The sequence below is a fragment of the Tenacibaculum discolor genome, from assembly GCF_003664185.1.
Classification (GTDB): Bacteria; Bacteroidota; Bacteroidia; order Flavobacteriales; family Flavobacteriaceae; genus Polaribacter; species Polaribacter discolor.
The window spans coordinates 288358-519043 of sequence record NZ_RCCS01000005.1 but is presented as its reverse complement, the minus strand read 5'-3'; the positions used below and the strand labels follow the sequence as shown (position 1 = coordinate 519043).

At 31.8% G+C, this 230686-nt stretch carries 220 protein-coding genes and 6 tRNA genes (2 of these 226 running past the window's edge); 103 read left to right on the top strand and 123 right to left on the bottom strand.

Features of this window, described 5'->3' with window-relative positions:
• From C8N27_RS05900 to C8N27_RS05865, 8 genes are all read left to right on the top strand, one after another.
• Positions 1 to 219, top strand: the 3' portion of a protein-coding gene (locus C8N27_RS05900) for a VWA domain-containing protein (protein WP_176550561.1). It extends 819 nt beyond the left edge of the window; 219 of the gene's 1038 nt are visible here — the last part of the coding sequence; the start codon falls outside the window, past its left edge; the stop codon is at positions 217 to 219.
• An 8-nt stretch (positions 220 to 227) separates the two neighbouring features.
• Complete coding sequence (locus C8N27_RS05895; protein WP_099215159.1) at positions 228 to 1052, top strand: tetratricopeptide repeat protein; 825 nt, start codon at positions 228 to 230, stop codon at positions 1050 to 1052.
• Between the two features lie 51 nt (positions 1053 to 1103).
• Positions 1104 to 2867: a BatD family protein gene (locus tag C8N27_RS05890; RefSeq protein WP_121146628.1), complete on the top strand. Its 1764-nt coding sequence runs from the start codon at positions 1104 to 1106 to the stop codon at positions 2865 to 2867.
• Entirely contained in the window at positions 2867 to 3619 is a 753-nt protein-coding gene (locus C8N27_RS05885) for an SH3 domain-containing protein (RefSeq protein ID WP_099215157.1), read from the top strand. Before C8N27_RS05890 ends, C8N27_RS05885 begins: the two co-directional genes overlap by 1 nt.
• A 53-nt stretch (positions 3620 to 3672) precedes the next feature.
• Positions 3673 to 3972 (top strand): hypothetical protein, encoded by a 300-nt coding sequence (locus C8N27_RS05880; protein WP_237270792.1) that lies wholly within the window; start codon positions 3673 to 3675, stop codon positions 3970 to 3972.
• Positions 3973 to 4153: 181 nt separating this feature from the next.
• Positions 4154 to 5734: a SulP family inorganic anion transporter gene (locus C8N27_RS05875; RefSeq protein WP_099215156.1), complete on the top strand. Its 1581-nt coding sequence runs from the start codon at positions 4154 to 4156 to the stop codon at positions 5732 to 5734.
• Positions 5735 to 5824: 90 nt separating this feature from the next.
• Positions 5825 to 6454 (top strand): carbonic anhydrase family protein, encoded by a 630-nt coding sequence (locus C8N27_RS05870; RefSeq protein ID WP_121146627.1) that lies wholly within the window; start codon positions 5825 to 5827, stop codon positions 6452 to 6454.
• A 138-nt stretch (positions 6455 to 6592) separates the two neighbouring features.
• Positions 6593 to 7219, top strand: coding sequence for a carbonic anhydrase (locus C8N27_RS05865; RefSeq protein WP_099215154.1), 627 nt, complete (start codon positions 6593 to 6595; stop codon positions 7217 to 7219).
• Positions 7220 to 7249: 30 nt separating this feature from the next.
• Here the strand turns inward: C8N27_RS05865 and C8N27_RS05860 are convergent, their stop codons facing one another.
• Entirely contained in the window at positions 7250 to 7780 is a 531-nt protein-coding gene (locus C8N27_RS05860) for a CvpA family protein (RefSeq protein ID WP_121146626.1), read from the bottom strand.
• An 81-nt stretch (positions 7781 to 7861) separates the two neighbouring features.
• On the opposite strand from C8N27_RS05860, the gene C8N27_RS05855 reads away from it, so the two are divergent.
• Positions 7862 to 8218, top strand: a complete 357-nt coding sequence (locus C8N27_RS05855) for a hypothetical protein (RefSeq protein ID WP_121146625.1) — start codon at positions 7862 to 7864, stop codon at positions 8216 to 8218.
• Here C8N27_RS05855 and C8N27_RS16170 read toward each other — a convergent pair.
• Together C8N27_RS16170 and C8N27_RS05850 are read right to left on the bottom strand one after the other, a co-directional pair.
• Complete coding sequence (locus C8N27_RS16170; protein ID WP_317125073.1) at positions 8215 to 8346, bottom strand: hypothetical protein; 132 nt, start codon at positions 8344 to 8346, stop codon at positions 8215 to 8217. The genes C8N27_RS05855 and C8N27_RS16170 overlap by 4 nt on opposite strands.
• Positions 8340 to 9008, bottom strand: coding sequence for an SDR family oxidoreductase (locus tag C8N27_RS05850; RefSeq protein ID WP_317125072.1), 669 nt, complete (start codon positions 9006 to 9008; stop codon positions 8340 to 8342). Before C8N27_RS05850 ends, C8N27_RS16170 begins: the two co-directional genes overlap by 7 nt.
• A 123-nt stretch (positions 9009 to 9131) precedes the next feature.
• Between C8N27_RS05850 and C8N27_RS05845 the strand changes: the two genes are divergently transcribed.
• Positions 9132 to 10514 (top strand): TlpA family protein disulfide reductase, encoded by a 1383-nt coding sequence (locus tag C8N27_RS05845; protein WP_099215150.1) that lies wholly within the window; start codon positions 9132 to 9134, stop codon positions 10512 to 10514.
• Between the two features lie 56 nt (positions 10515 to 10570).
• On the opposite strand, the gene C8N27_RS05840 is transcribed toward C8N27_RS05845, so the two are convergent.
• Entirely contained in the window at positions 10571 to 10930 is a 360-nt protein-coding gene (locus tag C8N27_RS05840; protein ID WP_121146624.1) for a YraN family protein, read from the bottom strand.
• Between the two features lie 39 nt (positions 10931 to 10969).
• Here C8N27_RS05840 and C8N27_RS05835 point away from each other — a divergent pair, with 39 nt between their 5' ends.
• A complete protein-coding gene (locus C8N27_RS05835) occupies positions 10970 to 11179 on the top strand; it encodes a YgaP family membrane protein (protein WP_099215148.1) in 210 nt (69 codons plus the stop codon).
• On the opposite strand, the gene C8N27_RS05830 is transcribed toward C8N27_RS05835, so the two are convergent.
• Positions 11176 to 12162, bottom strand: coding sequence for a S66 peptidase family protein (locus tag C8N27_RS05830; protein WP_208639304.1), 987 nt, complete (start codon positions 12160 to 12162; stop codon positions 11176 to 11178). The two genes, C8N27_RS05835 and C8N27_RS05830, sit on opposite strands and share 4 nt — an antisense overlap.
• A gap of 116 nt (positions 12163 to 12278) precedes the next feature.
• Here C8N27_RS05830 and metG point away from each other — a divergent pair, with 116 nt between their 5' ends.
• Complete coding sequence (gene metG / locus C8N27_RS05825; RefSeq protein WP_121146623.1) at positions 12279 to 14333, top strand: methionine--tRNA ligase; 2055 nt, start codon at positions 12279 to 12281, stop codon at positions 14331 to 14333.
• A 50-nt stretch (positions 14334 to 14383) separates the two neighbouring features.
• On the opposite strand, the gene C8N27_RS05820 is transcribed toward metG, so the two are convergent.
• The gene (locus C8N27_RS05820) at positions 14384 to 17044 is read right to left on the bottom strand and encodes an SIR2 family protein (RefSeq protein WP_121146622.1); all 2661 of its coding nucleotides are present in this window, start codon (positions 17042 to 17044) and stop codon (positions 14384 to 14386) included.
• A 138-nt stretch (positions 17045 to 17182) separates the two neighbouring features.
• Between C8N27_RS05820 and C8N27_RS05815 the strand changes: the two genes are divergently transcribed.
• Positions 17183 to 19306, top strand: a complete 2124-nt coding sequence (locus C8N27_RS05815; protein WP_121146621.1) for a Tex family protein — start codon at positions 17183 to 17185, stop codon at positions 19304 to 19306.
• Positions 19307 to 19376: 70 nt separating this feature from the next.
• Here the strand turns inward: C8N27_RS05815 and C8N27_RS05810 are convergent, their stop codons facing one another.
• Positions 19377 to 20771: a hypothetical protein gene (locus tag C8N27_RS05810; protein ID WP_121146620.1), complete on the bottom strand. Its 1395-nt coding sequence runs from the start codon at positions 20769 to 20771 to the stop codon at positions 19377 to 19379.
• 131 nt (positions 20772 to 20902) lie between these two features.
• On the opposite strand from C8N27_RS05810, the gene C8N27_RS05805 reads away from it, so the two are divergent.
• Genes C8N27_RS05805 through C8N27_RS05795 form a run of 3 tightly spaced genes read left to right on the top strand, consistent with a single transcriptional unit; the run spans position 20903 to position 24874 of the window.
• Entirely contained in the window at positions 20903 to 21421 is a 519-nt protein-coding gene (locus tag C8N27_RS05805) for an RNA polymerase sigma factor (RefSeq protein ID WP_121146619.1), read from the top strand.
• Positions 21422 to 21474: 53 nt separating this feature from the next.
• Positions 21475 to 22380, top strand: coding sequence for a FecR family protein (locus tag C8N27_RS05800; RefSeq protein ID WP_099215142.1), 906 nt, complete (start codon positions 21475 to 21477; stop codon positions 22378 to 22380).
• Positions 22373 to 24874 carry a TonB-dependent receptor gene (locus C8N27_RS05795; protein WP_121146618.1) on the top strand — a complete coding sequence of 834 codons (2502 nt, stop codon included), beginning with the start codon at positions 22373 to 22375 and terminating at the stop codon, positions 24872 to 24874. The genes C8N27_RS05800 and C8N27_RS05795 overlap by 8 nt, the downstream gene beginning before the upstream one ends.
• 87 nt (positions 24875 to 24961) lie before the next feature.
• Here the strand turns inward: C8N27_RS05795 and C8N27_RS05790 are convergent, their stop codons facing one another.
• The 3 genes from C8N27_RS05790 to C8N27_RS05780 form a co-directional block, all read right to left on the bottom strand.
• Positions 24962 to 27820, bottom strand: a complete 2859-nt coding sequence (locus C8N27_RS05790) for a TonB-dependent receptor (RefSeq protein ID WP_121146617.1) — start codon at positions 27818 to 27820, stop codon at positions 24962 to 24964.
• Between the two features lie 18 nt (positions 27821 to 27838).
• Positions 27839 to 28582: an energy transducer TonB gene (locus C8N27_RS05785; RefSeq protein ID WP_121146616.1), complete on the bottom strand. Its 744-nt coding sequence runs from the start codon at positions 28580 to 28582 to the stop codon at positions 27839 to 27841.
• Between the two features lie 158 nt (positions 28583 to 28740).
• Positions 28741 to 29076 (bottom strand): single-stranded DNA-binding protein, encoded by a 336-nt coding sequence (locus tag C8N27_RS05780; RefSeq protein WP_121146615.1) that lies wholly within the window; start codon positions 29074 to 29076, stop codon positions 28741 to 28743.
• Positions 29077 to 29925: 849 nt separating this feature from the next.
• On the opposite strand from C8N27_RS05780, the gene C8N27_RS05775 reads away from it, so the two are divergent.
• From C8N27_RS05775 to C8N27_RS05765, 3 genes are read left to right on the top strand one after another with little or no spacing between them, the layout of a single operon-like run.
• A complete protein-coding gene (locus C8N27_RS05775) occupies positions 29926 to 31293 on the top strand; it encodes an LTA synthase family protein (protein WP_317125071.1) in 1368 nt (455 codons plus the stop codon).
• Between the two features lie 13 nt (positions 31294 to 31306).
• Complete coding sequence (locus C8N27_RS05770; RefSeq protein WP_121146613.1) at positions 31307 to 31849, top strand: GNAT family N-acetyltransferase; 543 nt, start codon at positions 31307 to 31309, stop codon at positions 31847 to 31849.
• Positions 31839 to 32189 (top strand): hypothetical protein, encoded by a 351-nt coding sequence (locus C8N27_RS05765; RefSeq protein ID WP_099215135.1) that lies wholly within the window; start codon positions 31839 to 31841, stop codon positions 32187 to 32189. Before C8N27_RS05770 ends, C8N27_RS05765 begins: the two co-directional genes overlap by 11 nt.
• On the opposite strand, the gene C8N27_RS05760 is transcribed toward C8N27_RS05765, so the two are convergent.
• Positions 32190 to 32657, bottom strand: a complete 468-nt coding sequence (locus tag C8N27_RS05760; protein WP_099215134.1) for a CBS domain-containing protein — start codon at positions 32655 to 32657, stop codon at positions 32190 to 32192.
• 101 nt (positions 32658 to 32758) lie between these two features.
• Here C8N27_RS05760 and C8N27_RS05755 point away from each other — a divergent pair, with 101 nt between their 5' ends.
• Complete coding sequence (locus C8N27_RS05755) at positions 32759 to 35059, top strand: M20/M25/M40 family metallo-hydrolase (RefSeq protein ID WP_121146612.1); 2301 nt, start codon at positions 32759 to 32761, stop codon at positions 35057 to 35059.
• A 52-nt stretch (positions 35060 to 35111) separates the two neighbouring features.
• Here C8N27_RS05755 and pyk read toward each other — a convergent pair whose 3' ends face one another.
• The 5 genes from pyk to C8N27_RS05730 form a co-directional block, all read right to left on the bottom strand.
• Positions 35112 to 36539 (bottom strand): pyruvate kinase, encoded by a 1428-nt coding sequence (gene pyk, locus C8N27_RS05750; protein WP_121146611.1) that lies wholly within the window; start codon positions 36537 to 36539, stop codon positions 35112 to 35114.
• A 4-nt stretch (positions 36540 to 36543) separates the two neighbouring features.
• Positions 36544 to 37014 (bottom strand): IPExxxVDY family protein, encoded by a 471-nt coding sequence (locus C8N27_RS05745; protein WP_099215131.1) that lies wholly within the window; start codon positions 37012 to 37014, stop codon positions 36544 to 36546.
• 83 nt (positions 37015 to 37097) lie between these two features.
• Complete coding sequence (gene rnc, locus C8N27_RS05740) at positions 37098 to 37835, bottom strand: ribonuclease III (RefSeq protein ID WP_099215130.1); 738 nt, start codon at positions 37833 to 37835, stop codon at positions 37098 to 37100.
• A 6-nt stretch (positions 37836 to 37841) separates the two neighbouring features.
• Positions 37842 to 39092 (bottom strand): beta-ketoacyl-ACP synthase II, encoded by a 1251-nt coding sequence (fabF, locus tag C8N27_RS05735; RefSeq protein ID WP_121146610.1) that lies wholly within the window; start codon positions 39090 to 39092, stop codon positions 37842 to 37844.
• A 6-nt stretch (positions 39093 to 39098) separates the two neighbouring features.
• Positions 39099 to 39335: an acyl carrier protein gene (locus C8N27_RS05730; RefSeq protein WP_028891431.1), complete on the bottom strand. Its 237-nt coding sequence runs from the start codon at positions 39333 to 39335 to the stop codon at positions 39099 to 39101.
• A 180-nt stretch (positions 39336 to 39515) separates the two neighbouring features.
• Here C8N27_RS05730 and purN point away from each other — a divergent pair, with 180 nt between their 5' ends.
• Positions 39516 to 40085: a phosphoribosylglycinamide formyltransferase gene (purN, locus tag C8N27_RS05725; RefSeq protein ID WP_121146609.1), complete on the top strand. Its 570-nt coding sequence runs from the start codon at positions 39516 to 39518 to the stop codon at positions 40083 to 40085.
• Positions 40078 to 40716 carry a ribonuclease H1 domain-containing protein gene (locus C8N27_RS05720; protein ID WP_121146608.1) on the top strand — a complete coding sequence of 213 codons (639 nt, stop codon included), beginning with the start codon at positions 40078 to 40080 and terminating at the stop codon, positions 40714 to 40716. Before purN ends, C8N27_RS05720 begins: the two co-directional genes overlap by 8 nt.
• 55 nt (positions 40717 to 40771) lie before the next feature.
• Here the strand turns inward: C8N27_RS05720 and C8N27_RS05715 are convergent, their stop codons facing one another.
• The gene (locus C8N27_RS05715) at positions 40772 to 41119 is read right to left on the bottom strand and encodes a toxin-antitoxin system YwqK family antitoxin (RefSeq protein WP_121146607.1); all 348 of its coding nucleotides are present in this window, start codon (positions 41117 to 41119) and stop codon (positions 40772 to 40774) included.
• Positions 41120 to 41293: 174 nt separating this feature from the next.
• Here C8N27_RS05715 and C8N27_RS05710 point away from each other — a divergent pair, with 174 nt between their 5' ends.
• The 3 genes from C8N27_RS05710 (at position 41294) to C8N27_RS05700 (ending at position 42787) form a co-directional block, all read left to right on the top strand.
• Positions 41294 to 41494: a dodecin family protein gene (locus C8N27_RS05710; RefSeq protein ID WP_047788376.1), complete on the top strand. Its 201-nt coding sequence runs from the start codon at positions 41294 to 41296 to the stop codon at positions 41492 to 41494.
• A 76-nt stretch (positions 41495 to 41570) separates the two neighbouring features.
• The gene (locus tag C8N27_RS05705; protein WP_121146606.1) at positions 41571 to 41924 is read left to right on the top strand and encodes a DUF1304 domain-containing protein; all 354 of its coding nucleotides are present in this window, start codon (positions 41571 to 41573) and stop codon (positions 41922 to 41924) included.
• 56 nt (positions 41925 to 41980) lie between these two features.
• A complete protein-coding gene (locus C8N27_RS05700; protein WP_099215124.1) occupies positions 41981 to 42787 on the top strand; it encodes a mechanosensitive ion channel family protein in 807 nt (268 codons plus the stop codon).
• On the opposite strand, the gene tsaB is transcribed toward C8N27_RS05700, so the two are convergent.
• From tsaB to cyoE, 10 genes are all read right to left on the bottom strand, one after another.
• Positions 42784 to 43458 carry a tRNA (adenosine(37)-N6)-threonylcarbamoyltransferase complex dimerization subunit type 1 TsaB gene (gene tsaB / locus C8N27_RS05695; RefSeq protein ID WP_121146605.1) on the bottom strand — a complete coding sequence of 225 codons (675 nt, stop codon included), beginning with the start codon at positions 43456 to 43458 and terminating at the stop codon, positions 42784 to 42786. The two genes, C8N27_RS05700 and tsaB, sit on opposite strands and share 4 nt — an antisense overlap.
• Before the next feature lie 98 nt (positions 43459 to 43556).
• Positions 43557 to 44888, bottom strand: coding sequence for a TolC family protein (locus C8N27_RS05690; RefSeq protein WP_121146604.1), 1332 nt, complete (start codon positions 44886 to 44888; stop codon positions 43557 to 43559).
• A gap of 196 nt (positions 44889 to 45084) precedes the next feature.
• Positions 45085 to 45273: a CAMCR motif-containing small membrane protein gene (locus C8N27_RS05685; protein ID WP_237270789.1), complete on the bottom strand. Its 189-nt coding sequence runs from the start codon at positions 45271 to 45273 to the stop codon at positions 45085 to 45087.
• Positions 45274 to 45289: 16 nt separating this feature from the next.
• On the bottom strand, positions 45290 to 45814 hold the full coding sequence (locus tag C8N27_RS05680; protein WP_121146603.1) for a DUF420 domain-containing protein: 525 nt from the start codon (positions 45812 to 45814) through the stop codon (positions 45290 to 45292).
• A gap of 1 nt (position 45815) precedes the next feature.
• Complete coding sequence (locus C8N27_RS05675; RefSeq protein WP_121146602.1) at positions 45816 to 46463, bottom strand: SCO family protein; 648 nt, start codon at positions 46461 to 46463, stop codon at positions 45816 to 45818.
• Between the two features lie 11 nt (positions 46464 to 46474).
• The gene (locus C8N27_RS05670; RefSeq protein ID WP_121146601.1) at positions 46475 to 47122 is read right to left on the bottom strand and encodes a hypothetical protein; all 648 of its coding nucleotides are present in this window, start codon (positions 47120 to 47122) and stop codon (positions 46475 to 46477) included.
• A gap of 66 nt (positions 47123 to 47188) precedes the next feature.
• Complete coding sequence (locus C8N27_RS05665; RefSeq protein WP_099215117.1) at positions 47189 to 47527, bottom strand: cytochrome C oxidase subunit IV family protein; 339 nt, start codon at positions 47525 to 47527, stop codon at positions 47189 to 47191.
• 19 nt (positions 47528 to 47546) lie between these two features.
• On the bottom strand, positions 47547 to 48530 hold the full coding sequence (locus C8N27_RS05660) for a cytochrome c oxidase subunit 3 (protein WP_099215116.1): 984 nt from the start codon (positions 48528 to 48530) through the stop codon (positions 47547 to 47549).
• Between the two features lie 56 nt (positions 48531 to 48586).
• Positions 48587 to 49171 carry a cytochrome c oxidase subunit 3 gene (locus C8N27_RS05655; protein WP_099215115.1) on the bottom strand — a complete coding sequence of 195 codons (585 nt, stop codon included), beginning with the start codon at positions 49169 to 49171 and terminating at the stop codon, positions 48587 to 48589.
• Positions 49171 to 50109 (bottom strand): heme o synthase, encoded by a 939-nt coding sequence (gene cyoE / locus C8N27_RS05650; RefSeq protein ID WP_121146600.1) that lies wholly within the window; start codon positions 50107 to 50109, stop codon positions 49171 to 49173. Before cyoE ends, C8N27_RS05655 begins: the two co-directional genes overlap by 1 nt.
• Positions 50110 to 50246: 137 nt before the next feature.
• On the opposite strand from cyoE, the gene C8N27_RS05645 reads away from it, so the two are divergent.
• From C8N27_RS05645 to C8N27_RS05590, 12 genes are all read left to right on the top strand, one after another.
• Positions 50247 to 50318, top strand: a tRNA-Gly gene (locus C8N27_RS05645).
• A gap of 23 nt (positions 50319 to 50341) precedes the next feature.
• Positions 50342 to 50430, top strand: a tRNA-Leu gene (locus C8N27_RS05640).
• 63 nt (positions 50431 to 50493) lie between these two features.
• Positions 50494 to 50579: transfer RNA gene (locus C8N27_RS05635), tRNA-Leu, on the top strand.
• 108 nt (positions 50580 to 50687) lie between these two features.
• Positions 50688 to 51395, top strand: a complete 708-nt coding sequence (locus tag C8N27_RS05630) for a DUF547 domain-containing protein (RefSeq protein WP_121146599.1) — start codon at positions 50688 to 50690, stop codon at positions 51393 to 51395.
• A 141-nt stretch (positions 51396 to 51536) separates the two neighbouring features.
• A complete protein-coding gene (locus tag C8N27_RS05625; RefSeq protein WP_099215110.1) occupies positions 51537 to 51872 on the top strand; it encodes an arsenosugar biosynthesis-associated peroxidase-like protein in 336 nt (111 codons plus the stop codon).
• A 119-nt stretch (positions 51873 to 51991) separates the two neighbouring features.
• A complete protein-coding gene (arsS, locus tag C8N27_RS05620; protein ID WP_099215109.1) occupies positions 51992 to 53047 on the top strand; it encodes an arsenosugar biosynthesis radical SAM (seleno)protein ArsS in 1056 nt (351 codons plus the stop codon).
• A gap of 145 nt (positions 53048 to 53192) precedes the next feature.
• Positions 53193 to 53684, top strand: coding sequence for a rhodanese-like domain-containing protein (locus tag C8N27_RS05615; RefSeq protein ID WP_121146598.1), 492 nt, complete (start codon positions 53193 to 53195; stop codon positions 53682 to 53684).
• A complete protein-coding gene (locus tag C8N27_RS05610; protein WP_099215107.1) occupies positions 53677 to 54279 on the top strand; it encodes a TIGR04282 family arsenosugar biosynthesis glycosyltransferase in 603 nt (200 codons plus the stop codon). The genes C8N27_RS05615 and C8N27_RS05610 overlap by 8 nt, the downstream gene beginning before the upstream one ends.
• A 128-nt stretch (positions 54280 to 54407) precedes the next feature.
• Entirely contained in the window at positions 54408 to 55226 is an 819-nt protein-coding gene (locus C8N27_RS05605) for a purine-nucleoside phosphorylase (protein WP_121146597.1), read from the top strand.
• 79 nt (positions 55227 to 55305) lie between these two features.
• Entirely contained in the window at positions 55306 to 56274 is a 969-nt protein-coding gene (gene arsM / locus C8N27_RS05600; RefSeq protein WP_121146596.1) for an arsenosugar biosynthesis arsenite methyltransferase ArsM, read from the top strand.
• Positions 56275 to 56541: 267 nt separating this feature from the next.
• Positions 56542 to 56850 (top strand): hypothetical protein, encoded by a 309-nt coding sequence (locus C8N27_RS05595; RefSeq protein WP_121146595.1) that lies wholly within the window; start codon positions 56542 to 56544, stop codon positions 56848 to 56850.
• Positions 56851 to 57090: 240 nt separating this feature from the next.
• Complete coding sequence (locus tag C8N27_RS05590; RefSeq protein WP_121146594.1) at positions 57091 to 59274, top strand: transglycosylase domain-containing protein; 2184 nt, start codon at positions 57091 to 57093, stop codon at positions 59272 to 59274.
• A 26-nt stretch (positions 59275 to 59300) separates the two neighbouring features.
• Here C8N27_RS05590 and C8N27_RS05585 read toward each other — a convergent pair whose 3' ends face one another.
• The 5 genes from C8N27_RS05585 to panC form a co-directional block, all read right to left on the bottom strand.
• Positions 59301 to 60653 carry a TlpA family protein disulfide reductase gene (locus C8N27_RS05585; protein WP_121146593.1) on the bottom strand — a complete coding sequence of 451 codons (1353 nt, stop codon included), beginning with the start codon at positions 60651 to 60653 and terminating at the stop codon, positions 59301 to 59303.
• Between the two features lie 105 nt (positions 60654 to 60758).
• Positions 60759 to 62120, bottom strand: a complete 1362-nt coding sequence (gene radA / locus C8N27_RS05580; RefSeq protein ID WP_028891456.1) for a DNA repair protein RadA — start codon at positions 62118 to 62120, stop codon at positions 60759 to 60761.
• A gap of 35 nt (positions 62121 to 62155) precedes the next feature.
• Positions 62156 to 63106, bottom strand: coding sequence for a lysylphosphatidylglycerol synthase transmembrane domain-containing protein (locus C8N27_RS05575; protein WP_121146592.1), 951 nt, complete (start codon positions 63104 to 63106; stop codon positions 62156 to 62158).
• A gap of 1 nt (position 63107) precedes the next feature.
• Positions 63108 to 63458, bottom strand: a complete 351-nt coding sequence (panD, locus tag C8N27_RS05570; RefSeq protein WP_028891458.1) for an aspartate 1-decarboxylase — start codon at positions 63456 to 63458, stop codon at positions 63108 to 63110.
• A gap of 96 nt (positions 63459 to 63554) precedes the next feature.
• Positions 63555 to 64406: a pantoate--beta-alanine ligase gene (gene panC / locus C8N27_RS05565; RefSeq protein WP_121146591.1), complete on the bottom strand. Its 852-nt coding sequence runs from the start codon at positions 64404 to 64406 to the stop codon at positions 63555 to 63557.
• 96 nt (positions 64407 to 64502) lie between these two features.
• Here panC and C8N27_RS05560 point away from each other — a divergent pair, with 96 nt between their 5' ends.
• The 3 genes from C8N27_RS05560 to glmS are packed head-to-tail and all read left to right on the top strand — an operon-like array spanning position 64503 to position 68731.
• The gene (locus C8N27_RS05560) at positions 64503 to 65318 is read left to right on the top strand and encodes a glycogen/starch synthase (protein WP_121146590.1); all 816 of its coding nucleotides are present in this window, start codon (positions 64503 to 64505) and stop codon (positions 65316 to 65318) included.
• Positions 65318 to 66865, top strand: a complete 1548-nt coding sequence (locus C8N27_RS05555) for a DUF4270 family protein (protein WP_121146589.1) — start codon at positions 65318 to 65320, stop codon at positions 66863 to 66865. Before C8N27_RS05560 ends, C8N27_RS05555 begins: the two co-directional genes overlap by 1 nt.
• 9 nt (positions 66866 to 66874) lie before the next feature.
• On the top strand, positions 66875 to 68731 hold the full coding sequence (gene glmS, locus C8N27_RS05550; RefSeq protein ID WP_121146588.1) for a glutamine--fructose-6-phosphate transaminase (isomerizing): 1857 nt from the start codon (positions 66875 to 66877) through the stop codon (positions 68729 to 68731).
• A 50-nt stretch (positions 68732 to 68781) separates the two neighbouring features.
• Here the strand turns inward: glmS and C8N27_RS05545 are convergent, their stop codons facing one another.
• A complete protein-coding gene (locus C8N27_RS05545) occupies positions 68782 to 69741 on the bottom strand; it encodes an endonuclease/exonuclease/phosphatase family protein (RefSeq protein ID WP_121146587.1) in 960 nt (319 codons plus the stop codon).
• A gap of 336 nt (positions 69742 to 70077) precedes the next feature.
• Here C8N27_RS05545 and C8N27_RS05540 point away from each other — a divergent pair, with 336 nt between their 5' ends.
• A complete protein-coding gene (locus C8N27_RS05540) occupies positions 70078 to 70410 on the top strand; it encodes a hypothetical protein (RefSeq protein WP_147431703.1) in 333 nt (110 codons plus the stop codon).
• A gap of 77 nt (positions 70411 to 70487) precedes the next feature.
• Here C8N27_RS05540 and gdhA read toward each other — a convergent pair whose 3' ends face one another.
• Complete coding sequence (gdhA, locus tag C8N27_RS05535) at positions 70488 to 71831, bottom strand: NADP-specific glutamate dehydrogenase (protein WP_099215094.1); 1344 nt, start codon at positions 71829 to 71831, stop codon at positions 70488 to 70490.
• Between the two features lie 191 nt (positions 71832 to 72022).
• Between gdhA and pheS the strand changes: the two genes are divergently transcribed.
• From pheS to C8N27_RS05520, 3 genes are all read left to right on the top strand, one after another.
• Positions 72023 to 73042, top strand: coding sequence for a phenylalanine--tRNA ligase subunit alpha (pheS, locus tag C8N27_RS05530; protein ID WP_121146585.1), 1020 nt, complete (start codon positions 72023 to 72025; stop codon positions 73040 to 73042).
• A 73-nt stretch (positions 73043 to 73115) separates the two neighbouring features.
• Positions 73116 to 73511 carry a hypothetical protein gene (locus C8N27_RS05525; protein ID WP_121146584.1) on the top strand — a complete coding sequence of 132 codons (396 nt, stop codon included), beginning with the start codon at positions 73116 to 73118 and terminating at the stop codon, positions 73509 to 73511.
• Between the two features lie 104 nt (positions 73512 to 73615).
• Complete coding sequence (locus C8N27_RS05520) at positions 73616 to 74980, top strand: alanine/glycine:cation symporter family protein (protein WP_121146583.1); 1365 nt, start codon at positions 73616 to 73618, stop codon at positions 74978 to 74980.
• Here the strand turns inward: C8N27_RS05520 and C8N27_RS05515 are convergent.
• From C8N27_RS05515 to C8N27_RS05505, 3 genes are all read right to left on the bottom strand, one after another.
• Complete coding sequence (locus C8N27_RS05515; RefSeq protein WP_121146582.1) at positions 74967 to 76700, bottom strand: M28 family peptidase; 1734 nt, start codon at positions 76698 to 76700, stop codon at positions 74967 to 74969. The genes C8N27_RS05520 and C8N27_RS05515 overlap by 14 nt on opposite strands.
• Before the next feature lie 44 nt (positions 76701 to 76744).
• Complete coding sequence (locus C8N27_RS05510; protein ID WP_121146581.1) at positions 76745 to 76966, bottom strand: hypothetical protein; 222 nt, start codon at positions 76964 to 76966, stop codon at positions 76745 to 76747.
• A gap of 139 nt (positions 76967 to 77105) precedes the next feature.
• Complete coding sequence (locus C8N27_RS05505; protein WP_121146580.1) at positions 77106 to 77450, bottom strand: HopJ type III effector protein; 345 nt, start codon at positions 77448 to 77450, stop codon at positions 77106 to 77108.
• 115 nt (positions 77451 to 77565) lie between these two features.
• Here C8N27_RS05505 and aspS point away from each other — a divergent pair, with 115 nt between their 5' ends.
• The 3 genes from aspS to C8N27_RS05490 all read left to right on the top strand — a co-directional run bounded on the left by aspS (position 77566) and on the right by C8N27_RS05490 (position 83052).
• Positions 77566 to 79320, top strand: a complete 1755-nt coding sequence (gene aspS / locus C8N27_RS05500; protein ID WP_099215087.1) for an aspartate--tRNA ligase — start codon at positions 77566 to 77568, stop codon at positions 79318 to 79320.
• A 97-nt stretch (positions 79321 to 79417) separates the two neighbouring features.
• Positions 79418 to 81181 carry an APC family permease gene (locus C8N27_RS05495; RefSeq protein WP_121146579.1) on the top strand — a complete coding sequence of 588 codons (1764 nt, stop codon included), beginning with the start codon at positions 79418 to 79420 and terminating at the stop codon, positions 81179 to 81181.
• A gap of 98 nt (positions 81182 to 81279) precedes the next feature.
• On the top strand, positions 81280 to 83052 hold the full coding sequence (locus tag C8N27_RS05490) for a chloride channel protein (protein WP_121146578.1): 1773 nt from the start codon (positions 81280 to 81282) through the stop codon (positions 83050 to 83052).
• Here the strand turns inward: C8N27_RS05490 and glpQ are convergent.
• From glpQ to C8N27_RS05470, 4 genes are all read right to left on the bottom strand, one after another.
• Positions 83042 to 84019, bottom strand: coding sequence for a glycerophosphodiester phosphodiesterase (gene glpQ, locus C8N27_RS05485; protein WP_121146577.1), 978 nt, complete (start codon positions 84017 to 84019; stop codon positions 83042 to 83044). The genes C8N27_RS05490 and glpQ overlap by 11 nt on opposite strands.
• 3 nt (positions 84020 to 84022) lie before the next feature.
• Positions 84023 to 85516 (bottom strand): YfcC family protein, encoded by a 1494-nt coding sequence (locus C8N27_RS05480; protein ID WP_121146576.1) that lies wholly within the window; start codon positions 85514 to 85516, stop codon positions 84023 to 84025.
• A gap of 115 nt (positions 85517 to 85631) precedes the next feature.
• Positions 85632 to 86690 carry a zinc metalloprotease gene (locus C8N27_RS05475; protein ID WP_121146575.1) on the bottom strand — a complete coding sequence of 353 codons (1059 nt, stop codon included), beginning with the start codon at positions 86688 to 86690 and terminating at the stop codon, positions 85632 to 85634.
• Between the two features lie 231 nt (positions 86691 to 86921).
• On the bottom strand, positions 86922 to 87953 hold the full coding sequence (locus tag C8N27_RS05470) for a zinc metalloprotease (RefSeq protein WP_099215077.1): 1032 nt from the start codon (positions 87951 to 87953) through the stop codon (positions 86922 to 86924).
• 408 nt (positions 87954 to 88361) lie between these two features.
• On the opposite strand from C8N27_RS05470, the gene C8N27_RS05465 reads away from it, so the two are divergent.
• Positions 88362 to 89063, top strand: a complete 702-nt coding sequence (locus C8N27_RS05465; RefSeq protein WP_099215076.1) for a Bax inhibitor-1/YccA family protein — start codon at positions 88362 to 88364, stop codon at positions 89061 to 89063.
• Between the two features lie 68 nt (positions 89064 to 89131).
• Here C8N27_RS05465 and C8N27_RS05460 read toward each other — a convergent pair whose 3' ends face one another.
• Positions 89132 to 90343, bottom strand: a complete 1212-nt coding sequence (locus C8N27_RS05460; RefSeq protein ID WP_121146574.1) for an aminotransferase class V-fold PLP-dependent enzyme — start codon at positions 90341 to 90343, stop codon at positions 89132 to 89134.
• Between the two features lie 92 nt (positions 90344 to 90435).
• Here C8N27_RS05460 and C8N27_RS05455 point away from each other — a divergent pair, with 92 nt between their 5' ends.
• Positions 90436 to 91761, top strand: coding sequence for a serine hydrolase domain-containing protein (locus C8N27_RS05455; protein ID WP_121146573.1), 1326 nt, complete (start codon positions 90436 to 90438; stop codon positions 91759 to 91761).
• 3 nt (positions 91762 to 91764) lie between these two features.
• The gene (locus tag C8N27_RS05450; protein ID WP_121146572.1) at positions 91765 to 92106 is read left to right on the top strand and encodes an SdpI family protein; all 342 of its coding nucleotides are present in this window, start codon (positions 91765 to 91767) and stop codon (positions 92104 to 92106) included.
• A 106-nt stretch (positions 92107 to 92212) separates the two neighbouring features.
• Here C8N27_RS05450 and C8N27_RS05445 read toward each other — a convergent pair whose 3' ends face one another.
• On the bottom strand, positions 92213 to 92890 hold the full coding sequence (locus C8N27_RS05445; RefSeq protein WP_121146571.1) for an SCO family protein: 678 nt from the start codon (positions 92888 to 92890) through the stop codon (positions 92213 to 92215).
• Between the two features lie 159 nt (positions 92891 to 93049).
• On the opposite strand from C8N27_RS05445, the gene rseP reads away from it, so the two are divergent.
• Positions 93050 to 94396 carry an RIP metalloprotease RseP gene (gene rseP, locus C8N27_RS05440; protein WP_121146570.1) on the top strand — a complete coding sequence of 449 codons (1347 nt, stop codon included), beginning with the start codon at positions 93050 to 93052 and terminating at the stop codon, positions 94394 to 94396.
• Positions 94397 to 94472: 76 nt separating this feature from the next.
• Here the strand turns inward: rseP and C8N27_RS05435 are convergent, their stop codons facing one another.
• The 3 genes from C8N27_RS05435 to C8N27_RS05425 are packed head-to-tail and all read right to left on the bottom strand — an operon-like array spanning position 94473 to position 98055.
• Complete coding sequence (locus tag C8N27_RS05435) at positions 94473 to 96281, bottom strand: GNAT family N-acyltransferase (protein WP_099215069.1); 1809 nt, start codon at positions 96279 to 96281, stop codon at positions 94473 to 94475.
• Positions 96282 to 96332: 51 nt separating this feature from the next.
• The gene (locus C8N27_RS05430) at positions 96333 to 97586 is read right to left on the bottom strand and encodes an aspartate kinase (RefSeq protein WP_121146569.1); all 1254 of its coding nucleotides are present in this window, start codon (positions 97584 to 97586) and stop codon (positions 96333 to 96335) included.
• Complete coding sequence (locus tag C8N27_RS05425) at positions 97573 to 98055, bottom strand: GNAT family N-acetyltransferase (protein ID WP_121146568.1); 483 nt, start codon at positions 98053 to 98055, stop codon at positions 97573 to 97575. The genes C8N27_RS05430 and C8N27_RS05425 overlap by 14 nt, the downstream gene beginning before the upstream one ends.
• A gap of 146 nt (positions 98056 to 98201) precedes the next feature.
• Here C8N27_RS05425 and fbp point away from each other — a divergent pair, with 146 nt between their 5' ends.
• Positions 98202 to 99236 carry a class 1 fructose-bisphosphatase gene (gene fbp / locus C8N27_RS05420; protein ID WP_121146567.1) on the top strand — a complete coding sequence of 345 codons (1035 nt, stop codon included), beginning with the start codon at positions 98202 to 98204 and terminating at the stop codon, positions 99234 to 99236.
• A gap of 311 nt (positions 99237 to 99547) precedes the next feature.
• Positions 99548 to 100156: a superoxide dismutase gene (locus tag C8N27_RS05410; RefSeq protein ID WP_121146566.1), complete on the top strand. Its 609-nt coding sequence runs from the start codon at positions 99548 to 99550 to the stop codon at positions 100154 to 100156.
• 52 nt (positions 100157 to 100208) lie between these two features.
• Here the strand turns inward: C8N27_RS05410 and C8N27_RS05405 are convergent, their stop codons facing one another.
• From C8N27_RS05405 to C8N27_RS05390, 4 genes are all read right to left on the bottom strand, one after another.
• Positions 100209 to 100694 (bottom strand): acyl-CoA thioesterase, encoded by a 486-nt coding sequence (locus C8N27_RS05405; RefSeq protein ID WP_121146565.1) that lies wholly within the window; start codon positions 100692 to 100694, stop codon positions 100209 to 100211.
• 51 nt (positions 100695 to 100745) lie between these two features.
• A complete protein-coding gene (locus C8N27_RS05400; protein WP_121146564.1) occupies positions 100746 to 101339 on the bottom strand; it encodes a TetR/AcrR family transcriptional regulator in 594 nt (197 codons plus the stop codon).
• A 125-nt stretch (positions 101340 to 101464) separates the two neighbouring features.
• A complete protein-coding gene (locus tag C8N27_RS05395; protein ID WP_121146563.1) occupies positions 101465 to 102613 on the bottom strand; it encodes a cystathionine gamma-synthase in 1149 nt (382 codons plus the stop codon).
• 53 nt (positions 102614 to 102666) lie between these two features.
• Positions 102667 to 103122 carry a DinB family protein gene (locus tag C8N27_RS05390; RefSeq protein ID WP_099215062.1) on the bottom strand — a complete coding sequence of 152 codons (456 nt, stop codon included), beginning with the start codon at positions 103120 to 103122 and terminating at the stop codon, positions 102667 to 102669.
• A gap of 117 nt (positions 103123 to 103239) precedes the next feature.
• Here C8N27_RS05390 and C8N27_RS05385 point away from each other — a divergent pair, with 117 nt between their 5' ends.
• Positions 103240 to 103587 (top strand): arsenate reductase family protein, encoded by a 348-nt coding sequence (locus C8N27_RS05385; RefSeq protein WP_099215061.1) that lies wholly within the window; start codon positions 103240 to 103242, stop codon positions 103585 to 103587.
• A 219-nt stretch (positions 103588 to 103806) separates the two neighbouring features.
• On the opposite strand, the gene C8N27_RS15875 is transcribed toward C8N27_RS05385, so the two are convergent.
• From C8N27_RS15875 to C8N27_RS05370, 4 genes are all read right to left on the bottom strand, one after another.
• Complete coding sequence (locus C8N27_RS15875; protein ID WP_167444725.1) at positions 103807 to 103971, bottom strand: hypothetical protein; 165 nt, start codon at positions 103969 to 103971, stop codon at positions 103807 to 103809.
• A 99-nt stretch (positions 103972 to 104070) separates the two neighbouring features.
• A complete protein-coding gene (locus C8N27_RS05380) occupies positions 104071 to 104553 on the bottom strand; it encodes a DUF4252 domain-containing protein (RefSeq protein WP_121146562.1) in 483 nt (160 codons plus the stop codon).
• Positions 104554 to 104639: 86 nt separating this feature from the next.
• Positions 104640 to 104710, bottom strand: a tRNA-Gln gene (locus C8N27_RS05375).
• 96 nt (positions 104711 to 104806) lie between these two features.
• Positions 104807 to 104877 (bottom strand) — tRNA-Gln (locus tag C8N27_RS05370).
• Between the two features lie 216 nt (positions 104878 to 105093).
• Between C8N27_RS05370 and C8N27_RS05365 the strand changes: the two genes are divergently transcribed.
• Both C8N27_RS05365 and C8N27_RS05360 read left to right on the top strand, forming a co-directional pair.
• Positions 105094 to 108207: a DUF2723 domain-containing protein gene (locus tag C8N27_RS05365; protein WP_121146561.1), complete on the top strand. Its 3114-nt coding sequence runs from the start codon at positions 105094 to 105096 to the stop codon at positions 108205 to 108207.
• Positions 108208 to 108210: 3 nt separating this feature from the next.
• The gene (locus C8N27_RS05360) at positions 108211 to 108840 is read left to right on the top strand and encodes a polysaccharide deacetylase family protein (RefSeq protein WP_121146560.1); all 630 of its coding nucleotides are present in this window, start codon (positions 108211 to 108213) and stop codon (positions 108838 to 108840) included.
• Here the strand turns inward: C8N27_RS05360 and C8N27_RS05355 are convergent.
• Both C8N27_RS05355 and C8N27_RS05350 read right to left on the bottom strand, forming a co-directional pair.
• Positions 108837 to 109130 carry a thioredoxin family protein gene (locus tag C8N27_RS05355; RefSeq protein ID WP_099215056.1) on the bottom strand — a complete coding sequence of 98 codons (294 nt, stop codon included), beginning with the start codon at positions 109128 to 109130 and terminating at the stop codon, positions 108837 to 108839. The two genes, C8N27_RS05360 and C8N27_RS05355, sit on opposite strands and share 4 nt — an antisense overlap.
• Before the next feature lie 87 nt (positions 109131 to 109217).
• Positions 109218 to 110444, bottom strand: coding sequence for a metallophosphoesterase (locus C8N27_RS05350; RefSeq protein WP_121146559.1), 1227 nt, complete (start codon positions 110442 to 110444; stop codon positions 109218 to 109220).
• A gap of 172 nt (positions 110445 to 110616) precedes the next feature.
• On the opposite strand from C8N27_RS05350, the gene polA reads away from it, so the two are divergent.
• Entirely contained in the window at positions 110617 to 113439 is a 2823-nt protein-coding gene (gene polA / locus C8N27_RS05345; protein ID WP_121146558.1) for a DNA polymerase I, read from the top strand.
• On the opposite strand, the gene C8N27_RS05340 is transcribed toward polA, so the two are convergent.
• Both C8N27_RS05340 and C8N27_RS05335 read right to left on the bottom strand, forming a co-directional pair.
• Positions 113436 to 114878 carry a KAP family P-loop NTPase fold protein gene (locus C8N27_RS05340; RefSeq protein WP_121146557.1) on the bottom strand — a complete coding sequence of 481 codons (1443 nt, stop codon included), beginning with the start codon at positions 114876 to 114878 and terminating at the stop codon, positions 113436 to 113438. The genes polA and C8N27_RS05340 overlap by 4 nt on opposite strands.
• A gap of 146 nt (positions 114879 to 115024) precedes the next feature.
• Entirely contained in the window at positions 115025 to 115981 is a 957-nt protein-coding gene (locus C8N27_RS05335; protein ID WP_121146556.1) for a helix-turn-helix transcriptional regulator, read from the bottom strand.
• 219 nt (positions 115982 to 116200) lie between these two features.
• Between C8N27_RS05335 and C8N27_RS05330 the strand changes: the two genes are divergently transcribed.
• Positions 116201 to 116692: a DinB family protein gene (locus tag C8N27_RS05330; protein ID WP_121146555.1), complete on the top strand. Its 492-nt coding sequence runs from the start codon at positions 116201 to 116203 to the stop codon at positions 116690 to 116692.
• 15 nt (positions 116693 to 116707) lie between these two features.
• Positions 116708 to 116926 carry a hypothetical protein gene (locus tag C8N27_RS05325; protein ID WP_099215051.1) on the top strand — a complete coding sequence of 73 codons (219 nt, stop codon included), beginning with the start codon at positions 116708 to 116710 and terminating at the stop codon, positions 116924 to 116926.
• 88 nt (positions 116927 to 117014) lie between these two features.
• Here the strand turns inward: C8N27_RS05325 and C8N27_RS05320 are convergent, their stop codons facing one another.
• Together C8N27_RS05320 and C8N27_RS05315 are read right to left on the bottom strand one after the other, a co-directional pair.
• Complete coding sequence (locus tag C8N27_RS05320; RefSeq protein WP_121146554.1) at positions 117015 to 118610, bottom strand: Ig-like domain-containing domain; 1596 nt, start codon at positions 118608 to 118610, stop codon at positions 117015 to 117017.
• A gap of 54 nt (positions 118611 to 118664) precedes the next feature.
• On the bottom strand, positions 118665 to 119357 hold the full coding sequence (locus C8N27_RS05315; protein WP_121146553.1) for a ComF family protein: 693 nt from the start codon (positions 119355 to 119357) through the stop codon (positions 118665 to 118667).
• Positions 119358 to 119409: 52 nt separating this feature from the next.
• Between C8N27_RS05315 and C8N27_RS05310 the strand changes: the two genes are divergently transcribed.
• The 5 genes from C8N27_RS05310 to C8N27_RS05290 all read left to right on the top strand — a co-directional run bounded on the left by C8N27_RS05310 (position 119410) and on the right by C8N27_RS05290 (position 123863).
• Positions 119410 to 119970 carry a class I SAM-dependent methyltransferase gene (locus C8N27_RS05310; protein WP_099215048.1) on the top strand — a complete coding sequence of 187 codons (561 nt, stop codon included), beginning with the start codon at positions 119410 to 119412 and terminating at the stop codon, positions 119968 to 119970.
• A gap of 44 nt (positions 119971 to 120014) precedes the next feature.
• Positions 120015 to 120917, top strand: coding sequence for a DUF8428 domain-containing protein (locus C8N27_RS05305; protein WP_124588056.1), 903 nt, complete (start codon positions 120015 to 120017; stop codon positions 120915 to 120917).
• Positions 120918 to 120963: 46 nt separating this feature from the next.
• Entirely contained in the window at positions 120964 to 121842 is an 879-nt protein-coding gene (locus C8N27_RS05300; RefSeq protein WP_099215046.1) for a DUF8428 domain-containing protein, read from the top strand.
• 109 nt (positions 121843 to 121951) lie between these two features.
• Complete coding sequence (locus tag C8N27_RS05295) at positions 121952 to 123499, top strand: glycine--tRNA ligase (protein ID WP_121146551.1); 1548 nt, start codon at positions 121952 to 121954, stop codon at positions 123497 to 123499.
• Positions 123500 to 123635: 136 nt separating this feature from the next.
• Positions 123636 to 123863 carry a hypothetical protein gene (locus C8N27_RS05290; RefSeq protein WP_099215044.1) on the top strand — a complete coding sequence of 76 codons (228 nt, stop codon included), beginning with the start codon at positions 123636 to 123638 and terminating at the stop codon, positions 123861 to 123863.
• A 32-nt stretch (positions 123864 to 123895) separates the two neighbouring features.
• Here C8N27_RS05290 and C8N27_RS05285 read toward each other — a convergent pair whose 3' ends face one another.
• Both C8N27_RS05285 and C8N27_RS05280 read right to left on the bottom strand, forming a co-directional pair.
• Positions 123896 to 125545 (bottom strand): SGNH/GDSL hydrolase family protein, encoded by a 1650-nt coding sequence (locus C8N27_RS05285; protein WP_121146679.1) that lies wholly within the window; start codon positions 125543 to 125545, stop codon positions 123896 to 123898.
• Positions 125546 to 125556: 11 nt separating this feature from the next.
• Positions 125557 to 128265: a TonB-dependent receptor gene (locus tag C8N27_RS05280; protein WP_121146550.1), complete on the bottom strand. Its 2709-nt coding sequence runs from the start codon at positions 128263 to 128265 to the stop codon at positions 125557 to 125559.
• Positions 128266 to 128458: 193 nt separating this feature from the next.
• Between C8N27_RS05280 and C8N27_RS05275 the strand changes: the two genes are divergently transcribed.
• The 3 genes from C8N27_RS05275 (at position 128459) to serS (ending at position 131121) form a co-directional block, all read left to right on the top strand.
• A complete protein-coding gene (locus tag C8N27_RS05275) occupies positions 128459 to 129397 on the top strand; it encodes a bifunctional riboflavin kinase/FAD synthetase (protein ID WP_099215042.1) in 939 nt (312 codons plus the stop codon).
• Between the two features lie 98 nt (positions 129398 to 129495).
• A complete protein-coding gene (locus tag C8N27_RS05270) occupies positions 129496 to 129780 on the top strand; it encodes a helix-turn-helix domain-containing protein (RefSeq protein WP_099215041.1) in 285 nt (94 codons plus the stop codon).
• Positions 129781 to 129846: 66 nt separating this feature from the next.
• A complete protein-coding gene (gene serS, locus C8N27_RS05265; RefSeq protein WP_121146549.1) occupies positions 129847 to 131121 on the top strand; it encodes a serine--tRNA ligase in 1275 nt (424 codons plus the stop codon).
• Between the two features lie 91 nt (positions 131122 to 131212).
• Here serS and C8N27_RS15870 read toward each other — a convergent pair whose 3' ends face one another.
• Positions 131213 to 131356, bottom strand: coding sequence for a hypothetical protein (locus C8N27_RS15870; protein ID WP_164723407.1), 144 nt, complete (start codon positions 131354 to 131356; stop codon positions 131213 to 131215).
• A gap of 176 nt (positions 131357 to 131532) precedes the next feature.
• Here C8N27_RS15870 and C8N27_RS05260 point away from each other — a divergent pair, with 176 nt between their 5' ends.
• The 4 genes from C8N27_RS05260 to mgtE all read left to right on the top strand — a co-directional run bounded on the left by C8N27_RS05260 (position 131533) and on the right by mgtE (position 135987).
• Positions 131533 to 133308, top strand: coding sequence for a tetratricopeptide repeat protein (locus tag C8N27_RS05260; protein WP_121146548.1), 1776 nt, complete (start codon positions 131533 to 131535; stop codon positions 133306 to 133308).
• Between the two features lie 45 nt (positions 133309 to 133353).
• Positions 133354 to 133683: a DUF4286 family protein gene (locus C8N27_RS05255; RefSeq protein ID WP_099215038.1), complete on the top strand. Its 330-nt coding sequence runs from the start codon at positions 133354 to 133356 to the stop codon at positions 133681 to 133683.
• A gap of 62 nt (positions 133684 to 133745) precedes the next feature.
• Positions 133746 to 134549 (top strand): 16S rRNA (adenine(1518)-N(6)/adenine(1519)-N(6))-dimethyltransferase RsmA, encoded by an 804-nt coding sequence (rsmA, locus tag C8N27_RS05250; RefSeq protein ID WP_099215037.1) that lies wholly within the window; start codon positions 133746 to 133748, stop codon positions 134547 to 134549.
• A gap of 88 nt (positions 134550 to 134637) precedes the next feature.
• Positions 134638 to 135987 (top strand): magnesium transporter, encoded by a 1350-nt coding sequence (mgtE, locus tag C8N27_RS05245; protein ID WP_099215036.1) that lies wholly within the window; start codon positions 134638 to 134640, stop codon positions 135985 to 135987.
• Here mgtE and C8N27_RS05240 read toward each other — a convergent pair.
• The 3 genes from C8N27_RS05240 to rsmI form a co-directional block, all read right to left on the bottom strand.
• Positions 135984 to 136661, bottom strand: a complete 678-nt coding sequence (locus C8N27_RS05240) for a LysE family translocator (RefSeq protein WP_121146547.1) — start codon at positions 136659 to 136661, stop codon at positions 135984 to 135986. The two genes, mgtE and C8N27_RS05240, sit on opposite strands and share 4 nt — an antisense overlap.
• Positions 136662 to 136682: 21 nt before the next feature.
• Positions 136683 to 137732, bottom strand: coding sequence for a ferredoxin--NADP reductase (locus C8N27_RS05235; protein ID WP_121146546.1), 1050 nt, complete (start codon positions 137730 to 137732; stop codon positions 136683 to 136685).
• Positions 137733 to 137810: 78 nt separating this feature from the next.
• Positions 137811 to 138482, bottom strand: a complete 672-nt coding sequence (gene rsmI, locus C8N27_RS05230; RefSeq protein ID WP_121146545.1) for a 16S rRNA (cytidine(1402)-2'-O)-methyltransferase — start codon at positions 138480 to 138482, stop codon at positions 137811 to 137813.
• Positions 138483 to 138548: 66 nt separating this feature from the next.
• Here rsmI and dxs point away from each other — a divergent pair, with 66 nt between their 5' ends.
• Positions 138549 to 140318: a 1-deoxy-D-xylulose-5-phosphate synthase gene (gene dxs / locus C8N27_RS05225; protein WP_121146544.1), complete on the top strand. Its 1770-nt coding sequence runs from the start codon at positions 138549 to 138551 to the stop codon at positions 140316 to 140318.
• Between the two features lie 49 nt (positions 140319 to 140367).
• Here the strand turns inward: dxs and C8N27_RS05220 are convergent, their stop codons facing one another.
• Complete coding sequence (locus C8N27_RS05220) at positions 140368 to 143067, bottom strand: Ig-like domain-containing protein (RefSeq protein WP_121146543.1); 2700 nt, start codon at positions 143065 to 143067, stop codon at positions 140368 to 140370.
• Between the two features lie 194 nt (positions 143068 to 143261).
• Here C8N27_RS05220 and C8N27_RS05215 point away from each other — a divergent pair, with 194 nt between their 5' ends.
• A complete protein-coding gene (locus tag C8N27_RS05215) occupies positions 143262 to 144140 on the top strand; it encodes a hypothetical protein (protein WP_121146542.1) in 879 nt (292 codons plus the stop codon).
• 124 nt (positions 144141 to 144264) lie between these two features.
• On the top strand, positions 144265 to 145326 hold the full coding sequence (locus tag C8N27_RS05210; RefSeq protein WP_121146541.1) for a zinc metalloprotease: 1062 nt from the start codon (positions 144265 to 144267) through the stop codon (positions 145324 to 145326).
• A gap of 88 nt (positions 145327 to 145414) precedes the next feature.
• Here the strand turns inward: C8N27_RS05210 and atpG are convergent, their stop codons facing one another.
• The 32 genes from atpG to C8N27_RS05050 form a co-directional block, all read right to left on the bottom strand.
• Positions 145415 to 146275: an ATP synthase F1 subunit gamma gene (atpG, locus tag C8N27_RS05205; protein ID WP_121146540.1), complete on the bottom strand. Its 861-nt coding sequence runs from the start codon at positions 146273 to 146275 to the stop codon at positions 145415 to 145417.
• A 65-nt stretch (positions 146276 to 146340) separates the two neighbouring features.
• Complete coding sequence (gene atpA, locus C8N27_RS05200) at positions 146341 to 147921, bottom strand: F0F1 ATP synthase subunit alpha (RefSeq protein WP_099215027.1); 1581 nt, start codon at positions 147919 to 147921, stop codon at positions 146341 to 146343.
• A gap of 21 nt (positions 147922 to 147942) precedes the next feature.
• Positions 147943 to 148500, bottom strand: a complete 558-nt coding sequence (gene atpH, locus C8N27_RS05195; protein ID WP_121146539.1) for an ATP synthase F1 subunit delta — start codon at positions 148498 to 148500, stop codon at positions 147943 to 147945.
• 7 nt (positions 148501 to 148507) lie between these two features.
• Positions 148508 to 149008 carry a F0F1 ATP synthase subunit B gene (locus tag C8N27_RS05190; protein ID WP_099215025.1) on the bottom strand — a complete coding sequence of 167 codons (501 nt, stop codon included), beginning with the start codon at positions 149006 to 149008 and terminating at the stop codon, positions 148508 to 148510.
• 107 nt (positions 149009 to 149115) lie between these two features.
• A complete protein-coding gene (locus C8N27_RS05185; RefSeq protein WP_099215024.1) occupies positions 149116 to 149304 on the bottom strand; it encodes an ATP synthase subunit C-like protein in 189 nt (62 codons plus the stop codon).
• Positions 149305 to 149346: 42 nt separating this feature from the next.
• Positions 149347 to 150465 (bottom strand): F0F1 ATP synthase subunit A, encoded by a 1119-nt coding sequence (gene atpB / locus C8N27_RS05180; RefSeq protein WP_121146538.1) that lies wholly within the window; start codon positions 150463 to 150465, stop codon positions 149347 to 149349.
• A gap of 124 nt (positions 150466 to 150589) precedes the next feature.
• Positions 150590 to 150970: a DUF6168 family protein gene (locus C8N27_RS05175; protein ID WP_099215022.1), complete on the bottom strand. Its 381-nt coding sequence runs from the start codon at positions 150968 to 150970 to the stop codon at positions 150590 to 150592.
• Complete coding sequence (locus tag C8N27_RS05170) at positions 150963 to 151193, bottom strand: AtpZ/AtpI family protein (RefSeq protein WP_099215021.1); 231 nt, start codon at positions 151191 to 151193, stop codon at positions 150963 to 150965. The genes C8N27_RS05175 and C8N27_RS05170 overlap by 8 nt, the downstream gene beginning before the upstream one ends.
• Entirely contained in the window at positions 151162 to 151569 is a 408-nt protein-coding gene (locus C8N27_RS05165; protein ID WP_099215020.1) for a bactofilin family protein, read from the bottom strand. Before C8N27_RS05165 ends, C8N27_RS05170 begins: the two co-directional genes overlap by 32 nt.
• Positions 151570 to 151590: 21 nt before the next feature.
• Positions 151591 to 153822, bottom strand: a complete 2232-nt coding sequence (porW, locus tag C8N27_RS05160; protein WP_121146537.1) for a type IX secretion system periplasmic lipoprotein PorW/SprE — start codon at positions 153820 to 153822, stop codon at positions 151591 to 151593.
• A gap of 94 nt (positions 153823 to 153916) precedes the next feature.
• The gene (locus C8N27_RS05155; RefSeq protein WP_121146536.1) at positions 153917 to 154612 is read right to left on the bottom strand and encodes an ABC transporter ATP-binding protein; all 696 of its coding nucleotides are present in this window, start codon (positions 154610 to 154612) and stop codon (positions 153917 to 153919) included.
• Between the two features lie 21 nt (positions 154613 to 154633).
• A complete protein-coding gene (locus tag C8N27_RS05150) occupies positions 154634 to 156106 on the bottom strand; it encodes a DUF5687 family protein (protein ID WP_121146535.1) in 1473 nt (490 codons plus the stop codon).
• 117 nt (positions 156107 to 156223) lie between these two features.
• Positions 156224 to 156724: a DUF1761 domain-containing protein gene (locus C8N27_RS05145; protein ID WP_121146534.1), complete on the bottom strand. Its 501-nt coding sequence runs from the start codon at positions 156722 to 156724 to the stop codon at positions 156224 to 156226.
• 97 nt (positions 156725 to 156821) lie between these two features.
• On the bottom strand, positions 156822 to 157814 hold the full coding sequence (locus tag C8N27_RS05140) for a DUF4837 family protein (protein WP_121146533.1): 993 nt from the start codon (positions 157812 to 157814) through the stop codon (positions 156822 to 156824).
• Between the two features lie 26 nt (positions 157815 to 157840).
• The gene (locus C8N27_RS05135; protein WP_121146532.1) at positions 157841 to 159349 is read right to left on the bottom strand and encodes a lytic transglycosylase domain-containing protein; all 1509 of its coding nucleotides are present in this window, start codon (positions 159347 to 159349) and stop codon (positions 157841 to 157843) included.
• A gap of 7 nt (positions 159350 to 159356) precedes the next feature.
• Positions 159357 to 160118, bottom strand: coding sequence for an exodeoxyribonuclease III (locus C8N27_RS05130; protein ID WP_099215014.1), 762 nt, complete (start codon positions 160116 to 160118; stop codon positions 159357 to 159359).
• 66 nt (positions 160119 to 160184) lie between these two features.
• Complete coding sequence (locus tag C8N27_RS05125) at positions 160185 to 160838, bottom strand: 3-oxoacid CoA-transferase subunit B (RefSeq protein WP_121146531.1); 654 nt, start codon at positions 160836 to 160838, stop codon at positions 160185 to 160187.
• A 2-nt stretch (positions 160839 to 160840) separates the two neighbouring features.
• Positions 160841 to 161542, bottom strand: coding sequence for a CoA transferase subunit A (locus C8N27_RS05120; protein ID WP_099215012.1), 702 nt, complete (start codon positions 161540 to 161542; stop codon positions 160841 to 160843).
• A 55-nt stretch (positions 161543 to 161597) separates the two neighbouring features.
• The gene (locus C8N27_RS05115; RefSeq protein WP_121146530.1) at positions 161598 to 163877 is read right to left on the bottom strand and encodes a penicillin-binding protein 1A; all 2280 of its coding nucleotides are present in this window, start codon (positions 163875 to 163877) and stop codon (positions 161598 to 161600) included.
• The gene (locus C8N27_RS05110; RefSeq protein ID WP_121146529.1) at positions 163877 to 164362 is read right to left on the bottom strand and encodes a gliding motility lipoprotein GldH; all 486 of its coding nucleotides are present in this window, start codon (positions 164360 to 164362) and stop codon (positions 163877 to 163879) included. Before C8N27_RS05110 ends, C8N27_RS05115 begins: the two co-directional genes overlap by 1 nt.
• Positions 164352 to 165788, bottom strand: a complete 1437-nt coding sequence (locus tag C8N27_RS05105; protein ID WP_121146528.1) for a PSP1 domain-containing protein — start codon at positions 165786 to 165788, stop codon at positions 164352 to 164354. Before C8N27_RS05105 ends, C8N27_RS05110 begins: the two co-directional genes overlap by 11 nt.
• Before the next feature lie 229 nt (positions 165789 to 166017).
• Positions 166018 to 167709, bottom strand: a complete 1692-nt coding sequence (locus C8N27_RS05100; protein WP_121146527.1) for a glutamine--tRNA ligase/YqeY domain fusion protein — start codon at positions 167707 to 167709, stop codon at positions 166018 to 166020.
• Positions 167710 to 167767: 58 nt separating this feature from the next.
• Positions 167768 to 168307: a PepSY-associated TM helix domain-containing protein gene (locus C8N27_RS05095; RefSeq protein ID WP_121146526.1), complete on the bottom strand. Its 540-nt coding sequence runs from the start codon at positions 168305 to 168307 to the stop codon at positions 167768 to 167770.
• A gap of 64 nt (positions 168308 to 168371) precedes the next feature.
• The gene (locus tag C8N27_RS05090) at positions 168372 to 170225 is read right to left on the bottom strand and encodes a M1 family metallopeptidase (RefSeq protein ID WP_121146525.1); all 1854 of its coding nucleotides are present in this window, start codon (positions 170223 to 170225) and stop codon (positions 168372 to 168374) included.
• Position 170226: 1 nt separating this feature from the next.
• Positions 170227 to 170631 (bottom strand): hypothetical protein, encoded by a 405-nt coding sequence (locus C8N27_RS05085; protein ID WP_121146524.1) that lies wholly within the window; start codon positions 170629 to 170631, stop codon positions 170227 to 170229.
• Between the two features lie 69 nt (positions 170632 to 170700).
• Positions 170701 to 172320 carry a S8 family serine peptidase gene (locus tag C8N27_RS05080; RefSeq protein WP_121146523.1) on the bottom strand — a complete coding sequence of 540 codons (1620 nt, stop codon included), beginning with the start codon at positions 172318 to 172320 and terminating at the stop codon, positions 170701 to 170703.
• A 10-nt stretch (positions 172321 to 172330) separates the two neighbouring features.
• A complete protein-coding gene (locus C8N27_RS05075; RefSeq protein ID WP_099215003.1) occupies positions 172331 to 173176 on the bottom strand; it encodes an MBL fold metallo-hydrolase in 846 nt (281 codons plus the stop codon).
• A 131-nt stretch (positions 173177 to 173307) separates the two neighbouring features.
• Positions 173308 to 174990, bottom strand: a complete 1683-nt coding sequence (locus C8N27_RS05070) for a helix-turn-helix domain-containing protein (protein WP_121146522.1) — start codon at positions 174988 to 174990, stop codon at positions 173308 to 173310.
• Positions 174991 to 175234: 244 nt separating this feature from the next.
• Positions 175235 to 175305: transfer RNA gene (locus C8N27_RS05065), tRNA-Cys, on the bottom strand.
• A 55-nt stretch (positions 175306 to 175360) separates the two neighbouring features.
• Complete coding sequence (gene folB / locus C8N27_RS05060) at positions 175361 to 175723, bottom strand: dihydroneopterin aldolase (protein WP_121146521.1); 363 nt, start codon at positions 175721 to 175723, stop codon at positions 175361 to 175363.
• A gap of 134 nt (positions 175724 to 175857) precedes the next feature.
• Positions 175858 to 176070 carry a zinc ribbon domain-containing protein gene (locus tag C8N27_RS05055; RefSeq protein WP_121146520.1) on the bottom strand — a complete coding sequence of 71 codons (213 nt, stop codon included), beginning with the start codon at positions 176068 to 176070 and terminating at the stop codon, positions 175858 to 175860.
• 53 nt (positions 176071 to 176123) lie between these two features.
• On the bottom strand, positions 176124 to 178949 hold the full coding sequence (locus tag C8N27_RS05050) for a VPS10 domain-containing protein (RefSeq protein ID WP_121146519.1): 2826 nt from the start codon (positions 178947 to 178949) through the stop codon (positions 176124 to 176126).
• 142 nt (positions 178950 to 179091) lie between these two features.
• On the opposite strand from C8N27_RS05050, the gene C8N27_RS05045 reads away from it, so the two are divergent.
• The 9 genes from C8N27_RS05045 to C8N27_RS05005 all read left to right on the top strand — a co-directional run bounded on the left by C8N27_RS05045 (position 179092) and on the right by C8N27_RS05005 (position 186399).
• Complete coding sequence (locus C8N27_RS05045) at positions 179092 to 179994, top strand: ATP-grasp domain-containing protein (protein ID WP_121146518.1); 903 nt, start codon at positions 179092 to 179094, stop codon at positions 179992 to 179994.
• On the top strand, positions 179961 to 180926 hold the full coding sequence (locus C8N27_RS05040) for a succinylglutamate desuccinylase/aspartoacylase family protein (RefSeq protein ID WP_121146517.1): 966 nt from the start codon (positions 179961 to 179963) through the stop codon (positions 180924 to 180926). Before C8N27_RS05045 ends, C8N27_RS05040 begins: the two co-directional genes overlap by 34 nt.
• A 76-nt stretch (positions 180927 to 181002) precedes the next feature.
• The gene (locus C8N27_RS05035) at positions 181003 to 181257 is read left to right on the top strand and encodes a hypothetical protein (RefSeq protein WP_099214995.1); all 255 of its coding nucleotides are present in this window, start codon (positions 181003 to 181005) and stop codon (positions 181255 to 181257) included.
• 132 nt (positions 181258 to 181389) lie between these two features.
• Positions 181390 to 182712, top strand: coding sequence for a DEAD/DEAH box helicase (locus C8N27_RS05030; protein WP_121146678.1), 1323 nt, complete (start codon positions 181390 to 181392; stop codon positions 182710 to 182712).
• A 110-nt stretch (positions 182713 to 182822) separates the two neighbouring features.
• On the top strand, positions 182823 to 183605 hold the full coding sequence (locus tag C8N27_RS05025; protein WP_121146516.1) for a DUF4382 domain-containing protein: 783 nt from the start codon (positions 182823 to 182825) through the stop codon (positions 183603 to 183605).
• A gap of 82 nt (positions 183606 to 183687) precedes the next feature.
• Entirely contained in the window at positions 183688 to 184272 is a 585-nt protein-coding gene (locus C8N27_RS05020; RefSeq protein ID WP_121146515.1) for a Crp/Fnr family transcriptional regulator, read from the top strand.
• Positions 184273 to 184345: 73 nt separating this feature from the next.
• Positions 184346 to 185638 carry an aminopeptidase P family protein gene (locus C8N27_RS05015; RefSeq protein WP_121146514.1) on the top strand — a complete coding sequence of 431 codons (1293 nt, stop codon included), beginning with the start codon at positions 184346 to 184348 and terminating at the stop codon, positions 185636 to 185638.
• A 111-nt stretch (positions 185639 to 185749) separates the two neighbouring features.
• Complete coding sequence (locus C8N27_RS05010; RefSeq protein WP_244174714.1) at positions 185750 to 185980, top strand: PLD nuclease N-terminal domain-containing protein; 231 nt, start codon at positions 185750 to 185752, stop codon at positions 185978 to 185980.
• On the top strand, positions 185977 to 186399 hold the full coding sequence (locus C8N27_RS05005; protein ID WP_121146512.1) for a hypothetical protein: 423 nt from the start codon (positions 185977 to 185979) through the stop codon (positions 186397 to 186399). The genes C8N27_RS05010 and C8N27_RS05005 overlap by 4 nt, the downstream gene beginning before the upstream one ends.
• A gap of 77 nt (positions 186400 to 186476) precedes the next feature.
• On the opposite strand, the gene C8N27_RS05000 is transcribed toward C8N27_RS05005, so the two are convergent.
• The 3 genes from C8N27_RS05000 to C8N27_RS04990 form a co-directional block, all read right to left on the bottom strand.
• Positions 186477 to 186839: a cupredoxin domain-containing protein gene (locus C8N27_RS05000; protein ID WP_121146511.1), complete on the bottom strand. Its 363-nt coding sequence runs from the start codon at positions 186837 to 186839 to the stop codon at positions 186477 to 186479.
• Positions 186840 to 186942: 103 nt separating this feature from the next.
• A complete protein-coding gene (locus C8N27_RS04995; RefSeq protein WP_099214988.1) occupies positions 186943 to 187500 on the bottom strand; it encodes a carboxymuconolactone decarboxylase family protein in 558 nt (185 codons plus the stop codon).
• 388 nt (positions 187501 to 187888) lie between these two features.
• Positions 187889 to 188734 carry a helix-turn-helix domain-containing protein gene (locus C8N27_RS04990; protein ID WP_121146510.1) on the bottom strand — a complete coding sequence of 282 codons (846 nt, stop codon included), beginning with the start codon at positions 188732 to 188734 and terminating at the stop codon, positions 187889 to 187891.
• Positions 188735 to 188816: 82 nt separating this feature from the next.
• Here C8N27_RS04990 and C8N27_RS04985 point away from each other — a divergent pair, with 82 nt between their 5' ends.
• The 6 genes from C8N27_RS04985 (at position 188817) to C8N27_RS04960 (ending at position 194363) form a co-directional block, all read left to right on the top strand.
• Positions 188817 to 189437, top strand: coding sequence for a DUF6973 domain-containing protein (locus C8N27_RS04985; protein ID WP_121146509.1), 621 nt, complete (start codon positions 188817 to 188819; stop codon positions 189435 to 189437).
• On the top strand, positions 189438 to 190124 hold the full coding sequence (locus C8N27_RS04980; protein ID WP_121146508.1) for an alpha/beta fold hydrolase: 687 nt from the start codon (positions 189438 to 189440) through the stop codon (positions 190122 to 190124).
• A 9-nt stretch (positions 190125 to 190133) separates the two neighbouring features.
• Positions 190134 to 190718 (top strand): alpha-ketoglutarate-dependent dioxygenase AlkB, encoded by a 585-nt coding sequence (locus C8N27_RS04975; RefSeq protein WP_121146507.1) that lies wholly within the window; start codon positions 190134 to 190136, stop codon positions 190716 to 190718.
• A 183-nt stretch (positions 190719 to 190901) separates the two neighbouring features.
• Complete coding sequence (locus C8N27_RS04970) at positions 190902 to 191579, top strand: succinate dehydrogenase cytochrome b subunit (RefSeq protein WP_121146506.1); 678 nt, start codon at positions 190902 to 190904, stop codon at positions 191577 to 191579.
• Between the two features lie 12 nt (positions 191580 to 191591).
• On the top strand, positions 191592 to 193607 hold the full coding sequence (locus tag C8N27_RS04965) for a fumarate reductase/succinate dehydrogenase flavoprotein subunit (protein WP_121146505.1): 2016 nt from the start codon (positions 191592 to 191594) through the stop codon (positions 193605 to 193607).
• A gap of 9 nt (positions 193608 to 193616) precedes the next feature.
• Complete coding sequence (locus C8N27_RS04960) at positions 193617 to 194363, top strand: succinate dehydrogenase/fumarate reductase iron-sulfur subunit (protein ID WP_099214981.1); 747 nt, start codon at positions 193617 to 193619, stop codon at positions 194361 to 194363.
• Positions 194364 to 194584: 221 nt separating this feature from the next.
• Here the strand turns inward: C8N27_RS04960 and C8N27_RS04955 are convergent, their stop codons facing one another.
• From C8N27_RS04955 to C8N27_RS04945, 3 genes are read right to left on the bottom strand one after another with little or no spacing between them, the layout of a single operon-like run.
• Positions 194585 to 195994: an endonuclease gene (locus C8N27_RS04955; RefSeq protein ID WP_167444724.1), complete on the bottom strand. Its 1410-nt coding sequence runs from the start codon at positions 195992 to 195994 to the stop codon at positions 194585 to 194587.
• Between the two features lie 16 nt (positions 195995 to 196010).
• Complete coding sequence (locus C8N27_RS04950) at positions 196011 to 196625, bottom strand: FAD-dependent oxidoreductase (protein WP_121146504.1); 615 nt, start codon at positions 196623 to 196625, stop codon at positions 196011 to 196013.
• Position 196626: 1 nt separating this feature from the next.
• Positions 196627 to 197208 carry a MarC family protein gene (locus tag C8N27_RS04945; RefSeq protein WP_099214979.1) on the bottom strand — a complete coding sequence of 194 codons (582 nt, stop codon included), beginning with the start codon at positions 197206 to 197208 and terminating at the stop codon, positions 196627 to 196629.
• 109 nt (positions 197209 to 197317) lie between these two features.
• Between C8N27_RS04945 and C8N27_RS04940 the strand changes: the two genes are divergently transcribed.
• Positions 197318 to 197890, top strand: a complete 573-nt coding sequence (locus C8N27_RS04940) for a DUF3109 family protein (protein ID WP_099214978.1) — start codon at positions 197318 to 197320, stop codon at positions 197888 to 197890.
• 61 nt (positions 197891 to 197951) lie between these two features.
• Here C8N27_RS04940 and C8N27_RS04935 read toward each other — a convergent pair whose 3' ends face one another.
• From C8N27_RS04935 to trxA, 4 genes are all read right to left on the bottom strand, one after another.
• Positions 197952 to 199289, bottom strand: coding sequence for a deoxyguanosinetriphosphate triphosphohydrolase (locus C8N27_RS04935; RefSeq protein WP_121146503.1), 1338 nt, complete (start codon positions 199287 to 199289; stop codon positions 197952 to 197954).
• Positions 199290 to 199372: 83 nt separating this feature from the next.
• Positions 199373 to 201757, bottom strand: coding sequence for a ribonucleoside-diphosphate reductase subunit alpha (locus C8N27_RS04930; protein ID WP_121146502.1), 2385 nt, complete (start codon positions 201755 to 201757; stop codon positions 199373 to 199375).
• A gap of 172 nt (positions 201758 to 201929) precedes the next feature.
• On the bottom strand, positions 201930 to 202901 hold the full coding sequence (locus C8N27_RS04925) for a ribonucleotide-diphosphate reductase subunit beta (RefSeq protein WP_099214974.1): 972 nt from the start codon (positions 202899 to 202901) through the stop codon (positions 201930 to 201932).
• 305 nt (positions 202902 to 203206) lie between these two features.
• Entirely contained in the window at positions 203207 to 203566 is a 360-nt protein-coding gene (gene trxA, locus C8N27_RS04920) for a thioredoxin (RefSeq protein ID WP_099214973.1), read from the bottom strand.
• 141 nt (positions 203567 to 203707) lie between these two features.
• On the opposite strand from trxA, the gene C8N27_RS04915 reads away from it, so the two are divergent.
• The 4 genes from C8N27_RS04915 to rimK all read left to right on the top strand — a co-directional run bounded on the left by C8N27_RS04915 (position 203708) and on the right by rimK (position 209500).
• A complete protein-coding gene (locus C8N27_RS04915; RefSeq protein WP_121146501.1) occupies positions 203708 to 205867 on the top strand; it encodes a prolyl oligopeptidase family serine peptidase in 2160 nt (719 codons plus the stop codon).
• 111 nt (positions 205868 to 205978) lie between these two features.
• Entirely contained in the window at positions 205979 to 208081 is a 2103-nt protein-coding gene (locus tag C8N27_RS04910) for a M13 family metallopeptidase (protein ID WP_121146500.1), read from the top strand.
• A gap of 129 nt (positions 208082 to 208210) precedes the next feature.
• Complete coding sequence (locus C8N27_RS04905; protein ID WP_099214970.1) at positions 208211 to 208624, top strand: ATP-dependent zinc protease family protein; 414 nt, start codon at positions 208211 to 208213, stop codon at positions 208622 to 208624.
• A gap of 3 nt (positions 208625 to 208627) precedes the next feature.
• Positions 208628 to 209500 (top strand): 30S ribosomal protein S6--L-glutamate ligase, encoded by an 873-nt coding sequence (gene rimK, locus C8N27_RS04900; RefSeq protein WP_099214969.1) that lies wholly within the window; start codon positions 208628 to 208630, stop codon positions 209498 to 209500.
• A gap of 36 nt (positions 209501 to 209536) precedes the next feature.
• Here rimK and C8N27_RS04895 read toward each other — a convergent pair whose 3' ends face one another.
• Genes C8N27_RS04895 through C8N27_RS04885 form a run of 3 tightly spaced genes read right to left on the bottom strand, consistent with a single transcriptional unit; the run spans position 209537 to position 210728 of the window.
• On the bottom strand, positions 209537 to 209755 hold the full coding sequence (locus C8N27_RS04895; RefSeq protein ID WP_099214968.1) for a methyltransferase type 11: 219 nt from the start codon (positions 209753 to 209755) through the stop codon (positions 209537 to 209539).
• A gap of 13 nt (positions 209756 to 209768) precedes the next feature.
• Complete coding sequence (locus C8N27_RS04890; RefSeq protein ID WP_099214967.1) at positions 209769 to 210188, bottom strand: hypothetical protein; 420 nt, start codon at positions 210186 to 210188, stop codon at positions 209769 to 209771.
• Positions 210189 to 210197: 9 nt separating this feature from the next.
• A complete protein-coding gene (locus tag C8N27_RS04885) occupies positions 210198 to 210728 on the bottom strand; it encodes an RNA polymerase sigma factor (RefSeq protein WP_121146499.1) in 531 nt (176 codons plus the stop codon).
• Positions 210729 to 210925: 197 nt separating this feature from the next.
• Here C8N27_RS04885 and C8N27_RS04880 point away from each other — a divergent pair, with 197 nt between their 5' ends.
• Positions 210926 to 211861, top strand: coding sequence for an ABC transporter ATP-binding protein (locus C8N27_RS04880; RefSeq protein ID WP_121146498.1), 936 nt, complete (start codon positions 210926 to 210928; stop codon positions 211859 to 211861).
• A gap of 188 nt (positions 211862 to 212049) precedes the next feature.
• Here C8N27_RS04880 and C8N27_RS04875 read toward each other — a convergent pair whose 3' ends face one another.
• Positions 212050 to 212508 (bottom strand): GreA/GreB family elongation factor, encoded by a 459-nt coding sequence (locus C8N27_RS04875; protein WP_121146497.1) that lies wholly within the window; start codon positions 212506 to 212508, stop codon positions 212050 to 212052.
• Between the two features lie 16 nt (positions 212509 to 212524).
• Positions 212525 to 213634 carry an NAD(P)/FAD-dependent oxidoreductase gene (locus tag C8N27_RS04870; RefSeq protein WP_121146496.1) on the bottom strand — a complete coding sequence of 370 codons (1110 nt, stop codon included), beginning with the start codon at positions 213632 to 213634 and terminating at the stop codon, positions 212525 to 212527.
• Between the two features lie 77 nt (positions 213635 to 213711).
• On the opposite strand from C8N27_RS04870, the gene C8N27_RS04865 reads away from it, so the two are divergent.
• From C8N27_RS04865 to dcm, 5 genes are all read left to right on the top strand, one after another.
• Positions 213712 to 214182, top strand: a complete 471-nt coding sequence (locus C8N27_RS04865) for a hypothetical protein (protein WP_099214964.1) — start codon at positions 213712 to 213714, stop codon at positions 214180 to 214182.
• A gap of 103 nt (positions 214183 to 214285) precedes the next feature.
• Complete coding sequence (locus C8N27_RS04860) at positions 214286 to 215203, top strand: hypothetical protein (RefSeq protein WP_121146495.1); 918 nt, start codon at positions 214286 to 214288, stop codon at positions 215201 to 215203.
• A 134-nt stretch (positions 215204 to 215337) separates the two neighbouring features.
• A complete protein-coding gene (locus C8N27_RS04855; RefSeq protein WP_121146494.1) occupies positions 215338 to 216093 on the top strand; it encodes an SDR family NAD(P)-dependent oxidoreductase in 756 nt (251 codons plus the stop codon).
• A gap of 3 nt (positions 216094 to 216096) precedes the next feature.
• The gene (locus tag C8N27_RS04850) at positions 216097 to 217236 is read left to right on the top strand and encodes an ATP-binding protein (RefSeq protein WP_121146493.1); all 1140 of its coding nucleotides are present in this window, start codon (positions 216097 to 216099) and stop codon (positions 217234 to 217236) included.
• An 82-nt stretch (positions 217237 to 217318) separates the two neighbouring features.
• Positions 217319 to 218590 (top strand): DNA (cytosine-5-)-methyltransferase, encoded by a 1272-nt coding sequence (gene dcm, locus C8N27_RS04845; RefSeq protein WP_121146492.1) that lies wholly within the window; start codon positions 217319 to 217321, stop codon positions 218588 to 218590.
• On the opposite strand, the gene C8N27_RS04840 is transcribed toward dcm, so the two are convergent.
• From C8N27_RS04840 to C8N27_RS04820, 5 genes are all read right to left on the bottom strand, one after another.
• Entirely contained in the window at positions 218536 to 219246 is a 711-nt protein-coding gene (locus C8N27_RS04840; RefSeq protein ID WP_121146491.1) for a PmeII family type II restriction endonuclease, read from the bottom strand. The two genes, dcm and C8N27_RS04840, sit on opposite strands and share 55 nt — an antisense overlap.
• A 44-nt stretch (positions 219247 to 219290) precedes the next feature.
• Positions 219291 to 220022 carry a sulfite exporter TauE/SafE family protein gene (locus C8N27_RS04835; RefSeq protein WP_121146490.1) on the bottom strand — a complete coding sequence of 244 codons (732 nt, stop codon included), beginning with the start codon at positions 220020 to 220022 and terminating at the stop codon, positions 219291 to 219293.
• Positions 220023 to 220028: 6 nt separating this feature from the next.
• Positions 220029 to 220790 carry a cyclase family protein gene (locus C8N27_RS04830; protein WP_099214958.1) on the bottom strand — a complete coding sequence of 254 codons (762 nt, stop codon included), beginning with the start codon at positions 220788 to 220790 and terminating at the stop codon, positions 220029 to 220031.
• Between the two features lie 69 nt (positions 220791 to 220859).
• Entirely contained in the window at positions 220860 to 223181 is a 2322-nt protein-coding gene (locus C8N27_RS04825; RefSeq protein WP_121146489.1) for a GH92 family glycosyl hydrolase, read from the bottom strand.
• Between the two features lie 185 nt (positions 223182 to 223366).
• Positions 223367 to 223900 (bottom strand): hypothetical protein, encoded by a 534-nt coding sequence (locus tag C8N27_RS04820; RefSeq protein WP_121146488.1) that lies wholly within the window; start codon positions 223898 to 223900, stop codon positions 223367 to 223369.
• A 345-nt stretch (positions 223901 to 224245) separates the two neighbouring features.
• On the opposite strand from C8N27_RS04820, the gene C8N27_RS04815 reads away from it, so the two are divergent.
• Positions 224246 to 224629 (top strand): ankyrin repeat domain-containing protein, encoded by a 384-nt coding sequence (locus tag C8N27_RS04815; RefSeq protein WP_121146487.1) that lies wholly within the window; start codon positions 224246 to 224248, stop codon positions 224627 to 224629.
• Between the two features lie 79 nt (positions 224630 to 224708).
• Here the strand turns inward: C8N27_RS04815 and amaB are convergent, their stop codons facing one another.
• Positions 224709 to 226250 (bottom strand): L-piperidine-6-carboxylate dehydrogenase, encoded by a 1542-nt coding sequence (gene amaB, locus C8N27_RS04810; protein WP_028891598.1) that lies wholly within the window; start codon positions 226248 to 226250, stop codon positions 224709 to 224711.
• A 113-nt stretch (positions 226251 to 226363) separates the two neighbouring features.
• Between amaB and C8N27_RS04805 the strand changes: the two genes are divergently transcribed.
• Positions 226364 to 227416, top strand: coding sequence for an isoaspartyl peptidase/L-asparaginase family protein (locus C8N27_RS04805; RefSeq protein ID WP_121146486.1), 1053 nt, complete (start codon positions 226364 to 226366; stop codon positions 227414 to 227416).
• Here C8N27_RS04805 and C8N27_RS04800 read toward each other — a convergent pair.
• The 3 genes from C8N27_RS04800 to C8N27_RS04790 are packed head-to-tail and all read right to left on the bottom strand — an operon-like array spanning position 227413 to position 229747.
• The gene (locus C8N27_RS04800; RefSeq protein WP_121146485.1) at positions 227413 to 228795 is read right to left on the bottom strand and encodes a porin family protein; all 1383 of its coding nucleotides are present in this window, start codon (positions 228793 to 228795) and stop codon (positions 227413 to 227415) included. The two genes, C8N27_RS04805 and C8N27_RS04800, sit on opposite strands and share 4 nt — an antisense overlap.
• A gap of 3 nt (positions 228796 to 228798) precedes the next feature.
• Positions 228799 to 229341, bottom strand: coding sequence for an RNA polymerase sigma factor (locus tag C8N27_RS04795; protein ID WP_121146484.1), 543 nt, complete (start codon positions 229339 to 229341; stop codon positions 228799 to 228801).
• A 1-nt stretch (position 229342) separates the two neighbouring features.
• Entirely contained in the window at positions 229343 to 229747 is a 405-nt protein-coding gene (locus C8N27_RS04790) for a hypothetical protein (RefSeq protein WP_099214952.1), read from the bottom strand.
• A gap of 110 nt (positions 229748 to 229857) precedes the next feature.
• Here C8N27_RS04790 and C8N27_RS04785 point away from each other — a divergent pair, with 110 nt between their 5' ends.
• Positions 229858 to 230686: the 5' portion of a LuxE/PaaK family acyltransferase gene (locus tag C8N27_RS04785; RefSeq protein WP_121146483.1), read on the top strand. It continues 146 nt past the right edge of the window; only the first 829 of its 975 coding nucleotides appear in the window; it begins with the start codon at positions 229858 to 229860; its stop codon lies beyond the right edge, outside the window.

Here is a 230686-nt window from a genome sequence, read left to right as displayed (position 1 = left end):
TTTGATGGTAATAAAACTGAAAATCCAGTAGAAGCCATTGAGAAGATTATTGGAAATGCACAAAAAAATGAATTTGAGACAAAACAATTTTCTGATTATAAAGACCAATTTCAATGGTTTGTAGGAATTGGACTGTTGTTTTTAATTTTAGATATGTTTTTGTTCGATAAGAAAACCAAATGGTTGAAGAAAGTAGATTTGTTTAACGAAGAATCTTAAAGTGTAGTATGAAAAGTTTACAAAATTTAATATTCATTCTAGTTTTTGCAGTTTCTGCAATGGCAAATGCGCAACAAGACACACTTAAACTACAGCGTGAAGCACGTGCTTTGTTACGAGAAGGAAACAAACTATACAATAAACAAAAGTTTAGTGATGCTGCTATTGCCTACCGAAAAGCTTTAGGTAAGAACAGCAAGTATGAAAAAGCAAGTTATAATTTTGGTAATACTTTATACCAAGAAAAGAAATACAAAGAAGCTGTAGAACAGTTTAAAGTAACTACTGAGACTTCAAAAGACAAAATGGCTCAGGCTGAAGCTTATCACAACATAGGTAATGCTATGATGGAACAAAAGCAATATGAACAAGCTGTTGAAGCCTTTAAAAATTCCTTACGTAGAAATCCGAATGACGATGAAACACGTTATAATTTAGCTGTTGCTCAAAAAGAAGTTAAAAAGCAACAACAAAACCAGAAGGACAACAAGGATAAAAACAAAGACAAAAAGAACGACAAAAATAAAGATCAACAAAAACAAAACGACAAAGACAAAAAGAACGACAAAAATAAAGATCAGAAAGGCGACGATAAGGATAAAAAAGATGATAAACAAGATCAGAAAAATGACGATCAAAAAAATCAACAAAAACCTAATCAAGACCAAAAAGACAAACAAAATCAAAAGCCTAAACCTCAACAAGGTAAAATGACTCCTGAACAAATGAAACAACTTTTAGAGAGTTTAAATAATGAGGAAAACAAGACGCAGAAAAAAATGAATGCGAAAAAATCAAAAGGAAGAAAAGTAAAACAAGAAAAAGACTGGTAATTTTACAGTTTTTAAAATCTTATTTATTTTTAGACATTTTTGAAAAATAACATGAAGTTGAAAATATACATATCGTTATTAGTTAGTTTTATAACATTAACCATTAATGCGCAAGACGCTGCATTAACGGCTACCGTTAGTAAAAACAAATTGGGTGTAAACCAACGGTTACGTGTTGAGTTTTCAATCAACAAACAAGGAGCAGATAATTTTGAAGCTCCTAACTTCACAAATTTTAAAATAGTTGGTGGTCCTAGTCAATCAGTAAGTCAATCCTGGATTAACGGTAAAGTCTCTTTTAATCAATCATATACTTTCATACTGCAACCTAAAAGAAAAGGAGAATTTAACATCCCTTCAGCCAGTATTGAAATTGATGGAAAAACAATAAAATCAAATCCCGTAAAAATTATTGTTTTAGATGCTGTTGACATTCCCAAAAACCCAAATGATCCTAGTTATATTGCTGAGCAAAATATTCATTTAGTTGCTGAAATTTCTAAATCTAAACCTTATGTTGGTGAGGGAATTTATGTAGAATATCGATTATATTTTAGCGATAATGTTGGTATTTACGACAATGCAATAACCGAAGCCCCACAGTATAACGGTTTCTGGAATCAAGAAATTAAACGTAACGGAATACCAGTTAAAACAGGCACCTATAATGGGGAAAATTATCGTTACGCTGTTTTACACAAAGCCTTGTTAATCCCAACAACCTCTGGTAAACTGACAATAGATCCTATGAAAATGGATATAATTGTGGCAGTTCCTACCGGAAGAGCTGACTTTTTCGGAAATGTAATTACACGTCAAGTTCGTAAAGAGTTTTCTTCTGCTAAGAAGATTGTTAACGCTCAGGCTTTACCTCTCAAGAACAAACCAGAAGACTTCACAGGAGCTGTTGGTGAATTTTCTTTTGATGTTTCTTTAAGTAAAAATACCTTAAAAGCAAATGAATCGTCACAAATTAAAGTTTCGGTTAATGGTAAAGGAAATTTAAAACTTTTTGAACTTCCAAAAATTGAAACTCCTAAAGAACTAGAAGTTTATCAACCAGAAAGAAAAGAAAACGTTCGTATTACTGGAACTGGATTATCTGGTTCCGTTACTGATAACTATACTGTTGTTCCTGAATTTAAAGGAAAATATAGAATTCCAAAAATTAGCTTTTCTTACTTTAACCCTAAAGAAAAAGTATACCAAACCATCACTACAGATGATTTATACGTTGATGTTTTAGAAGGAAAAGAAGTTCCAACAAACTCTGATGCTAATACAGTAGTCAAGCAAGATATAAAAGTTACAGGTAGTGACTTTAGATATATTCAAACAAATACTAATTTACAACCTGTAAAAACAGATGATTTCTTTAAATCGACCCTATTTTATATTCTTTTGCTACTTCCTATTTTAGCAATTCCCGTTGGAATCGTTATTCAGAAGAAGAAAGAAGAACGTGATAGCGATGTGCTAGGAAACAAACTACGAAAAGCAGACAAGCTTGCTAAGAAATACTTATCAGAAGCACAAAAGCAATTAGGTAATAAAGAAGCTTTTTATGAAGCTTTAGAAAGAGCCTTACATAATTACTTAAAAGCAAAACTAGGTGTGGAAACATCTGACATAAGTCGTGAAAAAATTACTGATTTATTAGCTAACAAAAACGTTAATAAAGAAACCATTAATAATTTTATTGAAGTATTTAACGATTGTGATTTTGCTAGATATACTCCAATTACTAATGTGCAAATGAAAGAGGAATATGAAAAAGCAAAACAAGTAATAACGCAATTAGATAGACAGTTATAATGAGAAAGCTAATTATACATTTATTCTTATTTGTGTCAACAATTACGTTAGCACAAAATGCCAACGATTTATTTTCAAACGCTAATTCTTTATACAAAGAAGGTAATTATGAAGAAGCTATTAAACTATACGAGCAAATAGAAGATGAAAATCTAGCATCCTCCGAAGTATATTACAACTTGGGTAATTGTTACTACAAGCTTAATAAAATAGCTCCTGCAATTTATAATTATGAGAAAGCATTACAGTTAAACCCTTTAAATGAAGATGCAAAAAACAACTTAATTATAGCAAGACGCTTAACTCTTGATAGAATTGAGGCATTACCAAAATCAGTTTTTCAAAAATTCAACAAAAACTACTTACAAAAGTTTACCTATAACACTTGGGCTGTAATTACCATTGTACTTTCTTTTATTGCCTCTATTTTATTTTTACTCTTTTACTTTGCCTATACACCAAGTAAAAAAAGAACTTACTTTACAACTAGTATTTTATCATTTTTACTTTTAAGTATCTCTTTAGTTATTACATATACACAATACAATCAAGCTAAAAACACTACTGAAGCTATTATTTACATTGAAGAAGTTTCTGTTAATAATGAACCTACAGATAGCTCAAATGAGATTTTCACATTACACGAAGGAACCAAAGTTAATGTGCTAGATTCGGTAGATAATTGGAAAAAAATAAAACTTGCTGATGGTAAAGTCGGATGGGTTAAATCCAAAATTTTAAAAGAACTATAACATTTTAGCGTTAAAAAATTAACTACTTTTGCCTCTAAATAAATAAAAAAATATTGAAATCTAAAATTGCCATCTTTTTTTTCGTACTGTTTGCGGGCATTATTGTTACGCCTTCGATAATTACGTTGGTTGATAAAGATCAAGATATTACTATTTTCTTAAACCTTAGTGAAGAAGAAGAAAACACTAAACATGTTAAGGTAGCTGAACTAAAAGCTCACCCTAATGAAGATTATACTTCTTTTTTATATAAGAAAATCCAAAAAAAGAAAAACGTTAGTTTTCTATCTAAAAACTACGTTTCACAATACCCAAAAATTCTTACCCCACCTCCTGAGTTTTTTACTGCTTAATAATATTTAAGTAAGTACCTCCTATAAGAGGTCTCAAATAGAAAACCTGGAAAAATATTTCAATACGCAGCAATAACACTATTGCTTCATTGAGACATTTTGAGTTTCTCTTATTAAAATCAATCATTTAAATTAAATACGCTCTAAATTTTTATTTGGAGTCTAAACAAACGCATATATTATGTTTAAAACTATTAAAAGCGACTTACCCGCAAGTATTGTTGTATTCTTTGTTGCCTTACCTTTATGTTTAGGTATTGCTTTAGCTAGTGGAGCTCCTCTTTTTTCAGGTGTAATTGCTGGAATTATAGGGGGTACTGTTGTCGGAGCCTTAAGTGGTTCTAAAATTGGAGTTAGTGGCCCTGCAGCTGGTTTAGCTGCCATTGTATTAACTGCTATTGGTGCCTTAGGTGGTTATGAAAACTTCTTAGTAGCTGTTGTATTAGGAGGTATTATTCAAATACTTTTTGGTGTTCTTAAAGCTGGAGTTATTGGTTACTACTTTCCTTCATCAGTAATTAAAGGAATGCTTACCGGTATTGGTATTATTATAATTTTAAAGCAAATTCCTCATTTCTTCGGATATGATGCTGAACCAGAAGGAGCAGATAGCTTTATAGAACCTTCAGGTGAAAACACTTTTTCAGCTATTTTAAGTATAACTGATAATATTACCATAGGATCAATGGTTATTGGTTTTATTGGGTTAGCTATTTTAATTCTTTGGGATAAAGTTTTAAGTAAAAAAGGAAAAATATTCCAATTAATTCAAGGACCTTTAGTAGCTGTAGTAACAGGAATTATATTTTTTACAGTAACACAAGGAAATGAAACATTAGCAATACAAGCTTCTCATTTGGTAAGTGTACCAATTCCTGAAAGTTTCGATTCTTTCTTAACACAATTTACATTCCCTGACTTTAGCGCTATTACAAACTATGAAGTTTGGGTAACTGCGTTTACAATTGCATTAGTAGCTAGTTTAGAAACTTTACTTTGTGTTGAAGCTACAGATAAATTAGATCCAGATAAAAATGTAACTCCAACAAATAGAGAATTATTAGCACAAGGAACAGGAAATATCTTATCTGGTTTAATCGGAGGTTTACCTATTACTCAAGTAATTGTTAGAAGTTCTGCCAATATTCAATCAGGAGGTAAATCTAAAATGTCAGCAATTATTCACGGGGTATTATTACTACTATCAGTTATTTTAATTCCTACCTTATTAAATAAAATACCTTTATCTGTTTTAGCAGCAATACTATTAGTTGTTGGCTACAAGTTAGCAAAACCTAGCTTATTTAAACAAATGTTTTCTTTAGGATGGAAACAATTTGTTCCTTTTATTGTAACTGTTTTAGGTATTGTTTTCACCGATTTACTTACAGGAATTTCTTTAGGATTAGCAGTAGGAGTTTTTGTTATCTTAATAAAAAGCTACCAAAACTCTCACTTCTTACATATTGAAGATAAAAGTAATGGTGTACATAAAATAAAAATGACACTTGCTGAAGAAGTAACTTTCTTTAATAAAGGGGCTATTTTAAAAGAGTTAGATAGTTTACCTGAAGACACTCATTTAGAATTAGATGTAAGAAAAACTAGATACTTAGATAATGATATTATTGAAATTTTAGAGGATTTTGCATTCAAAGCAAAAGAAAAAAACATCAATATTAAACTTATTTCAGAACGCGGTGTTGTAGAAAACCCTGAAAGCTTTATTAAATTCTTTAAACTTAGACCTAAAGCAGCGTAAAACCTTAAAATACTTTACAAACAATATTCTTAAACTTGTATTGTTTGTAATAATAAAAACGATATAACATAACTTATAAAAATATATACAATGAAAGCGCACACTAAAGAAACTCAAGCTACAATGACTCCTGAAAAGTCATTACAATACTTAAAAGAAGGAAACCAAAGATTTCAAAACAACTTAAAAGCTAATCGTAATTTATTAGAACAAGTTAACGATACGAGAGAAGGACAATTCCCTTTTGCTACAATTTTAAGCTGTATCGATTCAAGAGTTTCTGCTGAATTAGTTTTCGACCAAGGTTTAGGGGATATTTTTAGTGCAAGAATTGCTGGTAACTTTGTAAACGAAGACATTTTAGGTAGCATGGAGTTTGCTTGTAAATTAGCTGGCACCAAATTAATTGTTGTCTTAGGACACACTAGTTGTGGAGCAGTTAAAGGAGCTTGTGATAATGCTCAATTAGGTAACTTAACTAAAATGTTAGGTAAAATTAAACCAGCTGTAGAAGCTGTAACAGAACCTAAAGATGAAAGCTTGAGAAACTCTTCTAATTTAGAATTTGTAAATAATGTTGCCGAAAAAAACGTACAATTAACTATTGATAGAATCTTAAATGAAAGCGACGTATTAGCAGAAATGCATAAAAACGGTGAAATTATGATTGTTGGAGCTATGTATGATATCAAAGACGGTTCTGTTACTTTTTATGAATAAAGAATATAACCTATAATTATTATAAAGAGAATCTAAATTTAGTTTTAGGTTCTCTTTTTTTATTAACTTCGGAAGTTGTCTTGCTTAAACAAAAAAAGCAAGAGTAAAAGATTCTTCTAACAAACAATTTTAATACTAATGAATCTATCTAAAATTTTTGAAAACAATAAAGAGTGGGTAAAAAACAAACTCTCTACCAATAAAGATTACTTTAAAAAATTAAATGAAGGACAAAGTCCTGACTTGTTATATATAGGTTGTTCTGATAGTAGAGTTTCCGCAGAAGATTTGATGGGTTCAAGTCCTGGTGAAGTTTTTGTACATAGAAACATTGCTAATATGGTACCTGCAATTGATTTAAATTCCGCTTCAGTAATTGAATATGCTGTTGAACATTTAAAAGTAAACCATATTGTTGTTTGTGGTCACTATTCTTGTGGTGGAGTTAAAGCCGCAATGCAATCTGCTGATTTAGGCCTATTAAACCCATGGTTACGTTACATTAGAGATGTATATCGCTTACACAAAGATGAATTAAATAAGATAAAAGACGAAAATGCCCGCTACGATCGTTTGGTAGATTTAAACGTGCAAGAGCAATGTGTTAACCTCATTAAAACTGCCGCTGTACAAAAAGCTTACAGAGATAGAGGTTTAAAAGTACATGGTTGGGTTTTTGATATTAAAACAGGTAACCTCATCGATTTAAATATCGATTTTGAGCATATTTTAGAAGATATTATGGAAATTTATCATTTAGACTAAAAAAAGCGGATAAAAAATTATCCGCTTTTTTTATATTGTTAGATTTACCTCTTCACTATTATTATCCTCTTGCTCATCCTCGTCTTTTATAATTGAAGGAAAAATTGTTGGAGCAATCTTTTTTACCGGTTTAAATAAAATAGACTCTTCTAGGCTTTCCTCCTTTACAAATGGAATAGTATCATTCATTTTTCCGAAGAAAATAAAAATTACACTTAAAATTAATCCGATTTTTAAAGCTCCGAAAACACCACCTAAAATTTTGTTCAAAATTCCTAAAGCAGCAAAATCAGCTATTTTGGTTAAAATTTTTCCTAATAGTGCTATCGCTACAATTATTACCACAAAAGTTCCTGCAAAAGCCGCTAAAGAAATATACTTTTCATCCCAAGTAACACTGTCTTTTAACCAATCTCCAATAAAGTATGAAAAATGGATAGCTCCATAAACTCCTGCAACCAAAGCAACTAAAGAAGCAACCTCTACAAACAACCCTTTCATTAAACCTCTTACAAAGCCAAAAAGTAGTAATGCAGCAATAATAATATCAAAAGTATTCATAAATATAAAAGCGTTCTACTATAAAATCTATGCTCAAATATACATAACTCATTTGTATCTTTGCTTTTTCAAAAAACACAAATGACAAAAGAAACCAATTTAAAAGAAAAATGGGATTTTGTAATAACTCAGTTATCACAACAATTTGCAGATGGAGATGAACTGAATATTGACGGAATCATCTACTTAATTGGTGTTCAAGAATTAGGGCAAGGACATCGTAAGTTTAAAAAGGATGAAAAAGTCAACCTTATGCATATTGCTATTTGTAAATTATTAGAACCATACGGATACTATGAATTCGATTTTTTTGATAATGATGGATGGCCCCATTATAAAACTCTAACTGAATTACCTAACTTAAGACCTGGTGAACAATCGGTTTTAATAAAAGAAGCTATCATTAATTATTTTGAAGTAATTAACTTTTTTGATTAGGTAACACTTAACTTCCTAATCATTTTTGATAACAACTTAGGAAAAAAGCGCTTGGTATATACACCTAGTTTTTCCTTTGCTCCTGCAATATAAACTTCTTCTTTTCTATTTTTTATAGCTTTTAACATCGTTTCGGCAAACCATCTGGATGTATTCCATTTGCTGTGGCTGTATCCATAGTATTTTGTGGAGTACCATTTCCTGTTAGTGCATTTTTTGACACATTCGTAGTTACAAACCCTGGGCAAACTAACGTAACAGCAATATTATCTTCGTAATGCTCTGCTCTCAAACTATCAAAAAAACCATGCAAAGCATGTTTGGTAGCAGCATAAGTAGAACGTAATGGTGTTCCTATTTTTCCAACAATACTTGTAGTTACAACAAAGTGCCCTGATTTCTTTTCAATAAAATGAGGTAGTAAAGCTTTTGTTAATGACACTGTTCCTAAATAATTAATATCCATTAAACGTTTATCTACTCTTATTGAAGTCTCTTTTACTAACGATCGTTGACTTATCCCTCCGTTATTTACTAAAACATCAACTCTCCCAAAAAATGAAATAGCTTCGGCTACCTTATTTGTAAGGTTTTCATAATCTTCTAAATCTAGAGGCAGAATCATAACTTTTTCAGGAACTTTACAAAGTTTTTTCACTTCTCTTAAAAAGCTTTCATTTCTTGAAGATATAATTAACTTTGCTCCATAATTAGATAACGCAACAGCTAGAGATTTACCAATTCCTGAAGAAGCGCCAGTTACCCAAAATATTTGTTCTTTAAAGTTCATGTTTTCAAATAATTAAAAAATCGTTTGTAAAATACGTAAGAAAAAATAAAAGTGGTACACTTCTTGGATAGAAGTTCGTAAATGACTAGTTTTAAAACCTTATTAATAACCCTTTAAAATATTATGATGAAAAAATTACTGGCTCTATTAATATTCACCACATCACTTGTAAATGCTCAGTACACTGTTAAAGGTACTATGACCCCTCCAGATAAAGGAGACTGGGTTATTTTATATAAAATTGAAGGTGCAAAGCAAAAGTTCCTTGCGAATACTACAATTAAGTTTGACACCGTTGCAATAAGTGGTGAAAAACAAGTTTTAGGAAAGTTTAGTTTTGAACTACCTAACACAGCAACTTCTGGAGCCTACAGAGCTACTTATAGAAATACTGGTGCTGGCTTTGTTGATTTTTTCTTCAATAAAGAAAATGTTGAATTCGTTTTCAACCCAAGATACCCTGATCAATCAGTTCTTTTTACCAGCTCTAGAGAAAACAAACTATATAGTGAATACTTACAAGCATATAACGCTGTACAAAAAAAGATAGATTCTTTACAAGCTTCTTATATAGAAACAGAATCAAGAGATGCGAAAAAAGCTTATAAAAAAGAGCTTAAAGAACTTGAAGACGTGCAAGAGACTTATGAAAATAAATCTCAAGGAATGTTAGTAAATAGTTTTATAAAAGCTTCACGCCGATATAATTCATACAATCCTCACAATAATTTACAAGATTATTTATCTGCTACTAGCGAAAACTTTTTTGAGTACATTGACTTTAAGAGCGATGATTTATACAACTCTTCTTTTTTAATTGATAGAATTAACGATTATGTTTTCTATTTAAACTATTCTGAAGATAAAAAAGTTCAACAAAAGCTTATTAAGGAATCTATTACTAACGTTATGAAGAAAATTTCTTCTGACAAATTAGAAAAAGCAGTAATTGATTATTTAATTAGTGCACTTACTGATAAGCGTAACGGACCTGCTGTAGATTGGATGTTTGCTGAATATTATGACAAACTTCCTGCAAAAGATCAAGACGCCGATTTTAAGAAGGAAAAACTGGATATATTACTTGCAACTGTAGGTAGAGTAGCTCCTGATTTTTCTTGGGAAGAAGATGGTCAAGAATATAAATTATCAACATTAAACGATGGTAATAAGTATTTACTAGTATTCTGGAGTACTGGTTGTCCACACTGTGTAAAAGAAATTCCTGAACTTTATAAGTTTATGCAGACTCATAAAGAAGTATCTGTAGTTTCTTTTGGTATTGAAAATGAAGAAAACGAATGGGATGAGTTTGTTAAAAACTTACCTGGATGGCATAATGCTATTGGAACGCATCCTGAATATAAATTCGATAACGAAACAGTTAAAAAGTATAACTTACTTGGTACACCTTCTTATTTTATATTAGATAAAGATAAGAACATTATTGCAATGCCTGATCATGAAGAAGATGTAGAAAAGTATTTTAATGGTGACAACAAATAATTTACTTTTAACAACAATATAAAGAAAAGCCCAACAAATTTGTTGGGTTTTTCTTTTTAAAAGTACAAAAATGCATCTTCAATATGTTTTATTACAAACTCGCTTCGTTGTTTAACAACAGCAATAATATCAAACCGAATCTCTACATCTAAATCATTTTTTGTAACATAATCATCAATAGCAGTTACTAATAGTTTTATTTTCTTCGAATTTACAAAATCTTGTGGGTTTCCAAAGTAAGCTGTTGATCTTGTTTTAACTTCTACAACAGCTAAAGTTTCTTCCTTTTGAGCAATAATATCAACCTCAGCTTTTTGAAATCGGTAGTTTTTTTCAACAATGGTATATCCGTTATTAACAAGATAATCCATTGCTAATTGCTCTCCTTTCTTACCAAGTTCATTGTGTTGTGCCATTTAAAAACTTATATTTGAGTAACCTTAAATCTTTTTATCATGAAAAAAAACATGGGAAACACCGATAAAGCTATTAGAACTTTAATCGCTCTAATTATAGCTGCGCTGTCTTACTTTGAATTTATTACAGGAATTTTTGGTAATATCTTACTTGTACTAGCAATTATACTTTTAGTTACTAGTTTGGTAAACTTTTGTCCTTTATATAAGTTATTAGGAATAAACACATGTAAAACAAAAAACAACTAATTAAACTCTAACAAACACTGCTTATCCTTACTTATCGATAATTTAACTTCTCTACCCATTATCAATGCTCTATTATCTGGTTCGTGACCTGCAGGAAAATTAAATAGCACAGGAATATCTTTAGGAACAACCTCTAAAATTAACTGTTCTATCGAGCTTCCCCATGGTGTTGTATTTCTCTTTATTTTAGTCATATCACCAACAACAATCGCTTTAACTTTTGTGAAATATCCAGCGCGTTTTAAGCTTTGCAACATTCTATCGATTGAATATTTATATTCACCTATTTCTTCTATAAACAAAATTTCTCCATCTGTGGAAAGTTGACTGTCTGAGCCTAACATAGAAGCCAAAATAGCTATGTTACCTCCAACTAACTCTCCTGAAACCTCTCCTATCCTATTCTTTTTTGAAGCAGGAATCTCATAACGTAATTTTTCTCCAAATAATGCTTTTTTAAAAGTTGCAATGGTTTCTACTATATCTTCAGAACTCTCTTCCATACTTGTAGCCATCATAGCATGTAAGGTTTCCACTCCTAAATTATGAATATGATTATGAAACGCTGTAATATCAGAATAACCAATAACCCATTTAGGATGCTTTTTAAACTCAGTAAAATCTAACTTATCCAAAATTCTCACAGAACCATATCCTCCACGTGCACTCCAAATCGCCTTAATACTAGGATTATCCAATGCATCTTGAAAATCTTGACATCGCTCTTCATCAGTACCAGCAAAATGATCATTCTGATTAAACATATTTTTACCATATACTACTCTCAACCCCCAACTTTCTACTAATTTTTTAGCTTTATCAATAGTGGGTTTACGGTTTTTTAAAATTCCAGCAGGAGCAAGAATTGCAATAGTATCTCCTTTTTGCAAGTATGGTGGTGTGGTTAACTTCATAATTTCATTTTCCGCATAGACTGATGTAATTATCAGTAAAAAAAATAAGATGAAAATTCTTTTTTCCATAAACAAGTCTCTTTTCTTGATCTTAAAGGTTTAAAATCCATCAAATGTACCTAATTTATAACAGTATAAAAAATTGCTTTTTCGTACTTTTGCGCTTTAATTTTAGTAGAAAAAACATGAGTACACCAAAAAGATATACAATTACAGCAGCATTACCTTATACAAATGGACCAATCCATATTGGACATTTAGCAGGTGTATATGTTCCTGGAGATATTTATGCGCGTTATCTGCGTCAAAAAGGAAAAGACGTAGCATATATTTGTGGTTCTGATGAACACGGAGTTGCGATACCTATGCGTGCTAAAAAAGAAGGTGTTTCTCCACAAGATATTATTGATAAGTATAATGGAATTATCAAAAAATCATTTGAAGATTTCGGTATTTCTTTCGATAACTATTCTCGTACCTCGGCTGAAATTCATCATAAAACAGCTTCTGATTTCTTCACGAAGTTATACAACGATGGTGAGTTTACTGAAGAAGTTACCCAACAACTATATGACGAAGAAGCAAATCAGTTTTTAGCAGATCGTTTTGTGATTGGTACATGCCCTAAATGTGGAAACGAAGAAAGTTATGGAGACCAATGTGAAAAATGTGGTACAAGTCATAATGCTACTGATTTAATTAATCCTAAATCAGCTATTACTGGAAATGTTCCTACCTTAAAAGAAACTAAACACTGGTTTTTACCATTAGATAAACATGAAGCTTTTTTACGTGAATGGATTTTAGAAAGCCATAAAAATGACTGGAAACCAAATGTATTAGGACAATGTAAATCTTGGATTGATGACGGTTTACGTCCGCGTGCGGTAACCCGTGATTTAGATTGGGGTATTCCTGTACCTGTGGAAGGTGCTTATGGAAAAGTATTATATGTATGGTTCGACGCTCCTATTGGTTACATCTCTTCTACTAAAGAATGGGCAGAACGAGAAGGTAAAAACTGGGAAGATTATTGGAAAAAAGACGACACTAAATTAGTCCACTTTATTGGTAAAGATAATATTGTTTTTCACTGTATCATTTTCCCTGCAATGCTAAAGGCACATGGCGACTTTATTCTACCAGATAATGTACCTGCAAATGAGTTCTTAAATTTAGAAGGAAATAAGCTATCGACTTCTAAAAACTGGGCGGTTTGGTTACATGAATATTTAGAAGAGTTTCCTAATCAGCAAGATGTATTGCGTTATACCTTAACAGCCAATGCTCCTGAAAATAAAGACAACGATTTTACTTGGAAAGATTTTCAAGCAAAAAACAATAACGAGTTAGTTGCTATTTTTGGAAATTTCATCAATCGTGTGGTAGTATTAACAAACAAATACTACAACGGAGTAATTCCTGAAGCTGGTGATTTATCAGAAGTTGATAAAGATACCTTAGAACAATTAAAACAGTTCCCTGATATAATTGCTAAATCTATAGAACGTTATCGTTTTAGAGAGGCTTCTCAAGAAATGATGAATTTAGCTCGCTTAGGTAACAAATATTTAGCTGATGAGGAACCATGGAAGGTAATTAAGGTTGATGAAGAGCGAACCAAAACCATTATGAATATTGCCTTGCAAATCGCAGCAGGTTTAGCAGTAGTATCAGAACCGTTTTTACCGTTTACCTCAGGTAAATTAAAGTCAATTTTAAATATTGACGACAATCTTTCTTGGAATGATATTGCTGAAAAAGATATTTTATTACCTGCTGATCATCAAATTAATAAAGCTGAATTATTGTTTTCTAAAATTGAAGACACTGCAATTCAAGTACAGTTAGATAAATTAGAAGCTACAAAAAAAGCAAACGAAGCGGCTAACAAAGTAGTAGAGCCTCAAAAGGATACTATTGAATTTGATGATTTTACTAAAATGGATATTCGAATAGGGACTATTGTTGCAGCTGAAAAAGTAGCTAAAACAAAAAAACTACTAAAACTTACCGTAGATGTAGGCATTGACACACGTACTATTGTTTCTGGAATTGCTGAAAGCTTTAAACCGGAAGATATCGTGGGGCAGCAAGTATCTGTACTATGTAATTTAGCTCCAAGAAAATTACGTGGCGTAGAAAGCCAAGGAATGATTTTAATGACAGATACTCCTGATGGTAAATTAGCCTTTGTGCAACCTTCTGAAAAGGTGAATAACGGAGAGTTTATTGCTTAAAATATATTTATAAACTAAAAAACCTCGCAATTTGCGAGGTTTTTTTATTCTTATATAATTTGATTATATTTTTTTAACAACTCTTTAAACCTTTTTTCTTCTATGTATTTAGCTTTTACATCTTCAAGAAGCCATTCTGCTTTAGCTTTATTTTTAAATGATTCTTCTAAAAATTCATAGAACATTTCTTCATCTCCTAAATCTAAATAAAGAACAGCTTTTGTTCCATAAGTTCTACCTAAGTGCTCTACATTACTGGTTAGAAAAACTTTCAATTTTGATAATATTTCTTCTATGATTCTCAGCCCTTCTTTAAAAAGTTTTTTTTCTCTTAACAAAATAGTTTTCATATGTAGAGTTCTAAATTCATTTTCTTTATCATTGCATCTTTTTAAAGCTAATTCACAATCTTCTAAGGCACCTTCCAAATCTTTTAAATTATTTTTAGAAAAAGCTCTTTGAATATATGCTCTACATTTTGAATCATCTAACTCTATTGACTTATCAAAATCTTTAATTGCTTCTTCATAATCTTTTAACTCTACTTTAATATTACCTCTTAAATAATAAGACACATATTTGTTTGAATTAATTTTTATTAACTTATCAATATATGTTAAAGCCTCTTCGTTTCTATTTTTAGAATGTAAAATTGCAGATATTAAATATAAATTCTCCTCTTCTTTTGGGTTTATTTCTTCTATCTTAAATCTAGTATTCAACTCTTCATCTTTATTCTTTACATAACTATAACATGAAGCTAAATTTACTAATGCTTCTTCGTCCGTATCCTTAAGGTTTATTAAACTCTTAAAATGAGTAATAGCTTTCCCATAATTTTTATCTAAAACAAAAGACCTACCTATAGCTCTATGGTATTCAACTTGACTTAACAAATAATTCTTCAATTTATTAAAAATTACTATGTCCGTTTTATCCTTTACACCTTTTATAGTAGAAGGGAAATATTTATAAAAACTAAAAAAATCATTTACATAATTCAAATAGGGATTGAAAGCCAAATGAATATTGAATAGCTCGCTTAATTCCTTTTTTCTTTTTTCATCAAATTCATTACCAGAGTTACTAATACTTTTTGAATTTCTTTTAGTATTACATATTAAATACTTGAACGAGTCTGGAAAAGGGTTTTCATATAAAAAATCTACGTACTCTTCTACCTCTTCTATTAAATCATCTTCATAAACTTTTTCTACACTAGGATTATTCTCATAAAAAGGTAAAAAGTAATTAAATGGTGAGTCCTTAAAATATTCATTATCAAAAATCTTATCCGCAAAAACAAATGTATTATGAAAATTCATCTGTAACAAAGTTATTATTTGATTCAGAGCTTCTTGAATTCTGTCTTGAGATTTTAAACTTTCTAATTTAGGTTTTAAGTTCGAAAAGCGAATCCATTTATTACCTAAATGATTCAACACTATAAACAGATACGTTATAGCTTTTTGCCATACTTTATCTTCTGTATCTCCTGTGAAATCAATAAGTAAATCTATTTTTTTAGAATCAACTTTTCTGTGATTTACAAGGCTACAAGCTAAAGCACTAACGAGCACACTTCTATGATACCATTTATATTTCTCAGAGTGTAAATCTCTAATTTCATATATATTCCTTAAAATACTTTTAGATAGTTTTTCCTCCTTGAAAATCTCTTCAAAAACAAATTCAACTTCAGCCTCTTTATGTTGAATAATATCACTTTTAAAATCTACTCTTTTAAAAACCAACTCTTGTACTCTATTTGAAATACGATGTATTTCTTTTGATATATTTCTTTTTTCTAAATCGTCAGCTTTTTCTAGTTCTTGTTTTTTCTCTTCTAAAAGTTTTAAAAGATAGTCTATATCATTAACTGATAAAATGTCTATTTCTACATCTTCATTACTCTCTATATCTTTTTTTTGTTTTAGTTCTAATAACTTATCTAAAAAACTATTATAACCATCCTCCCAATTATCAATTTTAATAGTTTCTAAGTTAAATTCACTTAAATTTTTATCTTTTGTTAAAACAATAAAATGCTCTTTATTATACCCTTTATATAATTCATTGATATAACTAAATTGCTTTTGTATAAACTTATCATCAAAACTAAAACCAATAAAGAGTATGGTTTTAGTACTTACAAAAGTCTTTAATGTATTTAAATCTGAAGATGTGTTTTTATATAAACTCTCATAATCTGAATTAAACAACACACAACCATCAGGATTTATAATATCTCCATGAATTTTATATAAGAAAGGATTTCCATTTAAGCTTTTTGCTTGTTGAAACTCATTAAAATTAGGAAAGGCATCAATATTATTTGGTTTTTTCTTTTCTAAAACACCATCATAATTTGTGGTTATTATTTTATCAGATATACGCCAGAGTTTTTCTATTTTAGTGAAGTCTTTTCCTTCTATTTCTACCTCTTTTATTTTATTATAAAGAAGTTTTTTAACTTTAGACTTAAACTTTTTCCGTTCAAGATCATCTAAAACTTCAAAGACATCTAAATCTTTTCCCTTTCTAATGTGATAATCTAAATCTAAGCCTTTGGTGTCTTCCTCATTTAATTCTTTTAGGATATCAATTACTAAATTTGTCCAGTTAGGGAAACCAAAAGGTATAGAAACACCTGCACCTACAAAAATTATTAATTCATTTTTTAATATTGCTTCTTCTAGTTTACTCTCCATAGATTCTTATTAACTTTCTAACTTCCTAAAGTACTTATAATCGTCTAAAGAAAAAAATTATAATGATAAACTATAGTACTTTACTATATTTGAAACCTCGCTATTCACGCGAGTTTTTTTTATTTAAAATAATTTTCAATGCAACTTATCTCCTATATAACCTCTCGTACTCAAATTTCACAAAAATCAATTCAAAACACGATTGAATTATTAAACGAGGATTGTACAGTTCCTTTTATAGCCCGTTACCGAAAAGAAAAAACAGGTAATTTAGATGAAGTTGAAATTGGACAAATAGTTCAACTTAAAGAGCAATTTGAAGCCTTAGAAAAACGAAAGGCAGCCATTTTAAAAGCTATTGAAGAACAAGATGCTTTAACAGACGAGTTGAAAGCTAAAATTGAAAAAACTGAAGATTTAACCACTTTAGAAGACATTTACCTTCCCTATAAAAAGAAACGTAAAACTAAAGCAGAAACCGCTCGTAAAAATGGCTTAGAACCTTTGGCTAAAATGATTATGAGTCAACGTGTAAACGATTTAGACTACACGGCTTCAAAATATATAAATAACGAAGTTGAATCTGAAGAAAAAGCTTTAGAAGGCGCTCGTCATATTATTGCGGAATGGATTAATGAACGAACTGACATCCGTAATAACATTCGTTACCAATTAGAGCGTTTTGCTACCATTGCAACCAAGGTTATCAAAACTAAAAAAGACGAGGAAGCAGCTCAAAAATTTAAAGATTATTTTGATTGGGAAGAAAACCTAAGTCGTATTCCTTCTCACCGATTATTAGCTATTTTACGTGCCGAAAAAGAAGGTTTTATTCGTGTTAAGATTAGTATTGATGATGAACGAACGCTTCAAAAAATAGAAGACAGAATTATTCGCTCACACAACGAATGTGCTGAACAAATTGAAATAGCAATTGCTGACGCTTATAAACGTTTACTTTTTCCTGCTTTATCTAATGAAGCTTTGTCTATTGCCAAGGAAAAAGCAAATGAAAGCGCTATTAAAGTGTTTGCAAAAAACCTACAACAATTACTATTAGGGTCACCTTTGGGTGAAAAACGAATTTTAGCCATTGACCCTGGATTTAGAACAGGTTGTAAAGTAGTGTGTTTAAATGAACAAGGCGATTTATTACATAACGAAACTATTTTTCCACATGCGCCACAGCATCAGTCTAAAGAGGCAATGAACAAACTTAGCTCATTGGCTGATGCATATAAAATTGAAGCTATTGCGATTGGTAACGGAACTGCTTCCAGAGAAACAGAGCAATTAGTGAAACGTGTGTATTTTAAAAATCCTGTAGAAGTATTTGTAGTAAGTGAAGCAGGAGCTTCTATTTATTCTGCTTCAAAAATTGCACGAGATGAATTCCCTAATTATGATGTAACAGTTCGTGGTGCAGTTTCAATTGGACGTCGATTGGCTGATCCTTTAGCTGAGTTAGTGAAAATTGAAGCAAAATCGATAGGCGTAGGACAATACCAACACGATGTAGATCAAACACAACTAAAAAAATCGTTAGATACTGTAGTTGAACACTGTGTAAACAAAGTTGGTGTAAATGTCAATACAGCTAGTGCTTCTTTATTGAGTTATGTTTCAGGTATTGGTGCTAAGCTAGCAGAAAACATCGTGAATTACCGAAATGAACATGGTGCTTTTACTAACAGAACCGCTATTAAAAAAGTGCCTCGCTTGGGAGGAAAAGCTTTTGAACAATCAGCTGGGTTTCTTAGGGTAAAAAATAGTGACAATTCTTTAGATGATTCAGCAGTACACCCTGAACGCTATGCATTAGTAAAACAAATAGCAAAAGATGCTGGTAAAAAAGTAGATGATTTAATTGGAAACTCTTCTGCATTAAAACAAATTAAATTACAACAATATGTAACTGATTCTTACGGACTACCTACACTACAGGATATTGTAAAAGAATTGGAAAAACCAGGGTTAGATCCTCGTGAAAAAGCCAAAGCTTTTAGTTTTAACGAACATATTAAAACGATTGATGATGTAAAAGAAGGTATGATACTTCCAGGCATTGTAAACAACATTACCAATTTTGGTTGTTTTGTTGATATTGGAATTAAAGAAAGTGGTTTAGTGCATGTTTCTAATCTATCTGATACTTTTGTTAAAGATGTAAATGAGCATGTAAGCTTGCATCAACACGTTCAAGTTAAAGTATTAGAAGTTGATGCTACAAGAAAACGTATTCAATTAAGTATGAATTATTAAATAAAAAAACGAGCTAATTAATTAGCTCGTTTTTTCCCAATCAAAATCAACAAAAGGAATATGGCTTCCTTTAATTGACACGTTTTATAACCAATCTTCTATCATTTGCTTCTAAAACCACCTCTGTTTCAGAAGTTGCAGCAACTGCCCATTCTTTATTAAATTCATTTACAGGAGCATCAGAAAAATTTAAAGCTAATAGGCTAGCATCATTCGATACTTCCCAGGTACCTTCAATAATAACTCCATCTTTTTTTGCCTTAACAATATTATCTGAATAAAAATAAAGTTGATAATTTGCATAATTTTCTGTTTCGTCTACTCCATTATTTTTATAGTTTTCAACTGCCCATACACTACCATCGGCCATTAAAACATCACTTAATTCATCTTTTACAATAGAGCATTGACTTTTAAAACGAAGATGGTTTCCTTCAAGTAATAAACGTATACTTACTTCCCCTGAATCTTCTTTGACTTCATGTAAGTACCACATTGCATTGAAATCTGGATAATTAGGGATATTTATTGTAAATTTTATATCGTTTTCACTACCTGATGCTTCCCAGGTTCCTTCTGAAATATTTCCGTTATTATTTACTTTAATTACACCATTTTCTGTGAAAGAAAAAACAAACATTTTAAACTCCTCTGTAAGATATTGCTCGTTGATGTATAATTTCTCTACTATCCATTCATTACAATTTGCAAATATTTCTTTTACTGCTTCTATAGAACAATCATCACAATCATCATCATTATAATCATTGTCATCATCTTCGTCACAACTGTTTTTTGCTGCTTCAATAGCTTCTTCTAATTCTTGCATATTGTTTATATACACATAAGTATCACCATTTAAAATCACTTTAAAAGGGAAATTAATGGTTACAGCAGTGTAGTCTTCTAAATCTTCAATTAACTCATGCATCTCTTCATCATTATTAACTTTGATTGTAAGTACTAGTTCGTAATTAGAATCGAATACAGATGCTGTAAGTGGGTAGTGAAAATCTAGACATTCAATATCATCATCTTCTTCATTATCTCCTTTACAGTTTTGTGCTAAAGCTTCTAATTCTTCGTCAGAATTAACCGTTTTTACAGTATAATCACTTAGTATTACTTCAATAGGATAAGAAATAACGATAGAATCATCATCATCATCAAAAAGATCAAAAAGATCTTCAATTTCTTCATAACCATCTTCATCATTTACCGTTATTTCTTTTGAATTTACGGTAACTGTTACTGGTAATTTTACGCTTAAACAACTAGCACCATCTATAATATTATCGTCAGAACCATCTTTTGTAACGGTACTTTTCATTAAGTTAGCTACTTTAGAGTTTGCTGCAAGGGCATTTTGTATTGGTGGATCTATAATTTGAATCTCTTCTGTTCTACATGAAGATAGAAATAGTATAATACTTAATACTAATAGGGTGGATTTTAAAAGTTTCATAATTTCAGGGTAATTTATTTGTTTTAGTTTAACTTATTATTGCAATTGCCTTTATTATAAAACAACTAACTTCTTTAATATCCCGAAAAAAAAATTTTTATACCTTTCTAACCTAAAAACCTTATTTTAATTTGTCTAAGCCTCTACATAATAACATTTGTGATAAAAAAAGGTTTTCATTACTTTATGAAAAGTATGCCCAAGAATTAAGTAATTTCCTTTACTATAAATATGGAAATACTTTAAACCCTAGCGACAAAACTCAGGATGCTTTTATAAAGTTATGGGAAAACTGTGCAAAAGTACTTCCTGAAAAAGCCAAATCTTTTCTTTATACTGTAGCTAATAACTTAATGTTAAATGCGGTAAAACATCAGAAGGTGGTTTTTAAACATCAAGAAATAAAACCAAAGGATTACACCAACGAGTCACCTGAGTTTGTACTTCGTAAAAAAGAGTTTTTACAGCGTTATGAAAAAGCACTATCAAATTTAAAGGAAGAAGAACGTGCAGCTTTTATGTTGAGTAAAACAGAAGGTAAGACTCATAAAGAAATAGGAGAAATTTTGGGGGTTACCAAAAAGGTTGCCGAACATAGGATTTATTCGGCATTTAAAAAATTAAAAGATCAATTAGACGATTTTAAATAAAAGTTTTGGGATTTTCTCAAAGTAAAGTGTTTTATTAATACAGGCAATCACTCATGGAGAAGGATTATTTAATACAAAAATGGTTACGTAACGAGTTAACTAAAGAAGAACAAGCAGCCTTTAACGCACTAAAGGAAGCTAAGCTCTATGAAGAAATTATTGAAGAAAGTCAGCGCTTTAAAGCTGATAAACATATTTCCATCCCAGCTTTTGAAGTTTTAGAAAATCGTTTATCTGATAAAAAAACTATAACCTCAGCAAGCTGGTTGACACTAATTTATAAAATTGCAGCAATCGTTATTATTAGCTTAGGTGTTTTCTACTTTTTTAATAATAAAAAGTCTGAGTATTTTCAAACTAAATATAGTGAAAACAAAACCGTTGTGCTACCTGATAATTCTATTGTAGAATTAAATGAGCTTTCTAGTCTTAAATACAATGCTAGTACATGGAAAAAGCAAAGGAGCTTACTATTAAATGGTGAAGCATACTTTGATGTAGAAAAAGGGATGCGTTTCGATGTTAAAACTTCTAATGGAATTGTTAGTGTTTTAGGAACTGAATTTAATGTACTTGATAGAGATAGCATTTTTAAAGTTTCTTGTTACGAAGGACTAGTAAAGGTTAATTATAAAAATAAAATTACAAAACTACCAGCTGGAAAAGAACTTATTATAGTTAGAGGAACTGAACAGCATACTCAAACTGTTTTAGCTCAACCAAAATGGCTAAAAAACATGAGTACTTTTGAAGATGTATTGTTTACTGATGTCGTTTTTGAACTCGAACAGCAATATAACGTCAAAGTACATATTAACCTTACAGGTGATGATCAAATGAAGTTTACAGGCGCATTTACAAACAACAACCTAGACAGCGCACTAAAATCTATTACTCACCCTTTTAATTTATCTTACGAAATTAAAAATAAGAAACAGATCATTATTTGGAATGAATAACAATAATTTTTTCTTTTTTTTAATATTCTTCTGGTCTTTTTCTTTTGGCTTTCAAGCACAAATAGTTACAGAGAAAATACCTCTTAAAAAAGTATTAAAACAAATTACCAATACACACAATATTCAATTCAATTATAATAGTAATTCAATCAATAATATATTGGTGTCTTCTATTCCTAAAAAATTGAGTCTAAAAGAAAAACTTAAAGAATTAGAAGATCAAACAGATCTTATTTTTACACGTTTAAACACTCAAATAATTGCAGTTTCATCTTCAGTAAAAATTTGTGGTTATTTAAAGGATGCCACTACAAATACTGCTTTAATTGGAGCTACTATTAAAGCTGAAACTAACTATACAACAACTGATAATAATGGTTTTTTTGAGCTTAAAGTAAGGAGAACTTCAGAACCAGTAAGCATTCGGTTTATTGGATATCACACAATTGAAAAATTATCAAGTGACTTGTTTTCTAAAAACTGTAACGTATTGTATTTGAGAGAACATCAAGAACTAATTCCTGATGTTACCATTAACGGATATTTAGTAAAAGGGATTGATAAAACCATTAATGGTAATACCGTTATTGATTTTTCTAAATTCACACTACTTCCAGGATTGATAGAAACTGATGTACTACAAACTGTTCAAGCTTTACCGGGCATTCAAAGTGTTGATGAAACAGTTTCAAACATAACTATAAGAGGTGGTTCTCATGATCAAAACCTTATTTTATGGGATGATATAAAAATGTATCAAACAGGACATTTTTTTGGGTTAATTTCTAGTTTTAATCCAAAGATCACACAAAATGTTCAAGTGATTACTAATGGTACTATTGCTTCTTATTCTAATGGTGTTTCAGGCACCATACACATGAAAACTGAAGATATATTACAAACAGCTTTTACAGGAAGTTTTAGTATTAATTTTATAAATGCTAATATTTTTACCGATATTCCACTAGGTAAAAAGTCTTCACTTCAACTTGCAGCTAGAAGATCCATTGACGACTGGATAAAAACCCCAACATATCACAATTACTTTAAACGTGTTACACAAAGTACCGAAATAGAAAACAACGAGAAAAATGTTACCAACTCAAACCAAGAGTTTAATTTTTACGACACTTCTTTACGATGGTTATATACTCCCAGCGATAAAGACTTTATTCGGGGAAATTTTATTTTAATTGATAACAGCCTAACTTTTGATGAAACAGCTGTTGTAAGCAACTCAATAGAAACCAAACAAAGTAGTTTATCACAAAAAAGTATTGCTGGTGGTATTAATTATCGCCGAAAGTGGAACTCCAAATTCAGCACAACCTTGAATATTTATGAGACTGATTATACACTGCAAGCTATTAATGCAAATATTTTAGATAGTCAACGTTTTTTACAAGAGAATATTGTTTCTGAAACAGGCATAAAACTAGAAGGCAACTATACCAATAATAGCTGGAAATACAATAGTGGTTATAGTTTTACTGAAACACAAATCACCAACCTTAATGATGTTGATAACCCCAGGTTTGTAAGACTATACTCCAACGTTATTAGAGAACATGCTGTGTTTGGACAAACACAATATCAAAACTCAAATGCCAATATTATAATAAAACCAGGAGTACGTGTTAATTATATTGAGAAGTTTAAAGAAACTTTCATAGAACCCCGGTTAAGTATTCATAAGAAAATAAATGATACTTTTTCTGTAGAAGTTTTAGGAGAATTTAAACATCAAAATGTTTCTCAAATAATAAATTTTCAAAATGATTTCTTAGGAATTGAAAAACGTAGATGGCAGCTATCTGACAATGATAGTATTCCTATAATAAGAAGTAAACAAGCCTCTGTAGGTTTTACTTATAAAAAGAAACAATGGCTTCTCGACGCTACTGGTTATTACAAGGCTATTGACGGCATTACTACTCAAAGTCAAAGCTTCACTACTAAATATGAATTTAGTAAGAATAAAGGGAGTTATAACGCTCTAGGGATTGATTTTTTATTGAGAAAAAACTTTAAAAATCTGAACACTTGGTTAAGTTATTCTTTTATTAAAAACACGTATTCTTTTGATAATTTAGTAGAGAAAAAATTTCCTAGTAATTTTGATATTACTCACTCTGTTACATTAGGAAGTACTTATTCTAACGAGTATTTCAATATTTCTTTGGGGTTAAATTATACTTCTGGAAAACCTACAACTCAGCCTATTTTTGGAAGTGAAATTACGAATGATAAGATTAATTTTGATACAGCTAATAGCAGTAAAATTGATAATTACTTAAGAGCTGATGCTTCTGCTATGTACAAAAAGCAAATAACCGATAAGATAAATGTAGATATTGGAGTTTCAGTATGGAACTTATTTAATACCCAAAATACTCTTAATAATTATTATAGGGTAGAAAATAATAATGCTAATAAATATGCACGTTATTCATTAGGTACAACTCCCAATTTCTTACTAAAATTAAACTTTTAACATTTGTCTCTTAATTCAAAAAGCAGTATAAAGTTTAAACTTTATACTGCTTTTATCTTTATAATTTATTAAAAATAATAAAATATCTTAGTTATTGATAATCCAAGATATATAGTATAATTGACCTATTTTTCCTGACCCTGGAGCTACGTAATATTCTTTTCCAAATAAGTTTGTTCCTCCAACTTTAATTCTAGATTTAATTGATGGAATTCTATAATTTAATTGAGCATCTATTACTGTTCTTTCAGCAACATCTCCTTTTACAAAGGTAGAAACCCATCTGTATTTATCTTGCCATCTTGCACTTACTCCAAAACCAAAATTATTAAAAAGGTTTTCGTTACCAAACTGTGCCTTTACTGTATGTTTTGGTGTGTTAAAGTTAGGTTCAAATAAACCATAATCTTTATCCTCATATTTAAAGTCAATAAAGTTGTAGTTAAGACCAAAATCAAAATTGCTAAATAATTTTGTATGCATTCCAAAACCAAAACCATATGATTCTACCTGTGACTTAGCATTCGTCATAATGTTAAACTCTCTCCCTAGAGCTCCATATTCTGAAAAGATCGTTTGAACTGCTTCATCATCAAGAACAACAACACCATCTACGATATATCCATACTTATTTTGTGGTTCTTCTAATTCCGCTTCCGTTGCTTTTCTTTTTCCATAAGGATACACTTTTCCTCCATTTGGAACAAATATATCTTGTGTAAACACAAAATTGTCATGTTTACTGTAAAAAGCATTAATATCTACATCTACATTTGTTTCATTATTTAAACGAAACATGCTTCTATATCCTAATTCAATTGTTTTTACAACTTCAGGCACCAATTCTTTATAATCTGACTTTAAAAAGGTAGGGGTTTCACTAAAAACAGTCTTGGTTAAGAGTGCATTATTAAGAAGCTCCTTTCCTTCTACCGTTCTGATATCGTCAACATATTGGTTTTGTTGCTCATCCCATCTTTTATAGTAACTATCTGGATAAGATATACGACTTAGGTTATCTCCAATTGCTCCTACATTAGTTTTTAATTCTGCATCAAAAAACATATACTGTTCTTGTATACTTGGGTTACGGAAACCTGTTTGATATGATGCCCTTAACACATGGTTTTTCTCTTCGCCTAACGCATAATTTACAGCTAGCCTAGGAGAAAAGTTCCCTTCAAAATTATCAGATTCATCATAACGAATAGACCCTGTTAATTTTAACCTTTCTTCAAAAAACTTCTTTTGAATTTGTGTGTAAACTCCATACTCCTTTAAACTAACTTTTTCCTCTTTATCATTAAATAAAGTCCCTTTAGAGTTTGGGTTATACTCACGGTAAGAAGCTCCTACTTGTAAATCTGCCCAATCATTTAATAATCTTTTAAAATTGTAGTTACCATCTAAATGAGTGTAAGAGCTTTTTTCATAAACCTTACTTCCTCCATCTGAAATTAGCGTTGCTGTTGTTTTATTGAACTCTTTACTAAACTCATTAGTACCAGGTATTAATCTGTTTCTGTCTGCGTAAGCTCTTGCTTCTTCTACTGACTTTTCTTGATTGTATATTTGGTCATAAATTACATTTGCATAATCATATACAGAAATAGCAGCATCATTTAAAGCATTTCCTGTTCTTGCTAAATCATAAGAGTTCCCTGAATTATTCCCTGTGTAATAACCTCTTACATAAAAATCATTGCCTTTTACTTCTAATTTATGTTGACCTATGAAATAATTACGTTGAGCTAACCTACTCGTTCCTTGAAAAAGATTATCACGTAATGATAATCTTGAAGTTAGTTGAATCTCTAATGATTCATCTTTAAAAGGTCTGAAATATAAAGACCCTGAAAACCTAGCATTTTTCGATTTAAAATTATTTCTAACAAGTTCTGCTTCAGTATAACCTGTTCTTCTTAAATAAGTACCATATGGAATAGGTTTGCTTTCAGTATTATAATTATACAAGTCATAATATAACTCATCTCCATAAGTGTTAACACCATTATAATTAACAGTTGAATTTATTGTTCCGTCTATTACCTCGTTAGTATCAATTTCTTTATTTCTTAAGTCATTTGCATGCCATTCTTCAGCTTCATAGTATGAAAAGTTAACTTTAGCTGCAAAAACCTCGTTAAACTTATATCCCATTCTTACTGCAACATCATAAAAAGGATTGTTTCCTCCAGCCTCTTGACTTGTGTAACCACTTTTAAACATAGTCGTTATTCCTGTATGATAAAAAGGGTTTTTAGTATTCATAAGCATGATACCATTATAGGCATTGGCTCCATATAATGCAGAAGATGCTCCTGGTAAAATTTCAACACTTTGAATATCTAATTCAGAAACTCCAGAAAAATTTCCTGTACTATAACTCAAAGCCTGTGCTGCAGTATCCATTCCGTCAATCATTTGAACAAAACGTGTATTTGCGAAATCAGCAAAACCTCTTGTGTTTATTGATTTGAAACCATAGCTACCTTCTCTAGAGTTAATTCCTTTTAAATTAGTTAACCCATCGTAAAAAGAGTTAGATGTGTTCTTTCTTATATCAGCAAGCCCCAATCTTTCAACTGTTACTGGAGATTCTATAATTCTTTCAGGAACCCTTGAGGCTGAAATAATTACTTGATCTAATAACAAGTTTTCTTTTAGAACTACGTTTACCCTTTTTTCAAAAGATATCACCGATACCTCTTCTGTTTTAAAACCAAAGGCAGAAACTACTAATGTTTGAGGTAACGTGTTACTTGATAAAACGATTGTAAAATTTCCTTCTTCGTCCGAAATTGCAAAATTATCACCACTTGAAATTTTTGCATTGTAAAACGGCTCTAAATATTCGTCATATACCGAACCTGATATTTTTACCTGCGCATAACTTGTTATAGCAGCTAAGGTAAAAACAATCATTACTAATTGTTTTTTTAACATTTTAAATTTAATTGATTTTTATTCTTCTAATGAAAAGTTAATTGGAAAACCATACTTTACAGGTACACGTTTTCCTTTATTTTTACCTGGCTCAAAGCGTGGTAGCTTAGATACTACTCTTCTTGCTTCTTCATTAAGGATTTCTCCTCCGTCAGGACCTAAAGTTTTGATATTAGTTACATAACCATCTCGGTCTATCACAAATCGAATCCATACTTCTCCTTCAATATGGTTTCTTACTGCTTCTCCTGGGTAACGGAAATGTTTATTAATATGCTTAACCATTTCTAAGTTAAAACAATCAAGCCTTTCTTTTTTCTTTGAGTTTTTACATTTATCAAAAGATGGTACTTTTTCTACGTAGTAAAGCTTTTTTGCTTTTGATAATTCTTCTTTTGATAATTTCTCAGTAATTCTTGTTAAGTTATCTTTATAACCTATTTCTTCCTTAACTTCTTTTACTTTTTCTATCTTAACCTCTTCAGAAGCTGAAACATCGTTAACTTTCAAAGTGCTAACTGAACTTAGGGCTTGAGCCGCTTTTTTCTTAACAACTCTCTTCTTAAGATACCTTTTACTTGCTGAAATTTTAACTTTAATTTGTCGATCTGCTTTTTTCTTTGAATTTTTTACAGGCTCAATAGTACATTTTGTTATACTATTAACATCCAATACAGACTCATCAGGAGATTCACATACTTCTTGTTGAGCATAAAAATTAAAAAATGACAACAAAAAAACCACTAAAAAATACTTTCTCATATAAATAATTACATAAATTAAAAAACTGTAGTATAGTATTCTAAGAAATTTGGCCGGGGGTAGTTAGCCGGCAAAAGTAAGTTTTTTTTTCTTTTCACAAAAAAAGAATCTTAAAAAAATAAGATTCTTTTTAAACTCTTTTTCAGCAACTTACCCACTTATTTGTTTCCTAACATTAGTAATTCGTTACAAATTACTTCTGCTATATAACGTTTATTACCTTCTTTATCGTCGAAAGAGCGAGAAGTTAACTTACCTTCTATCATAACTTCTTTTCCTTTTTCTAAGTATTTTTCAACAATTTCTGCTGTTTTATTCCAAGCAACTACATTATGCCATTGTGTATCGGTTACTTTTTCGCCTTGAGCATTTTTATACGTTTCATTAGTTGCAATAGAAAACTTTGCAAGTTTTTTCCCACTTTCCAAAGTGATGATTTCTGGTGTGTTTCCTAAGTTTCCAATTAACTGTACCCTGTTTTTTAGTGCGTTCATAATATTTATTTTTTATTGTTAAACAGTTAAAACTTTGTCATTCAATCGAATTGACAGTACAAAGATGAAACAGCAAGCAAATTAAAATCGGTTAGTAATCATTTGTTTTCGTTTGTAATTGAATATAATCGTTTATATTTGACTTAATAAGTGTAAAAAAAAATATTATTACTACTATTTTTTTTAAATTAAATTTACATTTGTTTCTCTCTAATTATTAAAAAGTTACACTACCCAATATAATTCTATATCATGTTTAAAAAAGCAACTAACAATCGTCTTTCTGTACTCATATTTTTTGTACTACAGTTTCTTTCTATATCTTTTATTTTGAGATTGGTTTTTTATTTTTGGTCATTTTCTGAAATAGACTTTTCAATAATTAACTTACTTAAAACACTTATTATTGGTTCCTTTTTTGATATAGGCGTCATCTCATTTTTCTCATTTAGTTATCTTATATATCTAATAGTATATCCAGACAAATGGATTGGAAGTACTTTTGATAGAGTAGCTACTTATGCCTTCTATTTTATATCAACCCTTATTTTAACTTTTTCATTTTTTGCTGAGATAACCTTTTGGGAAGAGTTTCAGAATAGATTTAATTTCATTGCCGTAGATTATTTAATATATACCTACGAAGTAATACAAAATATTAATGAATCGTATCCTATCCCCTTACTTTTAGCTATTATATTTCTTTTGCTATTTATACAATATTACATACTAAAAAAGCTTACGGCTTTTAAAAGTTCTTTCAACTCTAAGAAAAACTCTAAACAGCAAATAATACTATACTTAGGTCTATTAATACCTTTGATTTTTGTTTTTTTTATCAAAAACAACATGGCTGAGTGGTCTAAAAACAGGTATGAAAACGAAATCTCAAAGGCAGGAATTTATTCTTTTTTTTCTGCCTTTAGAAACAACGAATTAAGTTATACTGATTTTTATAAAACACAAGATTTGGCTTTATCTTTTAAAAAACTTAAAAAAGAATTACTCACTAAAAACGATAGTTTAACCTCAAAAGAAGCATTTGTAATTGCACGAAATGTAAAAAGTTACAACCCCACTATAAAACCAAATGTAATCTTTATTTGTTTAGAAAGCTTTAGTGCTAATTTTTTAAAACACTTTGGTAATAAAAATAACATTACACCTAATTTAGACTCTTTATTAAGTAAAAGCGTATACTTTGAAAACATATATGCTACCGGAACTAGAACAGTAAGAGGTATGGAAGCAATTGCATTGTCTGTTCCTCCTTCTCCTGGAAGAAGTATTGTTAAACGAGTTGACAATGCTAATTTGTACAATATTGGTTCTATTTTTGAAGAAAAAGGGTATTCTAAAACTTTTTTTTATGGTGGTGATGGTTATTTTGATAACATGAATACTTTTTTTGGAAATAATGGTTTTGATATAGTAGATAGAGGAAGAGGTTATTTGTTTGGTGATATGTTTACTGCTAAAAGAACAAATATTGACACCAAAGATGTTCAATTTGAAAACGCTTGGGGTGTTTGTGATGAAGATATATATAAACAGGTAATTATACAAGCAGACAAAAGTCATGCATCTAAAAAACCTTTCTTTAACTTTATTATGACAACCTCAAACCATAGACCCTATACTTATCCTGACAACAAAATAGATATTCCTTCTGGAACAGGTAGAAATGGGGCAGTAAAATATACTGACTTTGCTATTGGTAAATTTATTAATTCTATAAAATCAAAACCTTGGTTTAACAATACTGTTATTGCAATAATGGCCGACCATTGTGCTAGTTCTGCTGGTAAATGGGAATTAAATGTAGGAAAATACCACATACCAGCATTAATTTATAACCTCCCAAATACTTCTTCTCTTTCAATAGAAAAACAAGCATCACAGATAGATTTTTTCCCTACTCTTTTCGGTTATTTAGGCTGGAATTACAGTTCTAATTTTTATGGAAAAGATATAAATACGATTGACACAAAAGAACAAAGAGTATTTATTGGTAATTATAGAAAGCTCGGTTTATTAAAAGGTAATCAATTGACTATTTTAGGAGATCAAAAAAAATCATACTATTATAACTATGACAAGTCTACAAACACCTTAACCCCTAGTAACGAAAACAAAACTCAATTAGAAGAAATAATATCGTATTATCAAACAAATGATTATCGATATAGAAATGGTTTAATGAAAATACATAATTAATCCTACTTTCAAAATGAAATTTTATTTAGAAACCGAACGTCTACTTTTAAGAGAATTCCAAGAAAGTGATTTGGAAGGTATGTTTGAATTAGATTCTAATCCAGAGGTTCATAAATATTTAGGAAACAATCCTATTACGACGCATAAACAAGCCGAGAACAGTATCGCTTTTATACAAAAACAGTATAAAGAAAGAGGTATTGGTAGGTTTGCTTGTATAGAAAAAGCTTCTGGTGATTTTATTGGTTGGTCTGGATTAAAACTTAATCAAGGAGAAAAAGAAACCTTGAACGGTTTTACTAATTTTATTGATATTGGTTATCGTTTAATTCCACGCTTTTGGGGTAAAGGTTATGCTTCAGAATCTGCTTTTGCTTGTTTAGACTTTGGTTTTAAAAAAATGAATTATGATTTTATTTATGGTGCTGCCGATGTAGAAAATATTGGTTCTAACAAAATTCTACAAAAAATAGGGCTACACTTTATAAATGAATTTGATTATAAGGGAATTGATGTTAACTGGTACGAACTTAAAAAATTAGACTATGAACGATAAAAAATGCTTAGAATGTGGAGATAGAGTTATTGGTAGGGTTGATAAAAAGTTTTGTTCTGATTATTGTAGAAATGCATATAATAACAAAGTTAACAAGGAGAGTAAAAACCTAATTAGAAACACCAACAACCGCTTACGAAAGAATTATAAAATTCTTTCTGAGTTGAATACTTCTGGTAAAACTAAAGTAACTCGTCGTAAGTTATTTGATAGAGGTTTTGATTTTAAATTCATCACGTCTCTTTACACTACAAAAGCAGGAAGCACCTATTTTTATGTGTATGACCAAGGATATTTAGAGCTAGAAAACGAAATTTATTTACTGGTTAAACAAGATTAATTACTTCCACGTATTCCCTTTTAACTTCATAGCTGCAATTAGTACATCTTTTTGACTAATTTGCCCCGTCAACTTACCGTTTTCAACTATTGGGAAACGTCTTCTACGTGATTTTAAAAATTTATTAGCAGCATCTAAAATATTCATATTTCCATCTATTGTCTCAACTTCTCTAACCATGGCTTTTCCAACCGTGTTACTCTTACCAGTTGTTGAGTTATAATACCTACTTTCTGATATTTGTTTTATACAATCACCTTCAGAAATAATTCCTATTAATTCATTTTTTTCGTTAACAACAGGTCCACCAGATATTTTATGCTTTATAAGTATATCTATTGCATCTTCAATAGGTTGTTCTTCTCTAAATGTTATTAATTTTTTTGTCATGTAATCTGATACCAAGATCGGCACACCCTCTTCTTGAGGTGTATTCGTCCTTTTTCCTTGAAAACTTTTAATTGCCATAATACTAAAATTTACTCTTAAATATACTGATTTTTAATCGATTACAATTTACTCTTCTTAAAAAATAAATTACTTACTTTTATAAGTACTAAAATCCAACTATGAAATCATCAAGAAATTACCTTGCAGTTCTCATCATTATTTTAACTGTTTATTGGAGCTTTAACGATATAACACCCAGTGTAACATCTTCTAAAAAAGAAATTAGTGCTACTGAATTTTCAATTGATAATGCTCTATATCATTTAAAAAACATTTCTCAAAAGCCGCATCATACTGGATCTGAAGAACACAAAAAAGTACAAGATTACCTAGTTAAGGAGTTAAAGAAACTAAATTTAGAGCCAGAAATTCAATATCAAACTGCTATTAATAAAAAATGGAGAGCAGCTACTACTACTGAAAATATAATTGCTAGAATTAAGGGTACCGAAGACGGAAAAGCCTTATTACTTCTAACTCACTACGATTCCAACCCTCACTCATCACTAGGAGCAAGTGACGCTGGCTCTGGTGTAGTAACTATTTTAGAAGGCATAAGAGCTTACCTTGCAACAAATAAAGCACCTAAAAACGATATTATTATACTTTTTTCAGATGCTGAAGAGTTAGGTCTTTTAGGAGCACAAGCTTTTGTTGAAAATCATCCATGGGCAAAAGACGTTGGGTTAGTACTGAACTTTGAAGCTCGTGGTAGCGGTGGTTCAAGTTATATGTTGATGGAGACTAATGGAAAAAATAAAACATTATTAACCGAATTTTTAAATGCTAACCCAAATTACCCAGCTGCCAATTCTTTAATGTATGGTGTATATAAAAAGCTTCCTAACGATACCGATTTAACTGTTTTTAGAGAAAAAGGCAATATTAACGGATTTAATTTTGCCTTTATTGATGATCATTTTGATTACCATACTGAACAAGATTCATACGAAAGATTAAATAGAGAAACTTTATTACATCAAGCAGATTATTTTACAACTTCATTAAACTATTTTGCAAATGCTGATTTAACTAACTTAAACAGTGATACTGATTACATTTATGTTAATTTTCCTTTTACTAAACTATTAACCTATCCGTTTTCTTGGGTGCTACCAATGCTAATCGTTGCCTTTTTGTTATTTATAGCGCTGATTGTAGTAGGCATATATAAGAAGAAGATGACAGTAATAGGTGTATTGAAAGGTTTTATTCCTTACATACTGTCTTTAGTATTATGCATAGGTATTTCATACGGATTATGGCAACTGTTGTTGATTATCCATCCACAATATACCGACATGCTCCATGGTTTTACCTATAATGGATATCAATACATTATTGCTTTTGTACTTTTAAATCTTTGGATTCTTTTTAAAGTATATAATAAACTAAAAGAAGCTAAAGCTATCGATTTACTAGTCGCTCCTATAACTTTTGGATTGTTTATAAATGTTATAATTTACATGAATTTACCAGGAGCCGGCTTCTTTATTATTCCTGTTTTTGCTTCTTTATTTATTTTAGCAATCTTACTGTTCATGAATATAAATAAGGCATCTAGAGCTACGCTATTTGCAATTATATCTATTCCAACAGTATATATGATTGCTCCTATGATTCAATTATTTCCTGTAGCCTTAGGTTTAAAAACATTATTTATTTCTGCCATACTTTTGGTGTTTATTTTCGGATTAATGCTTCCTGTTTTTTATCAAGAAAAAACTAAAAACGGATGGCAAACATTAACTGGTTTTCTTGCGTTATTATTTTTTGGTTATGCAACTTTTAACAGCGGTTTTTCAATTGAAAAGAAAAAGCCTAATAGCTTAGTTTTTATTCAAAATTCTGATACTAACACTTCATATTGGGCAAGTCACAATAAAACATTGGATGGGTACACAAAACAGTATTTTAGCGATGATTCTAAACAAGGTGGGGCTGATTTAATTGCAGGAAAAAGTAAATACAACACTTCTTTTAATTATTATCAAAAAGCTGAAAATAAAAATATCCGTATTTCTAACATCAAAATTAATCAAGATACAATTATTAATAACCAGCGAAGTATTTCTTTTACAATCACTCCTACTCGTAACATTGATAAATACGAGTTATATACAAACACTCAAATAGAGTTAACTAATTTTACTGTTAACGGAACTTTATACGATAAAGGAAAGGCTTTTGTTGCTGATAAAGGAACCTTGTTAATTTATCAAATGGCAAATACTGATAAAGACTTGACTATTTCTTTTACAATTGATAAAAACACCGAGCCTAATATTGTAATTAATGAGATATCAAACGATTTATTATCGCATCCTAAGTTTACCATACGACCTAGAAGTGAAATAATGATGCCAATGCCTTTTGTGGTTAATGATGCTATTATTTGTACAAGAAAACTTAAACTATAAACTAAAAAAGCTCAACTTTTAAAGTTGAGCTTTTTTAGTTTTTTGTCTTTATTTAGTCAATATGGGAAACACGTAACGTGTTTACCATACCTTTTGCTTTTACAGGCATTGAAGAAAGGTTAATTATAAAATCTCCCGATTTTACATATCCTTTTTCTTTAGCTATTTCATTAATATCTTCAATAGTATCATCAGTACTTAATTCTCTATCGTAGAAATAGGCTCTAACACCCCATAAAAGATTTAACTTTCCTAGAATTCTCTTTTCTGATGAAAATGCTAATACATGTGATTTTGGTCTCCATGCAGAAATTTGAAAGGCTGTGTACCCACTATTTGTTAAAGTTGAGATTGCTGCCGCATCGATATCATCAGCCATCAATGCTGCATGATGACATACTGATTTTGTTATAAATCTTTTAGTACGTATGTGAGGTGGTTCTTGTGGAACTTCAATTAAATCTGAAAACTCAACACTACCAATAATTTCAGTCATTTTTTGAATAACTCTTACAGGATGTTTCCCTACAGAAGTTTCTCCTGAAAGCATTACAGCATCTGCTCCATCCATAATAGAGTTTGCTACATCATTTACCTCTGCTCTAGTTGGTACAGAGTTTTCAATCATAGTTTCCATCATTTGTGTAGCAATAATTACAGGAATTCTTGCCTGTTTCGCTCTACGAACCAACATCTTTTGAATTAAAGGCACATCTTGCATAGGTACCTCTACTCCTAAATCTCCACGTGCTACCATTAACCCATCACAATACGGGATTAAAGCATCAATATTTTCAACAGCTTCTGGTTTTTCTATTTTTGCTATTACTGGAACTCTATATCGTGATTTCTGTTTAATTATATCACGCAAAATACGCAAGTCTTCAGGGGTTCTTACAAATGAAAGAGCAATCCAGTCTACTTCTTGCTCTAGTGCAAAAACTACATCTTTTTTATCTTTTTCTGTTAAAGCTGGTAATGAAATTTTGGTGTTTGGCAGGTTAACTCCTTTTTTCGATTTTAAAGCTCCACCAACAACTACTTTAGTAACAACTTCACTTTCTTTATCAGTTGCTGTTACTTCAAATAGTAACTTACCATCATCAACTAAAATCTTCTCTCCTACCTTTACGTCTTTTGGAAAACGCTGGTAAGTCATATATGCTTTCTCTTGTGTTCCTTCACATTTTTCTGTAGTAAAAGTAAAAGTATCTCCCGCTTTTAATTCTACTCCATCTTGCATTACACCAACTCTTAGCTTTGGACCTTGTAAATCTGCTAAAATGGCTACATTATAGCCTCTTTCTTCATTTATTTCACGTATTTGACGTACACGCTCTTTTACTATTTCATAATCGGCATGTGAAAAATTAATTCTAAAAACATTTACACCAGCTTCAGCCATATCAGCTAAAATTTCTTTCGTGTTTGTTGCTGGACCTAATGTTGCTACAATTTTTGTTTTCTTGTTGTGTGGCATATAATTAAAAAATTAAAAAATCTTTCGATTTTAATGAGTTTACCTCTATTTCATAAGAGGTTATTATTTGAGGGATTTGTTTTATTACTTCTATAATTTTTACAATTGATTCGTAATCAAAATCTCCTTCTAACTTTAAAAAAAAATCAACTTTTTTCTTTTCTGGTATCAAGCGTGTAATTGAATCACTTTGATTAAAAAGACTTATTGATTCTGCTTCAAGAGTTGACTTAAATACATTTGCTATTAAAAACCAATCTTGACATAGTTTTGCATTAGTATATTCATATACTGTATATGATGATTGACTACCTTTTTTAATAAAGTCTAAATCGTAACCTGCTCTATTAAACTTAATTTGTAAATGTTCGTTTAATAGATATGCTAATTTATACTCGTTTAAAGTAGTATGAATTCCAATTAATGTATAATCATCATTGGAAAATTCATTTATATTCACCTCATAAATTGGCATATAAACAATTATTTGTTTTTGCTAAATTAATGAATGTATAGAAAATACTATGTAAAATTTACGAAAACGTTTTTGTTTACGTGTTAAGATTTTAGCATTTGATTTTGCATAGCAAAATATACTCTTTTAGCAGCAATTTCTTCTGCCTTTTTCTTAGATGTTGCTCTACCTTTAGCTATGATGTTTCCATCAATACTAACACGTACACTGAAGTGTTTTTTACTTTGGTTACCTGAATCTTCGTATGATTCAAACTTGTACTTCTTTTTCTGCTTTTGGCACCATTCTATAACAAAACCTTTGTAGCTAGATATTTTACCTTCTAATCGCTCAATATCCACATAAGGCATTATTACTTGTTCATAAATAAACTGATGACAATAATTGTAGCCTCTATCTAAGTATATTGCTCCTATTAAAGCTTCAAAAATATTCCCATGAATATTATTACTAACATGTTCTTTAGAAATATTACTTTTCACAAACCTAATTAACTCAAGATCTTTTCCTAAGTTATTTAAATGCTCTCTACTTACAATTTTAGATCGCATTTGAGTTAAATACCCTTCGTCTCCTTCAGGTACTTTTTTAAATAGGTAAGAAGCAATTACAGTACCTAAAATGGCATCTCCTAAAAACTCTAAACGTTCGTAGTTAATAGGACGCCCATTACTATCTACCAATTTTAAAGATCTATGCGTAAAAGCTTTTTTATAATACGATAACTTAATTGGTTTAAAATTAAGCAGTTCTTTTAATTCGTAGTAGAAGTTTTCATCCGCTTTGTTTTGGGGTTTAACAATTCTACGAAGAAAGTTCATAAAAGATTAATCTAGTTTTCTAAAGGCTACACAAGCATTATGACCACCAAAACCAAATGTATTGCTCATGGCAACTTTAATCTCTCTTTTTTGAGCTTTATTTAATGTTAAATTTAACTCTGGGTTGATGTTTTCATCAACGTTAGTGTGATTAATTGTTGGGGGAACAACACCGTGCTCCATTGCTAATAAAGAAGCAATTGCTTCAATAGCACCAGCAGCACCTAACAAATGTCCTGTCATAGACTTTGTTGAGTTGATATTAATGTTTTTAGCATGATCTCCAAAAACCTCAGAGATTGCTTTTAATTCTGCAACATCTCCTAGGGGGGTTGAAGTACCGTGAGTGTTGATATGGTCTACGTCTTCTGGTTTTATTCCAGCGTTTTCAAGACAGTTTTTCATTACTGCAATTACACCAATTCCATCAGGATGCGGTGCTGTCATGTGGTAAGCATCTGAAGATAATCCTCCACCAATAACTTCTGCATAAATTTTAGCTCCACGAGCTTTAGCATGTTCATATTCTTCTAAGACTATTGCACCTGCTCCTTCTCCTAAAACGAATCCATCACGTTCAGCATCAAAAGGTCTTGAAGCTGTTTCCGGACTTTCATTTCTAGTAGATAAGGCATGCATAGCATTAAAACCACCCATACCAGCAATTGTAACAGCAGCTTCACTACCACCAGTTACAACTACATCACAATGACCTAGTCGAATATAATTTAAAGCATCAATCATTGCATTAGCTGATGATGCACAAGCAGATACCGTAGTATAATTCGGTCCCATAAATCCATTTTTAATAGAAATATTTCCAGGAGCAATATCTGCAATCATTTTTGGGATAAAGAACGGATTGAAACGAGGAGACCCATCTCCTTCAGCATAGTTTAACATCTCATTTTGAAATGTTTCTAGCCCTCCAATACCTGCTCCCCAAATAACGCCAACTCTTAATTTATCAACGTCATCAAGGTTTAACTTCGCATCAGCAATTGCTTCATCAGAAGCAACCATTGCGTACTGCGTAAATCTATCCATTTTACGCGCCTCTTTTCTATTGATAAAATCGGTCGCGTTGAAATCTTTAAGCTCACATGCGAAACGAGTTTTGAACTTGGCAGCATCAAAATACGTTATAGGTGCTGCTCCGCTAACTCCGTTAACCAAGCTATTCCAATACTCTTCTTTATTGTTTCCTATTGGCGTTAATGCGCCAAGTCCAGTTACTACAACTCGTTTTAATTGCATATAATCTTATTTTTTTGCGTCTTCAATATAGCTAATCGCTTGACCTACAGTACCAATGTTCTCTGCTTGATCATCTGGAATTTGAATATCAAATTCTTTTTCGAATTCCATGATTAACTCAACTGTATCTAAAGAATCTGCTCCTAAATCGTTTGTGAAGCTTGCTTCGTTAGTTACTTCGTTATCGTCTACTCCTAATTTGTCTACGATAATTGCTTTTACTCTTGATGCAATGTCTGACATAATTTGTTTGTTTTAAAATTTAAAATCGAGGCAAAAATACAAATCTTAGCTATTAATTCTAACTTTTGCTCAAAAATGTGATGTCTAAAATAAAAAAAATACCTGAATATTTTGCTACAAACACCACCATTGTTAATAATTATTCTTTTTTTTGTAGTAACAAAACAACTAAATTTTAACATGAAACGCATCGTAATTTTTGCTTCTGGTTCTGGTTCTAACGCCGAAAACATCATAAAATACTTCAATTCTACTAAAACTGCGATTGTTACTCATGTGCTTTCTAACAACCAGCATGCCAAAGTTTTTGATCGTTGTGAAAAATTAAATATTGATGCTTCATTATTTGACAGAGAGAGTTTTTCTAAAAATGATACTGTGTTAAATTTTTTACTCGCTGAAGCTGATATTATTGTATTAGCGGGCTTTTTATGGCGTATTCCTTCTAAAATTGTTGACGCTTTTCCAAATAAAATAATAAACATACACCCTGCTCTATTACCAAAATATGGAGGAAAAGGAATGTATGGCATGAATGTACACAATGCTGTAAAAGAAAACAATGAAACTGAAACTGGTATTACCATTCATTATGTAAATGAAAATTATGATGAAGGAGCAATTATTTTCCAAGCTAAAACGCCTATTTCTTCAGAAGACACTCCAGAAACTATAGCTCAAAAAGTTCATGAATTAGAGTATGAACATTTTCCTAAGATTATTGAAGAGGTAATATTACAGAATGAGTAAAAAGAAAAAATATTATGTAGTCTGGAAAGGAAAAAAAACAGGTGTTTTTTCGTCTTGGGCGGCATGTAAAAAGCAAATTGATGGTTTTACAGGTGCACAATACAAAGCATTTGCTGATAAAAATGAAGCTGAATTAGCTTTAAAAAAAAGCTATAACGACTATAAGGGAAAAGACACTAAAAAAATAAGCCTTTCCGCAGAAGAAAAAGCCAAATACGGCTCTCCTATTCTAGAAAGTATTTCTGTTGATGCTGCATGTGCTGGAAACCCTGGTTTAATGGAATACAGAGGTGTTTTAACTCATAATAAAAAAGAAATATTTAAAATGGGACCATTTAAGAATGGCACTAATAATATTGGTGAGTTCTTAGCCCTTGTACATGGAATTGCTTTGTTAAAAAGTAAGAATATGAATTCTCTCCCTATTTATTCGGATTCAAAGATAGCTATGAGTTGGGTTAAAAAGAAGCAATGTAGAACCAACATTACATTTGACAGCTCTAATAAAGAGATCTTAGACTTAATTAAACGTGCTGAAACCTGGTTACAACAAAACTCATTTAAAAACCCATTATTAAAGTGGGAAACTAAAGCTTGGGGAGAAATCCCTGCTGATTTTGGCAGAAAATAAAAAACCGAGTATTTTAAATACTCGGTTTAATTCTCTTATTCTGCAAAATATTAACTTATTTCACTGCCATTTTGGTCTCTTCCTTCCAAGTTTGTACGCTTGCTATGGCATTATCTTTAAAATCGATTTCTTTCAATCCATCTTCTTTCCACATAAACCATTTACCTACTTTTTTTCCTGCTTCATAATGACCAATAGCCACTTTGTTTCCTTTCTTATCAAAAGAAGTCCAAGTACCGGTTAACTTTTTATCTTTGAAAAAACCTTGCTCTTTAATAGTACCATCTTCATAAAAATAAGTGGCTTTTACCAAATTACCTTCAACTTCATATTTTGGTTCTACGTCTTGAGCTTGTAAAAACGATACTGATAACACGCAAGCTGCTATTATTAATTTTTTCATAATCTAAATCTTTTAAAGTTAATACCTGTTAACACAAATATACAAAAAATTTACATATTTAAAACGTTTACGTAACATTAAATTAACATTGAAGGTTTTTTAAAATCTATTTATCTATATAAAAAAGTTTAAAAACCTTATATTTACATGTATTAATCTTTAAAAAAAATTATTATGGCAGTAATGAAAGTTATTGAAATTTTAGCTAATTCTGAGAAAAGTTGGGAAGATGCCACAAGAAAAGCTATTAAGCAAGCTTCAAAATCAGTAAAGGGTATTAAATCTGCCTTTGTACAATCACAAAGTGTCGTTGTCAATGATGATGAGGTAACTGAATTTAGAGTAAACCTTAAAGTAACCTTTGAAGTAAACTAACCTTAATATAAACTAACTACTTACTATGTGCGGTTTTGATAATTATCTAAGCCGCATATTTTATCTTTAAATTATTATGAACACTACACAATACATCCTTTTAGGCTTTGTCGCTTTTATTCATTTATATATTCTTATAATAGAAATGTTATTATGGACTAAACCTAAAGGAATAAAAACTTTTGGTTTAAAATCTAAATCTTTTGCTGAAGAAACTAAGGTTATGGCTGCCAACCAAGGTTTATATAACGGTTTTCTTGCGGCTGGTTTAATTTGGTCTATTATATCACAAAAAATTGATGTTGGTATATTTTTTATGGCTTGTGTTTTTATTGCTGGACTTTATGGTTCTTTTTCTACAAAAAAACCTCGTATTTTTGTCATTCAGTCTATACCTGCTTTATTAGGATTAATCAGTTTAATGCTATAAAACCTAACCACTACTAACTAAAATCATTTATTAACAACTAAAATTTACCATAAGAAATGGAAAAGTATTTAGAAAAATTTCAAGAACTGATAGTTACATATGCTCCAAAAGCTATTGTTGCTATTATTATTTACATTGTAGGTTCTTATATTATTAACTTAATTCTTAGAGCAGCTAAAAAAGTAATGTCTAAAAGAGATGTAGATATTACATTACAAAAATTCTTAGTAAATCTTTTAAACTGGTCTTTAAAGATCATTTTAATTATTACGGTAATAGCTAAGCTAGGTGTTGAAACTACTTCTTTTGCTGCCATCTTAGCTTCTGCTGGTTTAGCTGTTGGTTTAGCCTTACAGGGCTCATTAGGTAATTTTGCTGGTGGTGTTTTAATTATGCTTTTTAAACCTTTTAAAGTTGGAGATTTAATTGAAGCTCAAGGAGAAATTGGTGTTGTAAAGGAGATTGAAATCTTTACTACCAAGCTTACAGGATTATCTAATAAAGAAATAATTATTCCTAATGGTTCTTTATCTAATGGAAATATTGTTAATTATTCTTCAGAAGGGACTCGTAGAGTGGACTTAACTTTTGGTGTTTCTTACGATGCTGACATTAAGCAAACTAAAGAAATATTAATGAATGTTATTACTTCACACCCTAAGGTATTAAAAGACCCAGCACCAACAGTAAATGTATCTGAATTGGCAGATAGCTCTGTGAATTTTGCTGTGAGACCTTGGTCTAAAACAGAAGATTATTGGGCTGTATACTTTGATATAACTGAAAACACTAAAATTGCTCTAGATAAAGCTGGAATTGAAATTCCTTACCCTCACTCTGTAGAAATTCATAAAGAGGGTTAACGTTTTTTTTCGGGTGTAACCACAAAATCTTTTAAATAAAAAGGTTCAAAATAAGCGACATCTTCGATGTCGTTTTTTTTATATTTATCAAAACTTAACTTTACCATTTCTTTTGCTGAAGGAAACTCTCCGTCAATAAAAACTGCATTTTCGTGCGTAATAACTTCTTTACACTTTTCTGCTCCATCTCCTAAAAAATATACTTTTCCTTTAGACAAATACTCTTGAAAAGAATTTTCATCTATAACTTCAGCTTTAATATCTCTTACTTGTTCGTGTTTAGAATTATATACCGCTGCATATACTTCCATACGGCGAGCATCTAACATAGGAATAATTACTCCTTGCTCTATGGAAAGTTTATAAGCCAAAGATTGTAACGTTTCTATAGATATTAAAGGTTTATCAAATGCAAAGCACAAACCTTTTGCTGCTGAAACTCCTATACGCAATCCTGTATAAGAACCAGGCCCTTTACTTACTGCAACAGCATCAATATCATTAAAAGAAAGTTTTGCTTCTTGCATAACTTGCTGAATAAATGGGTGTAGTTTTTCAGCATGTGAATAATTCCCATCATTTAACTCTTGTACTGCTAAAAGTTCACCTTTATCTGCTACGCTTACCGAACAGTTTTTAGTTGCAGTTTCTATATGTAAGATTGTTGCCAAATCTGAAATTTATTTTTTGGCAAAGATACATTATAAAGAAAAACCTCATTAGTAAAATTCTAACAAGGCTCTTCCAACAATAAACATATCTTTCTTAGTTAGTCAACGATTGACTCTCCGTAGTAAAACTTCAATACTTTCGTTTTAAACACATAATCGTATTTAGCTCTAATCATTGCTCCTTCTGCATTCACTAGTCTATTACGCACTTGATCGAAATCAAATTGAGTCATTGATCCATAGTCATAGCTAACTTGAGCATTTTTAAAGGCTTCCTTTTGGGCCTCTAATGATACTTGTGCTACTTCATAAGTTTTAGCTGCGGCTTTTGCATCTAAAAAAGCGCTTTCTATTTCTTGTTGTAACTGTAATTTTTGATTTTCTAAAGCAAGTTCAGAAACCTCTTTGTTTATAATAGATTTAGCGACTCTATTTTTTGTTTGAAAGCGATTAAAAATTGGAATATTAAGTGATAAACCTATGTTATACCTAATTCTATCTTTTGTTTGTTTGAAAAAATACTGATTGCTTTGACCTGGAAATAGGTTATTAAATTGGTGAAAATAAGAACTACTTGCGCCTATTGAGTAAGACAAGTTAGGCAAGTAAGCTCCTTTTTCTAACTTAATACTTAGGTCAGCATTACTTACATCTAATTTTGCTCTTTCTATATCTGGCCACGCAGTTAATGCTTTCTCATATACCATATTGGAATTATTATACAATAATGCTGCAGAAGGAGAGCCAACTTCTATATCAGCTACATCAAAATCCTCAGAAGGTATTTGCAATAATTGACTCAATCTTAGCAAAGCTATACTTAATGTATTCTCCTGTAAAACAACACTTTGAACATCGTTCGCAGCAGTAGACTCCACATTTAACAGATCTCCTTTTGGTATTACTCCTCCTTCAAACTGAGCTCTAGCTCTTTCTATTTGCTTTTTACTAATTTCTGCTTGAACTGTTGCAACCTCTAAATTTTCTTTGGCAAATAATACATTTAGATATTCATTTACAACATTTAAAGAAATATCATTTTCTATTTTAGCTAAGTCCAACTCGCTCCCTTTAACACTTAATTGCGCCTGTTTTTTCTGGTTAAGGTTTCTAAACCCATTAAAAATAGTTCCTCTACTCGACAGACCAAATGAAGAATTAAAGTTTTGTGTATTCTTTAAAACTCCTGTTTGATCTGGTGATAAACCAGAACTAAAACCAGCACTTGAAGAGGCGTTTAAATCAGGCAAAAAATTCCCTTTAGATATTTCAACATCCTTTTCAGCTAATTGAACGCTTAATCGATTTTGTTTAACTGTTATGTTATTTTTTAGGGCGTAATCTACGCACTCTTTAAGTGTCCATTGTTTTTGTGAAAAAACAGCTACAGAAGTGAAAATAGCTGCAAATAATGCAATTTTAGTTTTCAAAAGATCAATATTTTTTTATTTAAACTCAGTTAGTTTATATTTCTAAAAGTAGAAATATATTGCTTTTCTATTAATTAGAAAAACTAGCAAACAATTTTATAACCTAACGTATAAAAACGGTAAGTTATTTTCTACTGCGACTATATGACGATTAAAACTGAGAAATGTTACAAAAAATATTCTTAACTTAAGAATACTAATTTTGAGCTTTCTTTTTATGACGGTAAATAAAGTAAAATAAAAGTCCTACTAATATATATGGAAACACCATTAAATAAGTAATTCCATTATTTACTCCTTCAGCAATAGTTTCATTACCACCTTCAATCACTGCCTTACACATTGCGCATTGTGCAGAAGCATCAATCGAAAATGCAACAAACATTAAAAGTATAATCTTTTTAAACATAATAAGGTGATATCATTAAATAAACAACTACTCCTGTAACCGCTACATATAACCATAACGGAAATGTAATTTTAGCAATTTTCCTATGCTCAGAAAAGTTACCCAAACGGGCTCTCATAAAGGTTATTAACACAAATGGGATAATAATGATTGATAATAATATATGAGTTATTAAAATAAAAAAGTACACATATTTAACTATTCCTTCTCCTCCAAATTTAGTAGAATCTGAAGTCATATGGTACGCTACATACATTACTAAGAATAATGCTGAGCAAATTATAGCCGTCGTATTTAGTTGTTCATGCAATTTTCTCTTTCCATTTTTAATCGCTACTACTGAAGCAACTAACAATACTGCTGTTAACCCATTTATACTAGCGTAGATGGGAGGTAAAAAAGACAATGGCTCTACATTAGGTATTTTAATCCCAAATAAAGCAGCTACTGCAATAGGAATTACAATAGAAACTATAGTAATAAACTTTTTATATTTTTTTTCTTCTGCTGTACTCATGTTACTCTTTAAGTAATAACTTAATATCTTCTTTTAACTCACTAATTTGGTTTCCAAAATTATGCTCATCTAAAGCACGATAATACATAATTGGGTTTCCGTGTTCATCATATCGAGAACGTATATATCCATCTTTATCTACCAAAGCAAATAATCCAGAATGCTCAAAACCACCATGGCTAGCTTCTCCTTTACCAGCATACAGCTTGAAACCTTCATTTGATAAATCATATACAACATCCTCTGGCTTCCCTGTTAATAAATGCCAATTTTTATGATTTATTCCGTTACTCTTTGCATATTCTTTCAATTGATGTGGTGTGTCAATTTCAGGTGTAATTGAAAATGATGCTATCCCAAAATTAGGATTCCCCATAAATTCATTTTGAATTTCTACCATTTGTGCATTCATTAAAGGACAGATAGTAGGACAAGTGGCAAAAAAGAACTCAACTACATATACTTTACCTTCGTAGTCCTTATTAGTGATTGTTTCACCGTCTTGATTGATAAATTCAAAATCTGGCACTTTATTGAATTTATGCAAATTAGCTGTTTGGAAGTGTGCTACAATTTTAGGAATTGCATAAATACCAAAAAGCAATACTATTAGTGAAATACCTATGTATGAATAATTTTGTTTTTTCATGTCAGTCTTCCTTAAATTTCTCTATCTGCGTTATTCTTTTTTAATGCCAATCGATATTCAGCCAATACTACCTTAACATCATCTTTCATTTTATTGTTTAATTCAGCTACAGACTTCATATTATAACCAAACAATTTACCTCCTGCACTATCCTCATCATCTGTTCTTCCTCTTAAACTCCCACTTTTATCAATTATAAAAGCCTTTGAAGAATGTAAGTTTTTATCTAATGACTGATTTGTTTTAAAACTATCGTACAATACTTCAATTTCTGCTTCACTTGCATAGATAAAGTTCCATTTTATCATGTTTGTAAAAGCTCCTATTTCTTTCTGAAGTTTTTCTACATCTTCCTTAGATTCATTTGAAGCAATAACAATTAACTGGAAATCTTTAAATCCATAAAATGGTTTGTAAATCTTTTCATTAAGGTTAAATAACTCTCCCTTTGCCTCTTCTATACTACTTCCTAAAAAGGTTACAATTGATATTCTTTTATCAAACTGATGTTTTTTACTTATTGAAGAAACATCAATTACATTTTCTGTAAGTACAGGTAACTTTGCAAAGTTATTAATTCCTAATGATAAAAATATATAAAACAATAATGGCACAATAAACAGTGCAAATAATACTATATTTCTTTTTGTTTTATCCATTTTATTATAAATTTAAGTATAAAAAAAGGTGGTTATAACACCACCTTTAATTTTTATTTTATATGATTACCATTTTACTAATGGTGCTAATGTATCGTATAAGTAACCACCTTCTATTAATACTAAGGTTACTAAGTAACATATTAGGAAAACAGCTGTCCAAACGATAGCACGTCTAAACCAAGGTTTTTCTCCTTCTAAGTGCATAAAAGCCCATGCAATGTAGTATGCTTTTACAATTGTTAAGATAATGAATATCCAGTTTAACCAACTAGTACCCCATCCATGTAAGTGTAAACCTGCTGGTTTTACAATACCTAAAGCTACCTCTACTGTTGTTACTATTGTTAAGATTGCTAAAACAATCCAAATTCTTTTTGTATTTGATTCGTGTGCGTGACCCATTTTTACTATTGTTTTTTGATTATACTAAGTAGAAGAAGGTAAATACAAATACCCAAACTAAATCTACAAAGTGCCAATATAAACCTACTTTTTCTACCATTTCATAGTGCCCTCTACGCTCATACGTACCTAACACAACATTAAAGAAAATGATAATATTGATTACAATTCCTGAGAAGACGTGGAATCCGTGGAACCCTGTAATAAAGAAAAAGAAATCTGCAAAAATTGGATTACCATATTCGTTTACGTGTAAGTTTGCCCCTTCAACAACCATTTTAGCCTTTCCTAAATGAGCTAAACTCTCTTCTCTAGATAAGATTATTTTTTGTTTGGTTTCAGGATTAACTTTTTCAATTCTGATTAATAAAGATGGATCAGCTTTAAAAGCTTCCTGTACTTGAGCTACTGAATATTGAGAAATTGTTGCTTCTTTTTCAAACCACAATCCATTTTCTCTTTGATGTTGAACTCTTTCATCTTTTCTATCATTATGAACAAAATCTGCTAAAGCAATTTGATGACCATCTTTTACAAATTGTAAAATATGGTTATCTGTAGTTTTAACAGCTCCATAGGAACCATTGATAAAGTTTTTCCATTCCCAAGCTTGAGATCCAACGAAAATCAAACCGAAAACTATAGTAGCAAACATATACCAAGCTACCTTTTTTTGTTGCATTTTATGACCTGCATCTACCGCTAACACCATAGTTACCGATGATACAATTAATATAAATGTCATTAATGCTACGTAGTACATCGGTGCATGTACACCATGCAATCCTGGAAAGTGTGTAAATACTTCATCAGCAATAGGCCAAGAATCGATAAACTTAAAACGTGTTAAACCATACGCTGCTAAAAAGCCCGAAAAAGTTAATGCATCAGATACGATGAAAAACCACATCATCATTTTACCATAACTAGCGCCAAATGGTTTTACACCACCTCCGCTCCAGGTCTCTTTGTTGTCAGAATTTACAGCAATATTTGCTCCCATAAATCTCTTATTGTTAATTTTTGTTAAATCAGTGCGCCAAAATTACGCATTTTTCATCATCTAATAAAATAGAAAAAGAAAAATAGATAAATCCACAGTACATCAACGAAATGCCAAAAGATTGCACCGAGTTCAAACCCAAGCATATCGGCTGAAGAATACTTCTTTTTAAAATGATTATAAATAACGACTAAAAGCACTATTACACCTGCTAATAGGTGTAAAATATGCATAAATGTAATTCCTATAATAAACGATGTAGACACCGTACTTTCAGGTCCTGTAAAATAAAGTCCTACAGCTTTTAACTCATTAAAGCCTACATATTGATACCATACAAAACCTAAACCTAAGACTAAAGTTATTAGTAATAAAGTAAACGAAGCTTGTATATTATCCTTTTTTAATAATTTTTGAGAAAAGAACAATGTTATACTACTCAACACTATTAATACCGTACTAATATAAAACGCTTGGGGTAAATCAAACGTTACCCAATCTTCACGATTCATACTAACTACATAAGCACTTGTTAACCCTGCAAAAAACATCACCATGCTAATCATGGAAATCCATAACATTGGTTTTGCCGATTTACGTTTTGCTACTTTTAATTCTTCTTGTAACGTTTGTTCACTCATTAGTGTAAAAATTTATCTACCACATATATTATGGGTACTATTGTAATATAAAAAACACTTGCCAGCATTAGCTTTCTTGCATCAGTGTTTTTTTCTGTTTTATATAATTGAATTGCATAATACAACATTAACAACCCTAATAATAAAATAACAACTGCAGTTAATGGATATATATAAAAGTTCCCAGTTACTTTTAACACAGGTGCTATTGACATTAAAATCATAATACATGTATAAAAGATAATCTGAACAACAGCTCCTTTGTCTTTTTTATCCATAGGAAGCATGTGCAATCCTGCCTTATTATACTCTTCAAACTGCAACCAACCTATAGCCCAAAAGTGTGGAAATTGCCAAAAAAACTGAATCATAAATAAGAATCCTGCTTCAATACCAAATTTACCTGTTGCAGCTACCCAACCTAACATAAAAGGAATAGCACCAGGAATTGCTCCTACAAAAACAGCTAAAGGTGTTACAGCTTTTAAGGGTGTGTAAGCACTCGTATATAAAAAAATAGAAATCGCTCCAAACAAAGCACATTTCGGGTTAATCGCATATAGTATAGCTATACCAGCAATAGTAAAAATAGTAGCAATGATTAATGCTGTAGTTGTAGACATTCTTCCTGAAGGTAACGGACGGTTTTTTGTGCGTTGCATTACAGCGTCAATATCCTTTTCTATTACTTGATTAAAAGCATTTGATGCTCCAACCATTAAGTAACCTCCTAAAGCTAATAAAACTATTGTAGTATAATTAATCGATTCTGCTCCTAATAAATATCCTGTAACAGAAGTAAAGACCACACTAATTGACAACCCAACTTTCGTTAACTGTTTAAAGTCTTTAACTATTGATTTTATGGAAGTTTTAGTATGTACAGATGAAACAGAATCCACTTCTAATTTTAAAAAATTTCTGCAAAGATATTCCATTCTTATTGAACCACCATAAATTTTTATTGGAATTAAAATTGAAAAAAATTAAAAACTGCTTTGTAATTAAAAAAATGGTGTTATATTTGCACCCGCATTCGCAGTAATGCACGTTCATTAAAATAAAAAATGACTACGCGAAAGTAGCTCAGGGGTAGAGCATCACCTTGCCAAGGTGAGGGTCGCGGGTTCAAATCCCGTCTTTCGCTCAAGCCTTTTTATAAAAGAGTATGCTGAAGTGGTGGAATTGGTAGACACGTTGGACTTAAAATCCAATGAGCCGTAATGCTCGTGCGGGTTCAAGTCCCGCCTTCAGTACCAAGAAACCTCACTTGTATGAGTGAGGTTTCATTTTAAAAAAGTAGTCATTAATAAAGCACATACGCTGAAGTGGTGGAATTGGTAGACACGTTGGACTTAAAATCCAATGGGCCGTAATGCCCGTGCGGGTTCAAGTCCCGCCTTCAGTACAAAAGCCTTAACATTTATTTGTTAAGGCTTTTTTTGTATCTAAACTTTTAGAAATATTCTTTGTAATGTATCTTTCATACACACGTCTAAACTTCAAAATCGACATCATGCGAAAGATATTTTTACTTTTTAGTCTTACTTTTTTCTTACACACTACTGCACAAACTAGTGCTTTTGACACACTTTTAAAAAAACATGTAGACTCCAATGGAAATGTAAATTATAAAGGTTTTAAAGCAGACGAAGCACAACTTCAAACCTATTTAAATTATTTAGCTGTAACAAAACCTCAAAAATCTTGGTCAACTGCTAAAGTCAAAGCCTTTTGGGCTAACACTTATAATGCTTATACTATTCAATTGATTTTAGACAACTACCCATTAAAAAGCATCATGAACATAAAAAAGAAAGGAAAAGATGCTTGGAATATCCCTTTTGCTAAAGTTGGCGGTACAACATATACCCTAAATCAAATAGAACACGAAATACTTCGCAAAAAATATAACGACCCTAAAATTCATGTCGCTGTAAACTGTGCTTCAAAGTCTTGCCCTAAATTAGCAAACTATGCTTTTACAGAAGATAATTACGAGACAAAAACAGGAGTATTAATGCAAAATTTTGTGAATGACCCTTCTAGGAATAAAATTTCCGAAAACAAGGTGCAGCTCTCTAAAATATTCGAATGGTTCAATGGAGACTTTACTAAAAAAGGTGATTTAATAGACTTCCTGAATAAATATTCAAATGTAAAAATCAATAAAAAAGCTAAGATTGGCTATTTAGAATATAACTGGTCTTTAAATGGAAGGTAGTATCTCTACAATTTGGTATTTTTACTTTTTATTGGCACCGCCAAAGGGTAAAACATCCTAGAAGCTTGCCTCGAAATTAAAGTCAGTATTAATAAATGCCTCGTGTCCTTGCTCTGAGGTAGTTTACTAAAAATAAAAAACATGTCTAAAACATATTACGACCCTGCCGACTTACGTAAGTTTGGTAAAATAACAGAATGGAGCGAAGAATTAGGAAACAAATTCTTTGATTATTACGGAAAAGTTTTTGAAGAAGGTGCTTTAACCGCACGTGAAAAAAGCTTAATTGCTTTGGCTGTTGCACATACTGAACAATGTCCTTATTGTATTGATGCTTATACTAAAGACGGATTACAACGCGGAATTACCAAAGACGAAATGATGGAAGCCATTCATGTAGGAGCTGCCATTAAAAGCGGAGCAACCTTAGTACACGGAGTTCAAATGATGAACAAAGTCAATAAATTAGAAATGTAAGCAGAGAACCAATTTTGATTTTCAAAATTGTGTAAATCGCTTATCCCAACTTTTGATGGGATCTCATTATTAAAACAATAGAAATGAGCAGCTGAAATAAATTCAGCTTTATAGGAAGGATGATGAAAAAATCTTTAAAATCTAGAAACAACGATTTAGCAAACACGCAACGCCAGCTTGAAATCTTATCAAACGGAGTTTTTGCTGATGGCGAACTACCTACGTTTGCCAAAAAAATAAAAGAAACCAATCAGTTTCCATTACGTCCTAAAAAATTAGAAATTCTTCAAATTAATTTAGGATACATGTGTAATCAAGTTTGTGCACATTGTCATGTAGATGCAGGTCCTGATCGAAAAGAAATCATGACCAAAGAAACTATGGAGCAATGTTTAGAAGTGATTCGAACAACAGGAGCACACACGTTAGATTTAACGGGTGGTGCACCAGAAATGAATCCAAGTTTTCGTTGGTTTGTAGAAGAAGCATCTAAAGCAGGAATTAAAGATTTTATCGTACGCTCTAACTTAACAATCATCAGAGCGAATAAAAAATATCACGACTTACCTGAATTCTTCAAAAAACATAACGTACATGTGGTTTCTTCTATGCCACATTGGACTCGTGGAAAAACTGACAAACAACGTGGTGATGGTGTTTTTGATAAATCAATAGAAGCTTTAAAAATGCTAAATGCTGTGGGTTATGGAATTGAAGGAACTGGTTTACAACTAGATTTAGTCTACAATCCGTCAGGAGCTTTCTTACCAGGAGATCAGGTTGCCTTAGAAAACGATTTTAAAAAAGCCTTAGATGAAGATTTCGGAATCTCATTCAACAGTTTATTTGCCATTACTAATTTACCTATCAGTCGATTTTTAGATTACTTAATTGCTTCTGAAAATTATGAAGACTATATGTATTCATTAGTAGAAGCCTATAATCCAATGGCTGTAGAAAATGTCATGTGTACCAATACACTATCGGTAAGTTGGGACGGATATTTATATGATTGCGATTTCAATCAAATGTTAAATCTGAAAGTAGCAAGCAAATCACAGCACATTTCTGAATATAACGAAGCATTGTTACAAAACAGGAATATTATTATCAATCAACACTGTTATGGTTGTACCGCTGGTGCAGGAAGTAGTTGTCAAGGTACAGTAGCATAGTTTAATGAATTAATAAAAAATGTAGTAATGTAAAATAGTGTCACATCGAGTGATTTTTCTAATATTTTAGAAGAAAAATTGTATCGAGATGTAATCACTTTAATTCTCTATAGATTTCATCAAACACCATTGAATATCTTTAAACATGAAGAACCTCATCTTTCTCATCTTTTTAATATCCGTAAATTCTTTTTCTCAAAAGAACCTACATCAATTATTGAAAAAATATAATACTGAAAGTGTTCCCTATATATCTATTAGTGAACTACAAAAAGAAAAGGAAGTTGTTTTATTAGATGCTAGAGAACCCAAAGAATTTGAAGTTAGTCATCTTAAAAACGCGATGTGTGTTGGCTATGATTTTTTCAACCTAGAAAATACCTTAGTAAAACTTCCTAAGAACAAAAACACCAAAATTGTGGTGTATTGCTCTTTAGGAATTCGTTCAGAAGACATTGCCGAAAAGTTACAGAAAGAAGGTTTTACCAACATTTTTAACCTATATGGTGGCATTTTTGAATGGAAAAACCAAGGAAACATAACCGTTAATCTACAAAACAATCCTACAGAAAAAATCCATGCCTTCAATAAAGAATGGAGCAAATGGTTACATAAAGGAGAAAAGGTTTATGAGTAAAAACTTATTATTAATCTTTACCAGAAACCCTGAATTAGGTAAGGTAAAAACACGTTTAGCTAAAACAATTGGAGACAAAGCTGCGTTAGATATTTATAAATTCTTATTAGAACACACTAAACAAGTCACCCAAAATTTATCTTGCGACAAAGCTGTGTACTACTCAGTAAAAGTTCGTGAAAATGATATTTGGGATGCTTCAGTATATCAAAAGCACCTGCAAGATGGAAACGATTTAGGTATACGAATGCACAATGCCTTTCAACAAGCATTTTCTACTGGATATGAAAAAGTAGTGATTATTGGTAGCGATTTGCCCGATTTAACTTCCGAACACATCAATAAAGCTTTTAAAAAACTAAACTCAAACGATGTTGTTATGGGTCCTGCAGAAGATGGTGGTTATTACCTATTGGGCATGAAAAAACTTCATGCAAACATTTTTCAACATAAAGACTGGGGAACCCCAACTGTTAGAAAAGATACGTTGAACGATTTACAAAACGAATCAGTACATTTGTTGGGAACCTTAAATGATGTAGATGTTTTTGACGACATCAAAAACAACCCAACATTCAATCAATTTTTAAACTAACCGTCATTACGAGGGAGTATACGACCGAAGTAATCTGTCTATCTCGAAGTCATAACTTAAAGATTGCTTCGCTTTAGTCTATCTTGAGCGACAGTCGAAAGGCTCGCAATGACAAACACGATATTAAAATGCAAAAAAAACAACAACTACAAGAAACACAAGAATTTCTTCAACATAAAGGAATTACCAACCCAGAAATAGGAATTGTTTTAGGAACAGGTTTAGGAAAATTAGTAGATGAAATAACCATTGAACATGAAGTACCATATGCTGATATTCCGCACTTTCCACAAGCAACTGTAGAATTTCACTCTGGAAAGTTAATTTACGGAACCCTATCGGGTAAAAAAGTGGTGGTTATGTCTGGGCGTTTTCATATGTATGAAGGATATAATTTATGGGAAGTAACCTATGGTATTAGAACCATGCACGCATTAGGTATTAGAACTTTGTTAGTTTCTAATGCTGCAGGCGCTATCAACCTTTCTTATAAAAAAGGAGATCTAATGCTATTGGAAGATCACTTGAATTTACAAGGAGGTTCTCCCCTAGCCTTTAAAGAAGCAAAAGAGTTTGGGAATATTTTTGCTGACATGTTAGAACCGTATTCAAAAAAATTGAACACTCAAATGAAAGCTATTGCTAAAACTAACGACATAGACCTGAAAGAAGGAGTATATGCAAGTGTTGTAGGTCCGCAATTGGAAACTAGAGCTGAGTATAGAATGTTACAAATTTTAGAAGTAGATGCGGTAGGAATGAGTACCGTACCTGAAGTAATTGTAGCAAAACAACTCAACATTCCGTGTGCAGCCGTTTCGGTATTAACCGATGAGTGTGACCCAAAAAACTTACAACCTGTAGATATTACCGAAATCATTGAAGTTGCTGGAAAAGCAGAACCAAAAATGATTACGCTTTTTAAAGAATTGATAAAAATAGTTTAGCAGTAAACAGTCCTCAGTATGCACTAAAATAGCATACTGTTAACTGAATACTGAATACTGAATACTGAATACTGAAAATATGAGTTACTTAGAAACCACCAAAGATGTATATAAAGAAGCAGCCTTAACTCCAGATGTTGGTTTATGCTGTACAACAAACCCTATTTGGGAATTACCTGGATTAAAAATTCCTAAAATTATGCAAGAAATGAACTACGGATGTGGTTCTACCGTGCACGCTCGCGATTTAACCAACAACCCTAAAATATTATATGTAGGTGTTGGTGGCGGTATGGAATTATTACAATTTGCGTATTTCTCACGTCAAAAAAGTGGTGTAATTGGAATTGATGTGGTAGATGAAATGTTAGAAGCTTCAAAAAAGAATTTCGTTGAAGCCGAAGCTCAAAACCCTTGGTTTAAAAGTGAGTTTGTCGATTTACGAAAAGGAGATGCGTTACACTTGCCTGTAGAAGATAATTCGATTGATGTGGCTGCTCAAAACTGTTTATTCAACATTTTTAAAGCAGAAGAATTAAAGAAAGCCATTGCTGAAATGTACCGCGTATTAAAACCTCACGGACGTTTGGTTATGAGCGATCCTACCTGTGAGCAACCTATGAACGAAACCTTACGCAACGATGAACGTTTGCGTGCCTTATGTTTAAGTGGAAGTTTACCAATTGCTGAATATGTTAAAATGCTGACTGATGCTGGTTTTGGAACCATTGAAATCAGAGCTCGTAAACCGTATAGAATTTTAGACCCTAAAAATTATCCTACCGATGAATTGATTTATATCGAGTCGATTGAAGTAGCAGCGATTAAAGATCCGATACCTGCTGACGGACCTTGTGTGTTTACAGGAAAAGCTGCCATTTACTTTGGTGATGAAGATTATTTTGATGATGGCGCAGGACACACCTTATTAAAAAACCAACCGTTGGCGATTTGCGATAAAACAGCAGCCGCTTTAAAAGCTCTAGGAAGAGACGATATATTTTTCTCAGAATCTACATATCATTATGATGGTGGTGGATGTTGTTAGAAGCAAGAATAAAAACCGTCATTTCGAGCGATAGCGAGAAATCTCATTCAACTGAGCAATTTCTATTCTTATGACTTCATTCAATATACATTATCAATAACGCTATAAATATAAAACTCTTCATAATTTATGAGGAGTTTTCTTTATCAGCAAACTGATTATTAATTTTTGTTTGATTCTGAAACTTCAAACAATTAACTTCGCTATCGCACGGTATTAATATTAAAACGAAAGATATCCCAACCGTTAGCATAAACTAAAGCACCTATGGAAAAAAAATTGATAGAATTACACAGTATTAAAGCAAAATTATCGTTAAATTTTTATTTAGTTGTTATGGTTATCACCATATATAACCTTGTTAATGTAGTTAATTGGAAAAACGTTACTGAAGGAAATAACTTTATTTTTCCCTTTATTTTAATTATTGTTCTAGGAGTTTTTTTAGGAGTATATGCATATAGTTATTTGGGGTATTTAGATAAAGAAGCTAATATCTTATTTTTAAGAAAGCCTTTTTGGTCAAAAAAAAAAGAAAATCAAATTCGAAAACATCTCATATATAGAGACAACTAAGCTTGGAGTTGTGGTCAGATCTAAACATTTAAAAATTGTAGAGAAAAAAAATAAAGTTGAAAGAACTTTTTACATTATGAAAGGGATTAGTTTGTTTGGAGATGATGATAAGTTCCTAAAGAATTTAGTATTGAAAAGGAAAAATGAATTAGGTTTAATTAAAAACTTACAGTAATAACATCATAAAACCTCGTTTTTTAAACTTCACAATTTTACCAACTAACATTCGTTTTTAATACAATGAAAACACTCAAAGAAATACTCCTTCAACTTAGAGAAAACAAAAAACTAGCCCTTGTATTAAAATATATAATAGGACTAATACTATTTGGGGTTCTATCGGTTGCGCTTTTATTTTCCTTAGTGTATTTTGAGGTGTTTGGTAAATTACCCAACAAAAAAGAGTTAACATCTGTCATAAACGAAGAAACTTCTTTAATCTATTCATCAGACGAGGTAATTATCGGAAAAATATTTGCTGAGAACAGAACTAATGTCAAATTAGAACAAATTCCAAATCATTTAAAAGAAGCTTTAATAGCTACCGAAGATAAACGATTTTATTCGCACAACGGATATGATGGTCAAAGTTATGCCCGCGTTTTCTTTAGAAGTATTTTACTACAAGATGCCTCGGGTGGTGGCGGTAGTACTATTACACAACAATTAATTAAAAACCTCTACGGAAGGCAATATCATGGTTTTTTGAGCATGCCTATCAATAAAATTAAGGAACTCATCATCGCTAGTCGAATGGAAAACCTATATAGCAAAGATGAAATATTGTTATTGTATTTAAACTCGGTTCCTTTTGGAGAAAATAATTTCGGAGTAGAATCTGCTGCTAATCGATTTTTTAATAAATCAGTTAACGAATTAAACATTGAAGAATCAGCTGTATTAGTGGGCATGCTAAAAGCCAACACCTATTACAATCCTAGATTGAATCCAGAAAATGCAAAAAAACGTCGTAACACGGTGCTACAATTAATGAATAACGAAGCGTATTTAAGCAATGAAGTTACCGATAGCTTACAAAAACTACCTATTACACTCAACTATCATAACCTTGATATTAACACAACAGCGGGTTATTTCACCTATCAGGTAAAGAAAAAAGCTGCTGAACTCATAAAAAAGAGTAACGAAGCTTCTAACAGCAACTATAACTTAGAAACAGACGGATTAAAAATTCATACAACACTGAATTACGATATTCAAAAAATTGCGGAAAAGTCTGCTAAAGAGCAGCTCATCATAAAACAACAACAATTAGACAAAGAATTAGCTTCAAACAGGTTAAAAAATAGATGGCTACAAAAGCAACAATTCACAGAAAAAGATAAACAAAAGAGAACTATTCAACTCTTTGATTGGGACAGTACAAAAACCATTACCGGTAACAAAATTGACAGTCTTTGGTATTATGATAAAATGCTGAATGCATCTGTATTAGTTACGAATCCGAAGAATGGCGCAGTAATCAGTTGGGTAGGCGGAAATAACTTTAACACCCTTCCTTTTGATATGGTGTTATCGCACCGTCAAATAGCCTCAGCTTTTAAACCCTTTTTATATGCTACAGCGTTGGAAAATGGAATTTCTCCGTGTGATTATTTTGAAAACGAGGAAAAAACCTATCCTGAATACGATAACTGGAAGCCACAAAATGCCGACCGTAGCACTACTCCTGATAAAAAAGTTGCCATGTGGTATGCCTTAATTAAATCGATGAACATTCCTAGTGTTAATCTATATTTTAAACTAGAAAAAGAGTGGCTAATCGACACTTGTGAAAAATTATTGTTCCCTGAAATTACCGACGATGCTCCTTCTATTGCTTTAGGAACGTTAGATTTATCTTTGTTTGAAGCCACAAGAGCTTACGGTACTTTTGCTAATAATGGCGAAATGAACGACTTGTATATGATTAGCAAGATTACCAATAAGGAAGGGAATATCATATACGAAAGTGAAAAGCAAAAGACAGAAAGAGTATTTAAAGAAGAAAGTACACAAACGTTAACTACCATTTTACAACAAGCTGTAGAACAAGGAACAGGAGCTAGCATAAGAAACAGGTATAAAATTAAAAGTCCATTAGCCAGTAAAACAGGTACCGCTCAAAACTACACCAACGCTTGGTTTATGGCATATACACCGAATATTGTTCTCGGAACCTGGGTGGGAACTTCTAAAAATGACATACATTTTACTAGCGGAAATGGCTCAGGTTCTTCGCTAGCATTACCTATTGTAGCCAACATTTTAAAAGAGATAGAAAATAACCCTGAACTCAAGAAAAAATACTTAGCCTCTTTTGATATACCAGAAGAAATATCTTCCTCAATCGACTGTCCTCCCTACAGAGAAAAAGGAATTAAAGGTTTTTTCAACAGACTTTTTGGAAAGAAAAAGGAATAAGTTTAATACTTTAAAAAGTTAGACCTCTAATTCAACAGTTCATCCAAAAGAGTTTTTGTCTTATCAAAAGAAGGCCTCGGTGCTTCGGTTGTTACAACCTTACCTTGAGGATCAATCAAAATAAAACGAGGAATAGAAGTTACTGCGTAGGCATTCATAAAATCACTCTCAAATGATTTATCAGCAAATAATTGCACCCCTACTAGTGCTTTATCGTTTATCATATTTTTCCATGTATCCTTATCCTCTTTCTTATCGACAGAAATACTCACAAATACAATATTCTTATCATGATAACGCTTCTCTAATTCCTTGAGATAAGGAATTTGTTTAATACAAGGTGTACACCAAGTTGCCCAAACATCAATGTAAACATACTTCCCTTTAAAATCCCTTAAACTAAACACTTCCCCTCCTATATCCTCAAAACTAAACTCTGGTGAAGCATCTCCTACGTTTAATACTTTTGAATTAATTATTTTCTCATATTTTTTTTCAACTGCTTCAATAAAAGGTTGATGATTGGTAACCCTTCTAATAAGATCAAGATAATCTTTTGCACGATCCTCCTTGATTGTTATTTTAGAATAAAACCCATTTACTAAACTAATAGCCAATTCTTTTGACGGAACCCTACGTAAAACATTTAACATTTCATCTACACTAGGGGCTGCATCTATACGTTTACTCCAAACAGAATTCACCAAATAACGAAAGTATAACTGTTTTTTATAATCCTTATCATTATTGAGATTCACTTTTTTTATTGGCTCATAAAAATTCTCTGAGAGTATAATATCATCTCCTAAATAAAACTTATAATTTGATTTATAATTTTGAATTTTAAGAAGTCTTTCATATTCTAATGATTTTTTTTCCTCTTTTATAAAAAATCTCCCAACATCATATTGAGATAATAAATTTAAATGGGTATTTTTAATTTTCATTAAGTTCTTGAGATATCCTGTTTCATCTACTTTATAAAAAGCTTCAAAATCTTTGGTTAGCTCTTCTTCTACTTTTGCTTTCTTAGCAAGGTATTTATTTCGTATTGCTCCTTTACCTTTAAAAGCAAGAGTTTCTTTAAAGTTTTTAGCATCAAAAAAAACACTCAACTCATCTTTAGGGTTAAGATAAATGTAAATGTTATTACGTCCATATTTAAGGAAATAATAACCTCCTTCTATTTCAACAGAAATACTAAATTTACCATCAACATCAAGTTCTATAGATGTTAGTTTTTGATTATTAAGGTATGTAATAGTAATCGGATCAGATAAATGATTCTTTACTTGTCCTGAAATATTTATTTTTCCTGAATTTCCAATTGCAGATAAGCTAATAAAAACTGCAAAAAAAGTATGGATAAACTTACTCATTTGTGTTGGTAATTAATTACAAAAAACGCGCTAAAGGTAACAATCTATTTCATTACCATACACCAAAGACTAATAATTTTAACACATTGCAAACACACTCCTCTCTTAAGCAAACAACGTAGCAAAAGCTTCTTCAATCTTACTTACTAAAATCAGTTTTATCGAATGATTTTTACTCGTAATCTTATTGTATTTTGAGGTTACAAACGTTTTATACCCTAACTTTTCAGCTTCGGTAATACGCTGATCTATCTTGGAAACAGGTCTAATTTCACCAGCTAAACCAACTTCAGCAGCAAAACACACATCTGGACTAATCGCTAAATCTTGATTTGATGATAAAATCGCTGCTACAACTGCTAAGTCTATCGCGGGATCATCCACATGAATTCCACCTGTAACATTTAAAAACACATCTTTTGCCCCTAGTTTGAAACCTGCACGCTTTTCTAGCACTGCTAAAATCATGTGTAAACGTTTTAGGTTATATCCTGTAGTAGTTCGTTGTGGCGTTCCATAAACTGCTGTTGAAACCAAGGCTTGAATTTCGATCATTAAAGGACGAATACCTTCTAAGGTGGATGCAATGGCTGTACCACTTAAATCGGCATCTTTTTTTGAGATTAAAATTTCTGAAGGATTTGATACTTCTCTCAATCCATCTGATAACATTTCGTAGATTCCTAATTCAGCCGTAGAACCAAAACGGTTTTTTTGCGAGCGTAAAATTCGGTAAGTATGATTTCTGTCTCCTTCAAATTGCAACACCACATCTACCATGTGTTCTAAAATCTTTGGCCCTGCAATATGCCCTTCTTTATTAATATGCCCTATTAACAACACTGGAGTTGCTGTTTCTTTCGCAAATTTGATGAGTTCTGCGGATGTTTCTCGTATTTGTGATATACTTCCTGGCGAAGCTTCAATAGAATTGGTATGCAAGGTTTGGATAGAATCGATTACCAACACATCGGGCTGAACTTCTTCTATATTTTTAAAAATCTGCTGGGTATTAGTTTCGGTAAGAATTAAACAGTTAGGATTTTTCCCTTCTACACGCTCAGCACGCATTTTTATCTGCGACTGACTTTCTTCCCCAGAAACATACAACACTTTTTGTGGAATTTGTAAGGCGATTTGTAACAATAAGGTTGATTTACCAATTCCAGGCTCTCCTCCCAGTAACACAACAGCTCCTTTCACCAATCCGCCACCCAAAACAGTGTCTAATTCTTGATTCTTCGTTCCAAAACGTTCTTCTGGATTTAGTCGAATCTCATCAACTCGCAACGGCTTCGCTACTCTTTTTTGCTTATTTTCAGGTGATTTCCAACTTCTCTTTTCTTCTTTTTGAATGACTTCTTCAACAATAGTATTCCATTGTTTACAAGAGCCACATTGCCCCACCCATTGTGCATGTTGTGCTCCGCAGTTTTGACAGAAAAAAGTTGTTTTGGTTTTTGCCATTCTATTTGTAAGATTTACTTACAAAGAAAAGAAAACTATTTGTTTTTATTATAGATGGGTAAGAACAAAAATGCCAATCCTCCAAAGACAATAATCATAGCCGTTTGAGCAGTCCACATAATCCAACCAAAAGCAGTTGCGGGTTCTTCTGCTATTCCGAATAAAGCTAAAGCCCCTGCTACAGCAACTGGATATAAACCTATACCCCCGTTAGTTGCAGCAATTGCAAATCCACCAGCGATAAACCCAATTAAAATACCTCCTAATGGAACATGTAATCCGTCAATTGCTGGAATGGTTGCCCAAAACATTAACACATACATTACCCAAATAAATACGGTATGAAAAATGAATGCCCGTTTGCGCTTCATTTTCAAAATGCTAGTAACTCCCTCAACAAGTCCTGCTACAAAATTTTTAATTTTTAGTCCAATTCCTGATTGTGCCTTTTTTACAAAACGTGTAAAAATCACAAATACCAGCACCAAACCTCCTAAAAGAATCCCAATTTTTATCGGATCAAAGTTTTTAGTTAATAATTCAAAAATAAAATCGAATTGTACAAAAAGGGTAATAGCTATAATACTCAACATCATTAACAAATCTGCCATTCGTTCGGCAACGATGGTTCCGAAACCTTTTTCAAATGGAATATTTTCATAGTTAGTCATCACTGCTGCTCGAGAAACTTCCCCTGCTCTTGGCACTGCATAATTCACTAAATATGCTACTAAAACCGCCATGGTACTATTACCAAAATCTGGTTTATAGCCCATTGGCTCAAGTAAAAACTTCCAGCGATAAGCACGAGATAGATGACTTAACACCCCAAAGAACAATCCTAAAGCTATCCAACCGTAATTAGCATCTTTAAAATATTGAACTAAGGTTTCAATTGAAATTTTTGATAATGAATACCAAACTAAAAAACCTCCCAAAATGAGAGGTAATAGTATTTTTGTAATTTTTTTGACTGATAAACTCAAACTATTCTAGCAAGTTGTTTTCTTCGTTAGGAAATACTAATTGTGGTTTAAACTTTTTGGCTTCTTCTAACTCCATAAAAGCATATACAATTAAGATAAGCACATCTCCTTTTTGAACTCTACGGGCTGCTGCTCCATTTAAAGTAATTTCACCACTTTTTCTTGGTCCTGGAATTGCATATGTTTCTAAACGCTCTCCATTATTGTTATTCACAATCTGAACACGTTCTCCTTCAATAATTCCAGCAGCATCCATTAAATCTTCATCAATGGTTATGCTTCCTATATAGTTTAAATCCGCATTTGTAACTTTAACACGGTGTATTTTAGATTTTACTACTTGTACTAACATGCTGCAAAAATAGTTGTTTTTTAATGAATACTAAGTTGTTTTTTGATGATTTTAACATTATTACAAAGCTCATTCTTAAGCTTAAACATTAACTTTTTAATTATTCTTTAAACGAATATTATCTATTAAGCGAATGTCTCCAGCAAAAACAGCTATAAAAGCACGATACTGTTTATTTTCTTTAATCTCTTTTGCAGTTTGTAATGTTTCCTCATCTGCAATGGTAAAATATTCCAATTCAAGTAATGGATGTTTTTTGAATTGCTTTTCTACCCATTGGGTTAAATCTTCAGGACTTTTTGCTCCAAATTTCTTTTTTGCTTTTTTTAATGTTTTATAAATAAATGGTGCAGCTTCACGGTGTTCTTTTGTTAATCTCGTATTTCGAGAGCTCATAGCTAACCCGTCATCTTCTCTAAAAATTGGTCTTCCTTTAATTTTTACTGGTAAATTATATTTTTCGACTAACTTTTTAATAATTTGTAATTGCTGAAAATCTTTTTTGCCAAAATACGCAGTATCTGGCTCTACAATTTCAAATAAAGTTTTTACTATTGTTCCAACACCATCAAAATGACCATCTCTAAATCTCCCTTCCATTTGATGTTCTAACCCATCAAAATCAAACTCTTCAGAAGTTACATTTTCGGCGTATATTTCTTCTACTGAAGGAAAGAATAACACATCACAATCTACAGATTCCAACAACGCTACATCACTTTCGTACGTTTTAGGGTATTTGTCCAAATCTTCTTTGTTATCAAACTGTGTAGGGTTTACGAAAATACTAACTACAGCAATATCCTTCTTTTTTTTCGCTCTCTTAATAAGCGATAAATGCCCTTGGTGTAGTGCTCCCATAGTTGGGACAAACCCGATTGACTTTTTATCCATTTTTAGAGCGGATAAAAACTCTTTTATTTCGGATTTACTTGTAAAAATTTTCATTGTTATTTTATTGAAATGCATGCAAAATTAGCAATTTAACACGATTTTTGCATTAAATTTCGTATTTTTGCACCTTCAATAAAAGAGACCGATTTAATGAAGGATAAGAGAATTTTATATGTTTCATCAGAGGTAACACCATATTTACCAGAAACAGAATTATCGTCTACCGCATTTAACGTTGCTAAAAATGCACATTCTAAAGGAATTCAAACCCGTATATTTATGCCTCGTTTTGGGGTTATTAACGAGCGAAGGCATCAGTTACATGAAGTTATTCGTCTATCGGGTATGAACTTGATTATTAACGACATGGATATGCCGCTAATAATTAAAGTTGCTTCTATACCTAAAGAAAGGATGCAAGTTTATTTTATTGACAATGACGAATATTTTAAGCGTAAGGCTGTATATTCTGACGAAGATGACAAACTATTTGACGACAATGATGAACGTATGATTTTCTTCGCCAAAGGTGTTGTTGAAACTGTTAAGAAGCTAAACTGGGCTCCTGATATTATTCATGTTCACGGATGGATGGCTTCGTTACTTCCATTATATTTAAGAGAATTTTATAAGGAGGAACCATTGTTTGCTGAGAGCAAGATTGTAACTTCGCTTTACAATAGTGATATTGAGGATTTGGGTAAAGAATTAGCTAACAAAGTTCGCTTTGATAAAATTGAAGATTCTAAAGTGGCTACAATAGAAACACCAAGCCATACTAACATTTTAAAGAGCGCTATTGAAAATTCAGATGCTATTATAAAAGGTAGCGAAGTTTTACCTGAAGAAATTGAAACTTTCATTGAAGAAAGCAATGTAAAGGTTCTAGATTTCCAATCAGAGGAAACTTTAACTGAAGCATATTTAGAATTTTATAAAGAAAACGTTTTAGAATTAAGCGAATAATGATTAGAAAAATTGGTGTACTTGGTATTAGCTTGCTATGTTTAGCAGCTATTACATCTTGTGAAAAAGATTTTAGTGAGGTTGGAACAAACGTTGTTAACAACGATAAGTTTGAAACAGGAGAAATATTATTGGATGTTGAAATAACACCTATAGATATAGAAAGTGTACAAGCCGACAATATTAACGCTAGTATCAGTGATTATTGGCTTGGCGTATACAATAACCCTAATGCAGAAAAAATTGAAGCCTCAATCATTTCTCAACTTGGTTATATCTCAAACTTAAACAATAAAGATACTGACACAACTGTATTCAATCTTGATAAGGTTATCTTAAAAATTCCATACCAAGCTACCTCTACAGGTACAACAGATGGAGTTACAAGTTTTAAATTAGATTCTATTTTAGGTAATCCTGATATTGCAACCAATATTCAGGTATTCCAAAATGAAACATACTTAAATACATTAGACCCTAGTGATCCATCTAAAAGAAACACTTTCTTTTCTGATAAAGAATACTTAGGAAATAATGTATTAAGCGAAGGTGGTATTTATGAATTAAAACCCAAAGCTACAGACACTACATTCATTTTTGATAGAATTGACAGATCCTCTTCATTAACAAGTACAACTACTTATAAAGATACTGTTAGAGTCATAAACTCACAAAAACTTAAAGTTCCTTTTTTAGCAATTCCTTTAGATATGGCAAAAATGAAAGCTTTATTTTGGGATAAATTTCATAGTGGAGAGTTTGCATCTAAAGAAGTTTTTGATGATTATTTTAGAGGGATTAAAATAGTTGCAACTGGAAGTGATGGATCACTTGTTCCATTAAACCTAGCTTCTTCACCTACTCCATCTGTAGATTTTCACTACACTATATCTGAAGTAGATGGTACTGCCGTTAAAGATACTCTTCAAAAAAAGTATTCTTTCTCTCTTTCAGGTATAAGAAATAGTCATTACAAAATGTCTCCTGCTACAACCTCTGCTCCTGCTAATAATTTTGTTATTCAAGGAACTGCTGGAAGTATGGCTAAAGTTAAAGTTTTAGACGAAACTAAAGTTCAAGAGTTAAAAAGCAATAATTGGTTAATCAATGATGCTTCTCTTACTTTTTATATAAATCAAGCAATTAATAATGATGCTGATATTATTCCTCAGCGATTATTCTTATATCAAAATAAGAAAAATGAAACAGGTGGCATTTCACCAACTCAGTTAACAGATGCTTATGTTGACCCTACTTCTTTTGGAGGTCTTTTAGAGAAAACTGAAGATAAAAATCCTGAAAAATATACATTTAGAATTACTGATTATATTTCTAAACTATTATCAGGAGATGAAAACACAACTACTGATCCTTTAGTTTTAAAAGTATATAACCCTACAGATGTACCCGTTAACAATAATGTTTTGACAACTTCTGTTAAATCTTATAACTGGAACCCGAGAGCAGTAACATTGCTTAATGGTGATGGAACTGCTAATGGAAACAAAAGAGCCGTTTTAAAAATATCATATTCAAAAGAAAAATAACAAGTTGTTATGTGCGGAATTACAGGATATATTGGACATAGAGAAGCTTACCCAATTGTAATTAATGGGCTTAAGCGATTAGAGTATAGAGGTTACGATAGTGCTGGAATCATGATGTATGATGGTGAAACAATGCACTTATCAAAAACAAAAGGAAAGGTTTCTGACTTAGAAGTAATTACAAATAAAGAAGAGAAAAGAAAAAAAGGAAATATAGGAATTGGTCATACTCGCTGGGCAACTCATGGTGTTCCTAACGATGTAAATTCTCACCCACATTTTTCTCAATCTGGAAACATCGTAATTGTTCATAATGGAATTATAGAAAACTACGATACCATTAAGAAAGAGTTAATCTCAAGAGGTTATGAATTCAAGAGTGATACAGATACAGAAGTTTTAGTAAACCTTATTGAAGAAATTAAAAAAAGTGAAGGGTGCAAGCTAGGAAAAGCAGTCCAATTAGCTTTAACTAATGTTATTGGAGCTTATGCAATTGCTGTTTTTGACAAAACAAAGCCTAATGAGTTAGTCGTAGCTCGATTAGGTAGTCCTATTGCTATTGGAGTTGGAAAGAACAATGAAGAGTTTTTTGTTGCCTCAGATGCTTCTCCTTTTATTGAATATACAAAAGATGCTATTTACCTTGAAGATGGTGAATTAGCCATTATAAAAAAGGACAAAGGGATTAAGGTTCGTAAAATTGAGAGTGATAAAGAAATTGATACGAATATTCAAAAATTACAATTAAGCCTTGAACAAATAGAAAAAGGTGGTTATGATCACTTTATGCTAAAAGAAATTTACGAACAACCTAAAGCTATTATAGATACCTATAGAGGTAGAATGCTTGCCAACGAAGGAATTATAAAAATGGCAGGTGTTGATGATAATATGTCTAAGTTCTTAAACGCTGACAGAATTATTATTGTAGCATGTGGTACTTCTTGGCACGCTGGTTTAGTAGGAGAATATCTTTTTGAAGACATGGCTCGCATTCCTGTTGAGGTTGAGTATGCTTCAGAATTTAGATACCGTAACCCTATTATTTCCCCAAAAGATGTAGTGATTGCTATTTCTCAGTCTGGAGAAACTGCTGATACTTTAGCAGCTATTAAATTAGCTAAATCTAAAGGGGCTTTTGTTTTTGGTATATGTAATGTAGTAGGTTCTTCTATCGCTAGAGAAACACATGCTGGTGCTTATACACATGCTGGACCTGAAATTGGTGTAGCGTCAACCAAAGCATTTACAACACAAATAACAGTACTTTCATTAATTGCTTTAAAGCTAGCTCAAGCTAAAGGAACTTTATCTACATCTGCTGTGAATACTTATTTACAAACGATGCAGCAAATTCCTGCTCAGGTAGAAAGTTTATTAAAAATTGATGCCCAAGTTAAAGAAATAGCGGCCGTTTATAAAGACGCTAAAAACTGCCTATATTTAGGTAGAGGGTTTAATTTTCCTGTGGCTTTAGAAGGAGCTTTAAAATTAAAAGAAATCTCTTATATCCATGCTGAGGGTTATCCTGCAGCTGAAATGAAGCACGGACCTATTGCTTTAATTGATGAAAACATGCCTGTTTTTGTGATTGCTACAAGTAGAGGTCATTATGAGAAAGTAGTAAGTAATATTCAAGAAATTAAGTCTCGTAGCGGAAAAATAGTAGCAATCGTTACTGAAGGTGATGAAACTGTTAAGGAAATAGCTGACCATGTAATTGAAATTCCAGACACAGAAGAAGCTTTTTCTCCTTTATTAACAACAATACCGTTTCAATTACTGTCATACCATATAGCAGTTATGTTAGGCAAAAATGTTGATCAACCAAGAAACTTAGCTAAATCGGTTACTGTTGAATAACAATCGATTTTATTTAAAATATAAATCCTGAGAAATTTCTCAGGATTTTTTTATACTTCTTTTTCAAGGGTTATATATATAGGAAAATGATCTGAAAAGCCTCCTTTGTAAAAAGGTCCTATAAAAGTTCTAAATGGACTTCCTTCATATTTCCCTTTGTATATTTTTAACCAATCTCTATTATAAACCTTAGCATGTAAAAAACTGTGCTTACTTTTTTCCATATCAAAAAAATCTCTTGAAAAAATAATTTGATCAAACAAATGCCATTTTTTATAATGTGTTGTGGTTCCTATTCCTCTTTCATACAAAGGTTTCATTGGATTATACAAGTCTTCAGACATTAAATGATCTTCAATACTTTTATTTATTGGATTATCATTAAAATCTCCCATAACAATGAATTTCGGAGCACTTTCTTCCTCTTTAATCTTATCCATAACACTACGAGTCAATTGAGCTGCCTTAATTCTATTTTTTTCGGTTTCTGTTTCTCCTTCTCTTCGTGAAGGCCAATGATTAATTAAAACATGTACTACTTCATCATTAAACATTCCCTTAACCACTAACAAATCACGCGTATAATCTACATCACCTTCATCATCTGTTAGTGAAAGTGGATATGTTTCAGAGAATATCACTTCAAAGAAATCTTTATTATACATCAAAGCAACATCAATACCTCTTTCATCTGGTGAATCGTAATGAACATAGTCGTAATTAAACTTTGATAGATTTTTATGCTTTACTAAGTCTTTTACAACTTTGGCATTTTCAACTTCCACCAAACCAACAATAACTGGTGGATGAGCAGATTGGTTATTCCCAAGCTGACTAATAACAGATGTAATTTTTCTAAGTTTATGATTATATTTCTTCCTACTCCATCTTAATTTACCGTTTGGCGTATAATCATTGTCATAGGTATTAGGATTATCAACAGTGTCAAATAAATTTTCGACATTATAAAAAGCAACGGTGTACCTATTTCTTCTTCTATTTGATATCATTTAAGATTTGTTTACCTCTCGAAAGTACAAAAATGAATGGATTTTATAACATAAAACTAACCTTAGTGATTAACGAATTATATAAAGCTAGAAAATAAATTTATAGATTTTAATAAAAACCACTGATTTATTTAAAATTCATCAAAAAAGGGAAGTAAAAAATAGAAATATCTTCAATATTAATTATATGTAAAAAAGTTATAAAACGCTTATATACTTTACTTTAAAACAATATTTTATTAATTAAAAATAACACCTTAAAAAACTCATTTACAATACTTTTATATCGTTAAATTTTAACAAACAAACTTAAAAACAAACCCTAAAACTTAAAAAATGAAAAAGTTATTTGTATTAATATTCATTACTCTAATGAGTACATCAGTATTTTCAACAAACGAGAACCCTGCAAAAGAGCAAATAAGATCAAAAATCGTTGAACTATTAGGTAACCCTAATTTTGTTCTTGATAAGGAAGTAAAAACTACTGTAGAGTTTTTAATAAACAAAAAAGGCGAGATCGTTATTTTGAACGTTAACTGTGATACAGAACAAGTTTGTCACTATGTAAAAAGTAGATTAAATTATAAACTTATAAATAAGGAATTAACGGTAAAGAACCATATCTATAAGATGCCTTTAATCATAGAAAAAAGTAGCAATAAATAATTACTACCCGATTATTCCCTAATAAAAAAGCCTCATAGAATTCTATGAGGCTTTGATTTTATTTATTGTTCTGTAGATTATACTGCTCCTTGATCAAGCATTGCATCAGCAACCTTAACAAAACCAGCAATATTTGCTCCTTTAACATAATCAACATATCCATCTTCTTGTGTACCATATTTTACACAAGCTTCGTGAATATTATTCATAATAGAGTGTAACTTACTATCTACTTCTTCACGAGTCCAAGATAAACGTAAAGAGTTTTGAGACATTTCTAATCCAGATGTTGCTACACCTCCTGCATTTGAAGCTTTCCCTGGTGCAAATAAGATTTTTGCATTGTGAAACACTTCAATAGCCTCTGGAGTAGACGGCATGTTTGCTCCTTCAGCAACACAAATACATCCATTATCAACTAATGCTTTTGCTTCTTCTCCATTTAACTCATTTTGAGTTGCACATGGCAAAGCTACATCACACTTAGTTCCCCAAGGTCTTTCTCCTTTAAAGAATTTTGCTGATGGATATTTCTCTACATACTCATGAATTCTTCCACGTTTTACATTCTTTAACTCTTGTACAAAAGCTAATTTTTCAGCATCAATACCATCTTCATCATAAATATAACCTGATGAATCAGATAAAGTAACAACTTTAGCTCCTAATTGAGTGGCTTTTTCAGTAGCATACTGTGCAACGTTACCAGAACCAGAAATAACTACAGTTTTTCCTTCGAAAGAATCCCCTTTAGTTTTTAACATGTTTTCAGCAAAGTACACATCTCCATAACCTGTAGCTTCAGGACGAATTAATGAACCTCCCCAAGAAGCTCCTTTACCAGTTAATACTCCGGTAAACTCGTTACGTAAACGTTTGTATTGACCAAACATGTAACCAATTTCACGACCACCAACACCAATATCTCCAGCAGGAACATCTGTATCAGGACCAATATGACGTGCTAATTCTGTCATAAATGATTGACAAAACGCCATAACTTCACGATCAGACTTTCCTTTAGGGTTAAAGTCAGATCCTCCTTTACCACCACCCATAGGTAATGTTGTTAATGAGTTTTTGAAAACTTGCTCAAATCCTAAAAATTTTAAGATTGATAAGTTTACTGAAGGGTGAAAACGTAACCCTCCTTTATAAGGACCAATTGCTGAGTTAAACTCAACTCTATATCCTCTGTTTACTTGAGTTTCTCCGCTATCGTCAACCCAAGGTACTCTAAACATAATAGTACGTTCAGGTTCAACCATACGCTCAAGTAATTTCTTACCTTGATATTTTGGATTATTTTCTATAAACGGAATTACTGTTTCTGCTACTTCATGTACAGCTTGCAAAAACTCTGGTTCATATGTATTACGCTCTTTTACGTAATCCATAAATGCTTGTATCTTAGATTCCATAAACTTAGTTGTTGTTCTGTTATTTTATAATATTAACAATTTTACTATGCAAATATAATTATTTTACTATTCGTTAATTTCTATTTTTCTGTTTATTTCCCTTATTTTATTGGTGTTTTTGCAAACACAACCAAAAGTCCTTTTTTTTACACAAAAAAACGTAAATTTGCACCTTAACTTTTGGAAAGATTATGTTAGACAAGGTAAAAGAATTGATTGGAGAGGTAAATGCTTTTAATACCACTTCAAAAGAAGAAATAGAAACATTTAGAATTAAGTATTTAGGAAGCAAAGGAATTTTAAAAGATTTATTTGCTGAGTTTAAAAATGTACCTAACGACCAAAAGAAAGAATTTGGGCAAACCATTAATTTACTTAAAAATTCTGCTGAAGAAAAAGTAAACACTTTAAAAGAAGCTATAGAAAATGCTGTTGAAGAAAAAGGTGTTTATGGTGACTTAACACGTCCATCAGAGCCAATTAACCTAGGTTCTCGCCACCCAATTTCATTAGTAAAGAATCAAATTATCGAAGTATTTAACCGTATTGGTTTTACTGTTTCTGAAGGACCAGAAATTGAAGATGATTGGCACAACTTTACTGCTTTAAACTTACCAGAATATCATCCGGCACGTGATATGCAGGATACTTTCTTTATTGAAAAGAATCCTGATACGTTGTTAAGAACACATACCTCATCGGTACAAGTACGCTATATGGAAAACAACAAACCTCCAATTCGTACAATTTCTCCAGGGCGTGTGTTTAGAAATGAAGATATTTCTGCACGTGCACACTGTATATTCCATCAAGTAGAGGGGTTATACATTGATACTGATGTTTCTTTTGCTGACTTAAAACAGACCTTATTATACTTTACCAAAGAAATGTTTGGTAAATCTAAAATACGTTTACGTCCGTCATATTTCCCATTTACTGAGCCAAGTGCTGAAGTAGATATTTATTGGGGATTAGAAACTGAAACCGACTACAGAATTACCAAAGGAACTGGTTGGTTAGAGATTATGGGATGTGGTATGGTAGATCCTAATGTATTAAAGAACTGTAATATCGATCCAACTAAGTATAGTGGTTATGCCTTCGGAATGGGTATTGAGCGTATTGCAATGTTGTTATACCAAATTCCAGATATTCGTATGTTCTACGAAAATGACAAGCGTTTCTTAGAGCAGTTTAAATCTGTAATTTAATTTTAAGATAAATTCAAACAAAATAAAAGACGAAAGCACTAAACTTTCGTCTTTCCTTTTAAAGAAGTATTCAATGAAAAAAGATATAGAAATCCCTAAGATAACAGGTGTAGAAATAGCCATTGTTTTAGAAACAAATGAAATTGATAATAAAGAGGATTGGAATGTATACATTCTTAACAAGAAAGATGTCGATTTAGAAATGGTAGTTATTGTTTCTCAAGGATTCTCAGACACTAAAACCACTTCAGTTTTTCGAAGAAAAATAGATAAACTTCCCGCAAATAGTTATCAAAAGTTTGAATTAATGCAACCTGAGTTATTTGATTTAGACAATCGTTTTCAGGTAACTTTCTTTGAAAACAACAGACTACATGACAAAACCTTTATTTTTCAAGCCGAGACTATTCAAGAAGGCTTTTTAAGGGATATTGAGTTCTTAGGAAAAAGAGGAATCGTTTGTAAATAAACATAACATATATAAAAAACACAAAAGAACGATAGTTGTTAATTCACAGCTATCGTTCTTTTGTTTATACTCACTTTTAGTACTTTCGCTTAAAATATCACTTTATGTTTGCAAACATTCAAGACTTAGTTACTCAATTTTCTTCTTGGGTATGGGGAATTCCATTATTAATACTACTCATAGGAGGCGGTTTATACCTATTTGTGTATTCTGGGTTAATTCCTTTTAGATATATAGGTCATGCCATTGCTATTTTAAGAGGAAAATATGACAAAGCTGATTCTCCTGGAGATTTATCACATTATGAAGCTTTATCTTCTGCCATTGCAGCTACAGTGGGTATGGGAAATATAAGCGGAGTTGCTATTGCTATTGCAACTGGAGGCCCTGGTGCTATTTTTTGGATGTGGGTGAGTGCCTTTGTAGGTATGGCTACCAAGTTTTTTACTTGTAGCCTATCGGTAATGTATCGTGGAACTGATGAAAACGGAAATGTAAAAGGTGGACCAATGTATGTTATTACTGAAGGGTTAGGGAAAAAGTGGAAACCTTTAGCTTTATTTTTCTCTGCTGCGGGGTTAATAGGAACTTTACCTGCTTTTCAAGCAAATCAACTCACGCAAACACTGGTAGATGTTTTTCAAGTACAAGAAACCAATCATTTTACAGCTAAATTATTATTAGGTATCACCACTGCTATTATTGTGGCCATGGTGATTTTTGGTGGAATAAAACGAATTGGTAGTGTTGCAGGAAAACTAGTTCCTGTAATGGTTGTAGTATATCTTCTCACCGTTTTAACAATTTTGATGTTACGTTTAGAACAAGTTCCTGCAATTTTTTCTTTAATTTTTGAAGATGCTTTTTCGGGAAAATCTGTTTTGGGTGGTGCTTTAGGAGCATTGATAATTACGGGAGTAAAACGTGCTGCATTTTCTAATGAAGCTGGTTTGGGTACTGCACCTATGATGCATGGAACAGCTAAAACAAAAGAACCTATTCGTGAAGGATTGGTTGCTATGTTAGGCCCAGCTATTGACACCTTGTTAGTTTGTTCTTTGACCGCACTAGCTATTTTGGCTTCGGGAGTTTGGAAAGGTTTTGAAGGTAACGGAATTTCTATGACTTTAGCTGCGTTTGATGCTGTACTTCCTCATAATATCGGGAGTGTTGTTTTAACTATTTGCGTATTGATTTTTGCTTTTTCAACGTTATTTACTTACTCTTTTTACGGGTTGAGTTGTTTAAGCTTCTTGACCAACACTAAAATAGGAAAGAATTACAACTACATTTATATTTTTACAATTGCTGTCGCTTCTATTATAAAGCTAGACTTTGTAATTAACTTAATTGATAGCGCTTATGCCCTAATGGCAATTCCAACAGTAATTTCAACATTAATTTTAGCTCCTAAAGTAAAAAAAGAAGCCAAAAAGTATTTTCAGAAGTTAAAGACTAATTCTTTTTAATAAGTTTTAGCTCTTCTATAATTTTAGAAGATGCAGAATCTATTTTTTTAGACGTTTCTTTTATATATTCTTGATGCTTTGGTGAATCCTTTATCATATCTAATGTTGTTTTGGTTGAGTTAATATACCAATCTTTCCATGCTGAAATAATTGATAGTTGTGTTGATAATGAATCGCCTTTTTTTAATGCTATTTCACTTTGTTTCTTTTCTTCTTCAAGTCTTGATAAAGCTGCTTTTTCAATATTTTGGAGTATTGATTTTGCTGTAGTACTATCCGCATTTAATAAAGTATAAGCAGAAGCTAATGAAGCTATCCCAACATTTTTTAGCGTTTTTTGAGACACTTTATCTATTCGATCGTTATCGGTATGATAAAATTGGTCGGTAAAATGCCAGAATAAAACACTAGGAATGTTTCTCTTTAAAAAAGGTACATGATCGCTACCACCTTCAAACGGATTTGTATTCACTACCCAATTTGTTCTCTTTCCTTGCTCTTTGAATTTATCAATTAAAAAATCATTTAGATAGTGTGGAGTCATTTCTTCAAGTTTCATTTTTCTTCCTCCCCACTCAGTATGTTTATCATTACCTCTCGTCCAAATAGCACTAGGGTCAGGCATTTTTTCAATTAAAAAAGTACCGCCCGTTTTTTGGGTATCTTCTCCTACCATGTCTAGAGAAATTCCCCACTTAATATCCTTTACCCTTATACTATCTTCTTTTACATACCTGTTTGTAGAAATAATTTCATCTCCCCATAAAAAGGTTAAGGTTCTATTAGGTATAAATATGTTATTTTTGATAAGCTCAGCTGTAAGTGTAGCCATTTCTAAAGCAACACCTACACCTGTAGCATTGTCATTTGCACCAGGTTCTTGTATGTGAGCACTAAAAACTAATCGTTCTTTAGGATATTTATTTCCTTTAATATCTGCAACAATTGTTAACTCTTCTGATGGATAGATATTCGTTTCAATATGTACATTTAGAAAAACTTTTCCTTTTAACAATTCCTCTTTTAATTTTTCTTTAGCCTTGTAAGACATCGCAATTGCCCAAGATTTTACTTCTTCATTTAACGGGATAGTTCTAAATTGAATAGAAGTGGTGTTTTTTTGAGGTTGTAAATATTTTGGATTACTATAGGTTATTAATCCCAAAGCTCCTCCTTTTACAATAGCTTGGTTAAAAATTTTATGAGGACTTGTTTCAGCAAAAACAATCTTCCCTTTTACATCTAAATCCTTTAACTTTTTTAAGTCTTTAATATAAACGACCTCTGCATTAACCCCTTCTTTTGGTGTACTGTAAGAATTTAAAGCTATCATATTCCTATTTGTGCTATGTTGTAATAGAGGAACCTCTTCTCCAACTATTTTTACAGAAGCATCCACAGATTCCCAAGTAGGATTTTTTAAGGGTCTTTTTTCTATCCTGTAGGTTAAAATATCATTACTCGTAGCACTATCTTCTTTAACAAATCCTGACTTTTCTAATTCTTCTGCAATTTTATATACGCTTTTATTAAAGCCAGTATTACCAACAACACGCCAATATTTTTCTACAAAAGAAGTTGTTTCATAAGCCAAATCACCCGTAAATTCTTCATTTAAAACATCAAAATAATTAGAGGTGTTTAAAACTGGAACAACTTTTTCTTTCTTACAACTTATAAGTAATAGAATGGTAGATAATAGATAGATTTTTTTTAACATAACGGGATTTTGTGGCTTTAAAAGTACACTTTTTAAATATAGTTTTACTCTCTCCCTATCGGATAATCTTCATAAAAATCTTCAAAGGTTTTATCGGTGGTGTAATGGTCTTTTAATACTTTGTAAACCATTAACACTACTAATAATTGACCGATAACTGTAAGTATAAACACCCAGCTAAAGCCTATATCAGTATAGACCAAAGCAGTTAGCACCAATAAAAAAATAGTGACAAACAACACCCAAAACATCACCGGATTCTTCATAATCACACATTACCCTATAATTTACAAAAAATAAATAATAAAGCCCTTATTACTTTATAAAAAGTAACCTTAGGTTTTTGATATTACTATGGAGCATTTATTTAAGATAGAAGAAGTAGACTAATTCTCTAAAAAATCCTTAACGTTTTTTTAGCGCCTCTCCTTCAAAAAATAGGCCTTCAAAACCAGTTTTTATAAAATTTCTAATGTTTTGGTGATCTATTCCTTCAGGATTTTTTAAAACATCTTCAAAATAATACTGTCCAAAACAAGCCAAGGTTTCTTCTTTACTGAACCTCTGTTGTATAGCAAACGAAAACACTTTACATGAACCTTGATTTTTTTCAGCTTCATTGTATAAATCTCCATTTTTAAAGGCAGTGGGTGTAAAATTATATACGTTTTCAATCACTGACATAGTATCAGAAAACTCAACTTTTTCTGGTGTACTTTGTATCGTTTCTTTAAATCTTTCTAATGTCATTTTAAAAAGGTTTTACGCTACAAAACAAAAGATTAAAACTCATAAAAACTAACTCGTAGTAATTTTTTACAAACTAACATTTATAGTTAAATTTGCACAGCAAAAATTTCAAGAAATGTACAGAACGCATACTTGTGGTGAATTAAGAGCATCGCACATCAATACTGAAGTTACCCTTTCTGGTTGGGTACAAAAATCACGTGACAAAGGTTTTATGATTTGGGTAGATTTACGTGATCGTTACGGAATTACACAATTAATTTTCGACGAAGAACGTACTTCTAAAGAGTTAATGGATAAAGCAAAGACCTTAGGACGTGAGTTTGTAGTACAAGTAACTGGTAAAGTTATTGAGCGTCAATCTAAAAACGCCAATATTCCAACAGGTGATGTAGAAGTTTTAGTATCGAACTTGGAAATTTTAAACGAAGCTAAGTTACCACCTTTTACTATTGAGGATGAAACTGATGGTGGTGAAGATTTACGTATGAAGTATCGTTATTTAGATATCCGTCGTAACCCAGTAAAAAACAGCTTGGTTTTCCGTCATAAAGTATCAATGGAAGTTCGCAAATATTTATCTGACAAAGGATTTATTGATGTGGAAACTCCGTATTTAATCAAATCTACTCCAGAAGGAGCACGTGATTTCTTGGTGCCTTCACGTATGAATGCAGGACAATTTTACGCATTACCTCAATCTCCACAAACCTTTAAGCAGTTGTTAATGGTAGGTGGGATGGATAAATACTTCCAGATTGTAAAGTGTTTTAGAGATGAAGATTTACGTGCCGACCGTCAACCAGAATTTACACAGATAGACTGTGAAATGGCGTTTGTTGAGCAAGAAGATATTTTAGAGATTTTCGAAGGAATGACGCGTCATTTATTAAAAGAAATCAACGGAGTTGAAGTAGAAAAATTCCCAAGAATTACGTTTGATGAAGCAATGCGTAAGTATGGTAACGATAAACCAGACATTCGTTTCGGAATGGAGTTTGGTGAGTTAAATGAAGTTGCACAACATAAAGATTTCAAAGTATTTAATTCAGCAGAATTAGTGGTAGGTATTGCTGTACCAGGAGGAGCTTCATATACTCGTAAAGAAATTGATAAATTAATCGATTGGGTAAAGCGTCCGCAAGTAGGAGCTTTAGGAATGGTATATGTAAAGTGTAACGAAGACGGAAGCTTTAAATCTTCAGTAGATAAATTCTACGATCAAGAAGATTTAGCCAAATGGGCTGAAGCTACAGGAGCGAAGGCAGGAGATTTAATTTGTGTGCTTTCAGGAAATACTAACAAAGTTCGCGCACAATTAAGCGCTTTACGTATGGAAATGGCTGAGCGTTTAGGTTTACGTAAACCTGATGAGTTTGCTCCGTTATGGGTAATCGATTTCCCTTTATTAGAATTAGATGAAGAAACAGGTCACTACCACGCAATGCACCATCCTTTTACTTCTCCAAAACCAGGACAATTAGCGTTATTAGACACCAATCCAGGAGCTGTTAAGGCGAACGCTTATGATTTAGTGTTAAACGGAAACGAAATTGGTGGAGGTTCTATTAGAATTCACGATAAAGAAACACAAGCTATTATGTTTAAGCATTTAGGGTTTACCGAAGAAGAAGCGAAAGCTCAGTTCGGGTTCTTAATGGATGCTTTTGAATACGGAGCACCACCACACGGAGGTTTAGCTTTTGGTTTAGATAGATTGGTAGCTATTTTAGGAGGTCAAGAAACAATTAGAGATTTTATTGCCTTCCCAAAAAACAATTCAGGACGCGATGTAATGATCGATGCACCTGCAACTATAGACGATGAGCAACTACAAGAATTAAGCATCAAATTAGATGTAAAAGAATAAAAATAAAAACCCTGCAAAATTTGCAGGGTTTTTTTATTACCTTTAATCTACGTCTTGAAAAGGTAAAAACTTCACGAAAACAAACCAATAACATATTATGAAACAAGCTATTTCTAAAAAGCTTAATGAACTAGAATCAACTGCTATTTGTGGTAACGACATTAGCTCTTCTGTTTTATATGTATCAGCATTGGCTATCGCGTTTGCTGGTCAATACGCATGGATAACACTATTAATCGTATCAGTAGTATTATTTTTATTTCGGAAAATTTATGGTGAAGTAGTTGGTGCAATGCCTTTAAATGGTGGCGCATACAATGCTTTACTTAATACTACCAGTAAGTTAATGGCTTCTTTTGCTGCAACACTTACCATACTTTCTTATATGGCTACAGCTGTTATTTCTGCCAATGAAGCAATTCATTACCTGCATCACTTAATTCCTTCAATGCCTATTATTATATCAACTGTTGGCCTATTATTGTTTTTTGCTTTATTAACTATTGGAGGTATAACGGAATCAGCTAAAGTGGCTGTCGGAATTTTTTTATTTCACCTACTATCGTTAATCGTTCTTGCCCTTTTTATCCTTATTTATTTGTCTCAAAACGGAATTGACATTCTTTTTAGCAACTGGGGTCATCAATCAGAAAACAGTATTTGGTATGCTATATTTTTTGGTTTTGCAGCTTCAATGCTGGGAGTTTCTGGTTTTGAAAGTTCTGCAAACTTTGTTGAAGAACAACAGAAAGGGGTGTTTCCAAAAACGTTAAAAAACATGTGGGTAATTGTAAGTATCATTAACCCTCTAATGGCTGTTTTTGCCTTATCTCTTTTCGCAATCCCTGTTTTACAGAGTGCTGATTACCAAAATACTTTATTAGTTCAAATGGGAGAATATGTTGGAGGTGATTGGGTTGCTGCCGTTATAGCTATAGATGCTTTTTTAGTATTAAGTGGAGCCGTTTTAACGAGTTTTGTTGGTGTTACTGGTTTGCTGGAACGTATGACATTAGACCGAATTATGCCTCAATTCTTTTTAAAAAAGAATAAAAGAGGTAGCTCTTACCGAATTATTATTTTATTCTTTATCCTCGCTGTTTCTGTATTACTAATAACTAATGGAAATGTTGGCTTATTAGCTGGTGTATATACTATTTCTTTTTTATCGGTAATGGCGTTATTTGCGATAGGAAACATCTTATTAAAGATAAGGAGAAATCAGCTTCCTAGACCTGAAAAAGCAACCTGGGCTTCTGTTTTATTAGCTATAATTGCTGTGTTATGTGCTTTAGCTGGTAATATTTTAATGGAACCAAAAGATGATTTACCTAGCAATACTTCAGTCTTTTTAAATTACTTTATTCCAACCATAATTTTCATTATAATTATGTTAAACCGCACTGCTTTATTAAAATTAGTGCTCCAGATAATTTATGCTATTTTTAATCCTCTGAGACGACTCGTTTCAAGTATGGACAAAAAAATTACTAAAACCATTAACAAAATAAATGATCAAGAGTTCGTCTTTTTTACCAAAGGAGACAATATAGCTACTCTTAATAAAGTTATGCTCTACATTATTAAAAATGAGCACACTAAAAAGATAAAAATTGTATTAGCTCTTGATGAAGGAGACACAATTCCTGAAAACTTACCTAATGAGATTACTTTTTTAGATAGAGAGTACCCAAAGATTAAAGTAAACTTTCAAGTTGTTCAAGGAAAATTTAGTCCTGAACTTATTAAAGAACTTTCTGAAAAATGGAATATTCCTATTAATTTTATGTTTATAGGAGCTCCAAGTAACAAATTTCCTTATAAAGTTGAAGAGCTTGGTGGTGTCCGATTAATCGTTTAATAAAAATATTTCTTCTTATTTAATAAATCAAAAAGAGGGTAGTATCTTTAAGTATTCTTAACTAGCTTTTCAAAAATAAACTAAGAGTCTAGAAAACAATGCCTACATCTAAGGAAGCTTATAAAAAAGTATTAATTTGGAGATATAAACATATCTCAGAACGACAGTTTGTATATGTTTTAAGTGTTTTAGTTGGGTTTTTAGCAGGTATTGGTACCTTAATTCTTAAAAACCTTACTTTCTACTTTCACCGTATTTTAGAAGATGGCCTTATTAAAGACTATCATCATTCTTTATACTTTATCTTCCCTATTTTAGGGCTGTTTTTAGTGTATTACATTAAAAAATACCTCATCAAAAAAGATATTGGTCATGGTATTTCTACCACCCTACAATCCATTTCTAAAAAAAATGGAATTATAGAGCGTTATAAGATTTATGCTTCTTTAATTACAGCTCCCATAACTGTTGGTTTTGGAGGTTCGGTGGGGTTACAAGGTCCTGCTGTAAGTACCGGTGCCGCTTTAGGTTCTGGAGTAGCGCAGTTATTTCATATGAACATGAGAACTCGTATGCTATTAATTGGTTGTGCTACTGCTGGGGCTATGTCTTCAATGTTCAAAGCTCCTATTGCTGCTATTATTTTTGCAGTAGAAATTTTTAGTTTAGACCTTGCTTTTGCATCGTTAGTTCCGTTATTATTAGCATCCGTTTCTGCTGTAATTACTTCTTATTTCTTTTTAGGAAAGGATGTACTATTTAGTGTGCAACTTCAGGATGCTTTTGAAATTAACGACCTCATCTTTTACATTGCTTTGGCAATTTTTACAGGGTTTTCTTCTGTATATTTTTCTAAGATTTATTTTAGAATTATTAATTTTTTCAAAAAATACAATCCTTTTAAGCGATTAGTCTTTGGCGGAATTGCTATTGGTATAATGCTGTTTTTAATTCCTCCTTTATTTGGTGAAGGTTATGGAATTATTAACAACCTATTATCTGAAAATGCTAGCGAAGCCCTTAAAAGTATTCATTACAATATTGATTTTGAAAATGTTTGGATGGTTATTATTTTCCTGTTAATTATTGGTGTTTTTAAAGTAATTGCCATGACGACAACTTTTGCTGCTGGTGGAGTTGGGGGAATTTTTATCCCTACGCTTGTTATGGGAAGCGCTTTAGGAAATGTTACTGCTAAAATTATTAACCAATTTGGATTTGATGTCTCGGAAACTAACTTTACATTAATTGGAATGACAGGCTTAATGGCAGGGGTTTTACATGCTCCTTTAACAGCTATTTTCTTAATTGCTGAAATTACTGGAGGTTATGATTTATTTGTTCCGCTAATGCTTGTTTCTGCCGTTTCTTATGCTATTACTAAGTATTTTGTTTCTAATTCAATTTACACTATCGAACTAGCTAAACGTGGTGAACTTATTACACACAATAAGGACAAAAATGTAATGATGATGATGAAGATTAGTAAAATTATTGAAAAGAACTTTATTAAAATTCATCCTGATATGACTTTGGGGGAAATGCTAAAACAAGCTGTTTCTAAATCAAAAAGAAATATTTTTCCTGTGGTTGATAGTGAAAACAAGTTTAGAGGAATTGTTTTATTAGATGATATTCGTCCCATGATGTTTAATCAAGATCTTTACGAAACAACTACAGTAAGGGATATTATGAAAATTGCTCCCGCCATTATTTTTTATGATGACGATACTGAAAAAGTAATGCAAAAATTTAAAGAAAGTGGCGCATGGAACTTACCTGTAGTTAAAAATGGAATTTATGTTGGTTTTATATCCAAATCAAAACTGCTTTCTGTATATAGAAATAAGCTAATTGAGGTTACCGTTTAGTTAAATACTGTACCATTTTATCAGGAAAATCGGTAAAACCGCCGTCAACATTTGCTTCAAAAAGCAATACTTCCATCATTTCTTCAAAAGAAGTAAACTCATCTAATTGATCAGCTCTAAAAGTATATGGATGTACTTTTAATCCTAGTTTATGAGCTTCTTCAACCAATGTTGTAAACTTCCACTGAGTTCCTTCTTTCTTATCTAAAATTTGCTTGTACCAAGGTCCTAGCCCATCAGCATAGACTGCAAAATGCTTTAGTTTTTTAGTTTCCTCAGGGAACTCAATTAACTGCACTAAAAACAATTCCGATTGTAATTCAGTACGCACTCGCTCTAATTCTTTGGCATCAAAACACTGAAACATACATTTATCTTTCCTGGTTATATAACCATACTCTGAAAGAATGTTCAGCGTAATTTTGGCAATGTCTTTTCCATTTTGATGATGAAATTCAGGGTTTTTAATTTCTGGATAAATTCCAATATTTTTTCCTGTGGAAGCATTCAATCCTTGAATTAACTCTATTTCCGATTGTAAAGAATGTAATTTAAAGTTTCCTTTTCCCTTTGGGAATCGATTCGGATACACTTGTACTCCTGTTTTTGGATTGAATCGCTCAGTTACACTCAATTGTTGTAACTCATCAAATGTAAAATCAATTACATAAAAACGTTCGTCTTCTCGTTTTCTTTCTGGAAATTTTTCAGCCACATCAGTAACATCATCCAAATAAATATCATGAATCACTACAGGAACATTATCTTTACTTAATACTAGATCTTGTTCTATATAATCAGGATTCATAGCATACGCCATGGCTTTAGCTTCCATAGTGTGTTCTGGTAAATATCCTGAGGCACCTCTATGGGCAATTACTATTTTCTTTTGCATATTAGTTGTTTTAGTTTCTGTCTTGCATCCGAAGAAAAGAGATAAGAAAAACAGTACATAAATTTGTTTCATTATTTACAGATATACTTGAGCGGTTAGAACTAACATTGTAAAAACTGTTAAAATAATTACTAACGGAATTACAAACTTCAACCATCTATCATACCCTACTTTAACAATTGCTAATGATGCTAAAATTAAGCCTGTCGGATTGATAAAAGCAAATAACCCCATTCCATATTGATATGTGTTTACAATCACCTCTCTACCTACTCCAACGGTATCGGCTAAAGGTGACATGATAGGCATTGTTAGTACTGCCATACCTGATGAACTTGGAATAAAAAAGGATAAACCTGAGTAAATAAACAGCATTACATTAGTAAAAATTCCTTTAGACATCCCAGTAGTAAACTCACTTGCATGTTGTAAAATAGTATCGCTAATTAAACCTTGCTCCATTAATACAGAAACTCCACGAGCAATACCAATAATAAAAGCTACTCCTAATAAATCTCCTGCTCCTTTAATAAAGGTATTTACAAAGTTTTCTTCTTTCATTCTTGCTAAAAAACCTATTATAATAGCTCCTATTAAAAACACTACAGTCATTTCCTCAAACCACCAACCTAAACGAGAAACTCCATAAATCATGATTACAAAGCACATTGCAAAAATGGTTAGTATAATTCTTAACCTACCTGTTAAACTGTGCGTATTTGAAGTTGAGCTCCCAAAAAGATTTTCAATCATCTCTTTTTGATCGTAAATAATAGATTTTGTTGGGTCTTTTTGAACTTTGTTTGCGTAACGTAAAATATAAATGACACATATTACAATTCCTCCAATTAACATTAACAACCTTCCTGTAAATCCTGTTGTCCAGTTAATTCCTGCCGCATCTGAAGCTATAATAACACTAAACGGATTTACTGTTGAGCACATTGTACCTATAGATGATCCAATATACACACATGCTAAAGCTACAATGGCGTCATATTTTGCTGCTAAAAATATTGGAATTAATATCGGATAAAAGGCAATCGTTTCTTCTGCTAATCCAAAAGTTGTTCCTCCTACGGCTATTAAGGTTGTTACTACAAATATGAGCCAGTATTCTTTTCCTTTTAATGTTTTTGCTAACCAAGCTATTCCAGCATCAAAAGCGCCTGTGAAGTTCATTATTCCTATAATGCCTCCTAAAATCAAAACAAATAAAATTATATCAGAAGATTGAATAATTCCTTTTATAGGAGATTTAAAAAATTCTAAAAAACCTTGTGGTTTTGGATCTAATTGTGTGTATGTTCCTGGTACACTAATTGGTTTTCCTATATCTCCATTGGTAAACTTTTCTAATGGGATTTTAATACCTAAGTCTTCTAATGTTTCTTGACTTGCAAGCATTGTCTTTTTATCCTCTAAATGTATGTAAGTAAAAGAATTGCTGTTTTCTTGATACTGTAAGGTATCGAACTTGCCTGCAGGTATAAACCACGTTAAAATAGCAACTAATCCTGCTATTAATAATAAGATAGTATGTGGAGTTGGAAATTTAATATTCTTCAAGACAATGAATTATTATTTATCTCCATAAAAGTAAAAAAAACCAAGAGATCTGCATCTCTTGGTTTAATAATAATTAAAATAATTATTGGGAATATTGAAAAAAGACTTTGGTTTTCTAATTTAACATAGAAGCTCTAGCTCCTCCTGGCTGAAAGATTGCTCTCATTCTATTTCGTTGACCATCTGTGAACATATACATACAAGCATCGTCTGTATAATCCATATAGTTCATTGTCATATCTGCGGATTTACAATTAACTGTTGGATATGAAGGACAACCATAATTAGGCCCATCAGAAGCTGGTGTATCTTCTACAAAATCGTCTTGACGACATCTACCATCACCCCAAATATGACGTAAGTTTAAATAATGTCCTATTTCATGAGTTAAAGTTCTTCCTTCATTATAAGGTGCTGCAGAACCTCCTGGTAAACTAGAATATAATAAAACTACTCCATCGGTAGCTGAGTTTCCTCCTGGAAATTGAGCATATCCTAAAATTCCACCTCCAATATTACATACCCATACATTTAAATGAGTTTCTGGGGTAATTGGTGGGTAAGCTTGCTTTACTGCATCATTTGTTCCCCAAGAAGATGTAGAATCATCGTATCTAAAAGTGCCTGCTAACGTAAATGTTATTTCAGTATTAGTAGCATCATTAATAAAATCAGTAGCTCCTGATGGTAATTGATTTGTGTTTGGACTTGTAAAATCACTATTAATGACATTCATTTGTGATTGTACTTGTGAGTTTGTAACCGCACTAGCATTTGGAAGTACAATATGAAAGTATACAGGGATATCAATGCTTAAACCATCATCTATTGGTTCAACATCAACGTCTCCATCACCTCCTCCATTATTTCCTCCGTTTCCACCTCCTGGTGTTCCATCAGGTTTTTTACTGTTTAAAAACTTTCTTGTGGCGTATTCTATATTATACATTTTCTTATACAATCCTGGAGTTTCATTTACTTGTCGATTTAAAACCTTCATGGAATAACATTTACTAGATACAGTTCCTTTCGATGCGACCTCATCAGTTTTTACATAAAAGTCACTCATATCTACAGCTACTTCCTGTGATATTTCTTGTTTATCATTAGTTTCATCTTGACAGCTTGTTAACAAGCTTGCTATTACCGCAAGCCCTAGAAAAAGTTTTTTCATTTTTTAAGTTTTAAAGAGTTAGTTAAAATTTTCATTTTATATCTATCCAATTTACAAATAACAAAAACAAACAAAAACAGGAAAAACACCTGATAAACAATAACTTAACCTCCTTTTTAACATTAAAAACTTAGTTATTTTCTAAATAAAAAAGCCAAGAGATTTAAATCTCTTGGCTTTATAATAATTGTAATAATTATTGAGAACGTCTTAAAAAAGACTATTGGTTTTCTAGTTTAACATAGAGGCTCTAGCTCCTCCAGAAGCAAATAAAGCTCTCATTCTGTTACGTTGACCATCTGTAAACATATACATACAAGCATCGTTTGTATAGTCCATATAGTTCATTGTCATATCAGCAGATTTACAGCTAACATCTGGAAAAGTTGGACATCCGTAGTTTGAAGCATCAGAAGATGGAGTATCAGCTACGAAATCGTCTTGACGACATCTTCCGTCTCCCCAAATGTGACGTAAATTTAAGTAGTGACCAATTTCGTGAGTTGCAGTTCTACCCATGTTGTATGGAGCAGAAGAACCTCCTGGTAAACTTCCTGCTAATAATACTACACCATCTGTAGATAAAGAACCTCCTGGAAATTGAGCATATCCTAAGATACCTCCTCCTATTTCACACACCCAAATGTTTAAGTGAGTTGAAGGAGTAACTGGAGGGTAAGCAGCTTTTACAGCATCGTTAGTTCCCCAAGAAGACTTAGAGTCATTATGTCTAAAAGTACCTGCTAATGTAAATTGAATTCCTGTATCAGTAGCATCATTGATAAAGTCAGAAGCTCCTGAAGGAAGTTGATTTGTATTTGGATTACTAAAGTCATCATTTAACACATTCATTTGTGCTTGAATTTGACTATCAGAAACACTATTTGCATTTGGTAAAACAACGTGTACGTATACAGGAATATTAATAGTTCCTAAACCGTCTTCGATTGGTAATACATCTACATCTCCTCCACCAGTATCTCCTCCACCTGGTTTACCTTTCGCTGTTGTTAACTTTCTTGTAGCATACTCAATATTATACATTTTCTTGTATAATCCTGGGTTTTCTTTTACCTGTCTGTTTAAAACTCTCATTGAGTGACATTGCTCAGATCCTCCTTTGTGAGAAACTTCTTCAGTTTCTACGTAGAAGTCGCTCATGTCAATTGATTGTTGAGGGTCTAACGCTTCATCTTTAGCGTTTTCTTGACACCCTACTAAAACTGAGGCTGCTACAGCTAGTGTTAAAAAAATTCTTTTCATGTTGTGAATAATTAAAAAATTAGTTATTGAAAAACTGCCCTATAGGGCAACAAATTTGTTAAAAAACTCAAAAGAAAAGGCATCGTCAATTAAACTGTTAAATACCTACCACTTTGACAATTATTTGAAGGGTTTTTTAACGATGTGCAATATATAATTTTTTTTTAATGCTAAGAAAAAGTTAAAGAAAAGTTAATTTCTTAGGCTTTATCACTTGGGAGCCTTTAATTATTAACAATATCGAAATGTTAAATTTTAACAAAAACAATAAAAAAACGTCAATTTTAAACAAACTAAATCATTAATGTGATAATTTTAAAATCAAAAAACCATTTTTTTCACAACGCAAATAGGCTATTTTAAAATAATCTAAAAAACATATCTTTACCTTCTATTAAAAAATTAATTATGGAAAACTCATTTAATTCAAAAGTGCTTGTTGCACAAGTTTCAGAAGCTGACAGAATTGCTTTTTACAAAAAAACCTATACACATGTTGCTGGAGGTGTATTATTATTTGTTTTGTTTGAATATTTATTTTTACAAAGTGCTACTATTGTTGAATTTGCCTTATCTATGACGCAAGGCTATAAATGGTTATTACTACTAGGTGGTTTTATGTTAATTACCAACTACGCTGAAAGTACTGCTTTAAAAACCTCTGATAAAAACTTACAATACTTAGCATATTCAGGGTATATCTTTGCTGAAGCGTTTATTTTTATTCCGCTAATTTACATTGCGATAGCGTACACTAACAACTTTGATGTTATAAAACAAGCAGGAGTTGTTACACTATCGTTGTTTGTTGGAATTTCATCAATCGTTTTTATTACCAAAAAAGATTTTTCTTTTATAAGAGCTGGATTGTCAGTTGGATTCTTTATTGCAATAGGATTGATTATCGCTGGTGCTTTATTCGGATTTAATTTAGGGTTATGGTTTTCTGTTGGAATGTGTGTGTTAGCAGCTGGTTCTATTTTGTATCAAACTTCTAACTTAGTTCACAAATTTTCTACAGATGATTATATTCCTGCTGCACTAGGGTTATTTGCTTCTTTAATGCTATTATTCTGGTATGTATTACAAATATTTATGTCAAGAGATTAATAAGAAACTATTATATAAAAAAGCCTCCACTTGGAGGCTTTTTTATTTTTATCTAAATTAAGTTCTTTTTAACTTAACATCATCTGCGCTTTCTTAACAGCACTAACCAATACATCAACCTCCTCTTTAGTATTATAAAAAGAGAAAGAAGCGCGCACTGTACCTGGAATACAATAAAAGTCCATAATAGGTTGTGCACAATGGTGTCCTGTACGAACCGCTACTCCTAGTTTATCTAAAATTGCACCAACATCATATGGATGAATTCCTTCTAAATTAAAAGATATTACTGATGTTTTATCAGAAGTACCATAAATTTTCAATCCATCTATTTTTTCTAATTCTTGGGTTGCATACGATAACAATTCGTTTTCTTGCTTTTCTATGTTATCAAAACCAACTGAATTCATATAATCAATAGCAACTCCAAATGCTATTCCACCACAAATATTAGGTGTCCCAGCTTCAAATTTATGAGGCAATCCAGCGTAAGTAGTTTTTTCAAAAGTTACAGTTTCAATCATTTCTCCTCCTCCTTGGTATGGCGGTAATAGCTGTAACAATTCTTCTTTTCCATACAACATTCCAACACCTGTTGGTCCGCACATTTTATGAGCTGAAGCTACATAAAAATCAGCATCTAATGCTTGAACATCTGGTTTTATGTGAGGTACTGCTTGTGCTCCATCAATCAACACATAAGCACCAAATTTATGAGCAGCGTGGATAATTTCTTTTACAGGATTAATTGTTCCCAATGCATTCGACACGTGGTTACAAAAAACTAATTTTGTTTTTGGATTCAATAATTCATGATAAATATCCATTCGTAGCGAACCATCTTCATCCATCGGAATTACTTTTAAAACAGCTCCTGTTTTTTCGCATAACATTTGCCAAGGCACAATGTTAGAATGATGCTCTAAAGCAGATACAATTATCTCATCACCCACTTGTAAAATAGATGCAAAACCTGATGCTACAATATTAACCCCATGTGTTGTTCCTGAAGTTAAAATAATTTCATACGAATGCTTCGCGTTGAAATGTTTTTGAATCTTAATTCTGGCTTCCTCATACTTGTCAGTTGCTTCCTGACTTAATGTATGTACACCTCTATGAATATTTGCATTGTAATTAGAATAATAATCAACAATAGCATCAATTACTACCTGTGGTGTTTGTGAGGTTGCTCCGTTATCTAAATACACTAATTTTCTCCCATGTACTTCTCTATTTAAAATAGGAAAATCAGCTCGAATTTTATCTATACTAAACATGTAAAATATCAAATTTAGCACAAAGGTAGGGCTTGCGTTTCAAATACAAACATCAAACAATTAAATTCTTACATTTGCTAGAAACCTCTCACATGAAAAATTTTAAAAGAATCCTTTTTCTTATTTTAATTGCCCTTGCAATTACTATTTTTTACAACTATCCGAAGCTAAATATTCTTGCAGGATACTCCGCTAAAAACACTGCTTCTTCTGTATTTCTAGCAGGAAGAAGTTTAGAGTTTACCGATGCTAATGACAATAACTTTTCTCCTATAAATATTACTTCTGATGAAATTAATACGGAAGAAAAATCTGCTACAGGTTCAGTGTACGGATTGCTAAAAAGAAAGGCTGTATACAGAGAAGGCCTTGGTGCTGTTTTAGTTACAGATGATTTTGACATCACCAAACCTCAACTCACTCCAAAACGCTCTAAACCAGACAATATAACTCCTTTTCCTTACGGAAATGCAGATCATAAAGACACTATTTTCGCTAACATTGATTATACAAAACTAAATGAGACTATTGATACTATTTTTAATGATAGAAATCAAACACGTTCGGTAGTAGTGATATATAAAAATAAAATTATTGCTGAAAAATATGATACTGGTTTTACCAAAGAATCGAAGCAACTAGGTTGGTCTATGACCAAAAGTATTACGGGTACTTTGTTCGGAATTTTAAAATGTCAAGGAAAAGTTGATGTTCAAGAAAACAACTTGTTTTCTGAATGGGAAAACGACGACCGTAAAAACATTACAATCCATAATTTATTACAAATGAATTCTGGTTTAGAATGGAACGAAGATTACAATAGTATTTCTGATGCTACCAAGATGCTTTTTTTAGAAAAGGATATGACCAAAGTTCAAGTGAACAAACCTTTAGTAGGAAAACCCAATGAAACTTGGAATTATTCTTCGGGAACTTCTAATTTGTTATCGGGTATTTTACGAACAAAATTCGACACACACCAAGAGTATCTTGATTTTTGGTATAGTGCTTTGATTGATAAAATAGGCATGAACTCTATGATTGTAGAAACCGACATGAGCAATCACTTCGTAGGTTCTTCTTACGCTTGGGCAACTGCAAGAGATTGGGCTAAACTAGGCTTATTATACCTACATAATGGTGAATGGAACGGTGAACATTTGTTTGATAAAGATTGGGTAACTTATGCTACAACCCCTACTCCTACTTCAGATGGTTGGTATGGTGCTCAAATTTGGTTAAATGCTAGTGGTAGATATCCTGATGCACCAAAAAATATGTTTTCTTTTAATGGTTATAAAGGTCAAAATGTATTTATTTTGCCTAGTCAAGATTTGGTAGTTGTTCGTACAGGACTTACCAAAAATGCAGATGTAAATACCTTGTTAAAAGGAATTATAAATTCTATTAAAAATTAAACCATGAATCCTTTTTATTACGTGCTTTCCATAAACGGATTGCTTTTTTTATTCAGTGTTATTTTTCACTTTTTCCCACCTAAAAAAATTAATGCTATTTATGGGTATCGTACTAATAAAACCATGAAGAATGATACTATATGGCAATTTGCCAATGCTTTTTTTACCAAAGAGTTTATGAAGTATTCAGCAATTTCATTAGTTGCGGCTTTAGTATTGGCTTATATATCAAAAGAATTAACATGGCAACCTATGGCAATTATGTTATTGTCACTAGCTGTATCTGTTATTAAAACCGAACAAGAAATCAATAAGAATTTTGATAAGGACGGAAATAAGAAGTAAAAAATTCTTCAAGACGTTTTAACCAAAAGACCTTGATGTTTTTATAAAAACATCAAGGTCTTTTTTTAAACTCATACGTGTCTTTTTTATTGATCGTCTTAATTGATTATTTTTTATACTCTTCTTTAAGCAGTGTAATATCATCAATAATTTTCTGCATATTTTCTTTTTTAGTTCCATCATACGAACCTCTAATACGTCCCTCTTTGTCAATTAACACAAAATTTTCAGTATGAACCCAGTCATTCTCTCCCCCATCACCTTCATCCAACACAGCAAAATAGTGTTTTCGTGCTAAGTTGTAAATATGTTTCTTTTTTCCTGTAGTTACATTCCATTTTCCATCAATTACCCCTTTTTCATCAGCATACTTTCGTAATTGTGGTACGCTATCCATTACTGGAGTTACTGAGTGTGATAAAAACATGATATCATCATCATTTTTATAATGCTCTTGCAACTCACTCATGTTATACGCCATCGCAATACAAATAGTTTGACAACGCGTAAAAAAGAAATCAGCTATATAAATCTTTCCTTCATAGTCAGCATTCGTAATGGTATCTCCATTCTGGTTAATTAAGGTAAAATCTCCTACTCTATGATTCTTTGTCCTATTTCTTACAGAAGCATCCACAAGTTTAGGATTAATATCAGCAGGGTTATAAATAGGTAACTTTTTATCAACCTTTACTAAGTGATAAAAAACAGGCACACCAATAGCACAAAAAACTAAAATAAAAATTAAGGTGCTTTTTGACTTTTTAAAGAATTTAAAATCCACAGTACTAAAATTTTCTACAAAAATACGACTAAAAACAGCGTTTATAAACCACTATACTAAAAACTTTGTTAAAACAAATGCGCAACTGTTACACAAACTTTTAGAACTGTACTGAAAAACGTACATTTGTCAGATTTTAAATTTAGACGAACACCATTTATGGAAATTTTAATAAAAGCATCACAATTCATTTTAAGCTTATCGCTCTTAATCGTTTTACACGAATTAGGACACTTTATTCCAGCAAAATTATTTAAAACTCGTGTAGAAAAATTCTACCTGTTTTTCGATTATAAGTTTTCGCTGTTTAAAAAGAAAATTGGCGAAACGGTTTATGGTATAGGTTGGATTCCGTTAGGTGGTTATGTTAAAATTGCAGGAATGATTGATGAGAGTATGGATACCGAACAAATGCAAAAGCCTGCGCAACCATGGGAGTTTCGTTCTAAACCTGCATGGCAACGTTTAATTATTATGCTAGGTGGAGTTATTGTTAATTTTGTGTTAGGTATTTTAATTTACATCTGTTTAATGTGGGCTTATGGTGAGAAATACTTACCTAATGAAAGTTTAAAAGACGGTGTTTGGGTTCAAGATCAATTAGGAAAAGATTTAGGTTTAGAAACTGGAGATAAAATCTTAACAATTGATGGAGAAAAAGTTGAAAAATTCAGAGAGCTTCCTCTTGAGTTTATCAATGGTACTAATTACACTGTTGAAAGAAACGGAACTGTTCTTGAAAAAGAAATACCAACCGATTTTATTTCAAAATTAGTTGATAGAGGCAAGGATGCTGGAGCTTTTATAACTCCAAGATATCCATTTGTTATTGCTGGTGTACAAAAAGATTCATTAAATGCTGATAGCAATATTTTACCAAAAGATATTATAACTGCTGTGAATGGACAAAATATAACTTATTTTGATCAAGCTAAACCTATTTTACATAGCTTAAAAGGACAAGAAATTACATTAACCATTAAGAGAGGTAAAGAGAATTTAACTGTTCCTGCCAAGGTTTCAAATTATGGAAATTTAGGAGTTGCTCTTGGAGCTGTTTCTTTAGTAGATCTAGAAAAACTAGGTTACTATAACTTAGCGGAAAAAACATATACTTTTGGAGAAGCTATTCCTGCTGGTACAAATAAAGCTTGGACAACCTTAACCAACTATATTAAGCAAATGAAAAAGATTTTAAATCCTAGTACGGGTGCTTATAAAGGTTTAGGTGGATTTATCTCTATCGGAAGTATATTTCCTTCGGAATTTAGCTGGGAAACATTCTGGAACATTACAGCCTTCTTATCAATTATGTTAGGTTTTATGAATTTATTACCAATTCCTGCTTTAGATGGTGGACATGTTGTATTTACCTTGTGGGAAATGATTACAGGTAAAAAACCAGGTGATAAGTTCTTAGAATATGCTCAAATTACAGGATTTATCTTATTAATAGCATTATTACTATTCGCCAACGGAAACGATATATTTAGGTTATTTAAATAACCTATAAACAATACAAAATAAAAAAGCATCGTACTAAGTACGATGCTTTTTTATTTATGTTATATTTTAACTTAGCTTACTTATTTAAGTTTTCCGCTGCGCGACGTTCTAACTCTGCTTGAAATTCTTCCATAACAGGTTTTACAGTACTTTCAGGTATATCAGCTACCTTTATGTACATTAACCCGTCAATAGCATTATTAAACTTAGGATCTACGTTAAACGCAACTAAACGTGCATTTTGTTTCACATACTTTTTAATCAATACTGGAATACGTAATTCCCCTGGCTCAAGCTCATCAATAATCTTATCAAACTTTTGCATATCTGCCTCTGTAGCATCAAATACAAAATCCTTATCTGCATCCTTTAGTTTTACCTTAAACTCTTTCTTAGGATGAATATATTGTGCCACATACGGATCGTAATAATGAGATTTCATAAACTCAATCATCAATGATTTTGAGAATTCAGAAAACTGATTACTTATACTTACCCCTCCCATTAAATATTTATGTTCAGGATAACGTAATGTAACATGCACAATTCCTTTCCACAACAAGAAAAGTGGCATTGGTTTTTGTTGATATTCTTTAATAATAAAAGCACGTCCCATTTCGATGGTTTTTTCCATCATTGGGTACAACTCTGGCTCAATTCTAAACAATGTTTGAATATAAAAACCATTTATTCCGTGTTTCTTAAAAATATCTTTTCCTAATCCCATTCTATAGGCTCCTACCAACCTGTTTTGTTGGTCATCCCATAAAAACAAGTGGTGATAATATTTATCAAACTTATCTAAATCAATAGGTTTATTGGTTCCTTCTCCTACTTCTCTAAATGTAATTTCACGTAACCTTCCTATTTCATGTAAAATATTTGGTATTTCTTTTGCGCTAGCAAAAAACACTTCATAATTTTTACTTTGTAATAGCCTACTTCCTTTTTCTCGTAAAGCATCCACCTCTTTTACAAATAGATCTGGCGACTTTTGAGAAATAATTTTTTTAGCTTTCTTTGGAATTTTTAAATTGTGTGTTGACAAAATCTTTGGAGATGCTTTCTCATACGGATTTGCCAACATGTAAGTTTTTCTACGTAAAAATTGATAAAAATCAGGTATTTCAGTAAATGAATCTTGATCTTTTACTGATATTGGCTTACCAATTCTTACCTTAATAACTCTGTTTTTTTGAGATAGTAACTCTGACGGTAGCTTTGCTGTTCTTAGTGTATCGCTAATTTTAGATAATGTGTAAAACAGCTGACTGTTTTTAGCATGAAAATAAATAGGAATTACAGGTACTTTTGCTTTTTTTATTAAGCGTACTGCCCCTTGCTCCCATTCTTTATCTACCATTAACTTTCCATCACGATATGTAGATACTTCCCCTGCAGGAAAAAGCCCTAATGGTTTTCCTTCTTTTAAATGCAATAAAGCATTTTTTATTCCTGCAACACTCGATTTAGCATCCTTATGATTCTCAAAAGGATTTACTGGCATTACATAGGGCTTTAAAGGCTCTATTCTATGCAGTAAAAAATTTGCTATAATCTTGTAATCAGTTCTATGCTCTAATAAGAGTTTTAACAATAAAATACCATCTATCCCTCCAAGCGGATGGTTAGAAATAGTTATAAATGGCCCTTCTTTAGGAATACGTTTTAAATCTTCTTCTGGAATTTCAAACTCAATCTGAAACTCATCCAACAAGCCATTTAAAAAAGGTAAATCTTTTTTGTGTTTGTGCTTGTTATAAATTTCATTGGCGGTAGAAATTCGCAAAACTTTCATCAGCAACCAACCTGAAAACGTTCCGAAAACGCCGAACTTATCGGCCCCTATTGCTTTTGCAACTTCTTTAGGTGTTACTAATCCCATACATAGTTATCAATTGACATAACTGCAAATATAATCGATTTTTTGCAAGCTTTACATGTTTTCTTGAATCACTAACTGCGCAGTTTCAGTATTTATTTGACGAATGATTGATTTTCCCCGTTTTCTTATCGTTTTTATAGCTTCATCATTAAAGTGACGAATTGTATATAATGTAGCTCCTTTGTATGCTCTTATTTTATAAGCTCCTTTTAAGTCGTTATAAAAATCTTCAAAATTATTGTACTTATCTTCTATACAAACAGAAAAACTAATCGCTGAATTCTGAATTAAGTTTACTTTTAAATTATAGTCGTGTAGCTTCTTAAAAACATCGCTAATATTATCTTCTACCATAAAAGAGAAATCTTTTGCTGAAATTGCTACTAAAATTTGATTTTTCTTTACGATAAAACAAGGAACTTCTGGTGTTATTTTTTTCCCTCTTCCAACACACGTTCCAGATTTTGTAACATCTTCAAAAGAACGCACATACAGCGGAATGTTTTTTTGTTCTAAAGGCTGAATTGTTTTTGGGTGAATTACCGATGCTCCATAAAAAGCCATTTCAATAGCTTCTGTATACGAAATTTCTTGTAACAAAGCTGTTTCTGAGAACACTCTAGGGTCAGCATTTAATACTCCTTGAACATCTTTCCAAATAGTAACACTATCAGCATCCAAACAATAAGCAAAAATACCTGCGGTATAATCGGAACCTTCTCTTCCTAATGTAGTTGTTTCTATTCCAAATCCCCCTAAAAACCCTTGTGTAATATTTAGTGTAGATACATCAACTTTTTCTTTGATTTGTTGCTCAGTTTGCTCCCAATTTATTTTAGCATCTCGATAAGTACCGTCGGTTTTTATATACTCTCTTACGTCTAACCATTGATTTTCTACTCCTATTTCAGATAAATAAGCACTTACAATAGTGGTAGATAGTAACTCTCCAAAACCAACCATTTGATCGTACACATAGTTGTAATCTTTGGATGTATTTCGAGCCATGAAACCGCTCAATTCACCAAACAAATGATTTACCTTGTTATATATCTCGTCATTTGGACTGAATAAATCTCCTAACATTTTTTGATGGAAGTCTTCTACAAAGCTCAAAGAATCTTTAAGACTTTCCTTTTTGTAGAAATAATCATTAACCACTTGCTCAAAAGCATTGGTCATTTTTCCCATGGCAGAAATTACAACTAGTGTATTTTCTGTTCCTTCATGTTGCAATACTTTCGCAACATTTTTCACTCCATTCGCATCTTTTACTGATGCTCCTCCAAACTTAAATATTCTCATTACAAAATTGTTCTAAGCTTTGTTCATTCATATGGCATACTCTCCACTCATCATACACAGCAGCTCCTGTATTTTTGTAAAAATCAACAGCTCCTGTATTCCAATCTAACACTTCCCAAGCAACTCTTTTACAGTTATTTTTATATGCATAATTCATTACAGCACTATATAGTGCCTTTCCTGCTCCAATACCTCTTTTAGATTGCGTTACCATGAGATCTTCTAAATGAATTGCTTTTCCTTTCCATGTAGAATAACGTTCATAAAACAACGCCATTCCTATAATCTTATTATCTTCTTCAGCTACAAAGGTTTTAAACTTCGGTTTATCAGAAAACCCATCTTTAACAATGTCTTTAACCGTAATTTTAACCGCATCTGGCTCCTTTTCAAAAACAGCTAATTCAATAATTAAATCTAATATAGCTTGAGCATCTTTTTGCTCTCCTGGTCTGATAATAAAACTCATTTCTTAATTTTTTTTGTAAAGATACTTCTCTTAAAACTTTCTGATAAAACAAATGAAAAATTAAAACACATCATATTTTTTTGTTGAAAATTTTAAATTACTAAATAAAAGTTGGCATCTTTGTACGCACAACACAAAAATTTGACATGAGTAACAAGCATATGACGCTGGGTGAGTTTATCATCAGCAAACAAAAAGACTTTAAATATTCTTCTGGTGAATTATCTCGTTTAATAAATTCTATCCGATTAGCTGCTAAAGTAGTAAACCACGAAATTAGAAAAGCTGGATTAGTTGATATTACCGGAGCTGCTGGTGATATTAATGTACAAGGTGAAGCACAGCAAAAATTAGATGTTTTAGCCAACGACTTATTTAAGCAAACATTGATTAATCGTGAGATTGTTTGTGGTATTGCTAGTGAAGAAGAAGACGATTTTGTAATTGTTGAAGGTCAAAACAAAGCCAACGAAAATAAATATGTGTTGTTAATGGATCCTTTAGACGGATCATCTAACATTGATGTAAATGTTTCTGTAGGAACTATTTTTTCTATTTACAGAAGAATTTCTCCTGTTGGAACTCCTGTAACTAAAGAAGATTTTTTACAAAAAGGTAGCGAACAAGTAGCCGCTGGTTATGTAGCTTATGGTACCTCAACCATGTTAGTTTTTACTACTGGTAATGGAGTGAATGGATTTACCTTAAATCCTGCCATTGGTACTTTTTATTTATCACACCCAAATATGAGTTATCCTGAGATTGGTAGAATTTACTCAGTAAGTGAAGGGTATTTTACGCATTTCCAGGAAGGAATGAAACGTTTCTTAATTCACTGTAAAGAGTTAAACGAAGCAGATAACCGTCCGTACACGGCTCGTTATATTGGATCGTTAGTTTCAGATTTCCATAGAAATATGATAAAGGGTGGTGTTTATATTTATCCTGCAACTGCTATAACACCTAAAGGAAAACTACGCTTGTTATACGAATGTAATCCTATGGCTTTTATTTGTGAGCAAGCAGGTGGTAAAGCTTCTGATGGTTTTACTCGTATTTTAGATATTAAACCTACCGAGTTACACCAACGCGTACCTTTTTATTGTGGTAGTATACAAATGGTTGAAAAAGCGGAAGAATTTATGACTGAATTTTCTGCTGATGATAAACCAAACTATTAATCGTGGTAAAATGGCTTGTAATATTAATCTGTTTAATATTAGCAATAGGTTCTTTTTTTAAAGATAAAAACCTAGCTATTAACATACATGACACGTATTTTGTTATGAGTTATTGGCATTTAGCTATTATTATTTCAAAAATAATAGGAGTTATTACCTTACTACTATTCATCAAGTCAAAAATTAAATAATAGTTATTATTTATACTCAAATAAATTATCCATAAGGCAAACAGTTGTTTGCCTTATTTTTTTGGGTTAAATTTACATTCGGAAAAACGAAAAAATTAATCTATTAAAAAACAAATAATTATGGCTTTTAACTTACCAGAATTAGGATACGCTTACGACGCTTTAGAACCACATATAGATGCTAGAACTATGGAAATTCACCATACTAAGCACCACAACGGATATACTACTAAATTAAATGCTGCTATTGAGGGTACTGATTTAGAAGGAAAATCTATCGAAGATATTTTAACAAATTTAGACATGAACAATGCTGCTGTTCGTAATAACGGTGGTGGTTTTTACAATCACTCTTTATTCTGGACAGTAATGAACCCAGAAGATAGAGGATATTTATCTGGAGAATTAAAAGATGCTATCGAAGCTGAATTTGGTTCAAAAGAAGCTTTTATCGATGCTTTCTCTAAAGCAGCTGCTACACAGTTTGGTTCAGGATGGGCTTGGTTATGTGTACACAAAGGAGGTAAAGTAGAAGTTTGCTCTACTCCTAACCAAGACAACCCATTAATGCCAGGTGTTACTTGTGGCGGAACTCCTATTTTAGGATTAGACGTTTGGGAACACGCTTATTACTTAAACTACCAAAACCGTCGTCCTGATTATATTGAAGCTTTCTTCAAAGTAATCAACTGGAACGAGGTAGAAAGAAGATATGCTGCTGCTAAATAATTAATAGCTTTAGCAATAAATACAAAAGACCTGCAAAAATGCAGGTCTTTTTTTATACCGTTTTTTGTAATCGGAAACTTTTTGTTCTTTCTTCAAAACTTGTTTGTTCTATCGGTAATAATGCATTTTCAAATAACTCTAGTAAATCCTCAGTATGTTTAGCTGAAGATAATTTTAATAAATCAAAATACACAAAAGAACTCCAAAGTATGGCTTTTAAGGCTGTCTTATCTTCATTCCACATACGTATTTCAACTAACAAATTTCTATCGCTATAATTAATTAATTGCGATTCTATCGTTACAGTTTCCATTAAAGTTGCTGGTTTTAAATAGGCTATTTGATGTGAGCCTACCACCCAACTTTTTCCTCTTTCTTTTCCGTGTTGGTAGATATTTAAATTATAATTGGCTATCAATTGATCTTCTCTGGCGTTGATTAAATAATTAAAATAAGAAGCATTATTTAAATGATTGAAAGGATCGCAATCTTGAAATCTAATTTTTGTTTTACTTTCTAAAATTTTTGGTATTTCCATGGTATTATATTTAAAATATACCGAACGGTATATTTTTGATTAAAAAAATAGTTATTTCTGTAATTCTTGTTTTATAATTTGTTGCAATACTGTAGATACATCTTTTAAGTAACTATCATCTTTCATTATATGTGTCATATAAACTGCTCCTTCAATCATGTAAAAAAAACGTTTTGCATACAACATACTATCTATTGATTTTTTTATTTCATTGGTGTCTTTTGCTTTTTCAATTAGCTGAGAAAACCGCTCTAAAATTCTGTGATTGTACGATTGAACCAATTGAGTAATTACCTTATTTTGATTGTTAGCATCTACACCGATATTTAAAATAGGACATCCACCAAATTGTTTATTGTACTCATAATAATCTTCATAAAAAACTGCTATGTTTTTCAGCATCTCTAAAGGTGTTTCTCCTTTGTTTACAGTCTTATTTAAGTCCTTTAGTACCTTTCTTACTGAAAACTTAAACGATTCTATAGCTAGCTCTTCTTTGTTTTCAAAATGACCATAAATAGCCCCTTTGGTCAAACCAGTTGCTTCTGTTATTTTTGATAAACTCATCGCAGAAAAACCGCTTCTATTAAAAATAGGAGCTACTGTTTCAATTATAAAAGCCTTTGTTCTTTCTGATTTAGACATTTTTCAAAAATATTAGGGATACAAATATACACAAAATATACCGTTCAGTATATTTTGTGTATTATAGAATAAAAATCCGAAGCTTACATACTTCGGATTTTTTGTTTTTATTTTTAACAGCCTTTCTACTTTGAAAGCGCTTGTTCTAAATCAGCCAATAAATCGTCTATATCTTCTACTCCAACACTCAAGCGAATTAAAGAATCGGTAATTCCTATTTTTAAACGATCAGCTTCAGGAATAGAAGCATGTGTCATTGTTACCGGATGGCTTACCAAGCTTTCTACTCCTCCTAGCGATTCAGCCAACGTAAATAGTTGAGTATTTTCTAAGAAAGTTAAAGCAGCTTGTTTACTTTCATCTTTCAATCTAAAAGAAACCATACCTCCAAAATCATCCATTTGTTTTTTGGCTATTTCATGATTTGGATGACTCTCCAATCCCGGATAAAATACCTCTCTTACTTTTGGATGTTCTGATAAATATTTAGCTACTGCTTTTCCATTTTCACAATGACGCTGCATACGTAAATGCAAGGTTTTTACTCCACGAAGTGCTAAAAACGAATCCATAGGTCCTGCAATAGCACCTGCAGCAAACTGAATAAAGTGTAATTGTTCTGCTAACTCAGTATTTTTAGTCATTAAAGCTCCCATCACCAAATCAGAATGCCCTCCTAAATACTTAGTTGCTGAATGCATTACGATATCTACACCCAAATCTAACGGACGCTGTAAATACGGTGTTGCAAAAGTGTTATCTACCGCTACTACAATAGCCGGTTTTTTATTTTTCACTGCTTTGGTTATTTCCTCTATATCCGCAATTTTCATTAACGGATTTGTAGGTGTTTCTATCCAAATTAGTTTTGTTTTTTCTGAAATTGTATTAACTACATTGGCAACTTCATTCATGTCAACATACTGAAACTTCAATCCATATTTTTCAAACATGTTTGTAAACATTCTATATGTCCCCCCATAAATATCATCGCCTGCAATAACCTCATCACCTGGATTTAATGTGCGAAGCACACAATCAATAGCCGATAAGCCAGAAGAAAAAGCAAATCCGTGTGTTCCATTTTCAAGAGATGCAAATGCATTTTCTAAAGCGGTACGTGTAGGATTCGCTGAACGTGAATAAGCATATCCTTTATTCACTCCTGGGCTTGACTGTACATAGGTTGACGTTTGAAAAATCGGAGGCATTACTGCTCCTGTAGCTTCTTCATGTTGCTGACCTCCATGTATGGTTTTTGTGTTGAATTTCATCTGTTAACATTTATTGTTGCCATACTTTAAAGCAACATTATATTATTAGAGAACTAAACTAATTTACTCAGGTTCATGATAATTCCTAAGTGCATTCCTTCATGTAAATTATTAAAAGCTACAGCACTTTCAAAAGAATCTATCACAAAACCCGTGCTTGTTTCATATTCTTCATATTCTTTAAAAATACCTGCTTCAAAGTCTTCTTCTAAGGTTTCTGGTAAACCAATTAATAGTTCTTTTACCTCTTCAAATTCTTCTTCGGTAAAATCTTTCGTTGGAAAAGTTCCTTTTCTATAACCTTCAATTAACTCATCTGGCGCTAAACAATTTAATCCTGATAACTTGTAATGTAATAATTGTTGTGTAACTACTAAATGTGCTACATTCCATGCAATGTTATTGTTAAATCCTTCAGGGATTATGTGCAATTGTTCTAATGATAACCCTTCTATTCTTTTTAAAACTAAGTCTCTTGATCTTTTTAAAACTTCAAACTGTTTGTTCATTTTTCTACTTATTTTAGCTACATCAAAGATACCTATTTAGCCATGAAAACCTATAATGAGTATTTGTTATTTAATGGTTAAAACTAATCTATAGCTAATACGATAAAAACTTATATAATGAAGAAAGTTTATTTTTTACAAACCTGTGATACTTGCCGACGAATTTTAAAAGAAGTAAATCTTGACGGATTTGAAAAACAAGAAATAAAGGCAAATCCGGTTACTGTTGCTCAATTAGAAGAAATGCGCAAATTGACAGATAGCTACGAAAGCTTATTTAACAAACGCGCAAAACTATATCGTGAAATGGATTTGAAAAATCAGAATTTAACGGAAGCTGATTATAAACAATATATTTTAGATGAATACACGTTTTTAAAACGTCCTGTTTTTATTGTTGATAACCAAATTTTTATTGGGAACAGTAAAAAGGTGGTGGAAAGTTTAAAAGCATTACTAAATTAATTGAAAAAAAATAAATAAATCTCTGTTTCTTTCTTTTAGAAAATGAAACCGTTAGTTAAAACCAAACCGAGTACATTTTTTTTATAAAATGAGGGTACTTAGGTTTCCAGATGTAAAAAACATTTAACCCATTGCTTGATAGAATGGGTTAAATGTTTTTTATATGAATTTAAGAATCTCAATAAATACCCCTTGTTTTTATAGGGGTAATTAAATTAATTATTGAGGTGTCACACAATCATCTAAAGGAGCACTAGCAATGTGTGTACAGCCTCCACTATAGTTTCTGCAATAACCTGAAGGACACCCATCGTCACCTCCATTTATAGATTTTTGGTCTGATTTGTTTAAGGTTAAGCCTAAACTTGAAATTTTTCTTAACATAATTTTGAGTTTTTAATTTTTTAAAACTAACAATTCAAAACTAAAATGAACTTAAAAAAACCATAATAAACATAAGGTAAATCCCTAAAATTTTAATCTTTAGTTAAAAGCAACACTACTATTTTTGGTGGAAGCCTCAACCATAGCCGATAGTTCATCCATAGTAAGGTTAGTTTTAATTCCCAATAATACCATTTCGTCAGTTTTATCGTGAACATTTACAATAATTTCTTTGATACGATCTTTTGTCTTTCTAAAATATACTGTAACTCTTTCCTTACCATCCTTTACTCTTACTAAAGTTTTTAAATTATTTCTTCGTGCAAACTTTTTAAAATCTTTTTGTACTGAAGCCATGTTGTTATTGAACACCATGATTTTATAGTTTTTAGATTTCTTCAAGAAAACGCCAAACTCATCAGTATCTTCATCAGAGATGAACATGTTAGCAAAAAAACTAGGAATATTTAAAGATACTTCAGCTCTATCTTTATTAGATTGGTAAAATGTTTTAAAATTTTCTTTTTGTGCAAAAGAGCTTAACACAAAAAAGCAGAAAAAGATGGTTGCAATTCGTTTCATAATAATAGTGTTTTAAATGAAGACGACGCTAATAAGAATTTGTTACAAACAAAAAAGCCTTAACTTATTCAGTTAAGACTTTTTAGTTGGCCCACAAGGACTCGAACCTTGAATATCGGTACCAAAAACCGGTGTGTTACCATTACACCATGGGCCAATGTTTACAGTGCAAATATAAAAACAAACTTTTATATTTAGAAATCATTAAACACTTTTTATAAAAAAAATCCTCACGAAGTTCGTAAGGATTTAGTTGGCCTACAAGGACTCGAACCTTGAATATCGGTACCAAAAACCGGTGTGTTACCATTACACCATAGGCCAATTGCTTATTGCGGGTGCAAATATAAAACAAACTTTTATTTCAGCAAATTTTTTACACTTTTTTTCGTTTACTTCTTTTTTCACCTCTTAAAATTCATTTAACAGAACTTTATACCGGAGGTTATTTTAGAGAAACTGTTAAAATTATATTTTTGTTTTCAACTAAAAAATCATTAGTAATTAATACATTCGTACTTTATATCTAGATAAAAAACTATGACTGAGTTTAACTATAAAAAGTGGAACATCATTTTAGGATGGGTTTCGTTTGCAGTAGCGTTAATTACCTATACCTTAACTCTTGAGCCTACAGTGAGTTCATGGGATTGTGGAGAATACATTGCAACTGCTGTAAATTTAGAAGTTGGACACCCTCCTGGTGCTCCTTTATTTCAAATGTTAGGTGCTTTTTTTGCTATGTTTACTAGTGACCCTAGTCAGTTGGCAAAAATGGTCAACTTTATGTCTGGGTTAGCAAGTGCTTTTACCATTCTTTTCATGTTTTGGACAATTACCAATTTAGCTAGAAAAATGGCCTTTAAAAATGGTAAGTTAGGTAATAATGAAGCTATTGCTGTTTTAGGAAGTGGATTAGTAGGTGCTTTAGCGTATACTTTTTCTGATAGTTTTTGGTTTAGTGCTGTTGAAGGAGAGGTGTATGCCATGTCTTCTTTCTTAATGGCTCTATTATTTTGGTTAGGATTACGTTGGGAAAGTGAATTAAATACTCCTAGAGGAAATAAATGGTTGGTGTTAATCAGTTTTGTAGTTGGACTTTCTTTCGGGGTTCATATACTTTCTTTATTAGTAATTCCATCAATCGTTTTAGTATATTTCTTCAAAACATATAAAGACATCAACATAAAAACAACGGCAATCGCTACCCTAGTTGCAATACTAGTATTAGCTTTTGTGTTTAAGTTTTTATTCCCTTTTACTTTAAAATTCTTTAGTGTTGCTGAATTATTCTTTATCAACCAAGTAGGATTGCCTTATAACTCAGGAACCATCATTGCTGGAATTGTTTTAATAGGCTTGTTCTTTTACGGTTTAAAGTACACTCGTAAAAAGAACTTAGTTACGGCAAATACTTTAGTACTTTCAGTATTATTTATTATGATTGGATTCTCGTCTTGGTTAATGTTACCAATTCGTGCAAATGCTGATACTATTATCAATGAAAATAATCCATCAAGTGCACGTGAATTATTAGCATATTATAACCGTGAACAATACGGTGACTCTAATGTTTTTTATGATAATTACTATTCTGTAGCTTATGATAGAGAACAAGATGCTGATAATCCTTATAAAGACGACAAACCTAAGTACGAAAAAATAGATGGTAAATATGTTATTGTAAACAGATACAAAAACGTACTTCCAAATTATTCAAGTAAACACAAAGGATTTATTCCTCGTATGGTAAATCCTGCTTCTGACCAACAATACAAAAGTATTGCTGGTATTCCTGCTCGTAGTAAAAGACGCCCAACGTTTTTAGAAAACATAAAATTCATGGTTGATTTTCAATTTGGATATATGTACGGACGTTATTTTATGTGGAATTTTGTAGGTCGCCAAAATGATATTCAAGGACATTTGGATGTTGAAAACGGAAATTGGTTAAGTGGTATTAATTTTGTTGACGAAGCCCGCTTAGGCTCACAACAAAACTTACCAGACGATATTAAAAATAATAAAGGACGTAATACTTACTTCTTTTTACCTTTTATTTTAGGTCTTATTGGTTTATTATATCAACTCAATAAGGATAAAAAGAATTTTTATGTATTAACACTGTTCTTTTTATTTACTGGGTTAGCAATTATATTTTACACCAACCCAAAACCTTTTGAACCTCGTGAGCGTGATTATGCGGTAGTGGGTTCTTTTTATGTATTTGCCATTTGGATTGGTTTCGGAGTACTTGCCCTTTATGATTACTTTAAAAAGTACGCTAGTAAAAAGGTAGTTGCTATTGCTGTTTCAGTAGTTTCATTGCTAGCTGTTCCTACTTTAATGGGCTTCCAAAACTGGGACGATCATGATAGATCTGACCGTTATTTAGCACAACTGAATGCACAAACCTATTTAGAAAGTTGCGATCCGAATGCTATTATATTTACTATTGGAGACAACGATACTTTCCCTCTTTGGTATATGCAACAAGTAGAAGGTGTTCGCAGAGATATTAAAATAGTAAACACAAGTCTTTTTCAAACAGATTGGTACATCGACCAAATGAAAAAGAAAACTTATGATGCAGACCCTATTCCGTCACAATTAACACACGATCAGTACAAGTATGGGACCTTGGATATGGCGTATTATTACCCTCTCCCACAGTTAAAAGACTCTTTGCTTAACATAAATGATTTTATGCGTTGGATAGCTAGTAATAATGATGCTACTTATTTAGATGCAGGAGATGGTGCTAAGGAAAAATTCTACCCTACTAACAGAATTCGTATTCCTGTTAACAAAGAAAATGCGTTAAAAACTGGATTAGTAGCACAAAAAGATGCTGATAAAATGGTAGATTATATTGACATTACTGTTGATGATAGAGGTTTATCTAAAGCAAGACTTTTAATGCTAGATATCTTGAACAATTTTGATTGGAAGCGACCTATTTACTTTACTGGTGGTGCCAACGCAGATGAAGAGTACATTTGGTTAAAAGATTACTTACAATTAGATGGAATGGCATACAAATTAGTCCCTATTAAAACATCTAATAAAGGACGTACAATTTTTGATATGGGGCGTATAGATCCTGAAAAAATGTATGATAATGTTAAAAAATGGAATTGGAAAACAATCAATAACGGAGAAATTTACCTAGATGAGCAAAGTAAGCGTAACGCAATTTCATTACGTAATAACTTAATTCGTTTATCAGAAGAATTTTTACAGAAAGGAGATTCTGTAAAAGCAAAAGATGTATTAGATTTATCGTTACACAAAATGCCTATTAAAGATTTTGATCATTACAATTTCTCTTTAGGTTATCCAGAGTTATATTATCGTATTGGTGACATTAATAAAGCTAGGGAAACGGCTGAAACTTTAGCCGATATTTTTCAACAAAAATTAAAATATTACAGTACATTTAATACTCAGGATATTGATTTAATCATCGATAATTTAGAGACTAGTTTATACATGTATCAAAACTTAGTTCAACAAATTACTCGATACGACAAAGATGAAGAGTACAGTAAAAAGTTTTTTGAAGATTATATAACACATGCTCGTTTATTTAGTCACTTAATGCCTGAAGACGAACCTGAGTTACCTCAAGAACTCGATACTATTAAACCTTAATACATGAGGTTATACTTTATAAAAACACCACGTATACTTAAACAACTTTTTGCTAAGTATACGTGGTCTTTTTTTACCAATAAGAAAGAAATATACCTCACTTTTGATGATGGACCTATTCCTCAGGTTACTGAATTTGTACTAGACCAACTACATAATTTTAATGCAAAAGCTACCTTTTTTTGTATTGGTGATAATATTCGAAAACACCCTGCTGTTTTCTCAAGAATTGTTAACGAAGGACATTCGGTAGGAAACCATACTTTTAATCACTTAAACGGCTGGAAAAGTAGCAATACAGTTTATATTGAAAACACGAGTAAATGTGAAAGCTTATTACCTGATCAAAAAACAAAATTATTTCGTCCTCCGTATGGAAAAATAAAAAGAAAACAAGCTAAACAACTTCTTGCTAGCGACTATAAAATTATTATGTGGGACGTATTATCCGCAGATTTTGATTCGAGCATCACGAAGGAAAAATGTTTGCAAAACGTACTTGAAAATGCACAAAACGGAAGTATCATCGTTTTTCACGATAGTATAAAAGCTAGCGACAAATTGTATTATGCGCTTCCAAAAGTTTTAAAAGAATTTTCGCAAAGAGGTTATGACTTTAAAGCAATCACTTAAACAAACTGCTGAACCAATCCTATTAACGTATTAGCATCTTGCTCTCCTGTTTGACGCCATTTCATCTCACCATTTTTATAAATCATAAAAGTTGGATTCCCCTTAACTCTTAAGGCATCGGCAAGAATTTCATTCTTTTTAATGTCTATTTTAATTACTTTGGCTTTGTCACCTAATGCAGCAGCTACATCACGAAGTGTGTCTAAACTAGGTTCTAGTTCACTCCAATCTGCATAAAAATCGATTAACACAGGTTTGTTAATGCTTATAATTTCACCAAACTTTGTCATCTTTTGCATACGTTTAATCACTAAAGAGCCTAAAATTACTAATTTTTTGTTAGGTAATTATTATGAAAATCTTAAAAATACTGAAAATCAAGCTTTTTTTAACTCAATTACAGTAATTTCTGGCCAAATTCCTACTCTACCAGGGAAAGCATGATACCCAAAACCTCTATTTACGTTAATATATCTATCAAACTCTTTATACAATCCTGCCCACTGTTTATATACATATTTAGAAGGACTCCACTTAATCCAACCTGGAATTTCAATACCAAACTGTAAACCATGTGTATGCCCACTTAAAGTTAAATGATAATTAAAATCATCTTGCTTTACTTTATGTTCCCAATGACTAGGATCATGAGATAGTAAAATTTTAAAATCATCTTTACTTATCCCTTCTGATGCTTTTTTAAGGTCTCCTGCTTTGCTAAAACGTCCTTTTCCCCAATTTTCTACACCAACTAAAGCAATTCTCTCTCCATCTTTTTCTATGTACCTATTTTCATTCAACAATAGCTCAAACCCTATTTTTGGATGAATATCTTTTACCGCTTGAAAATTTGCCTTTTTATCTTCTGGAGTTTTCCAATCAGAATAATCTCCATAATCGTGATTTCCAAGAATGGAGTATTTCCCCATAGGTGCTTTTAGTTCCGAAAACATTGGCACCCAATCTTCCATTTCATGAGCAAAATTATTAACGATATCACCTGTAAACAAAATCATGTCTGATTCCTGCTCGTTAATTAAATCTACTCCATATTGGATTTTTTCTTTATTATCAAAACTTCCCGAGTGAATATCAGTTATATGAGATATGGTGAAACCATCAAAAGCTTCTGGTAAATCTTTAAAACTTAATTGATATTTTAACACCTTGTAATTATACTTTCCTCTAACCATACCATACAACAAACTTGTAAATGGTAAAGCTGCCAACCCTAAAGCTATCTTCGATATAAAAGCCCTTCTTCCATTTAAATCTTTAGTTTCTTCTTTAGATAAAAATGAAATTCCTTTTTGAATCCATCTCACCACATCTTCCCCAAACATTAATATAAAAACTACTACTTTGGGAACTAAAACAAGTAAAAGCATCCCCATTGCCCATTGAAACTCTCTTGTTTGACCTGAACTTCTATCAGAAGTAAATATCACATAAAAAAAGTTTGCATAAGCTAGCAATCCAACTAACAACCATCCATAACGAATAATTTTACTTTTAGTAAGTGTTTTTATTGCCTGAAAAGCATATGCTTCAAACACAATAATTATTGCTGATATTATAATAACTGTTACTAACCAACGAGACATCTATTTCATTTTTAAGGAGAAACAAAGATACAGCGATTCTTAAAATTGATTTTTAACATCTTGTTAAAGTTTTGTAGCTTTACCTCCAAAGTTCATAGAAACTATAGTTTTCTACTTTTTTCTGTAAACAAATCGGTATCAACATTTTATTTCAATAGGCTTAAGACAAAACATGGCAGATCATAAACGACTTTTTTTACTCGACGCATACGCTTTAATTTTTAGAGGATATTATGCCTTTATTAAAAATCCACGTATCAACTCTAAAGGATTAGACACTTCTGCAATTATGGGGTTTACTAACTCTTTACTAGATGTAATAAAGCGTGAAAAGCCTGATTACCTAGCGGTATGTTTTGACAGAGGCGGAAGTGTAGATCGTGTTGAAGCTTTTGAAGATTACAAAGCAAACCGACAAGAAACTCCTGAAGCCATTCGTTTAGCAGTGCCTTATATTGAAAAAATATTAGAAGCTATGAATATTCCTGCCATTGTAAAAGAAGGGTATGAAGCTGATGATATTATAGGAACACTTGCTAAAAAAGCCGAAAAAGAAGGTCTTCACACCTATATGGTAACACCTGATAAAGATTTTGCTCAACTAGTTTCTGAACATATTTTTATGTACCGTCCGCCTCGTATGGGAAATGGTTACGAAAAATGGGGTGTTGAAGAAGTTAAAACAAAGTTTGGTGTTGAAGACCCATTGCAAGTAATTGACTTTTTAGGGATGATGGGTGATGCTGTTGATAACATTCCTGGTTTACCTGGTGTTGGAGAAAAAACAGCCAAAAAATTCATTGCTGCTTATGGAAGTATGGAAGGCTTGTTTGAAAATATACATGAGCTAAAAGGAAAAATGAAAGAAAAGGTAGAAGCTAATCAAGAATTAGGTCTGCTTTCTAAAAAACTAGCTACTATTATGCTAGATGTTCCTGTTGAATTAGAGTTGGATAAATTAGTTTTTGAACAACCTAATATAGAAGCTACCAAAGAAATTTTTACGGAGCTAGAGTTCCGTCGTTTAACAGAAAACTTCTTAAAAACATTTGCTCCTACTGAAGAAAGTACTACCACGACTGAAAAACCAAAAGCAACAAAGGCTAGTGCAGCAGGTCAATTTGATTTATTTGCTGCTCCCGGTAGTGGAAGTACCTCTAAAGACACAAATATCAACGGCTTTAAAACCATTGAAAATACTAATCACTTCTATCAATTAGTAGATACACCTCTTTCAAGAAAATTATTGTTAGAGAAATTAATGCAACAAAACTCTGTTTGTTTTGATACTGAAACGACAGGATTAAAAGCCTTAGAAGTTGAGCTTGTTGGAATTGCATTTTCTTGGGAGACTGGCAAAGGCTATTATGTTCCTTTTCATGAAAACCAAGAAGAAACAAAGACTATTCTAGAAGAGTTCCGATCATTTTTTGAAGCCGAAACCATTGAAAAAATTGGTCATAATTTAAAATACGACATTAAAGTACTGTCAAACTACAACATGCCTGTACAAGGCAAATTGTTTGACACCATGATTGCGCATTACCTCATCAACCCAGATATGCGTCATAACATGGATGTACTTGCAGAAACATATTTAAACTATCAACCACAACCTATTACAGAGTTGATTGGTAAAAAAGGTAAAAATCAACTTTCAATGCGACAAGTTGAACTACCTAAACAAACCGAGTATGCTGTTGAAGATGCAGATATTACTTATCAATTAAAAGAACACTTTTCTAAAGAGCTAGAAAGTGGTAATGTTACCAAGTTATTTAACGAAGTAGAAACTCCGTTAGTTTCTGTATTAACAGCTATGGAAATTGAAGGTATTAATTTAGATGTCGACTTCTTAAAAACTCTTTCTAAAGCATTATCTAAAGATATTTCTCAACTTGAACAAAACATATACGAACAAGCTGGTGAAGAATTTAATATTGCATCACCAAAGCAATTAGGACCTATTCTATTTGACAAGCTAAAACTGGTTGACAAACCTAAGAAAACCAAAACGGGGCAATATTCTACTGCGGAAGATGTGCTTTCTTACTTAGCTAAAGACCACCAAATTGTTGCAGATATTTTAAAATATCGTCAGTATAAAAAATTACAAAGTACCTATGTTGATGCACTTCCTAACGAAATCAACCCAAAAACAGGAAGAGTACACACTGTATATGCTCAAGCTGTTGCTGCTACTGGGCGTTTAAGTTCTAACAACCCGAACTTGCAGAACATTCCTATTCGTACTAGGCGCGGACAAGAAGTGCGTAAAGCATTTATTCCAAGAGATGAAAATTATGTGTTGTTAGCAGCAGATTACAGTCAGATAGAATTACGAATTATTGCTGCTTTAAGTGAAGAAGAAACCATGATTAAGGCATTTAAAGATGGTGAAGATATTCACGCTTCTACTGCTGCAAAAGTATTTAACGTTCCTATTGAAGACGTAACTCGTGAGCAACGTAGTAATGCTAAAACAGTAAACTTTGGAATTATTTATGGGGTTTCTGCCTTCGGATTAAGTAATCAAACCGATTTATCTCGTAAAGAATCAAAAGAATTAATTGACACCTATTATGCAACCTATCCGAAACTAAGAAGTTATATTTCTAAACAAGTAGATTTTGCTCGTGAGCACGGATATGTAGAAACTGTTTTACATCGTCGTCGTTATTTAAAAGATATTAATTCTCGTAACGCTATTGTTCGTGGTGCTGCGGAAAGAAATGCCGTAAATGCGCCAATTCAGGGTTCTGCTGCGGATATTATAAAGCTTGCCATGATTAACATTTACAAGCGATTTGAGCAAGAAAACTTTAAATCGAAAATGTTATTACAGGTACACGATGAATTGGTATTTGATGCACATAAAGATGAAGTAGACATCATTAAACCTATCATTAAACAAGAAATGGAAAACGCCTTTAAAATGACTGTTCCATTAGATGTTGAAATTGATACAGGAGCAAACTGGCTAGAGGCGCATTAAATTAGGTTTGAGATCATGTCTTTATAATCTTTTAAAGAAAAAGCTATTTCTTTAAAATCAGAAGAAAACGTATTTATTTCATCAAATAAAAAAATCATAAAGTGATATTCATTTTTTTTATCAGAAAGGTTAAAATTTTTAATAAATTCATCTTTATCACTAATCACCATACCGCTTATATAATCTACATTTGTTGGATAAAAGTATGGAAATAATACTTCTCCTTTAATAGAGTTATCCGAGTGCCTGCATTTTTTTAATTCTTCATTCAGGAAATAATTATCAAAACTATTTAAGATACTGCTGTAAGCCCTCGTATATCCATTGCTATCTGTAAATCTTTTATGTAACACTTCAGCATAATTCTTTCTTTTTAAAGTTAAATTAAAAATAGCTTCAAAGTTATTAGGTTCAAACTCTTTTAAAATTAAGAGATAAAAAGTCAGGTATGTTTCAAATAAGGTACCATGATTTTTAGTAACAATATTTGGTAATTTTAAACTTCCTTCTTCATCACTATTTACAAGGCTTTTAATAATTAAATACTTATTTAAAATTTTTTTTATTCTTCTTGGGTTTGTGAAGTGTAATCGTTTAAAAAAATCAGTTATTTTTTCAGCTAGGTCAATCTCATTTCCTTTATTATCTAAATAATCTTCATCAAAATAAAAATTAACTAATTTAGAAATGTCAGGATTTTTAGGCATTGTAAAAGAAACATCAAAAACCTTTTCTAGATATTCATTTGCTTTTATTGTTTCTCCATACTTGTTTTTTACCGCCGCATTAACTGCTTTTTTATCAATTCCACAAAAGAAAATTGTCTTTTTACCAAAAGTGAAAAATAACTTAATAGCTGATAATAAATTTAAGACACTTTCTGGTTCACACCTATCTAAATCATCAATAAAAACTATATTATAATCTGGTGATTTATGTTTGGTTGTTATTTGGTTTTCCCACTTAATAAAATCATCTGCAAAACGCTTTTTAACTTCATAAAATGTATTTTCTTTATCTTCAACTGTTTTAATTAACTCATTCGTGCTAAAATTAGCAAAAGGAGTTTTTAAAGTGATAGCCTTTGCAAAACCTTCCATCAAGGTTTTACCATTCTTTAAAAAGCCATTAATAGATGAATCTGATTCTTTGGATAAATGTTCTAAAAGTGAATTAGCTAAATTTTTATCACTCTCATATTCCCAAGCCTCAAAGAAAAAAGAGTTAAAAGAGCCTTTCAACTCTTTTTCTAAATACTTCATTAAGGTACTTTTACCACTTCCCCATTCTCCATATATGGAAAAGATTTTTATTTCGGAAAACTCGCTTTTATTATTTAAAAGAATAGACTTTATTAAATCTCCTTTTTCAATAATACCTATATAATCGTTTTCTTTAGTTAGTTTTTCAATAGGTAAGTTTGGTAAAAGCTTCTCCATAGTTTTTTTCCATAAAACTATGGAAACTTATTTAATCACAAAAAAGAATTAATAAAATTTCTAAACAAAAAACTGAAAAATACTTTTAAAATGAGCGTTCCATTAGATGTTGAAATTGATACAAAAGCTAATTGGTTAGAAGCGCATTAAAGTTTTGTAATCGCCTTTTCTAAAATCTCTTTTACCTGAAGTTTTAAACTTTCTGGTTCAATTATTTTGGCATAATCTGAAAACACAATGTACCATCTTGAAAAACCGTGTTCAACATAGCAAGTCATAAATGTCATTTCTACTTGGTTTCCTTTTACTTTTTCAGAGACAAAACCATGTTGCATTTTGCTATTGTTAATATATCGCACCACACTTTTATCAACAGAAATAACAACTTTTGTTTTTGGTATATTTTCATACTGACTACGGTATTCATCTAACGTAATGTGTTCTCTAGTAAAACTATGTTGAGTTGATTTTATAGCTAACATTCTATCGGTTCTAAATTGCCTGTAGTCACTTCTTAAATGGCAAAAAGCTAATACATACCAAAATCCTGATTCGTGATAAATACCCACAGGTTCCACAAAACGTTCAGAAGGTGCTTCTCTATTTAATGCTTGATATTTTAAAAATACCTGTCTTTTTTCAGCAATGCTTTCAAACAAGGTTTCAAGTGCATTTGGCAGACTATCATTAAACAATTTATTTGTAGGATCCACCAATATTTGTGATTCTAAGGCAGAAATCCAATCTTTTTCACGACCACGTAAAACTGATTTTAATTTCATCATGGCAGATTCGTAGTAATTCCCCAACGATTTATCTACAAACTTTTGCATTAATTTTTCGGCAGCTACAAAACTTCCCACTTCTTCTCTAGTAAACATAACAGGTGGTAAACGGTATCCTTCCATAATAGAATAACCAACTCCTGCCTCACTTATAATGGGTACTCCCGAAGCTTCAAGTGTTCGTATATCACGATAAATGGTACGTAAACTTACTTGAAATCTATCAGCTAATTCTTGTGCTTTTACAATACGTTTGGATTGTAACTGAATAAGGATGGCTACAATTCTATCAAACCGTTTTACCGTGTCTAAACTCATAATGCTATAACATATTTCCCAAAGATAGGATTTCAGGCTGAAGTATTTTTTAAATTTTAGCTTCAACATAATGACTCTACTTCTTATGATATACAAATAAACATACAGTAAGTGACAACCCTTTGTCAATAGACATTTTTAAAATTTATTTTTTCCTACTGACATAAAGCTGTCACTACCCCATACTAATTTTGACTTCAAATAATAAAAATTACAATTATGGAATCAACAACAAGTACATTATTAGAACAAGTAATTACACCTTCTGAGTTATTAAAACATTGGCAAGGGCATCGAGGTTTAACCCGAAGAACTATTGAAGCTTTTCCTGAAGACCCTTTTTTTAATTACTCTATAGGCGGGATGCGCACTTTTGCTGATATGGTTATGGAACTTTTAGGTATAGCAGGTCCAGGTATTAAAGAAATTGCTACAGGAGAAATTCAAGAGTTAATTGAAGAAGTAGATCACGGTAACAAAAAAGAAAAAGTTCTAGAACTTTGGGATAAAGCTACTGATGAAATAAATACCTATTGGGCACAAATTAAACCAGAACAATTTCAGCAAAGCATTAAAATTTTTGGTCAATATGAAGGTACGGTTTGGTCATCAATCTTTTATTTTATTGATAATGAAATCCATCATCGCGGACAAGGATATGTTTATCTACGTGCTTTAGGTATTGAGCCTCCATTTTTTTATGAACGTTAATCAAAAACATCTAAAATGAAAACAGTTTTGGTATTTAAAACATCAGTTACAAAAAACAAAGAAATTAAAATTGTTCAACCTACTTTAAATCGTTTGATTACCAAAAATGACCGCTGGAATTTTGACTTAGAAGATTGTGATAATATCCTTCGAGTAGAGACTCAAATGGTTAAAGCTGATGACGTTTTAAAAGCAATACAACATCATGGGTTTTATTGTGAAGAATTGTTATAAAAACAATAAAGTATAATGTAACAAGAAACCGAATAGAGAAGCAATTAGTTTCTGTATTCGGTTTCTTTATTCTTTCAAGATGACATATCTACTTTATTACAAATGTTTCATTTTGTACCCAGTTAGCCCTTAGCTTAAATATTGTTTCTAAATAGATGATTTGCTCTGGCTGTTTTCTTAATAAGAAATCACCAGTATCCCACATACGGTTGTTATTTTCATCAACTATCGCTCTAACACTATATTCTTTGGGTTCTAATAAGGTAAACTCTATTTTTTTAGAAGAAGTAATGTATCTTCTTTCTACTACCTTATCTTGACTTAATAGTTCAATAATAACCGGAGATTCTGTTTCGTTTTTAACATCTAATACAATACTTCCATAATCTTCTACTGTTCGTGTCGAAAACTTATAATCTAATGTATCGTTTGTAGTTTTATAAATATCAGTTATCCCTTCTGGTAACCCTTTAAAAATATAACCGTATTTGGGTTTCTTTTCAAACAATACTGCTATCTTATTAATTGATTGTTTTTTCAATTCGAAAGGTACATCAACAGTATCTTTATCAATTAATGAGAATTTAGATTTATCAAAAGAAACAATTGGGTTGTTTGTTTTGATAAACATTGTATCTTTTAAATTCAGGTCTCCACTTACACTAGATGACACAGATAAAGAATCGATTTTCTTTTTTCTTAAAAACACTGTAACAGTATCTTTAAAATTCTCATTATTTACTATAAAATTCAATGAATCTCTTTCTATAGGCGTGTACCAATAATTTAACGTGTCTTTACCTTTTTCAAATTGAGTAAACGACTTAAAATCTTGTGGAACCTCTGACAACAATTCAATATTCATATTTTTCTGCCTACCTTCAAAACCAAACTGAATTTTCCCTTTCGTTACCTCTTTTCCTCTTTTAAACTCATATGGCTGAATTTCTTTAAAGAAACGGACAGGCTTACTTATTAAAGTATCTTGAGGCAACGTAATTGTATCTACTACAAACCCAATTTTATCTGTTCTACTATTAAAAATATAATCGTTTGATGGTTCTTTTAACGCTAACATTAAATATTTTCCTTCACGTAAATTACTAAACTCAAAATTTGTAGAATCTAATGTACTTGTTACATAATTTGGCTTTTGTTTGAAAATAATAGAATCGTTGTATGTACTATCAAGCTTATACAACAAAACACTTACTTCTTTCACCTCTTTCTTATCAAAAGCATCAGCTACCGCACCTTTAATTCTCAAAGAATCAATATAATCTCCTGTTGAAAACACATATTTAAAACTCTCTAACTTATTGTTTTCATTATTGTCTTGAACTGCGTTTCCAAAATTAAAGGTATAAGTAGTATTCGGTTGTAATGTGTCTAATATTTTAATATTTATATACTTGCTTGGTGTTCCTTGAGGTGTAATTAATGGTGGATTTTTCATTGGAGGAGAAACTACCAACTGTTTTTGTAAGTCTTTTAAAACAATATATTCATCAAAATAAATACGAATGTTATCATCATCAAAATGAATAGTTTCATAAGGAGGATTTGCAGTAACCATTATTGGTGCAGTTTCATCTTTTGGACCTCCTTCTGGTCGTCCTTTACGTGCACAACTACTTATTAAAAAAGCGAAAAGAGTTACTAAAATAAAGTGTTTATTTTTCACAAATTAATGGTTTAAAATCCATTTTCAAAAGTAGTAAATTAAGATGGAATGGTATTAGTCTTTTTGTGTATAAGCCATTGTCGCTACACTTATAGTTATGTTTTGCGTTTTTAAAAGTTCGTTTACACAAGCTTCTAATGTTGCTCCTGTAGTAATAACGTCATCAATAAGCAAGACGTGCTTGTTTTCAAAAAAAGTAGTATCAACAAGTTTAAACTTTGTTTTATTATTAGAAAATCGTTCGAATCGTTGTTTTAGGGTTTGTGTTTTGTTTTTAGAAGTTCTAATTAGAATATCTGATTTATACTCAATATTCAAAATATCGCTCAATCGTTCACCAAACATAGTTACTTGATTATACCCTCTCTTTTTAAACTTTTTTGAATGTAGTGGCACAGGAATAATGTAATCTACATCCACAAAAATATTTGATTTCTTTAATTTTTCCCCAAACCAGTCTGCTATAAATAGCCCTATTTCTGGTTGGTTTTTATATTTTAACTGATGAATAAGTTTTTGGGTTACTCCTTTCTTTCTATAAAAAAGAAAAGAACGTACAGCTTGTACTGGCACTTTTCCATAAAAACTTGACATTAATGTAACATTTGTATGCTTATTATCGTCTATAATTGGTAAGTCGTTTATACAAATAGTACATACGAATGTTTCATTTTGTAACAACGTCTTTTCACAGTTAGCACATAAATTGGGATAGAATAAATAGAATATCTCTTTTAAAAATTGCATCTTTACAAGCCTTTTTTAACAGAAAGATACAAAAAACAACAAAAGTTATATTTTGAGTAAAAAGTTTAATTTTTTCAAAGAAGCCGTAAAAAACTACAAAACATCTGGTACTGTAGTACCTAGTTCTAGATACTTAGCAAATAAAATGCTAAAAGAAATTGATTTTAAAACTGCTGAAGTCATTGTAGAACTAGGACCTGGAAATGGAGCCATTACACAGTATATTTTAAAGAAGCTTCACCCCAACACTATATTAATATGTTTTGAAATAAATGATGCTTTTTACAAAGAGCTAAAAAAAATAAAACATCCACAATTGGTTGTTTTAAAAGCCTCTGCTGAAAACATAAAGTTTGAAATAGAAAAGTTAGGATATTCAAAAGCAGACTATATAGTTTCTAGCTTGCCCTTAACTATAATTCCTAAAGAAATATCACACTCTATCTTAACAAAAAGCCATAGTTTTTTAACTACCACTGGGCTTTTTATTCAATATCAATATAGTTTAACTTACTACAAAAAACTAAAAGAAGTATTTGGTAATGCTATCGATTTAAGCTTTGAGCCTCTAAATTTTCCTCCTGCTTTTATTTACAAATGTGTTAAAAAATAAATAGTATATTAGCACGGAGCATAACCCTCATTATAACCCCTTAAATGATGCCTGCCTCAAAAATAAAAAACAACGGCTTCATTGCCTTTTTAATTTTACTAATACTTGTTATTGGATTTTTATCCTACGAAAATGCTAGAGATTACTCTGAGCTTAAAGCTGTTTTTGAGCTTGAAAAAAAGGAGTTAGAAAACGAGTTAACAAATATTATTGAAGATTATGAAGAAACAAATTATAAGAAAAGTGAATATTCATTAAAACTAAAAGATGAGATTCATAAAGTAATCCAACTTAGAGATTCTGTTAAAAACTTAAAGGAAGTAGATTATAAGTTTATTAGATACTACAGAAAAAGAACAGGAATACTTATTGAAGAAAACGAAAAACTTTTCACTCAATTAAATCATCTTAATACAATTAACAACGAATTAATTACAAAAAACGATAGTGTTCAAGAAGCTTTATTAGTAAAAGAAAAACAAAATGCTAAACTTACTAACATAAACCGTTTTTTAAGTAAAGAAAAGCAAGACTTAAAGAAAAAAATAGCCACTGCTGAAGTTATTGAAATATCTACCATAAAGGCAGAGGCTATGAAAAAGAAAAGAAATGGGAAATTTACCTCAACAACAAGATCTAATAAGGTAAATGCATTTAAAATAGAATTCGATTTACTAGAAAACAAAGTGGCCTCCCCTGGTCCTAAAAAAGTTTATATTCAAGTAATGGATACAAATAAAAAAGTTATTACCCCATTTAAAGAAGTAAGTTTGCAGAACAATAAAAAAATATGGTGTAGTGATATTTTAACTGCCGAATATAATAACAAACAGTTATCTATGATTTCTTTTGTTAATGTAGATGGCGAAATTGGTGCTGGAATCTATCATATTAATACATTTGTAAACGGTATTCAGGCCGGTAATAAATCCCTAGCACTAAAATAAACCCCTTAAATTAATAAAACTTAATATAAATCAATCCCCCTAAACCATGAATCAACCAAAAACCAAGAATGTTTTAATTTTAGTATTAATTATCTTATCTCTTTTCCTTTTTTATTACTCTTTTCAAAAGTCAAATGAAAACAAAAACCTTCAAAACATCTTCTTAGAAGAAAAAGCTGAATTACAGCAAGATCTAGACGAAATGATTAAAGACTACACCGATGTTGTTGTTGGAAAAAAACGTTTAGCTGACAGATTAGAAGTAGAGCTAATAAAAATGAAAAACTTAAGAGACTCTATCAAACTCTTAAAATCTGATAATTTTGGACTTATAAGAAAATACAGAAGTAGAATTGCTAGTTTAGAACGTGAAAACAAAAAGCTTTTTATTCAAATAGACTCTTTAAATAGTGCTAATGATGCTTTAACTCAAGAAAATGTTATAGCTAATGAAATTTTACAGCAAAAAGATAGTGTAAATGAAACATTAACAGAAAAGAACAAAGAATTAGAAGCTAAAGTTGCTATTGGTGGAATTATTAAAACAAGCCCTGTAAAAGCAGTTGCCATGAAAGAACGTAGCAGCGGAAAGTTAACATCTACAAGTAGATCTAGCAGAACTGATGCTTTTAGAATAAATTTTGATTTGTTAGAAAACCCAATAACTACGGCAGGTGAAAAACGCGTATATATTCAAATTGCTGATGAAAATAAAAATGTAGTTGCTCCAAAAGGGAAAACTGACCTAAAAAATGGACAAAAAGTTCAATATACAGACTCTCTTGAGGTTAACTACAGTAACAATCGTTTAAGCCTTGTGTCTTTAGTATTAGTAAACAGAGACGATATTAAAAAAGGAAAATATGTAATTAGCGCTTTTGTTGATGGTGTTTACTCTGGAAACACAATAATAAAACTAAGATAAACAACGATAATAGGTACAAAATGCAACTAAAAAGTGAAGAGTTTAATTAATTCTTCACTTTTTTCTTTTTCCATACCCTTAGTTTAAATCCTTATTTTATTTTTGCAACATGGCAAAACAAGAAGATCAATTTAAAAAAGTATTATCGCACGCAAAAGAATACGGTTATGTGTTCCAATCATCTGAAATTTATGATGGTTTAAGCGCGGTGTATGATTATGCTCAAAACGGAGTAGAATTAAAGAAAAATATTCGTGATTATTGGTGGAAAGCAATGGTGCAAATGCACGAAAACATTGTAGGTATTGATGCAGCAATACTAATGCACCCAACTACTTGGAAAGCCTCAGGCCACGTTGATGCTTTCAACGATCCTTTAATTGATAATAAAGACTCTAAAAAACGTTATAGAGCTGATGTTTTAGTTGAAGATTTTAGAGAAAAAATCAACGAAAAAATTCAAAAAGATATAACCAAAGCAAAAAAGCGTTTTGGTGATGCTTTTAATGAAGATGAATTTAGAAGTACAAATCCTAACGTTTTAAGACGTCAAAAACAAATTGACGAGATAACTGTTGAACTAACAAGAGTTCAAGAGGAAAACGATTTTGAAGGGTTTAGAAATTTAATTATAGACTTAGGTATAACATGTCCTGTTTCTGGCTCTAAAAACTGGACAGAAGTTAAGCAGTTTAACCTAATGTTTGGAACGCAACTTGGAGCTTCTGCTGACAGTTCAACAGAAGTATATTTACGACCTGAAACAGCACAAGGTATTTTTGTAAACTTCTTAAACGTACAAAAAACTGGACGTATGAAAATTCCTTTTGGAATTGCACAAACTGGTAAAGCTTTTCGTAACGAAATAGTTGCGCGTCAATTTATATTTAGACAACGAGAGTTTGAGCAAATGGAAATGCAATTTTTTGTAAAACCAGGCACTCAAAAAGAATGGTATGAGAAGTGGAAAGAAACTCGCTTAAAGTGGCATATGTCGTTAGGAATGGGAGAAGAAAACTACCGTTTCCACGATCATGATAAATTAGCTCATTACGCTGATGCTGCTGCTGATATTGAATTTAATTTTCCTTTTGGATTCAAAGAATTAGAAGGGATTCATTCTCGTACTGATTTTGACTTAAGTCAGCATGAAAAATTCTCTGGAAAAAAACTACAGTACTTCGATCACGAAGACAATACTAGTTATGTTCCTTACGTAATTGAAACTTCAATTGGTTTAGACAGAATGTTCTTAGCGGTTTTCTCTAACTCTTTACAAGAAGAAGAGCTAGAAAATGGTTCAACAAGAACAGTTTTAAAATTACCTGCAGTTTTAGCACCTACCAAAGCAGCTATTTTACCGTTGGTTAAAAAAGACGGTTTACCAGAAATTGCTCGTAAAATTGTTGACGATTTAAAATGGGATTTCAATGTTGTTTATGATGAAAAAGATGCTGTTGGAAGAAGATATCGTCGTCAAGATGCTGTTGGTACACCTTTCTGTATTACAGTAGACCATGAAACTTTAGAAGACAATACTGTTACCATTCGTCATAGAGACACTATGGAACAAAAACGTGTTAAAATAGAAGAATTAAGCAACATTATTAAACAAGAGGTAGATGTACGTTCTTGGTTACAAAAAATGGAAGCATAAATCTTAAAACGACAAAATAAAGCAAGAATCCTAAACGTAACTGTTTAGGATTTTTATTTTTGCAATAGTAAATACCTTTACATACAAATCTTAATATCAAGTAAGAGTTTTAACTAACCGATAAAATAGAAAACAAATGAAAACTGTACTTAAAATATTATTCATCATCTTTTTACTTTGGATGATAGCAGGAGCTTATCTTTTAAACACAGAGCACCCTAAATCACAAGTAGTAATGGGCCTAGGTGTTTTATACATGTCATTTATATTAATGCCTTTATTTATTTACTATAGATATAAAGATGGTAAGTATAAAAAGTATGTTATGAACTCTGATAAAGACAAAAAAAAAGCTGAAGATTAATCTTCAGCTTTTTTTATTTTATATTTTGCTCACTATTGTAAAGTAGGTGAGTAATTTGTTGGGTAATCATCCGGTTTAGCTAAACCGTCTTTACCTACAGTGAAATTAGATCCGTATGTAGCATCAATAGCTGCTAACATTTTATTAGCCATTAATGCATACCCTCTACCAGTTAAATGAACTCCGTCTAAACCAACTAAACCACCAGTTACTAAACTAGTATTCATATTATAATTTCCAAACTCTAACCCAGAAGTAGAGGCTTCTTGTAAAATAGCTTTAAAATCTACAAAAGCTAAACCTTTTGCTTCAGCAACTGCTTTAATAGTTGCATTATATGAATCTGTAGCATTCTTAACTCTACTTACTTCATCTTGGGTTAACACCCATTTATCTTCAAGAGGTAATGAAACTCCTTCTACAGAAAACATTCCTGCTAACTGTTCTGGTAGACCTTGCAACATTAAAAATTCAACAGAATCAGTATTCACTTCTCCTATTATAGTACTACTTGGCAATACTAATAAATCTTCTTCTGTTGCTTGTCTTGCTTGACCGTAATAAGTACCTAATAAGCCTGCTACTTTTTGTAATGTAGTTGCATCAGTAGGTAACCCAAAGCTTGCCACAAAAGGAGGAAACGTAGGACTTGCTAATAAAGCACCAACAATTTGAGCAGTTTTATCTTCTAAAGACTCATCTTTAATTACAACTGCACTTGCAGCATCTGTAGCAAAAACTATTGATCTTTCTGGAACACCAATTGCTTCAAAAACTCCATTAATAGCTCCAAAAACATTATTTAATGTCGGAATTTGTGCTCCAAAATCAGGATTACTAGGATCTAATGGTGCATAAGGTACTGTAGTAAAGTAAGGTAACGATGTTATATATGGTAAATTAGCCACAACTCCTTTTCTATCTCCTGCTGCTAAAGCGTCAACAGTACTTGAAAAAACTGAAGCAAAAACATTAGAGTTTGTAATATCATTTATTCCATAAGTTGTTGGGTCTACATTTCCTGTTTCATTATGATCTTCACCTACACCACCAGCAATAGAGTAACCTAAAACATCATTTCCTCCTATTTCAGATAATGTAAAAAATGTTGGTTGTTGCATTAACACATCTTGTATAACACTTGCCATAGGGTTAGATGCCATTCTTACATAATAAGGGTTAGCATTTGGCAAAGCTGCTAATGCTCCATAACCTTCTACTCCTAAATGAAAACTTTTTATTCCTGGCACACCCATATTACTATAAGGTCCTGCCTGTATATTACCTATTTCAGTAGTTGGAGTTGCTGATAACCTTGTAGGTCCAGTTCCATTAAAATAAAACCTTGGCTCAGCTTTTTCTACCCCAGCTATTAAAAAACCGCCTATGTTATCACTCATTAGAGGCTGCGTAAAATCTCCTCCGCCTACCATAGCAAACTTACTAGCTAATATATTTGGAAAAGAATTTTCTTGAGAAGCTTTAAATAAAGCTCCATCTGAAAAGCCTGCTGTAAAGGAAGCTCCTACTGACACATATCTGGAAAAATCTACGCTACCAGCCTGCAATGCTACAGTGCTCTCCGCCTCTCCTTTAATTTCAGGTAATGTATTATCTACATCACAGGCGGCTAAACCTAAAAATAATGCAGACAAAAAAGTATATTTAATTGTATTTTTCATTGTTTCTTTTTTTAGTTGTTGATAGTCCAAGAAATGTAGTATTGAGAACCTACCGCTCCTACTCCAGGTGCACTTAAATACTCTTCACCTGTTAAATTAGACCCTCCTACTTTAAACACTGACTTAATTGAAGGAACAGAATAGTTAATTTGAGCATCAAGAACTGTTCTTTCTTCTACAGTTCCTTCTAAGAAAGTAGACTGCCAGTAGAACTCATTTTGCCAACGAGCACTTATGTTAAATCCAAAGTTTTCAAATAAATTTGTGTGTCCAAATTGCATTTTTACTTTGTGTTCTGGTGTATTAAATCCAGCTTCAAAATCAGGGTCAGCAGCTTGATCAAAATCAAACTTAGACCATGTATAGTTTAATCCAACATCAAACCCATTAAATACCTTCGTGTTTAACCCTAAACCTACTCCATAAGAATCTACATCAACTGTTGAGTTAGTTTTTACACTAAATGTTCTTACTAAATCTCTGTTAGTTAAGTTATTCACAGTAACTGGTGTGTTTGGATCTACTAATACAACTACATCTTTATTAGAAATAAAGTCAGAATACATATTATAGTATGTACTAAAATCAATAGACAACTTATTTTCTCCTAAAGGAACTGCTGCACGGTAACCAACTTCAAAAGATTTTACTTTTTCTGGCTCTACTAAATCTGTAGTTGCCAAAGTAGGATTTCCGTTTGCTATAGAGTTAGCAGAGTAACCTCTATCAAACACATCTTGTCCTGTTAAAACAAAACTTCCTGTTGTTGTAATTGCTGGTGCAGAAAAACGCCCAATATTATCTGGAGCTGTTCCTAAAATAAATCCTGCTCCTGTTGCTAAACCAATATATTGATCTTGCGTTGTTGGGTTACGGAAACCTGTTTGGAAAGATGCTCTAAAGTTATGATTTTTGTTTTCTCCAGCCGCATACGCTAATGAAACTCTTGGTGTAACGTTTCCATCAAAATTATCTGACTTATCATAACGAATAGATCCTGTAAATTTTAAACGATCATCCATCATTTTTTTCTGAATTTGAGTATATAACCCATATTCTCCATATTTAATTGGACCATCACTATCAGTATAAATAGTTCCATAAGAGTTTAATCTATATTGTCTATATGAACCCCCTACTTGAACCTCTGCCCAATCGATATAATCACGTAAGTTTAAGTTACCATCCGCATGATAATAGCTTGTATTATCTCTAAACTTTGACCCTGTTAGTAAATCTGGATCAGCAGTTACTTCATTAAAAAGTCTTGTAAATTCAGGCGTACCTGGTACAGCACGACCCTTATCTGCATAAATTCTCGCTGCTGCATGATTTGAAGCTTCAACATTAGGAACTGCACCTAAATAAGCTTTTGCATAATCCCCAAACCAATTAGTATTAGATTTCCACTTACTATTAATATTAATTGCAGCAAAACGAGTATCGTATGAATCTCCTGCATCTTCACCTGCATAATATCCTCTTATAAAGAAGTTTTTACCTCTTACTTCTAACTTATGTTGTTCCATAAAGAAGTTAGCTAAATTGTAACGGTTTTGTCCTTGATAAATAGTATTACCTCTACCGTATTTAGAATTCCAAATAATTTCAACACGGTCATTACCTAAAGGACGGTAATGAATAGCTCCATTGAATTTTACACTTTTAGCTTCATTAGACATTAAATCTACTTCTCTATATCCTGTTCTACTAACCTTTCCAATAGCTCCTCCTAAATCAACAGAAACCTCATCTCCATACACATTTGCCCCATCGTAGTTAGGATCATCATTATGATTCATTCCAGGAATGTATGTACCTCCAATACCTGTTGTATTTCTATAATCAGTTGCATGCCATTCTTCTCCTTTTAAGTAAGAAAAACTAGCTTTAACTGCAAAATAATCGTCAAAAGCATGTGCCATTTTAATTGTAGCATCATAATATCCATTATCTCCTGCTGCTTCTTGACTTGTTAAACCAGTTTTTAAACCAACACTAATACCTTGTTCATTAAATGGGTTCTCACTACGCATTAACATAATACCATTAAATGCATTGGCTCCATATAAAGCCGAAGCTGCTCCTGGTAAAATTTCAACACTTTTTACATCTACTTCAGAAATTCCTAATAAGTTTCCAATAGCAAAGTTTAATGCTGGAGAAGCGTTATCCATACCGTCAACTAACTGTACAAAACGCTCATTACCAAACGTAGCAAAACCACGTGTGTTTACTGTTTTAAATGTTAAACCTCCTGAGTTGATATCAACTCCTTTTAAATTTTCTAATCCATCGTAATATGAAGCAGAAGCTGTATTCTTAATCGCTCTAGAATCAAAACGTTCAATTGTTACAGGTGATTCCATAACACGTTCTGGAGTTCTCGAAGCCGACACAACTACCTCATCTAAAGATGTTGCATTTTCTGTTAAGCTAACCTCAACAACTTGGTTGTTTTTTGTTATTTCAACTGTTTTTGTTTGATACCCTAAAGAAGAAATTTCAATGGTAAACGGAGGGATATCTGTTACCGTCATTGTAAACTTACCATCAAAATCAGTAGACGTTCCTACTGCTTTTCTCGAAACTTTAATGTTTGCTCCTGGCAATGGTCCACCAAGCGAAGCATCATTAACCGTACCTGTAATGGTAGTTTGAGCAACCATCATTGCTGTACCAAATAGCACAAATGCAACAAGTAATAGTTTTTTCATCATAATGTAAAATAATTTGTTAACTGTAGTGCAAAATACAATTTTTTTTCATTTGCGAAATATTTACCCTCTTTTTTTGTAATTATAGTAATTATAAAGACAAAAACTTACCAAAAACCAATTTTAGATTTTATTTATTAATTTATTATTTATCATCTTATACAAATTGTATTTTTGCCTAAACTTATTAGTAGTCTTGGAAATTATACATTCTATTTTTGATCTTACCCCTTCTCAAAAAACAATGGTAACAATTGGTACTTTTGATGGAGTTCATATTGGTCATCAAAAAATTATTGAGAAACTAGTTAGTGAAGCAAATGCTAGTAATAAAAAATCGGTATTGCTAACATTTTTCCCTCACCCAAGAATGGTATTGCAAAAAGATGTTTCTATTAAGCTAATAAACACTATTGATGAAAGAGCTCAACACTTAGAAAAATTAGGATTAGATTATTTAATCATTCATCCTTTTAGTAGAGAGTTTTCAAGATTAACCGCTTTAGATTTTGTTCGTGATATTTTAGTTAATCAATTAAACATTTCTAAATTGATTATTGGTTACGATCATCATTTTGGAAAAAATAGAGAAGGTAATATTGAACAATTAACTGAGTATTCTCACTTATATGATTTTACTGTTGAAGAAATTCCTGCTCAAGATATTGATGAAGTATCAGTTAGTTCTACCAAAATTAGAAAAGCTCTAGCTAATGGGCATTTAAAAACTGCTAACAATTACTTAGGATATAACTTTTCACTTACAGGAAAAGTTGTAAACGGAAAACAACTAGGTGGAAAAATAGGTTTTCCTACAGCAAATATTGATGTGCCTGAAGACTACAAGTTGATTCCAAAAACAGGTGTTTATATAGTAAAGTCTACTATTAATAACACTACTATTTATGGAATGATGAATATTGGTAATCGACCAACGGTTGATGGAGAACATCAAACAATTGAAGTACATTATTTCAATTTTAACCAAAATTTATATGGTAAAGAGCTAACTATTGAGCTACTTTACTATTTAAGAGACGAACAAAAGTTCGATTCTGTTTCTGGCTTAATTTCTCAATTAAAAAAAGACAAGCAAAATTCAATGCTCTTTTTAAAAAGTTACGCCAAGCTCTAACCTTACATCATACTCAAAGCCCCCCGGTTTCAAATAGCTTTAGAATTAGTATTATTGACGTAACTGCATACAAATTTAATTTTTTTAAAACCTACATAATGACAAGTATGTCATTATGTATTTCATATGTTTTTAAGATTTTGTATCGAAAAAGAATAATGCTGTCAAAAAATGAGGTAACCTTAAAAAAGGTAGCCCTTTGCGTAAAAACTTTAAGAGAAGAGTATCATATTACTTCAAATGAGTTTTATATTGATACTGGAATACATTTGGCAAGAATAGAACAAGGAAAAACAAATGTCACTATTACTACTCTTCAGAAAATATGTGATTATTTCAATATTACTTTATCAGACTTCTTTATGATGCTTGAAGAAATTTAGTACATAAAACACATTGCTTAAGTCTATAGCTTCTTTTATCTTTGCTTTTCTTAAAAAATTAAAAAGATGTTACAGGTTCAGTTTATTAGAGAAAACAAACAAACTGTTTTAGACGGATTAGCAAAACGTAATTTTGCTGATGCCGAAACAATTATTGAAGAAGTATTAACTGCTGATGAAACGCGTAGAGCTACACAAGTTTCTTTAGATAATGTTTTAGCTGAATCGAACAAAATATCCAAAGAAATTGGAGGTCTTTTTAAGTCTGGTAAAGTTGAAGAAGCAAATAAACTTAAAGTAAAAACAGGTGAGTTAAAAGAGCAATCTAAACAATTAACAGAAGAATTAAACTCTGCTGCTGATAAGTTAAACGAATTGTTGTACCAAATTCCTAATATTCCTCATCCTTCTGTAAAAGCAGGAAAAAGTGAAGAAGATAACGAAGAGATTTTTAAAGAAGGAATTATTCCAGATTTAGGAGAAAAAGCATTACCTCACTGGGAATTAGCGAAGAAGTATGATATTATTGATTTTGATTTAGGTGCCAAAATTACAGGTGCTGGTTTTCCTGTGTATAAAGGAAAAGGAGCTCGTTTACAACGTGCTTTAATTAATTACTTCTTAGATAAAAACACAGCAGCTGGATATAACGAAGTACAAGTTCCTCATTTAGTAAATGAAGCTTCAGGTTTTGGTACAGGTCAATTACCTGACAAAGAAGGACAAATGTATCATGTAACTGGAGATAACTTATACTTAATCCCTACCGCTGAAGTTCCAGTAACTAATATGTTTAGAGGTGACTTAGTAAAAGAAGCTGACTTACCTATTGCAGTTACAGGCTATACTCCTTGTTTCCGTCGTGAAGCTGGAAGTTACGGAGCTCATGTTCGTGGATTAAATCGTTTACACCAATTTGATAAAGTTGAGATTGTTCGTGTTGAACACCCTGATAATTCATACAATGCTTTAAATGGAATGGTTGAACATATCAAAGAAATTTTACGTGAGTTAAAATTACCATACCGTATTTTACGTCTTTGTGGTGGAGATACTGGTTTTACCTCTGCTCTAACATTTGATTTTGAATTATATTCTACAGCTCAAGAACGTTGGTTAGAAATTAGTTCTGCTTCAAACTTTGAAACTTTTCAAGCAAATCGTTTGAAGTTACGTTTTAAAAATAAAGAAGGTAAAAGTCAATTAGTACACACTTTAAACGGAAGTTCTTTAGCCTTACCTCGTGTGTTGGCTGGTATTTTAGAAAACTACCAAACTGAGAATGGAATTAAAATTCCTGAAGTATTAGTTCCTTATTGTGGTTTTGACATGATTGATTAATCAATTTTCAATATAAAAATAAAAAAATCCCAAGCCTCAATTACGATGCTTGGGATTTTTAATTAATCAATCCCCATTGAAAAAAATATGTTTAGTTGGCAACTACTGCTACCATTAATCTCTTGTATTTATTCATTTCTAACAATGCCTCAAAATATTGAGTTATTTGACCTTTTCTCATAAACTCATTTGCATTCTGCTTTGCTATTTCATATTGTGTCGTAAAGTTTCCCATAGTTTACATTGTTTAGTTGTTTTACTAATAAGACAAAGTTCGTGCCAAAATGTTACACTGCTTTTCAAAAAAGCACCTCTTTTAATAGTATTTTAACAATTATCTTCTGTATTTTTGATAGACAAAATCCTCTTAACTGAATTAAGCACAAAAACACAACGCTTAAAATTTTCAAAATGAGAAAAGCCATTATTTTATTTAATTTACTGATTTTAAGTTTGTTTTGCCAAGCACAACAAAACGAATTTATCATTGCTGAAAATTATTTTAGAAATAATGAATATGAAAAGGCAATTCAGTTATATAAAAGGTTATACGATCAAAGCCCATATAACACAACTTATTTAAAAAAGTTAATCACTTGTTATCAGGAGACAGAACAATTTACTGCTGCTGAAAATTTACTCACTCAAAAACTAAAAGAAAAACCTAACTTATCTTACTTATATGTAATTCTAGGTTATAATAGTGAACGGCAAGAAAAAATAGAAGACGCTAATAAATACTATCAAAAAGCAATTGAATCCATCAATAAAAAAGCAAATTACGGTTCTTTAATCGCAGGGTTGTTTAAAAACTATAGTAAATTAGATTTAGCTATTGAAGCTTTTAATAAAGTAATGGAAATTAACCCAAAAGCTAATTATGGGTTTCAATTGGCACAAATTTATGGTGAAAAAGGAGATTTTGAACAAATGTTCAAATCATACATTGATTTGGTTGACAAAAATAGTGGTTACCTCAACAATGTAAAACGTTATGCTGGTAAATATTTAACTGATGATAGCGAAGATGAGAACAATGTTTTATTCAAAAAAGCACTATTACGAAAATCTATAAGTAACCCTAAAGACATTTGGAATGATTTACTTTCTTGGTTATTTATTAGGCAAAAACAATACAGCAAAGCTCTTATTCAAAACAAGGCATTACTTGCAAGAGACCCAGATAATTTGGGTAAAATTAATGATTTGGGTAAAATAGCTCTAGAGAACAAAGACTATGAAACTGCAAAAGAGTGTTTTGATCTTATTATTGAAAAAACGAATTACCCTAGAGACAAGTTTAAAGCTATAAATAATAACCTTAAAATAGCAATTGAGACAAAACAACCTGATGTAGATAAACGTTTTAATTCTATTTTTAAAGAATATGGAATTAACTCTAAAACACTTTTCACACAAATAGAGTACGCTAACTATTTAACATTTACAAAGAACAACCCACAAGAAGCATCTGTTATTTTAAAGAATGCCTTAAATTTTACCAATTCAAAGTTTATAAAAGCAACTATAAAACTTAAGCTTGGTGATGTTTTTGTATATATGGGTAAATTTAATAGAGGATTAATTTATTTTTCTCAAGTTCAAACGCTATTCAAAAACAATTATATAGGTCAAGAAGCACGCTTTAAAGTAGCACAAGCTTCTTATTTTAAAAATGATTTTACTTGGGCAAAGGCTCAGCTAAAAGTTTTAAAAGGATCAGCAACACAACTTATTGCTAACGATGCTGCTGATTTGTTCTTGACAATTTCAGATAACGAACCTAAAGATAGTATTGGTACTGGTTTAAAAGAATATGCCAAAGCTGATCTGTTAGCTTATCAAAATAAAAATGATGAAGCAATTGCTATTTTAAGCAATATAATTGCTAATTACGGTGGGCAATCTATTGAAGATGAAGCATTATTTAAACAAGCTCAATTATTTGTTAAAAAGAAACAATATGACGAAGCCATTTTAAATTATGCCAAAATAATAGCTTTAGATAAAAAAGGGATTTATGTTGACGATGTATATTATCACATGGCTGAATTATACAACAATGAATTAAATAATCTAGAAAAGGCTAAAGAATACTATCAAAAGATTATTTTTGACCACCCATCGAGTATCTACCTAGTAGAGGCCCGAAAAAAGTTTAGAAAATTAAGAGGAGACGACATTTAAAAAACTGAAGACGTTCTTATTACTTTATTTTTAAAATTAAAAACTATGTACATATACAACGTAACAATAAATATAGACGAAAGTATACATGCTGAATGGTTAACTTGGATTGAAAGCCATATACCTGAAGTATTAGCCACAGGACACTTTTTAAGTGCTAAAATGACACAAGTGTTGGTTGAAGAAGAAATGGGAGGTATTACCTACTCTATTCAATATACTGCTAAAACACGTGAAGATTTAGACAACTATTACAAACATAGTGCAGACAAACTACGCAACGACGGATTAAAAAAGTTTGCTGATAAAATGCTTGCTTTTCGTACTGAATTAAAAGTTGTTAATGAGTTTTTCCCTACAGTAAACAGTAATTAGTCAAGACCCAAAACCAAGATTCTAAACGTATTACGTCTATAAAAATCTATTAACCTGAATCCATGACCGTAAGAGCAAAAAAACATTTAGGACAACATTTTTTAAACGATGAAAACATCGCTAAGAAAATTGCTGATTCGTTAACCGAAAAAGGATACGATAACGTATTAGAAATTGGTCCTGGTATGGGAGTTCTAACTAAATATTTGTTAGAGAAAAAACCAAAAGTTACGGTAATGGAATTAGATTCAGAATCAGTAACCTATTTACAAGAAACATTTCCTGTTGAGCACATAAAACTAAATACTTCAAAAGAAAAATTTACCATTATTGAAGGTGATTTTTTAAAGAAAGACTTCACTGAAATTTTCAATAATCAGCAAGTAGCAATTATTGGAAACTTTCCGTACAACATTTCATCACAAATTGTTTTTAAAGCTATTGAAAACCGCGAATTTGTTCCAGAGTTTTCAGGAATGTTTCAAAAGGAAGTTGCTCAACGAATTGCTGAAAAAGAAGGAAGTAAAACTTACGGAATACTCTCGGTATTAACACAAGCTTTTTATGATGCTGAATACTTATTTACCGTACCTCCTTCTGTATTCAATCCACCGCCAAAGGTAGATTCTGGAGTTATTAGACTTATCAGAAAAGAAAACTACACACTTCCTGTTGATGAAAAATTATTTTTTAGAGTGGTAAAAACAGCTTTTAATCAACGAAGAAAAATGTTACGTTCCAGTTTAAAATCTTTTAATCTTTCGGATACCTTAAAAGAAGACCCTATATTTGCGATGCGTCCCGAACAGTTGTCGGTGCAAAAATTCATTGAGTTGACACAAAAAATAGCTCAAAACAATAGTTAAGAGTCCTTTTTTAGATAAGAACAAGTCTTCTTTTTGAATTAGATTTCAACATATTCAAAACCTCGATTATCGAGCAAAATTGCAAGCAATGGCATTAGAAATCACAAAAGACTTATTAGAAAACGTACAAAGCCTGATTCAACAACAAAAAGACACAGCTCTTTCTGAGGTTTTTTCAGATATTCACTACGCTGATATTGCTGAAGTTTTAGATGAACTTACTTTTGAAGAAGCAGTTTACATTATACGTTTATTAGATAGTGAAACAACTTCGGATGTATTAATGGAAGTTGATGAAGAAGTTCGTGAAAAAGTTTTTGAACAACTATCTGCCAAAGAAATTGCCGAAGAGGTTAATGAACTTGATACCGATGATGCTGCCGATGTTATTGCTGAACTTCCTGAAGAACGAAAACAAGATGTAATTCGGAAAATTGAAGACCGTGAACATGCTAAAGAAATTGTAGAATTACTACGATATGATGAAGATTCTGCTGGTGGATTAATGGCAAAAGAGCTTGTAAAAGTAAATGAGAATTGGAATGTACTTACCTGTGTTAAAAAAATGCGTCAGCAAGCAGAAGAGGTTACTAGAGTTCATTCTATTTATGTGGTTGATGATGAAGGTAAGTTAAAAGGGCGTTTGTCGTTAAAAGACTTGTTAATGGCTTCTACTCGTTCTAAAATTTCGGATGTTTATATTCCTAAAGTAGATTTTGTTCATGTACACGATGACGCGGAAGATGTAGCTAACATTATGCGTAAATATGACTTAGAAGCTATTCCTGTTGTGGATGAATTAGGTGTTTTGGTGGGTAGAATTACTATTGATGATATTGTTGATGTAATTAAAGAAGAAGCTGAAAAAGATTATCAATTAGCAGCAGGTATTACCCAAGATGTTGACTCTGAAGATAGCATTTTACAGTTAACCCGAGCTCGATTACCATGGTTGTTCCTAGGTTTAATTGGAGGTATTGGAGCTGCAAGAATTATGGGCTTTTTTGAAGGTGCATTAGAAGAAAATGCTATTCTTTTTATGTTTACACCTCTTATTGCAGCTATGGCTGGTAATGTTGGGGTACAATCTTCAGCAATTATTGTACAAGGTTTAGCTAATGATGATGTAAAAGGAAGTGTTACTAATAGGCTATTAAAAGAAATGTCTTTAGCTGCTGTAAATGGACTTGTTTTGGCTGTTATCTTGTTTTTCTTTATTTGGATTTGGAAAGGAGATATAACAATTGCCTCTGCTATTTCATCTTCATTATTTACGGTAATTATTGTAGCTGGTTTGGTAGGTACTTTTATTCCTTTATTTTTAGATAAGAGAGGTATTGACCCTGCAATTGCTACTGGGCCATTTATTACAACGAGTAACGATATTTTTGGGATTTTGATCTATTTTTGGATAGCAAAAATGATTATCGGCTTTTAATCTAGCGATTCTACTTTCTCAATCAGATTATCAATCTTACTTTCAGGAATAAATCCTTTTAGCATTAACACAGCACCAAAAACGATTAATAACACTCCCATTCCACGTTTTATTCGATAAATAACCAATGGAGTTAACCTACTCTTAAGTTGTTTAGCTAATAATATTTTCCCTAAATCTGTAATTGCGTAACCTGCTATTACAGTACCAAAATACCAAACCAAATACTTCGGATTCATATCATACGTTGGTCCTATAACCACAATTAAACCCAGCCAAAAAGCTAATACTCCTATATTTATAAAATTCAAGAAAAAGCCCTTAAGAAGGAGTTTTAAGTAATTATTACTCTCAGGTAAAACAACATCGGGAGCTTTGGCTTCTTTCTTATTGTTTTTATCTAAATAAGTAATTAATCCATAAACAATAAGCACCAACCCTCCGATAAGAAACAACCGCGGGTCATCTTTTATTTTTTCTAACAGACTTCTACTTCCAAAGTAGGCTATTAACATAAAAGAAATATCTCCTAAAATCACTCCTACATCAAAAGCAATGGCTGCTCTAGCTCCTTTTAAAATACTGGTTTTAATCAGCATAAAAAATACAGGTCCTATCATAAAAGCCATGAAAACACCTACAAAAAATGCGTTTTTAAAGTCGTAAAAATCCATTCTATAAAGTTACGATTTTACCTAAACATCATCAAAGTCTACCACTATTTTCTGTGTAGTTGGATGTGCTTGACATGTAAGTATCAAACCTTCTTCTAATTCGTCGTCAGTTAAAATAGAATTTTTTGCCATTACAGCTTTTCCTTCCGTAACTTTTGCAATACAACTACTACAAACTCCTCCTTGACAAGAATATGGGGCATCTAGCTTGTTGCGTAAAGAAGCTGCTAAAACTGTATCGGTTTTCTCCATCATAAAAGTATGTTCTTCATCATCTAACACCACTTTAATTTCTGATTTTCCGTCTGGAATATGCAATGCCGCTTCTTCATCTGAAATAGTAGCGGTAAATAATTCAAAATAAATGTCTCTTTCATCAAATCCATCTTCTTGAAGTGTTTCAGAAACAGTTTGGATCATTTCTTCTGGTCCACATAAATATACTGAATCGAAAGAAATATCTTTATGTATATTTTTCACGAAATAGTTTACATGTCCTTTATCAATTCTACCAAATTTACTATTAGTTCTCACCTCTTGACTAAACACATAATGTAAGTTTAATTGAGAAGAATACTTTTCAGCTAACTCATTTAACTCATCATAAAAAATTGTGCTTTCAGCTCTTTTATTTCCAAAAACTAGTGTAATTGTAGAAGTTGGTTCATTTTCTAACACTGTTTTTACCATTGATAAAACTGGGGTAATTCCACTTCCTGCAGCAAAAGCAAGATAGTTTTTTTGTGCTTGAGGTTCTAAAATAAACTTCCCCTCTGGTTCAGAAACCTCTAAAAAAGTATCTTCTTTTAGCTTAGTTGTTGCATAGGTTGAAAATTTTCCGTGATCAACTGCTTTTACAGCAACTTTAATTTGCTTACTGTTAGGAGAAGCACAAATAGAGTAAGCTCTTCTTATTTCCTTATCGTCTAAGATAGCTTTTATTGTAATATATTGACCTGCAACAAAAGTGTAGTTATCTTTTAGTTCTGCAGGGATATCAAATAAAATAGACACAGCATCTGCTGTTTCTTTTATTATTTTTTCTATACGTAGTTTATGAAATGTAGACATGTAATCTTTTTAAAGAGTTACAAAAATAAGAAACTCAAGAAGAAGAAAAGTTAGGGTTTTTATAAAACTTTAATTTCTTTACTTTTTCCCATCAACTACAACCACGATTTCTCCTTTAGCTGGTTTTTCAGTATAATATGCTAGTACTTCTTTTACACTTCCTCGTTTGGTTTCTTCAAACAATTTTGTCAGTTCTCTAGAAACAGATATTTGTCTATCCTCTCCAAAATACTCTGCAAAATTTGCGAGTGTTTTCAATAACTTGTGTGGACTCTCATAAAAAATCATAGTTCGTGTCTCTTCTGCCAAGAATTTTAACCGTGTTTGACGTCCTTTTTTTACAGGTAAAAAACCTTCAAAAACAAATTTGTCATTCGGTAAGCCAGAATTTACCAAAGCTGGAACAAAAGCAGTAGCTCCTGGTAAACATTCTACATCTATCCCATGCTGTACACACGCTCTAGTTAATAAAAAACCAGGATCTGAAATTGCAGGGGTTCCTGCATCTGAAATTAACGCAAACGTTTCACCACTTTGCAAACGTTTCACAATTGTTTCTACCGTTTTATGCTCGTTATGCATATGATGCGACTGCATCGGTGTAGAAATATCAAAATGCTTCAGTAGTTTTCCGCTCGTACGTGTATCTTCCGCTAAAATATAATCTACTTCTTGTAAGACTTTAAGCGCTCTCAGCGTAATGTCTTCTAAATTCCCAATCGGTGTAGGCACCAAGTACAATTTGCTCATGCAACAAAACTACAAAGTTTTTAGTCTAAAAAGTTAGGAATCTCTACCTTTTTGTACTTTTGCTATATGTCGAACGACCTATTGAAAAACATTCAAATTCCTGCTGATTTACGTAAATTAACATCAGAAGAATTGCCACAGCTCGCTCAAGAATTGCGTGAGTTTATTATTGATGTGGTTGCTACAAAAGAAGGACATTTAGGCGCAAGCTTAGGTGTGGTAGAATTGACCATTGCACTTCACTATTTGTTTGATACTCCAAACGATTTATTAGTTTGGGATGTAGGACATCAAGCCTATGGGCATAAAATTTTAACAGGAAGAAAAGACGTTTTTCATACCAACCGCCAGTTTGATGGTATTTCAGGATTTCCAAAACGCTCAGAAAGTGAGTACGACACTTTTGGTGTTGGTCACTCTTCTACCGCTATTTCAGCAGCTTTAGGAATGGCAATTGCCTCGAAATTACAAGATATTGAAAAACATCATATTGCGGTGATTGGTGATGCTTCTATTGCTAGTGGAATGGCTTTTGAAGCTTTGAATCATGCAGGAGACACGAATGCAAATCTCTTAGTTATTTTAAACGATAATGCCATTGGTATTGACCCATCGGTAGGCGCTTTGAAAGATTATTTAACAAAAATTAAAGCTCCTCGATTAGAGATAGAACAACACAATATTTTTGAAGCCTTAAACTTTGATTATTCTGGACCTATTGATGGACATAATTTTGAAGAGTTGTTACGTGAACTAGAACGCTTAAAAAGTATTCAAGGTCCTAAGTTTTTACACGTAATAACTACAAAAGGGAAAGGGTTACGACAAGCTGAACAAGACCAAGTAAGGTATCACGCTCCTGGTAAATTTGACAAAATTTCTGGAGACGTCCTACCTAAAGAGGCAAGTAAATACACTAAATTTCAAGATGTTTTTGGGGAAACTATTGTTGAACTAGCACAGAAAAACGAAAAAATTGTAGGAATTACGCCTGCTATGTTAACCGGAAGCTCATTAAAGTTTATGATGCAAGAGTTTCCTGATAGAACATTTGATGTAGGTATTGCCGAACAACATGCAGTAACCTTAGCTGCAGGCATGGCTACCCAAGGATTGATTCCATTTTGTAATATCTATTCTACCTTTTTACAACGTGCTTACGACCAAGTAATTCACGATGTAGCCTTACAAAATTTACCTGTAATTTTTTGCTTAGACAGGGCTGGGTTAGTAGGTGAAGATGGAGCAACTCACCATGGAGTTTTTGATTTGGCTTATTTACGTTGTATTCCAAACCTAATTGTATTTGCTCCTCGTAATGAAATTGAGTTACGTAACATTATGTTTACCGCTCAACAGGGTCTTGAACATCCGATAGCTATTAGATATCCCAGAGGGAAAGGCAAATTAGAGCAATGGCAACTTCCATTCGAAACCATAGAAGTTGGAAAAGGAACCTGTTTAAAAGAAGGAACTCAAATTGCAGTGTTATCTATTGGAACAATAGCTGATAATGTTTCAGAAGCAATCAATCAACTTGAAAATAAAGAAGTCATTGCACATTACGACCTACGTTTTGTAAAACCTTTAGACAAGCAACTTTTAGACACTATTTTTAAAAAATTTGACACTATTATCACTGTTGAGGATGGCACTATCAAAGGTGGGTTTGGGAGTGAAGTATTAGAGTATGCTTCCGAAGTAAACTATCAAGGAAAAATTAAACTATTAGGAATTCCTGATGAGTTTATCCATCATGGTACGATTCAACAGTTGCAAGAAGTATGTGGAATTGATACAATCTCCATTCAAAAAGTAATTCAAAGTCTACTATAAAAGAAAAGCGAACCAAATTGGTTCGCTTTTCAACTCTTTATTTCAAAGTTTATTTCTTCATTATCTTTTCAGAAAGTTTCTTTTGTCCTAGTTCATCATATATTTCAACAATGTAAATTGAGTTACTTGAAACTGTAGAAACATCTATCGAATTATTAATTACAGGTGCTTCTATTACTTTTCTTCCTGATACGTCTATTATTTTCGCAATCCACAAAACTGTATTTTTTCCTCCTTTAATATAAATCCTATCAACAGCTGGATTTGGATAAATACTCATTCCTGAAGTATTTGTTTCTTCTTTTTCTTGGCTTCTTAATTGTGTTTTTGCAGAAGTGGAAGTGTTTAAACAAACCTGTTTAGTCTCCGAAGACCCAAAGCTTCCTCCTGAAGCTAATACATCTCCATTATTATTAGTTATTTTATACGAACCGCTTCCATAACTACAGCAAATGCCATCACCATATGTATCATTAATTGTAAAATCATAACATCCTACCGGCAAGCATTTTGATACAGTAATAGACTCTCCATTTCCTTGAGTATAATTATCTCCACTCATTACAGTTTGCCCTGTACTATCCTTTAAACTCCAAGAAGTTTCTGAAGAATACTTATCGAAAATAATTGTCACGCTTACATCCTCACATTTTGGGATTTCTCCTCCTCCATCTCCATCATCAGGGTTCCCTGTGCTATAAGTAACCACTAATTTGGGTGCACTCGCGCTACTTCCATCGTATGACTCTGCTGTTCGTTCTCCTGTTCCTGAAATATAAAACATCATTGAATTACCAGTTGCCCAATTAGATCTGTTCACAACATATTGTACCAGAGATTTTAAATCTGGAGTTCTTTGTGCTGTCCCCGAAGCTCCAACTGAACTCCATGAACTAGGACTCCAAGCAACTGATTGATTATAATAACTTCTTGATGTTATATCATAACTTTGAGAAGTCATATCAGGTGCATTTGATGAATCTTGAATTTTTATTGCTAATGATGTACTTCCTGAATTTGTTTCATCGGTAGTAAATTGTATATACGCATTCGTTACCGTAGCATTTGCAGGTATATTTAAGTCTCTAAACAACAACCCTACATGTTGATTTCCTTTGGAACTTCCATCATACACTAATTCTAAATCAGAACTGTTCATATACATTGTTCCTGACGACTCATATTGTTCAGCATCATCATTAGTACTATTAATTGTTGAAGTTATTGTCTTAGAAACATTTCCTACAAAAACAGAAACTTCTTCAGAAGTAGTTTCGTATCCGTCATTATCTGTAGCCTTTGCTTTAATTATATATGATTGGTCATCAATTGTAGGTATCCAGTTAAAAGAGTATGGAGTATTTGTATCTGTGCCTACTAAAGTGTTATTTACATAAAACTTAACACTAGAAATTGTTCCATCACTATCTGTAGCAGTAGCGGAAATTGTTACTGGAGTATTTACGGTATGTGATGAGCCTGATGATGGATTTGTAACTGTAACTTCTGGATAGCTAACGTTACTACTTATAATTGTTACCACACTACCATTAGATGGAGCCCATATATCTAAATTAGACGGTATTGTGAATGGATTTTGGTTTGAAACCGAACCTACACTACTCGCATTATCTACCTTAATTGTTCTAACTTCTATTTTAGACTCTTCAACAAAAATCCATTTAAACTGATTAAAGGTACTCGCGTCTCTTGTCCAGTTTTTTGAATCATTCGATGATCTTAAAGGTGCTCCCCAGCAACCTTCTCCTACATAAACGGTTCCGTTAGCATCATCTCTAACAAAACCTTCATCACAATTACTTCCGCTAGAACAAGGTTTTACTGGCCATGTTGTTTTTACGGTATGAGAGTCAGATTCAAATACTAAATTCACTCCTTTATCATAAAACAATTGAGACCAACTAGAGTATTCATCATTTCCTTCCGATTTTGATGACACATGTGGACGCATCGGTTTGTGATATTGAGCAGATTTCCAAATAGAACTATTTGTATTTAATTTTTGACTTAACCATGAATACTGAGTTCCTCCTGCTGAAATCTCTGAATTCAACGTATAAATTGTATATAAATTATTTCCAAAAGTTATGTCGTAATAAACACTTGTTGAAGGAACATTAAACAGGTTATAAATACTATTATTTGAACCTTCGTGATTTCCTCTCGTTGGTACAATAGGAAACATTCTTCCGTCATTTGCTGTGGTATATTGCCAATCATTAAACCAGTCTTGCCATTCAGAACTAGAGTCTCCGTTAGTCATATCTCCACCAAAAAACACTGCTGTTGGCTTTAATTTAGAAACTAACAAATTAGCATCTCTTCTCGGTGTTCTATTGTTTCTTGAATCTCCTCCAGCAATAAACGACATTTTATCATTGGTATTTGGAGCTGTTTTAAACCAAAAACGACTGCTTACCCCTTGGCTATCTTTAATTACAAAATAATAGTTGGTATTAGGACTTAATCCAGTTAATTTGGCAAAAGTATTACTCATTCCTTTATAAGAAACTGAGCGATCTACAGATTTTGAATTTGGATAATTTGACCAGTTAGTTCCATTATCTGTCGTTCCATAGTATACAACTGGGTTAGATCCTGAAATTTGATTCCAGCCAATCATAATGGTTGTTGCCGGATTGTCTGTGATGATTAATCGGTACTTATCATTAGAGGCATAAGTACTAAGAACTGCTAATAATAACAGTGTTAAAATAATTTTTTTCATTGTGAGGGACTTTAAAGTTTAATAGTTAGTTACACAAATATATTTTTTCCCTTTCAATTTAATAGGTTATTTTTATTATAATTAATCATATAATAACCTGATTAACTTTAACCTAACTATTGTTTTATAGTTTACTAATCTTATTTTAACAAACTACATACCCCCTATTTTTACTTTTGTTTAAACCTTAATTTATGAACACTAAAACCCTTCTTACTTTTTTAAAATTCTGTTCTTTTTTTATTTTTTTTGGCAGAGCTTACCAGCATTTATTTTGGGATGCACCCTACCGAAGCTTTTTTTGGGATCAGCATTTATTGGAGCCTGTTGTTAATTTTCTTTTTGACACTAGTTGGCAATCATATGTTACTAACCTAAATACTGATTTTGCTATCCAAGTTTTAACCAGAAGTATTGGTGTTTTATATCTAGTATGCGCTATTATTTCAATCTTAATAAATGAAAACTCAAAAAAATGGATGCGCAACATTTTAATAATAGGATCTGTTAGTTTGATTTTTTTAGCTTTAATGATAACCAAGGATAAATTTTATCACCTAATAATGTTTTTTGAGCACACCATTCAGTTTGGAGTTCCAATCGCTTTATTATATTTCTTAAAATACAAAAACACACCTATCTTACTTTTTTACCTAAAAGTTTTTATTGCCTTAGCTTTCACTTGTCATGGAATGTACGCTATTGGTGTTTTTTATCCATTACCAGGTAGTTTCGTTACCATGACCTTGAATATACTTCCTGTACAAGAAGAAATGGCTAAGAACCTATTATTTGTAGCTGGTGTTATAGATTTCATTATTGCTATTGCTATATTTATTCCTAAACTTTCAAAAGCAGCCTTGTTATATGCATGCTTTTGGGGTATTGTAACTGCTTTAGCAAGAATTCTTAGTGGCTTTCATTATGATTTTTCTTTAAGTATTATGCATCAGTATTTATACTTAACAATATATAGACTTCCTCACGGATTAATACCACTAATGGTTTATCTATACTTAGTCAAAAACAATTCTAAAAAGCCTAGAACTAACAACAGTTTGGTTTCTGCTTGATTTACTTAATTAATATGTAAATGACACTTGGTAAAATAAATTTGAAGTTGTTTTGTTAAACTTTCAGAAACTAATGATTTGTAAGGTTTATATTCGCGAAAAATAACCTCCAAATTTTTCAAAAATGAAACTATTATTTAAAACTTTAGTTTGTTCTATTTTTTTATTCCTTTCATGTAGTGATAAAGAAAGTATCCCTAACGTTGAGCTTAAAACTTACTCTTTTGATTCTGAAACCAATTCTAGCTTGATGTTTCAAGACGGAGAACCTCAAGAAGTAATGACTTCAGAATCTCGTGTGTACGAAATAAGTAAAGTAATAAGAGTTAAGCCAATTGATAATAAAACTATTGAGGTTGCTAATTTCGCCCCAATAGATATAGAAGATATAACTATTACAGCTACGATTGAGGCTGAAGGTTTTCATAAACCTATTAAATTATTTAAAATTGATAAAATAAGAGCCCATGGTAAGCAAGAAATTAACTACCCTTTTATAAACAACTCTTCCTTATTTTTAAATACAAGTAATCAAGAAGTTGATCTTTCAATTTTTAAAGATACAGGTATAGACCCTAGTAATATTGTTTTTGATTTTACTGGTGATAACGAAATTATCCAAAGGCTTAAAGGTTTAAATAAACTAAAATGGACGATAAAATATCACGATTTTGATACAGACAACAATCCAGATAACAATTGGGCTGAAGATATTACTGCAAAAGACATCCGTCGATTCACAGGATTAATGATTAACCTTGGTGTTGTTTTTGCTTCTGATAATTTTAAAAATGAATTTATTAGTGAAAATATTATAGGAAATGATGGCACAACTGCTTTAACAGAAAACGAAAAGAAAGGAGCTTATAACATTATTTTAAACAAAACACGTTATAACTGTGGTAAGGTTGTTAATGTTTCTGGTTTAGGTGGTGGTGCAACCTTTGGTTTAGCTGAACATGTACTAAGAGATTATATTCGTAAAGAAACTGGTTTTATAACAGCACATGAAATAGGTCATACTATTGGTTACAACCATTCTTCAAATATGACATACCCTCATGAGGTAGATGGAATAAGTACTGGTATTAGCCCTGTTACCACAAGAATTATGAATCAGTTTTTTGAAAATGATTTATTTCCAGTAACCTTAGAAAACTATTATTTATCATCTGATTTTGAATAATAAAATGATATAAAAAAGAAAAGCGAACCAAATTGATTCGCTTTTTTTTATGATAACTCTCAGAATATTTCTGAGAAATGCTCTTTTCTTAGTTATTTAAAGCTTCTGCTCCACCAACGATCTCTAAGATTTCGTTTGTAATAGCAGCTTGACGTGCTTTGTTATAAGTTAATAATAACTCATCACGTAATTCCGTAGCATTATCAGTTGCTTTATGCATTGCAGTCATACGAGCACCGTGTTCGGCAGCAAATGAATCACGAATTGCCTTGTATAATTGTGTCTTTAATGACTTAGGAATTAACTCTAAAATGATTTCTTCTTTAGAAGGCTCAAAGATGTAATCTAAATTAGCATTTGATTCTCCTTCTACAGGTTGAATTGGTAAAAATTGCTCTACCTGTGGTATTTGAGTCGCTGCGTTTTTAAATCTGTTGTAAATGATCTCTATTTTATCATAAGAACCATCTACAAATAAATTCATTAACTGTTCAGCAACTTGAGCAACGTTTTCAAAAGTTAAGTCATCAAAAATATTACTTCTATTTTCAATAACTGTATATTCTTTTGATAAAATATCGTTTCCTTTTTTACCAATCGTTAATAAATCAACAGTAGCATCGTTATATTTTTCATTAATAGTTTTAACTGTTTCTTTGATAATAGATGAGTTAAAACCTCCACATAAACCTCTATTAGAAGTTACAGTAACTAACAATACTTTGTTTACTTCTCTTTCTGTTGAATACACTCCACCTGCATCGCTATCTAATGTAGCACTTAAGCTTTGTAATAATTCAGTAAGCTTAGATGAATACGGGCGCATTGCTGTAATTGCATCTTGAGCTTTTTTCAACTTTGCAGCCGATACCATTTTCATGGCAGAGGTGATCTGCATTGTTGATTTAATCGAAGTAATTCTGTTACGTATTTCTTTTAAGTTTGCCATTTAATTGAACTTAAAATTTATAAAACCCCCGCATTATAATGCGGGGATGCCTTTTTTTGTTTTTATTAAGCTGAAAATTTAGCTGAAACTTCTTTTGCAGCGTCTCTTAAAGTATCAATTACTTCATCAGTTAATTTTCCTGCTTTTAAAGTATCTAAAGTATCTCTGTGCTTCGCATTTAAATACTCTAAATAATCTTTTTCGAATTCTTTTACCTTGTTTACAGGTACATCTTTTAACAAGTTCTTAGAACCTGCATAGATAATAGCTACCTGATCTTCTACGGTATAAGGGTCGTTTTGAGCTTGCTTTAAGATCTCAACGTTACGCTTACCTTTTTCAATTACATTTAAAGTAGCTGCATCTAAATCAGAACCAAACTTAGCGAATGCTTCTAATTCACGGTACTGAGCTTGATCTAACTTTAAAGTACCAGATACTTTTTTCATTGATTTAATCTGAGCAGATCCTCCTACACGTGATACAGAGATACCTACGTTAATCGCTGGACGAACCCCTGAGTTGAATAAATCAGACTCTAAGAATATCTGACCATCAGTAATTGAGATTACGTTTGTTGGAATATATGCTGAAACGTCTCCTGCTTGTGTTTCAATAATTGGTAATGCAGTTAAAGAACCTCCACCTTTTACAATTCCTTTTAAAGAATCTGGTAAATCATTCATTTCACTTGCAATTTTATCGTCATTGATAACTTTTGCAGCACGCTCTAATAATCTTGAGTGTAAGTAGAATACATCTCCAGGATATGCCTCACGTCCTGGTGGTCTTCTTAATAATAATGAAATTTCACGGTAAGCAACAGCTTGTTTAGATAAATCATCATAAACAATTAAAGCTGGTCTACCAGTATCACGGAAATATTCTCCAATTGCAGCTCCTGCAAATGGTGCGTATACTTGCATTGCAGCTGGATCAGATGCATTTGCAGCAACAATAGTTGTATATGCTAACGCTCCTTTATCTTCTAACATATTAGCAATAGCTGCTACTGTTGAAGCTTTTTGACCGATAGCTACATAGATACAGTACACTGGCTGTCCTGCATCATAAAATTCTCTTTGGTTTAAGATAGTATCAATAGCAACAGTTGATTTACCTGTTTGACGGTCTCCAATGATTAACTCACGTTGACCACGACCAACTGGAATCATTGCATCGATAGATTTGATACCTGTTTGCATTGGCTCAGTTACAGGCTCACGGAAGATAACCCCTGGTGCTTTACGCTCTAAAGGCATTTCGAAAGTTTCACCTTGAATTGGTCCTTTACCATCTATTGGTTGTCCTAATGTGTTAACAACACGCCCTACGATTCCTTCTCCAGCTTTTAAAGAAGCAATTCTTTCTGTACGTTTCACAGTAGATCCTTCTCTTACTGAAGTAGAAGCTCCTAATAATACAACACCTGCATTATCTTCTTCTAAGTTTAATACGATACCTTCTAATCCGTTATCGAATTCTACTAATTCTCCGTATTGTACGTTAGATAATCCATAAACACGTGCAATACCATCACCTACTTGTAATACTGTCCCTACTTCGTTTAATGAAGCCTTAGACTCAAAATTTGTTAATTGTTCCTTTAAAATTGCTGATACTTCAGCTGGTTTAATTGCTGCCATCTTATTTCTTTTGATGTATAATTAAATTTTTGGAATGTAATGACCGTTGTCAAACTCTCTCCTTAACTCATTAAATTGGCTAGAGATACTTGCATCGTACTGCACATCTCCAACTCGTAAGATAAATCCTCCTAAAATATCAGGATTTACTATATTCTCAATACTTGCATTGTTTCCTGTAAGGGCAACAATTTTAGCTTGTATTTTATCTTCTAACTCTTTTGTTAAAGCTACTGCTGTAGTAACTTTAGCTACGTTGATGTTCTTGTGGTAATCGTATATAACAGCATATTGCTTAGCAATAGACTCTAACATTACCATACGCTTATTTTCCTCTAATAAGTTAAATAACCCTTTTACTATGTTATCTACTTTATCGCCAAAAAGCGCATTTAAAACCTTACGTTTATCTGCAGCTTTGATTACAGGACTTTTAAGCATAACATCTAAATCATCGCTCCCAGCAATTGTATCAACGATTAACTTCATGTTATCGTTTACTAAAGTTTCGCTTCCTGAATCTTTAGCTAAGTTTAAAACTGCCTTTGCGTAACGTAGTGCTGCTCTTGATTCTTTCATCTACTGATTAGTTTAAAGTAACCTCTTCTAACATTCCTTCTACAAGCTTTAATTGATCGTCTTGTGAAGCTAATTCTTTTCTTACAACCTTTTGAGCTATTTCGATAGATAAATCTCCAACTTTCTTCTTTAACTCAGCGATTGCTGCTTGTTGCTCTTGCTTAATAGTAGCTTTTGCATTCTCTACCATAGTAGATGTTTGCTCTTCAGCTTCTTGTTTTGCATCAGCAATGATTTTATCTTTAATTTCACGTGCTTCCTTCATCATCGCATCTCTCTCAGCTCTTGCTTCTTTTAATAAACGCTCATTATCAGCTTGTAAGTTTTGCATTTCTTTACGAGCATTTTCTGCTTGATCTAATGCATTTTGAATACCTTCTTCACGTTCTGTTAAAGCAGCCATAATTGGTTTCCATGCGAATTTGAACAATAAAACTAGTAATATTACTAATATTAATGCTTGCATAGCAAATAGCCCTGGAGAAAAATCATTTATTAACTGATCCATTGTATATGAAATTTAATCTTTTTACTGTTTGTTTTTTGTTTAATTTGAAAACATTTCCTGTAACCAACCGTTACAGGAAAATGTTTTACTTCTGTTTTGTTTCGGAATTATTTTCCTAAGATTAAAGCACCAAATGCTAATCCTTCTAATAATGCTCCGATAATGATCATCGCTGTTTGGATTTTATTAGCTGCTTCTGGTTGACGTGCGATAGCTTCCATTGCACTACCACCAATTTTACCTAATCCTAATCCTCCTCCGATAACGATTAATCCTGCTCCAATTAAATTGTACATACTGATTGATTTATATATAATTAAACAAATTCTTATTCTAAATTAATGATGCTCGTGTTCTTCAACCGCCATACCAATAAATAATGACGATAGCATTGTAAAAATAAATGCTTGTAAAAACGCTACTAAAATTTCAATTACTGTGATAAATAATGCCAACAACAATGAAATACTTGTTGAACCTACAGCACCGAACTGATTTTTTAATGTAATCATTAATGCTATTAAGCTCATTACTACGAAGTGACCTGCTGTAATGTTTGCGAATAAACGCACTAATAAAGAGAAAGGTTTAATTAATATAAATCCAATCAATTCGATTACTGCTAAAATTGGTCTTAAAATTACTGGTACACCAGGCATCCATAATGTGTGTGCCCAGAAATCTTTGCTACCATTTGTCAAGTAGATTACCAACGTAAAAAATGCTAAACATACCGTTACTGCTATTTGTCCTGTTACGTTAAATCCAAAAGGAGTTAATCCTAACAAGTTCAATATCCAAATAAAGAAGAATACTGTTAACAAATAAGGCATAAACTTCATGTATTTTTTTTCACCGATATTAGGCTTTGCTATTTCATCTCTTACATAAAGCACTAAAGGTTCTAATACACGACCAACCCCTGTTGGAATTGCTCCTTTTTTATAACTTTTAGCTAACGAACCAAAACCTAACAACATTAACAATCCTACGAACAACATACCAAACACACTCTTAGTTATAGAAAAATCTAACACCTTGTGCGCATTGGTAGCATGGTGAGCTTCATCAAAAGCAACTGCTGTTTCTCCTTCGTTTAACTCGTATATTTTACTGTGAATTTTAGTAAGTTTTACTCCACCTTTTTCAACAACAATATGACCGTCATCATTGTGGTGAAATTCAGAAGACATAAAGGTTTTTAACCCTTGACTTGTCCAGACAATTACAGGCAATGGAAAACCAACATGTTTACGCTCTCCTGCATCGTTTGTATACGAAAACAATGTAAAATCATGTGAATCTGCTAAGTGATGTTTAATATATCCATCAATTTGCTCTCGTGTATTAATCTGACCTCCGTTTGAAGTATCACCTCCTCCAGCGAATGCTGTAAATGAACTAAATACTATTGCTAGTACCGTTAAAAAATAGATAGGTTTTTTTGCTATCATCATACCTTACTAAATATAGAATTATGGTCTCTAAATTTCCGTGCAAAGGTACACAATAAATTAAAACTACAAACGGTTTTTTTATTTAGTTTTCCTGAGTCTTCTAAAGACTTCAAAAAACAGTAAACTATCTATTATTCAACAACTTTGAAACACCAATAGCTTCCACTAATAAAAAAGTAAGAATAGGAAGTAGTATTGAAACTTTTTCAGGTTTAGTTAAACCTGTTTCAGAAAAAATAGAATCTTGATATAACAAAATAAAAACTCCGAATTTTACTAACATTAAACCAAGATACAAGTAACCTGTTTCATTCGGCAGGTAATTTATTACTATTTCTACTGCAATATAAGTTACTAAAGAAGCAATTAAGTTAAATACATATACTGATAGTAACGAAAAAGATAAACTAACCGTGTTTTTTTCTATGAAATAATTATTAACAAAGAATCCTAAAGCAGCTAATGCAGCTACAACTATAGTAAAAATTATAATTCGTTTAATCATCGTTTTTTGTTAAATTGGTTACTTGTATAATTACCGAAAGCATAGCTCCGAAAACCGCTACAAGTGTACAAATTTTTACGTAAAGTTGATTATCGTTTGGGTATTTTTGGTCTAACCATTCACCTAGTAAACTTCCTAGGTAAATAGTTAGCCCCATTTGAAGTGCGATTCCTGTGAATCGTATGTATTTATTAAGCGGATTTTTCTTTGAGTCCTTGCTCATTCTTGTTTAATTCTTTTACCGCTCCTTTCATGGCACAAGTAGCATTGAATTCTGCTCCTGGCTCCACTGATAGCTTTCCTATAACTACATCTCCTGTAATGTTTGCTGAAGATTTTACTGTTAATGTATTTGATACAAATAATTCACCTGAAAACTCTCCTTCTACATCAGCGTTAGTACACTCTACTTTTCCTTTAATTAAACCAGTACTACCAATAATTACTCTACCATTAGTTTCTATAGTTCCTTCTAGGGTTCCGTCGATTCTAAAATCTCCTTCAGAAATTATTTCTCCAGTAATTTTAGTGTTTTTTCCTATAATGTTTCTCTCTGCAACTTTGTTTTCTCCTGTTTTTTTACTCTCTTTACCAAACATATTCGGGGAATTTAAGGGTGTTTATGTTTTATTTAATTGTTCTATGATTTCTTTTGCTTTCTTACCTTCTTGAGTAGTTGCATAACTAACCGCAACAAACTCTAATGCTTTTTTATAGGTGTCTTTATCTTGATATTTACCTATAGCCAAGGCTTTTAGGAGCGCAAATTTAGGGATTAAATTTGAATTCTTAAGTGTAGTTAAAAAATTATCTATCTCATTAACAACCTCTTCAAACTTATTTTCTTTGTATAAATAGTATATTTCTTTATACTTATTTAAAACCTCATCTTCTTTTTTTTCTTCTGTAAGTTTTTTATCAGGGTTTAAAATTATCTGAGCAAAACTTGTTTCTGGATACTTCTGTAAAATAATATTTTTATACTCATTTACCTTAGCTACATCTCCTTGCTTTTTATATATCTGGTACAAGTGATAACTTATTGGTAATTCTAGCTTATTATCTGTTCTAACCTCACTTAAACGCTCTAGGTTCTTAATAGCTAGTGTAGCATTTGTAAACTGCTCTTTATAAATTAACCCTAATTGGTATAATGCGTCATTACGTTCTTCAACTAAGTTACTAATAAATTTTTCATCTGTAGGAATTGCATCCAGATATGTTGAAAGTTCATACCTCTTATTTACTTTGTTTCCATCAGTATCGTCAGTTACATCATCTGCAACGCTTATAGATTTATCTGACAATCTCCAGTTATCTTCTAAAGGACGTGTTCCCCATATTTTTTGAAATTCTGCTCTTCCAAAACCAAGTGCTTGCGTATTGTAAAAATACCACTTCCCTTTATTGGCATTATTATTTATGGATGCTCCACCACCTAAACCAATTCCGAAGTTTTGAGCATTGAGTATTTGTTGTCTTTTTTCTTCGTCTTCTTTTTTTATTTTTTCAATATATTCTTCAAAAAAAGAAGTTCTTTCATCTGGTGTCATTGCCACCAAACTAAGAATACTGTCGTTATTTTTAACAGTTTCCTCGTACTTTCTTAGAGTTGTAAGCCCTTTATTTTTTCTTCGAATTCTACGGATTCTTTTTTCTTGATCAAACTCTTTAGAAACCACTTGCATTACACTATCGTAATACGAGCCTGCTAACAAGTAATTCTCTTTTTCAAAAGCCATGTTTGCCAAGCGTTCATACGCATATGTTTTTTGATAATTGTTATTATGCTTTGCTTGTAAGGACTTTTTATAATATTCTGCTGCTGCTTCAGGGTTATTTCTTCCTTCTTGAATTACCCCTGCTTGGTAGTACAATTCATTTAAAAACTTTCGGTTATCTGAATTTTTAATCAGTTTTCTTAACCTCGCCAACATTAATATTGATGTTGAATCATTTGGTGTATTTTTAGCAAGTTCTATGTTTGCTCGAATACGGAACTTGTCTGGTGCTCTTTTAAATTCTGATAATTTTCGAAACACCATTCTTGCTGAATCTTTTCTATCTAATTCACTGTAAACTTGTCCTAAAACAAACATGTTTCGAGCTGATTGTTCTCTGTTATAACGTGTTCTAGTAGCTAACTTTAGATAATCTACCATTTTTTGGATGGTATCTGTTTGTTCATAAGCCATAGCCATAGCTGTGTAAGCTTGCTCTTTTACAGATTTGTTTATTTTTTCTTTCTCATCTAAAACATCTAACAATAGCATTAATGTTTCTATGGCTCTTTTTTCATTCCCTAAACGAATGTTTGCTTTCGCTCTCCAAATTTTTGTTTCGTAGTTTAAATCAGCCTTTGGGTAGTTAACTATTACATAGTTAAAGGCTTCTAATGCCGGAATAAAGCGTTGAGTATAGTATCTTGATTTCCCTAGTAATAAATAAGCATCATCTATCTGGCTATTTCTTTCATAACCATTGATGTTCATTGAATGAGTTTGAACTGCTTTTATTGCTTTTTCCTCTGCTTTTTCAAAGTGTGTTAAATTCTTATTTTCTTCTTCTTCGTCTGCTCTAAAACCTGTACCTGGATTTAGTACTTTTGTAGTTAATTTACTTTCATCAAAAGTTATAGGCTCTATTTGCAAGCGTTTCCAGAAATTGTCTTCGTGCTTTTCTTGAATTTCTTCAAGTCCTTTTAAATACGCTTGCTCACCGTTAAAAAGCACATTGTATTTGGTGGTAACAGCATGGTAATTTCTATTTAAAAAAGCATCCTTTTTAACACTACACGAATACACGATAGCTGCTAAAACACTGAATACTATTATCTTTACCCCTTTTTTCATATACTATTACTTTTACAGTACAACAACGTAATAATTGTGTTTTTTGTACGTAAAGAGGTAAAAATAATAATTATAAGATGATTTTCACCTTGTTTTATGCAGAAAAATAGCTTTCTAATTCTTGTAGGGTTTCTTGCGACGTATTTATGTCCTTCACAACATTTCCTTTATCTAAAACTACAATACGTTCGCAAACCTCAGTTACATGACTTAAATCGTGACTAGAAACTAGTACGGTTACATCATTATTTTCTGTTAGTTTTTTAATTATTTTTTTTAATCGAATTTGTGTTGTAGGATCTAAATTAGCAAAAGGTTCGTCTAAAATTATCACTTGTGGATTCCCCATCATTGCAGCAACAATACCTACCTTTTTCTGATTTCCTTTACTTAAGCTTCGTAAATACTTTTTCTTTCCTAAAATTTCATCATTAAAAAACTCATCAAATTGAGCTAAAAACCCTTTTACATCAGCTTTATTCATTCCACGTAAGTCCCCAACAAAATCAAAATATTCTTCAGGTGTTAAATACCCAATTAAAAAAGTTTCATCTATAAACGACCCTGTAAACGTCTTCCAATTTTCACTTTTATTTACAATTACTTCATTATTTATAATTTCTCCTGTAGTTGGTCTAATTAAATCTAACAACAGGTTAAATAGCGTCGTTTTTCCTGCTCCATTATTTCCTACTAGCCCAAAAGATTGTCCGCTAGGAATTTTTAATTCTTCTAAATTTAAGACTTGTGTAGTTCCGTATGTTTTTGAAATGTTATTTATAGATATCATTTTGTTTAGTTTTTTGGTTAGTTATGATTTTTGGCTGAATGCATGTATTACTGCGTACTTACTTTTAATGTATCTTTTTTCTATAAAGTTCATAAAGTAATTTTTGAACGCTAATGCTAGTACTCCTGCAATAGCAATTGCTAAAACTCCAGCATTAAAACCAACAAACTTGTTGAAAATCCAAAATAGGAACATAGGAATTCCCATTATTGGAATTATTATTAAAAATTGTGTTGCGCTAGTTCCTTGATAATTTGAAAACCCACTTTTATTTAGGTCTATACGTTTTCGGTTAAAAGAACCTGCAAATAACAAAAAGAGTGAATTAAACCCGATATTAAATATTGCCCCAGCGGTTATCATTAAAAAAATATCTAATCCGTAGAAATAAACATAAGGAATACTTAAAAGGTATAACACTCCTGATACTACAACCATTAAATACCACTTACTTTCTAAAAACTTTCTATAACGAATGTTTTGACTCATAAGCATTTTATAATACTCACTATCCCATGCTGGGATGAACTGACCATAGTTTAGTGTAAAACCTCCTGTTACAAAAATTGCTGCAAATACTAAGAAAGCTGGCATTTTTTCTCGATAAGTTTCTTCCCCAAAGAAAATCGTTCCATAGAAAAGAAATAAAAACGACATAAAAAACACTGTTTTAGTTCGTTTATTTCTCCATATTTGACGGATATCATTTTTTATAAATGGTGCTACATCTCCTAGTCTATCAACAAAAGATAAATTTGACTCTTTAGCTACTTCTTCTTTACTTTTTATAGCATCATCTAAATATACTTTTTCTCTTAATAGTTTAAAGTTTACATAATATAAACCTATCAATAGAACCACTCCTATTAATGCCAAAGCAGGAAAATTATATACTGATTGAAAAACAGGTGCAAATATGTCGTTTACGTTAAATAGCTGGTATTTATTTGCAAAAAACAACACTCCAAGCACAGCTATCATAACACCTAACGCATAATTATTTTTGTTGATTAGAAAATTTACATAGTTAGCACTTAACACTAACATTAGCATTAAAAACAACCATCCTAAAACCCCCATAATATCATAACCTTCACCTATTAGTACTATTGAAAAAGGCACGTAAAAAAACAGCGGCATTATATTGAAAAATGATAAAGCTGATTTACCTAATACAAAATGAACTAACTTTTCTTTTTTAACAGGTAAATTTAAAAATGGTTTGATGTTTAGTACTGGTAGTTTTTGCATTAAATAACGAAAAACTAAATCTCCTAGTAGTAAAAAAATAAGAAATCCATTAACAAAAAATAGTGGATCTGTATTTGGATATTCTTTCTTAATAAAAAAATATCCTCCTATTCCTATCATTAAAAATGAAACTAGCATATACAGGGCAAAAAAGCCCATAACAATTTTTAGTGCAATACTTTTTCCGAAATAAGAAGAGCGAAAAAACTGCTTCCACTCTAACTTAAAAAAATGTGCAATCATTTGGTTATGTATTTGGTTGACTATCTTATTTGTCTTTTCTAACAGTTTTTTGTTACATAAAAAAGCATCAATTTTAAAAATTGATGCTTTTAAATTTATCTTTTTTAAATAAATCAGTTATGCCCATTGACAAATTACTCCTCCCATTAAGGCTAATGTAATAATCCAATAACCAGCATTAATAGCTACATACTTAACACTTTTTCTTTCAAATAATGCTTGTGTAGCTAAAATAGGTAAACCAATTAGTAAACCTATCATAGTTCCATGTAACGCCCCATGTTTAAATGTTCTAAATCGGTCTCCAAAGTTGGCTATAAACTCCTGAAAGTAGGCATATGCTCCCCCTGTTTGTTCAACGAAACCTGGCTCTCCCATTAGGGTTGATTGTACCCCCCATTGATGGATTACTAATGTTTGTAAGATAAAAGCTAACAAAAAACTAAACACATAAGCTAAACCAAAAATGAGCCCCATATTTGAACCTTTCATAGATTCATTGGTAAAACCGACCTCTTTCATCCATGCATTCTTAAATAATATAGGTCCGTACCAAATAAAACCCATTACCATAGGTACTAATGCAGCAATTGCTGTAATTAAAAAATTAAATTTCATAAGATTATAAAGTTTTGGTTGTCAATCAAATATAACAAAAAAAGCACCAAACTTACGTTTAATGCTTTTACTTGTTTCTTATGAAGTAATGCTCTTCTTACTTAATTTTTAACGATTTTGCTATCGCTTCTAGCTCAAAGATAAAATCTCTTTTATTTACTGATGGAGCGTAAGTAAATCCTTCAAATACAATAACACGCTTATTTTCTTTATCAATTACTGTATAGTTAATAAATGGTCCTGCCATGAAATCATTTTTCACTTCCCATTTACCTCTTGTTTCAAAGGCCTTTTTTCCATCAATCTCTGCATCAAAAGTAAATGGTGTATACGCTTGTTCAGTAATCATGTGCATCCCTTCTTTACTTCCAGGAATATATTTTTTACCGATTGTATCTCTCATTCTTGTAATATTATCGGCCACTTTGCTTTCATCTTCTAATGGATAACTATATATTAAAATATTGTTAGTTCCATCTCCTCTAGCAATTCCGCTTTTTAAATGTTGGCGTAACCATAAAAAGTCTCCTGTATCTTCAACTAGTTTAAATCTTTCAGGAATGGTTAATGTAATTCCTAAATTTTTAATTGTTTTGAATTGAGTTTCATCTAGTTTTTCTTTTTTAAAGATTCTTTGAGTAAACTTCACATCTTCATCTTTAAATAACTTAATTATTTCTTTTCCTCTGTTACGAATTAAATCTACCAAATCTCCTTTGCTTTTGGCTGTCGCGTAAACTAATATTTGAGGTTCAGCATATTTATTTTTTTCTACTTCAATTTTTTCTTTCTCTCCTTCTCTAAGAATTAAAACGGCTTTTGCATGCCTCATAAATCCATTAAACCCGACAGGGTCTATTTGACCTACTGAAAGTAGTGTTTCTGGTTGTGGTAAACCTACTTGGTGTTCTCCAAAAACAGAACGGATTTCGTCACCAATTTTACCTTCCCAATCATTTCCTTTAATCACTACCAATATTTTATTGGTATTTCCGTTTGATGTTGGTAAAACATAGTCGCTTTTCCCTCCATTATTTTTACACGAAACTGTTATAAAAATTAGGGCAAATAATGCTATTAGTTTATTCATAGTTTATGGTGTTTAGTAGTTGTTTTTTAACTTTTAAAAATTTTAAGTTTCATTCCTGGTTTCAAACTTTTAACACTCCAAATATTGTTCCATTTTTTAATTTCTTCAACAGAAACTGATGGATACTTTTTTGAAATGGTCCATAATGAATCTCCTTCTTTAACAACATACACCTCATGTTTGCCTGTTGGTGTTTTATATTTTTTCTTTGAAACCTTTTTTGGAACAGCCATTCTTTTAGGATAAACACTTAATCTTTGACCTATTTTTAAGTGATGTGTTCGTAAACCATTCCAACGTTTAATATCACTTACTCGCACCCCGAATTTATTAGCTATTTTACCTAAATAATCTCCACTTCGAACCCTGTAACGAATGCGTTTATCCATTTCAAAGTACTTTGGTAATGGTTTCTCTCTTTTAGCATCATCTTCGTTTGCTAAGGCATAAATTTCTTTTTCCTTTTCTAAGAAGTCCATTAAGTTTCTTCGAGGTAATCTAACTGCATATTTTTTTTCTTTTACATACGGAATTATATCTAGTTTATACGATGGATTCAAGAACGCTAATAAATCAGAATCGATTCCCGTTTTTTCTGAAATCTGATCAAAACTAATGGTTCTTTTTACACGAATCGTATCTGTTTCAAAGTTGAAAATTTTTGGTGCTTCTGGGTAAATGTGATGTTTTTCTGCGTATTCAAAAATATACATTGTAGCATAAAATGCTGGTACATAACCTGCTGTTTCACGAGGTAAAAATGGACGAATATTCCAATAGTTCTTATATCCTCCCGAACGCTTTATCGCTTTTGATACATTTCCTGGTCCTGAGTTGTATGCAGCTAAGGCTAAATCCCAATCACCAAAAATTTTATATAGTTGACTTAAGTATTGACAGGCTGCTTTTGTTGATTTTACAGGATCTTGACGTTCATCTACATATGAATTCACTTTCAAATCAAACTGAACTCCTGTTCCATACATAAACTGCCATAAGCCAGTAGCTCCTACCCAAGATCGTGCGTCTGGTCTTAACGCTGACTCAACAATAGCCAAATATTTCATTTCTAACGGAATATCATATTGATCTAGGTATTGCTCAAACATTGGAAAATAATATTGAGCACGAGCCATTAAGGCTGGATAGTATTTTTTACGGTATTTTAAATAACTGTTGATTACTTTTTCTAACGCAGGATTATATTCTAAATGAAATGGTGTTTTTACATTTAAATCTTGTAGCCTTTTCTTTAATAAGTCGGTCGTAAGAATTGTGGTTGTATTACCTAAAATGTCTTTATCATTAATTACATATTGAATACTGTCAAACAACGATGAGTTAAACTTTTCTTCAATTAATAAGCTATCAATCATCTTTAAATCTTCTGTAGAAAATAGCTCTTGGTTTTGTGTTGGGTTTATAGAATCGTTTACTACAACATTAACACTGTCTTTAGCTACGAATAAGCTATCAACAGGTTGTTGCGCAAAAATTGAAGTTGTAAAAAAGAGTAGTGTTAGTAATTTCTTCATTTTGGTTTTATAAATCTAATTCAACAGCAATTGGGCAATGATCTGAATGTTTTGCTTCTGGTAAAATATATGCTCTTGAAATTTTGTCTTTTAATGGTTCGGTTACCATGTTGTAATCAATACGCCAACCTTTGTTATTTGCTCTTGCATTTGCTCGGTAGCTCCACCAAGAGTATTCTTGTTTTTCTGGATGTAAGTGACGGAAACTATCAATAAATCCACTATTAATAAATTTTCCTAACCACTCTCGTTCTTCTGGTAAAAAACCAGATACTCCTTTCATTTTTGGGTTGTGGATATCTATTTCTTCATGACAAATGTTATAATCTCCACAAATAACTAAGTTAGGAATTTCTTTTCTTAACTCAGTAGCATACGCTAAGATTTCATCCATGTAGTTGAATTTATAGTCTAGTCGAGCACTATTAGTTCCAGAAGGCAAATACATACTCATTACAGATACCTCATCGAAATCTACACGAAGATTTCTTCCTTCAAAGTCCATTGATTCAATTCCTGTTCCGTACTCTACATGTTTTGGTTCTTCTTTACAGAAAATTGCAACTGATGAATACCCTTTTTTTTCTGCTGAAAACCAAAAATGATGTGGATAGCCTGCGTTTTCAAACTCTGTTACATCTAATTGTTCTTTGTGTGCTTTGGTTTCTTGAATACATATTACATCAGGATTTGCTGCTTGTAACCAATCGATAAATCCTTTTTTTAATGCTGCTCTAATTCCGTTTACGTTGTATGAGATTATTTTCATCTACTTTTAAAAATACAAAAACGTAAAGCATAGTGCTTTACGTCTTTTTTTTATCCTATAATTTTGTTAAATATCCATTTCTGGAATGTCACCTTCGACTACTAAAGTTCCTTCTGTAGCTGCTTGAATTTCTTCTACAGATACTCCTGGAGCTCTTTCTAATAAATAAAATTTATTGTCTTTAATTTCTAATACCGCTAGGTTTGTTACAATTTTTGTTACACAACCTACACCTGTTAATGGTAATGAACATTTTTTAAGCAGTTTCGATTCTCCTCTTTTATTGGTATGCATCATTGCTACAATAATATTGTCGGCTGAGGCTACTAAATCCATTGCTCCCCCCATACCTTTTACCATTTTTCCTGGTATTTTCCAGTTAGCTATGTCTCCATTCTCAGCTACTTCCATAGCTCCTAAAATAGTTAGGTGAACATGTTTACCACGAATCATTGAAAAACTAGTGGCAGAATCAAAAAAACTTGCTCCTGGTAACGTAGTTATAGTTTGTTTTCCCGCATTAATAACATCAGCATCTTCTTCTCCTTCAAAAGGAAAAGGTCCCATACCTAACACTCCATTTTCTGATTGAAATTCTACTTCAATATCATCACGAACAAAGTTGGCTACTAATGTTGGTATTCCGATACCAAGATTTACATAATATCCGTTTTTTACTTCTTTTGCGATTCTCTTCGCTATTCCGTTTTTATCTAACATAACTAGCTTCTTTGTCTTACAGTTCGTTGTTCAATTCTCTTCTCATACTTTTCTCCTTGGAAAATGCGTTGTACAAAAATTCCTGGAATATGAATTTGATTTGGATCTAGTTCTCCTACTGGGACTAACTCCTCAACTTCTGCAACTGTTATTGTAGCTGCTCCACACATATTTGGGTTAAAGTTTCTTGAAGTTCCTTTAAAAATTAAGTTTCCAGCGGCATCTCCTTTCCATGCTTTCACAAACGCAAAGTCTGCTTTAAATGCTGGTTCTAACACATACATTTTTCCGTCAAACTCGCGAGTTTCTTTTCCTTCTGCTACCTCTGTTCCATAACCCGCTGGGGTATAAAATGCTGGAAAACCTGCTTGTGCTGCTCTACATTTTTCTGCTAAAGTTCCTTGTGGTGTTAACTCTACCTCTAGTTCACCAGATAACATTTGACGTTCAAATTCATCATTTTCTCCTACGTAAGAAGAAATCATTTTCTTTATTTGACGATTTTGTAATAACAACCCTAAGCCAAAATCATCAACTCCTGCGTTGTTAGAAATACAAGTAACTTCTTTTACTCCTATTTTTACTAACTCAGCAATAGCATTTTCAGGTATTCCACATAAACCGAAACCACCTAACATAAAGGTCATTCCATCTTGTACCCCTTCTAATGCTTCTTGTACGTTATTTACTTTTTTATTTATCATTATAGTTGTTGTTTTTAAGCTTTGCTTACTAAGTGATTAAACACCTTATAATATACTAAAAATCTGTATCGTCTGGTACTGTTTCTTCTTCTTCCCCTTCTTTTGGTTCCTCAACTTTTGAACAGTCTAAGTTTATACTTATATCTTTTGGTTTTTCAAAACTCTCTTTACTAACTTCTAGTGTTTTATCTTCATAACACTTTCTCATAAATATGGCCCATGTTGGTAACGACATAGTTGCTCCTTGACCATATTTTAAACCTGCAAAGTGTGTAGCTCTGTCTTCTCCACCTGTCCAAACTCCTGTTACTAGGTTAGGTACAATTCCCATAAACCAACCATCTGATTGGTTTTGTGTTGTACCTGTTTTACCTGCTATTGGGTTAGTAAACTTATATGGAAACCCTGTTGCTGCATCACCTGCTGAAGTCCAAGTTGATCTTAAACGTGCTCCTGAGCCTAACTTTGTTACTCCTTGCATTAAATCTAAAATTACGTAAGCAGATTCTTCACTTAATACCTCTTTAGTTTCTGGTACAAACTCTTCTAAAACAGTTCCGTTTTTGTCTTCTATTCGGGTAATCATTAGCGGGCTTACACGTAACCCTTTATTGGCAAAGGTTGAATATGCACTTACCATTTCTAATAAAGATAAGTCGATTGCTCCTAATGCGATAGACGGATTTGCCTCTAATTTAGATGTTATTCCTGAAGATTCTGCAAGCCTAACTACATTTATAGGTGAGACTTTATCAATTAATTGTGCTGTAATTACATTTATTGATTTTGCTAAAGCTTCTTTTAATGTTAATTCACCTCCATATTTTCCTCCTGCATTTTTAGGTGTCCAATCTTCTGGCATTCCGTATTTTTCCTTAGGAATAGTATAAGGAGTATTTGGCAATTTATCACAAGGTGACATTTTTAACTGGTTAATTGCCGTAGCGTATACGAAAGGTTTAAATGTAGAACCTACTTGACGCTTTTGTTGTTCTACCGCATCATATTTAAAATACCTATGATTTATTCCTCCTACCCAAGCTTTAATATGACCTGTTTGAGGCTCAATAGATACCAAACCTGAACGTAAGAAATATTTATAATGACGTATTGAGTCATAAGGTGTCATTACCGTATCACGTTCACCTTTCCACGTGAAAATACGCATGTCGGTAGCTGTATTAAAAACCTTATCTATTTCTTTTTCAGACTTGCCAGCTGCTTTCATTCGTTTATAACGGTCTGAATTTTGTTTTGCTCTCCTTATAATTTTCTCTATTTCCTTTTTATTTATATCATAGAAAGGAGCATTTTTATTTCTTTTTTGTTCCTTATCAAAATATGTTTGAAGGTTTGCCATATGCTCATATACTGCTTCTTCAGCATATTTTTGCATACGAGAATCTATAGTTGTATAAATTTTTAATCCGTCTCTGTAAATATTATACTCTTCTCCATTTGGCTTAGGGTGTTCTTTTACCCATTCTTTTAAGATACTTCTTAAATGTTCTCTAAAGTATGTAGCTAAACCATCACTATGCCCTTCTCTGTTTATATTAAGTCCTAATCCTAATTTTTGCAATGAGTCTTTTTGTTGTTGAGTAATAAACTCACTTCTATTCATTTGCTTTAATACAACATTTCTTCTTTGCTTCACCATCTCTTTTCTTCTTAATGGGTTAAAAAGAGAGGAATTTTTAAGCATTCCTACTAGCATTGCAGACTCTTCTACATCTAGCTCTTTAGGTTCTTTTCCAAAATAAATTCTAGCTGCCGAACGTACTCCTACTGCTTGATTTAAGAAATCGTATTTATTTAAATACATTGTTATGATTTCTTCTTTGGTATATTGGCGCTCTAGCTTTACAGCTACCACCCATTCTTTTACCTTTTGAAGTACTCTTTTAAAAATGTTTCGAGAAGCTTTTCCTGTGAACAACATTTTTGCTAGCTGTTGGGTTATCGTACTTGCCCCTCCACTTCCTGGTTTTAAAACAGCTCTTGCTGTTCCTCTAAAGTCAATTCCTGAATGTTCATAAAAGCGTTCGTCTTCTGTTGCAACTAACGCTTTTACCATACTTTCTGGAATATCTTTATATTTTATTGGCGTTCTATTTTCAACAGCGTATTTTCCTAAAGTTTTACCGTCTGATGAAATAATTTCTGTAGCTAAATTATTTTCCGGATTTTCTAACTCCTCAAAAGTTGGCAATGCCCCAAACACTCCCCAAGAAGCTAGTAAAAATAGTAGACTAATAAATAAAAAACCTCCTAAAATGATTCCCCAAAACCATTTAATGTACTTACTAAAATTTGTTGCTTTTTTCTCTGTCATTACTTTATTTTTTCAATTCTAAACCCTACATGAGTTATTCCTTCTAGTTCTTCAATTCCTTCAACTTCTCCATTTTTTCGCATGGCTTGTCGAACCTTAAAAGTATACTCTCCTTTGCGGGGAAACGTTATGTTTTCTTTATAAAAAAGTTTATTTTCTTTAATATCTGTAAAACCTTCTCCTAAAAACTTTCCTGTAACATCTGCCATATCATATTCCAGAGTATCTATGATTATTTGTCCGTCAGGAAAATCCATTTGTGTAATTAAAAAAAGATTACTGTATGCATAATCCTTATTATTTCTAAGGTTTATAAAAAGGTTTTTCTTACCAATTGAATCGTTAATTGGAAATGTAAATTGTATTGTGTTCTTTTTATTCCATGCACTTTTTGGAAGTGTAATATAGTTATCAAACTCACTATTTGAGTCGCATGAAGCTAATAGCATAGCTACTAAAAAAAAGATGCCAATTTTACTTTTCATTATTGGTGTTATTTTTATTATCGCTATTGTTTTTTTTACGTTGATTGTTATTTTTTTTTCTAGGGGGTCTAGGTTTCTTTTGTTGCCCTTGTGGTTTATCAGTTGTTTTACTTTCTGGTTTAGGCTTTTTAGTTTTTGGGTTGTTTTTAGGTCTTGGCTTCCTATTATCAACTCTCTTCTTTTCAGTTTTTTGCCCTCCTTCAGTTTTGGTTGGTTTTACTTGTGGCTTTTTCTTTTGTCTTTTGTTTATAGGAGGTTGTTTATTTTCTTCCTTTTTACCTGTTGGTTTTCTTTTTCTGCGTCTGGTATTTTTACGTCCTTTCTTAGGCGTATCGAAACGTGTTAAACTATCTTGACCAACAACATTCTCAAAGTCAACTGAAACTTCTTCGGTTATCTCTAATTCATATTCTTCTAACGGTAAAGCAAGTTCATTATTTTTATTTAATTCTATAATTTCTTGAACTTGATCTAACGATAGTTTATACCATTTAAAGCTTTCTTCTTTGTAGGTATACCAAAGTAACTTTTTGAAGATGTCCATTTTAACGAAAACAGCATCTCCTTTTTCTGTTTTTAGTACTTTATCTTGTTTAGGAAAGCTTTGTAGTGCGTCTAAATATGTATCTAATTCGTAGTTTAAACAACACTTAAGCTTACCACATTGCCCTGCTAATTTTAGTGGGTTTAGTGATAGCTGTTGATAACGAGCTGCTGCTGTATTTACCTTTCTAAAATCGGTAAGCCAAGTAGAGCAACATAGTTCTCTACCACAAGAACCTATTCCTCCTAAACGAGCAGCTTCTTGGCGCATTCCTACTTGACGCATTTCTACACGAATAGAGAAAGCACTCGCTAAATCTCGAATTAACTGACGAAAGTCTACACGTTCATCTGCTGTATAGTAAAAAGTAGCTTTGGTTCCGTCCCCTTGATATTCAACATCAGAAAGCTTCATTTTTAACCCTAAACGGCTAATAATTTCTCTTCCTTTTCGTTGTGTTTCTAGCTCTCTTCCTCTGGCTTCTTGCCAAACATCAATGTCTTTTTGAGAGGCTTTTCTGTAAATTTTCTTTACTTCATCACTATCTGCAGTAATTTTTCTTTTTTTCATTTGAACCCTTACAAGCTCTCCTGCTAAAGAAACAATACCAACATCGTGTCCTGAAGATCCTTCAACTGCAACCACATCTCCCATGGAAAGAGTTAAGTTTTCAGGGTTTTTATAAAAGTGTTTACGTCCATTTTTAAAACGGACTTCAAAAATATTAAAAGGAGCTTCACCTGAAGGTAAAGTCATGTTTGATAACCAATCAAAAACAGCGAGTTTATTTCCACTTCCACATGTGCCTGTTGCACAATTTCCGTTACTCTTACAGCCATTTGGCACACCGCTTTTGTTAGTTGAGCAACTGCTACAACTCATACGATAGTATATTTTTTTGAAATATTTTTTAAACCTGTGGTATTTACAGTATCAAAAAACATTTTTATTATTTGATTTTCAGCTGCATAAAATTTACTTTATAACAACTATCCTTAATCTGTAAAGATACATATTCTAATGAAAAGTGAAAATTGATTTTTTTGTTAAAAAAAATGCTGCTTTTGAGTTAAAAAGCAGCATTTTTTATTTGTTTTTATGTCTTTAGAGACTATTTGTTCTTTTTTGCCCAGTTATCTCGTAACCCAACAGTTTTATTGAACACTAAACTTTCAGATGTTGAATCGTCATCTACATTAAAGTATCCTAAACGTTGAAACTGAAAACGGTCTCCAATTTGTGCTGTTTGTAAGCTTGGTTCAACATAAGCTGTAATTTTTTCTAAAGAATTAGGGTTTAAGAATTCCATGAAGTCTTTGTCTTTATGGCTGTCTGGTGCCTCATCTGAAAACAGTCTGTCATACGCTCTTACCTCAGCTTTTACAGCATGTTTTACCGATACCCAATGCAACGTTCCTTTTACCTTACGTTTACTTTCTTCCGTTCCACTTCCTGATTTTGTTAATGGATCGTACGTACAGTGAATTACGGTAATGTTTCCGTTTTCGTCTTTTTCTACACTATTAGCTGTGATAAAATAAGCATTCTTTAAACGAACTTCTTTTCCTAATTTTAAACGGAAGAATTTTTTATTTGCTTCTTCTCTAAAGTCTTCACGCTCTATATAAATTTCTCTTGAAAATGGAACTTCTCTTGTTCCTGAATTTTCATCTTCTGGATTGTTTTCAGCAATTAAAATCTCTTCTTGATCTTCAGGGTAATTATCAATTACCACTTTTACTGGATCTAAAACCGCCATCACACGATTTGCTGTTTTATTTAAATCTTCACGGATTTTAAACTCTAACAACGCCACGTCAATCACATTTTCGCGTTTAGAAACCCCTACTGTTTCCACAAAACTACGGATAGAAGCAGGTGTATAACCACGGCGACGTAATCCTGAAATAGTTGGCATACGTGGATCATCCCATCCTGAAACAATTCCTTCTTCAACCAATTTCATCAACTTACGCTTACTCATTACTGTATAGCTTAAGTTTAAACGTGAGAACTCTCGTTGTTTTGGTGGTAATGGATATTCTGATTGACTATACTCATACACATTATCTCTAAACCAATTGTAAAGTTCACGATGAGGCTTAAACTCTAATGAACATAATGAGTGCGATATTTGTTCTATATAATCACTTTCTCCATGAGTCCAGTCGTACATTGGATAAATCACCCAATCACTTCCTGTACGGTGGTGTTCTTTCTTTAAAATACGATACATGATAGGATCACGCATTAACATATTTGGTGAAGCCATATCAATTTTAGCACGTAATACATGAGAACCTTCTTCAAACTCACCGTTTTTCATACGTGTGAATAAATCTAAGTTTTCTTCAACACTTTTGTCTCTATTTGGACCTGCTACTCCTGGTTGCGTTGGCGTTCCTTTTTGCTCAGCCATAGCTTCAGAAGATTGATTATCTACATATGCTTTTCCGTCTTTAATCAATTGAACTGCCCAATCATACAGTTGCTGGAAATAATCAGAAGAATAACATTCTTTTTCCCATTGATATCCTAACCAAGCTACATCACGCTTAATAGCATCTACATATTCTTGCTCTTCTTTTGCTGGGTTTGTATCATCAAAACGAAGGTTTACTGGAGCATTGTATTTTTCTCCTAAACCAAAACTAATACCTATAGCTTTTGTATGCCCTATATGTAAATATCCATTTGGTTCTGGTGGAAAACGAAAGCGCAAATTTTCTTTTGGCATTCCATTTGCCAAATCTTCTTCAACAATTTGCTCTAAAAAATTCAATGATTTCTTTTCTTCTGACATCTTATCGTAAATTGAAGTGCAAAATTACATAATTTAGTTGATGTATTAACCAAAGATATTAAGAGAACAATATTAAAAACAGTAATGGAAATAACATACCTACAACAGCTAGCTTCCAACCTCTTCCTTTGAACCCTTTTTTTCCTAATGGAATTAAAACCCCTGTAATAGCAATTACCAACATTGCAATCCCAAAAATATCTGAATACCAAACCCAAAAACTGTTTGTTGATTTATGTAAATACATCGAATGTCCTACAATTGGAACTTTTCTCTTATACTCAATAGTTCCGTTACCTGTTTTAGCATCAGCATCTAAAATAATATTATCTTTAAAATACACACGAATTTTTCCATTTCTAACTCTATGCCCTTCGTATTTTCCAATATCCTTTGTTAGATTTGAAATATATTCTTTTGTTAGTTCTTTTTCCTCTAAAGGAATTTTTAACTCGAAAGGTTTATTTTCATAAGTATAATCCATTGGATACCAATCTTGTCGGTGATTAAGGATTATTCCTGAAAAAGAAAAAGCTATAATTAGTCCTACATAGAAATACGCTAAATCTCTATGTAAATTTCTGTTGGTTATTTTCATTTTAAAAAAGTAAAAGGTTGAAACAAGCTTTCAACCTTTTGTTTATTATTTTATATAATCTAGGTTACTTTACTGGATATGTATTGTTTCCTAAGTTAATATCTGCCATTAATTTAGACGGATCAATTTCAACTGATTTTACATCCTTTTGGGTTGTAAAAGTATATGTTGGATGTGCAAAAGTCCAATCAGTAATAACTGTCGCATTGGTTGGTTTTTCTCCACGCATCATACGTAATGGAATATTGAATGATTCTTTTGAACCATCGGTATAAGTTACCTCAACATCAATTGGCATTGGCATTTGACCAATACGCTCTAATGTGATTTCTTTTCCGTTTACTGCTTTAATTCCATAATCAATAGTATGTGTTGTTTGCGTCCATTCATTTAAATACCAATCTAACTGAAGTCCTGAAACTTTTTCAGCAGTGCGCTTAATATCATTTGGAGTTGGGTGTTTAAAAGAAAAATCTTCAAAATACTTTTTTAACGTTTTTGCTACATTTTCTTTTCCTATAACATACTCTAATTGAGATAAAAAAATGTTTCCTTTAGAATAACTAGCAATTCCGTATGCTGTATTTGTGTTATATCTGTCGGCGTGTGTTGTTAAAGGCTCTTCTAAATTGTTACCTACTACATAATTATAGCCTCTGTAAGATCCTGTATGTGGATTTTCTTTTCCTTCTCCTAAAATTTCATTTTCTGCTTTGTTTGAAATATAGGTCGTAAACCCTTCGTCCATCCAAGGGTGTTTACTCTCATTAGTTGCTAATAAGAACTGAAACCAAGTGTGTGCCATTTCATGAGCAGTTACACCAAACAAGCTTCCCCATTTACGTTGCCCTGTAATTAATGTACACATTGCATACTCCATTCCACCATCTCCTCCTTGAATAACTGAATATTGCTTGTATGGATATTGCCCAATATTTTCACTAAAATACTTCATTAATTCAGCTGTTTTAGGCTGTAATTTTTTCCAGTTTTCTAAATATTCAGCTTCTAATGTTTTCTTGTATAGGAAATGTAAGTCGATTCCGTTATCCATTTTATACGTATCGTGAATAAACTCTGGGTCAGCTCCCCAAGTAAAATCATGCACATTTGGTGCTGTAAACTTCCAAGTTAATTTATCTCCTGAAGGTACATTTAATGGTTTCGTTTTGTCTTCATAACCATGACCTACTTCTTGCGGGTTCTGCACATATCCAGTTCCCCCAACTACATAGTTTTTATCAATATGAAGTGTTACATCAAAATTACCCCAAACTCCGTGGAATTCTCTTCCTAAATATGGTGGTGTATGCCAACCTTCAAAATCGTATTCTGCCATTTTAGGATACCATTGTGTCATTGACAAAGCAACTCCTTCTGCACTATTACGCCCAGAACGACGGATTTGTTTTGGTACTTGTGCATCAAAAATCATATCAAACGTTACACTTTCTCCTGGTTGAATTGATTTATTTAATGTTACTTCTAAAATCGTTCCAACAGTCTCGTGTTTTACTATCGACCCATCTTGTTTTAATGAATTAACTTTAATGTACCCTATTTCTGATGGTGATAGCTTACTAATGCGATCTCCTACTCTTCTGTCTGGATCTTTAATGTTTCTTGAGCGAACATCCATTTGAGAGTTTGGTTGAAATGCATTAAAGTATAAGTGATAAAATACTTTATTTAATACATCAGGTGAGTTGTTTGTGTACACTAATTTTTGTGTTCCTTTGTATTGATATGTTTTAACATTCATATCAATATCCATAGTATAATCAACATGTTGTTGCCAATACCCTTTGTTAGATTGTTTGTGTACTTTTGTTTTTGTTACGATTTTGTTAGTTGTACTATTTACTGTAGCACAAGAAATAACCGGTAACAATAAAAGGCTTAAGATTATTTTCTTCATATTAAACTAGTTTAATTCCCATTGAGATTAGTGTTTTCTTAAAATCACTTAGTTCTTTTTCGTTTTTTAATACTGGAAAACTACGTCTTTTTCCGTTACATAATTTTAGAAAAATTCGTTCTTTTCCATAGACTTTTCTTGTTTCTATTCCTTCAATTTCATTAAGATGATATTTAGATTTCCATGATCTTTTTACCATGTAATAAAATATTACTACTACTGAAACTACAGCAAGTAAAAACATAAAAACAAAAAGAGTTTCATTGTTTTTGTAACTCATTAAATACAACTGAACTCCCATATTAATTCCATTAATTAACATCAAAGAGATTATTAGCCATGAATGCATTGGCACTTCATCTTTAATTGTTAATTCCTGTGTTTTTTTGTTAAATTCTAGCTGCATGATACTTGTTATAACAAAAAAAGAGCATCAAATAACAATGCTCTTTTTTTAATCTATCTAAATATTATATTACTTTCTTCCGTTTACCATTCTATCAGCCATTCTAACTGCATTGTATGCATTTACAACACGTCCTGATACTGATAACTCTGAGAAAGGAACCTTCTCATCTCTTGTTCCTGGTTTAATAACCTCTAAATCTATTTTAGTTCCAGAGTTCATTAAAATGTGCTTTACTTGACTTGCTGTTAACTCAGGATAGTAAGAACGTACTAATGCTGCAACCCCTGCTGCTGCTGGAGACGCCATAGAAGTTCCGTTAAACTTCTTGTATTCATTATCTGGAGTTGTTGAATATACTTGTACTCCAGGAGCAAATACATCTACATTCTTTTTACCATAATTAGAGAAATTTGCAGGTAATTCTTCATTGTACTTAGCACTCATAGCTCCGATAGTTAAAAAGTTGTCTGCTACTTCATTTACTAAATCTGGCGCATCGTTAGGGAAAGTCTTCTCTACATCAATATTTTTACCATCATTTCCTGCTGCGTTTACAATTAATACATCTTTTGATGCTGCGTATTTAATTGCATCGTAAACCCACTCTTTGTTTGGTGAAAATCCTTTACCAAAACTTGTATTGATTACTTTTGCTCCATTATCAACTGCATAACGAATACCTAAAGCAACATCTTTATCATACTCATCTCCATCAGATACTGAACGTACAGCCATGATTTTAACATTAGCAACACCGTTCATTCCTTTACCATTATCTCTTGCTGCTCCAATTATACCTGATACGTGAGAACCGTGTGCTTCCCCTTTTTCAGAATGACCTGTATTACCATTTCCGTACCCTGGCTTATCATTGATATCATATGCATTATCACCTACAACAGTACGGTAATCAGTTTTTAAATTGTCTCCTTTTATTGTCTTTTCAGCATTTTTAATACCTTTTTCAAAGTACTCTTTAGCTTCTTCTAGCGTATCAAAATAACCAAACATTCTAGTTGCAAAGTTTTTTGCATTGCTTAACATCTCGTCATTTGTATTGATAGCTTCTACTTCGTCTTTAGTATAGGTTGATTTTCCAAAGTATTTGGTAAATGCTTTATCAGCATCTGAAACCATTCCTTTTAAACCTCCATAACGAGCAACTGTTTTCTTTGCCTCTGCTATTTTCTCAGCTTGATACGCTTTTACTTCTGCTAAGGTTTCAGCATCTGCAACTTCTGGCTTCATTAAAATACGCTCATACTCTAAATGCTCTTTATAAGCATCTCCTAAGAAATTCCATCCGTTAACATCATCAACATAACCATTTTTATCATTGTCAATTCCGTCTCCAGCTATTTCTTTAGCATTTACCCAAGCTACATCAACTAAGTCTTCATGTTTTAAATCAGTTCCTGAATCAACTACACCAACTACAACTCCTACATGCTTCTTACCTTTTAAGAACTCATAGGCTTTATTTACACTCATTCCTGGAATTGTATCTGTGGCTAAGTCTAAATGTTGCCAGTTTTCTTGCTCATAGTCTGTTAATTCAGCTTTTTTTGCTGGAATATTCACTACGGTATTACTTCCTGCTGGCACAGGGATTTTGCTTACTGTTTTACAGCTAGCTAAGGTAGCCACTGCAATTGCCGAGTAAAATACGGGCTTTAAAACTCTCATAATCTTTATCTTAATTAAAAATATCTGTAAACTTAAATGTTTCTTTTAAACGAACTCCTTTTTCTGTATGCTTTACTGTTATTACTTCGTTGTATGCATCGTGTTCTAAAAACAGATAAAATTCCTTATCGGCTGCTTCGTTTAAAAAAGCTTCTTTTTCTTTTAAGGTAAGTAGTGGCCTTGTATCATACCCCATAACATAAGGCAAAGGAACATGACCTGCTGTTGGCAATAAATCTGCCATAAACACCAATGTTTTTCCTTGATATTCTATTTTCGGTAGCATTTGTTTTTCGGTATGTCCATCTTTAAACAGCACATCAAACCCAACATAATCTTTTGCATTTAGATGTAAAAAGTTTAGTTGTCCGCTTTCTTCAATTGGTAAGATGTTTTCTTTTAAAAAAGATGCTTTTTCTCTCGCATTTGGGTGAACTGCCCAATCCCAATGACGCTGATTGCTCCAAAAACGTGCATTTTTGAAAGCTGGTTCGTACCCTGTTCTGTCTTTATTCCATTGGATTGCTCCTCCACAATGATCGAAATGTAGGTGTGTTAAAAACACATCGGTAATATCATCTCTATGGAAACCATATTTTGCTAAAGAAGTGTCTAATGAAAAATCTCCATATAGATAGTAATACCCAAAAAACTTGTCTGATTGTTTATTTCCGATACCCGTGTCAATTAGTGTTAAACGGTCACCATCTTCAATCAACATACAACGCATGCCCATTGAGATCATGTTGTTTTCATCGGCTGGATTTGTCTTTTGCCAAATCGTTTTCGGAACTACGCCGAACATAGCGCCTCCGTCTAATTTAAAGTTTCCTGTTTCTATCGGGTAAATTCGCATAGCTACAAAGATGCAGAATTTTAGCGAATTAATTTGTTAAGGAAAACAAAAAGTGCCTAGTTTCTAGAAATGCTATCTGCCATAATTAAAGTATTGTATGCATTTAGACTTTCCGAGTGATTTTTAAAAAATCATAAAAGGTTATCATCTCTTTTTTCTAATTCTTTCAAAAAATAAGAAGGTTTGATTCCTTTAGCTTTAAAAAATGCTTTAGAAAACGATTCTGCGTTGTTAAAACCTGCCTCTTTAGCAATGGCTTTAATTGTAAATTTCCTAAGAATTTTATCTTCTTTTAATCTATCAACTATATATTCAATTCTTAAATTACTCAGATAAGCAGAAAAAGATTTACCTTTATAATAGTTAACTACTTTAGATAGGTACTGAGTATTAGTATTTAACTCTTTTGCCAAAGAACTTAATGTAATATTATTAGCTATAAATTTCTGCTCTTTTTCAAACTCATCCAATCCTTTTAAAATAGCTTCACTAATTTGTTTCGGTATTTTAATATTTTCTTTTGGTTTTTTTACAACTTTAACAACTTCCTTAGAATTAATTACTTCTTCGAATCTTTGTTTATAAACTCTCTTCTTGTGATATTGATAAATAAAAAGAACCAATAATAAAACTACTATTAGAGAAATCATAATAATAACAAAGTAAAAAAAGGCGTTGTTTTTCTTCATTTGTTTTATTACAGTTTCTTTTTCCGATTTTAATTTTGGAATATCATACTCTCTATAAATTTTTCTGTTTAAATACCTCTCATTGTAATTTATGATACTGTCATATTTGATAAATCTATTGATATATAATAGTTGATTTTTTAAATTATTATCTTTTTTATATTTATTAATTAAGACTTCATATGCTTCTCTTATAAATAAAAAAACTGGTTTCTCTAACTGGAATAAGGAATCTACTTTCTTATATGCTCTTATTTTTTGCCTTTCTTTATTAATTCCCTCAAAAGATTTTCCCAGATAGAAATAAATGTAAATTAAATAATTATTTAAACTTTTATTTTTAAAAAAAGAAGCTTCATTTTTAAGTATATTAATAGCTATATTATAATTCTTTTTATGACATTCAATAATTCCTTGATTCATATTTAAATGATGAAGCATTAAAGTATCTTTTAATTTTAAGTATATTTTTTTTCCTCTATTTATATAGTTTTGAGCAGAGTCAATTTTTTTTGAATCTGTATAAAGATTTGCCAGTTCCATTATTGAATTTAGCCTTCTATTTTTTAAATCATTCTTCTCCGCGTATTTTAAGTTTTCTTTAAAAATTATGGCAGCTTCATCATAGATTTGAAGTCTTCTTTTCAATGAACCAATACTATTTTTAATACTAAACGCTAATGACTTACTATTATGTTTCTCTGTATATTCTAGTGCTAATAGGTAACTATCAATTGCATCATCATATTGATAATTTTTTTGATAGTAATATCCTTTTTTCATATAAGCAACTGAAGGATAATACTTAATACTCTTCTCAGACATTAAATTAATAACACTATCACTATATTTCAATACTCTATCATCTTCATATAAATCTGATAAAACCCAATAGCCTGCGGAAATTCTTTGTCTGTGTTTTTCTCTCTTAGCTACCTTTAAGAAAGCTTTTATATATCTAATTTTTTCTTCTTTTTCTTCACTTTTTTCATAATAAGAGAATAATTCTTCCATTGTTTTGTTTGAAAGCGTATCAACTTTACTTTGTCCAAAAGAACTTATGAACAAAAACAAGAAAAAGAATAGTGTAATCTGTTTTTTATGTGCCTTTAATTTATTTTTCATTTTTCTACTAATTTCCTTTTACTTTTTTCACTAAAAAACCCATTCAATATTTTTTAAATTTCACAAAGGCAAATGTAATAGCAGACAAGTCAAATACAGATACACACCTAGAGATATTAATCGATATTTATAAATAACTACCTTTTTCATATCATTTAAATAAGAATATTACAACTTATGGCAACAACAAATGCCTCAAATAGAATTAAACAAAAAAGCTCATCAATTATTGATGAGCTTTTTGAGGTGTCGAGCGGATTCGAACCGCTGTAGATGGTGTTGCAGACCACTGCCTAGCCACTCGGCCACGACACCTTATATTGATAAGGACTGCAAATTTACAGCTTTTATCTTTTTTTGCAAGCTTTTTTTACTTTTTACGCACATCTGATAAAACAATTGCTACCTCAGCAACATTTCCGCCAATTGGTGGGTTAATTTTTGCTACGCTAACTTCCGCTTCATCAACCAGTTGTATTTCTTTAAAGATTCTATCTAAAATTCGTTGAGCAACATGCTCTAGTAATTTAGAACGAATTGCCATCTCTTCTTTTGCAATTTGATTCAAATGCACATAATCTACCGTATCAACCAAATCATCGGTTTGTGCTGATTTTTGTAAATCGGCTTTTACTTCAATATCAACTCTATATTCCGAACCTATTCTAGCTTCTTCATCTAAGCATCCGTGATTCGTAAAAACACGAATGTCGTTTACACGTATAATTCCCATGACGCAAAAATAGCAATGTTTACTTATTTAAAAGCATTCTTCGTGTTTTTTCAATAATCGTAAAAAGACCTTAACAATATTATTCATTTCTTAAAATAATAAGATTTCTCACTTCGTTCGAAATGACGTGTTTATTAATTCGTAAAGAAATCGAATATGTTGCTTAAAGCACTCGTTCTCGCTTTGTAAAACTCAGTATAACTACATCTTTTACATGTTACACTCGTAAACTTTTTGTTTTGTACATCAAAAATTTTAGACAATGTCCCTCCAGTAGCCCTCATTTCAGCTACTTCATAGGTTTTATTATCACATTTTGGACAGGTATAATTTAATGGCTTACTCATAAATACTTTTAGTTTTTATTTATAAGAGTCGAAAAATTAAAAAATGTTACAAACTACTTTATTTCAAATGTTTGATTCAACTCACCCATCGTTACTTTATATTTTCCTTTTGGCAAATAGTATTTATCGTTCTTTGCTTTTTTTATCTCAGCTTCTTTGTGTTTCTTTAAGTACTTTTTTCTTCCTTTTTCAGAAAAAGAAACATCATACACCACTTCATTAAACCCTTTTGTTATATTCGTTTTTATAGTGTTTACCAAAACTTTATCTGAGTATACTTCTAATACAACTTCTTTATCTGCATTTACATAAAACGGAATTGTAATTTTTGGTGTATTTGGTTCTAACCATTTACTCCAAGAACTACCCCAAGATTTTCTTTTCTTAATATCCTTAATGCTGAAAACAGCCTCTTTATTATCAAATTCTTGTAAAGAAGTAATATTTGCTTTGTACAAACTACGCCCGTGTGTTCCTACTAATAAATGCTTTGCTTTGGGTTGAATTACTAAATCGTGTACCGCTACATTTGGTAATCCGTTACTAAAAGCCTCCCATGTTGAACCTTGATTAAAAGAAACATACAATCCGTTATCGGTTCCTAGGTATAGGATATTTTCTTTTTCAGGGTCTTCCTTAATCACATTTACCGCAGAAGTTGGAATATTATTACTGATGTTTTTCCATGTTTTTCCATAATCATCAGACACGTATACATACGGAGTAAAATCGTCAAAACGGTATCCGTTTAAGGTAACATACACTCGTTCTTTTTTATATTTTGAAGCTATTACACGACTTACCCATAAATTTTGTGGAAAAGAATTTGAAACCCTCTCCCAACTTCCTCCTCCGTTTTTAGTCACCTGTACCAATCCATCATCAGAACCTACATAGATTAGTCCAAATTGAAATGGGCTTTCAGAAATGGTGGTTAATGTTCCGTAAGCTACATTTCCTTCCTTTTCTCCTTTGGTTAAATCTCCTGAGATTTCTTCCCAATTATCACCTTTATTTAGTGAGCGGTGTAACTTATTTCCTCCTAAATACAAGATGTCTTGATTATGTTTTGATAACTGAATAGGAGTTTGCCAATTGAATCGATATGCTGGTTTATCTTTTTCTGGTTTTGGTTGAATATAAGTTTGTTTTCCTGTAGCTCTATCTATTCGATAATAGTTTCCAAATTGATATCCTGTATACACAATGTTTGGGTTTCTATCATCAACAGCAACTTGCATACCGTCACCTCCCATTAAACTTTCATAAGGATTCTTTCCTGTTTGATGCCAACTTTTGTCAATTTTTGCATTGTGATTTCCAACCCAAACGCCATTATCTTGCATTCCTCCATACACCTTATAGTTTTCTTGATTATCGGCATATACCGTATAAAACTGCCCAACTGCTGGCTGATTTAATTTAATCCAGCTTTCACCGTCATCATAAGAGATATTCAACCCACCATCATTCCCATCAATTAAGTGTCCTTGTTTTTTAGGATTTACCCACAATGCTTGATGATCAGCATGAACATTTTCTTTGCTAATAGATTTAAATGTTTTTCCACCATCTTTCGATTTTAAAATTGGAACTCCCAATACATAAATTCCATTTTGGTCTTGTGGATCAACACGAATTTCTCCAAAATAATATCCATACGAATAGTATAAATCATCTAAATGACCCTCATGTGTTTTTTTCCAAGTTTTTCCTCCATCGGTAGTTTTAAAAACCTCAGCTCCTATTACTGGAGTGTCGAATAATGCAGCATTAGCATCTTTTAAGTAACCAACCAAATCACTTGGACTTATTTCTCCTGGGCTTGAGCGAATGATTTGTTTAATATTTTCTGCACGATATTTCTCCTGAAGACCATTCATTTTGATATATGAATTCAATTTTTTGTCTTTCATATTTAAAAGCTCATCAGTTGAAACTGATGCAAGCTCTTCTTTTGTCAGAGCACCAGATCCTTTTGCATTTTTAGTAGAGTCTTTTTTTCTTCGGAATTGATTATCATGAAAAGCGTATACTGTGTTTTCGTCATATACGGCTAACCCTATTCTACCAACTCCTTTACCATTTGGAAAACCATTATTATCAGAAATTTTAGTCCAAGTATTTCCTGCATCAGTCGATTTATAAATTGCTGAATTTTTCCCGTCTCCATCAAAATTCCATGCTTTACGCTCGCGTTCCCAAGCAGCAGCATATAAAATATTGAAGTTGTTTGGTACTGGTTGAATATCTATAATCCCTGTGTTTTCATTAATAAATAAGGTTTTTGCCCAAGTTTTTCCTCCATCAGTAGTTTTAAAAACTCCTCTTTCTTTGTTTGATGAGTATAAATGACCAATAGAACCAACAATTACCTCATCAGGATTGTTTGGATTGATTAAAATACGACCTATGTGATGTGAATCTAGTAGCCCTACATTTGTCCAATTTTTACCTTTATCGGTAGATTTTAAAATTCCAATCCCAGCATATGACGAACGAGAAGAATTATTTTCTCCTGTACCTACCCAAATTGTCCCATTTTTCCAATCTACAGCAATATCACCCACATTTTGTGTTGGAGAATTATCTAAAACTGGAGTAAAAGTCGTTCCGTTATTATTGGTATGCCATACTCCTCCTGAAGCATATCCTACATAAAACTCTGTAGTATTTTCTGGATTTACATCAATATCTACCACACGTCCACTCATCACTGTAGGTCCAATGTTTTTAAACGGTATATTTTTTACGATGGAGTTTGTAATTAAAGCTTGCTTTTGTTGTAAAGCTTGCTGCATTTTTTCTGCTGATGTAGGCTGTTGAGCAACTACTGTAAACGGAAATAAAGCGATAAAAACTTTGGCTAAGATTCTCATTATAATTTGGTTTAGAAGAAGTGAAAATACTGTAAGCTAATAGTATTTCAAAAAAATTAACAGAATATTGAGAGACTTCTTTTTGAAGCTCTTGTCAAACAAAAAAATTATTAGCTTTGTTTAACCTCAAAATTTTTAGGCTATGACTATTTTTATTCTTTCTGTTAGTGACCAAATTTATTCAACACAAAGAATATACAAAGAAGCTCGTCGTCGTGGACATAAAGTTGAAATTATAAACCATTTAAAATGTTCTATAAAACTTGGCGATGGTAAGCCTGCTATTCTATATCAAGGTAAAAATATTATTGATATTCCTGATATAATTATTCCTAGAATAGGTGTTTCTGCTATGAAACATGGGGCTACCGTTGTAAAAGAATTTGAAATGAACGGGGTATATAGTACCGCTAGTTATTTAGGTATTGTTGATGCACAGAACAAAGCTCGTACTTTACAAATAATGAGCAGAAATGGACTTCCTATTCCTCAGACTGTTTTTTCTGTTGACGCTGAAAATATTGGTGAACAAATAGATTTATTAGGTGGCTCTCCTGTAATTATTAAATTACAAGAAGGAACACACGGCTCAGGTGTAATTTTGGCTGAAAGTAAAAAATCTGCCATGTCTATCATAGATACCATGCACGGAACTAATACCAGTATTTTACTTCAAGAGTTTATAAAAGAAAGTAACAGTGAAGATATTCGTGCTTTTGTTGTAAATGGTAAAGTAATCTCTTCTATGAAACGTAAAGGACTGGAGGAAGATTTTCGTTCTAATATTCATAAAGGTGGAAGTGGACACAAAGTTACTTTAACTACTGAGGAAGAAGAAATAGCTATTAAAGCAGCTCAATACTTAGAACTTCCTATTGCTGGCGTTGATATGATACGATCAAAAAGAGGTCCCTTATTAATTGAAGTTAACTCGACTCCTGGATTACAAGGAATTGAAGCTTACACCAAGGATAATATTGCTAAGGCTATCATTAAATTTTTAGAAGAAAAATGTTCGAACAAAATTTTAAAAACGGAATCATAGAAATTCGTGGACAAAAAATTGGTTTAGGTGAATCTAAACTAATTAAAATTCCTATTGATAGATTGCCTACAGGAACTCTAATAGAAATTCCTGTGTATATTTTTAATGGTGACCAATTAGGGCCAACTATTCTACTACAAGGTGGTTTACATGGTGACGAAGTAAATAGTGTTGAATTAGTACGTAGAATGTTAATTGATAAATCGTACAAAATTCATCGTGGTTGTGTTATTGTAGTTCCATTATTGAACATTTTTGGTTTTTTAAACATGTCTCGCGATATGCATGGCAAAGATGTAAATAGAAGTTTTCCAGGTTCAAAAACTGGTTCTTTGGCAAGCAGAATGGCATATTACTTAATGAAAGAGATTACAAATAATGTAGATTTTGCTATTGATTTTCATACAGGAGGAGAACAACGAAATAACTTTCCGCAAATACGATATACTCCTGAAGATGATAGAGCTCTTCAGCTAGCCAATATTTTTAATGCTCCTTTTATGTTTGGCTCTAGACTTATTCCAAAATCTTTTAGAAATCAATGTTATAAAAACAATATTCCTGTAATTGTATATGAAGGAGGAGAATCATTAAGACTAGAAGAAAAAGCTATTCAACAAGGTATTAATGGAACTCTTCGTATTTTAAAACACTTTAAAATGGTAAAAGAAAGTATAGAAATACCTAAAAACCCAACTTCAATACACATTAATAAACACAAATGGGTTAGAGCTAAAGTTGCGGGCTTATTTACCCCTATTGTTCACAATGGAGAAAAAGTAAAAAAAGGACAGGTTTTAGGACATATTATGGATACCTATGGAGAAACTAATTTCTCAGTAAAGTCTCCTTATGACAGTTATATTATTGCTAAAAACAACTTCCCTATTATTAATATGGGCGACGCTTTATTTCATTTGGGTAAAATATAACAATCTGATTTTATTTGTTTTATACGTTAATTTTCACTTACTTTAATTCCAATTAACTAATCAAAAATTATAAATTATGGAATTTCTTATTAGCTTATTAAGCGGGGCAGTAGGTGGTAATCTTGCTGGTGCATTGTTAAAAAAGTTTTCTTTAGGTACCATTTGGAACTCTGTCGTTGGGATTTTAGGAGGAGGCCTAGGAGCTCAATTACTAGGAATGTTAAATGTTGATATTTCTGGTATTATCGGTAACATTGCAGCCAGTGGTGTCGGTGGAGCTGTTTTACTAGTTATTGTTGGTGTTATTAAAAGCGCCATGGCTAAAAGTTAAACACATACTAAAACTTAAAAAAAGACGTCTTAATAAGGCGTCTTTTTTATTTATAGCCGAAGCCCAATAAAATAGCAGTACCTTTGTTGGCTCATAGTAGTGTCTTCTTTAGGTACTACTGAAGAATTATATATGACATTTACATCGTTAGGTTTATCAAAAGCTTTAGTGAAAGCTGTAACCGAAAAAGGGTATGAAACTCCCTCTCCTATTCAAGAAAAAGCAATTCCAGTTATTTTAGAAGGCAAAGACGTATTAGCTTCTGCACAAACCGGAACAGGTAAAACAGCAGGGTTTACCTTGCCTATTTTACAAAACATATCAGAAAAAAAGAATCCAAAATATCGTCCAATCAAAGCATTGGTACTAACACCTACAAGAGAGTTAGCAGCTCAGGTATATGATAATGTGCGCGAATACAGTACACATTTAAATATTAAATCTACCGCTATTTTTGGCGGAGTAAAACCTAGTTCACAAATAGCAACACTTAAAAACGGAATTGATGTTTTGGTAGCTACTCCTGGTAGATTAATAGATTTACACGAACAAAATCAACTTTCTTTAAAACGTGTAGATGTTTTAGTTTTAGATGAAGCAGATAGAATGCTAGACATGGGTTTTTTACGAGATATTAAAAAAATAATCTCTTTTTTACCTCAAAAACGTCAAAACTTATTGTTTTCAGCTACTTTTTCTAAAGAAATAAAAAAATTAGCGCAAGGTATTTTACACAATCCTGTGATGGTTGAAGCAGCTCCTGAAAATACGACTGCTGAAAAAGTAAATCAGAAACTATACAAAGTTCCGAAAAGCAAGAAAACCGAATTAGTTGGTCAATTAATTTCAAAAGGAAATTGGAGTCAGGTATTAATTTTTACTCGTACTAAACATGGTGCTAATAGATTGACTGAAAAACTAATTAAAAGAGGAATTTCTGCCGCAGCTATTCACGGAAACAAAAGTCAAGGAGCAAGAACTAAAGCCTTAAAAGGCTTTAAAGACAACTCTATTCGTGTTTTGGTAGCTACTGATATTGCTGCTCGTGGATTAGACATTCCATTGCTACCACATGTTATTAATTTTGAACTTCCAAACGTTCCTGAAGATTATGTACACCGAATTGGTAGAACAGGAAGAGCCGGTGCTAGCGGAGAAGCTATTTCATTAGTATCGCAAGAAGAGGAAGCATACTTAAAAAGTATTGAGAAGTTATTAGGACAAAAAATTATCGTTTCTCAGTTAGAAGGGTTTGATTTATCTACCATAAAAGATGAAATTAAAACTGAACGACCAAAGCAGCAACCTAGAAATAAACCAGCTAAAAAGCCGTTTAAAGCCTCTTCTGATCCAAAGAAAAAAACAAAAAAAACCTCAGCAGAAAACTCAAAAAAACATACTCCTAGAAAGCGAAACAACCGTAATAGAAGGAATAATAATAAAACACCTCAATAACAAATCTATCTTGCTCTTTATCAGTTATTTGAGAATCTTACTAATTAAACAAAGCAATATTTTGGTATAAATCTTGTTATAATTACTGTGTATTACAAAAACCAATAATTATGAAAAAACATGTTTTATTACTAGTTGCATTAGCAACTTTCTTTACCGCTTTTATTAGCTGTTCTAGTGACGACACCCCACAAATGTCTAAAGTAGCAGTACGCTTGGTAGATGCTCCTGGAGATTACGATGAAGTAAACATCGACGTACAGGATGTTATGATTAACTCTGGAGACGAAGAAAATGGTTGGCAAAGCCTTGGAAACGTTGCTCCACAAGTATACAACTTACTTGAGTTAACAGGTGGTATTGACGCTTTATTAGTGGATACTGAAATACCTGCTGGTAAAATTGGTCAAATTCGCTTAGTTTTAGGTGATAACAATTCTATTGTTGTAAATGGAGAAACTTTTCCTTTAGCAACCCCTAGCGCTCAACAATCAGGATTAAAATTAAACGTACACCAAGATTTAGTAGGTGGTGTAAAGTACACGTTTATCTTAGATTTTATGGTTGATAAGTCAATCGTAGTTGAAGGTACTGGTGACTACAGCTTAAAGCCAACTATTAGAGTAACTACTGAAGCTGCTTCTGGAGCTATTTCTGGAATGGTAAATCCTTTTGAATACCAAGTAGAGGTTAGTGCTGTTTCTGGTACCGAAGAACCTATCACTGCTTTAACAAATGAAGAAGGTAAATTTATGTTACACGGAGTACCTGCTGGTACTTATAGCGTAACTTTTAATCCTGATGAAGCTTCTGGATTAACTGCTAAAACAGTTGAAGAAGTTACTGTAGTATTAGGAGAAAATACAGATATGGGAACAGTTGAGTTAGAATAACTCACCTAACATAAATTATTTCAAAGGATGCTGTAAAAAGCATCCTTTTTTTATACTTTTAAGCTAAAATTTATTTCCATAAATGGACGCTTCTAAAAAAGCTATTACACAGCGCATACAAAACATCATAAATGATGAAAACTTAAACACCTTAATTCCAGAAATTATTGACTGTTTTAAAGAGTTTTCCTTATCAAAAAATGAATTTCTAGTAAAAAAAGGAGAAGCTTGTCGGTATTTCTGTTTTGTAGAGAGTGGTATCTTACAATACGCTGTTACCGTTTCTGGACAAGAAAAAACCACCTATTTAGCTTTAAGAAACGGATTCGCCTCATCCTTAAAGAGTTTTTTGCAACAAACTCCTTCCCCTAAAAATATAAAAGCATTAAGCTCCTGTAAACTTTGGGGGTTAAAAATTAATGATTTTAAACACCTAATGAAAAACAACAAGGCTTTTCATCAATTTTATTACAACTTTATAGAAAATCAAATTTTTTTAATTGACGATTACCGTATTGATTTGTTGACCTTAACTCCTGAAAAACGTTATAAAAAGCTACTCGTAAATGAACCAAAATTACTTCAAGAAGTCCCACTACATTATTTAGCTTCATTTTTAGGAATCTCTACTCGACATATGAGTAGAATTCGAAAAAATATAAATTAGCGCCAAATGGCTAATATTTGCACAGTTTCTTTCCGTATTTTTGAGGGAATCTTATCAATTTAATTGAATCATTATGAAGTACGACGCAATAAACAGTCAATTATTTATAAAAAATCGCAAAAACTTTATGGCTCAAATGAAGCATAATAGTTTAGCTGTTTTTAACTCAAACGATATTTATCCTGTAAGTGCCGATAGCACTTTACCTTTTGAACAACACCGTGATATTTTCTTTTTAAGTGGTGTTGATCAAGAAGAGAGTATCTTAATTTTATTCCCTGATTGTCCGAAAGAAAATTTACGTGAAGTACTATTTTTACGTGAAACTAATGAGCATATTGCTGTTTGGGAAGGTGAAAAACTAACCAAAGAAAAGGCTTTAGAAACTAGCGGGATTAAAAACGTACACTGGTTACAAGATTTAGAAAAAGTATTAGCTGAAATGATGGCTTTAGCTGATACCGTTTATATTAATACCAACGAGCACTATCGTGCAAATGTTGAAACTGAAACTCGTGAAGCTCGTTTTACTAAATGGTTATTAAACAAATATCCTGCACATTCAGTTGCAAAAAGTAACCCTATTTTACAACGTTTACGTTCAGTAAAAGATCAAATTGAAATTGATTTAATTCAAAAGGCTTGTGATATTACTGAAAAAGGTTTTAGACGCGTATTAGATTTCGTAAAACCAGGTGTTTGGGAGTATGAAATTGAAGCAGAATACATTCACGAATTTATCAGAAATCGATCTAAGAAATTCGCTTACACACCTATTATTGCTTCAGGTAACAATGCAAACGTGTTACACTACATTGAAAATAACCAACAATGTAAGGCTGGTGATTTAATTCTAATGGATGTTGGTGCTGAGTACGCTAACTATTCATCAGATATGTCTCGTACAATTCCTGTTTCTGGACGTTTTACAGACAGACAAAAAGAGGTATATAATGCTGTAAATCGTGTAAAAAATGACGCGACAAAAATGTTAGTTCCAGGAACTCTTTGGGCTGAGTATCATGTTGAAGTTGGTAAATTAATGACTTCGGAATTATTAGGTTTAGGGTTATTAGACAAAGCAGATGTTCAAAACGAAGATCCTAACTGGCCAGCATATAAAAAGTATTTTATGCACGGTACTTCTCACCACATGGGGCTAGATACGCATGACTACGGATTGTTACATGAGCCAATGCAAGCAAACCAAGTATTTACAGTTGAACCTGGTATTTATATTCCTGATGAAGGTTTTGGTATTCGTTTAGAGGATGATGTTGTTGTTCAAGAAACAGGTGAGCCATTCAACTTAATGCGTAACATACCTATTGAAGCTGACGAAATAGAAGATATTATGAATAAATAGTATCATTTCCCATACTTTTAAAACGTCATTAAAACTCCTTTTTTTGGAAATTTTAATGGCGTTTTTGTTTTTCTTGTTTTTTACTATTTTAAGTGTTTAAAAATTGTTGTGATGATGACTTATTTAGAAATGATTGGAGTATGGCAACTAATTTTAATCTTAATTATTTTAATTGAAATTATTCCAACAATTATTGCTCTTGTTGATATTTTAAAAAGTGAGTTTAAAGGAAACAATAAAATTGTTTGGATTCTCGTTGTTTTATTAGCTAACTTTTTTGGTAATGTTTTATATTTCCTAATTGGAAGAGAACAAAAAATAAACAAAAACCCTTCACGATGAAAAACCTACTTTACATATTCGCTTTCGCACTTATTTCATGTGCTTCTAGCCAAATAAACAAATTTGATAATTCCGATTTGGTCGGAACTTGGAATTGGACCAATACCGATGGTGGTTTTGGAAACCACATTCATAAAACCCCTGAGTCACTTGGTAAAAAAGTACAACTTACCTTAGAAAAAAACTATCAGTTTTCAATTTTTGAAGATGGTAAAGAAACTTTAAAAGGTACCTATACTCTAACAATGAAAAAAGCTATTTATTCAAATAAAGAAGAAAGATTCATACAACTATCTGGTGACCAACAAATTTCTGGAATTATACTGTCAGGAATCATTAGAGTTACAAAACCTAACGTCTTAGAGATTTCCGATAATAATTACGACGGACTAGGAAGCATGTTTTCACGTGTTGAATAAATAAAATCTTTTTTTATTAAAAACACAAAAGAGCCCTAAATAAGGGCTCTTTAAAATTATTAATCAAATTTTAATTATTACTTCACCGTTAAAGTGTATTGAGGTGTTGGATTCAACGGGCAAAAGTAAACGTACTCTCCTTTTGTTAAGGTTACTTTTTTAGAGCTTGACTTACTATTGTTTTTTACCAAAGATGTTACGTATGCATTTTTTATATGATGCTTTTCATCTGTTTTTCCCTTTGGCGCTAATACAAAACCTACATCATGTCCAACATTTTTATTAGAAATTTCAAAAACATAAGTTCCTTCAGAAAGTGTTAAAGACTGTTGGGTAAACTTTCCTTTTGTTTGTTCTAAAGAAATGGTTTTTGCTTTTTGTGCATTTGCTGTAAATGCAAATCCTACTAATAATACTAAAATAGCTACTACTTTTTTCATTTTTATTGATTTTTATGGTTTTACTTTTTTTAAGACGAATAGCTTTGCAACCAAAACCCCATAACTACACTCTGTTAATAAAGCTACAAGAGCTATTCGTTTTTTATGCGTTTTGTTTAAATTTTCCTGCTTCTACTTTTGGAAAATCAACTTCGGTTTCTGCAATATGGTTTACATAATTTGTTAAGGTATTTGCAACAACATTTAAAACGATTTCTAAAATATCTCCGTCATTATATCCTGCTGCTTTTACCTCAGCTATTTCTGCTGAACTCACATTTCCTTTGTTTTTTGTAACACTTTGTGCAAATTTTAAACCTGCTTTGGTTTTTGCATCAGAAGCCTCAGCTTGTCTATTTTGTTCAATTTCTTCTTCTGATAAACCATTATTTTTTCCTATGGCTGTGTGTGCAGATAAACAATAGTTACATTCATTTTCTTCTGCAATAACTAAAGCTAATTGCTCTCTAAACTTGTTTGAAAAGTTTCCACTTCCGTTTAATTCTCCTAAGCTTAAATAACTTTGTAAAAGTGCTGGTGAATTCCCCATTACTTTAATTAGGTTTGGAATAAATCCTAACTTATTTTGAACTGCATCAAACAATTCTTTTGATTTTCCTGTTGTGGTTTCTGGATCTAAAGTTTCAATTCTTGTACTCATAATTTTAATGTTGTCTTTTTAGTTTATTTTTTCGCAGTTACATAATTCTCTTTCTGGAAACTGCTCGTCGTATTCTTGATATCCCCAACAATTTGGGCATTGGTTAATTTCTGTTCTCATAATTCCTTGTTTTTGAATTCTGGTACAAAGGTGCGACAGGAATAGACCTTAAAAAATGGACAAAGGTTCTTAAAACTTGGACATACTGTTTTGCTAACAGTTTTCTTACAAAAAGCTAGCTTTTTATTCACGGTTTCATAAAGTACAGGTAACGTATTAACATGTTTACTGTAGTACTTTTATCTCGTCGAAAAAAGGTTGTTTGTATTAGTGTAACAAAAAACTTTATTAGTTGTGTAGTTTACCACGCGTTGCGTGGTTTTTTCTTTTATAAGCTATAGCTTCTTTTAAATTGTTTTGGCGATTGCCCAGTAGATTTTGTAAAAAATCGAGAAAAGTACGCAGGGTCATTGAATCCTAAATCAAAAGCAACTTCTTTAATAGAATCATCTGTATATAACAACAACCTTTTTGCTTCGGTTATAATTCTATTTTTTATAAAGTCGCTTGGTGTTTCTGTTCCTATTTTTTGAAGGTGTTTTGTTAGTGATTTTGGTGATAAACCTAACCGATAGGCATATTCTGTAACTCGGTGTATCTTTTTAAAATTTTGTTCTACCAATAAACTAAAATCTTTAAAAAGCTTGGTTTCTACACTCTCCTTTACAACATCTTTTTCTTTTTTTATCCGTACAGAATATACAATAAATTGTTTTAAAAGCGATTGTAACATATCGTATTGGGCTGTTTCTTCTAACTCAAACTCCTCTATTAAATTTTGAAGAATAAAATCTAATTTTGAGACTTCTTTTCCTGAAGGTACTACAAAAGGTGTTTCATATATATTATTAAACAATACTCCATTACACGATACCTCAGCATCGTGCGTTTGAATACAGTAAAAATCTCTAGTAAAACTAAGTTGATAAGCTTCTTTAATTTTTTCTGATTCTACTGAAAACACTTGTCCTGGTGATAAAAAAAACAATACTCCATCTTCAAAAGAATAACTTTTAAAATCGATGTTATACCTACCTGTTCCTTCTTTTATCCAAAATACTTTGTATTGATCTATTTGCTGTGGTGAGTTTACCACACATAATTCTTCAAACTGAACTGTTTGTAACGAAAAAATATTTTGATAGGAATAGTTTTGAATATCTTGTACCGCCATTTTTACATAGTTTTATCGTTTGTCGAAAAAAACAGGAAGAGCTGACAAAACCAATGTATCTTTGATTTAAAAAAATATTTTAATGCAAAAAGTATTTATCATAGTTTTCATGATTTTTAATCTTGTAACCAACGCCCAATCCAACTGGCATCAATTTAAAAAACTACAAAGAGCTCAAAAAACATGGGTACTACTCCACCCTTTTAAAGCTAAAAAAGCTTTTATTGTTTCACGTGAAGCATCAAGAGTAAGTGACTCTCTAAGAGTTTCTCCCCTACTAGACAGGGATCATGCAGGCGGACAAGTAGATGCATTTCGTCATGCTTTTTGGATGGCTTTATTACAACAAGAAATTGGAGAAAACGCAGCCCGTTCACTTGGTAAGGCTCACGAAAAAGACAACTACAAAACATACAAAGACAGAAAGTTAGAAGATGGTGTTATTCCTGATCAAATTTCTTCTGAAATGGATTTATTTAACAACGAAATTGGCTTAACACTTTCTAGAAAAGACGATAATCTTCCGAAAAAAGGATTAATATATAGAGTAATCAATGCTATACTCCAAGGAAAGTTAAAGGTTATAAAAAAAGATAAAAAAGGCACCTTTTTAACCTGTAATGATGAGGTGATTCCTAAAAAATCACTAGTCGGAAAATGGAAAAACAACAAATGTTTGGTTAATTCTAATTACAAAAGGTAAATGCAAAAAGTATATGTAATTTCAGGTACAATGTGCACAATAGATTTGTGGCAATATGTTTTTCCTAAACTAAAAAACATCCTTCCAATTTATATCGATATTACTCCTGCTAATTCTTTTGAGGAAATTAATCAAATTATACTGAATCACATTGAAGAACCTGCTACAATTATTGGGTTTTCTTTAGGTGGATTTTCCGCCATGAACTTTAGTGTTCATTATCCTGAAAAAGTAAAAAAGTTAGTTGTAGTTGCTGCCAACACTGATGGATTGAGTGATTCAGAAATTCAACTGAGAAAAAGCACTATTGACTTTTTAGAAAAACACACCTACAAAGGAATCTCTCAAGCAAGAATTCAACAATTTCTACATCCAGATAATCACAGTAATTCCGAAATTATTTCTGTTATTAAAAAAATGGATGCTGATTTAGGAAAAGATGTACTACTCCGTCAATTAAAAGCAACTTCAACTAGATTAAATATTTCACAAAAAGTTTTAAATTTAAACATACCTATCCTTTTTCTTGCTGCCGAAAATGATGCGCTTATCAACCCAAAAAAACTAAAAGAGTTTACCAATAAAACTGAAAAAGGAACATATATAATGATTCAGAATTGTGGTCATATAGTTCCTCTTGAAAAACCTGAAGAATTGGCATCAATACTGAACTTAACCATCAACTAACAATATAAAATGTCAACTAATATTAACAATGTTATCAGTTACAGCCCTAATTTTTTAACTAAAAAAGATGCTACAGAGTTATTTAAGCAATTAACAATCCTCTCTGAACTCACTAATATGATGGAAATGAAACTTCCTTCTGGTGATGTAATTAAATATAACTTTGGTAAATTAATGTTTGTTGACTCTGATTTGATAAGGAAAAATGTTTTTCCAAAATCAGATTGGGGAAACATTATGGAATGGCCAAAATATATGTTTCCAATAAAAAAACAGATTGAAGAACTTACTGGACAAGAATTTAAAACTTGTGTTTGTATTTATTATCCTGATGGAAACTCTGGTATTGATTATCACTCAGATAAAATGGCTTTTGGAAACACTGATATTATTCCTTCAATTAGTTTAGGTGAAGAACGTTTATTTTATATCCGAGAAAACAAAACGATGGTTGAAAACAAAATACTTTTAAAGCACGGAAGTTTGTTGGTTATGGAAGAACGCTGTCAAGAATACTATGAACATAGCCTACCCGAAAACCCTAAATATTTAAACCCAAGAGTTAATTTAACGTTTAGAAAATACGGTTTTTAAAAGCATCTACAAACAAAAACATTGACTCACCTCCATTCATACCCTCATAAACATTAAGAAAAACAGTTTTTTAAAACTATTATTTAAACCCATTCTAAATATTTAAGAAAACAATTCGTAAAGTTTGTTCAAGTACTGTCATCCTCTTAAATTTGTGCTATTATTTAATCAACAAACAAAATAATGAGCGGATTACTAAAATCTTCTATCGGAAGAAAGTTTGCCATGGCACTTTCGGCATTCTTCCTGATGTTTTTCTTATTACAACATTTTGCAATTAACATTACTTCGATTTTTCCAGATAACGGAGCAACATTTAACAAATTGTCGCACTTTATGGGGACGAATCCGTTAATTCAATATGTAATGCAACCAATTTTAATTATTGGTGTAGTGTTTCACTTTGTAATGGGATTCATCTTAGAAATTAAAAACAAAAGTGCACGTAAAGTTAGCTATGCTAAAAATAACGGAGCTGCAAATTCTACTTGGATGAGTAGAAACATGATTTACAGTGGAGCTGCTATTTTAGCATTTATTGTATTACACTTTATCGATTTTTGGTTTCCTGAAATCAACACCAAATTTATTCAAGGTGATTGGAGTGGTTTACACAATGGTGAGTTTAGGTACTTCCATGAATTACAACACAAATTCTTAAGCCCTATTAGAGTTGGTGCTTATGTAATTGCTTTTGTATTCTTAGCTTTACACTTATTACACGGATTTAATTCTGCTTTCCAATCTGTGGGAGCAAATAATAAATATACTAAAGGATTGAAAACTTTTGGTAAGCTTTACGCAATCTTAATTCCGTTAGGATTCGTAATTATTGCATTATTTCATCATTTCAATCACTAATACGCAACAAGTATGGCAACTTTAGATTCAAAAATTCCAAAAGGTCCATTAAAAGATAAATGGACAACTTATAAAGATAAAATTGACTTGGTAAACCCTGCTAACAAGCGTTTAATTGACGTTATTGTAGTAGGTACTGGTTTAGCGGGTGGTTCTGCTTCTGCAACTTTAGCAGAATTAGGATATAACGTTAAAGCTTTTGCTTACCAAGATTCACCTCGTCGTGCACACTCTATTGCAGCACAAGGTGGTATTAACGCTGCAAAAAACTATCAAGGAGATGGTGACTCTTTTTACCGTTTATTTTACGATACAGTAAAAGGTGGAGATTACCGTTCTCGTGAAGCAAACGTTTACCGTTTAGCTGAGGTTTCTGCAAACATCATCGATCAATGTGTGGCACAAGGAGTTCCTTTTGCTCGTGATTATGGTGGACAATTAGATAACCGTTCGTTTGGTGGGGTATTAGTATCTCGTACTTTCTATGCGAAAGGCCAAACTGGTCAGCAGTTATTATTAGGAGCTTATTCAGCAATGAACCGTCAAATTGCTCGTGGTAAGATTGAAATGTTCAATCGTCATGAAATGTTAGACTTGGTAATTGTTGATGGAAAGGCTCGTGGTATTATTGCTCGTAACTTAGTTACTGGTGAAATTGAGCGTCACTCTGCACACGCAGTAGTAATTGCTTCTGGTGGATACGGAAATGTGTATTTCTTATCAACCAACGCAATGGGGTCTAATGCAACAGCAGCTTGGAAAGTTCACAAAAAAGGAGCATTCTTTGCAAACCCTTGTTACACGCAAATTCACCCAACTTGTATTCCTCGTTCAGGTGACTACCAGTCTAAATTAACCTTAATGTCAGAATCGTTACGTAATGATGGTCGTATTTGGGTTCCTAAGAAAATGGAAGATGTATTAGCAATTAGAGAAGGAAAATTAAAACCAACTCAAATTGCTGAACAAGATAGAGATTATTACTTAGAAAGAAGATATCCTGCATTTGGTAACTTAGTACCTCGTGATGTAGCTTCTCGTGCTGCAAAAGAGCGTTGTGATGCTGGTTATGGTGTAAACGCTACAGGAGAGGCTGTTTACTTAGATTTTAAATCGGCGATTGAACGTTACGGTAAAGAGCAGTGTAAATTACACGGAATTAAAAACCCTACTCAAGAAAAAATTATTGAGGAAGGTGAAAAAGTAGTAGAGGCTAAATACGGGAACTTATTCCAAATGTATGAGAAGATTGTTGATGACAATCCGTATAAAACACCAATGATGATTTATCCTGCAACTCACTATACAATGGGTGGAATTTGGGTAGATTATAACTTAATGACTACCATTGATGGTTGTTATGCTATTGGTGAAGCAAACTTCTCTGATCACGGTGCTAACCGTTTAGGAGCTTCTGCATTAATGCAAGGTTTAGCTGACGGATATTTCGTATTACCTTATACAATCGGTAATTACTTATCTAATGATATCCGTACAGGTAAAATTTCAACTGAAACTAAAGAATTTGAAGAAGCTGAGAAAGCAGTTAAAGATCGTATCAATTTCTTCATTAACAATAAAGGAGAACATTCTGTAGATTATTACCACAAGAAATTAGGAAAAATCATGTGGGAAAAATGTGGAATGGCACGTAACGAACAAGGTTTAAAAGAAGCTATGGCTGAAATTAAAGCGTTACGCGAAGACTTCTGGAAAAACGTAACTGTTCCAGGAGATGCGAATGAAATGAACCCAGAATTAGAAAAAGCAGGAAGAGTTGCTGATTTTTTAGAGCTTGGAGAATTATTCGCTAAAGATGCCTTAAACAGAACAGAATCTTGTGGAGGTCACTTTAGAGAAGAGTCTGTTGAATTAGACGGGCCTCAAAAAGGAGAAGCAAAACGTGATGATGCTAATTTTGCTTACGTTGCTGCTTGGGAATATAAAGGTGAACCAGCTGATGCTGTTTTACACAAAGAAGAATTAGAGTTTAACGATATTGAATTAAAACAACGTTCATACAAATAAGAGAGAATTATGAATTTAACACTTAAAATTTGGCGTCAAAAAAACGCAAGTGATAAAGGAAAAATGGTCGAATATAAGGTGACCGATATTTCTGAGCATATGTCTTTCTTAGAAATGATGGACGTATTAAATGAACAATTAGTAAACACTGGTGAAGAGCCTGTAGCATTCGATCACGACTGTCGTGAAGGAATTTGCGGTATGTGTTCTATGTACATTAACGGTGAAGCACATGGCCCTGACCGTGGAGTAACTACTTGTCAGTTACACATGCGTATGTTTAAAGATGGCGACACTATTACAATTGAGCCATTTAGAGCTGCTGCTTTTCCAGTAATTAAAGATTTAGTAGTTGATAGAGGTTCTTTTGAAAGAATTCAACAAGCAGGTGGTTATATTTCAGTAAACACGTCAGGAAACACCACAGATGCAAATGCTATCTTAGTTCCTAAAGAAAATGCTGATAAAGCTATGGATGCTGCAACTTGTATTGGTTGTGGTGCTTGTGTAGCTACATGTAAAAACTCTTCTGCAATGTTATTTGTGGGAGCTAAAGTATCTCAGTATGCTTTACTACCTCAAGGTCAAGTAGAGGCTACTGAGCGTGTTAAAAACATGGTTGCTCAAATGGATTTAGAAGGTTTTGGTAACTGTACAAACACTGGAGCTTGTGAAATTGAATGTCCTAAAGGAATTTCTTTAGAAAACATTGCTCGTATGAACTCTGAGTTCTTAAAAGCTAGTTTTAAAGGATAAAACACAACCTTACTTATATAGAAAAAACCGAAGCTAACGCTTCGGTTTTTTTATGCTTGATATTTACACACTCATGCCTTTTTATAATTTAAAAGAATAAAAAGAAGATACATTTGTCGCTAATGATTACAATATGATAATCTGTGGGGGACTATCTATTATTAATTCAAAAAAGCCTGAGCATATACTCAGGCTTTTGCTTCTTTAATTTTACTTATACTTTATTTCCAAGTATTTTCAGCTTCATTACCACTCCAAATTACTGTAGCTAGGTAAGGGTTATCAATAAATGGGTTTCTATTTCCTTGTTCATTAGCAACAATATTGTTTCGTTGTATTTCTAAATCTGAAACAGGATCTTGAGCATTCCACTCTAATAACAAATCAACCATATTACTATCTGACGCTACAACAGATCCTACAGCTACATTTTTTGGTAAACATTGACTACCATAACGTAAGTACATATACATCATCATACGTGCTACATCACCTTTCCATTCATCACCTGGATACCAGTTTCCAGAAACATCTCCTGCATTTCCAGAACCAGTAGCAAATAGTTTATTTCCTCTTTGAGAGTTAAAACTCACATCTGATGGTCTTAAATGATGTGCATCTGCTCCTGGACCAGATGTACCTAAATCAGGCGTTCCTAGTGATTTTGGAAACACATGCTCTCTATTCCAGTCTCCTGTATTTCCGCCATTTGCGTCTTTACTACGAGTTCTATCTGTTACATAATTACCATCTGTATCGTCATAACCATAAATTAAAACCACCTTAGTATTGTCTGTAGGATCTAAATCAGATTGTTTTAATACGTCCCATACACCAGGAGTATATGATAAGTTGGTAGTATTTGTGCTTATTATCGTTGTAGCTAATTCTTCTTTTAAGGCATTACCCGTCAATTTGAAATCGGTATTTTTATAATATTCAGCTAATTCAGAAGGTATATTAAAACTCCCTGCATTATTAGAAGGCTCTTCTACCTTAATGGTTATAGTGGCTGCAGAACAACTTTTTGTAGCATCATCATCACAAATTGTATACGTAAACGTGTCATTACCTACAAAATCAGCTTGTGGTATATATGTTATTGTTCCATTACTATTTAAGGTAACTGATCCTTTTGCATTAGAACTGTTAATAGCATCTAATTGCGCATCATCAATTAGACTGTCATTTTCTAAGAAATTACTAATCGTAATTTCTGTGTTTTTTTGTGTAGTATAAGCATCATCTTTTGCTTCTGGATTCCCTTGATCTACAACAGTTATACTTACTGTTGCTGTTGCACATTTATCTTCTTCTTTTGTACTACATATTGTATAAGTAAAAGAATCTACTCCTACGAAACTTTTAGCTGGTGTATAGGTGATTTTATTGTTGGCTTGAGTTATTACACCATTTTCCTTAGAAGTTGAAGGAAAAGACACTTCTACACTTCCTTGCGTATACGTATCATTTGATAAGAAGTTTAATTCAGAAGCTGTATCTTCTGTTACATCGTAAGAGTCATTTAGAGCAATAACCTTATCTTCTTTTGGTGGTACAACTTCACTGTCACTTCCCCCACAGTTAATAAACAATGCTAACATTGCTATTACTCCTATTAATTTCTTCATGATTTATATTAAATAATTAATCTTTTTTATGTTTATCATGTACTTTGGTAGGCACATTATCATTCCATAGAGTTAAAATATCTGTCGCTACACTTGCTCCACTACCGGCTGCTATTGCAAACTGACTTCTCCAACCTGCTAAAGTTCCACAGACATATAGCCCTTCTTTAATTAGATGATTAAAATTACGTAGTTGTATTCTGTCCTTTATTGCATTTGCACGAATATGACGTTCTACATATTGTTCTAATCCTGCTATATCAAAAGGCTTAGAGTAATTGAGTGCAATAACTACATTATTACTGTAATATTCTTTTTTGTTTGTAACAACTTTGTACTTATTTTCCTCTTCAAAAACAGCTATTACTTTTTCATTCTCAATTTGAGATACTTCAGGGTATAATTCTTCTAACTGACCTCTACCCTCCTCTAAAATATCTTTTCCTAAAGTTCCAGGAACTAACCCAAGGACATTGTTAAAAAGCGCATCTTGCAAGTGAGAAGAACGCTGATGCATTATAATACCTACTTTTTTACCCTTGGCATATTCTTTAGTAAGTGCAGAACCTAAAACTAAGGCACATTGCATTCCTGATACTCCACCTCCTACAATGAGTACATCAAAAATCATATTACGCTATCAACATTTTAAAATTAGCTGCAAATAATTTAACTGCTATAGCTAATAAAATTACACCAAATATTTTTCTAATAATTTTAATTCCGTTTGGCCCAATTACTTTTTCAATCTTACTAGATGTTTTTAACACAATATAAATTACAATTACATTTAATAAAACAGCTACAATAATATTTTCAAGATTAAATTCTGCTCGTAATGAAAGTAATGTTGTTAAACTACCAGGGCCTGCAATTAATGGAAATGCTAACGGAAAAACCGTTGCACTTAATGCTTCTTCATCATCTTCTTTATAAAGAGTAATTCCTAATATCATTTCTAATGCTAGAAAAAATAAAATAAATGCACCTGCTACTGCAAATGAGTGTACATCTATACCTATTAAATTTAATAGTCGCTGTCCTAAGAATAAAAACAGAATCATAATAAATCCTGCTATTACAGAAGCTTTTTCTGATTGAATGTGTCCTACTTTTTTACGTAAATCAATAATGATAGGAATGTTTCCAACAATATCAATTACCGCAAACAATACCATAAAGGCAGTAAAAATTTCTTTGAAGTTAAAGTCCATAGTTGATATATTTTCGCGTGCAAAATTATATAAGTAATGTTACAATCTAGTATTTTTGCATTTAAATTTACGGGAAGTTAATACAAACTTCCAATTTTAAACACAAATTATGTTTCAATTAGGAAAAACAATAGTTTCAGAAGACCTTATAGAAAAAGAGTTTGTCTGTAACTTATCTGCATGCAAAGGAGCTTGTTGTATAGATGGTGATGCAGGTGCACCCCTTGAAAAAGAGGAAACAACAATTTTAGAGGAAATTTACCCTAAGATAAAACCGTTTTTACGAAAAGAAGGAATTGAAGCTATTGAAAAGCAAGGTACTTGGGTTACTAGTGATTTTGGTGAACTAGAAACTCCCTTAATTAATGATGCTGATTGTGCCTATGTTATTTTTGATGATAAGGGCACTGCCCTATGTGCCATTGAAGAAGCATATAACCAAGGTATTGTGGATTGGAAAAAGCCTGTTTCTTGTCATTTGTACCCTGTTCGTGTAAAAGATTATAGTGAGTTTGCAGCTGTAAACTACCACAAATGGGAAATTTGTGACGATGCTTGCTCTTTAGGAAAAGAGTTGAGTGTTCCTGTATACAAATTTGTAAAACAAGCTTTAATTAGAAAATTTGGACAAAATTGGTATGATGAGCTTGAAAAAATTGCTGAGAAACAACTAAAAAAATAATTATATAAAATAAAAAAGAGATGCTAAATAACATCTCTTTTTTATTTTATGAAGTTCATAACTAACTAATATTCCCCATTATTTTTCTGTGTAAACGAATAGCATACCCATCAGATAAACCTGCGACGTAGCTAGAGATTTGCATAATTCTATCGTATAGGCTTTCTTTTTCTTGTTGATACTCTTGTGGAATTAAGTTCAATACTAACTTATCATAATTAGATTGTCTACTATCAAATTTATTATTTAAAGCTGTTACAAAAACATCTAATAAATCTGCAATAATTTTATATCCTGCTACTTCTTTTTCAACAACTTCTTTACTTCTGTAAATTTTATCAACGCTTATTTTAATAATATCATTAATCTGAGCTTCATATTTACACTTATCTAACAATCCTTTATCAAATGTTCCATTTAAAATGGCTTCTTCATTATCTAAAAAGATAGTCACTGCTTCATTAATTAATACTCCTATGGCTAAAGCTCGTAAATAACTTACCCGATCTTTAGTGTGTTGTAATGAATGGTATTTTTTGCTATCAATAGCATCTTTTACCAACATAATCATATACTCTAAAGCATAATCTTCTTCGATTAAACCTAGATTGATTCCATCTTCAAAATCGATAATTGTATAACAAATATCATCTGCTGCTTCTACTAAATACGCTAATGGATGTCGGTAATAAGAAACTCCTTCAGATTCCTTTTTTAATAATCCTAAATCTTGAGCTACATCTAAAAAAGCATCTTTTTCTGACTGAAAAAAGCCGTATTTCTTATCTACTATATGACTGGTTGGTTTCTTTGGTAAACTCTCTTTAGGGTACTTTAAAAAAGCTCCTAGAGTCGCATACGACAAACGTAAACCACCTTGAACTCCTTCTCTGTTTTCTGTAAGAATTTTAAATCCGTTGGCATTTCCTTCAAAATCTATTAAATCTTGATATTCCGAATCAGTTAATTGATCTTTATACTGAAGCCCTTTTCCTGTTTTAAAGTATTCTCCAATGGCTTTTTCTCCTGAATGTCCGAACGGGGGGTTTCCTATATCATGCATTACCGATGCTGCAGCTACAATGGCACCAAAATCATTAAAAGTATACCCTAATTCTTTTAAGTGTGGATGACGCTCTAACAGCTCTTTACCTACTCTTCGTCCCAACGTACGCCCTACAACTGATACTTCTAAACTATGCGTTAAACGTGTATGGACAAAATCAGTTTTTGATAATGGAATTACCTGTGTTTTGTCTTGTAGACTACGAAAAGCCGATGAAAATATAATTCTATCAAAATCTACCTCAAAACCCAAACGAGTTTCGTCTTGTTTTGCTCGCTCACGTTTTTGAGTATCACCAAAACGCTTTAAAGAAAGGAGTTGTTCCCAGTTCATCATTATGAGTAAAAAATTTTTTCGAAAATACTAAAAAAGAGAAGCCTTTCGACTTCTCTTTATCACTTTTAATTTAATTCTAATTAAGACCCACACATTAAACAATCATCTGGACCTGCTTCTTTAGAAGCTTCAACCATCGCCTTAAATTCTTCTGGGCTCATTGGCTTATCTTCTTCTTTCTTTTCTACATTTAACGTAAACTGCTTCGCATTTACAGCAGATTTTGTACGTAAATAATACATTCCTGTCTTTAATCCAGATTTCCAAGCATAAAAATGCATAGAAGTTAACTTCGCATAGTCAGGGTCTTTCATAAATAAGTTTAACGATTGAGATTGATCAATAAAGTATCCTCTATGGCGTGCCATATCGATAATATCTTTCATACTCATTTCCCAAACTGTTTTGTATAAATCTTTTAGTTCTTGAGGAATTATGTCAATATGTTGGATAGATCCATTTGCACGCATAATATCCTCTTTCATATTGTTATCCCATAAACCTAATTCTACTAAATCTTCTAATAAGTGCTTATTTACTACAATAAACTCTCCTGATAATACTCTACGTGTGTAAATATTAGAAGTGTATGGTTCAAACGCTTCGTTGTTTCCTAAGATTTGAGAAGTAGATGCTGTAGGCATTGGCGCTACTAATAACGAGTTACGAACTCCATGTTTTTTTACATCTTTACGTAACTTAGCCCAATCCCAACGACCACTTAATTCTTCATCTTTAATTCCCCACATATTGTGTTGGAACTCTCCTTGTGACATTGGAGATCCTTTGTAAGTTGAATAAGCTCCTTTAGTTTTAGCTACTTCCATTGATGAGGTTACAGCAGCAAAATATAAAGTTTCAAAAATTTCTTGATTTAATTTCTTTGCTTCTTCTGAAGTAAATGGTAAACGTAACATGATAAAAGCGTCTGCTAACCCTTGAATTCCTAATCCTACCGGACGATGACGGAAGTTTGAGTTTTCTGCTTCTTTTACTGGATAATAATTACGATCAATTACCGTATCTAAATTTCTGATAACCTTTTTAGTTACTTTAAATAACTTTTTGTGATCAAAGAACTTATTACTGTTTTCATCTTCAGCAACAAACATTGGTATTGCAATAGAGGCTAAGTTACATACTGCTACTTCATCATCTGCAGTATACTCCATAATCTCTGTACACAAGTTTGAAGAACGGATTGTTCCTAAATTCTTTTGATTTGACTTACGGTTTGCTGCATCTTTATATAACATGTACGGAGTACCTGTTTCAATTTGTGATTCTAAGATTTTCTCCCATAAATCACGTGCTTTAATAGTTTTTCTTCCTTTTCCAGCAGCTTCGTAACTTGTATATAAACGCTCAAACTCTTCACCATAGGTATCGTATAAATGAGGACATTCGTGTGGACACATTAATGTCCAATCAGCATCTTCTTGTACACGCTTCATGAATAAATCTGAAATCCACATAGCATAGAACAAATCACGCGCACGCATTTCTTCTTTACCATGATTTTTCTTCAAATCTAAAAAGTCAAAAATATCAGCATGCCAAGGCTCTAAATACATAGCGAATGAGCCTTTACGCTTTCCTCCTCCTTGATCTACATAACGAGCTGTATCGTTAAATACACGTAACATAGGTACAATTCCATTTGAAGTTCCGTTAGTACCTGCAATATAACTTCCAGTAGCACGAATATTGTGAATAGATAACCCAATACCTCCAGCTGATTGTGAAATTTTAGCTGTTTGTTTTAAAGTATCATAAATTCCATCAATACTATCATCTTGCATTTGTAGTAAGAAACAAGATGACATTTGTGGTTTTGGTGTACCTGAGTTAAATAACGTTGGTGTTGCATGGGTAAAATATTTTTTACTCATTAATTCGTATGTAGCAATTGCCTCATCAATATCTTCTTTATGGATACCTATAGCAACACGCATTAACATTTGTTGCGGACGTTCAACAATGTTTCCGTTTAATTTTAATAAGTAAGAACGCTCTAATGTTTTAAAACCAAAATAATCGTAGTTAAAGTCACGGCTATAGATAATTGTTGAATCTAATTTATCAGCATTATCCATGATAATTTTATACACATCATCTGCTAGTAAAGGAGCTTTATTTCCAGTACGTGGATTAATGTACTCGTATAAATCGGTCATTGTATCCGAAAACGATTTCTTGGTATTCTTATGTAAGTTAGATACGGCAATTCTAGCTGCTAATTTCGCATAGTCAGGATGCGCAGTTGTCATTGTCGCAGCAATTTCAGCTGCTAAATTATCTAATTCAGAAGTAGTTACCCCATCATACAGTCCTTCAATAACACGCATTGCTACTTTTACTGGATCAACAATATTGTTTAATCCATAACACATTTTTCTAACCCTTGCTGTGATTTTATCGAACATCACAGGCTCTTTTCTGCCGTCTCTTTTTACTACATACATATTGATATTGTTTTTTTGGTTAATAGCGTCGCCAAAACATAGTTGTTTATGACAACATATAAAATGTTAATACTAGTTTGTTTCTTTTGAAACGATTATAACGCTAAAACACTGAAAAAAGTGCTCTAGCTGAGTAATACTGCATGTAGGGGAAATAGCAGCTTATTGGTTCCTAAAAATCTGCATCAAAGCTGATGCTTCCTGTACCACCAGATTTTACTCCAGCTTTTTGGTACTCTGATACTCTTTTTTCAAAGAAGTTAGTTTTTCCTTCCAATGAAATCATTTCCATAAAATCAAATGGATTGGTAGACCCATACTCTTTTTCACATTCGAATTCTAAAAGTAGTCTATCAGTAACATACTCTAAATATTGCGTCATTAACGTTGCATTCATACCTATTAAACTAACAGGTAAAGATTCGGTAATAAACTCTCTTTCAATATCTAAAGCTGAGATAATAATATCTCTTATTCTTTCTTTTGGCACTTTATTTACTAAGTGATTGTTGTGTAAGTGTACAGCAAAATCACAGTGCATACCCTCATCACGAGAAATTAACTCATTTGAGAATGTTAATCCTGGTAATAATCCACGTTTCTTTAACCAGAAAATTGAGCAAAAAGATCCTGAGAAGAAAATTCCTTCAACTGCGGCAAAAGCAATTAAACGCTCAGCAAACGAATCAGATTCGATCCATTTTAATGCCCAATCTGCTTTCTTTTTAATTGCTGGAAAAACTTCAATTGCCTTGAATAATCTGTCTTTCTCTTCTTCATCCTTAATATATGTATCAATTAATAATGAATACGTTTCAGAATGAATATTTTCCATCATGATTTGGAAACCATAAAAGAATTTTGCTTCTGAATATTGAACTTCATTTACAAAGTTTTCTGCTAAGTTTTCGTTTACAATCCCATCAGATGCAGCAAAAAATGCTAAAACATGCTTAATAAAGTAACGCTCATCGTCTGTTAGTTTAGAATTCCAATCTGTTAAGTCTGAATGTAAATCAATTTCTTCAGCAGTCCAAAAACAAGCTTGTTGCTTTTTATACCATTCCCATAAGTCATTATGTTGAATTGGAAAAATTACAAATCTGTCTTTATTTTCTTGTAAAATTGGTTCAATCGATGCCATGCTTTTTAAGCTCTTTTTAGTGTGTTATTTTTATTCCCTGAGTATAGAAACAAAGATTGGAAAATTTGCTAAATTCTGAAAGCTATACTTATTCACAAATCCCTTGAAGTTTTTAACAAATTACTTTTTCTTCTTCAATTTACAACATTTTTGAGTATTTACAAAAACTTATAAATCAATACTTTAAAATTAAAAAAAACGCTTGATAAGTGATACTCACTGAGTTTCTTATTTTGTGTTTCAGCATAAAAAAAGTGACACAAAATGCGTCACTTTTTAAACCTTTATTTTTTTGTTTTTTTGAGTTACTTCGTAACCTTTAAAACATCTTCAATTATCTGTTCAATTTGTTTTTTTGGTAATGCTCCATGAGCCATTTGAGGATCGTCGTTAGCAGGACAAAATAACATAGAAGGAATACTTCTTATTCCAAAAGCAGCTGCTAATTCTTGTTCTGCTTCCGTATCTATTTTATAAATATTAATTTTTCCATCATACTCTGTACTTAATTCTTCCAAAACAGGAGCAAGTGCTTTACATGGTCCACACCAATCGGCATAAAAATCAATTATTACAGGTAATTCTCCTTCAAACTTCCATTCTTTATTTTCTTCATAGTTAAAAACCTTTTTTAAAAAAGCTTCTTTGTTTAAATTTTCAGTCATGCTTATTATATTATAATTATGTAAAGGTAGTCGTTTTTATTTCAATAGATTTACAAGGGTGTTTTTGTTAAAATCATCTTAAAATAAATGACTATGAGCCTTTTTCTTCTAAATTTGATCCAATTAACCAATTTTTTAATCATGAGAAAAATCCTTCTTCCCATTATTTGTGCAGGAACAATTTTAGTTTCTTGTAAAGAAGAAAAGCAACCTAAAAACAATATTAGTGTGAACTACCCTGAAACAACTAAAAAACCTGTTGTAGATGAATATTTTGGAACTAAAGTAACCGATAACTATCGTTGGTTAGAAGATGATAGAAGTACTGAAACTGAAGCTTGGGTAAAAGCTGAAAACGAAGTTACTTTCGATTACCTAGACAAAATTCCATATCGTGAACAATTAAAAAATCGTTTATCTGAGTTATGGAACTACGAAAAAGTAGGAACTCCATTTAAAGAAGGTGATTATACTTATTTTTATAAAAACAACGGGTTACAAAATCAATATGTTTTATATAGAAAGGATAAAGATGGTAAAGAAGAGGTTTTCTTAGATCCTAATACGTTTGCTGAAGATGGAACTACTTCATTAGGCTCGGTAAGTTTTACCAAAGACGGAAAAACTGTAGCCTATTCAATTTCTGAAGGAGGAAGTGATTGGAGAAAGGTAATTATAATGGATGCAGAAACCAAAGAAATTAAAGAAGATACTTTAGTTGATGTAAAATTCTCTGGAATTGCTTGGAGAGGAAACGAAGGTTTTTACTATTCTAGTTACGACAAACCTAAAGGAAGTGAGTTATCTGCAAAAACAGATCAACATAAATTATATTTCCACAAATTAGGAACTCCTCAAAGTTCTGATGAAGTTATTTTTGGAGCTACTCCAGAAGAAAAACACCGTTATGTTGGAGGATATTTAACAGAGGATAACAAATACTTATTTGTATCTGCTTCAACCTCAACTTCAGGAAACAAGTTATTTATTAAGGATTTAACAGATCCTAATAGCAAACTAACACCTATCATTAACAATTTTGATAGCGACACTGGTGTTATTGATAGTAAAGGAAGTAAGTTATACTTAGTAACTAACTTAAATGCACCTAACAAGAAAATTGTTACTGTAGATGCTGCAAACCCAACGCCAGAAAACTGGGTAGATTTTATTCCTGAAACTGAAAATGTATTATCTCCATCAACAGGGTCTGGATATTTCTTTGCAAAGTATATGGTAGATGCAGTTTCTAAAGTATTACAATATGATTTTGATGGGAAATTAATCCGTGAAGTAAAATTACCTGGTGTAGGTTCTGCAGGTGGTTTTGGAGGAAAAGCAGATGCAAAAGAATTATATTTCTCTTTTACCAACTACAATACTCCAAGTTCTTCATACAAGTTCAATCCAGAAGATGGAACTTATGAATTATACTGGAAACCTGCTATTTCATTCAATGCAGATGACTATGAAAGTAAGCAAGTATTTTATACTTCAAAAGACGGAACAAAAGTTCCTATGATTATTACCTATAAAAAAGGATTAGAGTTAAATGGTAAAAACCCTACTATTTTATATGGTTATGGTGGATTTAATGTAAGCTTAACTCCTAGTTTTAGTATTGCTAACGCTGTTTGGATGGAACAAGGTGGTGTATACGCTGTACCTAACTTACGTGGTGGTGGAGAGTATGGTAAAAAATGGCATGATGCAGGTACGCAATTAAAAAAGCAAAATGTATTTGATGATTTTATTGCTGCTGCTGAATACTTAATCAAAGAAAACTATACTTCATCTGATTACTTAGCTATTAGAGGAGGATCTAACGGAGGTTTATTAGTAGGTGCTACTATGACTCAACGTCCTGATTTAATGAAAGTAGCTTTACCTGCAGTTGGAGTATTAGATATGTTACGTTACCATACATTTACAGCAGGAGCAGGTTGGGCATATGACTATGGGACTTCTGAGCAGAGTAAAGAAATGTTTGAATACTTAAAAGGATATTCACCTGTACATAATGTAAAAGAAGGTACTCAGTATCCTGCAACTATGGTAACAACAGGAGATCATGACGATCGTGTTGTACCGGCTCACAGTTTTAAGTTTGCTGCTGAATTACAGGAAAAACAACAAGGGAACAATCCTGTTTTGATTAGAATTGAAACAAATGCTGGTCACGGGGCGGGAACTCCTGTAGCAAAAACTATTGAGCAGTATGCTGATATTTTTGGATTTACTTTATTTAACATGGGATTTGAAACATTACCAAATGCTCCAAAATCTAAAATAAAAAGTTAAAAACTGTAACATTTTTATAAAAACAGACTCTTATTAGAGTAAATTTACTACCTCGAGACAAAATCTCGAGGTAGTTTGTTAAAATTAAAACTCATTCAAAAAACATTAAAAATGAAAACCATTCACAAAGTACTGTTTACTACTGCTGTTGCTTCTTTAGGGGTTGTTGCGTGTAAAACAGACAAAAAGCCTGAAGAAAAAGTACAGGCAATTGTTTTAGAAAACATGGATACTTCGGTTAAACCAACCGATGATTTCTTTAGATATGTTAACGGTTCTTGGATTGACAATACTGAAATTCCAGCTGACGAAACTTCTTGGGGAGGTTTTAATCAGTTAAGAAAAACTACCACCAAAGATGTATTAGCTATTTTAAATAAAGCTATTGAAGAAGGTAACTTCCCAAAAGTAAAAGATGCTGAAGGAAAAGAAATAGATTCTGACCAAGAAAAAGCAGTAAACTACTACGAAACCATTATGGATACCGTAGCTAGAAATAAAGCTGGTAAAGATCCAGTACAACCTTTTCTTGAAAAAATTGAAGAAATTAAAGATTTAAACGACGTACAAACATTCATTACTAACATGGCTCCTTATGGAGGTGCTGGTTTTTATGGTTTTGGCGTATTTAACGACCTTAAGAACAGTAGTATGAATGCTGGTTACATGGGAGCTGGTGGACTTGGTTTATCAAGAGATTACTATGTGGATGAAAAGGTAAAAGACAAACTTGAAAAATATGAGGTATTTGTAGCTAAAATGTTACAAGAGTTTGGTGATGATGAGGCTACAGCTAAAAAGAATGCAGCAACTATTGTTGCTTTTGAAAAGAGTTTAGCTGAACCTAGAATGACAAAAGAAGAACGTAGAGATACTCGTAAAATTTACAACCCAATGACTCTTGCTGAATTAACTGAATTAGCTCCTGTAATTGATTGGGAAGCTCATTTAAAAGGAATTGGTGTTGATCTTGAAGGGTTAGATGGTGCTAAAGGTCTTGAAAAGATTATTGTTACAGATCCAGGTTACTTCAAAGCAATGAATGATGTGCTTAAGAATAGTCCTATTGAAACGGTTAAATTATCATTACGTTGGAATGCTATTAACAACTCATTAGGTTTATTGTCTACTGATTTAGAAAAAGCTAATTGGGAATTTTATAGCAAAGAAATGCGTGGTGCTAAACAACAACGCCCAAGAAACGAGCGTGCTTTAGCAAACTTAAATGGAGCTATTGGTGAGGCTTTAGGTAAATTATATGTAGATGAAAAGTTTCCACCTGAAGCGAAGCAAAAAGCTAAGGAAATGATTGATAACGTAATGTTAGGTTTTGAAAAACGTATTGCGCAATTACCTTGGATGAGTGCTGAAACTAAAGAAAAAGCTTTAGAAAAATTACACAAATTAACTGTTAAAATTGCATACCCTGATAAATGGAAAGACTACTCAGCTTTACTTGTTAAAGGATTAGATGAAGGTGGTACATATTTTGACAATGCTGTAAACGTTCGTAAATGGAACTTTGAAAAAGATATGGCTAAGTTAGGTAAAGAAGTGGATAGAACTGAATGGGGAATGTCTCCTCAAACAGTAAACGCTTACTTTAACCCTGTAAACAATGAAATCGTATTCCCAGCAGCAATTTTACAACCTCCTTTCTATAACTACAAAGCTGATGAAGCTGTAAATTATGGAGGAATTGGAGCTGTTATTGGTCACGAAATTTCTCATAGTTTTGATGATTCTGGTGCTCGTTTTGATGGTGACGGAAACTTAAAAAACTGGTGGACAGAACAAGATTCTGAAAAATTCAAAGAAGCTGGAAGTAAATTAATCAAGCAATATAGCGATATCGTTGCTATTGATAGCATGAACTTAAACGGTGAATTTACGTTAGGTGAAAATATCGGTGACTTAGGTGGTGTGCAAGCTGCTTATGAAGGATTACAAATTTTCTTAGAAAAGAATGGTCGTCCTGAAAACATTGATGGATTTACACCTGAACAACGTTTCTTCCTTTCTTGGGGAACTATTTGGAGAACTAAAATGCGTGATGAAGCATTGAAAAACTTAATCATGACAAACCCTCATGCTCCAGGGCAGTATAGAGCTTATATGCCTCTTAAAAACGTAGATGCTTTCTATGAAGCATTTGATGTTAAAGAAGGTGATAAAATGTACTTAAAACCAGAAGATCGTGTAAGAATTTGGTAAATTCAGCTAAAAAATAAGTACCTTTAAACCAGCGTTTTCACGCTGGTTTTTTTATTTTCAAAAATTAACAACAAGTATTGTGTATTTGAAAAAATAGTAAGTAATTCGCCCTCCTTAATTTTTAAAAGAATGAGACTAATTGGAAGGATTGAAAAAATATCCTTTTTAAACTGGGAAATAGAAGATTTACCAGTAAAAATTGATACAGGAGCCTATACTTCTGCAATACATTGCAAACATATTGAAGAAAAGGATGGTGTATTAGAGTTTATATTATTGTGCCCAAAAACAGAAAAATATAACAATAAATTGCTCCATACAACAAAGTATAAAGTTAAAAGCATAAGAAGCTCAAATGGAAAAAAACAAAAAAGATATGTTGTTTCCACATCTGCTGTTTTTTATGGTAAAAAATATAAAATAAAGTTATCGTTATCAGATAGAGGTAAAATGAATTACCCTGTATTAATTGGTAGAAAATTTTTAAACAAAAAATTTATTGTGGATGTTTCACAAAAAAACATCACTTCAAAAGAAATATAAAAAATGAAAATTGTTGTTCTTTCTAGAAACTCAAAATTATATTCAACCAAACGCTTAGTAGAAGCTGGCGAAAAAAGAGGTCATGAAATGGTCGTATTAGATCATACCAAATGTGATCTTATAATTGAAAAAAAGAAGCCTGCTATAGTATACAATCATGAGCTAATAACCGATGTTGATGCTATTATTCCACGTATTGGTGCTTCAGTTACTTTTTATGGTACTGCTGTTGTACGTCAATTCGAAATGATGAAAGTATTTTCTGCAGTAGAATCTCAAGCCTTAGTTAGATCTAGGGATAAGCTGAGTAGCTTACAAGTACTCTCTAGAGCGAATTTAGGGCTACCAAAAACCGTTTTTACTAATTACTCAAAAGACACCTCTGAAATTATTAAAAAAGTTGGTGGTGCTCCTTTGATTGTTAAGCTTTTAGAAGGAACACAAGGTTTAGGTGTTGTGTTAGCTGAAACCAAAAAAGCAGCTGAATCTGTTATAGAGGCTTTTAATGGCTTACAAGCACGTGTAATTGTTCAGGAGTATATCAAAGAAGCTAAAGGAGCAGATATCCGTGTTTTTGTAGTAGATGGAGTTGTTGTTGGAGCTATGAAGCGTCAAGGAAAGGAAGGAGAGTTTAGATCAAACTTACATAGAGGAGGAACTTCAGAAATTATAGAATTAACTGATGAAGAAGAAAACGCTGCTTTAAAAGCTGTAAAAGCCATGAAATTAGGTATCGCTGGTGTAGATATGTTACAATCAGATAGAGGTCCATTAATTTTAGAAGTTAATTCTTCTCCTGGTTTAGAAGGTATAGAAAAAGCTACTGGGAAAGATGTAGCAAAAAGTATTATACGCTACGTAGAAAGAAGTGCTTAAAAAAAACCGACATTAATAATGTCGGTTTTTTTATGTTTAATCTGCTAATTCCATACAGTTAAACCCTTTTTCTTTTACCTTATTTATAATATCAGCTTCTGTTGTAATATCTGTTGCCTCTATTCTTAAAACATTATCAACATCTTCAAGATCAATTGATACATTAATTATATTATTATCTTGATTAAATAACTGACGTATAGATTCTTCTTTCTTCTTTGTGTCAATATCGGTTCCATAAATGAATAGTTTCATAACTCACTGGTTTTTATTCTTGTTCCGTTTCTTTATTTAATTTGTCTACATATTTTCGATAAGCTTCACTACCTTCTTCTTCCCAAAACCTATCATAATGTTCCCAATCTGAAAAATTTCCTTTACAGTTCTTTTCAAAATGTGATTTAAATTTGTGTTTTCTTCTTTTGTTTGAATATTTCTTCGATTTATGTTTTCCTCCACATTCACTAGATGAAAATAAAATTTTAGCTAAAATAAATAGCCCTACTGCTTGCCAGTAGTTAATAACTGGTAACCCAAAAATATCTGGCATAAGGTTATTCCAAAGCCACATAATTGCATACCCAAAAAGTATTGCTAACACTAAAACTGCAATTATTCCGAATATTATTCTTCCTATAAATATTCCTGGAGACTCTCCATCTCTTCGTTCTTTAAACAAATTTTCCATTTTTTATTTTTATTTTTTGTTTTCAATTTTTCTCAGTAGAATTCCTAACGCTCTATGTCTTCTTGACATTAATGTTCCAACAGGTACTTCTAGTTCTTCCGATAGTTCTTTGTATGTATATCCTTCAAAATCAATAGCTATAATTATTTCCTTATATACTGGTTTAAGATTCATTATTTTTAGTTCTAGCTCCTTTTTCATTACTTCAGAATATGCATTATCAGGAGATCCATATAAAACCTCTGTAAATTCAATCAGTTTCATTTCATCAATATCTGAAGCCGAAGCTTCGTATTTCTTTTTTCTTAAATTATCAATGATTTTATTTTTTAAGGATCTATAAACAAAACTAGCTACATTGTTTATAGGTGAATTTCCACTTACTCCAGAAAACAACTTTAAAGCAACTTCTTGAATAATATCTTCTGCATCTTGATGAATACTTTGTTTAATTTTAGTTCCAACGTAAGACTTAAGAGCACCATATTCTTTATCAAAAAAGGCTTTTAATTTCTTTTTATTTTCCGTTTCTTGGTTCATTTACAGGCTTTCTTTGAGCTCCTCAATTATAAAGACGTACTTTTTCTTTTCTATTGCATTTTTTTTAAAAAACTTTTCATCCCATTTATAACAAATATACCTAGGTCTAATTCTTAAAAAAAGAATGTTTAGAGAGAAACTTGAAATGAAAAATCATGTTTATAATTTATCTTAGTCCTTTATGTATTTTTGCACCTATGCTACAAGTAAACAATATTTCATTTACCTATCCATCAAAAGAAAAAACTTTAGAAAACATCCATTTTACTTTACATAAAGGAGAACATTTATGTATAATGGGAGAAAGCGGATGTGGAAAATCTACTCTTTTAAAAATTGTATATGGTCTAATTGATATTGATAAAGGGGATTTATTTTGGAATGATATTCAAATTTTAGGTCCTGAGCATCATTTAGTTCCAGGAATGGAGTTTTTTAAATATGTCGCACAAGATTTTGATTTGATGCCTTTTACATCAGTAAGTGAAAATATTAAGAAGTTTTTATCTAGGTTTTACCCAAAAGAAGCTGAAGAAAGAACAAAAGAACTTCTTGAAGTTATTGAAATGACCGAATTGGCAAACGAAAAAGTTAAAAACTTAAGTGGTGGACAGCAACAAAGAGTAGCTATTGCTAGAGCCTTAGCTAAAGAACCAGAATTATTATTGTTAGATGAACCTTTTAGTCAAATAGATAACTTTAAAAAGAACTCGTTAAGAAGACGACTATTTGCATATTTAAAAAAGAAAAATATTGCTTGTATTGTAGCAACACATGACGGGAATGATGCACTTTCTTTTGCTGATACTATGATGGTTATTCGTAATCATCAAATTATTGCCCATGATAGCCCTTCAAACCTATATAAAAATCCGAAGGAAAAATACATTGCTTCTTTGTTTGATGACGTAAATGAGCTTACTATTAACAAACAAACATTACTACTTTACCCTAGTTTACTTGAGATTACTAAAGAAAAATCAAAACTAGAAGGAACTGTGTTGAAATCTTACTTTAAAGGTGGGTACTGGTTAATAGAAGTTGCATACAATAACCAATCAATTTTTATAAATCACTTTGAAAATATTGAGCATAAAAAAACAGTCTCTTTTAAGTTAAAAGAGACTGTTTAAACCAATAATAACTATCTCAATAATTATTACTCAACTATCTTAAAATAAATTATTTTTCTAAAAAAAATACACCCTTACCGTCTAAACACCAAAAGATAAAAGTGTATTATAGCTTCTTTTTCTGTTCTGGTTATAACAACCTTTCCAGAACTAAAACAAGTAACTTTTATTTTACCCTACCTTTTTTTCTAAAAAATTTCTTTTATGGTGTTTTTTGCTCCATTGAACTCAAAAGATTCTCCTTCCTTTTTCCCTAAAATTAACTTTCCTATAGGTGACGACGGAGAAACAGCAAAGTATTTTTTCTCTTTTACTATTAACAACCCTACACTCACACTAATAAAATAATTAATAGTTGAAGTTGTAACCACACTACCTAAATGGGCTACTTTTGAAATTGTATCTGTATTAATTTTAGCTAGTGTTTCTTTCATTTGAGCAATTCCACTAAGTTGTTGACTCGCTTTTTCCATTTCTAACTGTAGCATTGCTCTACCAGTTTCATGCTTATCTCCTGCTGAACTTTTTGTTTCAGCTTGCAAAGCTTGTTGATGAGAGGTAATTGTTTCTTCTACTGTTTGTAAACGTTTGTTTACAAACAACTCACATTGTTTATATAATTCCTCTTTAATATTTATTTTACCCATGTAAACATCATTATCATTAATCCACAAGTTCAGCTAACTCCTTCCCTACTAAGCTTCCAATGGCTACACCCATTCCACCTAAACGAACTCCACAAAACACATTATTTGAAAGCTGTTTTACAATAGTTTTTTTCTGATTTCCAACACCCATAATTCCACTCCAACGATGCTCTATTTCAAATTTAGTATTTGGTAAAATTGTTGTCTTTAAGACTTCTTCTAGCTTGTTTTGAATAAGTGCAGTTTGTCCAAATTCAGTCGTTTCTTCCCCTTTAAAATCAAGGTTTCTTCCTCCTCCAAACAAAATTCTATTATCAATATTTCTAAAATAATAATATCCTTTATCTAAGTGAAAAGTTCCTTTGATATGTAGATCTTTAATTGGCTTCGTAATTAATACTTGTGCTCTTGCTGGTTTTACATTTTCATTTAACAATTCATTTGCGAAGCCATTGGTAGCAATAAATAGCTTTTTTGTGTTAAATGTAATTTGGTTTGTTTCAACCACTACTTGCTCATTGCTTTCAATAAATTTTTCAACTTGAATGTTGTTAATAATTTTTATTCCTGAAGACAATACCTTTTCTAACAACTTTGCAGCCATTTTACCAGTATCAATCTGGCCTTCAAATTGATTGGTTATGTAGTTTTTATGGATGTTTTGAAAGCTAAACTTATTATAATCTACCGTAAAAACATCTGAATTAAATAATGGTTGTAAAAGCTTGTTAATTGTTTCTTTTTTATACAAACAAGATTCATATAACTCGTTTGTTAAAAACAATTCATAACCTTTATTTTGTTGAAAATCGATGTTTTTATCACCTAACGTAGTTCTTAAAAGCTGTAATCCTTCCCATCGTTTTTTTACCAAGTTAAAAACCTCTTCTTCTGTATGTGTTTGTAAATCATCGATTAATTCTGATAAACTCCCAAAGCAAGCAAAACCTGCATTTTTAGTACTAGCTCCTTGTGGTAACATTCCTTTTTCTAAAACTAGAATTTTTGCCTTGGGGTATTTTTCTCGTAACTGTAGCGCACAATTTAATCCCACAATTCCACTTCCTACTACAGTAAAATCAATATTTGTAAACCATTCTTTTAGTTCCCAGTAACTGAAATTCAATATCATATAAATCTGATTATATTTGTGACTTGGCACACTCCTTGAATGTCTAAATTTAAACATTAAAAAACAACTCTATGAAATTAATTGGAATCTTAATTTTAGCTTTAAGCTTTACGAAATGCGCAAGTGTAAAAATGGAAAATAATCACCCTTTCAAAATAGAATCAGCAAGTTATTCTCATGTAACAGGAGGTGTAAAAGGTAGTTATAACTCAACTAACTTGATTATTAATTTTACTGCTGAAAAACCTGTTAATTTTCAAAAAGTATACTTTCAAAACAAAATAACTGAAGCTGTTGTTGAGCAACATAACGATAAACAATATATCGCTGCACGTTATAAAACCTCATCTAATGATAGAAAAGATATCATTTTACATGCGGATCCTAAAAAAGAGTTTGGAAATACCCCTAATACTCCTACAGAAGAATTTCCTTTTGAGTTAAAAGAGAATGAAGCAATGATTTCTTATATAAAAGGAGAGGAAACATACTACGTTAAAGTAGAAAACATTGTAAAAAAAGATAAGGTTTTTATGCAATAAAAATCTTAGCATAAAATAGTTTGGAACACCTCTTTTTTGAGGTGTTTTTTATTTTTGGCACGTAATTTGAAAACTTATAAGCATAACCATAAAACGAATGCTTATGAAACGTATAAAATTACTTTTAGTACTACTTATTAGTAGTGTAACACTTACGTCGTGTGTTGTAAGAAATGAAATTGTGGATGATGGTTTTTCATTAAACGAATATATTTCAAGTTATGATTTATGGTATGTAGATTATCACAGAACAACAGGTAGTGGCGAAGTTCCTTTTTTATCAAGAGCTTTTACTATTTCTTTTTTAAACGGAACCATGTATGCAAATAACAATATTGTAGATATTGGTAAAACAGGAAATGGTTTTGGAATAGCTGTAGGTAACTATGGTACATACGGAACCGTTTTAGAAACTCGTCATGATGTAGATGGTTATTTTGAATTTGATGTAGTACAACTTTCTAGTAACGAAATTAGAATTGATGATTTATCTCAGAATGTCAGTTATTATTTAGTAGGTTACCAAGTAAACACTTTTGATTATGACATGTTGTTCTACGATAATATTGAGTATTTTTTACAAGAGTTTGAAGCTTGGGAAAGAACTGAAAGGTTTAATGGTGTTGAAAACCCATTTGATTATGAAAATTATTTACAGTTTACTCCTGAAAATGATGTAACATTCTACTCGTCTCACGACCCTTTTGGCACAAATATTGATTACATAAGTTGGGACTTTAAAGGAAGCTATATAGTTCGTGATGTTCAGGGTGAAGAAAATTTAAAATATTTAACACTTAATTATGATAACGGAGATACTGAAGAGTTTGATTTAACCGTTATAAATGACGAAACAATAAGGTTATACCATGTTAGTTCACAAACAACATATGTTTTTTCTGGAAGAGGATTTATACAGTATCTAAAAGGAGAAAAAACAAGTACTGCTAAACCAGCTGTAAGAAATAGTGGTAGAAAGCGTACTAAAATAGAAAGAGAAACAGTTCCGAAAAGGAAATAAAAATAAAGTTTGGTTAGTTGATTTTTGGTTGGTGTAGTAGCCAACTAAAAGGAACCGCTCCGCAAGGGGCGGTTTTTCATTTTATAATAGTAGCTTAACATAAAAAACTTTACCTTTATACAAAACAAAACACCATGCAACAAACTGCTTTAATTACAGGAGCAACCTCAGGTATTGGTAAGGCAACCGCTCAACTTTTTGCTAAGAATAACATTAACTTAATTATTTGTGGTAGACGTATAGAAAAGCTACAAAAGCTTCAACAAGAACTATCACAATTTACCAAAGTACATATACTTCAGTTTGATGTTCGTTATAATGAAGAAGTACAAAATGCTATCAATAGTTTACCTGATGAATTTAAACATATTGATATTCTTATTAACAATGCTGGTAATGCTCATGGATTAGACAGCATTCAAAATGGAAATATTGAAGATTGGGACGCTATGATTGACGGAAACGTAAAAGGTCTTTTATATGTTTCAAAAGCAATTATTCCTCAAATGGTAGAGCGTAACAACGGCTTTATTGTAAATATTGGTTCTATTGCAGGAAAAGATGTGTACCCTAATGGAAATGTGTATTGTGCATCAAAGTTCGCTGTAAACGCTTTAAATAAGGGAATGCGTATTGATTTAAACCAACATAATATTCGCGTAAGCGCTATTCATCCTGGGTTGGTAGAAACTGAATTTTCTGACGTTCGTTTTAAAGGAGATTCTGAAAGAGCTAAAACCGTATATCAAGGCTACAAAGCATTGCAACCTGAAGATATTGCAGATATTATTCACTTTGTAGTTACACGTCCGTACCATGTTAATATTGAAGATTTAATCGTATATCCTACAGCACAAGCTAGTGCAACTATAGTAAACAAAAATGCTTAAGTTGTGATTAACAAACGGCTTTTGATTAAAAATTTATTGTCTCATAACGATGAGAATAGTTTCTATGATAAAAAACAAAAGTTATCCTTAGGCTCTAAAGAAGGAAAAGCTAAGTTTATAAAACATGTTTGTGCTCTTTCTAATTCTAACCCTAACAACAATTCTTATATTGTTATTGGTATTGAAGATGAAGAAAATAAAATTATTGGTGTAGATTTTTACGATGATAGTAAAATCCAAAATTTGGTAAATGCTTATCTGAATAATCCACCAAAAATAGAATACGAGAATGTTCCTTTTCCTCGTTTGCAACGTCATAAAGTAATTGGCTTAGTAACTATTTACCCTACTAAATTAATTACCTCTTTATCTAAAAATGCGTGGAAGTATCGTAGAGGTACAATTTTTTATCGTAGAGGTAGCAACTCTATGCCTACTGAGAAAAACTTTATTATTAAAAACAACAATAAAGCTATTGTTGAAGCTATTGAAAAAAATGCTAGTAACAATATCAAATTAACTCTCGATGGTGTTTTTGATTTTATAGACAAACATAAGCCAGAATACAATCCGCAATACAAGGTATTTAAAGAACAATTTGTGCTCTGTTGGGCAGGAAAAAAGAAGATTATAAATAATGAAGAATTTTTTACGCGAGTTGATATTGAATTAGTAAACGAGCAAGTTCGTTTATTTTTTTCTGCATTAGATGATGTGCAAATTAGTTACAACGAACAATCGTTTATTATTACTGAATACATTGTTTTAGGAATTGATAAGAGTGAAAAAAGTTATCCGTTAGAAAAAACGATTATCAATTTTAAAGATAATGGAAAGCATGATATTGTTACAGAATTTCTTTTTGAAGCTCCTCAATATCATAACGATATTTTACAGCTCATTTACAACAATAACAATAGTATTGTTTCTAAGATTGTGAGAAAAAAGCCGCTTTCGGTTATTGAACATGAAGATGTGTATCGATTACCTACCTCCTACTTAATCTGCTATTTAAATGGATTTGAAAATGCTCCTCAACAACTAAAAAAAGCAAAAAATTATATTAAAAACCTCGAAGATAAAACCACCTACATAAAATATAAAGAGGCTATGCGAATTATACGTAAGGTGAAGTATAGTTAGTTTTTTATCTAATTAAGATAATACTTCTTTTATATTTCATTTTTTATTTTAAATTTGTAACCAATGTGTAATGTTGTGTAATATGGTTATAAAAGGATACTATTCGATTTCAGAGGCAGCTGATGTGTTGGGCAAAAGTAAAGAAACTTTACGAAGATGGGATAGAGAAGGAAAGTTAAATGCTGTTCGCGAACCCATGAGCAATTATCGGGTTTATAAAAAAGAAGATATAAACTCTCTTTTAAAGCCATTAATTACTGAAATAGATGAAAATATCGATAATACTGAAACTCCACTCAAAGAATATAAAGTACTAGAGTTATTTGCTGGAGCAGGTGGTCTTGCTATTGGTTTAGAACAATCAGGAATAAAATGTGCTGCTCTTAACGAAATAGACAAATGGGCTTGTGAAACATTAAGAAAAAACAGACCTCAATGGAATGTTTTAGAAGGAGATATTAAATCTTTCAATTTTGAAAAATATAAAAATAAAGTTGAAATTGTTACTGGTGGTTTTCCTTGTCAAGCATTTAGTTATGCTGGAAAAAAACTAGGTTTAGAAGATGCTAGAGGAACTTTGTTTTATGAGTTTGCTAGAGTTGTTCAAGAGGTAAACCCTATCATCTGTATTGGTGAAAACGTAAAAGGTTTGCTTTCTCATGAAAAAGGAAAAACACTTCAAGGAATGATTTCTATTTTAGATGAAATTGGATATAACGTAGTTCCTGTACAAGTTTTAAAAGCTATTAATTATAATGTTCCACAAAAAAGAGAACGCTTAATTTTAGTAGGAGTTAGAAAAGATATTGATATTAAATATGAATATCCAACCCCTTACAATACTATTTATAATTTATCTGACGCATTAAAAAAAGGAAAGTTATATGATAAAAATGTTCCTAACTCACAAGGTTCAAAATACCCTGAACATAAAAAACAAATTTTAGATTTAGTTCCTCCTAAAGGATATTGGAGAGATTTACCAATAGATATCCAAAAAGAATATATGGGAAAAAGTTTTTATTTAGGTGGTGGAAAGACAGGTATGGCAAGAAGAATTGGTTGGGATGAACCTTGTTTAACATTAACGTGTAGCCCAGCTCAAAAACAAACTGAGCGGTGTCATCCTGATGAAACTCGCCCATTTACTGTTAGAGAATATGCACGTATTCAGACTTTTCCTGATAGTTGGGAATTTGCAGGTTCAGTTTCACAACAATACAAACAAATTGGTAATGCTGTACCTTGTAATTTAGGAAAGGAAATAGGGTATTCTATAATTAAATTTTTGAATAAGTATTATTCAAAAATAAACAAGTCTGACTCTTCTATTTCTTTAGCTAAAGCCATATAACCTTTTTGGAAAAAATCCTCAGTATCTATATTTAAAATCATTAAATCAAGACTGGAAACTAATTTGCTATAAAAATTGGGGTAACCTGTAAGTCTATGCCAGAATTCTTTTCCTATAATTACAGGAAATTGTTCATCTATTTTTTTGTAGTGTTGACTTAATTGACCCTCTTCTCCATAAAGAACACCTAGTATTAAATCAGAATTATTTAAATTCATTGAATTAGTTCTTGCTAAGTTCGTTACAGTAGTAAATTCTTTTAGTAATGGATTTACATCTCCAGAATTAATAGTATTTGGTCCTGATTTAAGTTGACACCACTTTCGTCTTCCATCAATTTTATCTGTAAATTCAATATCCATTCCTTTAATTAAAGATCCTTCAGCTAATCCAAGACCAACAAACATACTTTGTATCTTAGTTCCAAAAGAAGTATTTATTGAAGTACCTAATACTCTAGGATAATATAGTGCTTTAGCTATCCCTATAGATGTAAAATCATTATCTAGGACTTTAGATAAATACTTTACAATGATTGGATTGATTTTGTAATTTTTAAGTTTTGAATTCTTTTTTAAAGAGTTAATCTTATAGTTTTCAAAAATTTCCTCTTTAAAATATTTTGTTATAATTTCTAAAAGTTCTTCTTCATTCATACTTCAAATATATACTTTTTATTTACTACAAGTTTAAAATTATATTACCTCAACACTAATTGTACAATCGTAATTATCCCAATTAATAGGACAAATGACAAAGACAATTTTCTAAATTTAGATTGTGGTATATAAACTAATATTTTCTTTCCTATAAACGAACCTACTAATCCTATTACGAATAAAAAAGGCACATATTTTAAGTCGTGATCGTGGATATAACCATTGTTATAATAGACAAATGTTCTTGAAAAATCGATCATAAAGTCTATAAAAGCAGAAGTTGCTATAAACACACTCTTTTCTAAATTAAAAGCTGCCATAGTTAAACCTCTAATTGCCCCTCCTGTTCCTAACAACCCAGCAGAAAAACCAGAGAAAGAACCTCCAACAATAGCATTTTTTCTGTTTGGAGAAATAGTAAACTTACTTTTAATTAGGAAGAATGCACTAAATGCAACTAAAAACAGTCCTAAAAATATTTCTAAATATGTACTGTTTAGATGCTTTGATAATACTCCTCCTAAAATCACAAAAACGACAGAAGGAATTCCGATGTTTATCAACAACTTCTTATCTAATCCTTTTTTAAACAAAAATATTTTACTCACATTACTCGACAAGTGAAAAATAGCTGTAAGCCCTAAAACAGAATAAAAATCGAAATAAAAATTTCCTAAAGGAACAAAGAAAACTGATGATCCGAAGCCACCTATTGTTCCAATAACTTCAGCTACTAAAGCTAATAGTAAAAATATGAAGTTAATATCTTTCATTGTTTTTTATTCTAACATAGCAACCACTCTTGCTGGTGCAGCAGAAGCTCCTACAATTTTTAACGGAAATACCGCTACTTTAAATCCAGTTAACGGTAATACATCTAAATTTACCAATTGTTCCATATGACAATATTCCTTATTCTGTCCTACCAAATGCCCTTCCCAAAACAATTCAGAATTATTAGTTTCTTTTGCTTTTTGAATCATGTACGGAAGTGGTAAATCCCATCCCCAAGCATCAATTCCCATCACTTTAATTCCTTTATCAATCAACCACTCTGTTGCTTTTGCACTTACTCCAGTACCTTTTTTATGAAAGTCTTTTGTTCCGTTAAATTTATCGCGTCCAGTTTTAATCAATACAATCATATTTGGTTGTATTTCTAGCTGATTTTCTTCTAAGAATTGTTGAATATCTTCTACAGTAATCGGGTCAAAATCTACCTTATGTTTCATATCAATCACAATACCTTCTCCAAAACACCAATCTAACGGCACTTCATCTATCGTTTTTGCTTTTTCACCATTTACAGTAGGAGAATAATGCCAAGGTGCATCAATATGCGTTGTAGAGTGTACTCCCATTTTTTGAATTGTATCATCTGCCCATCCTGTAAAGTTTTTAGGAAAAAGCTTGAATGGTAACCCTAGTATTCTAATTAGCCATTTTGCTTTATGGTGTGGTTTATGTTTTATTTTAACTTTCATAAACCAAGGATCTTGTTTGTTATACTGAATAGGTTTGGATAGATCGATAATTTTCATAGTAACGTTAGTTGTTACAAACAAAGATAAAAGAAAATCCCTCGCTTTTTTGCGAGGGACTTATATTGTTTATTTGTTACTCATTTCGAAGACTATTTTACCTCCATTTGCAATATCTTGATGGCTTAACAAAAAGTTGTCTAACTTCTTACCATTAACGGTCACGCTTTTTACATACACATTTTCTTTACTTTGGTTTTTTGCCATAATTTTAAGCGTTTTTCCACTTTCTAAATGGATAGTCGCTTCTTTTACGTTTGGGCTTCCCAAAGCATAGTAAGGCGATCCTGGAGTTACTGGGTAAAAACCTAAACTACTAAAAATATACCATGCACTCATTTGCCCCGCATCGTCGTTTCCACATAATCCTTCTACAGTATCTGCATACATTGTATCCATAATCATACGAACACGTTGTTGTGTTTTTTCTGGGTGCCCTGTCCAGTTATATAAATACGGAATATGATGACCTGGTTCATTACCATGTACATAATTACCTATAATTCCATCTCTCGTAATATCTTCATGATGTGCGATATATTTATCTTCTATATCAGTAGTAAAAAGTTCATCTAATTGTTTACTAAATTTTTCTTTACCTCCCATCATTTCAATCATATTATCAATATTTTGAGGTACGTATAACCCATAATTCCATGCATTTCCTTCTATAAAACCTTGACCGTGGGTATCCATAGGATCAAAATTCTCTCTAAACTTTCCATTAGATAACTTAGGACGCATAAAACCTATCGTTGGATCATACACGTTTTTATAATATTCAGCTCTCGCTAAATACTCATTTTCTACATCCCTATCTCCTACTTTATTAGCTATTTGAGCAATACACCAATCATTGTAGGCATATTCTAGTGTTTTTGAAACAGATGAACCACTTTTATCTTCTGGAACATATTTGTAATCCATATAGTCTCCTATTCCATCAAAATACCTAACAGTAGCTGTATTAGTTGAAGCTTTAAGTGCATGATTTACATCAAAATTTCCTACGTTTTTTGCTAACGCATCTGCAATTACAGATGTTGCATGATAACCTATCATACACCAATTTTCATTCGCATAATGACTCCAAATAGGTAGCATTTTATGAACGCTTTGATCATGATGTGCTAACATAGATTTTATCATGTCGTTATTTCGTTGTGGTTGTGTGATATTATATAGTGGATGTAAAGCTCTATAGGTGTCCCAGAGTGAAAAAATAGTATAGTTTGTAAATCCTTCTGAAGTATAAATATTTTGATCTAACCCACGGTATTTTCCATCAACATCTTCATATAAAATGGGAGATAAATTTGTGTGATATAATGCCGTATAGAATGTTGTTTTTTCTTTTTCTGAAATAGTTTCTATATCGATTTTATTAAGCTCTTTATTCCATTTATTTTTAGTTTTTTCTTTTGTTTTATTGAAATCCCAATGAGGAATTTCAGTATTTAAATTATTAAGTGCCCCATTAGTACTTACAGGTGATAAAGCAAATTTCACCTTAATTTTCTCTCCTTCTTCAGTATCAAAATTAAAATAGGCTCTAATATCTTTTCCTGCCATTTCAGGAAAGTTTTCATTTTGTTTAAATTTTCTATAAAAACCATCATAGGCTTCCTTATTGTATTTTTTATGTCCGTAACTTTTAAATGGTTTAGAAAATTCCATAGCAAAGAACACTTTTTTTGTTCTAGCCCAACCTTTAGTTTGCCTATAACCCGTTACCAATGAATCGTTTTCAACGCGGATAAATGTCCATACATTTTTGTTATCATGATGATATACATTGTATACTAAATCTAGAATAATGTGTACGTTGTCTGATTTTGGAAACGTATATTGATGAAAACCTACACGCTCACTTGCAGTAAGCTCAGCTTTAATATTATAACTATCTAAGTTTACTTCATAAAACCCAGGTGAAGCTTTTTCTGTATCATGTGAAAAAGTAGAGTAAAAACCTTTGGTTCTTTCTTTTGTTTTTAGTGGATCTAAAACTAAATCACCAGTAGTTGGCATTACTAAAAAATCTCCAAGGTCAGCATGTCCTGTTCCACTAAAGTTTGTGTGTGCAAAACCAATAATGGTTGAGTCTTTATATTGATATCCTGCACAATATTCATATGTTTCTTTATTATACCTCCCTTCTTCATCAAACATTACCTCAAAATTTGTTTGAGGACTTAATTGTACCATACCAAAAGGAGCTGTTGCACCTGGAAAAACATGTCCCATTTTACTGGTTCCAATTAAAGGGTTTACATATTTTGCGTAATCTTTTAAATCCGTACTCTCTTTTATTGTTTTTTTAGAGTTTTTGCTACATCCTATACCTAATAAAAGTATAAAAAGAAGAAATAATAAGCTTGTTATTTTTTTCATATCGTTAATAAATACAATTGATAACACTAAAAAAATAAAAAAAAATCATAAATATTGATTTGAATTTCTAAATTCATAAAAAAAGAGAATTCTAAACTTATTGTTTTTTTTTGTTTTATAATAAACATGCAAGAAAAAAATCCCTTATAAAATACAAAGGATTTTTATCATTCGTTTATAATCTTTTACTTTCCTCCGTCTAAATCGTCTTGCCAATTTTTTAGCTCTTGCCATTTACCTTCGTAAGCTAGTTTTGCTTGTTTAGGCCATGTATTAGGTTTATGAGCTCTATAACGATCTCCTCCACTTTTTAATACTTCTTGGCATTTTTCTACAGATGTTTCTGATAACAACTTCCAGGTATTGATATTAAAATTATGAAAAAGTTCTTCTATTTTTGGTCCAATTCCTTCTACTATTTTTAAATCATTCTCTTTTATTTTTTTACCAAAAACCTTTTTAACTTCATCTATATTAAATGATGTTTGTTCTTCAGATATAGAAGATGTTGCATTAGATTTTGCTGTTTTTAAATCATTTTCAAGTACCGATTTACTTTCTTTACAGTTCCTTAAACTCGATTCTAGCTTTGCTATTTTATTTTTTAAGAGTACTATTTCATCTTTCTTAATGTTTTTACTAGACAATTTACCTATTAAATAGCCTAAAAAAGTAGTAATAAGTCCTACTAATAGTGGAATTAATATACACCAATTCATAGTTTCTGTTTTAAGTTTATATTAGTTGATTATGGTTTTTTATTCTCAAGTATTTCTTGCTGTTCTTTTCCAATTGTAAGGCATTGTTTTTTACAACATAAATACCAACAAAGTACAGTTCCAGCCGTTATAGTTAGAAAAACACCGAATAAATAAGTTGATCTCTTACTCATTTTAAAAATAGTTAATTAACTGATTGTTAATTTATTAAAAATTATTCAATCTATTAAGAGATTTTTAAGAGTATATCTTAAATAATTGTTAAGTGTGTATATTTTTTGAAACGTTTTTTTTTTATAGGCGTCTTTTAGCTGTAACCTAATCTTAAAATAAAAACTTAACATCATGAAAAAATTTGTATTAACTGCTTTAGCAATCGCTTTATCTTTCGGAACTATTACTGCTGCTTCAACTTCATATGAGGCTCCTGTTAAAACTAACCTAGAATACCCTAACGTAAGCACTTTTTGTAAATTAATTAGAGCTGGAAACTTTGAAGCTGTGAAGGCTATGGTTGAAAACGGAACAGATATTAACAGAAAATCTACTGGATTAACTCCTTTAATGTTTGCTGCTAGATATAACAAAGCAGATATTGTTCAATTATTAATTGATAGTGGAGCAAAATTAAAAGTAAAATCAGAAAGAGGATATACTGCCTTAGAATATGCTAAAATGTCGAAAGCACATGAAGCTTATAAAGCTATTGCAGCGGCTTTAGAAAAATAATATAGCCACCAACTTAGTTAAAAACAAAAAGTCTCATCATTTCGATGAGACTTTTTTATGTTTTGAAAACTGTGTTTTCTTATAAATCGAATTTAATTCCTTGTGCTAAAGGTAATTCATCAGAATAGTTTACAGTATTTGTTTGACGACGCATGTATACTTTCCAAGCATCAGATCCAGACTCACGTCCACCACCTGTTTCTTTTTCACCACCAAAAGCTCCACCTATTTCAGCACCAGAAGTACCAATGTTTACGTTAGCAATACCACAATCAGACCCTGCAAATGATAAGAATTTTTCAGCTTCTTTCATTTCATTTGTCATGATTGAAGAAGATAATCCTTGCGCAACTCCATTTTGTAATTCAATAGCATTTTCAACACCACCTGAATACTTCATTAAGTATAAAATTGGAGCAAATGTTTCATGTTGAACAATTTCAAAATGGTTTTCTGCTTCAATAATTGCTGGTTTTACATAACATCCACTTTCGTAACCTTCTCCTTCTAAAACTCCTCCTTCAACTAATACGTTTCCTCCTTCAGCTTTTGCTTTTTCAATAGCAGCTAAATAAGTATTTACTGAATCTTTATCAATTAATGGTCCAACGTGATTATTTTCATCTAATGGATTTCCAATCTTAATTTGACCGTAAGCTCCAACAATCGCATCTCTTACTTTATCGTATACAGATTCGTGAATGATTAAACGACGTGTTGAAGTACAACGTTGACCACAAGTACCTACAGCTCCAAATACAGCTCCAGGAACTACTACTTTTAAGTCAGCAGTTGGAGTAATGATAATTGCATTGTTTCCTCCTAATTCTAATAAAGATTTACCGAAACGCTCAGCAACTTTAGCACCAACAATACGTCCCATTCTTGTAGAACCAGTAGCTGATACTAAAGGAATACGTGTATCTTCAGTAATGTATTCACCTACTTTATAATCTCCATTAACAATACAAGAAATTCCTTCTGGTAAATTGTTAGCTTTTAAAACCTCAGCTATAATATTTTGGCAAGCAACTGAACATAAAGGAGCTTTTTCTGAACCTTTCCATACACATACGTTACCACAAATCCAAGCTAAAGCTGTGTTCCAAGACCAAACTGCTACAGGAAAGTTAAATGCTGATATAATACCAACAACTCCTAATGGGTGCCATTGCTCTCTCATTACGTGTCCTGGTCTTTCTGAAGGAATTACTTGTCCGTTTAATTGACGAGATAAACCTACTGCAAAATCACAGATATCAATCATTTCTTGAACCTCACCTAAACCTTCTTGGTAAGATTTTCCCATTTCATAAGAAACTAATTTACCTAACGGCTCTTTTAACTCTCTTAATTTGTTTCCAAATTGACGTACAATTTCTCCACGTTGAGGTGCAGGCATTGTTCTCCAGCTTTTAAATGCTGAAGTAGCAGCATCCATCACTTTTTCGTAATCTTCTTTGGTAGAAGCTTTTACTTTTCCTATTAACTTTCCATCTACTGGTGAATATGATTCTATAATTTCACCGTTTGAAAAGTTTACTGAACCTGTTGAAGTTCCTTCATTTATCTCTTTTAATCCTAAAGTAGCTAATGCTTCTTTGATACCAAAATCTGCCATATTTTATATTGTAATTTTAGTTGTTTAAATTTAAAGCTCAAAACTACGAATAATTTTACAATTAATAAATTAAACAAACAGTGTTGTTTTTGTTTAAAAATTAACAAATAATCATGAAAAACATTTACCTACTACTTTCTTTACTGTTGTTTTTATCAGCATGTGATGCACCAAAAAAAACTTCTAATGAACAAAAAGACACTCCTATAAATGAATTTGCAATTATTATTCATGGAGGTGCTGGAACTATACTAAAAAAGAACATGACTCCAGAAAAAGAAGCTGCTTATAAAACTAAGTTGGAAGAAGCAGTTAAAACTGGATATGAGATTTTAAAAAATGGTGGTTCTAGTGGTGATGCTGTTGTAAAAACCATTCAGGTAATGGAAGAATCTCCTTTGTTTAATGCAGGAAAAGGTGCTGTGTTTACGCATGATGAAACTAATGAATTAGATGCTTCTTTTATGGATGGAAAAACACTGAACGCTGGTGCGGTAGCTGGAGTAAAAGATATAAAAAGCCCTATTGAAGCTGCTAGAATAGTAATGACGAACTCTGATCATGTTATGTTGTCTGGTTCTGGTGCTTCTCAATTTGCTAAAGAACAAGGGTTAGAAATTGTAGACCCGAGTTATTTTTATACCGAAAATCGCTTTAAATCTTTACAACGAATTAAAGACAAAGAAAAAACAGCATTAGATCATGATGATAAAGAAGCTTCTTTTTATGATGCTGATATTAAAAATAGTAAGTTTGGTACTGTAGGTTGTGTGGCCTTAGATAAAAATGGAAATATTACTGCGGGAACTTCTACAGGAGGAATGACTAACAAACGTTGGGGACGTATTGGAGATTCTCCTATTATTGGTTCGGGTACCTATGCAAATAATAAAACTTGTGGTGTTTCTTCAACTGGTTGGGGTGAATACTTTATACGCTCTCAAGTAGCTTATGATATTTCTGCTCAAATGGAATATCAACAAAAATCATTAAAAGAAGCTACTAAAGATGTTATTCAAAACAAATTAACCAAACTTGGTGGAACAGGTGGTGTTGTTGCACTTGATAAAAATGGTAATATGTCTTTTGAATTTAATACTGCTGGAATGTATAGAGCTTCAATGAATGATAAAGGTGATTTAATCATTAAGATTTACAACAATTAAAACTGATAATTTAAACCTGTGTAAACACCTATGAAATATGGCTGAAACCCATTTGAATCATTTTTAAATGTATTTAACTGGGTTTTTAGCATTGGGTTAATATTTAAAGACCATTTTTTACTAAACTTATAACTAAGATCTATCCCAAAATTCCCACTAAAGTTAATATTATTTAAGTTATTTGCTTCTCCTGAAGTTGAAAAAGCAGTTGTTTTTAAATCTACATCATTCTTGTTTAAGAATAAGGAACTAAAACCAACAACTAATTGTGTTTTCAACTTTTTTCCTTCTAATACACTATATTTAACTTCAACTGGAACCTCAATATAACCATAACTTTGATTCAACTCGCCATCAAGACTTCCTGAACTAATGGATACTGAATTTGTACTAAAATTTGTTTGAGAGGTATCATTTAACGCATAACTTTCCCCTGAATTGAATGCTACATTTGCGCTACTTGATTTTACAGGGTTTACAGCTACATTGTTATTTGAATATCCCATTTCTTGTAAATGTATACCCGACTGAAGCGTCCATTTTTTACTTAATTGATACGCTACTTGGATTCCATACGAATAACTTGTATTTCCTTTTGTTGATTTTGACAAACTAGCATCTATAGGAGAAGATTCAGAGAATGAATTAGAATTTAATACAGCTACAGTTGGAGATACAGTCCATGGTTTCTTTTTTTCTTCTTCCTCTTTTTCCTCTTCTTCACCATTTACTACTGCTAAAAAGTCTTTTTTAGGTTTTATAACCTTATAAACTGTATCATTTTCTTTTTTCAAAAAGGTGTTTTCTTTCTTTTTAAGAACTGGCAAGCTATTTTCAAGCTTGCCAGTAAGTTGCACTTCTTTCACAACATCATTATTATCCAGCAAAGCCCCTTCAACTACTCTACTTGACGTGTTGTTGCTATTCTTTCCATGCAACTCTTTTTTGCTAACCTTCACAACATGATTAGCGGTTAAAACTTCATTTTCATGAAGCTTTTCTTTTAATCTTTTTTTCTTTTTCGTTTCTTCTTTTACAATAGGTATTTCTTTTATATTTCCTTTTGTTGGTCCTATTAATAAGTTCTCTTTTAACTCTTCTTTTTTACTTTCATTTTTTTCGGGTGCAAACTTAGGTTTTTCAACAATAATAGCATCTATATCTTCTATATTTTCTTCATCCTTAACATAAGGATAAAACAAAAGACCTAAAACAAGCACAGCAGCAACTCCTCCTGAAAACCACCAAATAGGAAAAACTCTATGTTTTTTCTTTTTTTGTAGTTTTTCTTCAATAGCATTCCATACTCTTTCATTTGGAGTTACCTCCAAATCTTTAAATTTTTCTTGAAACAGTCTATCGATGTTTTTTTCTTCCATCAGTTATGCTTTTTCCTCTTTTGCTAGATATAGTTCCATTTCTTTTTTCAATATCTGTCTTGCTCGTGATAAGTTTGATTTTGATGTTCCTACAGAAATATTTAATAACTCTGCTATTTCTTTATGTGAATAATTATCTAATACATACAAATTGAAAACCAAACGATATCTATCTGGTAAACTTTGAATCAACTCTAATAAAACATCAATATTCACATTTTCGGTTTCAAGCTCCACTTCTTCTACTATTTCCTCATCAGGTGCTTCTGAAACTAACTGCAAAGGTGACTTTTCTCTATACTTTTGTAGTGCTGTATTTATGGTTATTCTCTTCATCCAACCTTCAAAAGAACCTTTATGTTGATATTGAGGCATCTTTTTAAAAATAGTTAAGAAACTATCTTGTAAAGTATCTTCTGCATCTTGATAATTACGAGAGTACTTTAAACAAAGCGCAAAAAGTTTACCAGAAAACAACTGGTAAACTTGAGCTTGCGCTGTGATATTTTGATGACAGCATCCTTGTATGAGTTTTTCTAAATTGATGTTACAAATTTACTGGAATTACCACTTCTTCGTATACATCTTCTCCTTCAGTATTTTTACCTTTCCAAAACTTAAAAACATAGTCTTCTTCTTGAGTTGCCTCAACAGGAAAAGCATATTCTTCTTGTCTTTCTTCTTCAGTACAAGCAACATCAAGAGCTACTATTGCCGTACCAGCTACAATTCTCGTTGTATCTACTTTTTGGTAATACAACCCATTAAAAGAATAACAGCTATTGGGCAATGTATACTTTATCTTAATTGTATCAACTTCTCCGAATGTAAAACTTTCAGGGGTTGTGGCACTATCAACCTTTAAAAACTCATACCTAAAATTAGGGCTGTCATCATCTAAACAAGAATAAAACGTAAATACACTTAAAATAAGGATTAAAATTTTTTTCATGACATATATAAATTGGGGGGTTATTATTATTTTAATTTTCCATGGTTTATATACTAGATGAAAAAAAGTTTAAAAGGTTGCGTCGAATACTCTTACTTTTGTAAAAGTTTATGAAAAACACCATTTTTAACATACAGTCTACAGAAGATTTCAATAAAACTGCATTGCAAGTTTTTAAACATCAGTTTAAAAATAATAGAGTATATCGTTCTTTTTGTGATTTGATATACGTTCATCCATCCGATATACATACTATTGAACAAATTCCGTTCTTACCTATTCAGTTTTTTAAAACTAGAGAAGTGCTTTCATCAACCAATGAAATTCAAGAAACTTTTACAAGCTCTGGAACTACGGGAAGTACAACCAGTAAGCATTTAGTAACTGATTTATCTTGGTATGAAACCAGTTACTTAAAAGGTTTTAAGCACTTTTACGGAAATATAGAAGATTATGTGGTACTAGCCTTGTTACCTAATTATTTAGAACGTAAAGGATCTTCTTTAATTTATATGGTATATGATTTAATTAAGCGTTCTAACCATTCTGAAAGCGGTTTTTATCTTAATAACCTTGACGAACTTGCTAAAAAACTCATACAATTAGATAAACAAAACAAGAAAGTATTATTAATTGGTGTTTCTTTTGCTTTATTAGATTTAATTGAGCAGTATGAATTCAATCTATCCAATACCATTATTATGGAAACTGGTGGAATGAAAGGAAGGAGAAAAGAACTTATTCGTAACGAATTGCATACTATTTTAAGTGATGGTTTTGGTGTAGATACAATTCATTCTGAATATGGAATGACTGAGCTTTTGAGTCAAGGATATTCAAAAGGTAATGGTATTTTTAACTGTCCTCCTTGGATGCAAATATTAACTCGTGATACAGAAGATGCCTTAACTATTTTACCTAAAGGAAGATCTGGTGGAA

Bases quoted from the DNA above. Each gene is read 5' to 3' on its own strand.
- C8N27_RS04945 (WP_099214979.1), bottom strand. From the start codon at position 197,208: ATGGACTTTAACTTCAAAGAAATTTTTACTGCCTTTATGGTATTGTTT.
- C8N27_RS04975 (WP_121146507.1), top strand. From the start codon at position 190,134: ATGTCAACTAATATTAACAATGTTATCAGTTACAGCCCTAATTTTTTA.
- C8N27_RS05015 (WP_121146514.1), top strand. From the start codon at position 184,346: ATGAAGTACGACGCAATAAACAGTCAATTATTTATAAAAAATCGCAAA.
- C8N27_RS04960 (WP_099214981.1), top strand. From the start codon at position 193,617: ATGAATTTAACACTTAAAATTTGGCGTCAAAAAAACGCAAGTGATAAA.
- C8N27_RS05850 (WP_317125072.1), bottom strand. From the start codon at position 9,008: ATGAACTTTAAAGAACAAATATTTTGGGTAACTGGCGCTTCTTCAGGA.
- C8N27_RS04885 (WP_121146499.1), bottom strand. From the start codon at position 210,728: ATGAACCAAGAAACGGAAAATAAAAAGAAATTAAAAGCCTTTTTTGAT.
- atpA (WP_099215027.1), bottom strand. From the start codon at position 147,921: ATGGCAGCAATTAAACCAGCTGAAGTATCAGCAATTTTAAAGGAACAA.
- dcm (WP_121146492.1), top strand. From the start codon at position 217,319: ATGGTTATAAAAGGATACTATTCGATTTCAGAGGCAGCTGATGTGTTG.
- C8N27_RS05710 (WP_047788376.1), top strand. From the start codon at position 41,294: ATGGCAGTAATGAAAGTTATTGAAATTTTAGCTAATTCTGAGAAAAGT.
- C8N27_RS05095 (WP_121146526.1), bottom strand. From the start codon at position 168,307: ATGAAAATAACCAACAGAAATTTACATAGAGATTTAGCGTATTTCTAT.
- C8N27_RS04905 (WP_099214970.1), top strand. From the start codon at position 208,211: ATGAGACTAATTGGAAGGATTGAAAAAATATCCTTTTTAAACTGGGAA.
- gdhA (WP_099215094.1), bottom strand. From the start codon at position 71,831: ATGGAATCTAAGATACAAGCATTTATGGATTACGTAAAAGAGCGTAAT.
- C8N27_RS04840 (WP_121146491.1), bottom strand. From the start codon at position 219,246: ATGAATGAAGAAGAACTTTTAGAAATTATAACAAAATATTTTAAAGAG.
- C8N27_RS05285 (WP_121146679.1), bottom strand. From the start codon at position 125,545: ATGAAAAATACAATTAAATATACTTTTTTGTCTGCATTATTTTTAGGT.
- C8N27_RS05800 (WP_099215142.1), top strand. From the start codon at position 21,475: ATGGAGAAGGATTATTTAATACAAAAATGGTTACGTAACGAGTTAACT.
- rimK (WP_099214969.1), top strand. From the start codon at position 208,628: ATGAAAATTGTTGTTCTTTCTAGAAACTCAAAATTATATTCAACCAAA.
- C8N27_RS05270 (WP_099215041.1), top strand. From the start codon at position 129,496: ATGACAAGTATGTCATTATGTATTTCATATGTTTTTAAGATTTTGTAT.
- C8N27_RS05745 (WP_099215131.1), bottom strand. From the start codon at position 37,014: ATGCCAATTTATGAGGTGAATATAAATGAATTTTCCAATGATGATTAT.
- C8N27_RS04835 (WP_121146490.1), bottom strand. From the start codon at position 220,022: ATGAAAGATATTAACTTCATATTTTTACTATTAGCTTTAGTAGCTGAA.
- C8N27_RS05840 (WP_121146624.1), bottom strand. From the start codon at position 10,930: ATGGCACAACACAATGAACTTGGTAAGAAAGGAGAGCAATTAGCAATG.
- atpH (WP_121146539.1), bottom strand. From the start codon at position 148,500: ATGAAAGAATCAAGAGCAGCACTACGTTACGCAAAGGCAGTTTTAAAC.
- C8N27_RS05605 (WP_121146597.1), top strand. From the start codon at position 54,408: ATGCAAAAAAAACAACAACTACAAGAAACACAAGAATTTCTTCAACAT.
- C8N27_RS05035 (WP_099214995.1), top strand. From the start codon at position 181,003: ATGGAATTTCTTATTAGCTTATTAAGCGGGGCAGTAGGTGGTAATCTT.
- panD (WP_028891458.1), bottom strand. From the start codon at position 63,458: ATGTTAGTACAAGTAGTAAAATCTAAAATACACCGTGTTAAAGTTACA.
- C8N27_RS05350 (WP_121146559.1), bottom strand. From the start codon at position 110,444: ATGTCTCGTTGGTTAGTAACAGTTATTATAATATCAGCAATAATTATT.
- C8N27_RS05255 (WP_099215038.1), top strand. From the start codon at position 133,354: ATGTACATATACAACGTAACAATAAATATAGACGAAAGTATACATGCT.
- C8N27_RS05025 (WP_121146516.1), top strand. From the start codon at position 182,823: ATGAAAAAACATGTTTTATTACTAGTTGCATTAGCAACTTTCTTTACC.
- C8N27_RS05155 (WP_121146536.1), bottom strand. From the start codon at position 154,612: ATGATATCTATAAATAACATTTCAAAAACATACGGAACTACACAAGTC.
- C8N27_RS04955 (WP_167444724.1), bottom strand. From the start codon at position 195,994: ATGAAGAAATTAATAGGAGTAATAGCAATGTTAGCATTGTTTATTAAC.
- C8N27_RS05455 (WP_121146573.1), top strand. From the start codon at position 90,436: ATGAAAAATTTTAAAAGAATCCTTTTTCTTATTTTAATTGCCCTTGCA.
- C8N27_RS05865 (WP_099215154.1), top strand. From the start codon at position 6,593: ATGAATCTATCTAAAATTTTTGAAAACAATAAAGAGTGGGTAAAAAAC.
- C8N27_RS05215 (WP_121146542.1), top strand. From the start codon at position 143,262: ATGAACACTAAAACCCTTCTTACTTTTTTAAAATTCTGTTCTTTTTTT.
- rseP (WP_121146570.1), top strand. From the start codon at position 93,050: ATGGAAATTTTAATAAAAGCATCACAATTCATTTTAAGCTTATCGCTC.
- C8N27_RS05300 (WP_099215046.1), top strand. From the start codon at position 120,964: ATGAATCAACCAAAAACCAAGAATGTTTTAATTTTAGTATTAATTATC.
- C8N27_RS05875 (WP_099215156.1), top strand. From the start codon at position 4,154: ATGTTTAAAACTATTAAAAGCGACTTACCCGCAAGTATTGTTGTATTC.
- C8N27_RS05165 (WP_099215020.1), bottom strand. From the start codon at position 151,569: ATGTTTGGTAAAGAGAGTAAAAAAACAGGAGAAAACAAAGTTGCAGAG.
- C8N27_RS04965 (WP_121146505.1), top strand. From the start codon at position 191,592: ATGGCAACTTTAGATTCAAAAATTCCAAAAGGTCCATTAAAAGATAAA.
- C8N27_RS05340 (WP_121146557.1), bottom strand. From the start codon at position 114,878: ATGGAGAAGCTTTTACCAAACTTACCTATTGAAAAACTAACTAAAGAA.
- C8N27_RS05830 (WP_208639304.1), bottom strand. From the start codon at position 12,162: ATGGAAAAAAGAATTTTCATCTTATTTTTTTTACTGATAATTACATCA.
- C8N27_RS05145 (WP_121146534.1), bottom strand. From the start codon at position 156,724: ATGAAATTTAATTTTTTAATTACAGCAATTGCTGCATTAGTACCTATG.
- C8N27_RS05120 (WP_099215012.1), bottom strand. From the start codon at position 161,542: ATGATAAATAAAAAAGTAAATAACGTACAAGAAGCATTAGAAGGGGTA.
- C8N27_RS04875 (WP_121146497.1), bottom strand. From the start codon at position 212,508: ATGGGTAAAATAAATATTAAAGAGGAATTATATAAACAATGTGAGTTG.
- radA (WP_028891456.1), bottom strand. From the start codon at position 62,120: ATGGCAAAAACCAAAACAACTTTTTTCTGTCAAAACTGCGGAGCACAA.
- C8N27_RS05020 (WP_121146515.1), top strand. From the start codon at position 183,688: ATGGACGCTTCTAAAAAAGCTATTACACAGCGCATACAAAACATCATA.
- C8N27_RS05700 (WP_099215124.1), top strand. From the start codon at position 41,981: ATGGAAAAGTATTTAGAAAAATTTCAAGAACTGATAGTTACATATGCT.
- C8N27_RS05170 (WP_099215021.1), bottom strand. From the start codon at position 151,193: ATGAGCAAGGACTCAAAGAAAAATCCGCTTAATAAATACATACGATTC.
- glmS (WP_121146588.1), top strand. From the start codon at position 66,875: ATGTGCGGAATTACAGGATATATTGGACATAGAGAAGCTTACCCAATT.
- C8N27_RS15870 (WP_164723407.1), bottom strand. From the start codon at position 131,356: ATGGGAAACTTTACGACACAATATGAAATAGCAAAGCAGAATGCAAAT.
- C8N27_RS05410 (WP_121146566.1), top strand. From the start codon at position 99,548: ATGGCTTTTAACTTACCAGAATTAGGATACGCTTACGACGCTTTAGAA.
- C8N27_RS04880 (WP_121146498.1), top strand. From the start codon at position 210,926: ATGCTACAAGTAAACAATATTTCATTTACCTATCCATCAAAAGAAAAA.
- C8N27_RS05715 (WP_121146607.1), bottom strand. From the start codon at position 41,119: ATGAAAAAATTAATAATAGCAGCTTGCGTGTTATCAGTATCGTTTTTA.
- C8N27_RS05885 (WP_099215157.1), top strand. From the start codon at position 2,867: ATGAGAAAGCTAATTATACATTTATTCTTATTTGTGTCAACAATTACG.
- C8N27_RS05325 (WP_099215051.1), top strand. From the start codon at position 116,708: ATGAAAACAGTTTTGGTATTTAAAACATCAGTTACAAAAAACAAAGAA.
- C8N27_RS05000 (WP_121146511.1), bottom strand. From the start codon at position 186,839: ATGAAAAAAGTAGTAGCTATTTTAGTATTATTAGTAGGATTTGCATTT.
- C8N27_RS05395 (WP_121146563.1), bottom strand. From the start codon at position 102,613: ATGAAATTCAACACAAAAACCATACATGGAGGTCAGCAACATGAAGAA.
- C8N27_RS04995 (WP_099214988.1), bottom strand. From the start codon at position 187,500: ATGAGTACAAGAATTGAAACTTTAGATCCAGAAACCACAACAGGAAAA.
- rsmA (WP_099215037.1), top strand. From the start codon at position 133,746: ATGACCGTAAGAGCAAAAAAACATTTAGGACAACATTTTTTAAACGAT.
- C8N27_RS05685 (WP_237270789.1), bottom strand. From the start codon at position 45,273: ATGTTTGTTGCATTTTCGATTGATGCTTCTGCACAATGCGCAATGTGT.
- C8N27_RS04930 (WP_121146502.1), bottom strand. From the start codon at position 201,757: ATGTATGTAGTAAAAAGAGACGGCAGAAAAGAGCCTGTGATGTTCGAT.
- C8N27_RS04895 (WP_099214968.1), bottom strand. From the start codon at position 209,755: ATGAAACTATTCATTTATGGAACCGATATTGACACAAAGAAGAAAGAA.
- C8N27_RS05070 (WP_121146522.1), bottom strand. From the start codon at position 174,990: ATGAAAAATAAATTAAAGGCACATAAAAAACAGATTACACTATTCTTT.
- C8N27_RS04990 (WP_121146510.1), bottom strand. From the start codon at position 188,734: ATGGCGGTACAAGATATTCAAAACTATTCCTATCAAAATATTTTTTCG.
- C8N27_RS05545 (WP_121146587.1), bottom strand. From the start codon at position 69,741: ATGATATCAAATAGAAGAAGAAATAGGTACACCGTTGCTTTTTATAAT.
- C8N27_RS05785 (WP_121146616.1), bottom strand. From the start codon at position 28,582: ATGAGAAAGTATTTTTTAGTGGTTTTTTTGTTGTCATTTTTTAATTTT.
- C8N27_RS05010 (WP_244174714.1), top strand. From the start codon at position 185,750: ATGATGACTTATTTAGAAATGATTGGAGTATGGCAACTAATTTTAATC.
- atpG (WP_121146540.1), bottom strand. From the start codon at position 146,275: ATGGCAAACTTAAAAGAAATACGTAACAGAATTACTTCGATTAAATCA.
- C8N27_RS05510 (WP_121146581.1), bottom strand. From the start codon at position 76,966: ATGAAGAATCCGGTGATGTTTTGGGTGTTGTTTGTCACTATTTTTTTA.
- panC (WP_121146591.1), bottom strand. From the start codon at position 64,406: ATGAAAATTTTTACAAGTAAATCCGAAATAAAAGAGTTTTTATCCGCT.
- C8N27_RS04805 (WP_121146486.1), top strand. From the start codon at position 226,364: ATGAAAAACATTTACCTACTACTTTCTTTACTGTTGTTTTTATCAGCA.
- C8N27_RS05465 (WP_099215076.1), top strand. From the start codon at position 88,362: ATGGAAAACTCATTTAATTCAAAAGTGCTTGTTGCACAAGTTTCAGAA.
- C8N27_RS16170 (WP_317125073.1), bottom strand. From the start codon at position 8,346: ATGTTAAAAGCTATAAAAAATAGAAAAGAAGAAGTTTATATTGCAGGA.
- C8N27_RS05130 (WP_099215014.1), bottom strand. From the start codon at position 160,118: ATGAAAATAATCTCATACAACGTAAACGGAATTAGAGCAGCATTAAAA.
- C8N27_RS04830 (WP_099214958.1), bottom strand. From the start codon at position 220,790: ATGAAAATTATCGATCTATCCAAACCTATTCAGTATAACAAACAAGAT.
- C8N27_RS05790 (WP_121146617.1), bottom strand. From the start codon at position 27,820: ATGTTAAAAAAACAATTAGTAATGATTGTTTTTACCTTAGCTGCTATA.
- rsmI (WP_121146545.1), bottom strand. From the start codon at position 138,482: ATGAGCAAATTGTACTTGGTGCCTACACCGATTGGGAATTTAGAAGAC.
- polA (WP_121146558.1), top strand. From the start codon at position 110,617: ATGGCAGATCATAAACGACTTTTTTTACTCGACGCATACGCTTTAATT.
- trxA (WP_099214973.1), bottom strand. From the start codon at position 203,566: ATGACTGAAAATTTAAACAAAGAAGCTTTTTTAAAAAAGGTTTTTAAC.
- C8N27_RS05280 (WP_121146550.1), bottom strand. From the start codon at position 128,265: ATGATGAAAAAACTATTACTTGTTGCATTTGTGCTATTTGGTACAGCA.
- arsM (WP_121146596.1), top strand. From the start codon at position 55,306: ATGAGTTACTTAGAAACCACCAAAGATGTATATAAAGAAGCAGCCTTA.
- C8N27_RS04970 (WP_121146506.1), top strand. From the start codon at position 190,902: ATGAGCGGATTACTAAAATCTTCTATCGGAAGAAAGTTTGCCATGGCA.
- C8N27_RS05845 (WP_099215150.1), top strand. From the start codon at position 9,132: ATGATGAAAAAATTACTGGCTCTATTAATATTCACCACATCACTTGTA.
- C8N27_RS05365 (WP_121146561.1), top strand. From the start codon at position 105,094: ATGACTGAGTTTAACTATAAAAAGTGGAACATCATTTTAGGATGGGTT.
- C8N27_RS05305 (WP_124588056.1), top strand. From the start codon at position 120,015: ATGATGCCTGCCTCAAAAATAAAAAACAACGGCTTCATTGCCTTTTTA.
- C8N27_RS05795 (WP_121146618.1), top strand. From the start codon at position 22,373: ATGAATAACAATAATTTTTTCTTTTTTTTAATATTCTTCTGGTCTTTT.
- C8N27_RS05495 (WP_121146579.1), top strand. From the start codon at position 79,418: ATGAAACAAGCTATTTCTAAAAAGCTTAATGAACTAGAATCAACTGCT.
- C8N27_RS04980 (WP_121146508.1), top strand. From the start codon at position 189,438: ATGCAAAAAGTATATGTAATTTCAGGTACAATGTGCACAATAGATTTG.
- C8N27_RS05430 (WP_121146569.1), bottom strand. From the start codon at position 97,586: ATGAGAATATTTAAGTTTGGAGGAGCATCAGTAAAAGATGCGAATGGA.
- C8N27_RS05720 (WP_121146608.1), top strand. From the start codon at position 40,078: ATGAGTAAAAAGAAAAAATATTATGTAGTCTGGAAAGGAAAAAAAACA.
- C8N27_RS05835 (WP_099215148.1), top strand. From the start codon at position 10,970: ATGAAAAAAAACATGGGAAACACCGATAAAGCTATTAGAACTTTAATC.
- C8N27_RS05755 (WP_121146612.1), top strand. From the start codon at position 32,759: ATGAAATCATCAAGAAATTACCTTGCAGTTCTCATCATTATTTTAACT.
- C8N27_RS05030 (WP_121146678.1), top strand. From the start codon at position 181,390: ATGACATTTACATCGTTAGGTTTATCAAAAGCTTTAGTGAAAGCTGTA.
- C8N27_RS04820 (WP_121146488.1), bottom strand. From the start codon at position 223,900: ATGAATTGGTGTATATTAATTCCACTATTAGTAGGACTTATTACTACT.
- C8N27_RS05110 (WP_121146529.1), bottom strand. From the start codon at position 164,362: ATGAAAAGTAAAATTGGCATCTTTTTTTTAGTAGCTATGCTATTAGCT.
- C8N27_RS05400 (WP_121146564.1), bottom strand. From the start codon at position 101,339: ATGTCTAAATCAGAAAGAACAAAGGCTTTTATAATTGAAACAGTAGCT.
- C8N27_RS05220 (WP_121146543.1), bottom strand. From the start codon at position 143,067: ATGAAAAAAATTATTTTAACACTGTTATTATTAGCAGTTCTTAGTACT.
- C8N27_RS05890 (WP_121146628.1), top strand. From the start codon at position 1,104: ATGAAGTTGAAAATATACATATCGTTATTAGTTAGTTTTATAACATTA.
- C8N27_RS05820 (WP_121146622.1), bottom strand. From the start codon at position 17,044: ATGGAGAGTAAACTAGAAGAAGCAATATTAAAAAATGAATTAATAATT.
- C8N27_RS05090 (WP_121146525.1), bottom strand. From the start codon at position 170,225: ATGAAGAAAATAATCTTAAGCCTTTTATTGTTACCGGTTATTTCTTGT.
- C8N27_RS05680 (WP_121146603.1), bottom strand. From the start codon at position 45,814: ATGAGTACAGCAGAAGAAAAAAAATATAAAAAGTTTATTACTATAGTT.
- C8N27_RS05860 (WP_121146626.1), bottom strand. From the start codon at position 7,780: ATGAATACTTTTGATATTATTATTGCTGCATTACTACTTTTTGGCTTT.
- fabF (WP_121146610.1), bottom strand. From the start codon at position 39,092: ATGCAATTAAAACGAGTTGTAGTAACTGGACTTGGCGCATTAACGCCA.
- rnc (WP_099215130.1), bottom strand. From the start codon at position 37,835: ATGAACTTTCTTCGTAGAATTGTTAAACCCCAAAACAAAGCGGATGAA.
- C8N27_RS05585 (WP_121146593.1), bottom strand. From the start codon at position 60,653: ATGAGTAAGTTTATCCATACTTTTTTTGCAGTTTTTATTAGCTTATCT.
- C8N27_RS05610 (WP_099215107.1), top strand. From the start codon at position 53,677: ATGAGTAAAAACTTATTATTAATCTTTACCAGAAACCCTGAATTAGGT.
- C8N27_RS05770 (WP_121146613.1), top strand. From the start codon at position 31,307: ATGAAATTTTATTTAGAAACCGAACGTCTACTTTTAAGAGAATTCCAA.
- C8N27_RS04890 (WP_099214967.1), bottom strand. From the start codon at position 210,188: ATGGAAAATTTGTTTAAAGAACGAAGAGATGGAGAGTCTCCAGGAATA.
- C8N27_RS05055 (WP_121146520.1), bottom strand. From the start codon at position 176,070: ATGAGTAAGCCATTAAATTATACCTGTCCAAAATGTGATAATAAAACC.
- C8N27_RS04800 (WP_121146485.1), bottom strand. From the start codon at position 228,795: ATGGAAGAAAAAAACATCGATAGACTGTTTCAAGAAAAATTTAAAGAT.
- C8N27_RS05125 (WP_121146531.1), bottom strand. From the start codon at position 160,838: ATGTTAGATAAAAACGGAATAGCGAAGAGAATCGCAAAAGAAGTAAAA.
- C8N27_RS04855 (WP_121146494.1), top strand. From the start codon at position 215,338: ATGCAACAAACTGCTTTAATTACAGGAGCAACCTCAGGTATTGGTAAG.
- arsS (WP_099215109.1), top strand. From the start codon at position 51,992: ATGATGAAAAAATCTTTAAAATCTAGAAACAACGATTTAGCAAACACG.
- C8N27_RS04915 (WP_121146501.1), top strand. From the start codon at position 203,708: ATGAGAAAAATCCTTCTTCCCATTATTTGTGCAGGAACAATTTTAGTT.
- C8N27_RS05525 (WP_121146584.1), top strand. From the start codon at position 73,116: ATGAAAAAAGATATAGAAATCCCTAAGATAACAGGTGTAGAAATAGCC.
- C8N27_RS05655 (WP_099215115.1), bottom strand. From the start codon at position 49,171: ATGAGTGAACAAACGTTACAAGAAGAATTAAAAGTAGCAAAACGTAAA.
- C8N27_RS05050 (WP_121146519.1), bottom strand. From the start codon at position 178,949: ATGAGAATCTTAGCCAAAGTTTTTATCGCTTTATTTCCGTTTACAGTA.
- purN (WP_121146609.1), top strand. From the start codon at position 39,516: ATGAAACGCATCGTAATTTTTGCTTCTGGTTCTGGTTCTAACGCCGAA.
- C8N27_RS05705 (WP_121146606.1), top strand. From the start codon at position 41,571: ATGAACACTACACAATACATCCTTTTAGGCTTTGTCGCTTTTATTCAT.
- C8N27_RS05175 (WP_099215022.1), bottom strand. From the start codon at position 150,970: ATGATTAAACGAATTATAATTTTTACTATAGTTGTAGCTGCATTAGCT.
- pheS (WP_121146585.1), top strand. From the start codon at position 72,023: ATGTTAGACAAGGTAAAAGAATTGATTGGAGAGGTAAATGCTTTTAAT.
- amaB (WP_028891598.1), bottom strand. From the start codon at position 226,250: ATGGCAGATTTTGGTATCAAAGAAGCATTAGCTACTTTAGGATTAAAA.
- C8N27_RS05775 (WP_317125071.1), top strand. From the start codon at position 29,926: ATGGCTGAGTGGTCTAAAAACAGGTATGAAAACGAAATCTCAAAGGCA.
- serS (WP_121146549.1), top strand. From the start codon at position 129,847: ATGTTACAGGTTCAGTTTATTAGAGAAAACAAACAAACTGTTTTAGAC.
- C8N27_RS05295 (WP_121146551.1), top strand. From the start codon at position 121,952: ATGGCAAAACAAGAAGATCAATTTAAAAAAGTATTATCGCACGCAAAA.
- C8N27_RS05660 (WP_099215116.1), bottom strand. From the start codon at position 48,530: ATGGGAGCAAATATTGCTGTAAATTCTGACAACAAAGAGACCTGGAGC.
- C8N27_RS05540 (WP_147431703.1), top strand. From the start codon at position 70,078: ATGAAAAAGTTATTTGTATTAATATTCATTACTCTAATGAGTACATCA.
- C8N27_RS05560 (WP_121146590.1), top strand. From the start codon at position 64,503: ATGAAGGATAAGAGAATTTTATATGTTTCATCAGAGGTAACACCATAT.
- C8N27_RS05140 (WP_121146533.1), bottom strand. From the start codon at position 157,814: ATGAATAAACTAATAGCATTATTTGCCCTAATTTTTATAACAGTTTCG.
- C8N27_RS04910 (WP_121146500.1), top strand. From the start codon at position 205,979: ATGAAAACCATTCACAAAGTACTGTTTACTACTGCTGTTGCTTCTTTA.
- C8N27_RS05460 (WP_121146574.1), bottom strand. From the start codon at position 90,343: ATGTTTAGTATAGATAAAATTCGAGCTGATTTTCCTATTTTAAATAGA.
- fbp (WP_121146567.1), top strand. From the start codon at position 98,202: ATGAGTAACAAGCATATGACGCTGGGTGAGTTTATCATCAGCAAACAA.
- mgtE (WP_099215036.1), top strand. From the start codon at position 134,638: ATGGCATTAGAAATCACAAAAGACTTATTAGAAAACGTACAAAGCCTG.
- C8N27_RS05385 (WP_099215061.1), top strand. From the start codon at position 103,240: ATGAAGAAAGTTTATTTTTTACAAACCTGTGATACTTGCCGACGAATT.
- C8N27_RS05815 (WP_121146621.1), top strand. From the start codon at position 17,183: ATGCAACTTATCTCCTATATAACCTCTCGTACTCAAATTTCACAAAAA.
- C8N27_RS04950 (WP_121146504.1), bottom strand. From the start codon at position 196,625: ATGATTTTTGATGTACTCATTGTAGGAGGTGGAGTATCAGGAATGCAA.
- C8N27_RS05520 (WP_121146583.1), top strand. From the start codon at position 73,616: ATGTTTGCAAACATTCAAGACTTAGTTACTCAATTTTCTTCTTGGGTA.
- C8N27_RS05425 (WP_121146568.1), bottom strand. From the start codon at position 98,055: ATGAGTTTTATTATCAGACCAGGAGAGCAAAAAGATGCTCAAGCTATA.
- C8N27_RS04825 (WP_121146489.1), bottom strand. From the start codon at position 223,181: ATGAAAAAAATAACAAGCTTATTATTTCTTCTTTTTATACTTTTATTA.
- dxs (WP_121146544.1), top strand. From the start codon at position 138,549: ATGTCGAACGACCTATTGAAAAACATTCAAATTCCTGCTGATTTACGT.
- C8N27_RS05040 (WP_121146517.1), top strand. From the start codon at position 179,961: ATGTTCGAACAAAATTTTAAAAACGGAATCATAGAAATTCGTGGACAA.
- C8N27_RS05335 (WP_121146556.1), bottom strand. From the start codon at position 115,981: ATGAGTTTAGACACGGTAAAACGGTTTGATAGAATTGTAGCCATCCTT.
- C8N27_RS05505 (WP_121146580.1), bottom strand. From the start codon at position 77,450: ATGACATTAGAAAGATTTAAAGAAACGATACAAAGTACACCAGAAAAA.
- C8N27_RS04865 (WP_099214964.1), top strand. From the start codon at position 213,712: ATGAAATTAATTGGAATCTTAATTTTAGCTTTAAGCTTTACGAAATGC.
- C8N27_RS05490 (WP_121146578.1), top strand. From the start codon at position 81,280: ATGCCTACATCTAAGGAAGCTTATAAAAAAGTATTAATTTGGAGATAT.
- C8N27_RS05360 (WP_121146560.1), top strand. From the start codon at position 108,211: ATGAGGTTATACTTTATAAAAACACCACGTATACTTAAACAACTTTTT.
- C8N27_RS05290 (WP_099215044.1), top strand. From the start codon at position 123,636: ATGAAAACTGTACTTAAAATATTATTCATCATCTTTTTACTTTGGATG.
- C8N27_RS05045 (WP_121146518.1), top strand. From the start codon at position 179,092: ATGACTATTTTTATTCTTTCTGTTAGTGACCAAATTTATTCAACACAA.
- cyoE (WP_121146600.1), bottom strand. From the start codon at position 50,109: ATGGAATATCTTTGCAGAAATTTTTTAAAATTAGAAGTGGATTCTGTT.
- C8N27_RS04940 (WP_099214978.1), top strand. From the start codon at position 197,318: ATGTTTCAATTAGGAAAAACAATAGTTTCAGAAGACCTTATAGAAAAA.
- C8N27_RS04860 (WP_121146495.1), top strand. From the start codon at position 214,286: ATGAAACGTATAAAATTACTTTTAGTACTACTTATTAGTAGTGTAACA.
- C8N27_RS05435 (WP_099215069.1), bottom strand. From the start codon at position 96,281: ATGGGATTAGTAACACCTAAAGAAGTTGCAAAAGCAATAGGGGCCGAT.
- C8N27_RS05615 (WP_121146598.1), top strand. From the start codon at position 53,193: ATGAAGAACCTCATCTTTCTCATCTTTTTAATATCCGTAAATTCTTTT.
- C8N27_RS05115 (WP_121146530.1), bottom strand. From the start codon at position 163,877: ATGACAGAGAAAAAAGCAACAAATTTTAGTAAGTACATTAAATGGTTT.
- C8N27_RS05150 (WP_121146535.1), bottom strand. From the start codon at position 156,106: ATGATTGCACATTTTTTTAAGTTAGAGTGGAAGCAGTTTTTTCGCTCT.
- C8N27_RS05210 (WP_121146541.1), top strand. From the start codon at position 144,265: ATGAAACTATTATTTAAAACTTTAGTTTGTTCTATTTTTTTATTCCTT.
- pyk (WP_121146611.1), bottom strand. From the start codon at position 36,539: ATGCCACACAACAAGAAAACAAAAATTGTAGCAACATTAGGTCCAGCA.
- C8N27_RS05240 (WP_121146547.1), bottom strand. From the start codon at position 136,661: ATGGATTTTTACGACTTTAAAAACGCATTTTTTGTAGGTGTTTTCATG.
- C8N27_RS05080 (WP_121146523.1), bottom strand. From the start codon at position 172,320: ATGAGAGTTTTAAAGCCCGTATTTTACTCGGCAATTGCAGTGGCTACC.
- C8N27_RS05630 (WP_121146599.1), top strand. From the start codon at position 50,688: ATGCGAAAGATATTTTTACTTTTTAGTCTTACTTTTTTCTTACACACT.
- C8N27_RS05405 (WP_121146565.1), bottom strand. From the start codon at position 100,694: ATGGAAATACCAAAAATTTTAGAAAGTAAAACAAAAATTAGATTTCAA.
- C8N27_RS05665 (WP_099215117.1), bottom strand. From the start codon at position 47,527: ATGGGTCACGCACACGAATCAAATACAAAAAGAATTTGGATTGTTTTA.
- C8N27_RS05590 (WP_121146594.1), top strand. From the start codon at position 57,091: ATGAAAACACTCAAAGAAATACTCCTTCAACTTAGAGAAAACAAAAAA.
- C8N27_RS05355 (WP_099215056.1), bottom strand. From the start codon at position 109,130: ATGACAAAGTTTGGTGAAATTATAAGCATTAACAAACCTGTGTTAATC.
- C8N27_RS05190 (WP_099215025.1), bottom strand. From the start codon at position 149,008: ATGGATCAGTTAATAAATGATTTTTCTCCAGGGCTATTTGCTATGCAA.
- C8N27_RS05765 (WP_099215135.1), top strand. From the start codon at position 31,839: ATGAACGATAAAAAATGCTTAGAATGTGGAGATAGAGTTATTGGTAGG.
- C8N27_RS05475 (WP_121146575.1), bottom strand. From the start codon at position 86,690: ATGAAAAAACTTTTTCTAGGGCTTGCGGTAATAGCAAGCTTGTTAACA.
- glpQ (WP_121146577.1), bottom strand. From the start codon at position 84,019: ATGAAACAAATTTATGTACTGTTTTTCTTATCTCTTTTCTTCGGATGC.
- C8N27_RS05135 (WP_121146532.1), bottom strand. From the start codon at position 159,349: ATGAAGAAATTACTAACACTACTCTTTTTTACAACTTCAATTTTTGCG.
- C8N27_RS05730 (WP_028891431.1), bottom strand. From the start codon at position 39,335: ATGTCAGACATTGCATCAAGAGTAAAAGCAATTATCGTAGACAAATTA.
- C8N27_RS05105 (WP_121146528.1), bottom strand. From the start codon at position 165,788: ATGAGTTGTAGCAGTTGCTCAACTAACAAAAGCGGTGTGCCAAATGGC.
- C8N27_RS04815 (WP_121146487.1), top strand. From the start codon at position 224,246: ATGAAAAAATTTGTATTAACTGCTTTAGCAATCGCTTTATCTTTCGGA.
- C8N27_RS05450 (WP_121146572.1), top strand. From the start codon at position 91,765: ATGAATCCTTTTTATTACGTGCTTTCCATAAACGGATTGCTTTTTTTA.
- C8N27_RS05260 (WP_121146548.1), top strand. From the start codon at position 131,533: ATGAGAAAAGCCATTATTTTATTTAATTTACTGATTTTAAGTTTGTTT.
- C8N27_RS05870 (WP_121146627.1), top strand. From the start codon at position 5,825: ATGAAAGCGCACACTAAAGAAACTCAAGCTACAATGACTCCTGAAAAG.
- C8N27_RS05315 (WP_121146553.1), bottom strand. From the start codon at position 119,357: ATGCAATTTTTAAAAGAGATATTCTATTTATTCTATCCCAATTTATGT.
- C8N27_RS04935 (WP_121146503.1), bottom strand. From the start codon at position 199,289: ATGAACTGGGAACAACTCCTTTCTTTAAAGCGTTTTGGTGATACTCAA.
- C8N27_RS05515 (WP_121146582.1), bottom strand. From the start codon at position 76,700: ATGTTAAAAAAAATCTATCTATTATCTACCATTCTATTACTTATAAGT.
- C8N27_RS05760 (WP_099215134.1), bottom strand. From the start codon at position 32,657: ATGGCAATTAAAAGTTTTCAAGGAAAAAGGACGAATACACCTCAAGAA.
- metG (WP_121146623.1), top strand. From the start codon at position 12,279: ATGAGTACACCAAAAAGATATACAATTACAGCAGCATTACCTTATACA.
- C8N27_RS05595 (WP_121146595.1), top strand. From the start codon at position 56,542: ATGGAAAAAAAATTGATAGAATTACACAGTATTAAAGCAAAATTATCG.
- C8N27_RS04925 (WP_099214974.1), bottom strand. From the start codon at position 202,901: ATGGCATCGATTGAACCAATTTTACAAGAAAATAAAGACAGATTTGTA.
- C8N27_RS05085 (WP_121146524.1), bottom strand. From the start codon at position 170,631: ATGCAGCTAGAATTTAACAAAAAAACACAGGAATTAACAATTAAAGAT.
- C8N27_RS05185 (WP_099215024.1), bottom strand. From the start codon at position 149,304: ATGTACAATTTAATTGGAGCAGGATTAATCGTTATCGGAGGAGGATTA.
- C8N27_RS05075 (WP_099215003.1), bottom strand. From the start codon at position 173,176: ATGCGAATTTACCCGATAGAAACAGGAAACTTTAAATTAGACGGAGGC.
- C8N27_RS05235 (WP_121146546.1), bottom strand. From the start codon at position 137,732: ATGTCTACATTTCATAAACTACGTATAGAAAAAATAATAAAAGAAACA.
- folB (WP_121146521.1), bottom strand. From the start codon at position 175,723: ATGGGAATTATACGTGTAAACGACATTCGTGTTTTTACGAATCACGGA.
- porW (WP_121146537.1), bottom strand. From the start codon at position 153,822: ATGAAAAAAGGGGTAAAGATAATAGTATTCAGTGTTTTAGCAGCTATC.
- C8N27_RS05390 (WP_099215062.1), bottom strand. From the start codon at position 103,122: ATGAACAAACAGTTTGAAGTTTTAAAAAGATCAAGAGACTTAGTTTTA.
- C8N27_RS05625 (WP_099215110.1), top strand. From the start codon at position 51,537: ATGTCTAAAACATATTACGACCCTGCCGACTTACGTAAGTTTGGTAAA.
- C8N27_RS05100 (WP_121146527.1), bottom strand. From the start codon at position 167,709: ATGTCAGAAGAAAAGAAATCATTGAATTTTTTAGAGCAAATTGTTGAA.
- C8N27_RS04790 (WP_099214952.1), bottom strand. From the start codon at position 229,747: ATGAAAAAAATTTTAATCCTTATTTTAAGTGTATTTACGTTTTATTCT.
- C8N27_RS05330 (WP_121146555.1), top strand. From the start codon at position 116,201: ATGGAATCAACAACAAGTACATTATTAGAACAAGTAATTACACCTTCT.
- C8N27_RS05675 (WP_121146602.1), bottom strand. From the start codon at position 46,463: ATGAAAAAACAAAATTATTCATACATAGGTATTTCACTAATAGTATTG.
- C8N27_RS05855 (WP_121146625.1), top strand. From the start codon at position 7,862: ATGACAAAAGAAACCAATTTAAAAGAAAAATGGGATTTTGTAATAACT.
- C8N27_RS05670 (WP_121146601.1), bottom strand. From the start codon at position 47,122: ATGGATAAAACAAAAAGAAATATAGTATTATTTGCACTGTTTATTGTG.
- C8N27_RS05780 (WP_121146615.1), bottom strand. From the start codon at position 29,076: ATGAACGCACTAAAAAACAGGGTACAGTTAATTGGAAACTTAGGAAAC.
- C8N27_RS05555 (WP_121146589.1), top strand. From the start codon at position 65,318: ATGATTAGAAAAATTGGTGTACTTGGTATTAGCTTGCTATGTTTAGCA.
- C8N27_RS04985 (WP_121146509.1), top strand. From the start codon at position 188,817: ATGCAAAAAGTATTTATCATAGTTTTCATGATTTTTAATCTTGTAACC.
- C8N27_RS05470 (WP_099215077.1), bottom strand. From the start codon at position 87,953: ATGAAAAGAATTTTTTTAACACTAGCTGTAGCAGCCTCAGTTTTAGTA.
- C8N27_RS15875 (WP_167444725.1), bottom strand. From the start codon at position 103,971: ATGTTAAGAAAAATTTCAAGTTTAGGCTTAACCTTAAACAAATCAGAC.
- C8N27_RS05005 (WP_121146512.1), top strand. From the start codon at position 185,977: ATGAAAAACCTACTTTACATATTCGCTTTCGCACTTATTTCATGTGCT.
- aspS (WP_099215087.1), top strand. From the start codon at position 77,566: ATGTACAGAACGCATACTTGTGGTGAATTAAGAGCATCGCACATCAAT.
- C8N27_RS05380 (WP_121146562.1), bottom strand. From the start codon at position 104,553: ATGAAACGAATTGCAACCATCTTTTTCTGCTTTTTTGTGTTAAGCTCT.
- C8N27_RS05810 (WP_121146620.1), bottom strand. From the start codon at position 20,771: ATGAAACTTTTAAAATCCACCCTATTAGTATTAAGTATTATACTATTT.
- atpB (WP_121146538.1), bottom strand. From the start codon at position 150,465: ATGATGATAGCAAAAAAACCTATCTATTTTTTAACGGTACTAGCAATA.
- C8N27_RS05895 (WP_099215159.1), top strand. From the start codon at position 228: ATGAAAAGTTTACAAAATTTAATATTCATTCTAGTTTTTGCAGTTTCT.